Here is a 228695-nt window from a genome sequence, read left to right as displayed (position 1 = left end):
CGTCCGCGGTGGCGTCGACCAGCCGCGACAGCACGTCGTCCCGGGTGCCGTCGGCGGCCGGCCGGCGCTCCCGCTGCGCCGCCAACTCGCCGACGATCCGGTCGAGTTCGTCCCGCGCCTTGCGGAAGCGCAACTGCAGCGGCAGCGGCACCCAGGAGGGCACCGAACTCAGGCTCATCATCTCGAAGATGGCCTGGTCCTGGACGACCTCGAACGCCTCGCCGATCGACTCGTACGCGCCCAGGTCGGCGTCCAGCAGGGCCCGGCCGAGCACGCCCAGGGTCAGCGAGGTCATCTCCTGCCGGACGTCCACCGGGCCGCCGCCCGCCGTGCGGCGCAGCCGCTCGGCGAGCAGCGCCGCCTCCTCGGCGATCACGTCGGCCTGCCGGTTGATCCGGCGGGCCTGGAACACCGGCTGGATCACCTTGCGCTGCGCCCGCCACCGCTCGCCCTCGCTGGTCAGCAGGCCGTCGCCGAGGGCCCGCCGGGCGTGCACCAGGCCGATGCCCTTGTGGTAGTTGGCGCTGTTGTCGGTCAGCACCCGGCGGACGTGGTCGGGGTGGTTGAAGAAGTACAGCGTCTTCGGCCCGAGCGGCAGCCGCACCGCGTCGCCGTACCGGGCCGCGGCCTCCGTCATCACCGTCAGCCGGTCGGCCGCCATCCGGGCCAGCAGCACCGGCGTCCCCGCCCGGGACGGCCCCGGCGGGCGGCGGCGGGCGGTGCCGCGGGGGCGGCTCGCGGCGGGGGCCGTCGCGGTGGCGGCCGTCGTGGTGGTGGCTGCCGTGGTGGTGGCTGCCGCGGTGGTCCTCCCGGCGGCCGGTCCGTGCGCGGCGGCGGCCGGGGTGTGCGCGGCCGGTCCGGGCGCGGCCGGGGCCGGTTCGGCGGCGGTCGGGTTCGGTTCGGGGGCCGTCATGTCCGGGCCCCGGCCGCGCCGCTGACGATCCGTTCGGCGATGGCCCGGCGCCAGGTCTCGTACGCGGGCAGCTCGGCGCCGTCCAGCACCGGCCGCGGCCGGGCCTCCGTGCAGACCTGGACGGCCTGCTGCGGGGTGAGGCCGCAGAGCACCGCCGTGGCGGCCTCGGCGTGCTCGGTGAGCAGCCCCGACTCGACCCGGGCGGTGGCCGCGAAGGCCGCGCCCTGGGCGAGTTGCGGCCGGTACGCGCCCGCCCGCTCCAGCAGCAGCCGCAGCTCGGCGTCGGTCGCGCCCGCCGCGTAGCAGGCCGCCAGGCCGACCCCCGCCCACAGGTCGGCGTGCCGGTCGTCCTGGTAGCCGTCCACCAGGTCGGCGACCACGGCCGGGTCGGTGCCGCCGATGAACCACAGCGCCCGGCCGATGCCCTGGTCGATGGCGTGCCCGGCGTAGCGCCGGGTCTCGTCGCCGGGCCACGGGAAAGCGGTTTCCCGGTGGTGTCCGTGCACGTACCGGGCCGTGCGGAAGTACGCCTGGTGGAAGCCGTACCCGTCCAGCGCGAGCCAGCGCAGCAGCGGGTCGGCGGGCGCGATCGAGGCCCAGCGGAAGCGCGGCAGCCGGGCCATCGCCCAGCCCACGCCGACGTGCACCATGTAGTCGTGCGGCGCGCCGTGGCCGGCCAGGAACTCCGCGACCCGTCCGTTGCCGGGCAGCGGCAGCCCGTCCAGCATGGCCAGCCCCATCCCGGCGCCCTCGTAGGCGAAGCCCCGGTAGCGCACCGGGATCAGCTCCAGCCGCCGGTGCGCCTCGTCCTGGTCGCGGGCCTCCACGGCGATCGCGTACCCGTCGAGGAAACTCCCGCCGACGGTCTCCAGGTTGGTGCGCGCCGCCTCGTCCTTCAGGTGGAAACCCCTGGTGGACAACTTCGTCTCGTTGTGACTCGGTGTCAACAGGCGTCGTCGGACCGCCCGCCAGCCTCCGCTCATCACTGCCTCCCGCCCGCCGCGGCCCGGACGGCCGCGGCTTCTCCGCTCCATGCTTCGGGGCCCGGCGGCCGGGGGCTACTCCGACCGTGCCGACGCCGGGCAACACGGAAGTAGTCGCCCCACCGGGGGTGTCCACGACACTCTTCACGCCCCGCGCGCCACCGGCCCCCGACACCCCTTCGGGGTCCGGCCATCCGTGAGCAGAGGAGAACCACGTGACCGAGACCATCACGGGCCGGACGGTGAAGGCACCGCCACGCGCCACCTCACTGTTCGTCAACGGCCTCTTCCCGCGCCGCCGCACCCTGGTCGTCGTGCTCGGCCTGCTGGGCGGGCTGCTGCTCGCCTACGCCTGGTCCTCGAAACTGGCCGACGACGAGATCGGCTTCACCACCGCCAACCAACTGCTCGGCCACGACGCGAAGAGCACACCGCTGACCGGCGTCGCGGCGGGCATCCTGTTCGCCTTCGTCTCCGGCCTGGCCGGCTCCTTCACCGCCTGCAACGTCGCGGTGTTCGGCGCGGTCGGCCCGCTGGTCGGCCAGATGAGCCTGACCCGCCGTCAGCGCCTCGGCCACGCGCTGCGCCCGCTGGGCTGGCTGACGGCCGGCATGCTGCCGGTCTCCGCCGGGTACGGCGTGCTGGTCGGCCTGTTCGGCACCCACCTGCCGCAGTTCTCCACCGCCTCCACACCGGGGACGATCTCGCCCCGCATCCTCCAGGCGATGATCGTCTTCGGGGTGGTCGGCCTGGTCATGCTGGTGATCGGCCTGGCCGCGGCCGGGGTGCTCCCCGACCCGCTGGCCGGGGTGGCCCGCCGCTTCCCGAACGCCCCCCTGGTGCTGGTCGGCGCCCTGGTCGGCGGCTTCCTCATCGGCCGCCCGTACCCCCTCTTCCGCAACCTGTTCCGGCACGCGGCCCAGGAGCACAACCCGCTCTACGGCGCGGTCGCCTTCTCCCTCCAGTCGCTCGGCAACATCCTGGTGATGGCCGTCCTCTTCGTCCTGCTCTCCTTCGTCCTCGGCACCCCCGTCCAACGCTGGCTGGCCACCAAGCCGGGCCGCGCGGCCGCCCTGACCGCCACCGCCTTCCTGATCGCGGGCGCCTTCACGGTGATCTACTGGGACGTCCGCATCCTCGGCAACTTCGGCTACATCTGGTGGCCCAAGGCCCCCTGGAACGCCTGACCCCACGACGGCGGGCCCGGCTCCCGGCCGAGGCCCGCCGGACTCAGGACAGGGGTTCGTGGAACGGGCGGTCGGGCGCGAGGTTGCGCGAGCACACCGTCACGTCCTCGCCCCGGAGGTACGCCAGCAGCCAGTCGCCGAAAGCCAGTTCGTGCAGGGTCCAGGCCGGACTGTCGAATTCCTGCACCAGAACGCGCCAGGGCGAGGCGGGCCCGTCGGGGACGCGGAGGAAGACCGTCTCGCCCGTCACGGCCGAGGCCACCGGCAGCAGTTCGCCGGGGGCGGTCCCGGCGGGGGCGGGCAGGAACTCCACCATGTCCTCGTCCTGCCAGAACTCCAGATCTTCCCTGATCTTCTCCCCCAGGCGGTGCAGGAGATGGCCGGCGGGGTGCGCCAGATGGAGTTGGCCGTTGACCATGATCGAGCCGTAGGCGTCCAGGATCTCGCGGAAGTCCGCGGGGAAGACGACGCCGAGCTCCCGCTCCAGTCCGGCCCAGGGCGCCGGGTCCGACCAGGCGAACCGGGGCTCGCCCAGCAGGGACCGGATCTCCGCCAGTACGGCCGCCATCGACGGACTCCCCACCTCGGTTGTCGGACGCCCCGGACGGAAGCCCGCCCCGGCAGCCTACGAGCCACCGGGGACATCGCGGTCCGGGCCCGGTCCTCTTCCGACGGCCGCCGGACCCGGGCGGAACGCCAAGGCAACGCCAGGCTTTCGCCATGGGGTGGGGGCGCGTGGCCGAGCAGGATGGGGTGGGACGCGATCCGGTGCCGAGCGGCTCCGGGGTGATCGTGTCGTGGGAGGATTCTGTGCGTTTCGCGCGAAAGCTTGTGTCCGTCGCCGGTGCTCTCGGTCTCACCGTGGGCCTGGCCCTGGTCGGGGCCGGCTCCGCCCACGCGGTGGGGGCCTCGGGGTGCGGCGTCAGTTCCGGGCCGGTTCTGGAGTCGCACCCGGTCACCATCAGGGCCGGAGGCACGGCCCTCGGGCTGGTCTACCTGGGCTGGTTCCCCGACTGCAAGGGAACCTACGCCGAGATCCACTGGAACTACGGCCCGTCCGATCCGGTCCCGGAGACGTCCACCCAGGCGGGTGTGGATGTCTTCCGCCCCCAGGGGTTCCTGGAGATGCGTGACCCGAACGGGGCGGGCATCGCCAGGATCAACTTCAATCTGGACCACCTCGACGGCTCCTACACGACCACGCCGATCCAGAGCATCTACACCGACCCGTCGGGCAGTTGGTACACCGTCGACAAGATCTTCGAGCCGGTCGTCCGGCTGACGGTGTACGAAACGAGCATGGACAGCTCCGGCTGGTACACCTCGGAGCCCTGCAACATGAGCTGGATCTTCGGCAACAACCACAACTTCAACAACGGCGCCTGGGGTTCGGGGAACTACGGCGACTGCTGACATCCGGTGGAGCGGGTCGGGCCCGTGCTCGACGTGATGGAGGAAGAATGCGCATCAGGATCGGAAGAGGGCCCGCCAAGGCGGCCGCCGTGGCCGCACTGGCGGTCGGGATCGCTGCCGCCAATGCCGGGAGTGCCTACGCCGACGAGCCGACCGGTGTGGAGGCGTGTCCGCGCGGCGTCGTGTGCCTGTACTACAACTCGCCGTGGTACGGCTGGGGATCGTTCGAGGACTGGTCCCCGAACCAGAGCGTCGACCTGCGGAGGAGCACGTTCGCGCACTGGGCGAACGGCTCCGGCTACGGGCAGACCGTCTACGGGAACGCGGCCGCGCTCGTCAACCACACGGATCACTGGGTGTACATCGCCGTGATCAACGGTGGCGAGTCCGGCTTCCCGCCGGGATACGCGGACTCGCTCTTCCAGACGGCGAACGGCGACGAGTACCTGTCCACCTGAGCTCCGGGGCCGGTCCGGCGGCGTTCGGCCTCTGGTGGAGCTCGGGTGACGCGGGTACGTTCCTGGTGGTGACTTCGATGGAGACGCGGGGCCTCGTGTCGACGACCGACGGGGCGCGGTTGCACTGGGAGGCGCTGGGGGACACGGCCCGGCGGCCGGCCGTGGTCCTGCTCCACGGCGGTCCCGGCCTGCCGGACTACCTGGGGGACATCGCCCCCATGGTCGCTGACCTTGCGCCCGTGTACCGGTACGACCAGCGCGGAACGGGTCGGTCCTCCTGGCGGGGGCGTCATTCGCTCGCCCGGCACGTCGAGGACCTCGCCGAGCTCCTCGATGCGTGGCAGGTGCCCGGGGCCGTGCTGATCGGGCACTCCTACGGCACCGATCTGGCGAGTCGGTTCTGCCTGCGGTACCCCGACCGGGTGGCCGCGATGCTGCTGATGTGCGGGCCGTTCGTCGGTGACTGGCGCACCGGGGACCGGGCGGAGCGCGGCCGCCGGATGTCCGCGGCCCAGCGGGAGCGGCTCCGCGTACTGGAGGACCTGTCGCACCGCTCGGAGGAGCAGGAAGTCGAGCTGCTCACGTTGGCCTGGTTCACCGACCACTCCGATCCGGGGCGAGGGTGGCGCCGGGCGGCCCTGGCCGCCCGGCGGCGTCGACCGGTCAACTGGTCCATGAACGCCGAACTCGGCCGGGAAGGACGCGCCGATCCGCTCGACGGCCACCTCGCCGAGCTGCGCGCACGCCTGCCCGTGCGGACGGAGCTCCTCGGCGGGGTCGACGATCCCCGTCCGGTGTCGGCGCTCGAATCACTCGCGCTCCTGCTCGCTGTCCCGCTGACCCGGATCGAGGGCGCGGGCCACGAGCCCTGGGCGGAGCGGCCCGGTGCGGTGCGGGCACACCTCCGGCGATTCGTGCGGGGCGCCGCGGGCACACGGGACTTGGCGCGAGGGCCGCGGTGACGAGGGTGGTGCGGCGAGGCGTGCGGCGCCCTCCCCCTGCAACGGCTCCGCCGGCAACGGTCCGCCCGTACCGGAGACGTACCCCGACCCGGGCCCTGCGCGACGGCCTTCAGACCTCGCGGCGGGCCGCCAGGGCGACGGAGGCGGTGGCGCGGGGCGGGGTGTCGCCGGCGCCGAGGAGCATGCCGCAGATCTGGGCCTGGTAGCAGACGTCGGCGGTGAGGGGTTCGACCAGGTAGCCGCCGAGGTCGAGGGTGACCAGGCCGTGCAGGGCGATCCAGAGCTGATGGGCCAGCAGGTGGGGTTCGGCGGGGTGGAAGCGTTCGGCGGCGACGCAGCGCTTGACCGCCCCGACCAGGGCGTCCAGGGTGTAGCGGCCGTGCTGGCGGTCGGCGTCGGTGAGGGAGAAGCCGCTGAGGCCGGAGCCGCCGAACATGACGTTGTAGAGGTGCCGGTGCTCGCGGGCGTTGGCCCGGTACGCCCAGCCGAGGGCGACCACGTCGGCGACCGGGTCGTCGGTCTCCTCGACGGCCTCCAGGCGGCGGTTGAGCAGCGTGAAGCCCTCGCGGACCACGGCCCGCACCAGGTCGTCCATGCCGCCGAAGCGGGTGTAGACGGCCATGGTCGAGGTGCCCACGGTGGCGGCGAGCTTGCGGGTGGAGAGCGCGGCCGGTCCTTCTTCGCTGAGCAGCCGGGCCGCCGCTTCGATCAGCCGGGCGCTCAGATTGGGGTCGACTTGGCGTGGGCTCACCCTTGACAGTATGTCAGGCGCCTGTGAACCTGGGCAATGACGCCGTTATGTAACAGTGCTATCGACGGAGGGGTCGACCATGCCCGGCACTGCGCAGCACACCCCGAGGAGCCACCGGAACAGCACCAGCGGTCCGAACAGCGCCACCGGTCCGAACAGCACCACCCACCTGCTCGGCCCCGGCTACCGCCCGGCGCCCGCCGAGACCACGCACACCGACCTCGCCGTCCGCGGCGTGCTGCCCCCGCAGTTGGACGGCACCTTCCTGCGGATCGGCCCCAACCCCCGCGGCGAGCACGACCCGGCCGTCCGGCACGCCTTCGCCGGCACCGGCATGGTGCACGGCCTGCGCCTCGGCGGCGGCCGCGCCCACTGGTACCGCAACCGCCTGCTGCGCGACGACGCGCTCGCCCGCGACCTCGGCGAACTCCCCGTCCCCGGGCCGCGCCACGGCCACGGCGGCGAGGTCAACGCCAACCTGGTCCGGCACGCCGGCCGCACCCTGGCCGTCACCGACGGCGCCCTGCCGCTGGTCCTCGACGCCGAACTGCGCACCGTCGCCCGCACCGACTTCGACGCCACCCTGCCCGGCGGGTTCTGCGCCCACCCCCTCACCGACCCGGTCACCGGCGAACTGCACGCCGTCGCCGTCGACCCGGCCGGCGGCACCGCCGTGCTGCTCACCGTCGACACCGCGGGCCGGGTCCGCGAGGCGCGCCCCGTGCCGGTCAAGGGCCGCCCCTGGATGCACGCCTTCGCGCTGACCGCCCGGCACACCGTGCTGTTCGACCTGCCGGTCGCCCACGACGAGGCCGAGGCCCGGTCCGGCTCACCGGTGCCGCTGGCCTGGCAGCCCGACCGCGACGCCCGGATCGGCATCGTCCCGCGCGACCGCCCCGACGCCGCCCCGCTCTGGCTCGACCTGCCGCCCTGCTTCGTCTTCCACCCCGTCAACGCCTTCGAGGACGCCGAGGGCCGGATCACCGTGGACGTGATCCGGCACGAACGCGCCTTCGACCGCGACCGGCTGCACCCCAGCGAGTCCGCGCCCACCCTGTGGCGGTGGACCCTCGACCCCCGTGAGGGCGCCGTGGTCGAGCGGCAACTCGACGGCCGGGTCCAGGAGTTCCCGCGGATCGACGAACGCCGCACCGGACTGCCGTACCGCTACGCCTTCACCGTCGAACTCGTCCCCGGCGACGGCGCCGCACTGTGCGGCCCCGCGCTGCTGCGGCACGACCTGGCGACCGGCCGCACCGACCGGCACGCCTTCGGCCCCGGCCGGCAGGGCGGCGAGGCGGTCTTCGTGCCGCGCGACGCCACCGCCCCCGAGGGCGACGGCTGGCTGCTCACCCTGGTGTACGACCCCGCCGCCGACCGCAGCGAACTCCTGGTGCTGGACACCGCGGACTTCACCGGCCCGCCGGTCGCGGTGGTGCCGCTGCCGGTCCGGGTGCCGCACGGTTTCCACGCCCGGTGGGTGCCGGCCGGCTGGTGAGCGGGGACCGGCCGGCGAGCGGGGGCCGGGCGGCGGGGGGAGGCCGCAGGGCGGTTGCGGCGCAGTTCAGCAGCACCCGCCCGAAGAACGCGGCCAGTTCCGGATCGGACAGGCCGGTCGCCGACCGCACCGTCCGCCACAGCACCCCCCAGTGCCGGGCCGCGGCGTCCCGGATCGCCGGGTCGGCGGCCGAGGCCGCGTGCAACTGGCCCTGGAAGGCGAACGGCCCGCCGGGCACGGTCAGCGCCCGCCAGGCCCGCTCCCCGGCCCGCAGCGCGGCCGCGCCGCTCGCGCCCTCGGCCGCGGCCGTGAACGCCCGGACGGCCCGGAGGGTCGCGTGCTCGGCGGCGGCCAGGAACACCGCGCGCTTGGTCGGGAACAGCCGGAACAGGTAGGGCTGCGACACCCCGGCCCGGGCCGCGATCGCCACCGTCGTGGCGGCGTGGAAACCGTCCCGGGCGAACTCCTCCAGCGCCACCCGCACCACGGCCTCCCGCCGCTGGTCCGCCGTCATCCGCATCGGCCCCACCTCCCCGGCCGAGCCTCGCCCGCCGGACCCCGCCCGGGCTTCTCCCAGCGTGCCCGGACCGCCGGGGCGCGCCCTCCGTGCGAAGCCGTCCCCGTGAAGCCGTCCGTGCGCTGCCCCTCGGGGCGGCCACCGGGCGGCTCGTGTGCGTCCGGGGGCGCCCGGGAGGCTTCCGGGGGTGTTCGGGGGACCGCGGCGGCTGCCCCGGGAGGCGGGAAATATCCGTTCCGGGCACGCGGACTGACGATCCGTCGGCTAATCTTCCGGCCGCTCCCTCCTTTGATCGAGAGGCTTCCGCATGAGCAGCACAGGCAACCGCCCCAGGGTCGTCGTGGTGGGCGCGGGACTGGGCGGTACCGCCACCGCCGTCAGGATGCTCCACTTCGCCCGCCGTCCGGTCGAGATCGTCCTGCTGGAGCGGCGCGCCGACTACCGGTCCGCCGGGGTCGCGTACCACCGGGACGGCAATCCGTGGGACTACGTGTTCAACATCCAGGCCGGGCGGATGTCACTGTTCCGGGAGGACGTCCTCGACTTCGTGCACTGGGCCAACCGGGAGGCGGACCGGGGGAGTTGGCCCGGGCAGTGGGTCGACCACGAGTTCACCGAAGGGGGGCCGGCACCCCGGCGGATCTTCCAGGACTACCTGGAGCAGCGGCTCGCCGAGGCCGCCCGCGAGGCCGCCCCGGGGGTGCTGCTCACCGAGGCCGACGGCGAGGCCGTCGACCTGGTCGCCACCCCGGCCGGGGTGGCGCTGACGGTCCGTCGGGAGGACGGCGAGGAGAGCGTGTGGGAGGCCGCGCACGCGGTCCTCGCCACCGGCCTGGAGCTGAAGGAACTGCCGTTCGCCACCGAGGTGCTGGAGCATCCGCGCTTCGTCCGCCAGCCCTACTCGGCCGACGGCGTGCGCCGGTTGGAGGCGCTGCCGCCGGAGGCCGAGGTGGTGGTGGTCGGCTCGGTGCTCAGCGCCTACGACTCGGCGGGCCTGCTGCTGCGCCGGGGCCACACCGGCCGGATCCGGCTGGTCTCCCGCACCGGCACCATGTTCCGCAGCTACCCGGGCGGCCACGAGCACGGGGTGCTCCGACTCGCCTGCCCACACCGGCTGCTGGAGCCCTACCGGAACCGGGAGGAGTTCCTGGAGCGGGTCCGGGCCGAGTGGACGGCGGCCTGCGGCACCGTCGCCCGCGAGTATCCGGACATCGCCCCCGAGGTGGTCGCCGAACGGGTCGCCAAAGCCTGGGAGCCGCACCTCCCGGAGGCCCTCACCCGCATCCCGTCGGCCGAACTGCGCGCCCTGATGGACGAGTTCGGGACGGTGATCGCCGCCCTTCGGGTCGGCGCGGTGCCCTACACCATCGAGATCGTCGAGCGGTCGATGGACCCGGGACCGGTCCGGCTGCTGGTCGGCGCGGTCCGGGCGATCGTCCCGGCCGGGCCCGACCGGCTGGAGGTGACCGTCGCCACCGCCGACGAGAAGGTCGCCGTCGAGGCCGACCTGGTGGTCGCCAACTTCGGCCGGGAGAGCGACTACCGGCGGGTCGGCGGCCCGCTCTGGCACAACCTGCTGCGCCGCGGCCTGGCCGTCCCGCACGAGCGCACCGGCCGCGGCCTGGAGGTCGACCACCGCGGTGTCCTGCTCGCGGCCGACGGGACGCCGGCCGGCCCGCTCACCGCCGTCGGCCCGCTGCGCGAGGGCGACGAGACGGTGCGCAACGGCCGCACCGGCGCGTTCGCCTTCAACCTCGCCGCGATCAAGAACCACTCGATCGCGGTCGCCGCGCACGTCCTGGAGCAGCTCGAACTCGCCGACCCCGCGGACCTCGCCGACCCGAACGACCAACCCCCTGAGCCCGTCGGCGAGTTGGCCGGATACCGCACGTCCGACGGCACGTTCGAGGAAGCAGCCGACCCCGCGTTCCAGCACGCTGTGAGTCTGGAGGTGCGCCGGATGGCGACCCGGACCCGCGAACGGCGGGAGCGGATCGCCGCCCGGCTGGACGCCCTGATCGGCGCCCGCACCGCCCCGGACGACCCCGGGAACCGCCGCCTGCGGGTGGCGGTCGCCCGGTCCGCCGTCCGGCGACTGACCGACGTCTCCGTGACGCCGCGCGACCTGCGCGGCCTGCTGGGGATCGAGGACCACGCGGACACCGACGAGGACACGGAGGGCTAGTTGAACGGGCGACGCATCCAGGGTTTCCTGCTCACCGGTGGAACCCGAGCCACCCTGCGCGGCACCTGCAACCGCACCGGGCACCCCGAAGCGGGCTCCATCCTGATCGCGCCCCAGTTGGAGGCGGGCCTGTACGACGCCATCGTGGCCGCCGACGCCGTGGTCTGCGGCGGCGGCGGCCAGACCGGCCACATGCAGTCCCTGTGCCGGGGCCGCGGCATCCCCGTGCTCCGGGTCGACGAGGCCGACCTGCCCGCCCTGGTCGGCGAGGTCGTCCTCGACCTGGCGGACGGGACGATCACCCTCGCCCCCGACCCGGCCCCGGCCCCCGTGCCGCCGCTCGGCGACCGCGCCCCCACCGTCGACCACCTCGGCGCGGCCTGCGCCGTCATCGCCGACTTCCAGGACATCCGGACCGTCAACTCCTGCGGCCCCAACGCCGCCCGGGTCGACTGCTTCTTCATCCGGGAGGAGTTCCTCTGCCTGGCCGCCGGGCTCAGCCCGTTCGACGCCCTGGACGGCGGGCCCGCGGAGATCGCCCGCTACGGCCGGGCCGTCGCCGAACGCCTGGTCGCCTTCGTCGGGGAACTGCTGCCCGGCCAGCGCCTGGTGCTGCGGCTGCTCGACCTGCGCTCCGACCACGCCGCCAGCGTCACCGAGCAGTCCGCCGTCGCCGTCGAGCCCAACCCCGAACTCGGCCTGCACGGCGCCCGCTGGCTGCTCGGCTCCGCCCCCTACCGGGACGCCCTGCACACCGTGCTCGACACGCTGCGGGACCGGCTCGGCGACGAGGCCGCCCGGGTCCACCTCTCGGTGCCCTTCCTCAACGACGCCGAGGAGTACGCCCAGTTGCGCGCGCACCTCGAACTCCCCGCCGACGTCCCGCTGTCGGCCTTCATCGAGACCCCGGCCGCCGTCCACGCCACCCCCGGCATCTGCGCCGCCGGCGCCAGCGAACTCTTCGTCGGGGTCAAGGACCTGGTCCAGTTCTACCTGGCCGCCGACCGGGGCAACCACCTGGTCGCCGACTCCTACCAGACCCGCCACCCCGCCGTCCTGGACGGCGTCCGCCGGATCGTCGAGGCCGCCCGTGCCGCCGGCACCCCCGTCCGGGTGTTCTCGCTCGGCAGCGACCTCGCCCACTACCTCGACCGGCTGCCCGTCCCCGACGGCTACATGATGTGCACCGCCGAACTGACCCGGGTGCTCCAGCCCCCGGCCCTGCTGGCGGCCTGACCGCCCGCACCCCGGCCCCCGTCCTCCAGGGCGGGGGCCAACTCATGTGCATCGCAGGTTTCCTGATGCCACATCAGCCCGATCGGACGGAGAACTGAGCATTCTGGGAGAAGTCCGCGCCGACGACCAGCCACCAGTCTGGGCACGCGCGCGGCCGCCCGGCGTGCCGCGCGCCCTCCCTCCCCTCCCCGCGCCGTAGGAGAACCTGCCCGATGACCGCCGCCACCGCACCGTCGAGAACCGGCTCCCAGGGACCGGTGAGCCGCCTGAACGTCGACTCGCACCGCGCCGCCCTCAACATCTTCATGGTCGTCGTGCTCGGCCACTGGGCCGAACACCTCGCGCAGGCCTACCAGATCTGGGGCCTGGGCTGGACGGTCCCGAAGTCCAAGGGACTGCTCGGGTACGCCTTCCCCTGGCTGGTGACCTCCGAGTGGATGCACTACGGCTACGCCCTGATCATGATCATCGGCCTGTTCCTGCTCCGCCCCGGCTTCGTCGGCCGCGGCCGCACCTGGTGGACGGTCGCCCTCGCCATCCAGTTCTGGCACCACATCGAGCACCTGCTCCTGCTGCTCCAGGTGCAGACCGGCCACTTCCTGTTCGGCAAGCCGGTGGCCACCTCGGTGCTCCAACTCGTCTTCCCCCGGGTCGAACTGCACCTGTTCTACAACACCATCGTCTTCATCCCGATGGTCGTCGCGATGTACTACCACCTGCGGCCCGGCCCGCAGGAGCTGGCCGCGATGACGTGCAGCTGCAAGCACGCCGTCCACCGGCACGAGGTCGCGGCCGCCGCGTGAGTGCCACCGGATCACCGCAGTCCTTCCGGCGGACCCTCGCCCTCGGCGTCGGCACCGTCCTGGTCCTGCTGCTCGGACTGCTCTGGATCAGCGCCCGCCAGCCCGTCCGGCTGGCGGGCGCGACCCCGGGCGACGGCAGCTCGCTCGCCGCCGACCGGCCGCCGACCGAGGTCGAACTGACCTTCAGCGGCGACGACTTCACCCCCGGCTCGGTCTACCTCCAGGTCAACGGCCCCGACGGCGCCTCCGTCACCGAGGGCCGCCCCCGGGTGGACGGCCACCGCCTGGTCGCGCCCGTCCGCGTCCGGGACCGGGGCACCTACCGGATCACCTACCGGGTCGTCCTGAACGGCGGCCGCGAGGTCTCCGGCACCACCGCCTTCGGCCTCGGCACCCCCGCCGCCCCCGCCGCGGCCCCCGCCGACGAACCCGCCCCCGCCCACGACCACGGCGTCGAAGGCGCCTGGAACCTCCTGCTCCTGGGCGTCGACGCCGTCGTCATCCCCGGCGCCCTCTACCTGCTGCTGCGCCGCCCGCGCCTGCGCCGCCCCCGAACGTCCTGACCCCTCCCGAAACTTGACGGGCGGTCAGCAGATCGGCGTAGGTGTACGGCGATGCGTCCCGCCGACGCCGCCGGTCCGGCATCGTGGAGGCGTACGGACCGTGGAACGGACGCACCGGGGGGAGAGGGACGGATGACCGTCTACATCATGGGGCACGGGGAGTTCAGCGGACCGCCGACCTTCCTGCCCGCGGGCAGGACCATCGGCATCTACGCCACCGAGGGCACCCCGCTGAGCATCGCCGTCGGCATGCAGGTGGTCGCCGAACCCGGCGGCTGCACCCCGCGCAAGGTGTTCGGCACGGAGAGGGACCGGACCGTCCCCAACTACCGGGTCGGACCGCTCACCCACCTGGAACTGAAGCGGATGCTGACGGTCGCCTCGCCCGCCAACGAGGTCCTCTACCTCGGCCACACCCCCGGACTCCCGGACGAGACCCGGCTCTGCACCCGGCCCGAGTCCTGCCGGCTCCCCGCCCACGCCCCCGACTGCGAGGGCCTGCTGGCCATCCTGGCCGCCGCCGACCTCCGGCTGGTCTTCTGCCTGGCCGACGCCAAGAGGGCCGGCCTCACCGAGATGACCCTCGACCTCCCCGCCGGCACCGAGGTGAACGAGCGGGCCAACCGCGCCCTGCGGCGGCACCGCGAACGGGCACTGGTCTGGAACGACCGGCTCGCCCCGGAGACCGCCGCGGCCGAGAGCGCCCACCGGGAGTTCCTCGCCCTGGCCGAACGGGACGAGGCCGGGGCGCGGGAGGCCGCCTTCCTGATCGCCTCCTCCAACCTCCTGGAACGGAACGTGATCCGGCACGACCTCACCGCGCTGCGCCGCACCGCGGGCCACTGGGCCGTGCTCGACCTGCTCGCCTCCTACCCCGCCAAGACCCGGGCCCTCGCCCACGAGGCGCTCCGGGACACCGGGCGGACCGTGGTGATCATGCCCGACGCGGTGGAGCTGTTCGCCGCCGAGTTCCCCCGCGCCACCACCGCGGAACGGTACGAGGCGTGGCGCGCCCTGACCCCGGCCGAACGCGAACGGCTCACCGTGCGCAGCGAGTTGCTGCGCGACTGGGCCCGCGAGGTGGTGCCCGCCGTGGAGCGGATCAGGGCCCTCCTGCGCGAGACCACCGACCCGGTGGCGACCTGGTTCCGGATGCCCGCGCTGACCGCCGCCGAGAACGAGTACCTCGCCGCCGAGATCGAGCAGGACGACGCCTTCCGCACCTGCGTCGCCGGCGTCCTCGCCTTCGCCAAGCAGGCCCCGCCCGCAGCCAAACTCGCCCTCTGGGAACGGCTCTCCGACGCCCCGGCCGCCCGGCAGTGGCTGGAGTCCACGGCCAAGGGTGACCCCGCGAGCTGGCGCGCCGCCCACCTGGAGTCCCGCGTCACCGCCGGACCCGACCCGGTCGGCGACTGGCTGGCCGACCACCTGCGGCCGACCGGGACCGAGGACCCGGCCCCCGAGGACGCCGAGGAGCCCGCCGCGCCCGAACCGGAGCCGACCCCGACGGCCGACGAGTACGCCGACTTCTGGGACGGCGCCGCGTACGACAACCTGCGGGCCACCGGAGCCTGGAACGTCGGCACCCCGGTCCTGGTCGTCCGCAGCGGCACACGGTTCCGCTTCACCGACGCCGCCACCTGGACCGAACTCTCGCACGCCCTGCCGCAGACGCCCTGGGGCGCCTACCAGGTCTCCGCCGTGACCCTGCACGACATCGAACTCGAGTACATCGACGGCCCCGTCGACCGGGCCGCCCTCACCCCCCACCTCCCGGGCCTCCTGGCCGGCTCCGGCCGGGTGGTCATCACCCTGAAATGACCCCGGCCCGCTCCCGGTAGGGTCGGGGCACCGGAGCGAGCGGAGCGGGGCGGGACATGGGCAGGTGGGAGCGGGCGCTGACGGCGGCCGGGGTGGACGGGCCGGAGCTGCGCGAGGACTACGGGCGGCAGCGGCGGCAGGTGATCGACTACCGGCGGGAGGTCGCGCTGGGGGCGATGGCGCTGCTGCCCGCCCGGATGATTCCGCACGTGTTCGCCGCCGCCGCGTTCATGCACCGCACCGACGACCTGCTCGACAGCGGGCCCGTGGCGGGCCGCCGCGCGGCGGCCGAGCGCTGGCGGCGGGAGACCGTCGAGGCACTGGAGCGCGGCCGCACCGACCACCCCGAACTGCGCCCGCTGCTGCACAGCGTCGAGGCGCACCCCGCACTGGGCCGGCACGTGCGGGACTACCTGGCCGCCGCCGAGGCCGACCTCGACTTCACCGGCTTCGCCACCGAGGACGACTACCAGCGCTACGTCGACGCGTACGCGCTGCCCGGCTTCATGGTGGTCGCCGGGCTGCTCGGCCCCGACGGCGCGGACGAACGGGCCGCGTACCGCGCCGCCTGCCGGACCTTCATCGACTCCAGCCAGCGGTTCGACTTCGTCAACGACCTCGCCGAGGACCTGGCCGGCGGCCGGCTGACGATCCCCGCGGAGACCCTGGACCGGCACGGCGTCACCCGCGCCGACCTCGAACAGGCCCGCGACCTCCCGGCCGTCCGGGCGCTGATCCTCGACCTGCTCGACCGGGCGGACCGCAGCCGCGCCGAGGGCGCCCCCGTCGTCGACCTGGCACCCGCCGCGCACCGCCCGATGATGCGCTGCACCATCGAGGTCGAGGCGCTCACCTCCGCCGCCGCCCGCACCGACCCGGCCGCACTGCTGCGCCGCTCCGCGAGCCCGTCCAAGTGGGGCGCGCTGCGCCTGCTGGTCCGCGAGTACCGCCGGGCCCGCCCGTACCGGGACTGAACCGCCCCGCGGGCGGCGGGAGTCGGCGAGGGGCGGACGGACGGGAACCGGCGCCGGGTCAGCCGAGCAGCAGGCAGGCGTCCCAGCCGTCCTCGGCGCCGCCGGGGTGCAGGTGGGCGTGCAGGGCGAGGGCCGCGCCGGCGGTGCCTTCGAGGAGGGCGGCCGGGGCGTCGGCGGCCAGGGCGGCGGCGAGGTCGCGGGCGGTGGCGGCGGCCAGGGCGGGCAGGTGCGCGGCCAGGGCGGCGGAGCCGGACTCCTCGGCGGTGCGCCGGACGGTCTGCAGCAGGCCGCCGGTGCCGTGGCAGAGGCCGGGGCCCTCCAACTGCCAACCGGCGGGGTCGGCGAGGGCGCCGGCGAGTTCGGCGACGGCGGTCTCCCGCCAGTCCTCCCGGTCCAGGGCCTGCCCGGCCAGGAACAGGGCCCGGGCCGCCCCGGGGGTGCCGTAGCACCAGGCGGCCCGGGTCGGGGCGTCGGCGGGCACCCGGCCCCGCTCCGCGTCCTCGACCCGGACCGTCATCGGCCAGCCCCCGGCGGGCCGCCGGTGGGCGGCGAGCCGGACCGCCAGGTCCTCGATCGCCGCGTCCTGGCCCGGCACCCGGACGCCCCGCGCGCGGGCCACCGACAGCAGGGCGAGCGGGCCCGGCATCCCGTGCGCCAGACCGAGGTTGAGGTGGCCCCGGGGCTCGTCCGGGTCCGCGCCGGGCAGGCCGGGCCCGCCCGCCGTCCACCAGCGCGGCAGCGGCCCGTCGCCCGGCCCGGCCAGCTCGACCAGGGCGGACAGCGCCGCGGCGGTCGCGGGCCCGTCCGGCTCCAGGGCCAGCAGCAGCCGCCCCAGCCCGGCCAGTCCGGAGACCGCGTCGAAGGTGTGCGCGCGCAGGCCCGCCCCGGCGGCCAGGTCGGCCCGCAGTCCGGCGGCCCGCCCGGCGGCCGACTCCCGGACCTTCGGCAGCAGCGCCGCCAGCAGCCCGCCGTACTCGCCGGGGGCCCGGGCCATCAGCCGGGCGGCGAACGCCACCGCGGCGGCCCCCGAGTACAGGCCGCCGCCGCGCATCGCCCCCGGGGCCCGCACCGCCGCCGCCAACCGGCCGTGCGCGGCCCGGCGCAGCTCCTGGTCCGGCCCGGCCAGCACGGCCAGCGCCAGCGCCGCGCCGCTGAGACCGGTGCCGAGCCCGGGGGCCGGGACGTCCTCGGGTCCGAGCGGACGGGCCAGCCGGGCGGTGGCGGCATGCAGGACCTCGGCGGGAGTGGCCGCCGCTTGTTCTTGACGCATCGTCAGGAACCTTCCGTGCGAAGTCGATCGGGGACGTGCGGGAGCGGCGCCGGGCCGCCGGGGCCACGGCCCCGGCGGCCCGGGCCGTGGCCCCGGCGGGAACGGCCGCCTCCTCCCGGCGCACGGTCAGCCGCCCGCCGGGCGGGAGCGGCCGGCCACGCGGTGGGCCTCCAGGGTGCCCCGGGCCAGGGCGTAGGCGCGGCGTTCGGCTTCGCGGTCGATGCCGATCAGGCGGTTGTGGCCCATGTGCAGGAGCGAGGCCAGCGCCGGGCCGGCGGCGGGCGCGGCGAGCCGGGGCGCGTACGCGGCGAGGCGGTCGGCGCGCAGCCGCCAGGCGTCGGCGAGGGCGGCGTCGGCGGGGAGCAGGCCGCCGCCGGGGGAGGCGGGGCCGGCCGGGCCGATCGCGGTGAGGGCGGCGGCCCGGTGGGTGCGGAAACTCCGGTGGTGCTCCTCGGACTTGGGGTAGGTCGCGGCGATCCACGGGCCGACCGGCGCGGGGACGGGGCGGGCCGCCAGGAAGTCCCGGGCGGTGGCGGCCAGGTTGACGGCGGCCAGCAGGTCGCCGGGCACCGGCCGACCGGCCCGGGACAGCCGGAGCGCGGCGAGCGCGACCAGGCTGTCGGCGTGGAAGACCCGTTCGGCGTCCGCGAGGACCTCGGGCCCGCCGTACCGGTCGGTCTCCGGGGTGTAGCCCTCCAGCCGCAGGCCGGCGGCGAGGCCGGCCCGGCGCAACTCGTGCGCCCAGTCGTGCAGGGCGGGCAGCAGGTCGGCGGCGAGGACGGCCGGGTCGCCGTGGAAGCGCAGCCGCAGGTGCGGGTCCGGGTCGCGGTAGCGGACGAAGAACCAGCGGTCGACCGCGCCGGGCAGCGCCGCCAGCAGCCGGGGCAGGCGGGCGGCGAGGATCTCGTCCTGCCGGCTCTCGTTGGCCGCGAGCCGGGCGAACAGCCACGGGCCGCCCGGGAGTTCGGGGACGCGGGGGTGCACGGCGGGCAGCGGCCGGCGGACCGGCGGGGTGTCCGGGCGGGGTGCGGCGCGGCGGCGCAGCGGGACGACGATCTCGGCGGCCCGGGCGCCGTCCGGGCCGCGCAGCCAGCCGCAGGCGTCGGCGGCCAGGTCCTCCTGGAGCACGGTGGGCAGGGCGGAGCGGGAGCGGCTGTGCAGCAGGCGGCGGTGCGCGGGGTCGTCCAGGTCGAGGCCGATCCGCTGGTCGCCGCTGAGCAGCCGGACCGCGGCGGGGACGCCCCAGCGCCGCCGCCACCGCTCCAGCCCGCGCGCCCACTCCTCGTACGGGACGTCGGCGCCCGCCGGGACGGGCGCGGTCAGCCGCCAGGCGGCGGGGGCCAGCACCACCCGGCCGCGCCGGACCCGGGGCAGCGCGGGGGCGCTCGCGGACGTCCCCCAGTCCCAGGGCTGCCAGGGCCGCTGCCCGGTGAGCGCCACCTCCTGGAGGAAGCGGGCCGCGTTGGGCGCGCCGGCGCGCAGGTTGAGCGCGTGGTGCGCGGTGGCCCGGACCTCGCGGCCGAGGCTGCGCGAGTGGACGCTCAGCCGCTCGGTGTCGGCGAGCACCACCAGGTCGTCCGGGGTGAGGACGGTGGGGCCGCCGGGGTCGGGGAAGGCGCTGACCACGACCCGGTGGCCGAGCCAGCGCGGGGTCAGCGCGATGTTGGCGTGCCGGGGCCGGTAGGGCGTGAACTCCAGGTGGGCGTGCAGGACTTCGCCGTCGTCCTCCGGTTCCCCGGCCGCGCCGGCGAGCAGCGCGCCGCCGTCGCCGTCCGGGCCCGCCAGGTGGGCGGCGAAGCGGCCGAAGGTGGCGCCGGCCCGGTCGCTGCCCGCAGTGGGGGAGAGCACCAGCCGGAACCGTCCGGCGTCCAGGTCGGCGGGGGAGGCGGCGGCGAGTTCGGCGTACAGCTCCAGCGAGGCGGGCGGGGTGTCGGCGGCGCTGCCCGGCCGCTCCGGGGCGGGGGCGAGGCGGGCCAGCAGGGCGTCGTCGAGGACGACCTCGGGCAGCGGGCCGCCCGGTTCGCGGTCGGCCAGCGCCCCGGCGGCGAGTTCGGCCAGCACCCGGTCGCGGGCCGCCTCGGCGTCGGTCCGGGCCCGGGCGGGCCGCGGGTTGGCCGCGCCGCGCGGGCCGGCGGGCCGCCGGTACCCGGCGGGCGGCCCCAACCCGGTGTCGGGGTCGAGCAGTTCGGCGAGCGGGACGGGGCTGTCGGTGCCGTACCGCTCGACGAACTCGACGTGGTAGGCGCGCAAGTGCTCGGGCGCGGCGGCCGGCGGGGCCAGCCGCCACAGCACGGTGGCGGTGTGCTCCAGTTCGGCCCCGACCTGCTCGGGCAGCACCACCTCGCCCTCCAGCGCGAGGTCGGCGTGCAGCGGCCGGTCGGACGCGCCGAGGGCCGCCGTCCGCCGCCGCGCCGCGCGCAGCTCCGCCCCGGCCCGGCCGCGCGGCAGCGCCGCGGCCCGCGCCAGCAGCTCGCGCACGGCGGCGAGTTCGGCCCGCACCGGGTGCGCCGGGGGGAGCCGGTCCAGGACGTGGCCGAGCAGGTCGGTGCTGTCCGGCGGGGGCGTCAGGTCGGTGAGCAGGAAGCCCTGCGCGACCAGGGTGCGCACCAGGGCGGCGATCGCGTCGGCCGGGGCGCCGGGGAAGTCCGCGGCCAGCGCGGCCAGCAGCTCGGGGTGCGGCAGCGGTCGGGCGGCGTGCCGGACGGCGGCCCGGACCACGGCGGTGGCGCGCACCGTGCGCTCGGCGACGGGCGGCCCGTCGCCCTCCCCGTCGCCGCTGGTGCCGGCGGTGCATTCGGGGAGGTACGGCAGGACCAGCCGGTCGCCGCGCAGCGCGGCCTGCTGGTCGACGGCCAGCAGCAGGCCGGGGAGTACCCCGGGCTCGGTGCGCAGCCGGTCCAGCAGCGGGAGCAGCCAGCCCAGGTCGGGGCGGAAGGCCCGGCGTTCGGCGCCGTCCGGGCTGGTCCCGGTCCGGGGCCCGAAGCGGGCCGTGCCGACGGCGGCCATCAGGCCGAACGGGGTGGGGCGGGTGGCCATCCGCAGCCGGTAGCGCTCGACGGCCTCGGCCGCGCGGCGGACCGCGGCGGGCCGGAGGGCGTCCCCGGCGGCGACCCGGTCCAGCAGGTCGGCCAGCGAGGGGCTGGAGATCTCCAGGGCCTCGCGCAGCACCGGATCGGCCGCGGCGGCGCGCAGGGCGTCGAGGGCGCGGGCCCCGTCCGGTTCGGCCGCGGCGGCGCGCAGGGCGTCGAGGGCGCGGGCCCCGTCCGGTTCGGCCGCGGCGGCGCGCAGGGCGGCGTCCGGTGGGAGGCCGTCGGCGGCACCGGTGCCGGGGTGCTCCCGGGCCAGGGCCGGGGTGCGGAGCAGGACGGGACCGGTCGCCGTGAAGATCGTTTCCCGGTCCGCCGCATGCGGCTTCCTGCCCACCGTGCCCCCCGTGCCCGCGTCGCCCTGCCTCGTGGTGCCGTCACGCCGCGCAGCTCTGCCGCGGTCTCTCCCGGCCTGGATCGGACTGTTGTATCCCGGAGATCAACAAGTGTCCATAGTTGATCACTGGCCATCAAGAGTTGGCTGAATCTGTCTATTCATCCGCGCACGCTCCTTGTCCGGCGATGCACAGAGTCCCTAACGTCCGCTGCATCCCGCCGCGAGTCGATCGCGGCCATGACGAAGGGAGGCCACCATGGCCACCGACATGCAGGAGCTGTTCGACCTCGACGTGCAGGACCTCGTCGCCGAGACCGCGGAGCAGGAGGAGGCCGCCGCGATCAGCCTCTCCTGCGAGGGCTCCTGCCACCGCCCGTACTGCATCTGAGCGGCCTGATCCGACCGGTATGACCCCGGGCGCGGTGTTCCGGAACCGTCTTCACGGTTCCGGACACCGCGCCCGCACGCGTTCCCCCGGCCCGGTCAGCCGCCGGCGCGCTCCGCCAGCGGCCCCGGGCCCGCGGCGGGGGCCGCCGCGGGCAGCGGACCGCGGGCCAGCCGCACCAGCTCCTCCGGCGTCAGCGCCGCCAGCCGCTCCCGGCCCAGCCGCAGCACCTCCGCGGCCGCGGCCAGCAACTCGCCCTGCGTACCCGGGCGTTCGGCCGACCCGCCGGCCCGGCCGTCGGCGGCCAGGAACTCGCCGAGCGCCGCCCTCAGCCGCCCGGCGCCGGCCTCCCGGACGGTGAACGACAGGTGCACCGACAGCCCCTGACGACCCGTCGCCGCGTGCGGCGCGCCGCGCGGCACGTACAGCACCTCGCCCGGCGCGAGCACGGTGCGCAGTTCCACCGGCCCGGGCTCGGGCGCCGGCCCCGGCCGCCAGTTCCCGTCCGCCGGGGCCGCGTGCACCGTCCACTCCTTCTCCCCGGCGAGCTGCACCACCAGCACGTCCGCGTCGTCGCGGTGCACGTCCAGCCCGCGCCGCCCGGCGCCGGTGGCGAAGCAGAACGCCTCGGTGCGGCGGCCCAGCCGGTGCGCGATGTCGGCGGCCATCGCCCGCACCGGGGCGTGCCACTGGTCCAGCTGCGGCAGCAGCAGGGTGGCGCCGCCGTCCAGCAGCGCGCCGATCCGCCCGGCGTCGGCCCAACCGCCCTCGTGCCGCCCGGCCACCGTGCGGACGGTGCAGAACCGCTCGGGCGCGACCACCTCGCCGTCCTGCACCATCTCCACGTACGGCACCCGCAGCAGGCCGCCGCCCAGCACCTCGTCCAGCACCGCTGGACCGGGCAGCCCGGCCGGCCACCCGTCCGGCCGGAACACCCGTGACCTGCGCTCCTCCAGCGCCTTGCCGAAAGCCTCCGGATCGCCGACCAGATCGGCCAGTACCTGCCCCATCCCCAGCTCCTCTCCTCCGACGGCCGCCCGGCGGCGTCCGTCGCTGCCCGTCCGGCCGCCCACCGGGGCCGGCCGGCCGTCCCCGAACGGACGGATGACCAAGGGGAACCGCTGGAACCCCTCCTCCGCCAGATCGTTAACCGGCCACCTTGGTGCGGTACGAACGGTGTTCCGCGCCCCGTCGGCGCCCGTCGGCCCCCGGCGGGACCGGCCGCACCCCCGGTCCATACTTGGTCGAACCGTTCGTCGAGAGGCATCCTCCCCATGGCCGACAACCGGGCCGACCGCCGCGCCGCCCAGCCCGCCGCGCGCCACGCGCTGCTCCAACTGACCGGCGTGAGCCGGTCGTACGGTGCCCGGGAGGTGCTGCACCCCGTCGACCTCGCGCTCGCCGCCGGCGAGTGCGTGGCCCTGCTCGGGCACAACGGCTCCGGAAAGTCGACCCTGCTGCGGGTCGCCGCCGGACGCGACCTGCCGACCGCGGGCACGGTCCGCTTCGACGGCCTGCTGATGAACGAGAACGACCCCCGGGTCCGGGCCCGGGTCGCGGTCGTCGGCGACACCGTCGCCTGCTACCCCGACCTGACGGTGCGCGAGCACCTGCTGCTTGTCGCCGTCGCGCACGGCGTCGCCGACGCCGCCGACTGGGTCGACCAGGTGCTGGAGAACCGCTCGCTCACCGAACGGGCCGACGCCCTGCCCTCCGCCCTCTCCTCCGGCCAGCTGCAGGCCCTGCTGCTGGCCTGCGCCCTGGTCCGGCCCCGCGACCTGCTGCTGCTCGACGAACCCGAGCAGCGCCTCGACCCGGAGGCCCGCCGCAGCCTCGCCGACCTGCTGAAGGCCGAACTCGCCGACGGCGTCGCGGTGCTGCTGGTCACCCACCACACCGACCTGGCCCGGGAGGTCGCCGACCGGGTGGTGATGCTGGAGGACGGCCGGGTGCTCCGGCAGGGCACGCCCACCGAGGTCCTCGGCGCCGCCCCGGCCGGTGCCCGGTGAGCGCGCCCGAACAGCTGGCGGCCGAGGAGGCCGCCGAGTGGACGGCCGACGACGACTGGACCGACGAGGCCCTCGCCCTGCTGCGCGAACTGCGCGCCCCGCACCGGCGCAACCGGGCCAAGCAGATCGCCTTCGGCCTCTACTGCACGCTGCTGATCCTGGTGATCTGGGGCGGCGTCCCCAGCTTCGGCCTCTTCCTCCAGGCCTCGATGGGCGCCGACTACACCGCGCACGGCCCCGACCTGCTGGCCGCCATGCCCGCCGGCATCGCCGCCGCCGGCCTGGCCGTGCTGCTGCTCGCCGTCCGGGACGGACTGTGGCGCGGACCGGTCGTGCCGCCCCGGGCCACCACCGACTGGCTGCTCGCCCACCCCGTCCGGCCCCGCCCCGTGCTGCGGCCCTGGTTCTGGCTCTCCTGCGCGCTGGCCGTCCTGCCCGGCCTGGTGGTCGCCGTCGGCGGCATGGTCGCGCTCGGCCTCACCGTCCGCACCGGCCTGCCCGCCGCCCTCGGCTGGTGCCTGGTCGGCGCCCTCTGCCTGCCGCTGCTCGGCGTCTGCGCCGGACTCCTGGTCCAGCACAGCCCGCGCGCCGCCCGCCGGGCCCGCGCCCTGACCCCGTACGCGACCGTGCTGGTGCTCGCGCTCGCCGTCCAGAGCGGACTGGCCGTCGCCGGGCACCCCGTGCCCTGGCTGGAGCGGATCGAACTCTGGTCCGGCCCCTGGGGCTGGGCGGCGGTCGCCGCGCTCGCCCCGACACCCGCCGCCGTCCCCGGCGGCGCGCTCGCCGCCGCCCTGCTGCTGGTCCCGACCGCCGCCGCCCTGTGGTACGCCGACCGGGCCGTCGGCACCGTCCCGCTGCCGCTGCTCCGGGAACGCGCCCGGACGGCCGCCGGCGTGCTGGCCGCGCTGCGCACCGTCGAACTGCGGGCCGCCCGGCTGGCCGTGGCCGGCGCCACCGGCGGCGAACGGCAGCTGCGGCTGAAGCTGCCCGCGCCCCGCCGGGCCCCGCTGGTCCTGTACTGGCGCGACACCCTCGCCCTGCTGCGCGCCCCCGCCCGGCTCGGCCGCGCCGTGCTGCTGACCGTCCCCGCGCTGCTCTGCGCCGTCCTCGCGCACGGCAGCAAGGGCGTGCTCTCCTGGGGCATCACCGTGGTCGCGCTGCTCTTCGGCTACCTGGCCGTCGCCCAGTTCCTGGAGCCCGCCCGGGTCGAGACCGACGACGTCCGCCGCTCCTCCTGGTCCCCGTACCCGTTCGCCGGCCTGATGCAGCGGCACGCCGTGGTGCCCGCCCTGCTCGGGCTGCTGCTCGCGGCCGTCGGCGCGGCGGTCGCCGCCGCGCTCGGCGGCGGGGCGGCGGCCTGGCTGGCCCCGTGCGCGGTGCCCGCCCTGGTCGCGGCCGGACTGGTGAACGCCTGCCGCGGCCCGGCCCGCCGCGACCTGCTGTACCGCACCCCGCAGCCCAGCGGCGGCAGCACCGGCCCGCTGATGTTCGCGCTCTGGTACGCGGCCGGCCCGGCCGTCGCCGTCCCGGTGCTGGCCGTCCCGTTCTCGGTGGCGCTGCGCACCGGTGACCCGGTCCCGGCCCTCGCGGTCGGCCTCACGGTCGCCGCGGGCCTGTTCCAGTGGGCCTCGGCCCGGGCGGCGAAACTCCCCGCCCGGACCCGCGGGTAGCACCCCGCACCCGGAAGGCCCCGGTCGTCGACCCGACCGGGGCCTTCGGCGTTCCCGGTCGGTCGGTGGCGGCGGATCAGGACGCGGCGATCGGCCGGGTGCCGGGTTCGAGCGGGAGACGGAGGGCCCGGACGGTGAACGAGACGGCGTGGTACCAGCCGCAGACCAGGACCAGTTCGAGGGCGGCGTCCTCGTCGGTGGCGGCGACCAGGTCCGCCCAGGTGCCGTCGGAGAGGTCGAAGGTCGTGTGGAGTTCGTCGACGGCTTCGAGCACCGCGCGGTCGGCCGCGTCCCAGCAGGCGTCCGCCGGGCCGCCGGCCGCGAGCGAGGCGAGCTGCGCGGCGTCGAGCCCCGCCTTCCCGGCGAGGCCCGCGACGTGCACGGCCCACTCGTAGTCGGCGCCGCAGAGCGCGGTCGTCCGGTCGATGACCAGTTCGCGCTGCCGGAGGGTGAGCGCGGAGCGCGGGGAGAAGTAGTAGCTGCCCCAGGCCGCGACGGCGCGGGCGAGTGCGGGGCGGCGCGCCCACACCCGGAACAGCTGGATGGGCGAGTGCCCGAGGAGTGCGAGGGCGGCGCCGGCTTCCTCGTCGTAGGGCGGGGAGAGCGGCTCGATGCGCGGGTGCTTCGATTTCAGAGGCATGGCGGCACGCTAACATCGGTGCTTCGGAAAGAGAAGCAAGCGAGGGAAGCAGATGGCACAACCGACACCCCTCCCCGGCCGCCCCGTCCGCGGCTCGCGCACGGGGCGCCCGATCATGGCGCTGCTCGACCTCCTGGGTCGGCGCTGGGTGCTGCGGGTCCTGTGGGAGCTGCGCGCCGACGCCGCGCCGACGTTCCGGCAGCTCCAGCAGCGGTGCGACGGCGTCTCCTCCAGCGTCCTGGCGGACCGGCTCCGCGAACTCGGACAGGCCGACCTCGTCGAGCACACCGGCGGGGGCTACCTGCTCACCGAGCAGGGCCGCACCCTCCTCGAACGCCTCGCCCCACTCGACGCCTGGGCCGCCGACTGGCGCCCCAGGACCGAGGACTGACGGCCGGCGGTGCGCGGCGGGACGAGGGGGCGGCGGGACGAGGTGCGCGGCGGGACGAGGGGGCGGCCACCTGCTCGCCGCCGCCGACCGCCTCCCGGTCCGCCCGCCGGGGCCCGGCGGGCGGGTGCCGGGGTGCCGGGATACTGCTGCCATGTCAGATCATCGGACCGCCGCGTCCACCGGGACCGTCCAGGTCGAGAACCCCGTCCCGCCGCCGGACCGGCCCTCGCTGCGGCGGGACGTCTCGCTGCCCGCCCTGCTGGCCGGCCTGGTGTGCATCGCCGTCTCGTTCTCCGGCCCGCTGGTCGTGGTGCTCGCCGCGGCCGCCGCCGGACACCTCGACGCCGCGCACACCGCCTCCTGGATCTGGGCGGTGTCGATCGGCAGCGGACTGACCTGCCTGCTGCTCAGCTGGCGGACCCGCACCCCCGTGATCACCGCCTGGTCCACCCCCGGCGCGGCCCTGCTGATCGGCAGCCTCGGCGCGTACCCCTACCCGGAGGCGGTCGGCGCGTTCCTGCTCGGCTCGGTCGCCGTCGCCCTGTTCGGCGCCACCGGCCTGTTCGGACGGCTGATCCGGGCCGTCCCGACCGGCATCGTCAACGCCATGCTGGCCGGCATCCTGTTCACCTTCGGCGCGGGCATCTTCGCCGAACTGCGCGCCACCCCCGCCCTGGTGCTGGGCAGCTTCACCGTCTTCCTGCTGGCCAAGCGCCTGCTGCCGCGCTACGCCGTCCCGCTGGCCCTGCTCGCGGGCGCGCTGCTGGCCGCCGCCACCGTCGGCCTCCCGCTGCGCCTCGGCTCCGGCGGCCCCACCCACCCCGTCTGGACCACCCCCGCGTTCTCCTGGCCCGCCGCCGTCGGTCTGGCGCTGCCGCTCACCATCGTCGCGCTGGCCTCGCAGACCGCCCCCGGCCTCGCCATCATGCGGGCCTCCGGCTACGACCCGGACGACCGGCTGCTGGTCGGCGCGACCGGCGGCCTGTCGGTGCTGCTCGCCCCGTTCGGCTCGCCCGGCGTCAACCTGGCGGCGATCACCGCCGCGATCTGCACCAGCCCCGAGAGCCACCCCGACCCGCGCCGCCGGTACGTGGCCGGGATGTCCGCGGGCCTGCTCTACCTGCTGGTCGGCAGCTTCGGCGGCGTCCTGGTCAGCCTGTTCACCGGCCTGCCGCACGCCCTGATCGCGGTGATCGCGGGCGTCGCCCTGCTGGCCTCCTTCCAGGGCAGCCTGGCCGCCGCGGTCGCCGAGGAGCGGGGCCGCGACGGCGCCGTGGTCACCTTCCTGGCCACCGCCTCCGGCATGACCCTGTTCGGCATCGGCGCCCCGTTCTGGGGCCTGCTGCTGGGCCTGGCCACCCACGCCGTCCTGACGTACCGTCACCGCCGCTGAGGCGTTCCTCCCCGCCGTGTCCCGTCCGGGTAACGGCTCCGTCCCGACCGCCCCCGGGACGCCCGGCGGTGGTACGGGACGGCGTCCGCGCAGGTCGCGGGCGGTGCCGGGCCGCCCCGGCGGGCGGGGTCCGGCGGCCCGTGTCACAGCCCTGTCCGGGCCGCGGCCGGGACGGAACGGTTCGGCCGGGCGGGGCTGTCCTGCCGATCGGAAACCCGCTCGCCGCGGCGAGCACCCGGCCGCCCCGCCCCACCCGGAGGAACCCCATGCGCGTCCGCAAGCTCACCTTCGCCGTCCTGGCCGCCACCGCCGCCCTCACCCTGACGGCCTGTCAGGACGACGAGACCGGCACCGCCGCCCAGGGTGCCCCGGCCGCCGGGCAGAAGTCCGCCGCGCCGAGCACCGCCGCGACCTCCGCGGCCCCCGCGAAGGGCAGCACGCCGCCCGCCGCCGGCAGCGCCAAGGCCGGCGAGTGCCGCACCGCAGACCTGACCGTCACCGCCGCCGACCGCACCATCGGCGGCGACGCCGACCGCACCGTGGTGGTCGAGTTCAAGAACCACAGCGGCAAGGACTGCACCGTCTCCGGCTACGCGGGCGTCGACCTGAAGACCTCGGCGGGCACCGTCTCCGCGAAGCGCTCCGGCGAGCCGGTCGTCGCGGGCGTGCTGAAGAACGGCAAGTCCACCTACTTCGGCATCAGCTACCCCGCCAACACCTCCGGCGGCACCGGCCTCCGGATCACCGGCCTGGTGGTGACCCCGCCGGACGAGACCCGGTCCGTCACCCTGGCCTGGCCCGGCGCCGCCTCCCTCCCCGTCACCGAGGGCACCGACTCCCCGGTCAAGGTCGGCCCGATCGGCAGCGCGGGCCAGGGCGAGTAGCCCCGGGGCCGGTCAGTCGCGGGCGCGGGCGGCGGCCCCGGCCGTCGCGGCGGCCACGGCGGTCAGGAAGCGTCCGGCGACGGCGAGTTCGTCCGGGGTGAAGGCGTCCATGGCGGCCAGCAGCGCCGCGACGGCCGGGCCGAAGAACGACCGGCCGAGCTCGACGGCCCGCGGTTCGACGGTGAGCAGGACCCGTCGGCGGTCGGCGGTGTCGCGCTCGCGGCGGACCAGGCCGAGCCGCTCCAGCCGGTCGATCAGCGTGGTGGTGCCGGCCGAGTTGAGGCGCAGCCCGGCCCCGAGCCGCCCCGGGGTGGTCGGGCGTCCGGCCCGGGCGTCGTCCAGCAGGGCGATCAGGGCCCGCAGGTCGGTGGGGTGCAGCCCGTTCCGGGCCGCGAACTCCGCCGCGAGCAGGTCGAACTCCACGGTGGTGGCGCGCAGTTGATGGACCAGCGGGATGCGCGGGTCGTCCCAGTGCTGCCCGGCGCCCATTGACGTACCGTCCTCTCGCCCGCCTATTATCTCGTTCAGCGAGAGAATACCCGAAGCGCCCCCGAGGAGCCGGTGTGCCCGAGACCTTCGCCACCGCCTACGACACCCTGCTGGCCCGCTGGCCGGCCGGCACGACCGAACGCACCGTGCCCACCCCCTACGGACCCACCCGGGTGCACGCCTACGGCCCGCCCGACGGCCCGCCACTGCTCCTGCTGCCCGGCGGCGGCAGCACCGGCGCCGCCTGGTACGCCAACGCCCCCGCGCTCGGCACCCGCCACCGGGTGCACGCCGTCGACCTCCTCGGCGACGTCGGCCGCAGCACGCGCGCGGGCCGCCCGCTGCGCACCCCGCAGGACCTGACGGCCTGGCTGGACGCCGTCCTGGACGGCCTCGACCTGCCCGCCGCCGCCCTGTGCGGGCACTCCTACGGCGCCTGGATCGCCACCGCGTACGCGCTGCACGCCCCCCGGCGGGTCCGCCGCCTCGCCCTGCTCGACCCCACCCAGGTCTTCGGCGGCCACCGCCCCGGCTACCTGCTCCGGGTGCTGCCGATGCTGCTGCGCCCCACCGCCCGCCGGGTCGGCGACTACCTCCACTGGGAGAGCCCCGCCACCGACCCGGACCTCGCCCGCCTGTACGTCCTCGGCGCGACCCGGCCCGACCGCGACCGCCCCGTGGTGGGCCGCACCCTCGACCCGGCCCCGCTCACCATGCCCGTCCTGGCCCTGTTCGCCGGGAACAGCCGGGTCCACGACGCCACCCGGACGGCCGCCCGGGCCCGCCGCCTCCTCCCACAGGCCCGGATCGAAGTCCTGCCCGGCCTCGGCCACCACGAACTCCCCACCGCCGGAGCCCCGTCGGTGAACCCGCTCCTGCTCGACTTCCTCGACGCCTAGGACCTGCGGACTCCGCCGGTGGCGCGGTGCCCCCGGGCGGGGTCAGCCGCAGAGTGCCAGGTCGACGGCGTCGGTCAGGCGGGTGGCGGCGGCCGGGCCCGGGACGGTGGTGAGGGTGATGTTCGCGGCCCGGCCGTCCTCGGTGACCCCGCCCCGGGTGCGGTGGCCCGGGGCGGTGCCGCCGTGGCCCCAGACCAGGCCGCCGCAGCTCAGCGGCCGGCTCTGCAGGCCCAGGCCGTAGCGGACCCCGGGGCCGAGGAGTTCGGCCGGGACGGTGGTGCGCATCTGGGCGAGCTGCTCGGCGGGCAGCAGACGGCCCGTCAGGAGCGCGCCGTAGAAGGCGTTCAGGTCGGTGTTGGTGGACACCACCGCCCCTGCCGCCCAGGCCATCGAGGAGTCCATGGCGGTGTAGTCGACCCGGGGCCCGCCCGGCCGGTGTTCAGGTAGCCGTGCGGGTGGGGCTCGCGCAGCGCGGTCTCGCCGGTGGCGGGGACGTAGGTGTGGCGCAGGCCGATCCGGTCGATCACCCGCCGGGTGACCTCCTCGCCGTACGGGCGGCCGGTGACCTTCTGGACGATCAGCCCGGCCACCAGGTAGTTGGTGTTGCTGTACATCCAGCCGCTTCCGGGGGCGAACAGCGCCTTCTGGGCCAGTGCCCCGTCGAGGAGTTCGCGCGGCTCGAAGTACCGGTACTGGATGGTGGTGAAGTCGGCCAGTGCGGGGGCGTCCATGTAGTCGGGCAGGCCGCTGGTGTGCTGGAGCAGTTGACGGACCGTGATGGTCCGGCCGTCGATGCCGTCGCCGCGCAGCAGCCCGGGCAGGTAGGTGTCGACGGCGCTGTCCAGGCCGACCTTGCCCTCGGCGACCAGTTGGAGGACGACGACGGCGGTGAACGCCTTGGTGTTGCTGCCGGCCCGGATCTGGCCGTCGACCGGGACCTTCGCGCCGGTGGCCAGGTCGCCGACGCCGGCGGTGTAGGTGCGGGTGCGGCCGTCGCGGCCCTTGACGGTGGCCAGGGCGGCGGGCGCGCCGTCGTCCCGGACCAGCGCGTCGAGGCGCTGCTGCACGGCGTCCGGACGCGGCGCGGCGTGGGCCGGGGCCGGGGCGAAGGCGGTCAGGGCGAGGCCGGCGGCGGCCGCGGCCACCGTGGCGTGCCGCACGAGGCGGATGCGGTGCGCTCCGCGCGGCGGTGCGGTTGTGTTCATCGGGACTCCACTGCTGGGAAGCGGACGAAGGGGGCGGCGGTCGGGGATCAGCGGCAGAGCGCCTCGTCCGTCGCCCGGTCCAGGTGCTTCTCGGTCTCCTCGGTCGGGAGGACGGTGACGGTGATGTTCACGGAGCGGCCGTCCTCGGTGGTGCCGCCGCCGGTCCCGTAGCCGGGGATCGCCCCGCCGTGGCCCCAGGCGACGCCGCCGCAGGAGAGCGGGCGGGAGATCAGGCCGAGCCCGTAGCGGACCCCGGGGCCGAGGGCGTCGGCCGGGACGGTGGTGCGCATCTGGGCGAGCTGCTCGGCGGGCAGCAGGCGGCCGCCGAGCAGGGCGGAGTAGAACCGGGTGAGGTCCGTGTTGGTCGACACCATCGCGCCGGCCGCCCAGCCCCAGGACGGGTCCAGCTCGGTGTAGTCGCGCAGCGAGCCGTCCGCGGCGGGCTGGTAGCCCTTGGGGTGGGCCTCGTGGAGCTTCGTGTCCCCGGGGGCGGGGAAGGAGGTGTGGCGCAGGCCGATCCGGTCGACGACGCGCCGGGTGATCTCCTCGCCGAGCGGGCGGCCGGTGACCTTCTGGACGATCAGGCCCGCCACCAGGTAGTTGGTGTTGTTGTACTCCCAGCGGGTGCCGGGCGCGAAGTGCGCCTTCTGCGACAGCGCGGAGTCCAGGAGCTCGCGCGGCTCGTAGTAGCGCAGGGGGGAGTCGAGCACCATCCCGGTGTTCACGTACTCGGGCAGGCCGCTGGTGTGCTGGAGCAGTTGACGGACCGTGATGGTCCGGCCGTCGAAGCCGTCGCCGCGCACCAGCCCGGGCAGGTAGGTGTCGACGCTGCTGTCCAGGCCGACCTTGCCCTCGGCGACCAGCTGGAGGACGACGACGGCGGTGAACGCCTTGGTGTTGCTGCCGATCCGCACCTGCCCGTCGACCGGGACCTTCGCCCTGGTGGCCAGGTCGCCGACGCCGGCGGTGTAGGTGCGGGTGCGGCCGTCGCGGCCCTTGACGGTGGCCAGGGCGGCGGGTGCGCCGTCCTCCTTCACCAGCGCGTCGAGGCGCTGCTGCACGGCGTCCGGGCGCGGCGCGGCGGACGCCGCGGACGGGACCAGGGCACCGGCCGCCACGGCGGCGGCGACGGCGGCGACGGCCGCCGCCACCGCGCGCCGACGGGCGCGGGAACGGGTCGGGAGGTGCTGCTGCGGTGCGTGCTCGTTCACGGGGAACCCCTTCGGTCAGGGCGCCGGAACCCTTCCCGGCGCCCCTCCAGGGGATCATCCGACGGACCGTCAATCCGTCGGCGCGGAGGACGAGACCGCACCCGGGAACCTGCTCCGGGACGGGCCCGGGCCCGGGACCGTGCTCCCGGGCCCGGCCGTGCCGTCTGCCGTGCCGCCTGCCGTGCTGCCTGCCGTGCCGTCTGCCGTGCCGTCGACCGTGCCGCCGGGCGGCGGACCGGCCGACGGACCGCCCGGACCCGGGGTCAGAACTGCAGGGACCAGCGGTCCAGGTAGCCCTCGAAGTACTCGGAGCCGCCGGTCACCCGGAGCCGCCAGACGCCGTTCGCGGTCCGGGCCGAGGCGTCCACGCCGTAGATCCGGTGGACGTCGTTGAACGGGCCGGAGAAGGTGTCGTCCTTCAGCCGGTAGGCCGTGCCGTCGGGCGCGATCAGGTCGATCACCAGGTCGTACGGCCAGTCGTGGACGATGTCGACCGCGACGTCCAGGTTGGCGGGCCCGCGCCCGGGCACGCCGGTGACGGTGAGCGCGGAGAGCACCGGGGCCGCCTCGATCGGGACGTCCGTGTCGGTGCTGAAGCGGGGGCCGGGCGGCCGGTTCGGGAGGGCGCCGGTGTACAGCAGCCGGTCCGGGGTGCCCGGCTCCAGCCCGTTGACCGACCCGGAGGTGGCCGCCGCGGTCAGCGCGGCCGCGACCTGGGCGGGCGTCGCGGTCCGGTGGTCCGCCAGGTACAGCGCCGCCGCGCCCGCGACGTGCGGGGAGGCCATCGAGGTGCCCGACAGGACGGTGCTGTCCTCGTCGTAGGCGATGCCCGCCGAGAGGATGTCGCTGCCGGGGGCGTGCAGGTCCACCAGCGGACCGTAGTTGGAGTACCAGGCCACGCTGTCGTCGTCGTCGACGGCGCCCACCGTGATCGCGGTCGGCACCCGGGCGGGGGAGTGCTGCGAGGCGTCCACCGTCTGGTTGCCCGCCGCGACGGTGTACGTCAGGCCGGCGGCGATCGAGTTGCGCACGGCGGTGTCCAGCACCTCGTCGGGATCGCCGCCCAGGCTCAGGTTCACCACGGCCGGCCGGACCGCGTGGGCGGTCACCCAGTCGATGCCCGCGACGACCCCGTCGACGGTGCCGCTCCCGCCGTCGTCCAGCACCCGGACGGCCACCACCGAGGCCTGCTTGGCCACCCCGTACTCGGCGCCGACCGCCGTGGCGGCCACGTGGGTGCCGTGCCCGTCGCCGTCGTCGGCGACGCCGTCCCCGTCGATCACGTCGTAGCCGTAGGAGGCCCGGCCGCCGAAGTCCGCGTGGCTGATCCGGATGCCGCTGTCGACCACGTACACCGTCACGCCCTTGCCGCCGCCGGCCGGGTAGTCGAAGCGGTCGGTCAGCGGCGGGCGCCGCTGGTCGATCCGGTCCAGCCCCCAGGACGGCGGGCCCGACTGGCTGCCCTCCGCGGAGACCCGGTGGTTGCGGGAGACCAGGGCGACCGCCGGGTCCGCCGCGAGCCGCCGGGCCTGACGCTCCGACAGCTCCACCGAGAAGCCGCGCAGCGCGCTGTCGAAGGTCCGCCGCACGGTGCCGCCGTAGCGGGCGGTCAGCGAGGCGGCCGCGGGCGCGGCCGACGGCGCGGCCGGTCGGGCCGGGGCCACTTCCGGCGGGGCGAGGACCACCAGGTAGCTCCCCGCGACCACCCCCGGCCCGGCCGCCCCCCGGATCACTCCCTCCGGGGCGCTCGCCGCGGCCGGCAGCGCCCCCGTCGCCCCGAGCAGCAGCGCGAGCACCCCCGCGGCCACCCCCCGGAACGCCTGTCGTCGTGCAGTCATCGCCCTCCCCCTCCTTCGCCCCCCGGCGAAAAGCAACTCGCTTGCGGTAAAAGGAGATTGACGTACCGTCAAAGAGTTGGCAAGGAGCGGAACGCGCCATCGGGACGGGCCGCCCCGACGCCCGGTGGCCCGGCGGTTCAGAGCACCGGCGGCCGCCCGAGCCGGGCCATCCGGTACACCGTGCTCCAGCGCATCGGCCGACGCGGCGGGCACGGCGTGCGGACGCCCTCGAAGAAGCCGCCCCACCACGCCTTCAGGCCGGCCAGCGGCGGGCGGCGCAGCAGGGTGAACCCGATCCAGACGCCCAGGTGGACCGGCACCAGGACGGCCGGGAGGCGGCGCTTGACCAGCCAGACCCGGTTGCGGGCGGTCATCCGGTAGGAGGAGGCGTGCCGGGCCGGGTCGGTGCGCGGGTGCTGCAGCAGCAGGTCCGCCCGGTAGTCGATCCGCCAGCCCGCGTCCAGGGCCCGCCAGGCGAAGTCGGTCTCCTCGTGCGCGTAGAAGAACTCGGCCGGGAACAGCCCGACTTCGTCGACCACGGACATCCGGATCGCGTGGCCGCCACCGAGGAAGGCCGTCACCGGGCCGGACCGCAGCGGGTCCGAGCTGCCGATCCGCGGCACGTGCCGGCGCTGGGTGAACCCGGTCTCGTCGGCGATCCGGAACGAGGCGATCCCCAGCCCCGGGTCCTGCTCGAACGCCTCCCGGACCAGCCGGAAGGTGTCCGTGCGTGGCAGCAGCCCGTCGTCGTCCAGCACCACCAGCACGTCCGCGCCGCCGAGTTCGCGCAGCCGCTCCACCCCGACGTTCCGCCCGCCCGGGATGCCCAGGTTCTCCGGCAGCTCCACCGCGTCCACCCAGTCCGGCAGTTCCGGCAGCCCCGCTCCCTGTCCGACCACCACCGTCCGCACCCCGGCCCCGGAGTCCTCCTGCGCCCGCACCGACTCCAGCAGCGCCCCCAGCTCCACCGGCCGGGTGCCCATCGTCAGCACCACCACGCCCAACGTGACACCCATCCCGACCGCCCCGCCTCTCCCGCCTGCCCGAAACGCCGTCCGCCCCCGCCCCGAGGGGCCGGGGGCGGCCCCACCCTCCCACACTCCGGGGGTGCCGCTCCGACGGGCCGTCAGCCCTCCCGGGGCTCCGGCCGGTTCCGGTCGGCCTGTTCGCGGGCGGTGCGGATCGCCATCACGTTGTCGACCAGGCGGGCGGCCTCGGTGGCGGGGTCCATCGGGAAGGCGAGCAGGGCGCGGACGTAGGCCGGGGCGAGGACCAGTTCGAAGACGTCGGTCCAGTCGAGGACGGTGGTGCCGCTGGCCTCCAGGGTGGCCCGGATCTGCTGGATGCGGGGCTCGGCGAAGTCGAGGCCGTTCCCGGCCTGGCCGCCGGCCCGGAGCATCGCGCGGAAGAAGGCCAGGTGGCCGGGGTCGCGCAGGTCGGTGAGCAGGCGGCCGGTCCAGTCGAGCAGGTCGGCCCGCAGGTCGCCGGTGGCGGGCAGCGGGGAGCGCCGTTCCAGCTCCGCCACGACGGTGTCGATGATCAGGCCGTCGGCGGTCCGCCAGCGGCGGTAGACGGTGGCCACGTGCACGCCGGAGCGCGCCGCGACCTCCGCGATCTCCACCGTGCCGTCGGCGGATTCGGCCAGCAGTTCGCGGGTGGCCGCGTGCACGGCCTCTCTGGTGCGGGCGGTCCGGCCGCCGGGTCGGGACGTTCCCGTGGTCTGTGTCACCGCGCCAGCCTACCGCCCACTAACGCGAACCTGTTGCGTTAGTGGCACTCGGCATGCCAGTCTTAATGCGAAAGATTCGCGTCAAGCGGATCGCAGGGCGCAGATCGCAGGGAAATCGGGAGGGCGTCATGGCACGTGTACTGGTAGTGGGCGGCGGGATCGCGGGGGACACCCTCGCGCTGATGCTGGGGCGGGCCGGCTGGACGGTCACCGTCGCCGAGATCGCCCCGGCCCCGCGGACCGGCGGACAGACCGTCGACCTGCGCGGCGACTGCCGCGCCGTCCTGGACGGACTCGGCCTGCTCCCGGCCGCGCTGGAGTGCCTGGTGCCGCAGGCCGGCGCCGCCTGGATCGACGCGGACGGGCGGCGGCTGGCCGAGATGCCGGTCACCGCCTTCGACGGGGGCGGCCTGGTCTCCAGCGAGGAACTGCTCCGCACCGACCTGGCCCGGATCATCCACGCGGCGGCCAGCCCCCACGTCACGCACCGCTTCGGCGAGACCGTCGACGCCCTGACCGACACCCCGGACGGCGTGCGCGCCCGGTTCCGCAGCGGCGCCGAGGAGGAGTTCGACCTGGTGGTCGGCGCCGACGGCGCGCACTCCCGGGTCCGCGCGCTGCGCTTCGGCCCCGAGGAGCAGCACCGCAAGCCGCTCGGACTGGCCCACGCCTGGTTCACCCTCCCCGAAGGGCCCGGGACGCCCCCGCTCGACGGCTGGTTCCTGATCCACAACGCGCCCGGCCGCCGCAGCGTGGAAGCCCGCCCCGGCCGGGCCGGCCAGCAGGAGATCGGCCTCACCTTCGCCGCCGACACGCTGCCCCCCCGGCAGGACCGCGAGGCCCGGTTCGCCCTGCTGGAACGCACCTTCGCCGACGCCGGCTGGCGCGCCGCCGAATTCCTGGCCGCCGCCCGGCAGGCCGAGGACTTCGCCCTCGACACCTTCGACCAGATCCTGATGCCGAGCTGGCACGACGGCCGGGTCGTCCTGCTCGGCGACAGCGCCTGGTGCGCGAGCCCGCTCAGCGGCCTCGGCACCGCCCTCGCCCTGCGCGGCGCCGCCGAACTCGCCACCGCCCTCGACGCGTCCGGCGCCCTCGCCGACCCCGCCCGCCTGCCCGCCGCGCTCGCCGCCTTCGAACGGGCCATGCGCCCCCGCGCCGCCTCCGCCCAGCAACTGCCCCCCGGCCGGGTCGCCTCCGTCGCCCCCAACACCGCCCTCGGCATCCGGATCAACGCCCTCGCCATGCGGGCCCTCCAGTCCCGCCCGCTGCGCCCGCTGGTCCGCCGCGCGATGGCGGGCACCGAGCACGGCCGCACCGCGTCCGCTGCGCCCGGTGCGCGCGCGGCGGCCTGACTGAGCGTCGGGCGGCCGGGTTCCCCGCTCGAACTGGCGGCCTTCTAGTCCGAGTCGACGGGCCGCCCGGTCATGGAAGGCAGCCACGAGGACTGGGCCGGCATCAGCACGGGCGAGGTCGACCTGGCCTTCCCACGGGTGGCGGACCACCGACCCGGCCGGACACCCCTTCTGCCTCTGCCGCCACGAAGGCGTCACCTGGACCGACAACACCCCGCACTGGCCCTGACCCCCTCCTGCTCCCCCGGCCGGCGCCGGAGACTGGGCGGTTCGATTCCGGGCAGACGGATGATGGGGGAGCAGTCCGTGCCGGGAGCCCGTCGGACGGGCGGAGACGGAGGAGGACATGGTGCCGATCGGTGAGCCGGCGCAGCCGGAGCGGGCCGGTGGTGACGAGGGGACCGCCGCCGAGCTGGCCCGGATCGCGGCGGAGGTGGAGTCCCAGGAGAACGGCGAGGAACTGGGGCTCGGTCGGGTGCGGCGGACAGGGGCGCTGGCACGTCGGCTGGGCGACAGCCTGGGGCGGGGCGGGCGCCGGCTGGGGGCCGGGTCGCGGGTCGGGCTGAAGACGCTGACGGAGCGGCTGATGGAGGCGGCGCCGCGGATTCCGGTGCGGGACCTGGCGACGCTGCGGGCGCAGCACCCGGGGGCCCGGACCCCGGAGGAGCTGGCGGAGCTGATCACGGCCGGATCGGTGAAGGCGTCGACGGCGGTGGGGGCGAGCGCCGGGGCGGTGGCGATGATGCCGGTGCCGCTGGCGATGCCGGTGGAGCTGGCGTCCGAACTGCTCGCCTCGGCCGCGATCGAGGTGAAGCTGATCGCCGAACTGTACGCCGTCCACGGACAGGTGCCGCCGGGATCGGCCCGGCAGCGCTCGTACGCGTACCTGGCGGCGTGGAGCGAAGGGCGCGGGCTGGACCTGACCCGCCCCGGGGCGCTGCTGGCGCTGAACCGGAGCGCGGCGCTGCGGCGGCAGGTGGGCAAGCGGCTGACGCGGTCGGGGGTGCGCAGGCTCCCGACGCTCGCCCCGCTGCTGGCCGGTGCGGTGATCGGGGCGCGGATCAACCGGGCCGACACCCTCCGCCTGGCCACGACCGTCCGCCGGGACCTGCGCGAACGCGGCCCCGCCGACCCCGGCTACTGGGACGCCGCCGCGCCGGGGCCGAAGCCCGGGGGCTCCGGGGACTGAGCCGGGACCGCTCCGGCGGGGGAGGCCGTCCGGCCGGACGCGCCGCAGGGCCCGGGCGCGTGCCGGGCCGCCCCGGGTTCACCGGCGGTTGGTCAGGACCAGGGTCAGGCCGACGGCGCCCAGGGTGATCAGGGCGACGCCGCTGATCAGCAGGGAGAGCGGGGGACGGCCGGCCTCGGCGGGCGTCGACAGCCGGGCGGCCGCCCCCGCCGGGGAGAGGGTCACCGTCGGCACGGGGGAGTCGCTCGGCACGGGCGCGGGGCCGACGGCGACACCGAGCGCCTCCGTGTGCGGGACGGGAGCGGAGCCGGGGACGGTGTCCCCCGGACCGGTCGCGGCCGCGGCCGCGGTCGCGGAGGGAACACCGGGACCGGCCGCCGGTGCGAGCGGGAGGACGAGGTGCGGCGCGTCCCGGAAGCCGTCCCCCGCGGCGGACCTGACGCCCAGTCGGACGTCCAGCTCCCCGACGCCGGGCCCCGGCGCGGGCACGGAGAGCCGGAAGGCGTACCGGGCGGTGCCGCCGGGGGCGAGGTCGGCGGTGGGCGCGGCCGGGCCGCCGAGCAGCGCGCCGTCGCAGTCCGCCGCCAGCGGCACCCGCTCCCAGCCCGCCGGGGTCCGCACCTGGAACAGCACTTCCTCGGCGCGCAGCGCGCGGCGCGGGTCGCGGGAGCCGTCGTCGCCGTGGGCACCGTCGCCGCGGACGCCGTCGCCGCGGACGGCGGCCAGCGGGACGACGCCGGTGAACGCGCCGGTCCCCGTGTTGGCGATCTCGGCGGTGAACCCGACCGGGTCGCCGCCCGCGACCAGCGTTCCCGGCGTGGGCGGCAGCAGTCGCAGCACCGCCCCGGCCGCCAGGTCGGCCGTGGGCACCGGCCCGGACGGGGCGGCGGACCCCGACGGGACGGCCGACGCGGACGGGGCGGTCGGCGGGGCGGCGAGCGGCTCCCCGCCCGCGCAGGCCAGGGCGGGAGCGGCACCGATGCCGAGGACGGTGGCGCTGCCCAGGACGGCACCGGCGCCGAGAACGGTCAGACGGGTACGGACGGACACGGGAATACCCCCAGGGACGGAAGCGGCGGGGAGCGCGCGCGGCACGCGCGCTCCCCGTCTCCCCGCTTCCACCCGGACGATGCCGCCCCGGGCCGGACCGGTTCGATTCCCTCGGACACCCGGGCGGCCCGAACCGGCCCGGCCCGGTCACCCCGGCCCGGTCACCGGGCGGCGGACGCCGCTCAGGCCGGCGGGTCCGGGCGGTAGCCGAGGACCCAGCCGAGGGCCTGCGCGACGCCGTGGGCCTCGCGGCGCTGCCGCGGGGGGCGCTGCGGGTCGTGGCGGACGGCGAGGGCGGTGCGTTCCTGGGTCATCAGGCGCAGCAGGGCGTCCACCGGGGTCGGCTCCATCGGCAGGGGCGGTTCCTGCCCGGGGTCGAGCGCCCAGCGCAGGGCGGTGCGGGCGCCGTGGACGCGCGGCTTGTCCCGGCGTTCCCGCAGTCCGTGCAGGACCTCCCGGACCTCCGCGACCGTGCGGATTCCGGCACCGTGCTTCGGGAGGGTACCGATGCTCATCCCCCCACCGTAGGGAATCCACCCCCGCCACGTCCCGGTTTCCGGCCACCGGGCGGCCGGAAACCACTGCCGGGAGCGACACCGGGGCCGACACGGGGACGTTCGGACGGGGGACGGCACGTTCGGGCGGGGACGGGCCCGGCCGCTCCGTGCCGCGGTGCGCCGTCCCGTAAGGTCGTGCGCGGGTCCGGCGGCAGGCGCCCCTTCCGGTGCGGTGGCGGCCGGACCGTCCGGCCCACCTGGAAGAGGTCCCGTGCGAGAACCCGTACGAGAACCCGTGCGAGAACACGACGCCCCGCCGACCGCCCCGGCCGTCGGCGAACTCGGCGGCTACCTGGTCGACGGCGGCGGCCGGATCGTCGCCGTCAACGACCGGGGCCTCGAACTGCTCGGACTGGCCGGGGAGTCGGTGCTCGGGCAGGACCAGCACGAACTGCTGCACCGTCAGGCCGACGGCACCACCGGACCGCGGGCGCTCTGCCCGCTGATGGAAGCGCTCCTGGCCCGGACCGCGTGCAGCGGCGCGGACGTGCACTTCCGGTGCGGCGACGGCCGACTGCTGCCGGTGTGCTGGACGGCGACGCCCTGGCCGCTCGACGGGGAGGACGGCATGCTGGTCCTCTTCCACACCGGCCCCGCCGCCCCCGAGCCCGCCGCCGCCCGGAACCGGCTCACCCAGCTGGAGCGGCTCGCCCTGCTCGCCGAGACCACCACCTCGCTCACCTCCACCCTGGCCGAGCAGGAGATGATCGACCGGCTCGCCCGCCTGGTGCTGCCCCGCGTCGCCGACTGGATGGTCGTCGACCTGATCGCCGACGGCGGCGACATCCGGCGCGCCCGGGTCTTCACGCACCGGGCCGGCGGCCTCGTCCGCCACCCCGAGCTGGAGGGGCCGATCCCCGCCGTCACCGCGCAGTCCCCGCGGCCGCTGTCCCGGGCGCTGCGCGGCAGCGCCGCCTCCCTGGTCGGGCCGGAGGACTACGAGGGCGAACCCGACTCCGGCATCGCCGTCGTCCAGCACGACCTGTTCGCCGCCACCGGCATGCACTCGGCGGCCGTCGCCCCCGTCCGCGGCACCCGCGAGATCCTCGGCGCGCTCACCCTCGGCCGGGCCGGCAGCCCGCTGCCGTTCACCACCCGCGACCTGTCGCTGCTGGAGGACATCACCCGCCGGGCCGGTCTGGCGATCTCCAACTCCCGCCTCTACCAGCGCCAGCGCCGGATCGCCGAGACCATGCAGCGCCACCTGCTGCCCCGGCTGCCCGACGTCCCCGGCATCACCCTGTACGCCTCCTACCTGCCCGCGCCCGACGCCTCCCAGGTCGGCGGCGACTGGTACGACGCCTTCGCCCTCCCGGACGGGGCGACCGCCCTGGTCGTCGGCGACGTCGCCGGGCACGACCTGGAGGCCGCCGCCCGGATGGCGCAACTGCGCAACATGCTGCGCGCCCTCGCCTGGTCGGAGCCCCACCCGCCCACCGTGGTCGGCCAGTTGGACCTGATCACCCGGGCCGGCGACCTGGCCACCGCGACCCTCGTCCTCGGCCGCCTCACCCGCGACCCCGCCGCCGGCTGGACCTGGGAGTGGACCAACGCCGGCCACCCGCCACCGCTGCTGATCACCGCCGACGGCCGCGCCGACCACCTGCGCACCACCCGCAGCGTCCTGCTCGGCACCGGCGCGCAGATCGACCGCGGCGTCGCCACCGTCCGCCTGCCGCCCGGCTCCACGCTGCTGCTCTACACCGACGGGCTGGTCGAGTCCCGGGCCGAGGGCGTCGAACCCGGCCTCGCCCGGCTCCGCCGGCACGCCGCCGCGCTCGCCCACCACCGCCTCGACGACCTCTGCCGGCGCCTGCTGGAGGAGGTCCGCCCGCCGGACAACGACGACGACGTGGCCCTGCTGGCCCTCCGCGTCCCGGCCGGGGGCGGGCGCTGACGACGGGCGCCGACGGGCCGCAACGGGCCGCAACGGGCACCGACGGGCGGTGCGGGCGGAAACCCGCAGGCATGCCGGGCCGGGACCGGGGCAGCCGAAGCCCTGCACGACGACCGACGTCACCGAACCGGAGGAGAACGACATGACCGGCGGAATGTGGGGCTACGAGGGCGCCGAGGGCTACACCGCGGGCGCCGACCTGACGGGCTACCGGGTGGAGGCCGCCGACGGCCACATCGGCAAGGTCGACCGGCACAACCAGGAGACCGACGCCTCCTACCTGGTGGTCGACACCGGCCCGTGGATCTTCGGCCGCGAGGTCCTGCTCCCGGCGGGCACCGTCAACCGGGTCGACCACGAGGAGCGGACCGTCCACGTGAACCGCACCAAGGACGAGGTGAAGAACTCCCCGGAGTACGACAAGGACCGGCACTACGACGACCCGGCCTACCGGGACCAGTTCGGCGGCTACTACAGCGGCGGCGCGCTCTGAGCCGTCCCCCGCGGGAAGTTCCGGGGCGTCAGGAGGCTTGTGCACGGGGAGAGTTGCCGCCCGCGCACAGGCCTCCTGGCCGTGCCGCCCGAAAGCCGCCCCGAAAGAGGACCTGATGACCGTCGACCTCGACAAGTACTTCGCCCGCATCGGCTGGGCCGGCGACCCGGCGCCCACCCTCGACACGCTCCGGGCACTGCACCACGCGCACGTGCTGGCGATCCCGTTCGAGAACCTGGACGTGGTGGCGGGCGGCGTCCCGTCGCTGGAACTCGGGGAGCTGGAGGCGAAACTGGTCGGATCGGCCCGGGGCGGCTACTGCTTCGAGCAGAACAGCCTGCTCGCCGCCGTCCTGGAGGAACTGGGCTACGGGGTGACCCGGCTCACCGGCCGGGTCCGGGCCGGCGCCCGCCCGGGGGAGGAGCGGCCGCGCACCCACATGGTGCTGGCCGTGGAGGTGCCGGGCACCGAGGGACGGCAGCTCGCGGACGTCGGGTTCGGCGGCCCCGGCGCGCTCCTGGAGCCGCTGCCGATGATCCCCGGCCGGGAACGCGCCGCGGGCGGCCGCCGGCACCGCCTGCTGCTGGAGGACGCCGACGGGCCCGCCCCGGTCCACGTGCTGCAGGCCCACCGGGACGGCGACTGGGCCGACCAGAGCTCCTTCACCCTGGACCGGACCCCGGCCGTCGACCTGCGGATCGGCAACTGGTACACCGCCACCCACCCGCGCTCGCCCTTCCACCGCCTCTACGTCCAGCGCCCCCTCCCCACCGGCGACCACCTGGCCCTGGACGGCTCCACCTTCACCCGCACCACCCCCGACGGCACCCGCACCCGCCGCCACCTCACCCACCCCGACGCCCTCCTGGAACTCCTGGAGACCGAGTTCGGCATCACCCCGCCCCCGGGCTTCCGCCCGGCGATCGACCGCCCCTGACCCCCGCCCCGCCGATGCGGCGGGACGGGGGGTCCACCGGCGGTCAACTCCGGTCGTCCCGGTCGGTGTCGGGCAGTTCGGCCTCGATGCGCTCCTTGCGCACCTCGCCGGTGACGGTCCGCTCCTCGACCTGCTCGTCCGTCACCAGACGGACCCGCTCCACCGGAACGGCCTCGGTGCTGACCACCGGCCGCTCGTCGTGCAGCACCACCTCGTGCTCGGCCTCCGAGATCGGCTCGCCGGACACCGCCCGCCCCGCCTCGGCCTCCGTGATCGGCTCCCGCTCGACCCGCACCTCCTCGTGCCGGACCGGGACGGTCTGCTGCACCTCCTCGGTCACCACGTACTTGCGCAGCCGGGCGTGCCCGCTCTCGTAGCGCTCCACACCGACGTGCATCCGCTCCTCGGAGCGGACCATCGCGTCCTCGTCGGCGGTGCCCGCCGCGCCGGTGCCGGTCGTGCCCGTCATGCCGGCGGTGTCTGCGGTGCCGGCCGCGCCCGCCGTGCCCGCGAGGCCCGCGGTGCCCGCGGCGAGGCCGGTGCCGCCGTCGGAGTGGGCCCAGCCGCCCTCGCCGGGCCGGTTGGCGGCCTGCCAGGCGTCGTCCCAGGCGATGCCGTAGTACTCGTACAGCCGGTGCTCCTCCTGCGCGGAGAGGTGCCCGCCGCTGTCGACGTCGACGTTCGGCGCGTCCTTGACCTTGCCCTTCGCGAACGGCACCTCCAGGTGCCCGTCGACCACGTGGGCATCGGCGATCGGGACGAAGGACTCGCTCGACCCGAACCACCCGGTCTTCAGGCTGACCCACTCGGGCCGCCCGGTGGCGTCGTCGAGGTAGAGGTGGTCGACCTTCCCGATCTTCTCCCCCTGCGCGTCGTGGACGGGCTGGTTCAGCACGGAACGGATCTGCTGTTCGGTGATCATGTTTCACGCCTCCTTCACATCCGGACACCGCGCGGCTAGCCGAACACCAGGAGGCTCAAACGCGTCCACGCCGACTTTCCCCCACCTTGACGGCGCTCAGTCGGACGAGATCCCGCCCCACGGACGCGAACCAGTCCTCCCAGCTCGCCGGGCGGCCCGCCCCGCCGGGCTGCCCGAAGGACGGCCGAGGTCACTGAGTGCCGCTGTCTGAAGTCGCGGCCGCAGTGATCGGGATCAGGAATCGAGCAGGGCTCGGGCGCAAGATCTCGGGCCGGCGGAACGGAGAGGTGTGAACGAGTCGACCGTGAGTGCTCGAAGGACGCGGCATTGACAACGGTCGTCCCGCCGGACAGGCTCGAGGGACGGGGAATGACGACGCGTCACGGCCGGTCTTGGCACTGTCTTGGGGGGCGCCATGGGCAAGTGGGCCTGGGTGCAGTTCGAAGAACCGTGGAGGCACGAAGACCTGGGAGGGCGCACAGTGGCGGCCTGCTCGCAGTACGGCTACTCCTTCATGGGGATGATGCAGCCGTACCGCACTTTCGACACCGCCGGCCGGGCGGGCGGCGATCTGCGCCTTTGGTTGCAGGGAAAGGACAGCGGCCAAGCGGTGGGCTACGGGGCTCTCGCAGCGCTGTTGACCGGCGACGTCACCGGCGGCGAGTTTCTGCTGTGGGACATGAAGCCGCCCCGTGCATGGCTGGTGTTCCAGGTGCCCGACGGTGTGGACCCGGCCGAAGCCGCGCTCGTGGTGCACCAGCAGTGGAAGCCGCAGGCCTATGAGGCATTCGTCCGGTCGTCTTTCGACTCTCATGGGAATTTTGTCGAGGTTCGTAAATCCGGTGTATGGGCCCCTCGCAGGGACAGTACCGTCACGCCTCCGGCCGGAGGGTGCGCAGCTGCCCTGATGCTCGTCATCTGTGCCATCGTGCTTCTGCTCTTCTGAGCAGCGCCCGTGCCGTTGTTTCGTCGAGAACGGCCGCCCGCCCGTCCCGGCCGGGTCCGAGGTGCTGACAGCCCGGGAGTTCATGCGTGAGCACGTCGCCGGGGGAACCGAATACCTTCGACGCGGCGGGAGGGGGAAGGGGGGTTTGCCGTCCGTTCCGGGGCTGCTGAATGATCGGCCCATGCATGGAGGCCAAGGCACCTTCGACGAGGTCCCGCTGGGAACGCTCTTCCCTCAACTCTCTTCTGCCGGAATCGAATCGCTTCAGCGTTCCGCTCGCGGTGTCGCCGCGGCCCGGTCCGAGGCCGCCGAGGCGTGGGACTGGTTCCCGCAGCACGCGGCCTTCACCGGCCCGGAGTGCCGGGCGCACATGATCCTGCTCCTGTGCGACATTCGGCCGTCGGCTCCCGGCGACTGGCTGGAGTTCCAGCTCCAGGTGGGCTGGACGGATCAAGGTCGGCACGAGGTGGCCGCCTCGGTCAACGTGAGCTGTTGGTGCGAGAACGACCACGGCACCCACGACGTCGACGTCCTCACCTTCGCCGTCGGTGACGAGATCTCGCTGCCCCGGGCCTTCGCGGCATGCGCCGAGCGCATGACGGGGTGGCTGGCAGACCCGCGCGACGCGGACTTCTGGCGAGCCCGTGGGGATCTGCCGGCTCGCTGGTCGTAGGCCCTCGCTCGACCCGCCGGAATCGTCCCGCGAGCAGCAGGGGACGTCCTCGCCCGGTGCGCCCGATCTCGGCGCTGCCCCGGCCGGGGACGGACATCGCGCCGATGCAGTTGCCGGTGCGCTCGGCAGTGACGGTCCCGGAGGCGATGCCGCCCGTGTTCTCGATCCTGAAGACGGTCCTGGTCGCCATCGCCGTCCTTCTCCTGCGCGGAGGCCGCCGGGCCCGCAGCGGCGATTCCGGCAGGGAATCATGATCGCGTGCAAAGCACTCTTGTGGGTCCTGCCCCCGGGAGCAGCCGTCGGCCGTCGGTCACTGGATGCTCCAGCGGTGCGGGTGGTCGTGGTCGGCGGGGCAGGTGGAGAGGTTGAGTTCGCCGTGGCGGCCCACCACGACCTCGGTGGGGGCGGCGTCCAGGTGGGTGGGGAGGCGCTGGTCCTCGACGGGTTTCCAGCTGCCGCTGCCGCCGTCCCACTCCGAGCTGTCGACGGTCAGGAGCAGGCGCATCGGTGTTCCGCAGGCGTGGCAGTCCACGGGGGACGGGTCGGTGCTGTGCCGGGAGGCGAAGCCGCCGACCCGCCAGCCCGGCGGGATGGACAGGTCGTACTGGTGGCCGACCGGCGCGTCCGCCTTCTCGTCCTCGTCCTCCAGGGCTTCCTCTCAGGCGTCGATCCGGGTGCGGAGGTCCTCGGGCAGGAGGCCGACGAAGGGGTGGGCGGCCACCTGTTCGGGGTGCAGGACGCAGGGCTGGGGGACGAAGCCGTCGTACCCGACGACGGGTGGTTGCGGGGGTGCCGCCAGGACCTCGCCGACCTCGTGGGAGCGTCGCCGGCGCAGGTGCAGTTCCAGGTCGTGGCGGCCCGGCCCGTGGGCGTCGAAGGGGCACCAGAACACCTGGGGAGCAGGTCGCAGCCGTCCGGGCCCGGGCGGCGGCCAGGACACGCCGGTAGCGGTGGATGTCGGCCGGACGCCGCCCCCGCCCACGGCCTTGTGCCTCGCCGCACACCGGCCACGGCTCGTCGGCCGGCCACCGCATCGGGCCGCCCACCGAGCTGTCCGACACCTCGGGGCGGCCCGGCCGCGGATGCAGGCGGGTCGTCGTGCCGCGGTGGGCGGCCAGCTCCGGGAAGAGCAGCTCGACGTCGAGCGGGCGCGGGGGCGTGGTCCTCGTCATGGGACGTGACCCTAGACGTCCGGCCGACGGCCCCGCCCCGGCGGGCGGGGCCGTCGGCCGGACGGGGCGTCAGGGGCGGTGCGGGGCGGGGAGGAAGCCGGTGTCGGTGAAGTACCGCAGGTAGCGGGTCAGGACCGCGTCGGTCAGCGGGACGGGGTGGACGCCCAGGGCGGCGGTGGTGGCGGCGGTGTGGCGGGAGTCGAAGTGGCGGGGGACGGCCGGGGTCGCGGCGGGGGCGTGCTCGCCGAGGAAGAGCTGGGCCGCGTTGTCGGGCCGGGCGGCGACGGTGGCCCGCCACTGTTCGGCGGGCAGGGTGCGCAGTTCGTGGCCGAGTGCCCGGGCGGCGGCGAAGACCCGGTCCAGTCCGGGCGGTTCGGGGTGGGTGTGATGGAAGGTCCCGCCGGTGTCCGCGCCCCGGAGGCAGAGCGCGGTGATCGCGGCGCTGACCTGGTCGACGGGCACCCAGGCGGTGGAGCCCGGCGGCAGGTCGGGGACGGCTCCGGCCTGCAGGCAGCCCTTGATCAGCTGCCAGAGCAGGTCGTGCTCCTGGCAGGCCCCGGTCGCGGTGTCGCCGCTGATCCGGCCCGGCCGGTGCACGGTGACGGGCAGGCCGCGGTCGAGGGCCGCCGCGACCAGTTGTTCGGCCGCCCACTTGCTCTGCGCGTAGCCGTCCGGGAGCGCGTCGGGGTCGCCGGTCGGGGTGGTCTCGGTGACGGTGGCCGGGCTGCCGCCGGGCGCGTGCACCCCGGTGGTGGAGACGTGGTGCAGACCGGGGGAGCCGGACTCGGCGAGCAGTCGCAGCAGTTCCGCCGTCCCGGCCACGTTCGGGGCCCGCAGTTCGGGGTAGCCGGCCGCGAAGTGCACCCGGGCCCCGTTGTGCAGGACGGGGCCGAGCCGGCGCAGCAGGGCGGCCCGGGTCCCGGGGGCGAGGCCGAGGCCGGGGGCGGCGAGGTCGCCGACCAGCGGGCGCACCAGTTCCCGGTAGTGCTCCCGCCAGAGGCCGTAGTGGCGCAGGTTGTGCTCCAGCCGCCGGGCGCCGTCGGCCTCGTCGGCGGCCCGGACCAGGCAGTCGACGGGGCCGCCGGTGGTCTCCAGCAGGTCGCGCAGCAGGAAGGCGCCGAGGAAGCCGGAGGCGCCGGTGAGCAGCGGACGGGCGGAGGGGGCGGCGGGGCGGCGGGGCCGCCCGGCGGCGGTGATCTCCGGCGCGAGCCGGGTCTCGGCCGCCCAGTCGACCGAACTGCCCGCCGGGGACGCTCCGTCCGGACCGGGGTCGCCGTCCCCGAGCAGCCGGGCGACGCCCTCCGCCGTCGGGGCGGCGAACAGGGCGCGCAGCGGCAGCCGCCGTCCGAAGCGCTGCTCGATCCGCTGGGCGAGGGTGACGGCGAGCAGCGAGTGGCCGCCGGCGGCGAAGAAGTCGTCGGTGGCGCCGATCGCGGGCCGGCCGAGGACGTCCGCGAACAGCTCGCACAGGGCCCGTTCCCGGGCGGTGCGCGGGGCGCGCCCGGCGGCGGCCGGGGCGGCGGGCGCGGGCAGCGCGCGGCGGTCGGTCTTGCCGTTGGGGGTGAGCGGCAGCGCGGGCAGCCGGACGTGTGCGGCGGGCACCAGGTGCTCGGGCAGCACCTCCGCCAGCAGTGCGCGGACCCGGGGGCCGTCGGGCGCGTCGCGGCCCGCCGGGCCCTCGGCGGCGACGGTGTAGGCGACCAGGCGGCGGTCGCCGGGCCGGTCCTCGCGCTCGACCACGCAGGCGGCGGCGATGCCGGGCAGCGCGGTGAGCGCGGCCTCGATCTCGCCGGGCTCGATCCGGAAGCCGCGCAGCTTGACCTGCTCGTCGACCCGTCCGGCGTACTCGAGTTGGCCGTCGCGGTTCCAGCGGGCCAGGTCGCCGGTGCGGTACATCCGGCCGCCGGCCGGGTCGGCGGGGTCGGCGACGAACCGGGTCGCGGTCAGGCCGGGGCGGCCCAGGTAGCCGCGGGCCAGGCCGTCGCCGGAGACGTACAGTTCGCCGACCACGCCCGGCGGGACGGGGGCGAGCCGGTGGTCGAGGACCTGGACCCGGGTGCCGTCGACCGGCACCCCGATCGGGACGGTCCGCCCGGGGGCGTGCGGGCCGTCCGGGGCCTGGAAGCCGCTCATGGTGGCGCACACCGTGGTCTCGGTCGGCCCGTAGGCGTTGACCAGGTGCCGGCCGGGGGACCAGGCGCGGGCCAGCGCGGGCGGGCACGCCTCGCCGGCCAGCACCAGGGTGGTGCCGGCGGGCAGCGAGTCGGGCGGCAGCACGGCCAGCGCGGCGGGCGGGATCGTCAGGTGGGTGAGGCCGTGGTCGCGGACCCGTTCGGCCAGCGCCGGGCCGGGCAGCAGCGCCTCCCGGGCGTCGAGTTCCAGGCAGGCCCCGGCGAGCAGGGCCATGCACAGCTCCCAGAACGCGGCGTCGAAGCTGACCGAGGCCAGTTGCAGCACCCGGCTGTCGGGGGTGACCCGCAGGCGCTCGCGCTGGGTGGCGGCCAGCGCGGCGACGCCCCGGTGGGTGACCACGACGCCCTTGGGGCGGCCGGTCGAGCCGGAGGTGTGGATCACGTACGCGGGGTGCGCCGGGTCCACCGCAGGCAGCGGACCGGTCGCGCCACCGTCGGGCAGTTCGGCCGGGTACAGGTGCGGGACGTCCGTCGGCGGCAGCTTCCGGTGCAGTGCGGGCGTGGTGAGCAGCAGCCGGGGCGCGCCGTCGGCGAGCAGGTGGGCGAGCCGGGCGGCCGGGTAGTCGGGGTCGAGCGGCTGGAAGGCGGCTCCAGCCTTCAGCACGGCGAGCAGCGCGACGGGCAGACCGGCGTCCCGGGGCAGGGCGACCGCGACCCGGTCCTCCGGGCCGATCCCCAGGGCGGCGATCCGGAGCGCCAACGCTTGAGAGGCGAAGTCGAGTTGACGGTACGTCAGGATGCCCTGCGGGTCGCGGACGGCCGGGGCGTCGGGGGTGCGCCCGACCTGCCGGGCGAACAGTGCGGGGAAGGACGCGGGCGCGGCGCCGCGCGGGCCGGCGCCCTGCCGGGCGAGCCGGTCGGACTCGGCGGCGTCGAGCACCCGGTAGGCGTGCAGCGGCAGGCCGGGGTCGGCGGTGACGGCGTCCAGCAGCCGCACCAGCCGGTCGGCGAGGGTCCGCACCGTGTCGGCGTCGAACAGCGCACTGGCCCAGTCGACGGTCGCGCTCAGGCCGCCCGGGCCGGGCTCCTGGACGAAGGTGAAGGACAGGTCGAACTTGCTGGCGCCGAGGTCGACGGGCAGCGGGTGCGCGGTGAGGCCGGGCAGGTCGACGGGCGCGGCCGGGGCCTGGTTCTGCAGCACCAGCATGGTCTGGAACAGCGGGTGGTGCGGGGCCCGGACGGGGTTGAGCAGCTCCACCAGGCGCTCGAACGGCACGTCCTGGTTGGCGTACGCGGCGAGGTCGAACTCCCGGACGCGCTCCAGCAGTTGGCGGAACGTCGGGTCGCCGGACAGGTCGGTGCGCAGCACCAGGGTGTTGACGAAGAAGCCGACCAGTTCCTCCAGCGCCTCGTCGGTGCGCCCGGCCACGGCGGTGCCGAGCGGGACGTCCTCGCCCGCGCCGTGCCGGGACAGCAGCAGCGCCAGCGCGGCCTGCAGCACCATGAAGACGCTGCACCGGCTGCCGCGGGCCAGCGCCTCGATCCGGCGGGCGGTGGCGGCGTCCACGGCGAAGTGGTGGGTGCCGCCCTCGTGCCGGTCCACGGCCGGGTCGGGCCGGTCCCGGGGCAGCTCGACCCGCTCCGGAAGACCGGCCAGCGCCTCGCGCCAGAAGGAGAGTTGGCGGTGCGTCGGACTGCCGGGGTCGTGCTCGTCGCCGAGCAGCTCGCGCTGCCACAGCGTGTAGTCGGCGTAGTCGACGGGCGGCGGCTCCCAGGCGGGGGCGGCCCCGGCCAGCCGGGCCCGGTAGGCGGCGCCGAGGTCGCGCACCAGCGGGGCCAGCGAGGAGCCGTCCGCGGCGATGTGGTGCAGCACCAGCACCAGGACGTGGCTGCGCGGCGCGGTCCGCAGCAGCGCCGCCCGCACCGGCAGTTCCCGTTCGACGTCGATCGGTTCGGCGATCAGGGCGGCGATCCGGTCCGCGCACTTGGCGGCCTCGACGGGCTCCGGCGCGAGCGGCAGCCGGACCTCCCCCGGGGGGAGCACGTGCTGCACGGGGCCGTCCGCGCGGGCCGGGAAGACGGTGCGCAGCGCGGCGTGCCGGGCCAGCGTGTCGTGCAGGGCCAGCCGCAGCGCCCCCGGGTCCAACTCCCCGTCCAGGCGCACCGCGAACGGGATGTGGTAGGTCGCCGAGGGCCCGTCCAGGCGGTGCAGGAACCACAGGCGCTGCTGGGCGGGGGAGAGCGGCGGCTCGGCGGGCCGGGGCCGGGCGGTCAGCGCGGGCCGGGCGGGGCGGCCCGCGCCGGCCAGGGCGGCGGCCAGCCCGGCCACGGTGGGGTGCTCGAACAGGGTGCGGATCTCCGCCTCGGCGTCCAGCGCGGAGCGGACCCGGCCGACCAGCAGGGTGGCGAGCAGCGAGTTGCCGCCCAGCGCGAAGAAGTCGTCCTCGGCGCCGACCTCGGCCCGGCCCAGCGTCTCGGCGAACAGCCCGGCCAGGATCTCCTCCCGGGCGCCGCGCGGGGCCCGGGAGGCGGTGGCCGCCGGGGCGGCGGGCGCGGGCAGCGCGGCCCGGTCGAGCTTGCCGTTGGCGGTCAGCGGCAGCGCGTCCAGCAGCTGCACGGTGGCGGGCACCAGGTGCGCGGGCAGCCGCCCGCGCAGGTGGGCGAGCAGCCCGGCCGGATCGGCGGAAACGCCGGCGGAGGCGTCGGCAGAGGCGTCGGCGGCGGGCACCGCGTAGGCGGCCAGCGCGGGCCCGCCCGGCGCGTCGGCGCGCACCACCACGCAGGCGGCCCGCACCGCCGGGTGGGCGCGCAGCACGGCCTCGACCTCGCCGGGCTCGATCCGGTGGCCGCGCAGCTTGACCTGCTGGTCGGCCCGGGCCACGTAGGCGACCTGCCCGTCCGGGGTCCGGCGCACCAGGTCGCCGGTGCGGTACATCCGGGAGCCGTCGCCCGCGGCCGGGTCGGCGACGAACCGGACGGCCGTCAGCCCGGGCTGCCCCAGGTAGCCGCGGGCCACGCCCGGGCCCGCCAGGTACAGCTCGCCCTCCGCGCCGTCCGGGACGGGCCGCAGCGCGCCGTCCAGCACCAGGGCGCGCACCCCGTCCAGCGGGCGGCCGATCGGCGGGACGCCGCCGGGGGCGTCCTCGGCGGGCACCCGGTGCAGCAGGGCGAAGGTGGTGGCCTCGGTCGGCCCGTACGCGTTCAGTACCCGGGTGCCGGGGTGGTCGGCCGCCAGCCGCTGCAGCACGTCCGGCGCGGCGGTCTCGCCGCCCGCCGCGGCCAGCCGGAGCAGGCCGAGCGCGCCCGGGTCGGTCTCGGCGAACACGTTGAACAGCGCGGTGGTGAGGAACGCCGCCCGTACCCCGTCGCGTTCCGCGGCGGCCCGCAGCGCGGCCGGCTGCAGCGCGCCCTCCGGGGCGACCACCACCCGGCCGCCGCGCAGCAGCGGCACCCACAGTTCGAAGGTCGCCGCGTCGAAGACGTACGCGGAGTGCAGCAGCACCGCCTCGGCCGCGCTGCCGTCCCAGGTCCGGTCGGCGGCCAGCGCCGCCACGTCGGCGTGGGTGACGCCGACGCCCTTGGGGAGGCCGGTGGAGCCGGAGGTGAACATCACGTAGGCGAGCCGGTCGCCGCCCGCCGGGGCGGGCAGCGGGCCCGGCCCGGCGGGCGCACCGGACAGCACCCGGCCCGCCCCGTCCACCGTCACCACCCGGGCCGCCGCCCCCCGCGCGCGCACCCACGGGTGGTCGGCGTGCGCGGCGTCGACCACCAGCAGGCGCGGCGCGGCCGCCGCCGCGACCGCCGCCAGCCGCTCGGCCGGCCAGCGCGGGTCCAGCGGCACGTACGCCCCGCCCGCCCGCAGCACCGCCAGCGGCGCGGCCACCTGGGCGGCCGACCGCCCCAGCAGCAGGCCGACGCCCTCCTCCGGGGCCACGCCGTGCCCGGCCAGCACCCGGGCCAACTCGTCGGAAATGTCGACGAGTCGACGGTAGGTCAGCTGCTCGCCGACACCGCCGACCGCGACGGCGTCCGGCCGCCCGGCGGCCCGCCCGGCCACCGCCGCCGCCAGGTCGGTGCCCCGGACGGCCGCCGGGAGCGGCCCGCCCGCCAGCGGCAGCGCGTCCGCCTCGCCGTCCAGCAGCACGTCCAGCAGCGCGTCCACGGTGTCGGCGCGGGCGTCCAGGCCGTCGGCCAGCGCCAGCAGCAGCGCCCGCATCCGGGCCGCGATCCGCCCGGCCCGGGCGCCGTCCAGGACGCTCGGCCGGTGGGCGAAGGTCAGCCGCAGCCCGGCCCCGGGCGCGACCGTCAGGGTCAGCGGGTAGTGCGCGGCGTCGACGCCCTCGACGCCGGTGACGGCCAGCCCGGGCAGCGCCCGCCCGGCGGCGGCCAGGCCCTCCCGGTCCAGCGGGTAGTTCTCGAACACCGCCAGGGTGTCGAACAGGGTGTCCAGGCCGACGGCGGCGCCGATCGCGGCCAGGCCGACGTGCTGGCTGCCCAGCAGCCGGGCCTGCTCGTCCTGGAGGCGGGAGAACAGCGCGGACGGCCGCTCGCCGGGCCGCAGCGCGACCCGGACCGGCACCGTGTTGATGAACAGGCCGATCATCGTCTCCACCCCGGGCAGCTCCGGCGGCCGCCCCGAGACGGTGGTGCCGAACAGCACGTCGGAGCGGCCGGTCAGCCGGGCCAGCAGCAGGCCCCAGGCGCCCTGCACCACCGTGTTCAGGGTCAGCCCGTGCGCCCGGGCGGCGCCCCGCAGCCGCTCCGCGGCGGCCGGGTCCAGCTCCGCCACCACGCTCGCCGGCAGCTCCCCGGCGTGCGCGTCCGCCGCCGGACCCGCCAGCAGCGTCGGCCCCCCGACCCCCGCCAGGGCGGTCCGCCAGGCGTCCAGCGCGGCCGCCCGGTCCTGCCCGGCCAGCCAGGCCAGGTAGGAGCGGTACGGGGCGACCCGGGGCAGCGCCGCGTCGTCGCCGTGCGCCGCGTACAGCGCGAACAGCTCGCGCAGCAGCAGCGGCACCGACCAGCCGTCCAGCAGCAGGTGGTGACTGGTCAGCACCAGCCGGTACCGCTCCGGGCCGGTCCGCAGCAGGGCGAAGCGGACCAGCGGCGGCCGGTCCAGCGCGAAGCGCCGCACCCGGTCCTCGGCCAGGAAGTCCCGGACGGCCTCCTCGCCGCCCGCCAGGTCCAGCTCGCGCAGCGGCACCGGCACCTCCGCCGCCACCGCCTGCACCGGCTGGTCCAGGTCCTCGTGCAGGAACCCGGCCCGCAGGTTGGCGTGCCGGCGCAGCAGCGCCCCCACGGCCGCCCGCAGCGCCGCCGGGTCGACAGCGCCCTCCAGCGCCAGCACGAACTGCGCGGTGTACACGTCCACCGCCGCCGAGTCGTACAGGGCGTGGAACAGCATGCCCTCCTGAAGCGGCGTCAGCGGAAGTACGTCCTCCAGCCGGAACCCGGTCATGCGCGTCCACCCCACTTGTTCTGCAGTCGGTCGAGTTGGGCCTGGTCCAGCCGGACCAGGGGCAGGTCGGACGGCGTCCAGCCGCCCGCGTCGGGCTGTTCGGCGTGCGCGGCCACCGCGCGCAGCGCCCGGTCGAAGCCGTCGGCGAGGGCGGCCACGTCCGCCTCGTCGAGCAGCTCCGCCACCCAGGTCCAGCGCACCACCAGGCACGGCCCGGCCGGCCCGTCCTCGGTGTGCGCGTTGACGTCCAGCACGTGGTGCACCGGCATGCCCGGGTCCTGCGGGTCCGGGGCGCCGCCGTCCGGCAGCACCGCCCAGTCCGCCGGGTCGGCCGCCGGGTCGGGCGCGGCGTACCGGCCCAGGTAGTTGAAGCCGAGCTGCGGCTCGGCGCCCGCCGCCAGCCGGGCCCCCGCGACCGGGTCCAGGCGGCGCAGCACGCCGTGGCCGACGCCGTGGTCCGGCACCGCCCGCAGCTGCTCCTTGACCCGCTTCACGGCCCGGTCCACCAGGCGGGCGTCGAACCGGTCCGGGGCGCGCGGGTCCAGCGGGCCCGGGTCGAGCAGCACCGGGTACAGGCTGGTGAACCAGCCCACGGTGCGGGACAGGTCCAGGTCCGCGGTCAGCTGCTCGCGGCCGTGGCTCTCCAGGTCCAGCAGCACGCCCTCGCCCGCGCCGCCGGGCCGCCGCTCCCGCCAGGCCCGCACCGCCAGCGCCAGCGCCGTCAGCAGCACGTCGTCCACCCCGGCGTGGAACGCCGCGGGCGCGGTGCTCAGCAGCGCCCCCACCGCGCCGCCCGCCGGACGGGTGGTCAGGGTCCTGGTCCCGGCCGCGGTGTCCCGGGCCGGGTCCAGCGGGCGGCGGCCCAGCGGCGGGTCGACGGCCCGCCCGACCTCCGCCCAGCGCGGCAGCTCGCCCGCCCGGACGCCCTCGGCGGCCTGCGCCGCCAGCAGCCGCGCCCAGGCCCGGTACGAGGTGGTCGCGGGCGGCAGCTCCCCGCCCCGCCACACCGTCAGCAGGTCCTCCAGCAGGATCCGCCAGGACACCGCGTCCACCGCCAGGTGGTGCACCAGCAGCAGCAGCCGGCCGGGCGCCCCCGGCCCGGCGTCCGCCCACACCGCCCCGAGCAGCTCGCCGTGCGCGGGCCGCAGCCGGTCCCGGGCCCGCGCGCCCGCCGCCGCGAGGGCGGCGCGCAGCTCCGGCCCGTCCAGCCCGGCCGCGTCGATCCGCTCCAGCCGGGACGCCACCCGGACGGTGCCGCGCGGCAGCACCTCCAGGCCCGGGGCGCCCCCGGCGGTGCGGGTCACCCGCAGCCGCAGCGTGTCGTGACGGTCCGCCAGGACCTGGAGCGCGGCCGCGATCCGGGCCGGGTCCGCGTCCGCCGGGGTGCGCAGCACCGCCGACTGGTGGTAGCCGTCGGTGGGGCCCGGCCGGTCCAGGAACCACGCCGCGATCGGCGTCGGCGGCACCGTGCCGACGCCGTCGTCCACCGGCGCCGCCACCCGGGCGTCCAGCTCCTCGGCGGCCGCCGCCAGCGCCGCCGGCGTCCGGTGCAGGAACACGTCGCGCGGGGTGATCCGCAGCCGGGCGTCCCGGGCCCGGCCCACCACCTGGATCGACAGGATGCTGTCGCCGCCCAGCGCGAAGAAGTCCTCGTCCGCGCCGACCCGGGGCAGCCGCAGCACCGCCGCGAACACCCCGCACAGCACCCGCTCGCGCTCCGTGCGCGGCTCCCCGCCGCCGCCCGCACCCGCCGCGCCCGCCCCGGGCCGGGGCGGCGCGGGCAGCGCCCGCCGGTCGGTCTTCCCGCTCGGCAGCAGCGGCAGCGCGTCCAGCCGGACGAACACCGACGGCACCATCGACGGCGGCAGCGCCGCCGCCAGCCGGGCCCGCAGCACCTCGTCCGCCGGCACGTCCGGCCCCACCAGGTAGGCCGCCAGGCGCTGTTCGCGCACCAGCACGCAGGCCGCGCCGACCCCGGCCACGGCGGCCAGCGCCGCCTCCACCTCACCGGGCTCGATCCGCACCCCGTGCAGCTTCACCTGGTCGTCGGCCCGGCCCAGGTAGCCGAGCAGGCCGTCCGCGCCCCGCCGCACCAGGTCGCCGGTCCGGTACATCCGGGAGCCGTCCGCCGCGAACGGGTCCGCGACGAACCGGCCCGCCGTCAGGCCCGCCCGGCCCAGGTAGCCGCGGGCCAGGCCCGCGCCCGCCAGGTACAGCTCGCCCGCCACGCCCGCCGGGACCGGCCGCAGCGCCCCGTCCAGCACGTACGCCCGCAGGTTGTCCACCGGCCGGCCCAGCGGCACCCCGCCCGCGGCGTCCACGCCCGGCCGGTACCGGTGCGCGGTCGCGTCGATGGTCGCCTCGGTCGGCCCGTACAGGTTGTGCACCTCGACGCCCCACGCCCCGGCGACCCGGTCCGCCAGCGCCGTGCCCAGCGGCTCGCCGCCGCACAGCACCGCCCGCAGCGCGGTCGGCCGCTCCTCGCGCTCCGTCTCGCCGAGGACCAGCGCCAGCAGCGAGGGCACGAACTGGGCCACCGTCACGCCCCGCTCCCGCACCAGCGCCAGCAGCGCCACCGGGTCGTGCGCGACCGCCGGCGGCACCGGGCAGGTCGCCCCGCCGTGCAGCAGCGGCAGCCAGGTCTCCCACACCGAGGCGTCGAAACCCGGCGAGGTCCGGGCCAGCACCCGGTCCGCGCCCGTCAGCCCCAGGTGCCCGGCCAGCCACGCCATGTGGTTGGCCAGCGCCGCGTGCGGCACCACCACGCCCTTCGGCCGACCCGTCGACCCCGAGGTGTGCAGCACGTACGCCGCGTCCAGCGGCCCCGGCGCCTGCGCGCCGAACTCCGCCTCCGGACCCGGCCCGGGGCCGTCCACCACCAGCACCGGCAGCGGCAGCTCCGGCAGCCCCGGCCGGACCTCCGCCGACACCGCCAGCAGCACCGGCCGGGCGTCCCCGACCACCAGGCGCAGCCGCTCCGCCGGATGGTCCGGGTCCAGCGGCAGCCAGGCCGCGCCCGCCTTCGCCACCGCCAGCATCGCCACCACCTGCAGCGCCGTGCCGGGCAGCGCCAGCGCCACCACGTCGCCGCGCCGCACGCCCCGCCCGGCCAGCCGCCGGGCCAGCGCGTCCGACCGGGCGTCCAGCTCGGCGAAGGTCAGGCTGCGCTCCCCGTCCAGCACCGCGAGCGCGTCCGGGGTGCGCTCCCGCTGCGCCCGGAACGCCCCCGGCACGGTCCGCTCCGGGACCGGCCGCACCGCGCCCCGGCCCGCCGCGGCCAGCTCGGCCCGCTCCGCCGCCGACAGCACCTCGACGGCCGCCAGCCGCCGCCCCGGGTCGGCGGCCAGCCGGCCCAGCAGCCGCACCAGCCGCTCCGCCAGCGCCCGCGCCGTGGCCGGCGCGAACAGGTCGGTGGCGAACTCCAGCACCCCGTCCAGGCCCGCCGGGCGGCCCGCGCCGTCCCGCCGCTCGGTGAACGAGAAGGTCAGGTCGAACTTGCTGATCCCGGTCCGCACCGGCTGCTCCGCCACCCGCAGGCCCGGCAGCTCGACCGCCGCCCCCGCCTGGTTCTGCAGCACCAGCATGGTCTGGAACAGCGGGTGCCGGCTCTCGGTCCGCTCCGGCTCCAGCGCGTCCACCAGCCGCTCGAACGGCACGTCCTGGTTGGCGTACGCCGCCAGGTCGAACTCCCGCACCCGCTCCAGCAGCTGACGGAACGTCGGGTCGCCCGACAGGTCGGTGCGCAGCACCAGCGTGTTGACGAAGAACCCGACCAGGTCGTCCAGCGCCTCGTCGGTGCGCCCCGCCACCGGCGTGCCCAGCGGCACGTCGTCGCCCGCGCCGTGCGCCCGCAGCAGCACCGCCAGCGCCGCCTGCAGCACCATGAACAGGCTGCTGCCGCTGCTCCGGGCCAGCGCGTCCAGCGCCGCGTGCCCGGCCGCGTCCACCGCGAACGGCAGCGCGTCGCCGCGGTGCGTCGCCACCGCCGGGCGCGGCCGGTCCAGCGGCAGCTCCAGCACGTCCGGCAGGCCCTCCAGCGCGGTGCGCCAGAACGCCAGCTGCCGGGCCGCCGCGCCCGCCGGGTCGTCCTCGTCGCCGAGCAGCGCCCGCTGCCACAGCGTGTAGTCGGCGTACTGGACCGGCAGTTCGGCCCACCCGGGCGCGCCGCCCGCCGCCCGGGCCCGGTACGCGGCGCCCAGGTCGCGGGCCAGCGGCGCCAGCGACCAGCCGTCCCCGGCGATGTGGTGCACCAGCAGCACCAGCACGTGCGCGTCCGGCCCCGTCCGCAGCAGCCGGGCCCGGACCGGGCGCTCCACGGCGATGTCGAAGGCGTGCGCGGTCTCCGCGCGCAGCACCGCGTCCAGCAGCTCCGGCTCCACCGCCCGGGGCGTCAGGTCGAGGTCCGCGCCCGCCGCGTCCAGCACCCGCTGGCTCGGCACGCCCCCCGCGTCGGGGAAGACGGTGCGCAGGCTCTCGTGCCGCTCCACCACGTCGGCCAGCGCCGCCGCCAGCGCGCCCCGGTCCAGCGGCCCGTCCAGGCGCAGCACCAGCGGCACGTTGTAGGTCGCGCCCGGGCCCTCGAAGCGGTGCAGGAACCACAGCCGCCGCTGGGCGGGCGACAGCGGCATCGGGTCGGGCCGCCGTCCGGCCCGCACCAGCCGGGCCCGGGCGCCGCCCGCGCCGTCCAGGACGGCCGCCAGCCGGGCCGGGGTCGGGTGCTCGAACACCGTCCGGACCTCGGTCTCCACGTCCAGCACGGCGCGCAGCCGGGCCGCCAGCCGGGTCGCCAGCAGCGAGTGCCCGCCGAGCGCGAAGAAGTCCTCGTCCGGGCCGACCGACGGGCGGCCCAGCAGCTCCGCGAAGACCGCGCAGACCACCTCCTCGCGGACGGTCCGCGGCGCCCGGCCCGGACCGGCCGCCGCGAGGGCGGGCGCGGGCAGCGCCGCCCGGTCGACCTTGCCGTTCGGGTTCAGCGGCAGCGCCGCCAGCGGCACCACCGCGGCCGGCACCATGTAGCCGGGCAGCACCCGGCCCACCTCCCGGAGCAGCTCCGCCGGATCGGCCGCCGCCCCCGCCGCCGGGACCACGTACGCGACCAGCCGCCGGTCGCCCGGGACGTCCTCGCGGACCAGCGCGAAGGCGTCCGCGACCTCCGGACGGGCCGCCAGCACGCCCTCCACCTCGCCGAGTTCGATCCGGTAGCCGCGCAGCTTCACCTGCCCGTCCGCCCGCGCCACGTAGGCGACCTGCCCGTCCGGCGTCCAGCGCACCAGGTCGCCGGTCCGGTACATCCGGGAGCCGTCGCCCGCGAACGGGTCCGCGACGAACCGGCCCGCCGTCAGGCCCGGGCGGCCCAGGTAGCCGCGGGCCACGCCCGCGCCCGCCAGGTACAGCTCGCCCGTGACGCCCGGCGGCACCGGCCGCAGCGCCGCGTCCAGCACGTGCAGCCGCATGCCGTCCAGCGGCCGCCCGATCGGCGGCGGCCCCGCCGGCAGGTCCGCGGCCACCGGGTACCGGGTCGCGAAGGTGGTGGTCTCGGTCGGCCCGTACACGTGCAGCACCGCCGTGTCCGGCGCCGCCGCCGCGACCCGCTGCATCAGCTCCGGCGAGGCCAGCTCGCCGCCCGCGCAGACCGCCCGCAGCCCGGAGAACGCCCCTGGGTCGGTCTCCGCGACCACGTTGAACAGCGCCGTGGTCAGGAACACCGCCGTCACCCCGTGGTCGTGCACCGCGGTGTCCAGCGTCCGCGCCTCCAGCAGCCCGTCCGGCGCCACCACCACCCGGCCGCCGTTCAGCAGCGGCGCCCAGATCTCGAAGGTGCAGGCGTCGAAGACGTACGCCGAGTGCATCAGCACCGCGTCCACCGCCCCGTCCCGCCAGGCCGCGTCCCGGGCCAGCGCCACCACGTCCGCGTGCGACACGCCCACGCCCTTCGGCAGGCCCGTCGAACCGGAGGTGAACATCACGTACGCCAGCGCCCGCGGCCCCGGCACCGCCGCCGGACGGCCGGGCCGCTCCGGCGCGCCGCGCAGCACCCGCCCGGACCGGTCCAGCACCACCACCGGCAGCGCCGCCGCCCGGGCCGCCACCCAGGCCGAGGCCGCCGCCTCCTCGTCCACCACCAGCAGCCGCGGCCGGGCCACCTCCGCGACCCGGTCCAGCCGCTCGGCCGGCCAGCGCGCGTCCAGCGGCACGTACGCCGCCGCCGCCCGCACCGCCGCCAGCGACGCCGCCACCACGGCGGGGGAGCGGCCCAGCAGCACCCCGACCGCGTCCTCCGGGCCCACCCCGTGACCGGCCAGCACCGCCGCCAACCCGCCCGACAGCAGGTCGAGTTCGGCGTAGCTCAGCACCTCGGCGCCGTCGGTGACGGCGGGCGCGTCCGGCGTCCGGGCCACCTGCCGGGCGAACAGCTCCGGCAGCACCGCCGCCGGCTCCGGCTCCAGCGGCCGGGACGCGCCCCAGCGGGAGACCCGCAGGTGCTCGTCCGCGCTCAGCAGGTCGTGGCCCGACACCCGGGCGTCCGGGGCGGCCACCGCCAGCTCCAGCAGCCGCACCAGCCGGGCCGCGAACGCCTCCGCGGTGGCCCGGTCGAACAGCGCGGTCGCGTACTCCAGGCCCGCCAGCAGCAGCGCCGACCCGTCCGGACCGGCCTCCTCGGCGAACGAGAAGGTCAGGTCGAACTTGCTCAGCCCGTTGTGCACCAGCCGCTGCTCCACGGCCAGCCCCGGCAGCTCCGCCCGGGCCGCCGCCTGGTTCTGCAGCACCACCATGGTCTGGAACAGCGGGTGGTGGTCCCGGGACCGGACCGGGTTCAGCGCCTCCACCAGCCGCTCGAACGGCACGTCCTGGTTGGCGTACGCCGCGAGGTCGAACTCCCGCACCCTGGACAGAAGTTGACGGAACGTCGGATCGCCCGACAGGTCGGTGCGCAGCACCAGCGTGTTGACGAAGAACCCGACCAGGTCCGCCACCGCCTCCTCGGTGCGCCCCGCCACCGGCGACCCCAGCGGAATGTCGTCCCCCGCCCCCAGCCGGTGCAGCAGCGCCGCCACCGCCGCCTGCAGCACCATGAACAGCGTGCAGCCCTCGGCCCGGGCCAGCGCCAGCAGCGCCCCGTGCAGCGCGGGCGGCAGTTCGAACTCCACCACCGCGCCCCGCAGGTCCGCCACCGCCGGGCGCGGCCGGTCCAGCGGCAGCTCCAGCAACCCCGGCAGACCCGTCAACGCCTCCCGCCAGTACGCCAGTTGACGGGGCAGCAGGGCGCCGTCCGGGCGCAGCAGCTCCTGCTGCCACAGCGTGTAGTCGGCGTACTGCAGCGCCCCGGCCGCGACCGGCGCCGCCGCCCCCGCCAACCGGGCCCGGTACGCCTCCGCCAGGTCCCGGGTCAGCGGGCCCAGCGACCAGCCGTCCGCCGCGATGTGGTGCAGCACCAGCACCAGCACGTGGTGCTCCGGCGCGGCCCGCAGCAGCCGGGCCCGCAACGGCGGGTCGGCCAGCACGTCGAACGGCTCCCCGACCGCCGCCAGCACCGCCGCCTCCAGGTCCATCGGCGCGGTGCTCTCCACCGGCGGCCGCGGCGCGGCCTCCGCCGCCGCCAGCACCCGCTGGTACGGCACCCCGTCCCGCTCCGGGAAGACCGTGCGCAGCGCCTCGTGCCGCTCCACCACGTCCAGCAGCGCGCCGCGCAGCGCCTCCGCGTCCAGCACGCCGCGCAACTCCAGCACCAGCGGCAGGTTGTAGGCCGAACCCGGCCCCTCCAGCCGGTTCAGGAACCACAGCCGGGCCTGCGCGGCGGACAACGGCAGCAGCTCCGGCCGCCCGGCCGCCACCAGGGCCGGCCGGTCCGGGGCGGCCGGCTCCAGCACCCGGGCCAGCGCCGCCGCCGTCGGGTGGTCGAACAGGGTGCGCACCGCCAGGTCCGCGCCCAGCACCGCCCGGACCCGGCCCACCACCCGCATCGCCAGCAGCGAGTGCCCGCCCAGGTCGAAGAAGCCGTCCCGGACGCCCACCGACGGCCGCCCCAGCACCTCGGCGAAGATCCCCGCCAGCAGCTCCTCCCGCAGCGAGCGCGGGTGCCCCGGGTCCGCCGCGGCCGCGGTGTCGTCCGGCGCGGGCAGCGCCCGCCGGTCCACCTTGCCGTTCGGCAGCAGCGGCAGCGCCGCCAGCAGCACCACCGCCTCCGGCACCAGGTGCTGCGGCAGCACCCCGGCCAGCGCGTCCCGCAGCCCGGCCGCCGAGAGCCCGGCCGCCGAGGGCCCGGCCGGCACCGCGTACGCCACCAGCCGCCGCCGCCCCGGCGCGTCCTCCCGCACCAGCGCGCAGGACGCCGCCACCCCCGGCAGCTCCAGCAGCGCGGCCGCCACCTCGCCCGGCTCGATCCGGAACCCGCGCAGCTTCACCTGGTCGTCGGCCCGCGCCACGTAGTGCAGCAGCCCGTCGGCCGACCGGCGCACCAGGTCGCCGGTCCGGTACATCCGGGAGCCGTCCGCCGCGAACGGGTCCGCGACGAACCGCTCCGCCGTCGGGCCGGGCCGCCCCAGGTAGCCGCGGGCCAGGTTCGGGCCCGCCAGGTACAGCTCGCCCGTCACCCCCGCCGGGACCGGCCGCAGCGCCGCGTCCAGCACGTGGGCGCGCATCCCGTCCACCGGCCGCCCGATCGGCACCGACTCCCGGGCCGGACCCGACGGTTCGTCCGGACCGGCCGGGTCCACCCGGTGCGCGGTCGCGTCGATGGTCGCCTCGGTCGGCCCGTACAGGTTGTGCGGCACCGCCCCCCAGCGCTCCGCCACCGCCTCCGCCAGCGCCCGGGGCATCGGCTCCCCGCCGCACAGCACCGCCCGCAGCCCGTCCGGCCCGGCGTCCCCCTCCCCGGTCTCCGCCAGCACCAGGGCCAGGTGCGAGGGCACGAACTGGGCCACCGTCACCTCGAACCGCCGCATCCAGGACAGCAGTTCACGCGGCTCCCGGTTCGCCCCGGCCGGGACGACGCACACCTCCGCGCCCCGGGTCAGCGGCAGCCACACCTCCCACACCGAGGCGTCGAAACTGCTCGACGTCCGGGCCAGCACCCGGTCCCACGCGGTCAGCCCGAGGTGGTCCGCCATCCACGCCATGTGGTTCGCCAGCCCCAGGTGCGGCACCACCACCCCCTTCGGCCGCCCCGTCGACCCCGAGGTGTAGATCACGTACGCGGCGTCCGCGGGACCCGCCGCCGGGCCCGCCGCCGCCGTGCCGGGCAGCCGGGCCGCCTCCGCCAGCGACAGCCGGGGCACGTCGCCCGCCGGGAAGTCCGCCGGGAAGCCGGCCGGGAAGTCCGCCGGAACGCCCTCGCCCGTCAGCAGCAGCGCCGGACGGGCGTCCGCCAGCATCTGCGCCACCCGGGCCGCCGGGTACTCCGGGTCGACCGGCACGTACGCGGCCCCGGCCCGCAGCACCGCCAGCATCGCCACCACCGTCTCCGCCGACGCCGGGACGGCCAGCGCCACCAGCGCGCCCCGCCCCACCCCGCGCCCGCGCAGCACCCCCGCCAGGGCGTCCGCCCGGGCGTCCAGCTCGGCGTACGTCAGCCCGCCGCGCCCGTCCCGCACCGCCGGGGCGTCCGGTGTCCGGGCGGCCCACTCGGCGACCGCCTCCGGCACCGTCCGCTCCGGCAGCGGCCGGTCCGCGCCCCGCGCCAGCTCCAGCAGTCGGGCCCGCTCCGCCGCGCCCAGCGGGTCGAACGCGTCCACGGCCCGCTCCGGGTCGGCCACCGCCTGGGCCACCACCCGGGCGAACCGCTCCGCGAGCGCCCGGGCCGTCCCCGGGTCGAACAGGTCGGTCGCGTACTCCAGGTACCCGCCCAGGCCGGAACCCGCGGCCCCGGCCGTCTCGGTCAGCGCGAAGGTCAGGTCGAACTTGCTGGTGCCCGGGTGCGGGGAGACGTCCCGGACGGCGACGCCCGCCAGGTCCGGGGCCGCCTGCTGCTGGTTCTGCAGCACCAGCATGGTCTGGAACAGCGGGTGGTGGCCGGCCGAGCGCTCCGGGTTCAGCGCCTCCACCAGCCGCTCGAACGGCAGGTCGGCGTGCGCGAACGCCGCCAGGTCGGCCTCCGCCACCCGGCGCAGCAGGGCCCGGAACCCCGGGTTCCCGGACAGGTCGGCGCGCAGCACCACGGTGTTGACGAAGAAGCCGACCAGCTCCTCCAGCGCCTCGTCGGTGCGGCCCGCCAGCGCCGTCCCGACCACGACGTCGTCGCCCGCGCCGTGCGCCCGCAGGGTCAGCGCCAGGGCCGCGTGCAGCACCATGAACGGCGTGCAGCCGCACTCCCGGGCCAGCCCGACCACCCCCGCCCAGACCTCGGCGGACAGCCCGCACGGCACCGTCCCGCCCCGGTGGCTCGGCGCGGCCGGGCGGGGCCGGTCCAGCGGCAGCTCCGACAGGCCCGGTGAGCCGTCCAACTCCCGTCTCCAGAAAGCGAGCTGACGGAACATCAGGCTCTCCCCGTCGTCCTCCTCGCCGAGCAGTGCGCGCTGCCACAGCGCGTAGTCGGCGTACTGGACCGGCAGTTCGGGCCGGTCGGGCGCGCCGCCCGCCGTCCGGGCCCGGTACGCGGCGGCCAGGTCGCGGACCAGCGGCGCCAGCGACCAGCCGTCGGCGGCGACGTGGTGCAGCACCAGCACCAGCAGGTGCCGCTCCGGCGCGGTCCGCAACAGCGTCGCCCGCAACGGGAGTTCGACCGCCAGGTCGAACGGCGCGGCGACCGCCGCCCGCACCGCCGCCCGCGCCGCCCGCTCGTCGTCCGCCGGTGCCCCCGCCGTCCCGAACCGCAGCAGCGCGGCCGCCGCCCCGACGCCGAGGACCACCTGCCCGGGTATGCCGTCCCGTTCGACCAGCAGCGTCCGCAGGCTCTCGTGCCGGGCCACCACGTCGCCGAGCGCCGCGCGCAGCGCCCCGGCGTCCACCGGGCCGTCCAACTCCAGCACCAGCGGCACGTTGTAGGCGTCGGCGGCCTCCCCGGACCGGTTCAGGAACCACAGCCGCAGCTGCGCGAAGGACAGCGGCACCGGGTCCGGCCGCCGGACCGGGACCAGCGCCGGCCGCCCCGGACCGGCCGGGGCGAGGGAGAAGCTCGGCGCGGCGGCCAGCCCGGCCACCGTCGGACGGTCGAACACCTCGCGCAGCGTCGGCTCCGCGCCCGTCGCCGCCCTGATCCGCGCCACCAGCCGGGTGGCGAGCAGCGAATGGCCGCCCAGCGCGAAGAAGTCGTCCTCCACGCCGACCGACGGCAGCCCCAGCACCTCCGCGAACAGCGCCGCCAGCAGCTCCTCCCGCGGGGTGCGCGGCGCGACCGCGCCGCCGCCCGCGACCTGCGGGGCGGGCAGCGCCCGCCGGTCGAGCTTGCCGTTCGCGTTCAGCGGCAACCCGTCCAGCAGCACGAACGCGGCCGGCACCAGGTACCCGGGCAGCACCCGCCCGAGCGCCCGGGCCAGCCCCGCGCCGTCCCACCGCGCCCCCGGCTCCGGCACCACGTAGCCGACCAGCCGCCGGTTGCCGGGCACGTCCTCGCGCACCAGCACCCGGGCCTCCCGGACCCCGTCCAGCGCCAGCAGGGCGTTCTCGATCTCGGCGGGCTCGATCCGGAACCCGCGCAGCTTGACCTGCCCGTCGGCCCGCCCCACGTACTCGACCTCGCCGCCGGCCGTCCAGCGGGCCAGGTCCCCGGTCCGGTACATCCGGGAGCCGTCCGCCGCGAACGGGTCGGCCAGGAACCGGACCGCCGTCAGCTCCGGCCGGCCCAGGTAGCCGCGCGCCACCCCCGCCCCGCCCACGTACAGCTCGCCGACCACCCCGGCCGGGACCGGGCGCAGCGCCCCGTCCAGCAGGTACAGGCGGACGCCGTCCAGCGCGCGGCCGATCGGCGGCACGCCCGCCGGCTCGGGCCGCACCCGGTACCGGGTCGCGAAGGTGGTGGTCTCGGTCGGGCCGTACACGTGCAGCACCTCGGTGTCCGGCGCGGCCGCGGCGATCCGCTGCATCAGCTCCGGCGAGGCCGCCTCGCCGCCCGCCGCCACCAGCCGCAGCCCGGCGAACGCCGCCGGAGCGGTCCGGGCGATCTCGTTGCACAGCGCCGTGGTCAGGAACACCGCGCGCACGCCGTCCCGCTCCACCGCCCGCGCCAGCGCCCGGGCGTCCACGATGCCGGGCGGCGCCACCACCACCCGGCCGCCGCGCAGCAGCGGCACCCAGATCTCGAAGGTCGACGCGTCGAACACGTACGCCGAGTGCATCAGCACCGCGTCCGCCGCCCCGCCGTCCCAGGCCGCGTCGGCGGCCAGCGCCAGCACGTCGGCGTGCGTCACGCCGACGGCCTTCGGCAGCCCGGTCGAGCCGGAGGTGAAGACGGTGTACGCCAGCCGGGCCCCGCCGATCGGCACCGGCGGCGGGCCCGGGCGCTCCGGGGCGCCGCGCAGCACCGCGCCCAGCCGGTCGACCACCAGCACCGGCAGCCGCCCCGCCGCCTCCCGCACCCAGCCGGTGTCGGCCGCCGCCCCGTCCACCACCAGGACCCGGACCCGGCCCGCGTCGGCGACCCGGTCCAGGCGCTCCGCCGGCCAGGCCGGGTCCATCGGCACGTACCCGCCGCCGGCCGCCACCGCGCCCAGCGAGGCCGCGACCACGGCCGCCGAGCGGCCCAGCAGCACGCCGACGCCGTCCTCCGGCCGCAGCCCCCACCCGGTCAGGGCGCCCGCCAGCGCCTCCGCCGTCCGGGCCAGCTCCCGGTAGGACAGCACCGCCCCGCCGTCCAGCACGGCGGGCGCGTCCGGCGCGGCGGCCGCCCGGGCCGCGAACGCCGCCGGCAGGCCGCCGTCCGCCGCGGCGGGGCCGGCCAGGGCCGCGCCGCGTCCGCGTGCCAGCAGCGCCGCCGTCGTCGCCCCGTCGGCGAGCGGCAGGGCGCGCAGCGGGGTGCCGGGGTCGGCGGCGGCGAAGGCGGCGAGGAAGCCGAGCACCGCCTCCTGGTGCAGCCGGACGTCCTCGGCCCGGTACAGCTCCCCGCTGGTGTCGAAGCCGATCAGCGGCCCCGTGCCCTCGGCGCGCTCCGCGACCCACAGCGACACGTCGTCCACCGGGCCGACCGACAGCACCCGCGAGGTGACCGGGCTGCCGCCCAGGTCGAGGCCGTACTCGTAGCCCATGACGTTCACCACCAGGTCGGTCGGCAGCGGCTCCCCGCCGCCCGCCGCCAGCTCCCGGGCCAGCTGCTCGCGCGGGAAGCGCCGGTGCCGCAGGGCGCCGCGCATCTCGCCCGCGACGCCGCGCACCAGCTCCGCGACCGAGCCGTCCGGCGGCACGGCCAGCCGCAGCGGCAGCACGGTGGCGGTCATGCCGACCGCCCGCTGCAGCCGGCCCGGCCGCCCGTGCGAGGCCAGGCCGATGCCGACCTCCCGCCGCCCGGTGACCCGGCCGGTGTACGCGGCCAGCGCCGCGACCAGCACCGCGCTCCAGGTGGTGCGGTTCGCGGCGGCCAGCCGCCGCAGCCCGTCCAGCACCGGCAGCGGCAGCGTCTCGCCGCCGTGCAGGGCCGCCGCGACGTCGGGCCGCCCGGGCTCCGGCCGGTCGGTGCGTCTGCGCAGCAGCGGGAAGCCCTCGTCCTCGCCGCCGTCCCCGGCCGCCGCGGCCCGCCCGACCCAGTACGCCAGGTCCGCGGCGTGGCCCGGGGAGGCGCGGTGCGCGGCCTCGTCGGCCACCAGCGCGGCCAGCGAGCCGTCCGGCAGCCCGGCCGAGGCGAGGTCCCCGCCCGCGAGCACCCGGTTGTACAGCTCCGCCACCGTCCGGGTCACCAGGGTGCCGCTGAGGCCGTCCAGCGCGATGTGGTGGTACCGGGTGTACCAGAGCCGCAGCTCCGGGCCGAGCCGCAGCAGCGCGAAGTGGTGCGTCGGCGCCTCCAGCCGGTCGACGGCCGCCATGTCCGCCGCCATGTACCGCTCCGCCGCCGCCGCGGGGTCCGCCGCCCCCGAGAGGTCGACCCGGCGCAGCCGGTCCCCCCGGCCGGGACGCCGGACGACCCGCTGCCGGGGACGGCCGTCGACCGCGGTGAACTCGGTGTTCAGGCTGTCGAAGTGGTCGGCCACCCGCTGCAGGACCGCGGCGAACAATTCCTCGTCGAGGCCGCCGCGGATCTCCAGGCATTCCCCGATGTTGTACTTCGCGCTGTCCGGATCGAGCAATTGCCCGTACCAGACGCCTTCCTGCGCGGCCGTCAGTTCCAGGAGTTCGGGGGCGGTTTCTTCGCTGCGGACGGAACGGTTTTCAGGCATGCCGACGACACCTTCGGTGAGGTTTTCCTGCGTGAGTGGGGGAAGATTCGCGCCCCCGGCCCGGCCACAGGGCCGACCCGGGGGCAACCGGCGTCCCGTGCCCCCGCGCCGGGGGCCGCGCCTCCGCGCCGGAGGCGGGAAAGCGGGTGGGGCCGCTGGTCCCGGCGGACTCAGCCGGCGTCGGCCGCCGGGCCGGTGCCGGTCGCCATCGCGGCGACCAGGGAGGCCGGCCGCATGTCGGTCCAGAGCCGCTCGACGACGTCCAGGCACTCCTGCCGCGACCCCTCCGGGCCGGTGCGCTCCCAGCCGCCCGGGACGTCCAGGTGCGCGGGCCACAGCGAATACTGCGCCTCCGCATTCACCAGCACCAGGAATCGTCCGGATTCGTCGTCAAAAGGATTGCTCATGGTCCCGCCCCTTGTCGGTGGTCGTCATTCGGTCCGTCGCACGGGTCCGCCGGGCACGCCGTTCACCCGGCGTCTTTCCGCGATTCGCACCCGTGTTCCCCCTGATGGTGCGGAGGGGCAGCCCGAAGTCGGGGGCCCGGCGTTCCGCAACGGCCTACAGCTTCCCCCGAAAACCATACCTACGCCTGTCGTATGTGAAGATCTCCACTTTCCGAGCCGCGCCGATTCGGTCGCCGTTCGCCATGAATCAGTCATCTGATCGAATACGAAAAAGCCGCTGTCATATGCGGCCCTCGATCCTCGATCGCCTGTTCCCTCCGCCGGGTGCCTTTGTCCCGATTTTCCCCCCGATGCACGCGCGCCCCCTCCAGCGCGCCGTCACACTCCCCGGCGCGGCAATGCTCCCGTGCGCCCACCGCGCGCCCCGCCCGTGCGGCGGGAACGCCTGAACGAAAAGAGGCCCCGGACGGTCCGTCAGATCCCTTGGAGATGAAGAGAACTGACGACCCATCGGTCGGAGCGCCGCTTCACCGGGTGCGGCCCTGCCGCGAGGGGGGCGTCACCTCGTGCCGGGGGAGCGCACCCGGGGGCGCCCCCGGACACGGCGGCAGGGGAGGTGCCGTTAGGCTGCGTGCTCCCCGGAACGATCACCGCTCCCCGCCGAAGTGGACCCCGATGCCCGCCACCAGCGCGCCCACCGTCGACCACCGTCTGAACCCGCAGGAGATGGTCGTCCTGCACCGCGTCTTCCGCCGGGAGGTGCCGCTCCTGGCGGACCTGGTCGAAGCCGCCGCCCCGGACGACCGGCGGCGCGCCGCGGTGCTCGCCGACCACCTCGACCTGGTCCTCGGCGCGCTGGGCGAGCACCACGAGGGCGAGGACGACCTGCTGTGGCCCAAGCTGCGCGAGCGCGCGGCCCCGGGGGACGGCGTCGTCGCGCGGATGGCCGACCAGCACGAGGCCGTCGCCGGCGCGCTCGTCGAGGCCACCGCGCTGTCGCGCCGCTGGCGCGCCGGGGCCGACCGCGACACCGCGCTGCTCCTCGCCGCGGCCCTGCGCGAACTGGATCGGCACGCCGTCGCCCACATGGACGACGAGGAGGAGCACCTCCTGCCGCTGATGGCCGAGCACATCACGCCCCGCGAGTGGTCCGAGGTCGGCGAACGCGGACGCGGCAGCGTCCCCAAGGCCAAGCTGCTGATCTTCCTGGGGGCGATCCTGGAGGGCGCGACCGCGCAGGAGCGGCAGTTGTTCCTCGCGCAGATGCCCGCCCCCGCCCGCCTCCTGTGGCGCACCCTCGGCATCCGCCTCTACGCGCGCACCACCGCCCGGGTGCGCGGAACCGGCCCCGCGGCCCCTGCGGCGTAGCGGGGCGGCGACGGAGCCGGGGGCCGGTCGGACCGGTCGGTCAGGCGGCGGCGGGGACCCGGTCGGGGGCGTTCCGGCGGAACAGGGTGCCGAGGGCGAGGCTGCCGGGGCCGAGGGCGGCCACCAGGAGGAAGGCCCAGCAGAACAGGGCGGCCTGCTCGCCGCCGTTCTGGATCGGCCACAGGGCGTGCTCCTGGTGGACGGTGAAGTAGGCGTAGGCCATCGAGCCGGAGCAGATCAGGGCCGCCGGGCGCGCCGCCACTCCGAGCAGTACCAGGACGCCGCCGACCAGCTGGATCGCCGCGGCCCACCAGCCGGGCCACTCGCCGACGGCCGGCGCCTTCCCGTGGGCCCCGCCGAGCACGCCGAACAGGGTGGCCGCGCCGTGGCAGGTGAACAGCAGGGAGACGACGATCCGGTACAGGCCCTGGACGGTGGGCCGGGTGCGTTCGGCGAGCGGTGCGAGATCGGTGGCCATGGGGGTTCTCCGAAGGGGGAGGCGGAATGGGGGCCGGGGGTGCCCGGACCCGTCGGCGGCGGCCACTTGGTGACGTGGCCAGGTCAACTCTGATGGTCCGTCAGTCTCCTTGCCCAGTGCGGGAACCTCTGGGTTTGCTCTGAATCCGGACCGCCCCCGAACGACCCTCCCGTCCCACGGGCCCCGCGTTCAGAGGGAGTTGAGAGGTACGCCTGCCAGGATGGCGCGCGTTCGGCCCGCGGTCGGCGCGGCCCGTCCCGACCCGGAAGGAGACCCGGTGAGCACGATCAACGGGCTGCCCGCGCACGTCCTGCTGGTGCACGCCGTCGTGGTGCTGGTCCCCCTGACCGCCCTCGCCCTGATCGTCTGCGCCCTGCTGCCCGCGGCCGCCCGCCGGCTCGGGGTGCTGCTGCCGGTGCTCGCCCTGGTCTCGCTGGCGTTCGTGCCGCTGACCACGGATGCGGGGGAGTGGCTGGAGCGCCACGTCGAGAGCGGTCCGCTGGTGCGCCGCCACGCCGAACTCGGCGACGGGCTGGCCCCGTGGGCGTTCGGCCTGCTGCTGCTCGCCGTCCTGGTCTGGTGGTCGGCCCGCCGCCCGTCCACCGCCGACGCGTCCACCGGTGGCCCGTCCCCCGCCCGCCCGTCCCGGCTGACCGGGCTCCCGGCCCGGGCCGCGGTCGCGGTGCTGTGCCTGGCGGTCGGCACCGGCGCGGTCGTCGACGTCTACCGGATCGGCGACTCCGGGGCGAAGGCCGCCTGGCAGGACGGTTTCAGCAGCACCCCCGTCGGCCACGGCGACGCCCGCTGACGCCCCGGCCGCGCCCCTGCGGACCCCTGCGGACCGTTGCGGAAGCGGTGCGACTGCCGGGGGAGCGCGCCCCGCGCGCATCCTCGGAGGACGGGGAACCCGCCCGGTCGGCCCGTCCGGGGCCGCCGGGGGTCGGGCCGGACAGGAGGCGTTCGCCATGGGCGGGGCGGGAGGACCGAAGGCGCTCGCCGCCGGTGCGGCCGGGGACTTCGTCGGCGGTGTCGGCGGTGTCGGCCGGGACCCGGAGCACGCCCGCGCGGAGGCGGTGCCCGATGCGCCCTGAACCCGTGACCGACCGCACCCCGCGCACCGTGGCACCGACCCTGCTGTCGCAGAACTGGCGCGACGTGCTCTTCCTGCACTGGCCGGTCCACCCCGCCGCGGTCGCCCCGCTGCTGCCCGCCGGGGTGTTCCCGGACGTCCGCAACGGCACCACCTGGGTCGGACTGGTGGCGTTCGCCATGGAACGGCTGGGGCCCGGCCGCACGCCCCTGCCGTACTTCGGCACGTTCCCCGAGGTGAACGTCCGGCTCTACTCCGTCGACCCGCAGGGCCGCCGGGCCGTGGTGTTCCGCTCGCTCGACTGCCCGCGACTGCCCGCCGTGCTGGTGGCGCGCTCCGCCCTCGGCCTGCCCTACCGGTGGTCGCGCACCCGGTGGACCACGGACGGCCCGGCGCTGCACCTCGCCACCCGGGTCCGCGGGCCCGGCGGGGACGCCGCCCGGTGCGTCCTGCGGGCCCGGGTCGGACCGCGGCTCGAACGGCCCGGCCCGCTCGCCGAGTTCCTCACCGCCCGCTGGGGACTGCACACGCGCACGGTCGGCCGGACCGTGCACCTGCCGGTCGAGCACCCGCCGTGGCCGCTGCACCTGGCCACGGTGGAGCACCTCGACGAGACGCTGGTGCGGGCGGCGGGCCTGGAGGTCTCCGGTCCCCCGCCGAGCGTGCTGTTCTCCCCGGGCGTCCCGGTCCGGTTCGGCCCGTGGAGCCCGGTGTCCGACCCGCTCGGGCACCTCCGCTAGCCCCTGCCGCCGCTACGACCCCCGCGCCGCCGCTACGACCGCCGGCGGCGGCGCAGCGCGGCCAGGCCCAGGGCCGTGCCGCCGAGGGCGGTGGCCGCGGCGGCCCAGCCGGTCAGGGCGGGCAGGTCCGGGGCGCCGGTCTCGGGCAGCGGGACGGGCGGGACGGGCGGGACGGTGGCGGAGTGGGACGGGGACGGGACGGGCTCGGGGGTGCCGGGTGTCGGGGACGGCTGCGGACCCGGCCCCTCGGGGCCGGGCTCCTCGGCGCAGTCGACGACGTTGGTGACCTCGGCGGTGAGGTGTTCCCCCGTCAGTTCGGCGGTGTGCGGCAGGGGCAGGTCGGTCGCCGCCCCGTCCAGGCGGGTCAGCCGGGACGAGGTGAGGACGCAGCCGGGCCGCTCGACCGCGGCGGTCTCGGCGACGGTGACCGCCTCGCCGACCCGGTAGCCGGGGCGGGTGACGCCCCACGGCTGCGCGCCGGGGCCCGCCCCGCCCGGTCCGGTCAGGCTCAGCGCCGCGGTGAGCCCGGCGGGCTGCCGCCCGTCGGCGTAGTCGTGGCCGTCGACCCGCCAGGTCTTGGCGACGGTGACGTCGGCGGGCCGGACGGGCCGGTTGTGCACCAGGCAGCTGACGGCCGCCTTGCTCGGCACCGTGACGGTGAAGGACAGGTCCCGGTCGGTGACCGGCACGGCCTGTCCCGTGTCCAGGTTCGTGCAGACCGCGTTGTGCCCGCCCTGCGGGACCAGTTCGTAGCCCTCCTGCTGGACCTCGGCGACCGTGACGGGGCCCTCGGCGACGCCGGTGAACGTCGGGTGGAAGGAGACCGCGCCGGTGCCGTCGTCGGTGGTGGTCTCGCGCGCGGGGAAGCCGCCGATGCCGGAGGCGCCGGTGCTCGCGTCGAAGGTCCAGCCCGCCCCCGCGTTCACCGCGCCGGTGACGTCCTCGCCGGTGGTGCCGGCGGGGGCGATCTGCTTGACCACCGACAGGCTGCCCCGGCACTGGAACAGCGCCAGGTCGTGCAGGTCCTGCCCGGCCGAGGCGAAGTCCGCGGTCTGGAAGTGGTCGGCGGCCAGCAGGTTCGTCCCGTCGTACGGGGTCGGGCCGGACAGCGCGCGCAGGTTGAGGCCGGAGACGCCCTCGACGCCCTTGCCGACGCCCAGGGCGATGACCCGGGCCCCGGTCGCCTTGACGGCGTTGGCGGAGAAGATCCCGTTCTCGACGTCCCGGAAGTGGGTCCGCGAGCCGTCGCCCTGGGCGTCGTCGGCGAACCGGGTCGGGTTCCCGTCGGTGATCACCACCACCGCCTCGTAGCGCTGCGCGGCCTCGGCCACCGCCGCCAGGCCCCGGTCCCAGTTGGTGCCCTTCCCCAGCGTCCAGTCCGCGTAGAGCCGCTTGAAGGCGTCGGCCCCCGCCTTGGTGGAGACCGGGAGCAGCTCCGGGTGGTTGCGGTCCACGCTGGTCGAGGGCGAGGCCTGGTCGAAGGAGTAGAGGGCCATCCGCGAGGGGGTGCCGGTCAGGGCGTCGGTGAAGGTGTCGGCGGCCGCCTTGAGCTGGGGCAGCGCGCTGCCCACGGAGGCGGACAGGTCGAGCACCACCGCGACGTCCAGGCCGCAGCCGACGTGCGGCACCGGGTTGGTCCGGGAGTTCTGCCACACGCCGCCGGAGGCGGGGTAGTTGGTGCCGAAGGTGTCGCTGACCATGAAGCCGTCGGGGCCGGTGTCGGTCGAGGCGTAGGTGCGCCCGGCCGCCAGCGCGGGCGTCCGGAACGCGTAGGGCGCGGCGGTCGAGTCGCTGCCGCTGCCCGGCCCCGTCCGCAGGGTCGGACTGGTGAACCAGCCGGCGGGCGCCCCGTCCGGGAGCTGCCGCACCCAGAGGCGGGTGCCCGCGTTGGCCCCGCCCGGACCGGTGCCCGGCACGGTGAAGGAGCAGTCCCCGTCCGCGTCGGCGGTGCACACGCCCCAGCCCGGGTCCACCGGCGCGCCCGAGGACTCGTCCGCGTACAGGCCCAGCCGGACCCCGGCCAGCGGCGCCACCGTCCTGGGCCCGGTCCGGTCCCCGCCGGTGCGCACCGTCACCACCGCGTCCCCCGCCCCGGGCGACGGCACCGAGCGGCCGGGCCCCGGGGCCGCCCCGATCAGGGCGACGCTCATGAGCGCCAGGGCCGGGACGGCGGCGGACGGGCGGCGGCGGCGGAGGGCGCGGAGATCTGACACCCCGTCATCCTGGCCGCGGGCCACCCGCGCGGCACCGCCTGCCCCGGGGACACGCCGACGGGCCCACCCGGGCGGAGGCTCAGCGCCGCCCGGGGCCGCGGCGGACCAGGCGCCAGGCGGCGTGCTGGACCAGCAGGGTGAGGACGCCCGCCAGGACGATGCCGGACAGGTTGAGGGCGAGCTGCACGGCGGAGCCCCAGGCCTGCGCGTACTCGCGGTAGGCGACCGCGACGGCGGCGTTGGCGGCGGCGGGCACGGTGGTGACCGAGATCGCCACGCCGACCAGGGCGGACGCCTTGGCCGAGGTCAGCGAGAGCAGACCGGCCACGCCCGCCAGGAACGCCACCACGAAGGACATCGCGTCCGGCTGCCAGATGAACGAGGTGTTGGGGCGGGCGGCGGCGAACTTCGCGTCGCTGAACAGGCCCAGCCCGTCCATCAGCAGCGAGAAGCCGACGGTCAGGGCCATCGCCACGGTGAAGCCGACCGCCAGCGCCAGCAGCGACCGGGCCGCCGGGCGGCCCCGGCGCTGCACGAGCGCGACGCACAGCCCGGCCAGCGGACCGAACTCCGGGCCGACGGCCATCGCGCCGACGACCAGGATCGCGCTGTCCAGGACGGCGCCGCAGGCGGCCAGCATGGTGGCGACCGTCAGCAGCGCCAGGAAGACCCCGCTGAGCGTCGACTCCTCGTGGACGACCCCGGACACCTCCTCCCACACCAGCGCGTCCACCCCCTCGCCCGGGGCCGCCTCCTCCGCCGCGTCGGCGGCCTCCGAGAGGACCAGGCCGGTCTCGCCCAGACTGATCGCCCCGCGCTCCGGCAGGCCCAACTCCTTCAGCCCGTCGAGGAGTTCGTCGGCCGCCTCGCGGGCCACGTCGCACAGCACCACGTCCCCCGCGGGCCGCACCGCCCCGCCCGGCAGCACCACCACGTGGGCCACCCCGACACAGGCGTCGAGCCGGGCCAGGACCTGCTCGCGCAGGTCGGCGGGAACGATCAGGCGGAGCTGGAGCACGTGGCCCTCCGGGCGGACGGTGCGGACGGGACGGTCCGGAGCGGGGCGGCCCCGCCACGTGCACGGTAGCGCCGCCCCGGACCGGGCGGTCACCCGGACACCCCGCCGCCGGGCTCAGCGGCCCGCGCCGAGGCCCGCGGCGCCGAGCGCCGCGATGTCGAGGCCCGCCGCGTCCAGGCCCGCGGTGTCGTCGGTGCGGTGCTCGAGCAGCACCCGGACGTCCACCACGCCGTCCACGCTCCGGCACAGCCGCTCCAGCACGTCGGCGAGGCTGCGCCGGGCCACCGTGCCGGTCAGCGTGACCCGGCCCTCCTCGACCGTCACGCCGATGCCGTCCGGGGAGAGCCCCATCGCCCCGTCGAGCACCTCGTGGCGGATCTCCTCCCGGATCGCCCGGTCCTGCCGCAGGAACACCCGCAGCAGGTCGCCCCGGCTGACCACGCCGATCAGCCGCCCCGCCTCGTCGACGACGGGCAGCCGCTTGACGCCCGCCTGCTGCATCCGCCGGGCCGCCTCGACGACCGTCCACTCGGGACGGCAGCAGAGCACCGGACGGCTCATCAGCCCGTCCGCGGTGGCGGCCCGGCTGCGGACGGCCTGACCGGGCGTCAGACCGGGCGCGAGCAGCAGCCCGGACGGGTCCTCCCGGGCGGACTCGCTCAGCAGCAGGTCCGCCTCGGAGACGATCCCGACCGGCCGGTCCTCGTCGTCCAGCACGGGCACCGCCGTGATGTCGTGCTCGGCGAGCAGCCGGGCGATCTCCTTGAACCCGGTCCCGGGCCGCACGGCCACCACCGGACGGGTCATCAACTGTCCTACGCTGCGGTGTCGCATCTCCGCTTCCCTTCCTCTTCCGCGCGCCCGCCGTCGCGTACGCGCCCGCCGCCGTGGATCACCGGCCGGACGGCCGGACCGGGGCGTGCCGGACCACCACCACCGGACACGGCGCGTGCTGGACGCAGTGCTGGCCGACCGAGCCCAGCAGCGCCCCGGTGAACCCGCCGTGGCCGCGGCTCCCGACCACCAGCAGTTCGGCGTCGCCCGCCGCGGCCAGCAGCACCGGGACCGCACCGCCCCGCACCACCCGGGCGGCCACCCGGACCGGGTGCTCCGGGTCGGCGGCCTCGACCAGCACGCCGTCGAGCGTCTTGCGCGCCACGTCGGCGGCGAAGTCCCCGTCGGCGGGGTGGCCGGCCCAGCCCGGCGCGGACGGGTGCTGCCAGGCGGTCACCGCCTCGACGTCCGCACCGACCGCCCGCGCCTGGACGAGGGCCCAGCGCAGCGCGTCCACGGAGGACGGGGACCCGTCCACCCCGACCACGATCCTGCGCGTCGTCACGTTCTGCTCCTGCACGGCGGTCCTCCCCGGTGTCCGGTGCGCGCCCCGCGGTGCGCCGTCCTGCTCGCACTGCCCGGTCGCGCGGTGATCGCCTCCACCCTCCGCCCGGCGAGGGGCGCCGGGACAGGGCCGTCGGGGTCGTGCCGCAGGGCCGGACGGTCCCGGTGCCGGGGCGGGACCTTGGGCCCCGCCGGGGGACCGTCGGGTCCTGTCGGCCCGGCCCCGGCCCGGCGCAGCATGGGAACCGGAGGCGGGACAGCGGGTCACCGCCCCGAGGGAAGGGGAACGGCCATGGCGCACGGCATCGTGACCGGGTTCGACGGATCGGCGCAGTCGGAGGCGGCGGTCGGCTGGGCCGCTGCCGAAGCGGCCCTGCGGGGCGTGCCGCTGCGGATCGTCCACGCCTGGCCCTGGCTGGGCGCGGCCCTGGACGACGGGCCTGCGGCCGCTCCCCACCGCGGTGCCCTGCACGAGTCGGCCGAGGTCGCCGAGCGGCTGCGCGAGGCCCACCCCGGGCTGGAGGTCGTCACCGAGGCGCTGGCCGCCGATCCGGTCGACGCGCTGCTCGCCGCCGCCCCGGAGCACCGGTTGGTGGTGCTGGGCTCGCGCGGGCTCGGCGGCTTCGCCGGCCTCCTGGTGGGCTCCGTCGGCCTGGCCGTCGCCGCCCGCAGCACCACCCCGGTCGTCCTGGTCCGCGACACCGCGCCCGCGCCCGCCGGGAGCCCCGAGATCGTGGTCGGCGTGGCGGACGAGTCCTCGGCGGCGGTGCTGGAGTTCGCCTGCGCCGAGGCCGAGCGCCGGGGCGCCCGGGTGCGGGCGGTGCACGGCTGGGAGCTGATCCCGTTCTGGACCGCCGCGGGCTGGATGCCCCCGCAGGCCGACAGCGCGCTCCGCGAGGCCGACGTCCGGGCGGCCCTGGAGAAGGCCGTCGCCCCCGCCCGGGCCGCGCACCCCGGGGTCGACCTGGTCACCGAGACGCGGATCGGGGGCGCCGCGCACGCGCTGGTCGGGGCCGCCGCCCACGCCGACCTGGTCGTGGTCGGCCGCCGCGAGCACCGCCCGGCCCCCCGGCTCGGCCCGGTCGCCCACGCCGCCGTCCACCACTGCACGGCCCCGGTCGTCGTCGTCCCGCACGCCTGACCGGCCGGGCGACGACGGCCGCCCGGGCGGCGACCCCGCCCTTCCATACCCCTGGGGGTATAGTGGGAGGACGTTCCACCGTCCCACCCCGAGGAGTCCCGCCATGTGCCGACGTACCACCTGCCGCAACTGCGGCAAGGCGACCTACGCGGGGTGCGGCATGCACGTCGAACAGGTCCTCGCCGGAGTCCGCCCGGCCGACCGCTGCGCCTGCGACCGCGCCGCGGGCAAGGGCGGCGGCCTGCTCGCCCGGCTGTTCGGCCGCCGCTGAGCGCAGGCGGCCGCAGGGTGCCGGCGGTCGCCGAGCACCGGCCGCCGGGGCCCGCGTCACGGAGTCGTAAGCCCGCGCCGGACGCCCCCGGCGCCGCCACTCCCTAGGGTGGCGGCATGACCATTCCCACGGAGCCGCCCGCCCGCCCGTCCACCGCCCCGCGCGCCGAACTCGGTGTGATCGGCGGTTCGGGACTGTACGCACTGCTCGACGACGTCACCGAGGTGCACGTCGAGACGCCGTACGGTCCGCCCAGTGACGCCCTGTTCGTGGGGGAGGCGGGAGGCCGTCGGGTGGCGTTCCTGCCGAGGCACGGGCGCGGGCACCGGCTGCCGCCGCACCGGATCAACTACCGCGCGAACCTGTGGGCGCTGTACGCGCTGGGGGTGCGGCAGGTGCTCGGCCCCTGCGCGGTCGGCGGCCTGCGGCCCGAGTACGGGCCGGGGACGCTGGTGGTGCCGGACCAGTTCGTGGACCGGACGTCGGGGCGGGCGCAGACGTACTACGACGGGCGGGTGCTGCCGGACGGGTCGGTCCCCGAGGTGGTGCACGTCTCGGTGGCCGACCCGTACTGCCCGCGCGGGCGGGCCGCCGCCCTGGCCGCCGCCCGCACCGCCGGGTGGGAGGCGGTGGACGGCGGAACCCTGGTCGTCATCGAGGGGCCGCGGTTCTCCACCCGGGCCGAGTCGCGCTGGTTCGCGGCCAACGGCTGGTCGGTGGTCGGCATGACCGGCCACCCCGAAGCAGTACTGGCCCGTGAACTGGGCCTGTGCTACACCTCGCTGGCGCTGGTGACGGACCTGGACGCCGGGGTGGAGGCGGGCGAGGGCGTCACCCACGCCGAGGTGCTGGAGGTCTTCGCCCGCAACGTCGACCGGCTGCGGTCGGTCCTGTTCACGGCCCTGGAGGAACTGCCCGCCACCCGCGACTGCCCCTGCTCCCACACCCTCGACGGCCTCACCACCGGCCTCCCCGGCGTGCCCTCCTGACGCTCCGTCGGGCGGCGGTCCGTCGGGTGGTGCTCCGCCGGGCAACATTCCGTCGGGCGACGCTCCGTCGGACGACGGCGAGCAGCGCCGCCCCGGCCCCGCCAGCGGCCAGGAACAGCAGCCAGTTCCGCAGGTAGGGCAGCGGCAGCAGGGTCGCATTGCCGCCGTCGTGGCCGGCCCGCAGCACCGCCGGGCCGGCCACCGCGCCGACGGCCGCCACCACCACCAGCCAGCCGCGCAGCACCGGCCGGTCGCGCAGCACCGGTCGACCGCGCAGCACCCGCCGCCCGGCGACCGCGCCGACCGCGCACACCAGCGGCAGCCACAGGCCGTCGTGCACGGCCACCAGCCCGGCCGCCCACCACAGGACGCCCAGCGGATCGGAGACGTAACGGTCCGTCAGCAGCCCGACCAGGCCGCAGCCGATCAGGGCGAGACCGCCGGACAGCAGGGCACCGCGCAGGACCCGCACCTCAGACCACCTCGATCCGGGCGACCCACTTGGTCTGCAGCACCCCGGGCCGGTTCGGCGCGACGAGCCGCGCCGGGAACCCGTGGTCGGGCGTCAGCGGCCGCCCGTCCAGCGCCAGCGCCAGCAGGGTGAGCGGGTCGTCCGCGTACGGGGCGGGCAACTCGGTGACCCGGTACGGCCCGTCCGCCTCCAGCGAGGTGATCCGCACCGCCGAACCCGCGGGGACACCGGCCCGCCGCAGCAGGTCGGCCAGCCGCACCCCCGTCCAGCGGCCGTTCGCGCTCCACCCCTCCACGCAGGCGATCGGCAGGTCCGCGGTGGTCTGCGGCAGCGCCCGCAACTCGGCGAGGCCGATCCGGAAACCCGCCGGGCCGTCCACGGCCAGCTGCCAGTCGGCGGGCACGACCGCGGTACCGGCCTGCGCGGCGGTCCGGTTCACCGGCAGGGAATCCCCACCGGCCCCGGGCCGGCGCGGCGCGAACAGGTCCAGGGCCCGCAGCCACGGCACGGACTGCCCGGCCGTGGTCAGGGTCACCGCGCCGACGGCCGCCGCCGTCGCCGTCAGCAGCGCCCGCCGCCCGGCGAGCGGCACCACGACGGCGCGGCGCCAGTGTGCGGCGATCACCGGCGCCTTCACGGCGAGGTGGACCAGTAGCGCGCCGACCGCCGTCCACGCCGTCCAGTAGTGGGTCTGCCGGAACGGGAACGGCCACGGGTACCACTGCAGGGTGTTCAGCAGGCCGGTGCACAGCTCCAGCAGCACCGCCGCGACCAGCAGCGCGACCGCGAGCCGCTCCAGCAGGTGCCGCACGCTCCGCGCGGGCGGCCACTCGAACAGCCGCGGGTACACCGTCCACAGCTTCGCGCCCGCCAACGGGATCGCGGCCAGCCCGGCGGCCACGTGCAGCCCCTGGGTGACCCGGTACCCGGCGACCGGCCGGGACGGCAGACGGTCCGTCAACCACCCCGGCGGGTCCTGCAACAGATGGCTGACCAGCCCGGTGGCGAAGCACACCAGCAGCGCCGCGCCCAGCCACCGGCCCAGCACCACCGCCGCCCGCGGCTCGTGCGCGGCGGACCGGAACGCGCCCGGACGGAACGGGCCGCGCCGCAGCACGGCGGGCGGCTCCGGCAGCGGCCGGTCGAGCCGCCGCCGGACGGGGGAGGGGGAGGGGGAGGGGGAGTCGGATTCCACCCCGCCATCGAAGCGCGCCCGAGCGCCCGCGCGGCGGCACGACGTGCTTACGGAATCCGAACGCCGCCCCCCACACCCCTCGCCTTCCTTACGGAACCCGGACGGCCCGCCCCGCACCGCCCCGGCGGCGGCCCGCCGCTGCCAGGGTGGGCCGGTGACCGTACGCCCCGCCCTGCTCTGCTCACTCGCCCTCGCCGCCCTCGCCGGCTGCCTCGCGCTGACCTTCACCACCGGCGGCACCCTCGGCGACCGGACCCCGCTGTACGGCTGGTATGCCGCCGACGCCGCACTGTTCGCGGCGGCGCTGCTCCTGCTGCGCCGGGTGCCGGACCGCCAGGTCGCCCGGCTCGTGCTGGCCGGCGGCGTCCTGGTCGCCGCGACCGGACTGCTCGCCCCGCCCCGCACCAGCGACGACGCCTACCGGTACGGCTGGGACGGCAAGGTGCAGGCTGCGGGCGTCTCCCCGTACGCGTACCCGCCCGAGGACCCGGCACTGGCCCGGCTGCGCGACCCCGGCCGCTTCCCGGCCTCCCCGCCCTCCCCGGCCTCCCCGACCGGCGGCGGCTGCACCGGCTGGGACGAGCGCCGCACCGCCGACGGGGCCTGCACCCGGATCAACCGGCCCGCCGTGCACACGATCTACCCGCCGCTCGCGGAGGTCTGGTTCCTGCTCCAACGCCCGTTCGGCGACGGCGTCCGGGTCGCCCAGGCCGCCGGAGCGGCCCTCGCAACGGCCACCACCGGGGCCCTGCTCGCCCTGACCGGCGGACGGCGGCGGGCCGCACTGTGGGCCTGGTGCCCGGGCGTCGCGGTGTGGGCGGTCAACGACGCCCACGTCGACACCCTCGGCGCCCTGCTGGCGGTGACCGGCCTCGGCCTCGCGGCCCGCCGCCGCCCGGCCGCGGCCGGAGCGGCCCTCGGCGCGGCGACCGCGGTGAAACTCCTGCCCGCCCTCACCCTGCCCGGCGCCCTCTCCGGCCTGCTGGCCCGCCGCCCGACCCGGCGGGACGTCCTGCTCTGCACGGCCGCGGCCGGGGTCTTCGCGCTCTCCTACCTCCCGTACATCGCCGCCTCCGGGACGGGCGTCCTCGGCTACCTGCCCGGCTACCTGCGCGAAGAGGGCTACCAACAGGGCCACCTGGAACGGTTCGGCCTCCTCCGCCTCCTCCTGCCCGACCGGGCCGCCCCCTGGGCCGCCGCCGCACTCCTCGCCGCCGTCCTGTGGCGCGTCCTCCGCCACGGCGACCCCCGGCAGCCCTGGCGGGGAGCCCTGGAGGTGACCGGCACCGCCCTCCTCCTCGCCGCCCCCGCCTACCCCTGGTACGCCCTCCTGGTGGTGGCCCTGGCCGCCCTGGACGGCCGCTGGGAGTGGCTGGCGGTCCCCGCCGCCGGACAGGTCCTCTACCTGGCCGGCGGCAGCGACACGCAGCAACTCGCCTACGGCGCAGCGGCCTTGACCGTCATCGCGGTCGCAGCCCACCGCTCCCGCACACCGGCCCCGCGCCCGGAGGCCGACACGGTCAGTGGCCCCGGCTCTCGAAGGAGCGCCCGCCCAGGAGGTAGCCGGACGGGAAGCCGAGACCGATATCGGTGAGCAGCCGGGCGAGGAACTCACCCACGTCGCAGTCGAACTGCTGCCATCCGCCGGAGGCGTCGTCCCGGCTCCCATCCGGTGATCGTGCACAGCCTCTCGACCCAGGTGCTCGTTTCGGGGAGCCCGGCGCGGACCTGGTTGCCGTCACCACCGCCCGACTCCGCGACGTGCTGGTGCGGCTGATCACGGCCGGGCAGTGGAAGGCCGGAGATCCGGAGGTGCTGGTGGTGATGGGCCCCGGCTACGACGCCCCGCGCACTCTCCCTCTCCTCGGCGACCTACCGGTGCAGGTCCTCGGCCGGTTCCGTCCGGGCCAGGTGATGCGTCGCCCGGCACTGAACCGGGCCGAGTGGCTTGCGGCTCATCCGACCGGCGTCGGCCCCTGCCAACAGGCGTTCCTCCGCCGCTTCGACCGTGAGCGCACGTTCCGCCTGCCCAAGCAGACGCTCCGCTGGACTCGGCCCCGCCTGCGCGACCCGGCGGCAGCCGACCGCTGGACCTGGCTCGTGATCGCTGCCCACACCCGGTGCCGCCTCACCCGCCCGCTCGTCGCCGACCTCCGCCACCCCGGGGAACAGCCGGTGGAACCCGGACAAGCTCACTCCCGCCCGTGTCCGGCACGGGTTCAGGAACCTCCACCCGAGGGCCCCTCACCAGCGCGAGCACCGGAAACCGGCTCACCCCGGCCCCGGCCACTCGGTTCGAAGAACCAGCGGAGCGCTGCCCGCCACGAGTTCGGCAGGGTCCTGGCCACCGGCCAGGCATACGCTCCGCCCGCCCACCACGAGAACGGCACCGCACCACGACGAACGGGATGAGGGCCCGCCCGATGGCCCCGCGCTTCGATCGATCCAGTTGAATGAGCACATGAGAAGAGACCGGGGACGGAAGCGGGCTCCGTTCGCCATGCCGAAGGACATCGTTCTGCTGGCGACCCCGCCCGGCTGGCGCCACAGCCTCGTCACCTCGGACGGCGGGTTCGTCTGCGGACACTTGCCCGGCATCCCCGTCGAGGACGCCGAACGAGCCAAAGAACGCGCTGCTGCGATGTTGAGCGAACTGGGACGCGAGTTCCACGGGGCTGTCTTCGAAGTCGTGTGGGAAGAGTCCACGTCGCCCGACTCCTGGACAGGCCACATCCATCACAGCTTTGAACCACAGCCGGCCGAAGCTGACCGTCTCAAGGGCTGAAGCGGAACGATTCAACTGTTTGCAGCGGTCCGTCGGGATCTGGCGTCCATCTTGTGGTGGGCGGGCCTGGCGTACGCCTCGCCGGTGGCGAGGACTCCGCCAACCTCGTACTGGGGGGGCCGGCCACCGGGCGGCGCATCACCCGGTCCGAGCGGAACCGGCCGAGGAGGAGGCACGGTGATTCGACCTGATCGAGGGGCGACCGGGTTTTGGGACCGGCGGGACGAGCCGCTCCCGGAGACGGATGTGGCACTGTTCCGACGTGCCTGCGCCGAAGCCGCGCGTGGAAGCCGGGCTCGGCTCGGTGAACTCGTTCCGGCCGGGACGTCGACATTTCACTGGTTCCCGATCGCAGCCGAGCGCGAGGCACAGGCGGGTCTCTGCCACGCCCACCTCCCGCTGGTCGCCTTCACTCGCGTTGCCCCGCAACCGGGGCAGCCGCTGTCCGGTTTCGTGGACGCGCCGATGTGGACCGGCGGCTTCGCGAGCGTCGGCCTGCGTGTTCTGACGGTCAAGGAGCTCAGCACGCCGATGGAGCAGGTGGATCTCCGCGGCCTCTCCAGGGTCGAACTCGCGCAGATCCGCCACTGGCGTCCGGAGGTGCTCGGCGACCTCCTCTTCAATTGGTGGGACTGACACTCCGTTGACCATCTGACGTCGGTCACGCCACGGACGGCCACGGCCGCCTGCCTGCGGCATGTCGTGGTGGGTCCGGACCAGGAGTGCGACCGCTGACCGGGTCCTGTTCGACGGCATGCGGTCGATCCTCACAGTGACACGAGCCGGCGGCGAGACCTTCTCCCCGGCCGGCAAGTGGGGCGTTCGCTGCAGCCGTGCCTACTCGCGGTTCTGACACGCAGGAACGTCACCCGTGCGGGGATTCCGCGGACGGCGGAGCGATCCTCGCGTGATCCGGTCGGCCGCCAGGCGCCAAACCCCGACGGACCACTGCGGACAGTCGAACGGCAGGCTCAGGAACGGCGTAGCGCGAGGAACGAGCGGCCGTGCGAGCGCCAGTGCTCCACCGGCTCCAGGCCGGCCGTCGCGCCGTGCCGGGCCGTTGCGGCGGGTCCGCAGCGGGCCCAGCGGAACGGTGGTCCCGCGCCGTCCGGGCCCGCCACCCGGACGGTCGAGACCTCGTCGACCTCGGCCGGGTCGGTCTCCACCAGGAGCAGGCCGCCCGGGGCGAGCAGTTCGGCGGTCCGGGACAGCAGGGCGGCGGGGTCGCCGCCGATCCCGAGGTTGCCGTCGGCGAGCAGGGCCCCGCCCCAGCGGCCCTCGGCGGGGAGCCGGTCGAACACCGAGCGGCGCAGGGCGAGGGCGCCCAGGCCGGCGGTGCGGTCCACCGAGGCCGCGCACACGTCCACCCCGAGCGCCGGAACCCCCGCCGCCAGCAAGGCCGCCACCAGTCGGCCCGGCCCGCACCCCAGGTCCAGCACCGGCGCGCCCAGGCCCAGGCAGCGCGACACCAGCCCGTGGTCCGCCCCGGCGGCCGGGGCGCACCAGCGCTCCACCTCCAGCACCGACCGCGAACCGTCCCCCCGACACAGCCACAACGGCCCCCGCCCGGCCCGCACCGCCCGCCCGAACGGATCGTCCACCCAGGGCTCGGCGACGGAACGGGCGCTGGCGGGCTGCATGCGGACACCTCGGGTCGGAAGAAGGGGAGGGGGACAGGGGAGGGGGACAGGGGAGGAGCGGCCCCGGCCGCCGGGCCGCCGGTCGCGCTGGTGCGGGGAGCCGATCGTCCGCAGGCCGGTCGAGACCCGGACCCGGGCCGCCGCCGAACGGTCCGGTCTTTCATCCGGGCGCAACTCCCTTCCGCAGATGGGCAGTCGGGCCGTCAGTCAGGCTGCCGGTGCGCGGGGGCGGGGGCCGTGGGGCGCAGTTCCCGCCAGTGGGCGGCGAACCGGGTGGTGGGGGCGAGGGCGGCGACGGTGGCGGCGTCGTCGGGGCCGTCCACGTCCAGCAGGGCGGGCAGGTGGTGGACCGTCAGGCCCTCGGCGGTCAGGCGGGACAGGAGGTGGCGGCCGGTGGCGGGGGTCGACATCGGGACGTCGTGCAGCAGGCGGGCGGCCAGGGCGGCGTTCGGGCGGGCCAGGCCGAGGGCCCAGAAGCCGCCGTCCTCGGCCGGGCCGAACCAGGCGTCGGCGCCGGTCCGGGCGGTGGCCGAGAGCGGGGCGGCGAGGACGGCCGGGTCCAGTTGGGGGGTGTCCATGCCGACCAGGAGGGCCGGGGCGGCGGGGGCGAGCCGGGCCGCGTGGGCGAACGCGGCGGCGAGCCGGCGGTCCAGGCCGCCCGCGCACTGCGGCAGGACCTCCCAGCCCGGCGGCAGCCACCGGCCGGGCGCGCCGTCCAGCACCAGCAGGCGCCGGCCCGCCGGGACGGCGGTGAGCGCCGCCAGGGTGTCGGCGAGCGCGGCCGCGGCCAGTCCGGCGGCCTGCTCCGGGGTGAACGCGGGGGTCAGCCTGGTCTTCACCCGGCCCGGCACCGGCGCCTTGGCCAGCACCAGCAGGGTCGGCGGCGCGGCCGCCAGCACCCGCCGCATGTCGCGCACCGCCTGCCGGGTGCCGCGGACCGTCCCCGTCACCTTCGAACGGCCCGCCCGCGGCCGGTAGTCGACGGGTGTCTCGGCGATCCGCATCCCCGCGGCCGAGGCCGCGAGCACCGTCTCCAGCGGGTAGCCGGAACGCCGGTCGCCCAGGCCCAGTGCCAGCAGCCGCTCCCGGCGGGCCGCCCGCATCGGCCCCAGGTCGTGCAGCGGCGCACCCGTCACCGCGCGCAGCCGCCGGGCCAGCACCAGGTTGGCCAGCCGGGCGTGCGGCGGCCACGCCCCGAACGAGACCGGCCGCCGCCGGCCCAGCACCAGGTCGGCGTCGCCCGCCGCGACCGGGCCGACCACCCGGGGCAGTTGTGCCGGGTCCAGCGAACCGTCGCAGTCCAGGAAGCAGACGAGCTCGGCGTCGGCGGCCAGCAGCCCGGCGTGGCAGGCCGCGCCGAACCCCCGGCGCGGCTCCGCGACCACCGTTGCCCCCAGCGACGCGGCCAGCTCCGCCGAGCCGTCCCGCGAACCGTTGTCGACCACGATCGCCCGCCAGCCGGCCGGCACCCGGCCCAGCACCCAGGGCAGCGCCCGCGCCTCGTCCAGGCAGGGCAGCACCACGTCCACCGAGGACGGGAGAAGAGAAGGAGTCACGACCGCCACGCTAGCCACGCCCCGGGCCGCCCCGGCGGTACGCCACCCTTACGGAAGTCCTACGCCACCAACGCACCGCACCCGGAACGAACCGGCCCCGGATCTTACGGAACCCGAACACGGGCCCGGCCCGGGGCCGCGCACCGGCCCGGACTCGTATCCTCGGGCGGGTGAACCAGAGCGCCGCCCCCGCCGAGCCCCCGGAGCCCGCCCGCATCCTGGTCGTCGACGACGACCCGACCGTCGGCGAGGTGGTGGCCGGCTACCTCGCCCGGGCCGGCCACCTGGTCGACCGTGCCGAGGACGGCCGCCACGGCCTCGAACTGGCCGAACGCCACCGGCCCGACCTGGTCGTCCTCGACCTGATGCTGCCCGGGCTCGACGGCCTGGAGGTGCTGCGCCGCCTGCGGGCCCGGCCCGACCGGCCCGACCTGCCGGTGGTGCTGCTCACCGCCAAGGGCGACGAGGCCGACCGCGTCCTCGGCCTGGAACTCGGCGCGGACGACTACGTCACCAAGCCGTTCAGCCCGCGCGAACTCGTCCTGCGGGTCCGGTCGATCCTGCGCCGGGCCGGCGCCGCCGCACCCGGCCCGGCGGCCGAACCCCTGCGCTCCGGCGACCTCGCGCTCGATCCCCGGGCCCGCCGGGCCCACCGCGGCGGGCGCGAACTGGCGCTCACCAGCCGGGAGTTCGAACTGCTCGCGTTCTTCCTCCGGCACCCGGCGACGGTGTTCTCCCGGCACGAGCTGATGCAGCGGGTCTGGGGCTGGGACTTCGGCGACCTGTCGACCGTCACCGTCCACGTCCGACGACTGCGCGAGAAGATCGAGGACGACCCCGGCGCGCCCGCCCTGATCAGCACCGTCTGGGGCGTCGGCTACCGCTACGACCCCGCCGACGCCCAGGCCCCCGCCGGCACCGACGACGGGGGAGCCCGGTGAAGGACCTGCTGCTGATCGCCCTGTTCGCCGCGCTCGGCGCGGGCGGCGCCGGACTGCTCGGCCTCGCCGCGCTGCGGCTGCTGCGCCGCCGCTCGCTGGCGCTCACGCTGTTCGCGGTCGCCGTGGTCAGCGTCCTCGCCGTCACCTCCGGGACCTTCGCGGTGGCCCGGGCGATGTTCCTGTCCCACCACGACCTCGGCGTGGTGATCACCGTACTGGCGATGGCCTCGGTGGTCGCGCTGCTCACCGCCGCCCTGCTGGGCCGCCAGGTCACCGCCGGTGGGCGGGCGGTGGCCGCGGCCGCGCGGACCGTGGGCGACGACGGCGGCTTCGCCCCGCCGGACCGGCCGCTCGGGCGCGAGCTGGCCACCGTCAGCGCCGAACTCGCCGCCACCAGCGCCCGGTTGGCCGAGTCCCGGGACCGCGAACGGGCCCTGGACGCCTCCCGGCGCGAGCTGGTCGCCTGGATCTCGCACGACCTGCGGACCCCGCTGGCCGGGCTGCGGGCGATGGCCGAGGCGCTGGAGGACGGCGTCGCCGAGCAGCCCGAACGGTACCTGGCCCGGATGCGGACCGAGGTCGAGCGGCTCACCGGCATGGTCGACGACCTGTTCGAACTCTCCCGGCTCCAGTCGGGGGCGCTCTCGCTGACCCTCTCCCGGGTCTCGCTGCACGACCTGGTCGACGACGCGCTGGCGGGCGCGCTGCCGCTGGCCCGGCAGCGCGGGGTGAGCCTGGAAGGGCGCGAGGTGCACGCCGGGCCGGTCGAGGCCGACGCCCGGGAGATCACCCGGGCGATCGGCAACCTGCTGGTCAACGCGATCCGGGCCACCCCGCCGGACGGCGTGGTCGCGGTCTCGGCCCGCCGGGAGGACGCCGGCGTCGTGCTCGCCGTCACCGACGGCTGCGGCGGCATCCCCGAACCGGACCTGCCCCGGGTCTTCGAGACCGGCTGGCGCGGCACCGCCGCCCGCACCCCCCGTCCCGCCGCCCCGGGCAGCCCCGACAGCGGCGCGGGCCTCGGCCTCGCCATCGTCCGCGGCATCGTCGAGGCGCACGCGGGCCGGGCCGGGGTCCGCAACGTCGACGGCGGCTGCTGCTTCGAGATCACCCTCCCGGCCGCCCGCCACCCCTGACCCCGCCGGGCCCGCGCCCCGTCCGGCCCGCGCCCCGACGCCCCGTCAGGCGCGTTGCGGGGCGCGGGCGAACTCGGCCACGCCGACCGCGAAGGGCACCCGCGGGCGCCAGCCGAGTTCGGCGCGCAGCCGGGTGGAGTCGGCCGTGACGTGGCGGACGTCGCCCAGGCGGTACTCGCCCGTCACCACCGGGGCGGGGCCGCCGAGTTCGGCCGCCAGCGCCGCGGCCAGGGCGCCGACGGTGCGGACCTCGCCGCTGCCGACGTTGTACGCCCGGGCGCTGCCCGCCGGACGGCCGGGGAGGGCCGCCAGCGCCGCCGTGTTCGCCGCGGCCACGTCCCGGACGTGCACGAAGTCCCGCCGCTGGCCGCCGTCCTCGAACACCCGGGGCGCCTCGCCGCGGGCCAGCGCCGAGCGGAACAGCGAGGCCACGCCCGCGTAGGGGGTGTCGCGCGGCATCCCGGGCCCGTACACGTTGTGGTAGCGGAGCGTCAGGACCCGGCCGCCGCAGGCCCGGGCCCAGGCGGAGGCCAGGTGCTCCTGGGCGAGCTTGGTGGCGGCGTACACGTTGCGCGGGTCCGCGGGGGCGTCCTCCGCGACCGTGCCGGGCAGCAGCGGCTCGTCGCACACCGGGCACGGCGGCTCGAAGCGCCCGGCGTCCAGGTCGGCGGCCCGGCGCGGCCCGGGCGCGACCGGCCCGTGCGCCCCGCACCGGTACGCGCCCTCCCCGTACACCACCATCGAACCGGCCAGCACCAGGTCGCGGACCCCGCGCCGGGCCATCGCGGCCAGCAGCACGGCCGTCCCCAGGTCGTTGCACCCGGCGTAGGCGGGCGCGTCGTCCAGGTCGACGCCGAGCCCGACCATCGCGGCCTGGTGGCAGACCGCCGTCACTCCGTCCAGGGCCGCCTCCACCGCCGCCGCGTCCCGCACGTCGCCGTGCCGGAACTCCGCGCCCGCGGGCACCGCCGCCGGCCGCCCCGACGGGTGCACCGCCGGCAGCAGCGCGTCCAGCACCCGCACCTCGTGGCCGTCCGCGAGCAGCGCGCCGACCACCGCGGAGCCGATGAAACCGGCCCCGCCCGTCACCAGGATTCCCATCCCCGGGACGCTACCGGCGCCCGCCCCGCGGGCGGGCCCGCCGGGCGGCGACGTCACGGACGGGTAAGAACCCCGGGGCGGTCGCGGGGCGTTCGGGCCAGGAGCGTTCGGGCCAGGGGCGTTCAGACCAGGGCGGTGACCAGCAGGGCGAAGGCCGCGACCAGGACGGCGACCCGGGCGTAGTGGTAGCGGTCCCAGCGCGCCTGCTGCTCCCGCCAGTCGGCGGGCCGGTTCGCGGGCGTCCAGGTCTTGCTGCGGTTGTTGATCGGCACCAGCAGCAGGACCGACATCAGCACGCTCAGCACCAGCAGGGCGGCGGCCGTCAGAACCGGCCCCGTCCCGGCGCGGTGCCACCCGGCGGCGGCCCAGGCGCCGGCGAGGACGACCGAGCCGATGTACCAGAACGGCATCAGCGCGCCGAGCATCCGGCCGCCGTGGGCCCGGCCGAGCACCAGGCTCTCGTCGGGGAGCGCGCCGAGGATGCGGTTCACGATGAAGGCGACGCAGAACTCCACCCCCACCAGCAGGCCGACGAGCACGGTGGTGACCACCTGGAGTGCACTGAGCACGGGAACCCCTCCCAGAGGAACTAGCGGCGCTAGAAGATGGTGCAACGGTAGACCTGCCACCGATCTGTTGTCTAGCAGTGCTAGGAAAAAAGCCGGGAGGCCCGGAACGGCAGGAACGGCCCGCCGGCAACCGGCGGGCCGTTCCCGGGAGTCGACGCCTCAGTCGAGCGGCGGGGCGTAGCCGCGGGCGACGATCCGCTCCGCGCCCTCCGCGTAGTAGCCCGGGTCGGCGGGCAGCTCGGTGTCCAGGCAGGTGACGTACCGGTTGTAGAGGCAGAACGCGGCCGCGATCAGCACCGTGTCGTGGATCTGCTCGTCGTCCGCCCCGGCCGCCCGGGCCTCCGCCACCAGCTCGGCCGGCAGCGCCCGGACCGGGCCCCGGACGGCGGCGGCGATCCGCAGCAGGGCCCGCAGCCGCGGCGTGACGGGGGCGCCGTCGAGGTCCGTCAGCACCGCCTTCACCAGCTCCGCGCCGCCCTCCAACTGGGCCGCGGCGAAGGCGCTGTGCGAACCCGAGCAGAACTCCGTCTCGTTCAACTCCGAGGTGTACGCCGCGATCAGCTCGCGCTCGCCCCGGCTCAGCGCCGGCGACTGCGGGCTGTGCAGCAGTGTCTCGGCGAGCCGGTTCAGCGGGGCGGCGGTGTCGGGGCGCTGGGTCAGCAGACCGCTGATGCCCGGGAGGCCGTTGGTGAGGGTGATGTGAGGCATGGCTGTCTCTCCACGAGGTCGGCCGGACGGAACGGACGGCCCATGCTGGAGCCCCGCCCGGCCGCCCGCCTACTCCCGGATTGCCCTCTTCGGCCCGCCGTCCCGGTCGCCGGGGGAGCCCGGGGCCGGTGGGGCGGGGGCCGGGGGAGCCCGGCGCGTCCTGACGGCGGGCGGCGGTGCCTACGGTGGTCGGCATGCCACCGGCCTCCCTCGCCGCCGCCGACCTCTCCGCCGAGCTGACCGCCGCCACCCGCTACCTGGACCTGGCGGGCACCTGGGGTGCGCGGTACTCGGCGGCGTGGTCGCCCGGCAGGAGGGGCTGGACCTGTTCGGCTTCCTGTCGGTCGGCATCATCTCCGGCCTCGGCGGCGGCCTGCTGCGGGACGTACTGCTCCAGCACGGCACGCCCGCGGCGCTGACCGACTACGCCTACCTGACGGTCGCTCTGCTGGGCATCCTCGCCTCGTACCTGACCAAACTGGACCAGCCGCTCTGGAGCCGGGCGTTCACCGTGGTGGACGCGGCAGTGATCGGCTTCTGGTCGGTCGCGGGCGTCAACAAGACCCTGGAGGCCGGCCTGGGCCGGCTGCCCGCCGTGCTGCTCGGCACCCTGTCGGCCGTCGGCGGCGGCGCCCTGCGCGACGTCATCCTGGGCCGCCGCCCGGCCGTGTTCGGCGGCAACGGCCTGTACGCGACGGTGGCGCTGCTGGTGTCCGGGGTGACGGTGCTGTGCTGGTACACCGGCGTGCCCCAGCTCGGCACCGGCCTGGGCATCGCGCTGTCGCCGGCGCTCCGGCTGGCCGCGGTCCGGTTCGGCTGGTCGCTGCCCGGCGGGCGGGACCGGCACCCGGCCGCCCGGCTCGCCGAACTCCCCGAACACCTGCGCCCCGCCGGTGAGCACCGGCGGGGCCCATCCTGACGGTGCGTCAACTCCCGGGCAGGAGATCGCCGTTCAGGTGGTCGACGGCGACGTGGCAGTGCAGCCGCACGCCCGTGACCAGGGCCGCGTCCTCCAGGTAGAACTTCGGGTCGTGGTTCGGGACGAACCCGCGCCCGCCGGGCGTCGGCACCGGCCGGCCGTTCCCGTCCAGGGTGCCGTCCTGGGCGCCGAGCATCACGTACACGCCGCCGTACGCGTTGACGAACTCCGAGACGTCGTCGTACCCGAGGGTCGGCGTCGACTCGAACAGCCGGTCGCCGACCACCCGTTCGAAGGTCGGCAGCACGGCGTCCACCCACTCCCTGCGGTTGTGGACGGCCGGGACGTCCTGCAGGTAGGACACCTCGGCGGTGCAGCCGTACGCGGCGGCGGTCAGCTCGGCCAGCGTGGTCGGCCGCTTCTGCACCTCGCCCATGTCCTCCTCCGCCGCGCACCGGATCGTGCCCCACGGGGTGACCGTCCCCGGCACGATGTTGAACCGGCCGACGTCCTCGACGTGGCCGATCGTCACGGTGATCGGGTCGAACGCCGAGACCTGCCGGTACAGCTGGCCGACGCCCACCATGATCGAGCCCGCCGCGGGCACCGGGTCCACGCCCATCCACGGGGTGGAGCCGTGCACCTGCTCGCCCGACAGCACGATCTTGATCAGGCAGGAGGCGCCGAACTGGTTGCCGACCCGGTAGCCGACGTACCCCGTCGGCAGCGGGCCCAGGTGCATGCCGAAGGCCATCGTCGGCCGCGGGTCGTCGCAGGCGCCCTCCGCCAGCATCTCCTTGGCGCCCGACCGCTCGTCCACCGGCGCCCCCTCCTCGGCGGGCTGGAACACGAACAGCACCGTGCCCGGCAGCTCCGCGCGCACCCCCGCCAGCACGTTCGCCGCGCCCAGCAGCATCGCGGTGTGCCCGTCGTGGCCGCAGGCGTGCGCGACCGGGAACGGGCCGCCCGGGTGGTCCTGGTCCACCACCGTCGAGGCGAACGGCTCGCCGCTGTCCTCCTTCACCGGCAGCGCGTCGATGTCCGCCCGCAGCGCCACCACCCGCTCCCCGGGCCTCCCGCCGCGCAGCACCCCCACCACGCCGTGCCCCGAGATGCCGGTGCGCACCTCGTCCAGCCCCGGCGCCGTCGGCCGGTCCGCGATCAGCTCCGCCGTCGCCGCCTCCCGGTTGGACAGCTCCGGATGCTGGTGCAGGTGGTGCCGCCAGGCGATCACCTGCGACTCGACCGCCGCGCTCCGCTCGTCGATCTCCTGGTGAATGCCGTCGTCCGTCATCGTCCCGCTTCCTGCTGGGGGGCCGGCCTGCTCACTGCTGTGAACGCTGGGCAGCGGCCCGCGACCGCACTCCCCGGGCTGCGTCCCCCGGGTGACGGACGGTCGCCGACCCCGGCGCGGGGCCGGCCCGCCCGACGGTCCGTCAGCCGCGCACGTGCAGGCCGAAACCGGTCCGGCCGGCCGGCTCCAGCCCCTCCCGCAGGTGCAGGGAGGGGATCTCGTAGTCGCCGAAGTTCTGCCGCCGGAACGCGATCGGCTCGGTGGACTCCAGGGTGAGCAGCCGCTCCCGCCAGGCCGCGGTGATCCGCGGGTACTCCTCCTCGGTGGTCCGGTCGGTGCCGTGCAGCACGAACGGCGGCAGCACCTCCAGGCCCGGGTAGTACAGGACGCCGTGCTGGATCGGGAACAGCAGGTCGTCGATCGGCCCGTTGATCCCGCGCGCCGCGTAGTGCGACGCGGGCCCGCCCACCGTCACCGACAGCATGGCCCGGCGGCCCGCCAGGGTGCCCTCGCCGAAGCGCTCGCCGTACCGGGTGTCGCTGTGTTCCCCGACGCCGTACGCGAAGCGGTAGGTGAACACCCGGTCCACCCAGCCCTTGAGGATCGCGGGCATCGAGTACCACCAGAGCGGGAACTGCAGGATCACGGTGTCCGCCCACAGCAGCTTCTCCTGCTCGGCCCGGACGTCCGCGGTCAGCTCCCCGGCCGTGAAGGCCCGCCCCGAGTCCGCGGCCACCCGCAGCGGGCTGGAGGCGTGCGGGCCGTAGTCCGCGGCGTCCGCCGCCGCTTTCCAGCCCATCGCGTACAGGTCGCTCACCCGCACCTGGTGCCCGGCGCCCTCCAGGGTGGAGACCGCGAGGTCCTTCAACGAGCCGTTGAGCGACTTCGGCTCCGGGTGGGCGTGCACGATCAGCGTCTTCACGGGGGACTCCTTCGGTGCGGATGCGGTTCGAATGCGGTGCGGATGCGGTGCGGACCCGACGCCACCGATCCTGCGCGCCGCACCGCCCCGCGTTCAGGGGCGCCGCTTCCGTCGGACCGGGCTTCCTGGTACTGGCGGGGCCACCCACACCGGCCCCGCCGCCGCCCCGGCCCGGCGATACTCGGGGGCATGGACGATCTCGCGGGTTTCCTGCGCACCCGGCGCGCACGTGTCGACCCGGCCGCCGCCGGCATCCCCGTCAACGGCCACCGGCGGGTCGCCGGGCTGCGCCGCGAGGAGGTCGCGCACCTGTCCGGGGTCAGCGTCGACTACTACGTGCGGCTGGAGCAGGGCCGGGCGACCCAGCCCTCCGAGCAGGTGCTCGACGCGATCGCCCGGGTGCTCGGGCTGGACGACACCGAGTGCGGCCACCTGCACCGGCTGGCCCGGCAGCCCCGCCGCCGCGCCAAGGCCCCCGGCGGGCGGGTCCGGCCCGAGCAACTGCGGGTGCTCGACCTGGTCACCGGCGCCCCCGCGATGGTCATGAACCACCGGCTGGACGTGCTGGCGGGCAACCGCCTGGCGGGCCTGCTCTTCGGCCGGCCGCTGCCCGGCCTGAACGTCGCCCGCCACCTGTTCCTGGAGGAGGGCGAGCACGGCCTCTACGCGGACTGGGACACCTGCACCCACGACGTGGTCGGCCACCTCCGGCTGGCCGCGGGCAACCACCCCGACGACCCCCGACTCGCCTCCCTGGTCGGCGAGTTGGCGATGGGCAGCGAACGCTTCCGCCGCCTGTGGGCCCGCGCCGACGTGCGCGCCCGCACCCACGGCCGCAAGTCCTACCGGCACCCGCTGGTCGGCCCGCTCGACCTGCACCAGGAGAACTTCGCCCTCCCGGACGCCCCCGGCACCGAACTCCTGGTGCTCTCCGCCGCGCCCGGCACCCCCGCCGAGGACGGCCTGCGCCTGCTCGCGGGCCTGGGCACGGAGGCCGCGACCGGCCCGTCCACCGACCCGTCCGCAGCCCGGTCCGTCGACCCGTCCGCCGACCCGGCCCCGGCCGGGTACCGCTGAACGGGGGTGCCCCCGCGTGTCCCGCCGGTGCCCGTCGCGGGGCCGGTGCCAGGGTGGGGGGTCCGTGCCGCGTCGAGTGTGGAGGTGGGCCGGTGCCGGGGGTGCCGCTGTTGTCCCTGCGCGGGATCACCAAGTACCACGGCGCGGTCGGGGCGCTCGACGCGGTCGACCTGCGGGTCGAGCGCGGCCAGGTGGTCGGCCTGGTCGGCGACAGCGGCGCCGGCAAGAGCACCCTGGTCAAGGTGGTCTCCGGGGCCGGACCGGCCGACGCGGGCACCGTCGAGTGGCAGGGCCGCCCGGTCCTGCTGCGCCGCCCCGCCGACGCCCAGCGGCTCGGCATCGCCACCGTCTACCAGGACCAGTCGCTGGTCGACCGCCTCGACACCGTCGCCAACCTCTACCTGGGCCGCGAACTGCGCCGGTTCGGGACGCTGCGCGAGATCGAGATGGAGAAACGTTCCCGCGCGCTGCTGGAACGGCTCGCCATCGGCCTCCCCGACCTGCGCGTCCCGGTCGGCGCGCTCACCCTCGGCCAGCGCCAGACCGTCGCCATCGCCCGGGCCCTGCTCGCCGGACCCGACCTGGTCGTCCTGGACGAGCCGACCGCCGCGCTCACCGCCGAACAGGCCGCCCGGGTCCTCGAACTGATCCGCCGACTGCGCGACCAGGGCCACGGCCTGCTCGTGGTCAGCCACAACCTGGACGACGTGCAGGCCGTCGCCGACCGCGTCGCGGTGCTCCGGCTCGGCCGCAACAACGGCCTGTTCGAGGCCCGGTACACCAGCCAGGAGCAGCTCGCCGCCGCGATCGGCGGCGGCCACCCGCTCGCCGTCACCCTCCAGCGCAGCCTGCTGCCGCGCGACCTGCCCGCGCACGAGGCCGTCGAGGCCGCCCACCGCTACCTGCCCGCGCACGCCGGCGTCGGCGGCGACTGGTACGACGTCATCCCGCTGTCCGGCGCCCGGATCGCCCTGGTGGTCGGCGACGTGGTCGGCCACGGCCTGCACGCCGCCGCCACCATGGGCCGGCTGCGCACCGCCGTGCGCAACCTCGCCATGCTCGACCTGCCGCCCGACGAACTGCTCACCCACCTCGACGAGGTGGTCGGCCAGATCGACGAGGAGGAGTCGGCCGGCGGCCGGGAGGGCGCGATCATCGGCGCGACCTGCCTGTACGCCGTCTACGACCCGGTGTCCTGCCGCTGCCAACTCGCCCGCGCCGGGCACCTCCCGCTCGTCCTGGTCGACCCCGACGGCTCGGTCACCATCCCCGACACCCCGGCCGGCCCGCCGCTCGGCCTGCGCGGACTGCCCTTCACCACCGTCGAACTGGACATCCCCGAGGGCAGCCGGCTGGTCCTCTACACCGACGGCCTGGTGGAGTCCCGCACCGAGGACATCGACACCGGCCTGGACCGGCTGCGCGCCGCGCTGGCCCGCTCCGGCCCCACCCCCGAGCAGACCTGCCACGCCGTCATGGACGCGATGCTCCCCACCGATTCGGCCGACGACGTCGCCCTGCTGGTCGCCCGGACCCGGGCGCTGCCCGCCGACCGGATCGCCGAGTGGAACGTCCCCGCCGACCCCGCGGCCGTCGCCGCCGCCCGCGCCGCCGCCACCGCCCACCTGCGCCGCTGGGACCTCGCGGACCTGGTGCCGGGCACCGAACTGATCCTCAGCGAGCTGGTCACCAACGCGATCCGCTACGGCACCGGCCCGATCGGGGTCCGCCTGCTGCGCGCCCGGACCCTGATCTGCGAGGTCTCCGACACCAGCAGCACCTCGCCCCGGGTCCGGCTGGCCGCCGCCACCGACGAGGGCGGCCGCGGCCTCTTCCTGGTCGGCCAGGTCGCCCAGCGCTGGGGCACCCGGTACACCGCGGACGGCAAGGTCATCTGGGCCGAGCAGAAACTCCCCTGACGGCGTTTCAGCGCGCCCGGGGGCTCCGCGCCACCCGCACGGAGCAGTCCCGATCGTGGTGACCGCCGACGGTTCGCAGACTCGGTGACGGGGGCGGAACCCAAAGGAAGAGAGCGACTCCATGAACACCGGTCTCCGTCGGATCGCCGTGGTCGGCATCGCGGCCTCACTCGCCGCGGGGATGGCCGCCTGCGGCAGCGCCAAGCAGTCCTCCGGCTCCACCGGCTCCACCGGCTCGTCCGGGGGCGGCGGCGGGCCGGTGAAGATCGGCCTGCTGCTGCCGGAGTCGAAGACCACCCGGTACGAGCAGTTCGACCGCCCGCTGATCGAGGCGAAGATCAAGTCGCTGGTGCCGGACGCCCAGATCGACTACTACAACGCCAACCAGGACGCGACCCAGCAGCAGACCCAGGTCGACACCGCGCTCACCAAGGGCGACAAGGTGCTGATCCTGGACGCGGTGGACTCCAAGGCGATCCAGTCCTCGGTGCAGAAGGCGCACGACGCCGGCGTCAAGGTGATCGCCTACGACCGGCTCGCCCAGGGCCCGGTGGACGCCTACGTCTCCTTCGACAACCACAAGGTCGGCCAGCTCCAGGGCGAGGCCCTGGTCAAGGCGGTCGGCGACAAGGCGGGCAGCGGCCAGATCATCATGATCAACGGTTCGCCGACCGACCCGAACGCCGGCGACTTCAAGGCCGGCGCGCACTCCGCGATCGACGGCAAGCTGAAGGTCGGCAAGGAGTACGACACCCCGCAGTGGGACCCGAACACCGCCAACCAGGAGGCCGCCGCCGCGATCACCGCGATCGGCGGCGCCAACGTGGTCGGCGTCTACTCCGCCAACGACGGCATGGCGGCCGGCATCGCCACCGCCCTGAAGGCCGCCAACCTGAGCGTCCCGCTGACCGGCCAGGACGCCCAGCTCGACGCCGTGCAGCGGATCCTGGCGGGCACCCAGACGATGTCCATCTACAAGCCGTACAAGCCGGAGGCCGACGCGGCCGGCGCGATGGCCGTGCAGTTCGCCCAGGGCAAGGGCCTGGAGGCGTCGCTGAAGCCGACCACCGCCACCAACGGCAGCGGCACCAAGGTCGACTCGCTGCTGATCGCCCCGACCGTCCTCGCCAAGGACAACATCAAGACCACCGTGGTCGCCGACGGCCTCTACACCGTCCAGCAGATCTGCACCCCGGACTACGCCTCGGCCTGCCAGGCCGCCGGCCTCCAGTGACCGCCGCTCGACCACGGAGGAGGTGATCGCGGTGACGGGTGGGACCGTACTGGCCCTGCGCGGCGTCTCGAAGCGGTTCGGCGCCGTCCAGGCGCTCACCGACATCGAACTGGAGGTCCGGGCCGGCGAGGTGGTCGCGCTGGTCGGCGACAACGGTGCCGGCAAGTCGACCCTGGTCAAGACCATCGCCGGGGTCAACCAGCCGGACGAGGGCGTGATCGAGTGGCAGGGGCGGCCGGTCGCGATCCACCGGCCGCAGGACGCCCAGCAGCTGGGCATCGCCACCGTCTACCAGGACCTCGCGCTCTGCGACAACCTGGACGTGGTGGGCAACCTGTTCCTCGGCCGGGAGCTCAAGCAGTTCGGGCTGGTGCTCGACGAGGTCGCGATGGAGCAGCGCTCCCGGCAGTTGCTGGACAGCCTGTCGATCCGGATCCCCAGCGTGCGGATCCCGATCGCCTCGCTCTCCGGCGGCCAGCGCCAGGTGGTGGCGATCGCCCGCGCGCTGATCGGCTCGCCCGAGGTGGTGATCCTGGACGAGCCGACCGCCGCGCTCGGCGTCGAGCAGACCGCGCAGGTCCTCGACCTGGTGGAACGGCTGCGCGAGCAGAACCTCGGAGTGATCCTGATCAGCCACAACATGGCCGACGTGATGGCGGTCGCCGACACCGTGGCGGTGCTGCGGCTGGGCCGCAACAACGGCGTCTTCGACAAGCGGTCGACCAACCAGGAGCAGATCATCTCGGCCATCACCGGCGCCACGGACAACGCCGTGACCCGCCGGCGGGCCCGCGGAGAGGGAGGCAGCCAGTGAGCGACGACATTCCCGAACCCGGCGACCCGGGCCACGGGCCCGGGGGCAGCCACGCGAGCGGCCGCCGCCACCCGCTGCCCGAGGACAGCATGCCGACCGGCGGCGTCAACGCCCCCGTCCCGGTCGCCGCCGGGGCCGCCCCCGCCGTCGACCCCCGGCTGATCGTCCGGCAGGAGGGCCTCAAGGGCTACCTCACCGAGTTCCGGCGCCGGCTGACCAGCGGCGAACTGGGCTCGGCCCCCGTGGTGGTCGCGCTGATCATCATCTGGGCCGTCTTCGGCTCGCTGAACAGCAGCTTCCTGTCGGCGCAGAACCTGTCCAACCTGTCCCAGCAGATCGTCGGCACCGGCATGATCGCGGTCGGCGTGGTGTTCGTGCTGCTGCTCGGCGAGATCGACCTGTCGGTCGGCTCGGTCAGCGGCCTGTGTGCGGCGATCTTCGCGGTCATGAACGTCACCCACGGCGTCAACCAGTGGGTGGCGCTGCTGTCCGCGATCGTCGGCGGCGCCCTGGTCGGCCTGGTGCACGGCCTGTTCTTCGCCAAGATCGGCGTCCCCGCGTTCATCGTCACGCTGGCCGGCAACCTCGGCTGGAACGGCCTGATGCTGCAGGTCCTCGGCGCCAACGGCACCGTCAACATGTCCGGCAAGGACGTGGTCTCCCGGATGTACTCGACCATCTACGGGCAGCAGATCGCCGCCTACGGACTGGCCGCCGCCGGAACCCTGCTCTTCCTCGGCATGTCGCTGCTGGACACCCGGCGGCGGCGGGCCGCGAAGATCCCGTCCCGGACCACCTCCGACATCGTGATCCGCACCGCCGCGATCGCGGTGGTCGGCTTCGCCGCCGCGTACACCCTCAACCAGTACAAGGGCCTGCCGCTGGCGCTGCTGATCTTCCTGGCCTTCGTGGTGGCGCTGGAGTTCGTGCTGCGCCGCACCCCCTACGGGCGGAAGGTGTTCGCGCTCGGCGGGAACATCGAGGGCGCCCGGCGGGCCGGCATCAACGTGGCGTGGGTGCGGATCACGGTGTTCATGATCTGCTCCACCATGGCGGCGATCGGCGGCCTGTTCCTGGCCGCGCAGATCCAGTCGGCCTCGCAGACCTCCGGCGGCGGCAACCTGCTGATGAACGCCATCGCGGCGGCCGTCATCGGCGGCACCAGCCTGTTCGGCGGACGCGGCTCGACCTGGTCGGCGCTGCTGGGCGCGCTGGTGATCGGCTCGATCCAGTCCGGGATGAACATCCAGGGCCTGAGCAACGCCATCCAGTTCATGATCACCGGCGCGGTCCTGCTGGCCGCCGCCGTGGTCGACTCGCTGGCCCGCCGCACTCAGAAGTCCGCCGGCCGGGCCTGACCCCCCCCGCCCCGCCCGCACGGTCCCCCGACGGCCCCGCCGCCGGGGGACCGCGCCGTCCGCGGCCGGCACCGGCGACGGGCCCGCCGCAGCGCCGGGCGGACGGGGCGTCAGGCGGTGGTGCACGTACGGGCGTTCGATAGCATGCGCGTCCATGACACCGTACGGGGGAGCTGAAGGGGTCGGGTTCGACCCGGCCGGGGGCGGGGCCGAACCGCTGGACGCGGACGACCCCCGGGCGATCGGTCCGATCCCGCTGCTGGGGCGGCTCGGGGCGGGCGGCATGGGGCGGGTCTACCTGGGCGTGGTCGGCGGCCGGTACGCGGCCGTCAAGCAGCTGCTGCCGCAGTTCATCGAGGACCCGGACTTCCAGCGGCACTTCGGCCACGAGCTCGACAACCTGGCCCGGCTGCCCGCGGCGGCCACCGCGCCGCTGCTGGCCGCCGACCGGGAGGCCCGCCCGCCGTGGCTGGCCACCGCCTACGTCCCCGGCCTCACCCTGGACCGGGCCCTCGCCGTCAACGGCGGCCCGCTCGACGCCGCCCGGCTGTGGCTGCTGCTGCGCGAGGCGGCCACCGGCCTGCGGGCGGTGCACGAACTCGACATGATCCACCGGGACCTGAAGCCCTCCAACGTCATGCTCACCGTCGACGGCGCCACCCTCATCGACTTCGGCATCGCCCGGGCCGCCGACCAGAGCCGGCTCACCCGCACCGGCACCGTGCTCGGCACCCCCGCCTACATGGCCCCCGAACAGGCCGACCACAGCGGCCCCGCCACCTCGGCCGCCGACGTCTTCGCCCTCGGCTCGCTGATCGCCTACGCCGCCACCGGGCGCCCGCCCTTCGGCGAGGGCTCGGGCGTCGACATGCTCTACCGGATCGTCCACACCGCCCCCGACCTCGCCGCCCTGCAGGACCTCGACCCCGACCTCGCCGAGACCGTCGCCGCCTGCCTGGACAAGAACCCCGCCGCCCGCCCCACCGCCGACCGCCTGGTCCGCCTCGCCGCCGAACACGCCCCCGCGCCGGGCGCCGACTGGCCCGGACCGCTGACGGAACTGCTCCGGACCTGCGCCGCCTTCGCCGCCCGGCCCGCCACCGTCCCGTTCCCGGCCCCCGTCCCGGCGACCGAGCGGCGGACGCTCGCCCTGCGGCCCGCCGACCCCGGACCGCCACCCGCGCCCCGACGGCGCCGCCTCCTCGTCCCGCTGATCGTCCCGCTGGTCCTGGTCGCCGGGGCCACCGCCGGGGTCGAACTGCTGCCCCAACTGCTCTCCCCGCAGGGCGGCAAGGGCGCGACGCCCGCCCTCACGCCCGCCGCCGCGGGAACGCCCGGAGGGGGTGGCGCACCGGCCTCCGCGACCCCCTCCGGCAGCCCCACCGGCACCCCGGACCCCGGCCCCGCCACCACCGCCCCGCCCGCCACCGCCCCGCCCGCCGGGCCGAGCCCGGACGGCGGCGGGAGCGCCGGCAGCACCAGGACCGGCGGGAGCACCGGCACGGGTTCCACGGGTTCCACGGGTTCTTCGAAGGGCGGCAGCGGCGGCGGGAAGCCCGCGCCCGCCACCACCCCGCCCGCCCCCGCCCCGGCCCAGCCGACCCGCCCGCGCTGCGTCTACACCACCGCGACGACCTGCAGCAGCGACGACCCGACCGTCGAGGTCACCTCCTCCGGCGGCTGGACCAGCTGCACCTTCACCTTCACCACCAACTGGGGCGACGGCACCACCACCTACACCGACACCAACGGCACCGGCTCCACCGACGTCCGCAAGGTCTACGCCACCCACCACTACGCCGCCGCCGGCACCTACACCATCAACGTCCGGGCCGTCACCACCTCCGGGTGGTGCCTGGCCACCGGCTCCGTCCTCACCTTCACCCTCACGCCCTGACCACCGGACCGGCTCCCCCCCGGCGCCGGGGGGAGCTGACGTGTCGACACATGCCCCGCCGCCGTTCGGGGTAGCGTCCGGGCATGGACTTTCGAAGCACCGTCGAGCGCGCCCAGCGGCTCGGGGAACTGCACGCCGGACACCGGCCGCTCGTACTGCCCACCGTCTGGGACGCCTGGTCCGCGCGGACGGCCGCCGCCGCCGGATTCGCCGCCCTGACCGTCGGCAGCCACCCGCTGGCCGACTCCCGGGGCGCCGAGGACCACGAGGGACAGACCTTCGAGGAGGTGCTCGCCGCCGTCCGTCCGATCGTCGCGGCCGTCGACGTCCCCGTCTCGGTCGACCTCGAATCCGGCTACGGACAGACGCCCGCCGACCTGATCGCCGGCCTGGTCGAGGCCGGCGGCGTCGGCCTCAACGTCGAGGACACCCTGCACGCGGAGGGCGGCCGGCTGCGCAGCACCGAGGAGCACGCCGCCTACGTCGCCGGCCTGCGGGCCGCGGCCGACGACGCGGGCGTCCCGGTCTGGATCAACGGCCGCACCGACCTCTTCCTGCACGCCGAGAAGCCCGCCGACGTCCTCGACGAGGCGATCGAACGGCTGCTCGCCCTGGAACGGGCCGGCGCCGACAGCCTCTACCCCGTCCGCATCCAGGACGACGACGACCTGCTCACCGCGGTGATCGGCGCCGTCGGCGTCCCCGTCAACTCCACCGCCCACCCCGTCCGGCACGACCTCGAACGGTTCCGCCGCCTCGGCGTCGGCCGGATCAGCTACGGCCCGCTGCTCCAGTTCGCGCTCGCCGACGCGATGAAGACGATGATCGCCCCCTGGGCCCCCTGACCCGCCGTCAGCCCCGGCCCGGGAACGGGCCGGGGCGCCGCCAGCCCGGGACGGGCAGGCGGTGGGCCCGCAGGACGCGGTAGCGGTCCACCGACTCGTGCCAGCGGACCACCCCCGCGATGTAGTCGCGCAGCCGGCCCGCGTAGGCGAGCAGCAGCCCGCACTGGTCCGGCGGCAGCGCGAACCGGTCGAACAGCGCGGGCAGTTCGGCCGCGACGACGTGCTGGAACTCGTCGATCCTGGCGGCCCGCAACTCGTCGACGAGCCGGAACCCGCGCTCCCGGTCGCACCCGGTGAACTGCTGGAGCACCAGCACGCAGTTGGACACCTCGCCCTCGAACTCGATCTCCTTGCGGTAGGAGAACAGGTCGTTGGTGAGCGTGACGACGTCGACGGCGCAGTCGCCGAGCGCCCGCATCGGACGGCTGCGGAGCACCTCGTCCGGCAGGCGCGGACCCCGGGCGATCAGGCCGAGGTAGGTCAGCCCCGTCGTCAGGTCGCCCCCGAACGTCCGGCGGCGGAGTTCGAGGTAGTCGACCGGGTCGGGCACGTGCAGGCGGAGCTGGTTGTCCAACTCGCAGAGCCAGCTGTCCAGCATGTCCACCACGTACTGCCGCAGCACGGTCAGGGTCTCCCGGTCCAGCAGGGCGGCACTGCGCCGCCACACCGCCAGGAGCCCGCTCTCCAGCGGGTTGCGCGGCGCGGGGGGCGCGGCGCCGGGGTCGACGGACATCAGCCGCCCGCACCGGTGGACCTGCGCCACCGCGGTGCCCAGGTCCCGGTTGTGGCCGTACACGACGGGGAACCAGTCGTCGCCGAACGTCCCCCAGGTGAGCCAGCAGGCGGCCAGGTCGACCTCCTCGGCGGGCGCGTCCGGGCAGATCAGGGCAGCGCACAGGGCCAGGTCGGCGGCCTCGAACCGCTCCTGGTCCCAGACGCCGAAGCGGTCGTCGCCGTCGATCATCCCGGCCCCGGCCGTCCACACCCCCAGCCGCCGGCGGGCCCCGTCCAGGTGCGGGCTGATCCGGGTCGGGAAGGGCAGCCGCGCCGGGGGGACCGGGCCCGGCGCCACCGGCTTCCCGAGCAGGCGGGTGGCGTCGCGGCCGCCCCGCAGGTGGCGGCGGGCGGCGTCGCTGCCCGGCCCCGACGGCCCGGTCGGCACCACCCCGGTCCGGTGGACCCGGGTGTACCGGCCGGACCGGGCGTGCCAGGCGTGCCCGCCCGCCTGCCAGTCGACCAGGCCCTTGGTGTAGCGCAGGACGGCCGCGCGGTCGGCGGGCGCCACGCCGAGCAGGTCGAACAGGCGCGGCAGGTCCGTCACCGCGGTCCGCTCGAACGTCCGCAGCCGGGCCGTCAGCAGGTCGTTGCAGACCTCGGCGGCCTCCTGCACCGTGCAGCCGAGGAACCGCCGGGCCACCAGCACGCAGTTGGACAGCTCGCCCTCCTGCTCGACCTCGCGCCGGTACGAGAACAGGTCGTTGCGCAGGTGCACGCCGTCGGCGAAGGAGTCCCGCAGCACCTCCATCGGACGGGTCGCCGCGAGGGCCGCGGGCACCTCGGCCCGGACCGCGTGCTCGACCAGGTTGGCGGACCACGGCGCGCCGCCGACCTTGCGGCGCATCGCGATGTACTCCACCGGGTTGGCCACCCGGCCCTCGTTGATGTTGGCCAGCTCCCACAGGGACTCCTCCAGCAGGTGGTGGGTGCTCTCGCGGAACCGGCGCACCCAGTCCGCCGACATGCCGGGGACGGTGCGGCGCCACAGGTCGGCCAGGCCCGCCTCGACCGGGCCGACCGGCGCGGCGGCCGGGGACGGCGGATCGTCCGCGCCGGGCATCAGCCCGGCCAGCCGGTCGAGGTGGCGGCGCGCCCCCGCGGTGTCGCCGTGGCGCTTGAACGCCTCCAGGAAGTGGTCGTCGAAGTAGAACACCCACACGTACCAGTCGGTGACCAGGTCGAGTTCGCCCGCGTCGCAGTCGGGGTGGGTGTACGCGCACATCAGGGCGTAGTCGTGCGCCACCAGGTCGGCCTCGGTCCAGACGGCCGGCCCGCCCGGGCGGGCCGGCGAGTCGAGCATGCCCGTCCGGCGGGCCCAGGCCACGGTGTGCCGGTGGGCATCCGCCCCGTGCGGGTTCAGGCGCACCGGGTAGGGCAGGTGGAACGCCGGAAGGGTGAAGGACTGCGTGGACACGGGGCCTCCAGGGCGCTGGTGCGGGCGGCGGGATCAGTCGCCGTAGTGGCCGAGCTCGACGTTCTCCAGGACGCCCACGGCGTCCGGCACCAGGGCGGCGACCGAGTAGTAGGCCGTCACCAGGTAGGACACGACGGCCCGGTCGTCGATGCCCATGAACCGCACCGACAGCCCGGGCTCGTACTCGTCCGGGACACCGGTCTGGTGCAGTCCGACCACGCCCCCGTTCTCCTCGCCGATCCGCAGCGCCAGGATCGACGTGCTGTGGTCCGCGGCGACGGGAAGCTGCAGGCAGGGCAGGATCGGCACGCTGCGCCAGGACGGGACGGTGTGCCCGTCGACCTCGGCGGAGCCCGGGTAGATCCCGCGCCGGGTGCACTCCCGGCCGAAGGCGGCCATCGCCCGGGGATGGGCCAGCAGCACCCGGGTCTGCTTGCGCCGGCTCAGCAGCTCGTCCAGGTCGTCGGGCGTGGGCGGGCCGGACCGGGTGTGCACCCGCTGCCCCGGGGCGATGTCGTGCAGCAGCCCGAACTCCGGGTTGTTGAACAGCTCCCACTCCTGGCGCTCCCGCAGGGCCTCGATGGTCAGGCGCAGCTGCTGGTCCAACTGGTTCATCGGCTCGTTGTAGAGGTCCGCGACCCGGGTCGACACCCGCAGGACGGTCTGCGCGGCGCTCAACTCGTACTCGCGCGGGGCCAGGTCGTAGTCCACGAAGCTGCCCGGGAGCAGGGCCTCGCCGCTGTGCCCGGCCGAGAGCGCGATCGCCGCCTCGCCGTAGGCGTTGACCGCGGGCCGGGCCCGCCCGGCGCCGAGGTGGTCGGCCAGCGAGGGGACCGACCCGAGGGCCCCGGCCAGCGCGTCCAGCGGGAGGGCGAGCACCTCGCAGTCCGTGAGCGCGGTCACGGTGTGCTCCCACCGGGCCTCCCGGTCGGCCAGCGCCGGGGCGCCCAGGTGCTCCCCGCCGGCGAGCACCCCGTGCTCGGTCCCGCCGCCGTGCGCGCCGGTGCCCCGCCGGACGGCCTTGCCGTGCACCAGGACGTGCACCTGGTCGATCCGGCGGCCGGCCTGCGCGATCACCTCGCCCCGGCGGTAGCCGCGCGGGGCGAACAGCCCGGCCAGCACCCGCAGCCCCGCCTCGTCCCGGTACCCGTGCACCGGGCCCAGCTCGGTCAGGGTCGGCGGGACCACGCGCACCCCGCCGCCCTCCCGGACGAGGCCGACCCGCCCGCCGCCCACCCGGTGGCGCAGCCGCCGGTTGACCCGGTAGACGCCGCCGGAGGTCTGGACCCAGGGGAGCAGCCGTTGCAGCCAGCGGGAGGTGATCTCCTGCGTCTGCGGGACGGACTTGGTGGTGGTCGCCAGGGTCCGGGCGGCCGCGGTGCCGAGGCTGCGCCGCGGCTGGGAGAGGTCGGGAACGGTCATGGTCTCCTCCTGGAGGGTGTCGGGGTGTCGGGGTGTCCGGGTGTCCGGAAGTCCGGGCGGTGGGGGATCAGGACTCCGGGAGGGCGCGCAGCACCTCGCGGACGATGCCCGGGGCGGTCAGCCCGTGGGCCGCCAGCAGCTCCTCGCGGCCGCCGTGCGGCAGGAACGCCGGGGGAAGGCCGAGGACCCGCACCCGCGGCGGCCGGTCCAGTGCGGACAGGGCGCACAGGACGGCGCTGCCGAAACCGCCGTGCCGGACGCCGTCCTCGACCGTCACCACCAGCCGGTGGCGGGCCGCCAGCGCGACCAGTTCGCCGGGCACCGGCAGCAGCCAGCGCGGATCGCACACGGTCACCCCGACGCCGTGCCCGCCCAGCACCCGGGCCGCCGCCACCGCCTCCGCGGCCAGCGGCCCGGCCCCGACCAGCAGCACGTCACGGTCCCGGCCGGTGTGCAGGACGTCCAGCGGGCCGACCCGCTCCCCGGCCGGGAGGTCGGCCCGGGCCGGGGCCTTCGGGAAGCGCAGCACGGTCGGGCCGTCGTCGTCGCCGACGGCCTCCGCGAGCAGCTCCCGCAGCCGGGCCGCGTCCCGGGGCACCGCGACCCGCAGCCCCGGGACGCCGCCCAGCAGCGCCAGGTCCCACAGGCCGTGGTGGGACGGGCCGTCCGGGCCGGTGACCCCTGCCCGGTCCAGCACGAAGGTGACCGGCAGGCGGTGCAGCGCCACGTCCATCAGCACCTGGTCGAACGCCCGCCCGAGGAAGGTCGCGTAGACGGCGACCAGCGGGTGCCGCCCGCCCAGCGCCAGCCCCGCCGCCGAGGTGACGGCGTGCTGCTCGGCGATGCCGACGTCGAAGAACCGGTCGGGGAAGCGCTCGGCGAAGGCCGCCAGGCCGGTCGGCCCGGGCATCGCCGCCGTCACCGCGACCAGGGCGGGGCGCTCGGTCCCGAGCCGGCACACCTCGCGGCCGAACACCTCGGTCCAGGACGGCGGGCCGGCCGGGCCGCGGGCCCGGCCGGTGGCCGGGTCCAGGACGCCCACGGCGTGCATGTGCTCGGCGCCGTCCTCCCGGGCGGGCCCGTACCCGCGGCCCTTCACGGTCACCGCGTGGACCACCACCGGCGCCCCCAGGGCGCGCGCCGCCGACAGCGCCTCCTCCAGGGCGGCGAGGTCGTGCCCGTCCACCGGCCCCAGGTAGGCGAACCCCAGGGCCTCGAACAGGCTGCGGCCCGACGGCGCCCCGGCCCCGGCTCTGCCGCGCAGCTCCCGCAGGTGGGCGGCGAGCGACCCGACGGTCCGCGCGTACGAGCGCCCGTTGTCGTTCAGGACCACCACCACCGGCCGGTCCGGCGCCGCACCGAGGTTGTTCATCGCCTCCCAGGCCATCCCGCCGGTCAGCGCCCCGTCCCCGATCACCGCGACCACGGCCCGGTGCCGCTCGCCCGCCAGCTGCCGGGCCTTGGCCAGCCCGTCGGCGTAGGACAGCGCGGTCGAGGCGTGCGAGTTCTCGACCACGTCGTGCTCCGACTCCGCCCGCGACGGGTAGCCGGACAGGCCGCCGGCCCGCCGCAACCCGTCGAAGCCCGCCATCCGGCCGGTGAGGAGCTTGTGCACGTACGCCTGGTGCCCGGTGTCGAACAGCACGGTGTCCGCGGGCGAGTCGAAGACCCGGTGCAGGGCCACGGACAGCTCCACCACCCCCAGGTTCGGACCCAGGTGCCCGCCGGTCGCGCACACCTTGTCGACCAGGAACGCGCGGATCTCCCGGGCCAGCCCGGCCAGCCGGGCGGCGTCCAGGTCGCGCAGTTCCCGTGGGTGGGAGATGCCGCGGAGCAGCCCGTAACGGGTGCTGCCCGGTTCTGCGGCCAGGGTCATGGGTGCCTCCCGGGGCGGTGGCGGGCCGGCGGACGGAGCGTCGGCGGCGGGGCCGACCCCACGATTACGCCCGCCCCGGTGACGGTCCGTCACCGCCCCGGGAGCGCCGGGGGCGTTGAAAGGCCGGGCACGGTGAAAGCCGGGTGTTCGGAAGCCGGGTGCTTCGGGAGCGGGGCGTCCGGTTTCAGCCCGGGCCCGCTTTCAGCCGGGCCGGGCGGCCGCGGCGCTTCCCGCCCGCCCGCGGCCGGGCCTCTACTCGTGGACGTGGGCTCCGCTGTCCGCCGACCGCCCGGGGCCCGCCCCGCGACGGGCGGCCCGTCACCCCCGGAGTGATCCGTGACCGCTGTCAACCCCGGCCTGCCCGCCACCCCCTCCCGCGTACCGCCCCGCCGGCCCGGCCGCCGGATCATGGTCGGCCGGATCCCCGTCGGCGGCGGCGCGCCGGTCACCGGGCAGACCACGACCACCACCCCCACCGTCGACATCGACGCGACGCTCCAGCAGATCGCCGAGGTCACCGCGGCCGGCTGCGACATCGTCCGGGTCGCCGTGCCCTCCCAGGACGACGCGGACGCCCCGCCGGAGATCACCCGGCGCTCGAAGACCCCCGTCGTCGCCGCCAGCCGCTTCCCGCCGCGCTACGTCCCGCAGGCCATCGACGCGGGCTGCGCGGCCGTCCGGGTCAACCCCGGCACCGTCAAGCGGAAGGCCGGCCCGCACATCCTGGCCGCCCTCGGCCTGCGCCCGCGCCGGCCGGAGACCGTCTCCTGCCCCGGCCGCGCCCGGCTCCAGGTCGACGTCCACTCGCTCGCCACCCGGGTCGAGGCCGCCTTCGACGGCTTCCCGCACCCCCTGCGGACCGCCGTCATGGGGTGCGTCGGCAACGGGCCCGGCGAGGCCCGCGACGCCGACCTCGGCGTCTCCTGCGGCAACGGGAAGGGCCAGGTCTTCCGTCGCGGAGAGGTCGTCAGCACGGTCCCCGAGGCGCGGATCGTCGAGGCGCCGCGGCCGGCCGCGTCGGCGTCGGCGTCGGCGGAGGAGACCGGGACGGGGGCGGGGGAGTGAGCACCGGCCTCGCCACCGTCACCGTCAGGGTGCCGGCGAAGATCAACCTGCAGCTGTCGGTCGGCCCCCGCCGCGGCGACGGCCACCACCCGCTCACCACCGTGTTCCTCGCGGTCGGCCTGCACGACACCGTCACCGCCGCCCCGCACCACCGGCTCGCGCTGACCGCCTCCGGCCCCTACGTCCGCGGCGTCCCGCTCGACGGGCGCAACCTCGCGGCCCGGGCCGTGCACGCCCTCGCCCAGCACCACGGCCGGTCCCCCCGGGTCCGGCTCCACCTGACCAAGGGCATCCCCGCCGGCGCCGGCCTGGCCGGCGGCAGCGCGGACGCCGCCGCCGCGCTCCTCGCCTGCGACCGGCTGTGGGGCACCGCCTCCCCCCACCCGCTGCTGCACCGACTGGCCGGCGGACTCGGGAGCGACGTCCCGTTCGCCCTGCGCGGCGGCGCCGCCCTCGGCACCGGCCGCGGCCACCGGCTCGCCCCGCTGCCGGCCGCGCCCACCCACTGGGTGGTCGCCGTCGGCGAGCAGCCGCTCCCCACCGAACAGGTCTACCGGCGCTGGGACGCCATGCGGGCCCTCGGCGAACTGCCCGTGCCCCGGGGCGGCGAAGGCACCGCCGGACGCGCCGACCCCGACCTGCTGGACGCCCTGCGCACCGGCGACGCCCCCGCCCTCGCCCGCCACCTGACCAACGACCTGCTGCCCGCCGCGCTCTCCCTCGCCCCCGCGCTGCGCCGCACCCGGGACGCCGGACTCGCCGGGGGAGCCCTCGCGGCCCTGCTCTGCGGCTCCGGCTCGACCTGGGCCTTCCTGGCCGCGGACGCCGCCGCGGCCCGGTCGACCGCGACCCGGCTGCGGGCCGCGGGCCACCGCGCCCACTGCGTGACCGCCCCCTGCCCCGGGGCGCACGTCCTGCCCGCCGGACCGGACTGACGCCCCGTCGGGCCCCCGGCCCGTCCGCCCGGCCCGACCCGGTCACCCGTCGGCGGCCCGCTCCAGCAGGTCGCGGACGGCGGGTTGGCGGCCGTGCGGGCGCAGCCGGGCCCGCATGGCGGTGAAGGCCGCGTCCACCCGGGCGCTGGCGAGGGCGGGACGCAGGTCGAGGAAGTCGTGCCAGACGGCGGCGGCCTCGGTGAGGCGCCCGGTGCGTTCCAGCAGGACGGCGAGGTCGCCGAGGACGACGGCGTGCGAGCGGGCCTCCTCGGGCGGGCGGTGCGGCAGCGAGCACCGGAGCGCCGCCACCGCGCCGGCCCGGTCGCCGAGCAGGTCGCGGACCGCGGCCTGCTGGCGCAGCAGCGCGGCCTGGTGGAAGACGCCGACCGGGGCGTCGGCGGGCCCGGTGGCCCGGTCGAGGAAGCGCTCGGCCGCGCCGAGGGCCCGCAGCGCGTCGTGCCGGGCGCCGTCCCGGGCCAGCGCGACGGCCAGTTGGCCGAGCAGGAAGGACCGCCGCTCGGCGGGCGCGGCGCAGCCGGTCGCGGCCCGGGCCAGCGCGAGGGCCTGCCGGCCGTCGCCGAGCGCCAGGGCCTGCACGGACATGCCGCGCAGCACCACGGCCCGGTCGGCGGGGGCCCCGCCCAGGTCGGCGAGCCGCAGCGCGGTCGTGTAGTACCGGCGGGCCCGCCCCGGCCGGCCGTCGTCGAAGTGCATGAAGCCGCACAGGTAGGCGAGCCGCCCGGCGACCCGGTACATCCGCAGCCGGACGGCGGCCGGGCCGGGCCGGTGCAGCGCGGGCAGCACCTCCCGGGCCAGCCGGGCGGCGAGCCGGCGGCGGCCGCGTCCCCCGCCGTGGGCCAGGTCGCAGCGGTGGAAGGCGAGCAGGGCGGCCTCGGTGTGCTCGACCCGGGCGGCGTCGAGCGGGCGGCGGTCCTCCAGAATCACATGATCACATCCATCATGGCGAAACGATTCTTCAACTGACGTACGCCACACGGCAGTTCACTTTTCGCGCACTGTACGCCAAACCCCCGCCCCGGAACGGCCCTTCGCCCGGCCGACCGTGGCACGGAGGCACCCCCGGTGGAACCGGAGGCGCGGAGGGCGCGGACCACGCCCCGCGCGCCTCCCGGGGCCCCGGGCTCCCCGGCGCCGGGGTCAGGCCGGCCGGGCCGGCAGGTCGTAGCGGGAGGTGCCGGTGTGCTGCCAGCGGTGGTGCCCGGCGATCCAGGCAGCGAGGCCGGTCAGGTAGCGGTCCAGGACGGGGTCGGTGCCGCGCAGCGCGTCCGAGGCCGCCTCGAAGGCCCGCGCGGTGGCGTTGTGCACCTCGACGGCCTCGAAGTACGCGGCGGGCTCCGGCCGTCCCGCGGCGGCCAGCACCATCGGCAGGCTCGGCTGCGGGTGCCGGGTCCGGAGGTCCTTGCTGTACCCGTACAGGTCGTCGGCGAGGGCGGCGGCGTCGGCGCCCAGGGCGACCACCCGCCGGACCTCGGGCCGGTTGTGGACCTCGGCGGGCAGCTCGTAGCCGCCCACCGCGTCCGTGACGGCCAGGCGCGGGCGGAAACCGTTGAACCGGCGCACCGCCAGGTACGTCCGGACCGGGGGAACCCGGCCGTCCGGCCGCCACGCCGCCTCCGCGAGGCGGCCCAACTGCAGCCGGCAGACGTCGTGCCGGAGCCGCTCGGCCTGCCGGGGGCCGGCGATCCGCCCGAAGCACCGCATCGCGGCCCGGTGGGCGCGCCGCACCGGATCGGCCGGTTCGGGCAGGTCGGGCGGCCCGGCGGGGCCGGGCGGGTCGGCCGGGTCGAGCGCGCTCTGGGCCAGCAGCAGCCGGACGGCCAGGTCCGCGGGGGAGCCGTCGGGGTCGTCCGCGCAGCTCTCCCAGGCCACGAACTCGGCGACCAGCAGGGCCGCGGCGGCCAGCAGGTGGTCCGGTCCGGCGTGGTCGGGGTACTGCAGGGCCACGGCGCGGCCGATGCCGAGGCCGGCCAGTTCGGGGCGGAACGCGGGCGGGCAGGCGTCCTCGCGCTCGACCCACGCCGCGACCGCGGCGTCCACGGCGGCGACGACGGCCGGATCGGGCTCGGGGGCGGCCGGGCCGTGCAGGCCGGGGAGCCGCCCGTCGTGCGGTGCAGGGCTCACGGTCCCTCCAACGGGGAACGGGGCGGCCGCCGACCCGGGCCGGGGCGCCCCAGGGGGTGGGAGAACGGGATCGGTGCCCCAGCCAAGCACCGCGGCCCGGCCGGTCGGCAGGGGCGGCGCACCGCCGTCCCGATGAAAGCGCGACGGTGTTGAAAACCGTCGCGCGGCGGGGTCGGAGCGCGCGGGCCGGTGCGGAGGACGCCCGTGCGACGGGGTTCAGCGGGCCCGGCGCGGGTCCGGGACGCGGTGGCCGGCGAGCCGGTGCAGCAGCGCCCGGACGTGGGCGTCGTTGGTGTGCGGGCGCAGGCGGCCCCGGACGTCGGCCAGGGCGCGGTCCACCCGGCGGCTGCGCAGCGTCGGGTACACGTCCAGCAGCCGGTGCCAGCTGCCGACCGCCTCGGTGAGGTGGCCGCTCTGCAGCTGGAGGCGGCCCAGGTCGGCCAGCACGACGGCGCGCGAGCGGTGCTCCTCCTGCGGGCGGAAGCGCAGTGACTCCTCCAGCGCGCCCAGCGCGCCCGCCGGATCGCCGAACGCCTCCAGCACCGCGGCCTGCTGGCGCAGCAGCGCCGCCCGGTGGTAGCGCCCGACCACGGCCCCGGCCGGGCCGGTGCCCCGGTCCAGCAGCCGTTCGGCGGCCCCGATCGCCCGGAACGCCTCCGGCCGGGCCCGCCGGTGCGCCTGCGCGACCGCGAGCTGCCCGTGCACGAACGCCTGCTGCAGCGGATCGCCCCGCAGCGTGCCCAGGGCCGTCTCGGCGAGCGCCGCGGCCTCGGCGCTGTGCCCGAGCGCGTCCGCCTGGACGGACAGGCCGCGCAGTGCCACCGCGTAGTCGAGCGGCGAGTTGTTCTCCGCGGCCAGCCGCAGGGCCGCCAGGTAGTAGTGCTGGGTGAAGACCTGCAGGTTGTCGTCGAAGTGCATGAACGCGCACAGGTAGGCGAGCTGGCTGGCGGTGGTGAGCAGGCGGCGGCGCAGCGCGGGCCGGGCCGGGCGGTGCAGCTTGGGGCCCAGGTCGGCGGCCAGGTAGCCGACCAGGGCGGTCCGGCCGTGGCCGCCGCCGAAGGTGGCGTCGGAGGAGTGGAAGAGCTGGGCGATGGTCTCCACCGCCTCGACCTCGTGCCGGTCGACGGGCCGGTGCGCCGGCGCGCCGGCGGGCGGCGCCGACCGCGGCACCGGGACGCGCGGGAACTGCGGGGCGTCCGGCCGGGCGGGGTGGGCGGCGCCCGGACCCGGCGAGCCCGGCAGGCCCGGCAGACCTGGCCCACCCGGCAGGCCGGGTGGGCCGGGGAGGCCCGGCAGGTCGAGGAGGGAGACGGAGTACGCGGCGAGTTCCTCCGCCCGGTGGCCGCCGCGGCCGTGCAGCGCGGCGAGTTGACGCAGCGTCAGGTCGACGGGTGCCGCCGCGACGGCGTCCGGGGCGGGCACGGCCGGCGCGTCGCCGTCGAGGCCCGCCTCGGCCGGGGTGACCACCCGGTGCAGGCGGCGGGACAGGGCCTCGGTGATCAGTTGCGGGGTGGTGCCGCGCGGGCGGGTGCCGGAGAGCCAGTGCGCGACGGTGGAGCGGTCGAAGCTGAGCGCGGTCCCGGCCTCCTGGCCCGCCCGGTTGACCTCGCGGGCGAGGTCGACGGCGCTCCAGCCGGCTTCGGTCAGCAGGGTGCGGAGTGCGTGGTTCGGACGGCGCGACGATGTCATGCGGACCCCCTCACATGCAGCCGGACGTGCGGAGACGCCCGCCGGGCCTCGTGATCGCATGGTGGCACGCCGTGCCGGGTGCGACCAGAGCGCCTCCGTCGGCGCGGCCCGGTCCGCGCCCCCGGTCGCCGGCGCGGGCGGCCGCAGTGGCCAGGCGCGGGGCGGCGGGGGAGGGGCGCGCCGGGGTTTCAACCGGCCGCTACTTTCAACACCGCGGCCGCCGCCGGCACGGCGCGACCACACTGGTTCGTAGGCGCACCTGTCGCCCCCGGTGGGGGGTGCCGATCCGGCCGGCCCGGGTCGGCGTCCGGGTCGGTTCGGGGGCGTCCGGTCCGAATGGTTGATCTTGTCGGCCCCGACCCGCCGGGCGGCGGAATTCCCCACGGCATATGCCATATTCCTGTTCCCTGCCCGCACCGGGCAGTTCCTCCCGGATTCGTCGAGTGCCTGAACAACAGAGGTGCGCATGAACCGCAGCCGCTCATTCCTGAGGTCGCACGGACCGGACATCCCCCCGGGCGAGGCCGTCGTCGCCACCGAGATCGATTGGCCCCACCGCGGCCTGGTCCCCTGCCCCGCCGCCCCCCTGCTGGCCGGTTCGCTGCGGCAACTCGGCCTCCGCGTCCGGCCGGCCCCGATCGGCGTCGCGGCGGGCGCGACCGCCGGCGGCTCCGACGTCCTCGCCGTCTCGTACGCCGACCGCCGGGGCGCCGTCGCCGGGTTCGCCGTCGCCGTGCACCCCTCGGTCTCCCTCGCCGCCGGCGACGTGGTCGGCCGCTGGTACGACGTCCTGCGCTCCCGGCGGCTGGTCACCGCCGCCACCCAGGAGCCCTGCCACCGGTGGTGCGGCGGCCCCGCGGCCCGGCCCGCGCACGGCGACCACCCCGCGCCGGTGCCGCACCCCGCGCCCGTCCCGCACCCCGCCGAGCCCGGCCGCGACTGCGCCGGGCCGCTCTGCCCGCTGGTCGACGCCGCCGCCGACGACGTGGCCGAGTACGCGGGGCGCGGCGACACCGTCGTGGTGGTCGGCCGCCCCGGCACCGGTGCGGCGGGCCTCCTGCTCGGCCGGGCCCCCGGGCGGACGGTGCTGCTCCGCGGCCTCGACGAGGCCGCCGCCCTCACCGGCATCGACCCGGACCGGGTGTCCTTCGTCGTCCAGCCCGGCATGCCGCTGGAGGACGCCATGCCCGCGGTCGCGGCCCTGCGCGAGCGCTTCCCCCGGCTCCGCGGCCAGCACTTCGACATCCTCTGCCCCGTCGCCTCCGACCGGCTCGCCGCCGTCCGCAGCGCCAGCACCGGCGCCGACCTCGCCCTCGTCCTCGGCGAGGCCGACGAGGACAGCCGCGCCCTGGCCCGGGCCAGCGGGGCGGCCCGGGTCCGGGTCGTCTCCCGCCTCGACCAGATCGGCCCCGAGACGGTGCACGCCGCCACCACCGTGGTGCTCGCCCCGGCCCACTCGATGCCGCCCGGCCTGGACACCGCCCTGCGGCACGCCCTCGGCGGCCTCGGCCCGCTCTCGGTCTCCACCTGCATGGTGCGCACCCGGCCCCACCCGGCGGACGAGCCCGCCCTGCCGCTCGGCCGCTGACCCCCGCGGGCCGGGCGACGGCCGCCCCCGGGGGCCGCGCCGCCCGGCCCGCGGAGGTTTCCACACGGGCGGTGATTCAGCGGGACGCGGCGGGCGGCCCCCGGGACGGGCCCGCGGTGACGGCACTTCAATCGACGGCAGCGGCGACCGCTGCCGTCCACCGGCGCGGCGCCCCGACCCCCGGAGGCCGCCTTGTCCGAGTCCACCCAGCCCCCCAGCCTCGTCCCCGCCCTCGCCGAACTGCTGCGCGGCGGACCCGTCCGCGAGCACCACCGGATCGCCGCCGCCGTGCTGGCCGACGAGATCTTCCGCCCCCGCACCGGCCTCTCCCTGGAGGAGACCTGCCGCCTCGCCTACGACCGGACCCGGCGGGTGAGCGAACTCCTGCCGGCGGGCACCAACCTGGCCCGGGAACCCGAGCTGATGTTCGCGCTGATCAACGCGGCGGCCGTGGTCGACCCGTCGTTCGCCGTCGTCATGATCATCCACCACGGGCTGGCGCTGTCCTTCCTGGAGGACCTCGTCCCCGACTCCCCGGAGCACGCCGAGGCCCGCGACGCGCTGGCCTCCGCCCGCGCCATCGGCCACCTCCTGGTGACCGAACTCGGCAGCAGCAACAGCCAGTTGAGCGTCCGCACCACCGTCACCCACGACCCGGGGACCGGCGGCTTCGTGCTGCACACCCCCGACGACGCCGCCCAGAAGTTCATGGGCAACATCGGCATGCCCGGCCTGCGCCGCCTGGCCGTCGTCAACGCCCGGCTGATCGTCGGGGGCCTGGACCGCGGCGCGTTCCCCTTCCTCGTCGAACTGGAGGGCCCCGAGGGCCTCCGCCCCGGCGTCACCATCACCACCGTGCCCGCCGACGTCGTCCCGCTGGACTACGCCCTCGCCGGATTCGACCGGGTCCGCCTACCCCACTCGGCCTGGCTCGGCGACGGCGCCGCCATCGGCCCCGACGGCACCTTCCACGACCCGCACCGGGGCGACCGCCGACTGGCCCGCTCGCTCACCGCCGTCCAGAACGTCTGGGGCCGGGATGTCCGGCGCGCTCGCCCAGGTCACCCGCACCAGCGCCGCCACCGCGCTGCACCTGGCCACCCGGCGCACCACGCTCGCCCGGCTCGGCACCGCCCGCCCGCTCATCGACCACCTCTCCCAGCAGCGCCCGCTGTTCTCCTGCCTGGCCACCGCCCTGGCCGTCAGCTGCCGCGCCCACCAGGCCCAGGCCGAACGGGCCGCCCTGATCGCCTCCTGGCGCCGGGACCGGCCCGCCGACCCCGCCCCCACCGGCACCATGACCTGGGCCCCCTGGGTCGACATCAACGCCGCGCTGGCCCTGACCAAGGCGATGACCGCCTGGGCCACCGAGGCCACCACCGCCGAGTGCCGACTGCGCTGCGGCGTGCTCGGCGCCCTCTCCAGCAGCCGGTTCCTCTCCTACCAGGGCCTCGGCCACATGCTCAACGCCGGCGGCGGCGACAACCTGCTGATCGTGATGGACGCCGCCCGGGCCATCGTCGGCGCCACCCCCGAGGAGGACCCCGCCCCCGTCCCCGCCACCACCGGCCGCCACCGGCCGCCCGGTCGACGACCCCGACCTGCTGCCCGACCTGCTCGCCGTCCAGGAACGCGCCATGGCCCTCGGCATCCGCCGGGACGTCGCCGCCGCCGAGGCCGCCGGCACCGACCCGTTCGACGCCTGGAACCCGCACACGGTCGCGCTGCGCACCCTCGGCGAGACGCACGGCCAGCGGCAGATCCTCGCCGCCACCCGAACCGCCGTCGACGCCCTCCCGGACGGCCCGGCCCGCACCGCCGCCCAGGCCCTCGCCGCCGTCTACGCCCTCGACGAACTCCGCAGGCGCACCACCTGGCTGGTGGCCCACGACCTGCTCACCCCCGAACAGGTCCGCGCGATCGACCCGGCCCTCGACACCCGGGTCCGCCGCCTCGCCCCGCACGCCGACCGGCTGGCCGAGGCCTTCGCCGAACTCGCCGACCTCTCCGGCTCGCCCCTCGCCACCGCCGACTACATCACCACCCTCGCCAAGACCCCGCCCGCCCACTTCCGCAACCGCTGACCCCCAGCCCCGGGGCCCGGCGACCCCCCGCCCGGGCCCGGCCCTGATCCCCGATCCCCGCTCCCTGGCCTCCGGCCCTGCTCGCCGCCGTCGAGGACCGGGCCTACCGACTGCTCGAACACCTCCGCCGGGCCCGACGGACCGTCACGGGCGGCGGAGGCGTCCCGGCGGGGGACCCGCACGCCCTCCGGTCTCAGGGCCGCGGGTCCGCCGGCCGGGCCCGCTGTGGATGGAGCGTCTCGTGCCGGGCCAGCATCGCCACGTACTCGGCGATCCGCCGGGCGCGGGTCTCGGCCCGCTTGGCGGTCTCGACCCGGTTGATCAGCGCGAAGCGGTTGGTCCTGGTGAGCACCTCGAACATCGCCTGCGCCGCCGGGTCGGCCGCGATCGCGGCCCGCAGGTCGTCCGGCACCTCCGCCTCCGACGACGGCGCGTAGGCGGCCGTCCACCGCCCGTCGGCCTTCGCGGCGTCCACCGCGGCGCGACCGGCGGGCAGCATCAGACCGGCCGCCTCCAGCCGGGCCACGTTGGCGACGTTGCGCAGCGACCAGACGCTGCGGGGCCGACGGGGCGTGAGCCGCCGCCAGGAACTCTCCTCGTCCCGCTTGCGGGCCTGCCCGTCGATCCAGCCGAAGCACAGGGCCTCGTCCACCGCCTGCTGCCAGGTCAGCGCGGTGACGCTGCCGCCCTTCCTGGTCAGGGCCAGCCACACGCCGGGAGAGACGGTGTGGTGGTCCAGCAGCCACGCGCGCAGCGCCGCGCGGTCGGCGACGATCAACTCGTCCAACTCGGTTCCGGTCACCCCCGCAGGCTAGTACCGCCCCCCGACGCTGCGCCCCGCCGACCGATCACCACCGCACGGGCGCTAGTACGGGGTGCCGTCCGGGAAGACCAGGGCGATCCGGGCCGCCCGGGCGGCCTTCTCCCGGTGGTGGGCCTCCTGGAGCCGGTCCACGGTCTCCTCGGGGATGCCCAGGGCGGCGGCCAGCCGCTTGATCTGCTCGATCTCGCCGGGGGCGATGACGCCGTCCGCGTCGCAGGCCCGGAGCGCGTCGAAGACCAGCGGGACGCGGGCGACCCGGCTGAGCACCGCCGATCCCTCGACCAGGGCGACCACGTCCTCGTCGGCCGGGTACGCGGCGAGTTCCCGCAGCAGGCCCCGGTCCCCTCCGGTGAGGGTGCCGATGTACCCCAGGACCCAGTCCCGCTCCTCCGGGGCGAGGACGCCGTCGCCCCGGGCGGCGACCAGCAGGGCCTTCGCGTAGGCCCGGATGTCGCCGAAGTCCGGGACGGTGGTGAACGTCCAGTCCTGCCCGAACAGCCACATCGCCGTCCCCGGGCCCGCGGCCGCCACCGCTCCGGTCATCGCTTCGGTCATCGTCGTTCCCCTTCGCTCGGAGAGCGGTCGTGCCGGGGCGGGCGGCTGCGGCCGACGCCCCGTCAACAGCTCCGCTGCGAAAGCCCGTTGCGGCTTTCCCCACCGAGTGTCGGCGGAGCCCGGCCGGCCGGTCGGCGGTACGGCGCCGCCACCACCCGAACGAGTGGCGCGGTCGCCACGCCGGGCCCTCCGGGGCGCCCGCGACAGGGGAGGGCGGGGGCACCCCGGAGGCCGGGCTGCGGCCGGTTACTGCTCCACCGGCCGGAACCGTCCCCGGGCGAGTGTGGGTCGTCCGGGACGGGGGCTCACATGGCGCTGCCATTGGGCCGTGTGCTGACCGTAGACCCCGACGCCGACACCTGTCACCCTTTCCGGCAGGAAGCGGCGCGCCGCCCGACCCGGACCCGACCGGTCCGACGGTGCGGCGGGGGGTGACGGACCGTCAGGGAGGCGGCCCGCGGCCCGCCCGGGCGGCGGCGGGCACGGGGCGGCCGTTCGTCGGCGGACGGGTTCCGGAATTCCCCATTGCCGTCCGCCGCCCCGGCAGGGAAGATCTCCACCCGTGACACACCTGCTGGTCCTGGTGGCCCCCATCCTGATCATCTCCCTGCTCCGCAGCTACCGGAGCCGGAGCACGGCCGCCCCCGCGCCGAAGCCCCGCCCGCGACGCCGCGCCCCGGTCTCCTTCGACGCCGCCGCGTACGGCCTGGTGCCGCGCGAGTCGCTCGACCCGACCCGCGGCGGCCCGCCGTCGCCCGAGCACGTCCGCCGCCAGTCGCAGGCGGTCGCCGACGCCGCCTGGAACGGCGACTGGCGGACCGCCGCCACGCACGTCGCGGCACCGGGCACCGACTGGGACGAGCGCTGGTCCCGCTTCGAACTGCTGCGCGCGATCGCCCGCCGGGACGACGCCTGGCTGACCGCCTGGCGCGCCGCCGACCCGGACAACTGCGACGCCGCCGCCCTGGAGGCCGACCTCCAGGTGCACCGGGCCTGGGAGATCCGCGGCGGCGGGTTCGCCAAGGAGGTCCCGGCCGAGAACATGGCCCGGTTCCGCGAACTGCTCCCCGCGGCCATCGAGGCGGCCCGCCGGGCCGCCCTGCTCGACCCCGAGAACCCGGCCCCGTGGGTGGTCATGGTGACGGCGGCCCGCGGCGCCCAGTACAAGCCCGAGCAGTTCCAGCCGCTCTGGGACGGCCTGGTGGCCCGCGCCCCGCACCACTACGAGGGCCACTGGCAGGGCATGCAGTACTGGTGCGCCAAGTGGTTCGGCACCAACGGCAGGATGATGGCCTTCGCCGAGAAGGCGATGGACGCAGCCCCGGCGGGGAGCCCGCTCCCCGGCCTCTACCTGCACGCGCTGTCCGAGCTCGAAGAACGCAAGTCCGGCCTCCCGACCGGCCCCGCCGCCCGGGCCCGGCTGGCGGCCGTCGCCCGGGCCCTGGACGCCGTCCGGCCCGAGGACGACCGCCTCCCCGGCCTGCGCCACCTGCTGGCCCACCACCTGGGCGAGGCCGGGATGCCCGCCGAGGCGCTGGAGCAGTTCCGGACCATCGGCCGCTGGTGCGGCTCCCACGTCTGGTCCGCGCAGGGCGACCCGGTCGAGGCTTTCCACGCGGCCCGCGCCGAAGCCGTCCGGAACTCCGGCGCCCAGCCCCTGCCGCCCACCCTGCGGACCAAGAACACGGACGTCTCCCTGCACTCCTGACGCTCCGCCGGCCCCGGCACCCCCGGCACCGCGGTCCCCGCCCCCACGTCCTCCGGGGGCGGGGACCGCCGCTCACCAGCCGAAGATCCGCCCCACGGCGAATCCGACGGCACACACCACCATGAGCGTGATGACGAGGAGCGGGGCCCACCCGGGCCAGGCCGAGTGCAACTCCACCGCCTCGGGCGTGGAGATGCCGTGCGTGGTCGAGGACTCGCACTCGGGCGTCGCGGTGGGCACGGAGTGACCCATCACCCCCGCGGGGACGGGGAGGGGACGGCTGACGGACATGGCATCCTCCGATCGGGCGGGCTGCCGGGGTGCCGAGCACCCCTTCCCACCATGCTCCTTCGCCGCCCCGGCGCACGCACGACGCCTCGGTTCCGCAGCGCTACCGCCCGCCGAGCCCGGGGGCGGTAGCTATCCGCCGGTCAGACGGTGAGGAGGGTGGGGCTGGCGGCCTTGTCGACGGGGAGGAAGTCGTCGGGGACGGGGTACTGGCCGAGGACGTAGTTGAGGATGGCGGCGTGCATGGCCTCGACGGGGGCGATGGTGGCGGCGGTGGCGATGCCGCCGGGGCTGGTGACGTTGTAGGTCGCGAAGAGGTAGGTCTGGGCGGCCTGGTCCTCCAGCTGGAGGGCGAGCTTGGCGACGTCGCCGACGGTGGCGGCCTTGCCGAGCGCGTCCAGGGTGGCGGGCTGGTTGGACAGCGGGACGCCGGTGATCGCGGGCTTGCCCGCGCCGGTCAGGACGCCGTTCCAGGCCTTGGCGTGGTCGGCGTGCTGGCCCATGGCGGTGGTGACGAACGTCGCCACCGCGGGCGGCACGGTGCCGAGCTTGCCGGCCTTGGCGGCGTCCAGCGCCGCCTGGTAGGCGCCGACGGCCTGGTTCTCCAGCGCGGTGGCGAGCGCGACGACCTTCAGGTCGCCGGTGTACTGCCCGGACGCCGCCGAGCCCGGGCCCGACATCGCGTCCGACGGGGACGCGGAGGAGGCCCCGCCGCCGGAGCCGCCGCTGGAGCAGGCCGCCAGGGTCAGCGCGGCCGCCGCCCCGCCCAGGCCGAGCAGGAAGCGCCGCCGCCCGGCGTCGGGGGCGCCCCGGCGGTCGCGGATCTCGGCGGCCAGGTCGACGGCGCCCGCCCGCATCGCCGGGAGGGTGGCGCGGTGCGCCTCCTCCATGTCGCGGGTCAGGCGGGAGAGCTCGGCCTCGCTGATGGGCAGTTCCCAGTCGTGCGTGGTCACTTGACGGCCCCTTCGGTGATCGGCGAAGCGTTGTCGGTCTTGTAGAAGGCGTCGGGGAAGCCGACGCTGCCGGCCGCGGCGGGCAGCTTGGCCGGATCGACCGGGATGGTGACCAGGTCGGCGGCGTTGCCGGCGAGCAGCGCCTGCACGGCGAGCAGGACCGCGCGGTGCTGGGCCTCGACCGGGGCGACCGAGGCGAACAGCCTGCGCAGTTCGGGCGAGGAGACCTGGGTGACGTTCTTGGTGTAGGTCTGCGCGGCCACGTCCTCCAGGGTGATGGCCAGCTTCACCACGTCGGCGGGGCCCTTGAGGGTGGGCAGCGCCTGGTCGACCACCGCCTTGTACTTCGGGTCCGGCTGGTTCTGGGCCTTGCCGCCGGCCTGGGTGGCGGCGGAGTTGAACGCCTTGGCGTGGGCCTCGTGCTGCGCGGTGGTCTTCGTGATGAACGCGGCCACGGTCTTGTTGCCGTCCTTGATGAACGACAGGCCGGCGGCGGCCTTGTACACGGCCACGGCGAGGTTCTCGATCGACGCGGCGGTCTGCAGCGCCATCACGTCGTCCGCGCTCGCCGAGGCGGAGGCGGCCAGCGCCCGGGAGGTGCCCCACAGCGCGGCCGCGCCCGCCGCTCCGGCGAGCACCCCGCCGCGCCGCCACCAGCGCGGCCGCGGCCCGGCGACCTGCCCGAAATCGCTCAGCGCGGCGCGCGTCACACGCTGCGCGTCGCTGTTCAAGTCCTCGGACTGCTCGGTGAGTTCCGCCAGCAGCCGGGAGTCGATGTGCTCTGTGGCCATCATGCCTCGTCTCGGTCCGGAGCCCGTCCGAATCCTGGGCCCCGCTCGACCGGCCTTCGACCCCCGGACCGCTGCGGCTCGGTGGGCCGGGTGGACTGCACTCGTTCGAGTGAAGCGGTGACCGGAGTCCGGCGGCCGGGGCCCGTTCCCGATAAGCGGGGACGGGACGGGGGCGGGACGCCATGGTGCCAGCCGGGCGTCCCGCCCCCGCGGTGCGCGGAAGGCCGACCCGTTGGCTCCGCGCACACCGGTCCTTCGCCGGGGGAGGGCCGCCGGCTCGGTGCCCGCGCCGAGGTTCACCCGTTCGGAGCAGCCCGGCCCCGGGTCAGCGGAGCGGGACCTTCGCCGGATCGCCGCCGAGCCCGGTGTAGAGCCGCCGCCAGGCGAGGTCCGTGGCGGTGGGCGGCTTCCCGTCGCAGTACGGGGCGCTGCCGTGGGCGGTGAAGTAGCGCATCATCTCCAGCACCGCCGCGGTGTCGGCGTCCCGCCCGGCGGTGTAGCGCTCGGCGGGCTCCCGGGACTGGTGGACCAGGCACGGGGGCGAGGGGGTCGCGGGCTGGGCGTCGAGGCTGCCGCGCTCCGGGCCGGAACAGCCGGCCAGCAGCAGGACCGGTACGGCGACGAGCAGCGCGCGGCGGAGCGGCGCCGTCCAACGGGTGGACACGTGGGGTCTCCTGAGGGGGCGTCGGAGTTCAGAGTGCGGACGGCAGGCTGCGCAGGACCATGCCCGCGCCGACCGCGAGGACCAGCAGGGCGGTCAGGGCCGAGCCGTACGGGAAGAGGGCCCGGAGCCGGGCCGGGACGGGGCGGGCGGCCAACGGCTCCAGCCGGTGGCCGAGGCCGACCAGCAGCAGGCCGGCCCCGGTCAGCGTCGCCGCCATCCCGACGCCGTAGGCGACCACCAGCGCCACCCCGAACAGCGTCCGGCCGAGCGCGACCGCACCCAGCAGCACCACCAGCGCGGACGGACTCGGCACCAGCCCGCCCGCCACCCCGAGCCCGATCAGCCGACGGCGTTCCGCGCCCCGGGGACGGTCGTGCGGGTGGCCGTGGTGGTGGTCGTGCCGGTGCTGCCGACCGAACAGGCCGTGGCGGTGGCCGTGGCCGTGGCCGTGCCCGTCGTGGTGCGCGTGTCCCTCGTCGTGCGTGTGCCCGTGGTGGTGGTGCCCGTGCGCGTGCGCTTCGTCGTGCCCGTGCCCGTGCCCGTGGTCGTGAGCCCCGCCGTGCCCGGGCCCGTCCGGGTGCGGCCGGGCGGCGGCGGACCCGGTCGGGCCCACCAGGACGGGATGCGGCGCGGGCTGCCGCTGCTCGGCGATCACCGGGGCGGCCGGCGCTCCGGGGCGGGGGCGCGACCGCAGCGCGTCCCGCAGCAGCAGCGCGCCGAGCAGCAGGACGAGCGCGCCGCTGACGACACCGAGGCGGGCCAGCAGCAGGTCGCCGGCGAGCGCCGAGAACGAGGTGAGCAGCAGGCCGGTGACGAGGACGCCCGCGGTGTGGGTGGCGGTGACGGTGGCCCCGACGGTGACGGCGTCGCGCGGACGCCCGCGCCGCCCGGCCAGGTAGGCGGCCATCACGGTCTTGCCGTGTCCCGGCAGCAGGGCGTGGCCGGCGCCCAGGAGCAGCGAGAGCAGGACGGCGAGCAGGCCCAGCGGCAGGGTCAGGTGCCGGGCGGTGCCGAGGGCCGCGAGACGGGCGTCGAGGGCGGCGAGCGGTCCGGCGGTCCGGCCCGCTGCCGCGCTCCGGGCGGCAGTCGCGGCGCCCGGGCCGGGGCGGGCGTGGAAGGTCGCGGTGGTGACGCCCTCGGGTGCGTCGAGCAGGTCCTTCGGGTAGTCGCGCAGTTCCCGGCTGACCGACTCGGCCGGGACGTCGGAGCGGTCCACGGCGGCCCCCTCGCCCCGGACGGTGATCTCGTTCCACCCCACCCGGGAGGGGTCGGCCCCGGTCTCGACGCGGAACCCGCTGCCGTTCCGGGCCGGGCCCCGGTCGGTGTGCAGGCGGCACTCCAGCCGGCTGGTGGGCAGTCCGGCCGCGCCGTCCCCGTAGTCGAACGCGGCGGAGACGACCGTCCAGGGGACGGGGCCGCCGTCGGCGGTGAGGCGGACGCGGTGGGCGGTGGCGTCGCACTCGCGGGCGGCCCGGGCGGCGCGCTCGCCGTCGTCGACGGTGCCGTCGTGGTCGGTGTCGGTGGCGGACCGCTCCTGGAGGGTGGGGATCTCGGCGAGGTCGGTGACGGCGAGCGCGTCGGTGCCGTCGGCGCGCACGGTCAGGCCGAGGTAGTGGTTGACCGAGAAGTTGCCGAGCGGGTGGGCCCGGGCGGCCGGCGCGGTCAGGGCGGTGAGGGCCAGGGCGGCGCCGAGGGCGGCGCACGGTCGGAGCAGCAACGGCCGGAGAAGCAAAGGTCGGACGGGGGACGGACGGACTGCCACGCGGTGCCTCCGGGGAACGGGACGGCGGTGGGCGCGGGTGCCCCGTGCGGGCTGGCGGCGCGGCAGGGTTTCGGCGCTGGGCCCGCACACTGTCCCGACCGGGCGTCGGCCGTGTCCACCGGCGCGGCCGGACGCCGCGGCCGGACGGGTGACCGTGCTGGGCCGGGAGGGTGACCCGACCACGCCGGAGGCCCGTTTCCGGCGAACCCGGGGTGTCGGCCCAGCAGAGTACGTCGTGGCCGACCCGCCGAACGACATCCGCAGTCCACCGCTCCCGCTGCGCATGCGCACCAGCCTTGCGCACGCAGGGAACCGACACCCCCTCGGAGACTCCATGACGAGCCTTCCCCGTCGTTCCGCCGGTCGCCGCCCGGCGGCCCGCGCCGCCGCCGCCCTGACCGCGCTGGCCCTGGGCATGGCGGGCACCGCCCTGCTCGGCACGGGCGCCGGCACCTCCGCGGCCTCCAGCCACCGCGAGGCGCCGCTGACCGCCGCCGACCCGCAGGTCGACAACACCGACCTGTACGCCTTCACCAGCCCCGACAATCCCGACACGGTCACGCTGGTCGCCAACTGGCTTCCGTTCCAGGAGCCCAACGGCGGCCCGAACTTCTACCCGTGGGCGGACGGCGCGCACTACGACATCAACATCGACTCGCAGGGCACCGGCAAGCCCGACCTGACCTACCGGTGGACCTTCCACACCGAGGACCTCCGCGGCACCGACACCTTCCTGTACAACAAGGGCCCGGTGAACAACCTCGGCGACGACACCCTGCGGTTCCGCCAGTACTACACGCTCCAGGAACTGCGCCCCGACTGCGACCCGGTGACCCTGGTCGAGCACGGGCAGGCCGCGCCCTCGGACACCGGCCGGGCCTCGATGCCCGACTACGGCCGGCTGCGCCAGCAGGCGACCGCCCAACTCCCGGGCGGCGGACAGACGGTGGCCACCCAGGCGGCCGACCCGTTCTTCCTCGACCTGCGGGTCTTCGACCTGCTGTACGGCGGCGACCTCTCCGAGGTCGGCCAGAACACCCTGGCCGGGTACAACGTCAACTCGGTCGCCCTGCAACTGCCCAAGAGCCGGCTCGCGTACCGGGGCGACCCGAACCGCAACCCCGTCATCGGCGTCTGGTCGAGCACCGAGAAGCAGACCCTGAAGCTCAGCCCCGGCAAGGCCACCCCCGCCGGGAAGTACGTGCAGGTGTCGCGGCTGGGCAACCCGCTGGTCAACGAGGTCGTCGTGCCGGCCGGCCTGAAGGACGCGTTCAACGCGCTGCCGCCGTCCGAGGACCACAACCAGCCCGCCGTGGTCGCCAAGGTCCTCGACCCGGAGGTGCCGAAGCTGGTCCAGGCGATCTACGGCCTGCCCGCGCCCGCCGCGCCGCGCACCGACCTCCAGGAGATCTTCCTGACCGGCATCGCCAAGGCCGCCGACGGCCCGCTCGCCGTCGACCTCAACTCCCAGCTGATGAACCGGGACATCGACCCGAACCGGTTCGTCCCCGCCGAGGAGCTGCGCCTGAACATGTCCACCCCGGTGGCGCCGAACCCGGACCGCCTCGGCGTCCTGAACGGCGACTTCCAGGGCTTCCCCAACGGCCGCCGCCTCGGCGACGACGTCGTGGACATCGCCCTGCAGGTCGTCGAGGGCGCCACCCCCGGGAAGTTCGTCCAGGCCCTGGCCGCCGGCGACAAGGTGAACGGGCCCGACAGGCCGTTCGCCGCGACCTTCCCGTACCTGGCGCTCCCCTACGACAAGGCCGTCAACCAGAAGTGACCGTCCGCGCGGCGGCCCCGCCCCGGGGCCGCCGCCGGCCACGCCGCCGACCGAGGAAGCACCCCGTGCGCCGTCTTCCCCTCGCGCTCACCACCGTCGCCCTGTGCGCCGCCCTCGCCGCGGCCGGCGGCCTGACCGGGACACCCGCGCAGGCCCCCACCGCCGGGCCCGCGCACGCCGCCGCGCCGCCCCCGGGCGGCACGCTCGCCGCCGCGATCGAGGCCGACCGGCAGCACCTGCGGGCCCGCCCCGGGGACGCCCCGGCCTGGGCCCGGCTCGGCGGCGAGTACGTCGAACAGGCCCGGCTGACCGCCGACGCCTCCTTCTACCCCAAGGCCGACGAGGCGCTGCACCGCTCGCTGGAACTCGCCCCCGCCGCGAACACCGACGCGCTCACCGGACTGGGCGCCCTCGCCAACGCCCGGCACCGCTTCGCCGACGCCGCCGACCACGCGCAGCGGGCGCTCGCCGACGCGCCGCTGCACTGGCAGGCCTGGGCCGTCCTCACCGACGCCCGCACCCAGCTCGGCGACGACGCGGGCGCCACCGAGGCCGCCCAACGGCTGCTCGACCTGCACCCGGGCACCGCCTCCTTCACCCGGGCCGCCTACGACCTCGAACAGCACGGCCGCCCCGAGGACGCCGCGAACGCCCTGCGGCAGGCCCTGGCGGGCGCCTACGACCCCGCCGACCGGGCGTTCTGCCGCTACCAGCTGGCCGAGCTGGACCGGAACGCGGGCCGCGCCGCGGAAGCCCTCGACGGCTACCGGCAGGCCCTCGCCGCGGACCCGACGTACACCGCCGCGCTGGCCGGCCGGGCCCGCGCCGAGGCCGCCCTCGGGCGCACCGACGAGGCGCTCGCCGACTACGCGCAGGCCGCCGCCCGGGTCCCGCAGCCGCAGTACCTGCTGGAACTGGGCGAACTCCACGAGTCGCTCGGCCACCGTGAACAGGCCGCCGAGCAGTACCGGCTGCTGCGCGCCGAGTCCGACCTGGCCGCCGCGAACGGCGTCGTCGACGACCTGACGCTCGGTCAGTTCGAGGCCGACCACGGCGACCCGGCCCGGGCGGTGGACCTGCTGCGGGCCGAATGGGGCCGCCGCCACCAGGTCCTGGTCGCCGACGCGCTCGCCTGGGCCCTGCACCGGGCGGGTGCCGACGCCGAGGCGCTCCGCCACGCCGACCTGGCCCTCGCCCACGGCTGGGACAACGCGCTGTTCCACTACCACCGCGGCGCGATCGAGCTCGCCCTCGGCCGGACCGGCGAGGCCCGGGCCGACCTCTCCCGGGCGCTGGCCGTCGACCCGCAGTTCGATCCGCTCCGCGCCCCCGAGGCCCGGGCCGCCCTCGCCGCGACGGCGCCCTGAGCGACCGGCCCGGAGAATTTCCCGCGGCCGGGGCCATGAACCGTCCGGAATCGGGGAGGCGCTGCGGCGTACACCGCAACCACCCGATCGAGGAGGCCCCGCCGTGGCCCGCAGCAACCGTGCCGCCGACCGCCCCGCCTACACCGTCCCCGGCCTGACCACCGAGCAGGGGGGCGAGCTGATCGTGACCCTGCAGGGGCGGCTGCACGCGCTGAACGACCTGCACCTGACCCTGAAGCACGTCCACTGGAACGTGGTCGGCCCGCACTTCATCGCCGTGCACGAGATGCTCGACCCCCAGGTCGACCGGGTCCGCGAGATGGCCGACGACGTCGCCGAGCGGATCGCCACCCTCGGCGGTGTCGCGCACGGCACGCCCGGGCGGCTGGTCGCCGAGCGCGGCTGGGACGACTACGCCGTCGGCCGCGCCGACGCCATCGCCCACCTCGGGGCGCTCGACCTGGTCTACGCCGGCGTCATCACCGACCTGCGGGCCGCGGTCAAGCAGGCCGGCGACATCGACCCCGCCACCGAGGACCTGCTGATCGAGCAGCTCCGTGACCTGGAGCAGTACCAGTGGTTCGTCCGCGCCCACCTGGAGAGTTCCAGCGGCACCCTGGCCACCGCGGGCGCGCCCACCGAGGAGCGCGCCGCGAAGAAGGCCGTCCGCAGGTCCGGCAAGTCCGCCGGCTGACCACCGCGCCGGGCCGCGGGGTCGGGCCGCGGGGTCGGGCCGCAGGTCAGGCCACCGACCCCGTGGTGCCGAACGCGCCGTTCTCGATGTGCCCGACGAAGCGCTGGGAGAAGTTCGGGTCGTAGCCGACCGTGACCGTGAAGTCGTACCAACCCCTGGCGTAGGTCTGCTGGTTGAAGAAGTCCGAGACGCTCCCGCCCGGTCCCACCGTGTAGGTCCAGGCGCCGGTGCGGTAGTTGTTCGAGGTGACGGTGAAGACGGCCTGGTCGGTGGGGTGGTCGTTGGTGAGCCGGAACCACAGGGCGAGCGGGTCGGCCTGCGGGGCGAAGTAGCTCTTCACCCGGGCCCAGCGGCCGTTCGCGGTGCCGGTGTCGCCCCTGAAGCGGCGCAGGAAGCGGTTCGGGCCGGTGACGGTCAGGTCGTACTTGCCGCCGCCGGAGCCCGCGCCGATGTTGAAGAAGTCGCTGGTCGCGGCGTTCGGCCCGACGGTGTACTGCCAGGGGCCGCCGCCGCGGAAGGCGTTGGCGTACACCGCCAGGTGCGCGGCCGAGGCGGCCTGCGCGCCCAGGTTCTCCAGGTTGAGCCAGACCTTCTGGGTGCCGCCGGCGGACGTCCCCTCGTAGCGGTCCAGGTACGCGTTGGCCTGGTACGGCAGCGGGCAGGCGGTCCGGTTGCCGGGCTCCTGGGCGGGCCGGGCGCCGCTGCCGGCGGGCGGCACCGGGGCGGCCACGGTGGCGCAGGCCGCGCCCGTCATCAGCGGGTGCCCGGCCGGGACGGGCGCGGGCAGCGCGGGCAGCGGGCCGAAGACCGGGTGGGCGAAGTCGAAGGCCGAGGTGAGGTCGCCGCAGACGGCGCGCCGCCAGGCGCCGATGTTCGGGCACCGGACGCCGGTCAGCGCCTCCAGGAAGCGCAGTACCGAGGTGTGGTCGAAGACCTGCGAGTTGACCCGGCCGCCGCGGGTCCACGGCGAGACGATGATCATCGGGACGCGGAAGCCGAGGCCGATCGGCACCCCCGAGACGTGCTCGGCGGCGTCGTTCGGATCGGCCGGGACCGGCGGCGGGACGTGGTCGAAGAAGCCGTCGTTCTCGTCGTAGGTGAGCAGGAAGACGGTGGAGTCGAGGACCGCCCGGTCCAGGCCCAGGGTCTCCAGCACCCGCCCGGCGAAGGTCGAGCCGACGCTCGGACTGGCGTCCGGGTGCTCGGAGTTGGCGTAGTCGGTGACGATCCAGGACACCGTGGGCAGGGTGCCGCCGAGCACGTCCGCGCGCAGTGCCGCGATCAGCGCGTCGGCCACGTCCCCGCCGCCGTACGGCACGCCGGCGACGCCCCTGCGCCACAGCGCCGGGTCGCCGGTGCCATCCTGCGCGGGGTCGGCGGTCAGGAAGGGCGCGAAGTACTCGAGGGCGTTGTCGCCGTAGTTCTTGGCCGCGTTCCGGTCGTAGACCTGGTAGACCTTCCAGTCGACCCCGGCGGCCTCCAGCCCCTCGGCGTAGGTCTGCCAGTTCTGCCCGGAGCGGCGGAAGTCGCCGCCGTTGTAGCTGACCTGGTTGGCACCCGGGAGGCCCGCGCCGATCGACCCGGACCAGAGGTAGTTCCGGTTCGGGCCGGTGCTGCTGATGATCGAGCAGTGGTAGGCGTCGCAGATGGTGTAGGCGTCCGCCAGCGCGTAGTTGTACGGCAGGTCCGCCCGGTTCATGTACCCCATGGTCAGGCCGGTGCCGCTCTTGGCCGCGTACCAGTTGTCCATCCGCCCGCCGTTCCAGGCGGCGTGCTGGTCGCTCCAGGCGTGGCCGCCCGCGCCGACGTGGCACTCCGAGCCCTCCCAGCCCGCGGCGCCGGCGCTGAGCCGCCAGGGGAAGATCGAGCCGGTGCCCCGGGGCTGCTGGAAGACGCTCCGGCCGGACGGCCCGGCCGCCGTCCCGGGCAGGTCGATCGCGGTGTGGTCGCCGAAGCCGCGGACGCCCTGGAGGGTGCCGAAGTAGTGGTCGAAGCTGCGGTTCTCCTGCATCAGGACCACCACGTGCTCGACCGGAGCCAGCCGGGGGTCCTTGGCGACGGTCGCCGGTCCGGACGGCGGGACGGCGGCGAAGGCCCGGCCGTCGCCGGGGAGCCCGGGGAGCCCGGGCAGACCGACGGCCGCGGCGGCGGCCACGGCGGACGCGGAGCGGAGGAAGGCGCGGCGGGGGACGGAGTTCGTCATGGGGGCGGCTCCTGCGGGGGAGGGCGGAGGGGCGCGGGGCGGAGGGGCGCGGGGTGGCCGACGGTGCGTCAGGAAGCCGACGGGGGTGATCGGATGTGCTTCATCTGACGCTCGATCGAGCATGTTTGTGCATACTTGCGCATCGACTGCTCGATGGGAAGGGGGGCGACGGAACCGGCCCCCCGGGGCGGGGGCGTCGCGCCGAATCCCTTGACGGCCGGGCGCCGCCTCGCCACTCTTGCTCGAACATGCTCGCCAGTGGCGGGTATCGCTCAAGTTTGCTCACTCCGAAGCAATCAGGAGAACCCATGCGATGGCACCACCGCGTGCTCGGGGCCTGTACCGCAGCCGTCGTCACCGCCGGGCTGGCCGTGGCCGCCGGAGCCCCGGCCGCCGCGGACAGCACGGCGGCCAACACCAGCACCCCGATCGGGGTGAAGCCGATGATGGGCTTCAACAACTGGGCCCGCTTCACCTGCGCCGCCCAGGCCCGGCTCGACGGCACCCGGGACGGCTACTCGTTCCAGCAGTTCATGCAGGACCAGGCCAAGGCGATGAAGGACACCGGCCTGGTCGCCGCCGGCTACACCAACCTCACCGTCGACGACTGCTGGATGCAGCGCACCAGTGCCGGCTACCTGCACGGCGCCGCGACCTGGGGCGGCAGCAGCCAGCCCGGCTTCGACTGGGAACTCACCGGCTACGCCGACTACGTGCACGGCCAGGGCATGGAGGCCGGCCTCTACACCACCTCCGGCGTCAACACCTGCCAGGGCGTGCCCGGCGGCATCATGGGCCACGAGCAGGCGGACGCGAACTCGCTGGCCTACTGGGGCGTCGACTCCATCAAGGTCGACAACTGCGGCACCACCCAGAGCAACCGCCAGGGCGAGTTCACCACCTTCGCCAACGCGCTGAGGACCGCCACCGCGAACACCGCCCGCAAGATCCTCTTCAACGAGTCGGCCCCCGCCGGGTACGGCCCCACCAGCGCCGAGAAGTACAACGCCCAGGAGTGGGTGCGCGGCCTCGGCCAGATGTGGCGGGTCAGCCCCGACATCGCCGTCTGGCACTCCGCCACCACCTCGGCCTGGGACTGGCCGCACGGCGGCGACTACTACGAGGGCGGCGTCCTGCAGAACTTCGAGGACACCGTCGCGCTGGCCCGCTACAACGGCCCCGGCAACCACAACGACGCCGACATGCTGCTGATCGGCGACAACAACCAGCTCACCCCCGCCGAGCAGCGCAGCCAGTTCGCCCTCTGGTCGGCGATGGGCTCGCCGCTGATGCTCAGCACCGACGTCCGGAAGATGGCCGCCGACCCCGCCGCCTACGCCACCCAGCTGGGCATCCTGAAGAACGCCGACATCATCGCCGTCGACCAGGACACCACCGCCGGCGGCTACCTCGCCGCCCGCGACGGCGCCACCACCGGCGCCGGCACCGAGACCGTCGTCAAGCCGCTCGCCGACGGCTCGCGCGCCGTGGTCGTGGTCAACAAGAACGCCACCGCCACCGCCGTCACGATCGACCTGTCCCGGATCGGCTTCGGCAACACCGGCTGCGCCCGCCCCGCCAAGGACCTGTGGAACCACACCACTTCACAGGTCACCGGCTCGATCACCGCCACCGTCGGCGCCCACGACAACGTCATGTACACCATCGCGCCCGGCAGTTGCGGCACCGCCCTGCCCACCGGCCAGATCCAGGCCGCCCAGCCCGGCTTCCAGGGCTACGCCTACTGCCTCGACGCCTACAACGGCGCCACCGCCGGCACCACCGTCGGCCTCTGGGACTGCCACGGCGGCGGCAACCAGCAGTGGCAGCGCCAGGCCGACGGCCGGATCAACTCCCTGGCCGCGCCCGGCCTCTGCCTGTCCGGCGAGTCCGCCGGGCTCAAGCTGCGCACCTGCGACGGCGCCGACCCCAAGCAGCTCTGGAGCTACAGTCTGGCCGGGCAGCTGAAGGCCAACGGGCTCTGCGCCGACATCGCCGGCGGTGCCGTCAACGACAAGGCCAAGCCCGTCGCCGCCTACACCTGCGGCACCCACCAGCCCAACCAGACCTGGAGCGCGCCCTTCGCCACCCCGCCCGCCCCCTGACCCGGGGCCCGGACACCGCCCCGGCGGCGATCACTCGCCCGCCGGGGCGACCGCGCGGGCGAGCTGGACGCGCGACCCCACGCCGAGCTTCCGGTAGACCCGGGTGAGGGTCGCCTCGACCGTCTTCACGCTGACGGTGAGGGCGGCGGCGATGTCGCGGTTGCTCGCCCCGCCGGCGGCCAGCTCGGCGCAGCGCCGCTCGGCGGCGGTGAGGCGGGGGAGCGGGCCGCCGTCCGCGGCGGCGGGCTCCAGCCGGCGCAGGGCCTGCGCGGCCGCCTCCGCCCAGGGGACCGCCCCGTGGGCGGCGAACAGGTCGGCGGCGCCCTGCGCGGCGGCGCGGGCACCGGCGCGACGGCGCCCGCGCCGCTCGGTGTGGCTGAGCGCCAGCAGGGCCCGGCCGCGCTCCAGCGGCAGGTGGTGCAGGCGCTCGGCGGTGGCGGTGAGGCGGTGCGCGGCGGCGTCGTGGTCGCCGCGGGCGGCGTCCACGAGGCCCCGGACACGGTCGAGCGACGGGAGGACGGAGTCGCGGCCGAGGCCGGTCGCGGTCCGGCCGACCGCGTCCAGCAGGTCCTGGGCCTCGTCGGGGCGGCCCAGCGTGACGAGGGCCTCGGCCAGGTCGGCGTGCCAGCGCAGCACCGACGGGTCGCGGACCTGCTGGAGCGCCTCCAGGGCGCGCACCTCCTCCAGCGCCGCCAGGGCCTCCTTCGGCCGACCGGTGACCAGCAGGAGGTGGCCGAGGGCGAAGAGGTTGCGGGAGAGGAAGACCTTGTTGTCCTGCTGCCGGGAGGTCTCGACGCCCCGGCGCGCGTGCGCGAGGGCCGCCCCGGTGCTCCGGGCGGCGCCCTCGACCAGGGCGGAGGTGTAGCAGGCCGGGGCGGGCGACAGGGCGGTGCGGTCGGTCAGGTCCTGCGCGCGGCGGGCATGGTCGAGGGCCCTGGCGCAGCGCCCGGCGCGCAGTTCGGCCTCGGCGAGGCCGCGCAGGACGTCGACGGTGGCCTCGGCGTCCCCCGCCCGCTCGGCCTCCACCAGCAGCGGCAGCAGCGCGCCGCGGGCCCGGTCGGGCCGGTCGTCGAAGAGGGCGTGCCGGGCGGCGAGGTGCTGCGGCGTGCCGTTGGCGGGCACGCCGGCGGTGCGTGGCAGGGACAGGGCGCGGGCCAGCGCCTCCTCGGCCCCGGGACGGCCCAGGAGCCGCCGGAGCCGGGCCTGCATGGTGAGGGCCATGGCGGTGGTGGCCGTGTCGCCGGCGGCCCCGGCCAGGGCGGCGGCCTGCTCGGCCAGCCGGCAGGCCCCGTGGGGGTCGCCCTCGTTGACGTTGGCCCAGACGGACCGCCGGAGCAGCACGCGCCCGGTCAGGTCGGGCCGGTCGGCCGCCGCGTGGAGGGCGTCGGCGAACAGGCGGTCCGCGTCCTGCAGGTGCTGGCCGCTCGCGTCGATCAGGGCGATCAGGGTGTCGACGCGCAGGGCGGGGGCGATCTCCCGGTGCAGCAGGAGGCGGGCGGCGGCCCGGCCGCGCGGGAGGTCGCCGTAGTGCGCGGCGTCGCGCACCGCGGTCAGGGCCCGTTCGGCGAGCAGGGCGGCGTCCTCGCCCGGGGTGCGCTCGGCGGCGAGGAGGGACAGTTCGGCCGCCAGCGCGTGCTCCCCGCGCAGCCGGGCGCGTCCGGCGGCGCGGGCCGCGTCCCGGGCGGTGTCCCGGGCCGCGCGCGGGTCGGCCGCCAGCACGGTGTGCCGGTCGCGGCGGAGGCCGTCGGGGCTCGCGGCGGCCAGCCGGGCGTGCAGCAGTCGGCGGGCGGCCTCCGGCAGCCGGGCGGCGAGTTCGGCGCCGACGGCGGAGGCGGTGAACCGGACCGCCCGGTCGGGCCGGTCGAGGTCGACCAGCCCGGCCGCCGCGGCCTCGGCCAGCAACTGCCCGGCCGCCGGACCGGCCAGGCGGCCCAGCAGGTCGAGATCGGGCCGGTCGTCCAGCGCGGCGAGGGTCAGCAACTCCTGTACCGCGGGCGGTACTTCGTCGATCCACTCGCCCACCAGCCGCCGGGCCGCCGCCGGCAGGACCGACCCGTCCCCGTCGTCCGGGTCCTGGCCCGCGCCCTCGGCGAGGGCCAGTGCCAGGGCCGGGTTCCCGCCGCTGCGCGCGTGGATGCGGGCGGCCGCGCGAGGGTCCGGGAGGTGCGGCGACAGCAGGGCCGCGACCTGAGCGGCCGTCAGGGCCGGGACGCGCAGCGGGTACGCGTCCTCCCCGCACCAGTGGCCGCCGGAGCCCGGCCGCCAGGTGCGTTCGGCCACGACCACGGGGAGGTCCGGGACCAGGCGCAGCGCCCAGCCCAGGACGGCCGCGCCGGCCGGGTCCAGCCACTGGGCGTTGTCCACCACCAGGGTGAGCGGCGGCGCCTCCCGCAGCGCGGCCGCGGTCAGCCGGCGCAGCCGCAGGGACGCCCCGGCGTGTCCGGGGGAGGGGGCCTCGTCCAGGGCCGCCGCGAGTTCCCGCGCGGCCGCCGACGGCTCCAGGGCGAGCGCGAGTTCGAGCAGTCCCGCGTACGGGACCAGGGCGTCCTGCGGCCCCGGGGCCAGCCGCAGCACCGGCCGGCCCAGCCGCTGCCCGAGCAGGCCGGCCGCGGTGGTCCTGCCGATGCCGGGGGGTCCGAACAGCACCACCCGGCAGGCGCCGTGCGCCTCGTCCGGCAGGACCGGAAGCACCGGCAGTGCGGGCAGGACCGGCAGTGCGGGCGGTGTCGGCAGCGCGGGTGGTGTCGACGGCCCGGCACCGGCCGCTTCCCCGGGTCGGTCCGGCCACGTCACGGAGTCTGGCATCGGGCCATGGTGCGCCAACCGGGCCCCTCCGGTCCAGGTCAAGGGGTTGCCCCGATGTGGGCCGCCCCCCGCCTTCCCTAGCCTCATGGCCACAGCCGAGCCAACGGCCGCCGAACGTCCCCCACCCCCCAGACGACGTCCTGCGGTCCTCTCCCCAACCCGGCTCGGCGGAAGGATCGTCATGCCCCGCAAGAACGCCCTCGCCGCCGCCGTCGCCGCGGCCCTCGCCCTGGGCACCGTGACGGTGGTGGCCTCCCAGTCCACCGCGGCCGCCAGCCCCACCGTCCGCCCCGGCGCCGGGTTCCGGGCGATGAGCGCCGACGCCCGCACCGAGGCGCTGCGCACCGCCGACCGGGAGGCCGCCGCCGTCGCCAGGTCGCTCGGCCTCGGCGCGGACGAGCGCCTGGTCGCGAAGGACGTGCTGGCCGACACCGACGGTGCCCGGCACGTGCGCTACGACCGCACCTACCGCGGCCTGCCCGTCATCGGCGGCGACCTGGTCGTCCACTACGGCAAGGACGGCAGGGCCACGGGCTCCGACCTGGCCCACCCGGGGGCGCTGCGCGTCGCCGGCACCACGCCGAAGCTGAGCGCGGCCGACGCCTCCGCCGCCGCCGTCGAGCACGCCAAGCACGTCAGGAACGCCAAGTCCGGCTCCTCGGACGGCAGCACCCTGGTGGTGTACGCGGTCGGCAAGGTCCCCGTGCTGGCGTACCGCTCGACCGTCACCGGCGACGGCGAGGCGGGCGCGAACTCCCGCGAGGCGGTGATCGTCGACGCCGCCAGCGGCGCGCCGCTCGACCAGTACGAACTGCACCAGGGCGTCGCGGGCACCGGCAACGGCGTCACCGTCGGCCAGGTCGCCGTCGAGACCACCCAGTCCGGCAGCGGCTACACCCTCACCGACGCCGCGCACGGCGGCACCATCGTCTACGACTCCTACAACAGCCCGCAGTCGAACCCGAAGCAGAACGCCCGGACGTTCTCGAAGTCCGCCAACTCCTGGGGCAACGGCTCCACGTCGAGCCGGGAGAGCGCCGCCGTGGACGCCTCCTACGGCCTCGCCAGGACCTGGGACTTCTACAAGAACGCCTTCAACCGCTCCGGCATCCGCAACGACGGCCGCGGCGCCCCGGCGTACGTGCACGTCGACAGCAGCCTGCTGAACGCCTTCTACGACGACTCGTGCTTCTGCATGTCGTTCGGCGACGGCTCCTCGCAGAACGGCAACACCCCCGTCACCGCCCTGGACGTGGCGGGCCACGAGATGAGCCACGGCGTCACCGCCGCCACCGCGAACCTGAACTACTCCGGCGAGAGCGGCGGCCTGAACGAGGCCACCTCCGACATCTTCGGCACCATGGTCGAGTTCTCCGCCAACAACAGCTCGGACCCCGGTGACTACTACATCGGCGAGAAGCTCAACATGCCGGGCGGCTACATGCGCCGGATGGACAACCCGGCCGCCGACGGCAACTCGCTTTCCTGCTACGGCTCCAACGCGGGCTCGGTGGACGTGCACTACTCCTCCGGCATCGCCAACCACTTCTTCTACCTGGCGGCCGAGGGCACCGGCGCCAAGACCATCGGCGGCCTGCCGCACAACGGCACCCCGTGCAACGGCGACACCTTCACCGGCATCGGCCGCGACAAGGCCGCCGCCGTCTGGTACCGCGCGCTGACCGTCTACATGACCTCCACCACCAACTACGCCTCCGCCCGCACCGCCACCCTGAACGCCGCCGCCGACCTGTACGGCGCCGACTCGCAGGAGCGCTACCTCGTCTCCAAGGCGTGGGCCGCCGTCTCGATCGGCACCGCCCTGCCCGACCCGGGCACCGGCACGCCCACGCCCACCCCGACGTCCACGCCCACCTCGACCCCGACGTCCACGCCCACGCCGACCTCGACGCCGACCCCGACGGGCAACGCGCTGACCAACGGCGGCTTCGAGCAGGGTGCCACCGGCTGGACGCAGAGCGACAACGACATCACCGACTCCACCCTGCAGGGCGCGCACGGCGGCTCCTGGTACGCCTGGATGATGGGCTACGGCACCTCCGCGATCGAGTCGCTGTCGCAGTCGAACATCGCGGTGCCGGCCACCGGCAGCCCCAAGCTCACCTTCTGGCTGAAGGTCAGCACCCAGGAGTCCGGCAGCACCGCCTACGACACCCTCAAGGTCAACGTCAACGGCACCACCCTGGCCACCTACTCCAACGCCAACGCCGGCGCCGGGTACGTGCAGCGGACCGTCGACCTGTCCGCCTACAAGGGCAGGAGCGTGAAGCTGGAGTTCGCCGGCACCGAGGACGCCTACCTGTCGACCGTCTTCCTGCTCGACGACGTCGCCATCGGCTGAGCCGCTGCGGGCACCCGCCCGGCCCCTGACGCGGTGTCAGCGGGACGGGCCGGGCGGGGAGTCCGCGGAGAATTTCGTGCGCGAGTTCGGTCCGTACGGTTGACCAGATTGAAGTGGCCATGGCACTTTCGTGCGGCGCGGGCGTGCGCCAACCCCTCATGCGCCCGCAGTCCCCCACAAGGAGAGCCATGTTCAAGAGATTCGCCGCCGCGCTCGGCGCGGGAACGGTCGTCGCGGGCGCCCTCACCTTCGGTGCCGCCCCCGCGCACGCCGTTCAGGCGGGCGATCTGACCTCCACCATCGCGCTGAGCAACTGCTCCGCCTCGCTGGTCCGTTACCCCAGCTCGGTGGACACCGACCGGGCCATGATGCTGACCAACGGCCACTGCCTGCCGACCATGCCGTCGGCCGGCCAGGTCATCCAGAACGCGAGCGCCAGCCGCAGCGGCACGCTGCTCAACTCGGCCGGCAGCTCGCTCGGCACCGTGCAGGCCGACAAGGTGCTGTACGCGACGATGACCGGCACCGACGTCGCGCTGTACCAGCTCACCGACACCTTCGCCTCGATCACCTCCAAGTACGGGGCGACCGCGCTGACGATCAGCGACACCCACCCGGTCGACGGGTCCTCGATGTACATACCCTCCTCGTACTGGAAGCAGGTCTGGAACTGCTCCATCAACGGGTTCGTCGGAACCCTGCGCGAGGACGAGTGGACCTGGCACGACTCGCTGCGCTACAGCTCCGGCTGCAACACCACGCACGGCACCTCCGGTTCGCCGATCGTCGACGCCGCCAGCCGCAAGGTCGTCGGCATCAACAACACCGGCAACGACGACGGCGCGATGTGCACCCTGAACAACCCGTGCGAGGTGGCCGCCGACGGCACCACCACCGTCACCAAGGGCCAGAGCTACGGTGAGGAGACCTACTGGTTCACCACCTGCCTGGGCACCGGCCGGGCCATCGACCTGAACGTCAGCGGCTGCCTGCTGACCAAGCCGGCCGGCGCGGCCGTCTCGGTCACCAACCCGGGCAACCAGTCCACCGCGGTCAACGGCGCGGTCAACCTGCAGCTGACGGCCACCGGCGGCACCGCGCCGCTCACCTGGTCGGCCACCGGCCTGCCGGCCGGCCTGTCGATCAACGCCTCCACCGGCAAGATCACCGGCACCGTCACCGCCGCGGGCACCTCCTCGGTCACCGCCACCGTCAAGGACGCGGCCGGCAAGACCGCCTCCGCCACCTTCTCCTGGACGGTCACCACCAGCGGCGGCACCTGCACCCCGGCCCAGCTGCTCGGCAACCCCGGCTTCGAGACCGGCTCCGCCAGCCCGTGGACCGGCACCTCCGGCGTGGTCGACAGCTCCTCCTCCCAGGCCGCGCACTCCGGCACCTGGAAGGCGTGGATGGACGGCTACGGCTCCGCCCACACCGACACCCTGTCCCAGTCGGTGGCGATCCCGGCCGGCTGCAAGGCGACCCTGAGCTACTGGCTGCACATCGACACCGCCGAGACGGGCAGCACCGCGTACGACAAGCTGACCGTGACCGTCAACGGCACCTCGGTCGCCACGTACTCGAACGTCAACGCCGCCACCGGCTACACCCAGAAGACCGTCGACCTGTCGGCCTACGCGGGCCAGACCGTCACGGTGAAGTTCAACGCGGTCGAGGACTCCTCGCTGCAGACCAGCTTCGTGATCGACGACACCGCGCTGCAGACCAGCTGACCCACCCTCGGGGCCCGGGCCCGGCAGCCGATCCGGCTGCCGGGCCCCGGCACGTCCGGGGGCGTCCGGGGGCGGGCGGCCGGTGCTTCCGGGCGCCCGCCCCGCGCGTCAGCGGACCCGGGCGGTCGCGCCGTAGCCCAGCGCCCGGGTCGGGGTCCCGGCGTCCACCGCCTGGCCGGGGGTGGGGCGCCAGTCCGCCATCAGGGTCAGACCCGGTTCGACCAGGTCCATGCCCTCGAACCAGGACGCGATCACGTCCCGGGGGCGGGCGTACAACTGCTGTCCCACGCCCGCGAGGTAGGCGTCGGTCATCCGGCCGACCCGGGTACGGGTCTCCGGGTCGGCCTGGTCGTCCGAGAGGTGCGAGACGGCGAGGTAGCTGCCGGGCGCGCAGGCGTCCCGGTAGCTCGCCACCAGGGCGGCCGGGTCGTCCTTGTCCTCGACGAACACCAGCAGGCCGCCCATCAGGATGCCGACCGGCCGGTCGAGGTCGATCAGCTCGCGGACCCGCGGGTGCTCCCAGATCCGCTCCGGGAACCGGCCGTCCGCCTCGATCATCGCCACCAGCGGCTCGTCCGCGAGGATCTCCTCGCCGTGCAGCACCGCCGAGGGCTCGTGGTCCACGTACACCACCCGGGCCCGCGGGTTCCCGGCGTGCGCGACCTCGTGCACGTTGCCCATGGTGGGCAGCCCGGAGGCGAGGTCGACGAACTGGTCCACGCCCTGCGCGAGCAGGAACCGCACGGTGCGGCGCAGCCAGTCCCGGTTCGCCCGCGCGAGCAGGTCGACGTCGGGCAGCATCGACCTGATCCGCTCGGCCTTCTGCCGGTCCACCTCGAAGTTGTAGAGCCCGCCCAGGTAGTAGTCGTAGATCCGCGCGATGTTGGCGGACTCCACGTCGGCCACCGGGCGCCCGGTGCTTGCGGTCATGCGACCCCCCACTGCCGGGTGGCGGCCCGCCACGGCGGCGCGCCGTCCACCACCGGCGAGTTTAGTGACGAGACATCAGTTCGGGTACGGGTGAGCAGAATTGGGCAATACCGCGATGCCGGGGGCGGACCGGGCGTGACGCGGCGCCAAGCGTGACACCTCCCGGGAGCCGGCGCACTTCGGCGCGGACGCCCCGAGGGCGCTACTGGGAAGGAGAGGCCGGCCCGTCCGGGGCCCGGCCCCGGCCCGAGGAGCAGCGATGACCGCACCGGCCCCCTCCCCCTCCCGGAGCACCCCCACCCAGCCCCCCGGCCGCACCGCGGCCGCCGTCCTGGACGAGGCCCGGCAGCGCGTCGAACCCGCCCTGCGGGCCGTGGTCGGAACACTGCCCCCCGAGATCCGGCGGATCGCCGGCTACCACGCCGGCTGGTGGGACGCCGACGGCCGGCCGACCGGCGGGCAGGGCAAGGCGGTGCGCCCCGCGCTGGCCCTGGCCTGCGCCCGGGCCGTGCGCGGCGGCCCGGCGGCCCCCCACCCCAGGACGGGCGACGCCGCGGTCGCCGCGGCGGTCGCCGTCGAGCTGGTGCACGACTTCTCGCTCCTGCACGACGACGTGATGGACCAGGACCCGGTGCGCCGCCACCGGCCGGCCGTCTGGACCGTCTTCGGCACCGGCCTGGCCCTGCTGGCGGGCGACACGCTCCTCGCGGCGGCCGTCGACCTGCTCGGCCCGACGCCCGCCGGGAAGGAACTGACCGGGGCCGTGCTCGACCTGTGCGTGGGACAGGCCGCCGACCTCCAGTTCGAGGGGCGGACGGACGTCGGACTCGACGAGTGCCTGCGGATGTGCGAGGGGAAGACCGGCGCGGTGCTCGGCGCCGCCTGCGCGACCGGCGCCCTCGCCCGGGGGGCCGACGACCGCACGGTCGACCACTACCGGGCCTTCGGGCGCGAGGTGGGCCTGGCGTTCCAGCTCACCGACGACCTCCTCGGCATCTGGGGGGACCCGGCGGTCGTCGGCAAACCCGTCGGCGGCGACCTGGAGTCCCGCAAGAAGAGCCTGCCGGTGGTGGCCGCACTGCGGTCCGGCACCGCCGCGGGCGCCGAACTGGCCGCCCTGTACCGGCAGGCCGGGAAACCCGACGCCGCCGCCGTGGCCCGCGCGGCCCACCTGGTCGAGGCCGCCGGCGGGCGCGCCTGGGCCCGGGCCGAGGCCGACCGCCGCAGCGCCGCGGCCCTCGCCCACCTCGCCGCCGCCGACCCGGACCCCGCCGCCGCCGCCGACCTGCGGGCCCTGGTGGACCACCTCCTGGTCCGGGAACGCTGACCGCCCCGCCCCCGCGCCGCGCCGTGTCTCGCTTCCCCGCCGTGTCTCGCTTGACGAGGCGCCCTTGACCGTACGCCCGCGGGTCTGGGGCAATGGAACCTCCCGGGAGAACCTGACCACTGGGAGCGGCCATGGGGCGCACCTCCACCCCCAACCACCTGCTGCGGGCGCTGCTCGACGAGGCGGAGTGGACCGGAACGACACTGGCGCGGCAGGCCGGCGTGGTGGCCGCCGAACAAGGCATCACCCTCCTCTTCGACCGCAAGTCGGTCTCCTTCTGGCTGTCCGGTCGCAAACCCCGGCCCCCCGCGCCCGCCATCGTCGCGGAGGCGCTGTCCCGCGTCCTCGGACGCCGGGTCACCGAGGCCGCGACCGGACTCGTCCCCGCCGCGCCGGCCACCGCCCTGGAACAGGAGGACGAGACGGCCGACGCCGCGCTCGCCCTCGACCTGCTGGGCGGCGCGCAGCGGCGCCCGCGGACACCCGCGGTCGGCACGTACTCGCTCACCCGGCTCGACGTCCCCGCCTGGGACCAGACCGCCGGACCCGCCCGGGCGCCCCGACCGCCGTGCCACGGCGCGCCGGTGACGGTCGAACAGGTGGCGGCCGCCGAACAGATGGCCCGGCTGTTCACCGACAACGACAGCACCTTCGGCGGCGGCCACGCCCGCCGGCCGCTCGCCGCCTACCTCACCCACGTCATCGTCCCGCTGCTGCACGGCCCGGCCCCCTCGGCGCTGCGCCGCCGGCTCTACCGGGTCGCCACCCGGCTGACCTACCTGTGCGCGTTCATGTGCTTCGACGACAACGAGCACGCGCTCGCCCAGCACTACTACCGGGTCGCGCTGCGACTGGCCCGGGAGGGCGCCGACCCGACGGGCTACGCCGTCACGCTGCGCGCCCTGTCCGTGCAGGCCCGCTCGCTCGGCCACCACCGCCACGCCCTGCGGCTCGCCGAGACCGCCGAGGCCGCCGGGTACCGCGGGGCCACCCCGACCCGGCACGCCTTCCTGCTCGGCCAGCTCGCCGTGGCCGCCGCCGCCGGGGCCGACCGCACCGCCGCGCTGACGGCGCTCTCGGCGGCCGAACGCCTGATGCAGCGGGCGACCTCGCAGGAGCCCGCCGAACTGATCGGCGGCTACCACCCGGCCGCGCTCGCCCACCAGCAGGCCACCGTCCGGCACCTGCTGGGCGACACCAAGGGCGCCATCGCCACCCTGCAGACCTCGCTCCGGCACCGCCCGCCCGCCGAGCGCCGCTCCCGGGCCATCGTCACCGCCCACCTGGCCGAGCTGCAGCTGCACGCCGGCCACCTCGACCAGGCCGTCCACACCTGGCAGTCCTTCCTCGACGACTGCCCCCACCTGTGCTCCGGCCGGGTCACGGCGGCCCGGCGCGCCATGCGGGCCCGGCTGCGCCCCTACGCGGCCAACGCCGGGGTCCGGCACCTGCTGGCCCGGGCCGCGCTCCGGTAGGCGCCCCGCTCCGGTGCGCGCCGTGCGCCCGTGGACGTCGCGCTCCGGCGGGCGCCGCGCGCCCGGCGCGGGGGAGTGACACCCCGGCAAGCGAGACAGGGCGGGCGCTCCCGCCGGGTCCCCGGGCCGGGCGCCCCGCGCTTGGCTGGTACCGCCCGGCGCACCGCGTCGCCGGGCGGCACCCATGACCCCGGTCGCGCAGGAGGCTGAGAGGGATGTTCCGCCGGAAGAACCTCAACTACACCGTCCCGACCGAGGGCGACATCACCCCGTACAGTCCCGCGGAGTCCCCGCTCCCCGACCCCAGCGGCTGGTTCTGCCTGGGCACCTCCCACACGGTCCGGCCCGGCGCCGTCGTCACCCGGCGCCTGCTGGAGCAGGACGTGGTGCTGTGGCGCGCCCGGAGCGGACGGCTCACCGCCACCCGGCCCTACTGCCCGCACCTGGGCGCCCACCTCGGCCGCGGCGGCACCGTCCGCGGCGAGGACATCGTCTGCTCCTTCCACGCCTTCTCCTTCGCCCCCGACGGGGGGTGCACCGGCACCGCCTACGGCACCCGCCCGCCGAAGGCCCGGCTGTCGCTGCTGCCGGTGGAGGAGGTCAACGGCCTGATCATGGTCTGGTACCACCCGGAGGGGGCGCCGCCGAGCTGGCGGGTCCCCGCCCTGCCCACCGACGGCTGGTCGCCGCCGCACTACAGCATCACCGAGTCCCCGGGCCACCCGCAGGAGGTGCTGGAGAACGCCATCGACGTCGGCCACCTCGGCACCCTGCACACCAGTGTGATGACCGGCGGCAGCGCCGCCGAGCCGTTCCGGGAGGACGGGCCCGGCTGCACGACGACGCTCCGGCTGGCGACGCGCATCCCCTTCACCGGACGCACCTACACCTCCGACTACCAGATCAAGATCCACGGGGTCGGCTACCTCGTCGCCGACATCGACCTGCGGCTCGGCATCGGCCTGCGGGTCTGGGCGCTGCCCGTCGTCACCGGCCCGTGGCGGATGCAGGTCCGGTGGGCCGCCAGCGCCCGCGTCCCCGCCCCGCGGCTGCTGCCCCCGCCGCTGCGCCGCCCGTTCGCCGCCCGGGCCTCCCGGCTGCTCGCCCGGCTCACCCACTGGTTCAACCACACCCGTTTCATCATGCCCGAGAAGGGCGGCGACCTGCCGGTGTGGAGCGCGAAGACCTTCCTGCACCACCCCCGGCTCGCCCAGGGCGACGGCCCGTTCATGCGCTGGCGGCGCTGGGCCGACCAGTTCTACCCCGCCCGCGCCCGCCGGGCGTCCACCGGGCCGGACCGGGTGGAGACCGTGGTCGCGGAGTCCGTCCGTCCCGCGGAGCCCGAGCCCGCGTTCTCGCTGCCCGCCCCGCCCGCCGCCGACCCGAGGAGCAGCCGTGGCGACCACCGCTGACCCCCGCCCGCCGACGCTCTGGTGCCCGATCGCCGTCCGGACCCACCCGCAGTCCGCGCTCATCGAGGAGCGCACCAACCGCTGGCTGCTCGACCACCGCATCGTGGCGCGCGACGAGGAGCACCGCGAGCGCCTGACCAGCTACGGACTCGGCTGGATCGCCTCGATGTTCTTCCCGCACGCCGACCTGGAGCGCGCCCAGCTGGGCGCCGACCTGATCTGCGCCTGGGGCTTCCCGGTGGACGACCTGATCGACGACGTCCGGCAGGACTCCGACCGGGTCGTGCTGCGGCTGAACAACCTGCTGCGGCTGCTCGACGTGCCGTCCTGCCCGCCGGTCGACGACGACCCGCTCGCCGCGGCCTGGGTGGAGGCCAGGTCCCGGCTGGTCCGGTTCGCCACGCCCGCCCAGATCGCCCGCCACACGGAGAGCTGGCGGCTGTGGTTCTTCGGCGGCGCCTGCGAGCGGGCCCAACGCTCCCTCGGCGGCGTCCCGGACCTCAACGAGACCGTGACCGTCAAGCTGTACGGCGTCGGCGCGGCCGTCCCGATGACGTACTGCGAGATCGCCGGCGACTACCGGCTGGACGCCGACGAACTCGCCCGGCCGGACGTCAAGGCCCTCGGCGAGATGATGTGGATCCTGTGCAACTGGGACAACGACATCTTCTCGCTGCCGCGCGACCTGACCAACGGCATCGGGGAGAGCAACCTGATCACCATCCTCGCCCGCCGCGACGGCACCGGCGTGCCGGAGGCCGTGGCCACCGCCCTGGCGATGCGCAACCAGGTGATGGCCCTGTTCCTGCGGCTGCGCGCACGCGTGCTGCCGCAGGTGTCCGAACCGATGCGGCTCTACCTGCGCGACGTGGGCCTGCAGATCGCCGCCTACACCGAGTTCTGGCACCACAGCTCCCGGGAGAAGCTGGAGGTCGACCCCGCCTACGCGGGCCTGCTGCCGGAGATCGAGGTCGACACCTCGCCGGACGCCGTGACCCTCGAAGGCCCGCTCCCCGTCCCGGCCATCGCCTGGTGGTGGGAGTGCCTGGAGGCCCCCCTCGCCGCCGGCGCGGGGTGGTGACCGCCGTGACGACCACCGCCCCCCACCCCGGGCAGTCGACCGTCGACGCCGTGCGCGCCCGCCTCGCCGACCACCTCGCCGACCTGGTCACCCCCGACGGAGCGGTGCCGGGCCACTGCCGGGGACGCGTCCTGGAGACCGCGCTGGCCCTGCGGCTGAGCACGCTGACGGAACTGCCCTGCCCCCGGGAGACGGCCGGGATGCGGCGCTTCCTGACCGGGGTCGCCGACGCCACGCCGCTGGAGCGGGCGTTCCTCCGCCAGGCCCTGGGCGACGCCCTCCCCGAAGGCCCCCGGCGGGCGGCCGAGCTGCTGCGCGGCTTCGACCACCACACCGCCGGGCCGAAGAAGGAACTGGTCGACGTCGTCCTCCGGCTGCTCGGCGCCGACGTGCCGCTGCCGGCCGCGCTGACCGCCCTCCCGGACCTGGCGGCCCTGCACACCTGGAAACGCGTCGAACGCCTCTCCCACAAGGCGATCGCCTGCCACGCCCTCGGCCGCCCGGACCTCCTGCGCCCGGACGAGACCGCCGCCCTCGTCGCCGTCGCGGACACCCCCGGCATCTGGGAGGGCAACATCCTGTCCCGGCTGATCGTGCTGTTCGCCCTCCACGCCTGCGGGCCCGCGCACACCGCCCTCGTCCGCACCGGACTGCGCGGCGTGCTGGCCACCGCGCGGCCGGACGGCGGCATCCCCTTCATCCTCGACTGGAGCGTCGGCGCCACTTCGCTCGCCGCGATGGGACTGGCCGGGCGCCCGGACCGGCCCGACGTCACGGCCCGGCTGGGGGAGCGGCTGCGGGCCCTCCAACAGCCCGACGGGGGCTGGACGTACACGCCGCACTCGGCGCAGACCGACGCCGAGGACTCCTCGTACTGCCTGCAGGCCCTGCACGCCCTCGACCCGGTCCGCCACGCCGACCCGGTCCGGCGCGGCCTGCGCTACTACCTGGAGCTGCAGAACGACGACGGCGGCTTCCCCACCTACCTGCGCGGCAACCCCTCCGAGGCGGCGATGACAGCGGAGGGCGTCGTCTCCCTCGGCCTCGCGGGCGCCGAGCACGCCGACCGGGTCCGGCGCGGACTGCTGCACCTGATCGACCGTCAGCACGCCGACGGCACCTTCGAACTGTCCTGGAGCAGGAGCCACTCCAGCGCGATCTTCCGCTGCGTCCGCGCACTGGGCCTGGCCCGGTCGCTGCCGCAGCTCCGCCCCGAGGTCCGCCCGGCGGCCGTCCGGGCCGCCCGCCGGTCGGTCGACCACCTGCTCGCCACCCGCAACGCCGACGGCGGCTGGGGCCACCTCCCCGGTTCCCCCAGCGACACCGTCAGCACCGCCTTCTCCGTCATCGCGCTGCTCACCGCCGATCCGGCCGCGCGTTCGGCGGCGGGCCGGGCGGCCGCGGTGACCGCGGTCGCCGCCGGCCTCCGCCACCTGGCCGACCGGCAGCGCCCCGACGGCGGCTTCGACTGCGTCACCGACGAGGTCGGCCCCCGCCCCATCCCCTACGACGTCCCCCACAGCAGCCTCGGCTTCGTCCTCAAGGCCCTGAACTTCGCGGCCTCCCGCGGACGCACCCCGCACTACGCGTAGCCGGCCCCCACGCGGCACCGGACGAAGCAGCACCGGACGAAGGGCGGAGCCGCCGGGACACTCCCGGCGGCTCCGCCCTTCGCGCGCGGTACGGGCCGCTACCCCCGGGCCTCCTGGCGGCAGTTGTCGCTCCCGGCGGCCGCCGGGGCCACCCGGGCGGCCCGCGGCGCGGCGGGGTAGAACTGCCGGGCCCAGCGGCGGTACTCCGACAGCGGGCCGTCGCCCTCCGCCACCGGCGGATGCGTCACGTACTTCTTCGTCGCCCAGATCGGGATGTCACTGCCGGTGCGGTCCTCGTTGAAGGAGAAGTCGAGGATCAGCCGCAGCGCCAGCCGGGCCCCCGCGGCCAGCAGCCGCTCCCCGAAGGGCCGCAGCGGCCACGGCCAGGACCGCGGCCGGACCACCGCCGCGCCCAGCCTGATCCGCATCCGCCCGTCCGCCTGCACCGACGGCAGCGCCAGCACCCGCAGCAGCTGCTGCCCTCCCGGGAGGAACATGTCGCCCAGCACCAGCCCCACCCCGTGCGTCGTGACGTGGACCACCAGCGTCAGGTCCGCCAGCCGGCGCGGCAGCGGCAGCCGGAAGCCGGGACGGGGCTTGATCTCGAAGGTGGCGAACGGCTTGACCCGCAACTTCGCCGTGTAGCGGTGGGGTTCGAAGGAGACGCTGCCGTCGATCGCGTCGCCCATCTCGTGGTACGTGCCGAAGTGGCCGAAGTCGATCGGGTTCTCCATCAGCTCCTGCGGATGCCCGATCGCGTCGATGGTGGCGTGCGCCCACGGCGTGAACCCCTCCGTGGGCAGGTCCGGCACCTCCCAGTCCGGCGGCTTCCCCTCCGGGTGGTACCAGACCAGGACCAGCCCCGAGGCGTTCTCCCGCACGGTGAGCCGCTGCAGCCCGATCCGCGGCGGCTTCGTCCCGTACCCCGTCCGCACGCACGCCCCGTCGGTCCCGTACCCGAAGGAGTGGAAGGCGCAGACGAGTTCCTCCTCCTCGACCCGCCCCAGCCCCAGGTGGGCGCCCAGGTGCGGGCAGTGGGGCCGCACGACCCGCAGCACCCCCTTGCGGGTGCGGTACAGGACGACGTCCTCGTCCAGGAACCGCGAGGTGAACACCTGCCCCGGCCCGACCTCGTCGGAGAACGCCAGCCCGAACCACCCGCTCGGATCGGGGATCTGCTTGCCGAACTCCCGGTCCACCGGCGTCGGGGTGTCGATCCGCTGGGCCCCCAGCCAGCGGGAGATGTGACCGTTCTTGATCATGCTGCTCCTCCTCCGAGCCGCGTCCGCCTGCCTGCACCCCCAGTGAGCACCGCGACCACGACCGGCATCAGCCCCCCGGACCCCCCGGACCTGTCTCGCTTCGCGCCCCTGTCCCGCCCCTGTCCCCGCGCCCGGCGGGGACAGGGGCGGAAGGGTCAGAGGCGGAAGGGGTTCCCTCCCTGGGCGGCGATGAGGTACCAGGCGGTGGCGCCGGTGTGGAGGGCGGCGTAGTAGGTGTCGCCGTCCCCGGTGATCAGGCCGTCGCCGGAGGCGGCGTCGATGCCCCTGCCGTTGCTGTGGGGAGCGTCCGCCTGCGCCTTGAGCAGCGTGTCCAGCAGGACGTTCGCCTTGGCCGCGTCCCCGTCCGCGTGGCGGGCGTGGTAGGCGGCCAGCATGTGGGCGGTGCCTTCGAACCAGACCTTGGAGACGTCGACGGGGCTGAAGCTGACGCCGGTGAACTCCCCGTCCGTGGCAGCCGTGTGGGTCGCCGCCCAGTCCACGGCCGGGCTGTAGGCGGGGTCGAGGGTGGCCAGGTAGCTCCAGGCCTGCACGTCCTCGGGGACGAAGTCCTGGTTGAGGCTGACGCCGTCCGTGCCGGTACCCGTCCACAGGTGGCCGTCGGCGGCTTTCATCGACGCCACGAAGTGGAAGGCGTCCGCGGCGTGGCTCGACCAGGCCGGGTCGCCGGTGACGGAGCCGAGCATGGTGAAGAACGCACCGGTGTCGATGTTGTGCTCGGTGGCCTTCCACAGGAGCTGCGTGCCCCCGGCCGACAGGTCGTCACCGTAGCGCAGGCCGCCGGTGTAGCCGCCGGCGCCGCGGGAGTCGGCGGCGTGCGTCTGGATCCAGGTGCCGATCTTCTTCGCGCTGTCGAGGAAGTCCCCGTTGCCGGTGGCCTTGTACAGGCGGGTGAAGGCCATGCCGGCCCAGGCCATGTTCCCGGTGTAGACGGAGTAGCCGCCGACGTACGGCGCGCCGCTCCTGGTGATGAAGGGGTTCGGCTCGTAGGAAGCGCGCAGTCGGCCGTCGGCGGTCTCCGGGTCGTGCTCCTGCGCGTAGCGCAGGGTGTTGCCCAGCACGGTGGCGTAGGAGAGGTCACTGCTCGTGCCGCGCTGCAGCAACGCCATGATGACCAGGGCGTTGTCGTACGTGAAGGACGCCTGGTAGCCGTCCGGGCCGAACGAGGGGCCGCTGAAGTAGCCGCCCTGGTAGCTCTGCGGCACCCGCAGCTCGTCGTTGCAGCCGTAGGCGTCCATGTCGCGCTTGAGGAAGTCGTAGGCGTTCTCCAGGGAGTACTCCGGAGCGCCGGCGAAAGGCACGCCGCCGATGACGACGGGCGGCGTGGTCGGCGTCGTCGGCACGCCCCCCGGAGGCTGCCCGTCGACGCTGGGGTTGTGGTTGACGATGTCGTTGATGAGCGCCCACCCGGGGAAGTCCATCATCACCAGGCCCAGCCGGGCGCCGGCGGCCACGTCGGGCCCTTCCAGGTACTGGGCGAGCTGGGTGTTGACGCCGGGACTGCCGGGAGGGCCGTCCCCGCCGCCCGCGTAGGTGAAGGGAGTCGTCCCGATCAGGAACGTTCCCGCAGCGGAGGTGTAAGTGGTGTACAGCCCCTTGGAGTTGTTCGGGAGATCCGCGTCCGACCGGGCCGCCTGCCGCAGGTTGGCCTTGACGGAGGCCACCTTGTCGCCGAGGGTCGGGTTGTTCCAGTTGTCCTCGAGGCAGGAGCTGTCGTTCCCCGCCGTGGTCGAGGCGCACGGAGCGGGGGAGTTGACGGCGAAGCCCGTGAGCCCGACGCCGTAGTCGCCGCCGAAGGGCCCCCGGTAGTCGGTCAGGACGATGTGCCCCCTCGCGTCCTTCAGCGTGGGGGTGTCGAAGGCATTCCGTGTGACGGAGGACAGATTCGCCGAGGCGCCGGAGGCGATGCTCACCAGGGAGTCCTGCTGGTAGAACAGGCCCTGGTACTGCGGATCGTGCAGGTAGCCGCAGAGGATGGCCAGGTGCCTCGCCTCGGTCCTCGCGCCGTTGTCGGCGTGCCCGTCGGTGACGTCGTCGGGAACCCAGTTGTGGACGCAACCGTTGTCGATCGGTGTGGGCACGCTGTCGTAACAGCCCACCGGCCGCTCCAGACTGCAGGGCGCCGGCACCAGGTGCGTGGTGTCGTCGGTGCAGCTGCCGGCCTGTTCGGTGCACTCCGCCTTCAACCGCAGCATGACGGTCTCGGTGGGGTGGTTCCTGAGGAAGGTCTGGGCCTGGCGCAGCACGTCGTCGAAATTGGCCACCTGGTAGTAGAGGCCGTGGTGGATGGCGAACTTGTTGCCCTCGACGACGCGCATGCGCACGTCGATCGCGCGGATACCGGCGTCCAACTGCTTGGCCAGCGTCTGCGCGCTGTCCCCGTAGTCGTTCTGGGCCTGCACGTAGGAACCGCCGTGGATGGCGAGCGTCTCGTGCGTGCCGGGGATCGACATCTGGGCCAGTGACGTCTGCTCCGGCACCTTGCCCATCCAGTCGGGTGCCGAGGCCGACAAGTTGCTGAACGCATCACTCATGGAACTGGCGCTCGCGGGCGCGCCGGCGATCACTCCGCCGGCGACCACCACGGCCAGCGTCCCGACGAAGGCGGTCAGCCGGCGGACAGCCGATCTGAGCCTCCGCGGGAGACGCGGTGACGTATGCATGGGGATCGATTCCTCTCCTGCAGCTCTGGTGCGCTGGGTGATCGGTCGAAGGAAGCAGCGGGCCCCGCACTCGGCGGGGCGGAGGAGGGGCGAGTCGCGACCTCCCGACTGTTCCAGGACGCACACCACGAGCCGCGGCCTCCTCGCCGCGGCGAGGACGCCGTGGCGGGAAGAAGCGCGGGTGGAAGTGCTCCCGCCGAGAGCACGTGCAGCGTGACACCACCGGTTCACCACGAACGCGGCAGCGGTCCGCACCGGCACGGGCCCGGCGGATGGTCGGCGCCGCCGCTCTCCCACGGGTGCGGGCGCGGCGGGGTCAGCGGTACTCGCGCAGGCGGGGGCGGACGCCGAGGGCGGTCAGGGCGAGGGCGGCGGCGAGGGCCGTCGCCCCGGTCGCGGCGGTGGTGGCGCCGAGGTCGGTGTCGGTGCTGTCGACGGCCCGGTCGAAGGCGTGCTGGTTGATGGCGAGGACGTCGTCGAGGGCGGCGGCGAGGGCGGCGAAGTCGGCGTTGGACTGGCCGGCCGCGAGGCCGGTGTTGAAGGTGACGGCGTCCTTGAGCCGGCCCCGGTCCAGCAGGGCCCGCATGGCGCGGTCGTCGCGCTGGTACTGCTGGTAGGACGTCAGGACCCGTTCGGCGGCCTGCTGTTCGCCGGGGAAGGTGACGTTGCGCAGTTCGGTGCCCAGTTCGCCGCCGAACGGGACGGCGGCGGGGTGGGCGCGGTGCCGGTCGGCGGCGTCCGCCAGGCGGGCGTCGTAGTCGGACAGGGTGGCGCCGTCGAGCCGGGCGAAGGACTGGGACTTGTCGAGGAAGCCCTGCCCGTAGGCGGTGGCGCGGGCGGGGTCGGTGAGGTAGCGGCTCTCGTCGGCGTTCATGTCGTAGGCGACGGCGCGCGCCCGGCCGAGGGCGAGGACGGAGTCGTAGGCGTTGGACTTGGCGGTGGCGAGCCGGTCCGCGGCGCGGGAGGCGAGGGCCGGTCCGGCGAGCAGTCCCGCGACGGTCAGCAGGGTGGCGGCCAGCAGGGGCGGGTTGAGCAGGCGGTGGAAGCGCAGGGTGAGGGTGCGCTGCAGCGCGACCAGGGCGGCCAGCGCCGCCAGTCCGGTGGCGAGGACCCACCAGCGGCCGGTGGCGAGCGCGTCGCGCCGGTCGGCGTAGGTGGCGTCGACGGCGGCGGAGTTGGCGGCGGTGACCTGGTCGGCGGCGGGAAGCAGGTGCCGCCGCAGCAGGTCGGTGGCCTGCCGGTAGGCGTCCAGGGCGTCTGCCGGGGGCTGCCCGGCGGGGGCGTGGGCCTGCTCCTCCAGGAGTTGGGCGCGCGCCACCAGGGCCTCGTAGCTGCCGAGTTCGTCGAGGAGGGTGCGGACCGCGCGCTGCCCGGCCGGGTCGGCGGCCGCGGCCTCGGCGGCGCGCTGGAGGTCGGAGTCGACCTGGGCGCGGCGCTGCTCGTAGGTGTCCAGGGTCTGCCGGCGCAACGCCCCGTAGTCGGGGTCGGCACCCAGCAGCAGGACGTTGGCGGCCTGCGCGTCCATGTCGTTGAGCGCGAAGTACAGGTCGGCCGCCTGCACGGCCCGCGGCCCGGAGCCGTGGCCGATGCCGTCGGTGCCGCTCCGGGCACCGGCCAGGACGGTCGCGGTGACGGCGGCGAAGACCAGGACGGCGGTGAGCGCGAGCGCGGTCAGGGCCCGGACCAGGCGCGGGGTGTTCCACCAGCGACGGGTGAACGGGGCCGGGGAGCCGCCCGCTCCCCTCGATGGACCTGCTGCCATTCCCGTCCCGCCCGTCCCCCGTCGCGGTCCTCCCCCCCGGTGGAGCCGGCACCGTTTCCGGCGGCCGACCCTAGGCCCGGCGCGGTCGGCGGCCCGGCCGCGCTGACGGCTCCTTGACGCCCAACACCCGGATCTTGACGCCTTTTTGACGGGGCCTCGGGGGACCGCGGCGGCGACGGCGCCCTGCACGGGGCTCCGTCCGCACGAGGCTCCGTCCGCACGAGGCTCCGCCGCCCGGGCGTCAGGACCGCGTGAAGACCGCCGCCCGCACCGTCAAGGAACCGCAGCGACCGGCCCCCGCCGCTGCCGCGGACCGGACGATCGGGCTGCCCGCTCGTCCCGCCCCCGGAGGCCCCCGATGCCCGAACCCGTTCCCCCCGAACCCGTTCCCGCCGCCACGCCGGAACCGCCCCCGGCGGCGGAACCCGCCGCCGAGGAGCGGCACCGGCTGACCGCCCCGGGCGGCCTGGCCGCGCTCTCCCTCGACGCGATGGCCTCGGTGGCGTACGGCCCGGAGTCGATCGTGCTGGTGCTGGCCGCGGCCGGCTCGTACGGGCTGGGGTACACGCTGCCGGTGACGGCGGCGATCGCGGTGCTGCTGGCGGTCCTGGTGGCGTCCTACCGCCAGGTGATCGCGGCGTTCCCGGACGGCGGCGGCTCGTACGCCGTGGCGAAGGCGCACCTGGGGCGGCGTACGGCGCTGGTGGCGGCGGCCTCCCTGGTGGTCGACTACGTGCTGAACGCGGCGGTGTCGGTGGCCGCCGGCGTGGCCGCGCTGACCTCGGCGTTCCCCGGCCTCCACGGGCACCGGGTGGGGCTGTGCGTGGGCGTGCTCGCGGTGGTGACGGCGGTGAACCTGCGCGGGATCGCCGAGTCGGCGCGCTGGTTCACGGTGCCGACCGCGGTCTTCGTCGCCTCGGTCCTCGCGGTGGTGGTGGCCGGCCTGTTCCGGGACGCGCCCCTCTCCACGGCCGCGGCCGCCGGGCACGCGTCGGCGCTCGCGGACGGCGCCTCCGGGGTGGGGGCCCTGCTGCTGCTGAAGGCGTTCGCGGCGGGCTGCTCGGCCCTCACCGGCGTCGAGGCGATCGCCAACGCGGTGCCCTCCTTCCGGACGCCCCGGGTCCGCAGGGCCCAGCACACCGAGGTGGCACTCGGCGCGCTGCTCGGCGTGATGCTGCTCGGCCTGGCCGTGCTGATCGGCCGCTTCCACCTGCGCCCGGTCGAGGGCGTGACCGTCCTCGCCCAGCTCACGGACGCCTCACTGGGCCACGGGGCCGCTTTCTACGTCGTGCAGTTCGCCACCGTGCTGCTGCTCGCCCTGGCCGCGAACACCTCCTTCGGCGGCCTGCCGGTGCTGCTGCGCCTGCTGGCCCGCGACAACCACCTGCCGCACGTCTTCGCGCTGCGCGCCGACCGGCAGGTGCACCGGCACGGCGTCCTGTTCCTGGCGCTGGCGTCGGCGCTGCTGCTGATCGGCTCCGGCGGTGACGTGAACAGCCTGGTGCCGCTGTTCGCGATCGGCGTGTTCGTCGGTTTCACGATCTGCCAGGTCGGCATGGTGCGGCACTGGACCCGGCGCGGCGAAACCGCGCGGGCCGCGCTGAACGGCTTCGGCGCGCTGCTGACCGCGGTCGCCGCGGTGGTGGTGACGGGCACCAGGTTCACCGAGGGCGCCTGGGCCGTGTGCGTCGCCCTCCCGCTGCTGGTCCTGCTCTTCGAAGCGGTCCGCCGCTCGTACGCGGGGCTCGCCGAGCGCCTCGAACCGGCCCGCGTCCCGGCCGGGCCGGGCCGGCAGCGCTCCCTCGTGCTGGTCCCCGTGCACGGCGCCACCCGGCTCACCCGGGACGCCCTGTCCGCCGCCGTCTCGCTCGGCGACGAGGTGCGCGCCGTCACCGTCGTCCCCGGGCATCCCGACGCGGAGGACCGCCGGGCGATCGAATCGCTGCGCCGCGACTGGGAGTTGTGGCACCCCGGCGTCCCGCTGGTCGAGATCGCCGACCCGCGCCGCCGCCTCGGCCACCCCCTCGCCGCCCACGTCAACGCGCTGGCCGCCGCCCACGACCGCCTCGTCGTCCTGATCCCCGAGGCGGAACCCCCGCACTGGTGGCTCCGCCCCCTCCAGGACCGGCGCGGCACCGTCATCGCCCACGCCCTCCACCGCCGCACCGACGCCGTCGTCTGCCGCCTGCGGATCCGCGTGCGGCCCGCTCCCGGCGGAGCCCGGGCGCACCGGCCGGGGCGGGGCGACAGCGCGGCTACGACCGGGTGACGGTGCCCCGCGCGGCCGACGGTCGGCTTCTCCAGCCAGGTCGGCGCCCCCTCGCCGTACGGCCCGGGCCGGCCTCACCCGAGGCCGGCCCGGGCGTGTCGGGTCGGTGAAGAGCCGGTACCCGATGCGGGTACATCCGGCGTGTCGCCGTACGGTGGCTCCTAGGGGGCCACCAACACGAAAGGGGCGCCTCCATCGACAACGCGCCGCAGAACCTGACCGTCACCACCGGCGACAACTGGGCCGGACCGGTCCTCCTGTGCGCCGGCGAGATCGACATCCACACCGCGCCCCGGCTCGACCGCCCGCTGCGCCGGGCCCTGGCGGTCCGCCCGGCCCCGGCGGTCGTCCTGCTCGACCTGCAGGACGTCTCCTTCATGGACTCCACCGGCCTCAACAGCCTGTTGGCCGCCCGCGCCGAGGCCGGCCGCAACGGCACCCTCCTCGCCCTGGCCCACCCCGGCCCCCAGGTCACGCGCCTGCTGGAGATCACCGAAACCGCCCCGCTGTTCCCCCTCAGCCCCCTGCCGCCCCGCCCGCCCGTGCCGCGCCGGCCCGTGACCTGAACGCCACGGGCGGGCCGCCCGCACCGGGCCCGGCGCGCCGCCGACCGCCGCCGACCGCTCCACCGGTGCCCCCGTCGCCGACCGCACCGGTTCCGCCCTTCGTCCCAGGACTTTCACCGCCCCGCGCCGGGAGCGGCACCGGATGTTCCGGCGCCTCCCGGGCGTGGCATGCTCGCCGTATGGCGGACCAGCAGGGGCGGACGACACCCCGATCGGAAGACGGCCCGGGCACCGGAGCCGGTCCGGACACGGCTGCGGCCGTGGTCCGGGAGGTGCTGGCGGCGCTGCCCGGTTCGGTGGTCCTCCTGGTGCCGGAGTACGGGCCGCGCGGTGAGGTCGCGGACTTCCGGCTGGCGGCGGCGTCACCCGGGGCGGTGGACATCGGCGGGCGCGGTGCCGGCGAACTGCTGGGCCGCAGCGTGCGGGCCACGTACCCGGGCATCGAGAGCACCGAGTTGTGGCACCACTACCTGGGGGTGCTGGAGAGCGGGGCCGTCCACGAGGGGGAGACGGCGTACGAGGAGAGTGCCGCCGGCATCCCGCACCTCTCCCGCTACCGGGTGCGCGTCACGCGCTGCCAGGGCGGGCTGGTCGTGTCCTGGGAGCGCCTGGACTCCGACGAGCGCGAGCGCCGCCGCCTGGCGCTGATGCAGCGCCTGGGGCGGATGGGCTGGGTGGACCGCGACCTGGTCCGCGGGGAGATCACCTGGTCCGACGAGGTGTACTCGATCTTCGGGCGGGACCGGGCCCTGGGCCCGATGCCGCTGGAGGAGCTGTCCGCCCACGCCGAGGACGGGGACCGCGCGGCGATGGAGCGCGCGGTGGCGGGCCTGCTCGAGGCCGGTGAGCCGGTGGACCTCACCGTCCGCCTGCGCCTGCCCGGCCAGGAGGCCCGCCACGTGCGGGTGGTCGCCGAGGCCGAGACCGACGTCCACGGCATGCCGGTACGGCTGCACGGGTTCTTCCAGGACCTCACCAGCGCCAAGGACATCGAGCGCCGCCTGCGGGAGCAGCAGGAGGCCGCGCTCGCCCAGCAGGGCCAGCTGGCCGCCGAACGCGCCCTCGCCGCCCGCCTCCAGGAGACCCTGCTCCCCAGGCCCCAGCGGAACCTGGACCTGTCCGGACTCACCGTCGACGTCGTCTACCGGCCGCTGCAGGAAGGACTCGGCCTCGGCGGGGACTGGTACAGCGCCGTCGAACTCCCCGACCGCAGCGCCCTGCTGGTCGTCGGCGACGTGGCCGGGCACGGCCTGGACGCGATCGCCACCATGGCCCTGCTGCGCTTCACCGCCAAGGGCATGGCCATCACCGGTACCCCCCTGCCCGCCGTCCTGGCCAACCTGAACACCCTCCTGCTGCACACCCCCGAACGCGACGGCGACACCGCCACCATGATCATGGCGGTCTACCAGCCCGCGGCCTCCCGCCTCACCTGGGTGCGCGCGGGCCACCCGCCGCCCCTGCTCGTGCGCGGGGGCCGGGCCCGCTTCCTGCCCTCCCCCCGCGGCATCCTGCTCGGCGCGACCGCGACCCCCCGCTACGAGGCCGCCACCGTCGACCTGCTGCCCGGCGACCACCTGCTGCTCTACACGGACGGCCTGATCGAGAAACCCGGCGAGCCGATCGACGCGGGCCTGGCCCGCCTCGCCGACACCGCCCTGGCCCACGCCGACAGCCCCCGCTTCCTCGACGACGTCGTCAAGACCCTCGTCGCCCCGCACACCCGCCGCGACGACATCTGCGCCCTGCACGTCAGCCGCTGACAAGGCCGCTGACAAGGCCGCTGACAAGGCCGCTGACAAGGCCGCTGACAAGGCCGCTGACGGGGCCGCGGGCGGGGGCCCGGACGCCTGCCGACAGGCTGATCGGAGCACCGGGCGTCATCGGGCGAGGCACAGGGGAACCGGACGGCGTGGTGACGGCCCGCACGGGCTCGCAGCTCCGGCACGGCATGCCGGGCCCGGCGGCCGCCGTCCTGGACGAACCCGCCCGTTCGCAGGTCAGCGGCGGTTCCCGCGGGGCTTGAGGGTGGCGTTCGGCAGGTCCGGGGCGGGGAGGCGGAGGTCGCCCGGGTAGCCCTGGACGGCGTCGAAGCGGGGGGTGGCGTTCTCCCAGTCGAGGCGGGCCCGGACGATCTCCTCGCCGGTGCGGGCGACGAAGTTCCACCACATGACGATCTCCTCGCCGAAGGGGGTGCCGCCGAGCAGGACCAGGCGGGCGGGCTCGGCGGAGGTGTTGGCGAGGGTGGCGGTGGGGTGGCCGGTGGGGAGGTGGCCGAGGTCGTTGGGGCGCAGCGGGGTGCCGGCGAAGCGGATCTCGCCGGCGTCGACGAGCAGGCCGTGCTCGAAGGCGGGGTCGAGGTCGAGGGTGGCGGTGGCCCCGGCGGGGAGGTGGATCTCGGCGCCCAGCAGCGGGGTGAAGGTGGGGACGGGGGAGGTCTCGCCGGCCAGGGTGCCGAGGAAGACCCGGGCCTCGCCGCCGCCGGGGAGCGGGACGGGCCGCGGGGCGTGGTGGTGGAAGGCCCGGCCGGTGTGCCGGTGCGCGTCGGGCAGGGCGATCCAGAGCTGGACGCCGTGCAGGACGGTGGTCTCCGGGGTGGAGGTCTCGGAGTGCGCGATCCCGTTCCCGGCCGTCATCAGGTTGAGCTCGCCCGGCAGGACGTCCTCGTGGACGCCGTTGCTGTCGCGGTGCCGGAGCTTCCCGCTGAACAGCCAGGTCGCGGTCTGCAGGCCGATGTGCGGGTGCGGCGGCACGTCCATGCCGCCGGTGACGGCGACGTCGTCCGGGCCGTAGTGGTCGACGAAGCACCAGGCGCCGATCAGGGTACGCTCGCGCTGGGGGAGGGTCCGACGGACCGTCATGGCGCGGGCGCCGCCGAGCGGGACGTCCCGCGGGGGCAGGACCTCGGCGGCGCCGTTCCCGGTGGTGCTCATGCTGCTGCTCCCTCCCCGGTGCCGGGGCTGTGCGCCGCGACACCACGATAAATCGTTTCATCTTCAACTATCATGAAACGAACCGTCCGACAAACTACCCGCCCGCAGCGGGACACAACGGGAGGAGAGCCCACGTGACCGAGGTGGCGACCGCGACGGCCCGGGTCTACATCGACAAGCAGCACCCGCAGCCGTTCCGGGCGATGCTCGGCACCGCCGAGGCCGTCCGCGTCGCGGCCGCCGAGGCCGGGATCGAACGCCGCCTGGTCGAGCTGATCAACCTCCGGGTCTCCCAGCTCAACGGCTGCGCCTACTGCCTGGACGTGCACACCAAGGCCGCGCTGAAGGAGGGCGAGACCGTCCAGCGGCTCGGCGTGCTGGCCGCCTGGCGCGAGACCGGCCTGTACGACGAGCGCGAGCGCGCCGCCCTCGCGCTCGCCGAGGCCACCACCCACCCCGCCGACGCCACCGCGCAGGAGGCCGCGTACGCGCGGGCCCGCACCGTCCTCGGGGACGAGCAGATCTCGGCGGTGATCTGGGTCGCGATCGCCATCAACGCCTTCAACCGGGTGTCCATCCTCAGCAAGCACCCCGTCCGCCCGTCGTCCGTGCACTGACGCCCCGTCACAGGAAAGGGCGGCACGGAAAGGGCGGTGCGGGGAGCGGCGTCCGCCGAACGGCCCGGCGCGCGGCCGCGGGCCCAGCGCCCCGCCGCACGAGTGGACTCGCCGACCCGCGCCGCGCAGCGCGCTCCCGGCGCCCCGCGCGGGTGGTGACCTGTCCTGAACAGGTCACCACCCGCACCGGAGGACACACCCCACCATGGCCCGCCCCCGCACCGCCGGCCCCCGCGCCGCCACCCGCCGCCGCACCGCCCGGCGCCTCGCCGTCGCCCTGCTCGCCCTGGGCACCCTCGCCCCGACCGCCGCGGCCGCCGCCCCCGTCACCGGCCCGGGCACCCCCTTCACCCGGCCGATCCTGCAACCCGCCCAGCACACCCCCGACGAGGACTGCCCGCTCGACCCGGCGCTCGCCGCCCGCCTGGACGCGGCGATCGAACAGGTCCGCCAGGAGACCGGCACCCCCGGCGTCACCGTCGGCCTCTGGATGCCCGGCCGCGGCAGCTACGTCCGCTCCACCGGCGTCGCCGACCGGGAGACCGGGCGGCCGATGACACCCGGCCTGCACCTGCGGATCGGCAGCGAGACCAAGACCTTCACCGTCACCGCCGTACTGGAACTGGTCGACCAGGGCCTGCTCGGCCTCGACGACCCGATCGCCCGCTACCTCGACGGCGTCCCCGACGGCGAGCACATCACGATCCGTCAACTCGCCGAGATGCGCAGCGGCCTGTACTCGTACACCTTCGACGACGACTTCGTGCACGCGCTGCTCTCCGACCCCTACCGCCCCTTCACCCCCGAGGAACTGCTCGGCTACGCCTTCAAGCACGCCAACGTCTTCCCGCCCGGCACGCAGTTCCAGTACTCCAACACCAACACCGTGCTGCTCGGCCTGCTGGTCGAGAAGCTCGGACGGATGCCGCTGCGCGACTTCGTCCAGGAGCGCGTGGTCGCGCCCGCCCGGCTCGGGCGCACGCTGTTCCCGGCCGGCAACGAACTGCCCGAACCGTACGCGCACGGCTACACGAACCAGACCCTGAGCGGGGACGTCGAGGACGCCACGCACTGGAACCCGTCCTGGGGCTGGGCGGCCGGTGCGATGATCTCCGACCTGCACGACCTGCACCACTGGGCGAAGACCCTCGCCACCGGCACCCTGCTCAGCCCCGCCACCCAGGCCGAACGGGAGAAGTTCGTCCCCGTCCCGGGCTTCGGCGACGGCGCGGGCTACGGGCTCGGCCTGTTCCGGGTCGGCGGCTGGGTCGGCCACAACGGCTCGCTGCCCGGCTACGAGACCGTCACCGTGTACCTGCCCGAGCAGGACGCCACCCTGGTGATCCTGCTCAACACCGACGTCATCCACGACGGCAACGAGCCCAGCACCCTGTTCGCCAAGGCCGTCACCGAGATCGCCACCCCCGGCCACGTCTACGAGCTCCCCGCCGAGAAGTAGCCCGAGAAGCGGCCCGCCGGGAAGCGGTCCGCCGGAAACGACTCGCCCGGACGCGCCCCGACCCGGCAGGGTCGGGGCATGACCCGGCAGCACGGCGCCCCCGCGCACGGTCGGCCGGAGTGACTGTCGGAGGGCCCGGCTAGGGTGCCGACCATGAGTCTGACTGCAGCGATGATCACGATGGACTGCGCGGAACCGCAGGAGCTGGCCCGCTGGTGGGCCACCGCGCTGGGCGGCGAAATCGCCGAGGACCACGGCGACTTCGTCATCGTCGGGGCGAAGCCCGTGGCGATGGGGTTCCAGCGGGTGGCCGAGGAGCGGCGGGGCAAGAACCGGGCGCACGTCGACTTCGGCGTCCCGCCCGGCACCGTCCTGGCGGAGGAGGTGGCGCGCCTGGTCGCGCTGGGCGCGAGCGTCGTCGGCGAGCACAGCGTCCCCGGCCTCACCTGGGTGGTGCTCCAGGACCCGGCGGGCAACGAGTTCTGCGTCCACTGAGCGACCGGCCCGCCCCGGAGGGCGCGCGCCGCCGCCGCGTCACGTGCGCGACCCCGGCGCGGGGACGGGAGTTCACCCCGGACCGCCAGCATGGGTTGTCATGAGCAACCTCAGTCGCCGCATCTTCCTCCTGGGCGGGCTCACCACCGCGGGCGCCGCCGCGCTCCAACTCCGGGCGACGGCCCTGCCGTCGGCCGCCACCGCCACCCCCTTCCCGTTCACGCTCGGCGTCGCCTCCGGCGAACCCGACGACAGCAGCGTGGTGCTCTGGACCAGGCTGGCCCCCTCACCGACCGACGCGGACGGCCAGGGCGGCATGCCCGACGCCGACGTCGCCGTGGACTGGCAGGTGTCGACCAGTCAGAACTTCACCACCCTGGTCGGCTCCGGCACCGCCACCGCCCGCTACGCCCAGGCCCACGCCGTGCACGTGCTGGCCGGCGGCCTCGCCCCCGACGCCGAGTACTACTACCGGTTCCGCGCCCAGGGGTTCGTCTCCCCGGTGGGCCGCACCCGCACCGCGCCGTCCCCGACCACCGTCGGGCGCGACTTCACGATGGCCTTCGCCTCCTGCGCCCACTACGAGAGCGGCTACTACACCGCCTACCGCCGGATGGCCGACGACCGCCCCGACCTGATCCTGCACCTCGGCGACTACATCTACGAGGGCGGCGCCACCGCCAACGGCGTCCGACAGCACCTCGGCAGCGAGATCGTCTCGCTCGCCGACTACCGCCGCCGCTACGCCCTCTACCGCACCGACCCCGACCTGCAGGCCGCGCACGCGATCGCGCCCTGGCTGGTGGTGCCGGACGACCACGAGGTGGAGAACAACTACGCGAACATGGTCCGGGCCGACAGCAGCCCCGTCCTGACGGCCGCCCAGTGGACGGCCCGGCGCACCGCCGCCTACCAGGCGTACTTCGAGAACATGCCGCTGCGCGCCGCCGCCGCGCCCGTCGGCAACAGCATCCAGCTCTACCGCCGGGTCCGCTGGGGCACCCTCGCCACCTTCCACATGCTCGACACCCGCCAGTTCCGCGACGACCAGGCCTGCGGCGACGGCACCAAGGTCTGCGCCGACGCCGACCTGACGAACCGTTCGATCACCGGCGCCGCCCAGGAGGCCTGGCTGCTCGACGGCCTCGGCCAACACCTCGGCACCTGGGACCTGATCGGCCAGCAGGTGTTCTTCGCCCGTAACGTGAACGCGGCGGGCGCGACGAACATGGACGCCTGGGACGGCTACCGGGCGAGCCGGGCCCGCATCCAGCAGGGCATCGTCGACCGCGGCGTGCGCAACCCCGTCGTCCTCACCGGCGACGTGCACTCCTCCTGGGCCAACGACCTCAAGGCCGACTACGCGAACCCGTCCTCCGCGACGATCGGCGCCGAACTCGTCTGCACCTCCGTCACCAGCGGCGGCAACGGCAGCGCCACCACGGCGATCCCCAACGGGGCGCTCAACCCGCACCTGCGCTTCTACTCCGACCGGCGCGGCTACGTCCGCACCCGGATCACCCCGGCGCAGATCACCGCCGACTTCCGCTCGGTGGCGACGGTGACCGAGCACGGCGCGGCGGCCACCACCGCCCGCACCTTCCTCCTCCACGACGGACAGCCGGGGTTGACCGATGCGTAAGCCCTCCGCGCTCGGCGCCTTCGCCGCCGCCTGCACCGCCCTGCTGGCCCTGGCCGCCCCGGCCGCCGCGGCCGGACCCACCTCCTGGACCACCGCCAACAGCGACGCCACCGGCGACCAGGACACCTCCGCGGTCGCCGCGAACCGGATCGGCGACACCGCGGTGGTCTGGGAGGACGACCGCGACACCACCGCCCCCGACGACGACACCCACACCGACGTGTGGGTGCGGACGTACCGCAACGGCGCCTCGGCCTACGAGCAGAAGCTCTCCAACGGCGGGACGGCGGGCACCGCCTGGCGGCACCTCCAGCCCGACGTCGGGCTCGACGACCGGGGCAACGCCGTCGTGGTGTGGGCCGAGGACCCCGACGGCAACGGCTACTACAACATCGCCTACCGGGTGCTCTCCCCGACCGGCGCACTGCTCGGCTCCGGCCGGGCCAACGCCGACACCGACGGCCAGCAGACCCACCCGCGCGTCGCCGTCGACCCGGACGGCGCGCCCGGCAGCACCACCGCCGTCGCGTTCACCGTGGTCTGGGAGGACGTTCAGGGCACCGCGCCCGCCACCGTCAGGGCCGCCGGGTTCACCGGGACCACCGCCAAGTCCTACGAGGTGACGGTCAACGCGACCGGCGGCGCGCACCACAACCCCGACGTCGCCACCTCCGCCTCCGGCGACGCCCTCGTGGTCTGGGACGAGGACACCGACGGCAACGGCTACTACCAGATCGGCCTGGTCGGGCTGGCCAAGGCCGGCGGGGCCGTCACCCTCACCCGCCGCAGCGCCAACAGCGTCGCCGCCGGACAGCAGCAGCACCCCGCCGTGGCCGCCGACTTCAACGGCGACTTCGCCGTCGCCTGGGAGTCCGACCACACCGGCGCCCGGGGCGTCTGGGCCCGGTCCTTCACCGCGAACGGCACCCCCGGGTCGGCCGAGGTCGAGGTCTCCGACGGGGCCGGGACCGGGGGCGCGGTCGGCAGCCCCGCCGTCGGCATCGACGACCAGCGCGACGCCGTGGTCGGCTGGAGCGTCACCGGCCCCGACCCGGCGGTCCGGGCCCGCGGCCTCAACCCCGACGGCACCTTCACCGGCCGGCTCCCCGTCCGGTCGGTCAGCCGGGACACCACCGGACGGCAGGACCAACTCGCCGTCGCCTCCTCGCCGTTCGGGGCCCTCACGTTCTCCTACACCGACGACGGCGACGGCAACGGCTTCGACCAGGTCCTGCTCGGCCTGGGCGCCACCGCCTCGGACTGGTGACACCTCCGGGGCCGACCCCCGTCGGGGGTCGGCCCCGGGGCGGTGCCGCGGAGGCGCGGCCCTCAGGGGAGGTCGGCCGGGCGGATGCGGTAGACCTGGAGATTCAGGTCGTAGTACTTGGTGGTCTCGCCGACCCAGCGCATCCCGAGGCGCTTGGCGACGGCGTGCGCCCGGTCGTTCTTCGGGCGGGCCACCGCGAAGACCTCCTCGATGTCCTGGGTGAAGACCCAGCGCAGCAGCGCCAGCCCCGCCTCGGTGGCGTAGCCGTGGCCCCAGGCCGCCGGGGCGAGCTGCCAGGTGATCTCCAGGTCCTCCTCGTACGGGGGAAGCGGACGGATGCCGAGCCCGCCGACCACCCGCCCGTCCTCGACGCGCTCCACCGCCCAGCGGCCGCGCGGCGGCAGCAGTTCGGCCTGCTGCCGGGCCCACTCCCGCAGCACGGCGGCCATCGCCTCCGGATCGGCGACGCGGTCCATCACGGGCGTCAGCCAGCGGGCGACGTCCGTCGACCCGTACACGGCCAGCGCGGCCTCGGCGTCGTCCGGTGTCCAGTCCCGGACGACGAGCCGATCGGTGGTCAGCCTGATCCCCATGGGCGGGTCCTCCTCCTCGGTCGGCGCCGTCGCTCGGCGGACGTCTCCCCCCACCGGAGTGTGCGCCCCCGGCCCGCCCGAGTCGAGCCGGGAGGCGGTTCCGCACCAGCTGTCACCGCCCGGTCACCCGCCCGTCGCCCCACCGGCCCCGACCGGCCCCGGAGGGTCAGCGCCGGCCGGTGGCGAGCGGGATGTGCAGCCCGTCCCCGGCGCCGTCCCGCAGGGCGAGCGCGGCGGCGGCCTCCGCGGGCAGCGGGCCGAGCCCGAGCAGGCCCAGGGCGAGCGCGGCCGCGCCGCGGTGCCACTCCCCGGCCCGGCGCAGCAGGGTGTGGCCGCTGCCGTACACCCGGTAGCCGGCCACCCGGGCCCCGTGGTCGCGGGCCCGGAGCGCGAACAGGTCGGTGTCCGCGGGCGGGGTGACCTTGTCCCGGTCGCCGTGCAGCATCAGGACGGAGCGGTCCCGCAGGTGCTCCGTCGGCTCGTCCCGCGGGCACCACGGGGCGAGGGCCACCACGCCGCGCACGCACGGGTCGGCGGCGGCCCGCAACGCGGCCCGCCCGCCCATCGAGTGGCCGATCAGCACGGTCGGCACCGGCCCCAGGCGCTCGACCAGGTCGGCGAGGGCGGCCTCCGCGTCCCGGGCCGCGTCCGCCCGGTCCCCGTTCCAGCCCCGGCAGCGGTACCGCACGGTGCCCACCGCCAGTGACCGGCCCGGCACGGCGAGCGCCCCGCGCTCCACCGCCTTGGCGAACGGGAGCATCCGCAGCCCCGGCAGGTTCACCGCCGGAGGAGGCCCGGCCCCGAACTCCTGCCCGCCGTGCAGCACCAGCACCGCCGCGTCCGGCGCGGGCGGCAGCGCCCGCCAGGACAGCGCCCGGTGCGCCGCCGTCGCCCCGCCGCCACCGGAGTGGACCGCCACCTTCCCGTCCATCACACCCGTCCCGTTCCTGCCACTCGACCAGTGCTGTCACTGTACGCGGCCCCGGACGGGCGGGGACCGGCCCGTGGGGCCCGGGCCGGGCCCGCCTTCCCGGACGGGCGACCTGACTGCTCGTAGGGCGGGGAGGGTGTCCACGGGCCGCGGCCCACCGGCAGAACCGAGGAGAGCCATGCCCGACATCCACTCGTCGCTCGCTCCGGCTGCCGAGTTGGGGGTGATCGGTGGTTCGGGTCTGTACGCGTTGTTGGACGAGGTGGTGGAGGTGCGTGTCGAGACGCGGTACGGTCCGCCGAGTGACGTCCTGTTGGTGGGGGAGGTGGGGGGCGGTGGACGGGGGCGTCACCCACGCCGAAGTACTGGAGGTCTTCGCCCGCAACGTGGACCGGCTCCGGTCGGTCCTGTTCAAGGCGTTGGAGGCGCTGCCCACCACCCGCGACTGCCCCTGCTCCCACGCCCTCGACGGCCTCACCACCGGCCTCCCCTGCCTGTGACCCGGCCTGTGACCGGTCTGCGGCGGGGGCGGGGGGGGCGCCCCGCCCCCGCCCCCCCCCCCCCAGACCGCACACCTATCGGCGCCTCCGGCGTCGGCGGACGCGCGCCGTGACCGTGAGCGCCGCCAGCAGCACCACCCAGGCCGTCATCACGGCCCCGAGCAGCACCGGGGCGTTCAGTGTCACCGCCAGGCCCAGCACGCCGAAGGAGAGGGCCAGGCAGCACGCGAGCGTCACCACGACGATCCGTGGCTTGGCCGCCAGCGCGCGTCGCAGCCGCGCCGTCCTCGGCAGCCGCATCGTGCGCAGTGCGTGCTCCAGCTCCTGATCGTTCCCCAGCTCGGCCTCGATCTGCTGGAGCATCAGTAGCTCACGCGCCGAGAGTGCGGGTCCGTCCATCAACCACCTCCGCGCAGACTGGCGGGGAGGCCCGGCCGTGCCCACCGGCGCTTCCCCGCGTCCCAGGTAGCAACCATGTGCCCGGCCGGACGCCGGTTCTAACCCGCGAACGCCTGCTCGAACGCCCGCGCGTGCGTCGGGATTTCGCCCGCCCGCCGGTGGGGCCGGGCCGGGCCTCTCCACCCGGAGGTCGGCTGTGCTCAGGAAGGCCCGGCGGTGACCGAGGCCAGGTGGGCGAGCACCAGCTCCGCCGTCTCGGCGGGGCGCTCCAGGGCCGGGAGGTGTCCCGCCCAGGGGAGTTCGCGGTGCTCGGCGTTCGGCAGCAGCCCGGCCAGGTCGGCGGCGATCCGCCGGAAGTCCGGGAGGTCGTGGGCGCCCGAGTACACCAGGGTCGGCGCGGTCACGTCCCGCAGGTCGACCTCGACCGGGGTCGGCGAGATCTCCACCTCGGGCGCCAACTGCACCTCGTACGCGTTGCGCTGCATCACCCGGACCAGCGCGCGGGCCGCCTCGTCGGCGTCGGGGCCGAGCCAGGTGTCCACCATCAGCTCGATCGCCTCGTCCAGCTTCCCGGACTCGACCAGGGCGACCTCCAGGTCGTCCAGCGCCTCGAGTTCGGCGCTCGCCTCGTGGCCGGGACGGGCCGGGCAGAGCAGCGTCAGCGAGCCGACCCGCTCGGGGTGCAGGGCCGCGAACTGGAGGGCGACCCGGCCGCCGAAGGAGGCGCCGACCAGGGCCGCCCGCCCGATGCCGAGCCCGTCCAGCAGCTCCACCAGGTCCGTCACGTTGTCGTAGGGGCGGTCCGCGCAGGGGGACTCCCCGAAACCGCGGAAGTCGCAGCGCACCACCCGGTGGCCGGCCGCGCGCAGGGCCTCCCACTGGCCGTCCCACATCCGCCGGTCGCCGACGGAGGAGTGCAGCAGTACCACCGCGGGGCCGTCCCCGGCCACCTCATGCATGATCGTCATTCGGTCGACCCTAGGGCAGGGCAGGGCCGTTGACCAGCAAGTTTCCCAGCCGGACCGCGCCAGGGCGGTGGTGGGGCGGTGGTGGGGCGGCGACGGGGCGGTGTCGGCGGCGGGCGGCATGATGGGGGAGTGCCCGAAGGAGACACCATCTACCACCTCGCCCACCGGCTCGACCAGGCGCTCACCGGCCAGGTCCTGACGGCGGCGGAACTCCGCGTCCCCGCCCACGCCACCGCCGACCTGACGGGCCGTCGGGTGCTCGGCACGGTACCGCGCGGCAAACACCTGCTCACCAGGTTCGAGGGCGGCGTCACGCTCCACACCCACCTGCGGATGGACGGCCGCTGGGAGCTGTTCCGCCCCGGCGAGCGGTGGCGCGGCGGGCCCGCGTTCCAGGTCCGGGCGCTGCTCGGCACCGAGCGCGCCACCGCCGTCGGCTACCGGCTGCCCGTGGTCCAACTGCTGCGCACCGCCGAGGAGCACCGGGCGGTCGGCCACCTCGGCCCCGACCTGCTCGGCCCGGGCTGGGACGCCGCCGAGGCCCGCCGCCGACTGCTCGCCGCCCCGCAGCGCCCGATCGGCTCCGCCCTGCTCGACCAGCGCAACCTGGCGGGGATCGGCAACGTCTACGCCGTCGAGCTGTCCTTCCTCGCCGGGGTCACCCCGTGGACGCCGGTCGCCGACCTCCCCGACCTCGACCGGCTGCTGGAGCGCGCCCGGCAACTGCTGGAGGCCAACAGGCTCCGGCCCGGCCACATCACCACCGGCGACACCCGCCCCGGCTGCGGCCACTGGGTCTACGGCCGGACGCGGCGCGACTGCGTCCGCTGCGGCACGCCGATCCGCACCGCCCGGCACGACCAGGGGCGGGTCGCCCACTGGTGCCCGCGCTGCCAGCGCGGACCGGCCCCGACGGAGTGACGCCCGCGCGGGCCGACGGACCGTCAGGGCCGCTCGACCAGGGCCGGGTGCCGCGGGTCCTCGACCCGGACGGTCAGGTCGGCCAGCGACACCGGATCGGTCTCCTCCCGGTAGCGCTCGTACGCGGGCAGCGTCCACCGCTCCGCCGCGGGCGTGCGGCGGGCCAGCGCGGCGGGGGACTGCGCCAGGTGCACCGTCAGCTCCAGCGGCAGCCAGCGGCCGAGCAGGAACGACCCGTCCAGCAGCAGCACCCCGCGCGGCGGCAGCTCCACGTACCCGGCCCGGGCGGAGCGGTCGGTCACCGGGTCCCAGTAGGAGGGGAGGAGCCGGCCGTCCGCGCCCGGCTCCAGCGGGTCGAGGACCTCGCGCAGCAGCGCGCCCTGGTCCAGCCACAGGTCGTGGAAGGCGTCCGGGTCCTGCTTGCCGTACTCGAAGCGGATCGACGCCGGACGCAGGAAGCCGCCCGCCGACACCCGCTGCACCGGCCGCCCCAGCAGCCGCAGCGGCTCCACCAGGGCGTCCGCCAGCAGCTCGGGCCGGGCCGCGGCCGCGCCGTCGACCGCGACCCGCAGCCGGCGGTCGTCCCCGGCCAGGCCGTCGATCCGTCCGGCCAGCAGCTCGACCAGACGCTCCTGGGAGATCGGGGTCACCCGCACCCGCGACCACCTCCTTCCACCTTCCACCTTCCACCGGTCGGGTCGCTGTCCGGGGCGTCGAGCAGACTGTGCTTCCCGCCGTTCCCCGCCGTTCCCCGCCGTCCCTCGACGTTGCCCGCCGTTTCTCGCCGTTCCCCGATGTTCCCCGACGACCGATCATCCACCACCCCGGGAGCCCACCGTGCCGGACCTGACCCTCGCCGAGGTCGACGCGCTCGCCGACCGCGCCCACGCCGACCAGTACGACCGGATCGGGGTGCCCTACGTCGAGCACGTGCGCGCCGTCGCGGCGGGCCTCGCCCCGTTCGGCGCCGAACGGCAGATGGCCGCGCTGCTGCACGACGTCCTGGAGGACACCCCGCTCACCGCCGAGGACCTGCTCGCCGCGGGCGTCCCCGCCGCCGTGGTGGCCACCGTCCGCCTGGTCACCCGGCAGCCCGGCACCGCGTACGCGCAGATGCTGCGCGGCATCGTCGCCGACCCGGACGCCACCCTGGTCAAGATCGCCGACAACGCGCACAACTCCCGCGCCGACCGCGCCGCCCGGCTCCCCGAGGCCGACCGGCTCCGGCTCGCCGAACGCTACCGGGCCGCCCGCGCCGTGCTCTGGCCGGCCGCCGCGCCCGAGGACGTCCGGACGATCGTCGGCATCGTCAACCCGGACCTGCTCGCCGAACTCGACCGATCCCGCGGCCGGGAGCAGGCTGGAGGAGCAGGGGGAACCGAGGGGGCCGAGAGCGAGGAGCCCAGCATGTCCGGGATGAACGACCGGCTCGACGACAAGGCCCGGCGCGAGGAGGACGACGTCCGCGCCGCCGACCCCGAGGAAGGCGTCACCTCCTACCAGACCATGCACGCCCAGGAGGAGTCCCGGGCCGAGGGCGACCGGCCCGCCGAGCCCCCGCAGCAGGAGGACCGGCGGTGAGCGCCCGCCCGGCGGTCCCCGAACCGCACCGCACCGAGTGGAACGTCCGGCTCCGGGTGGTCGAGGTCGGCGACCTCACTCAGGCGCACGCCGTCCTCGACACCGGCCTCCGGCTGATCGAGGCCGACGCCGAGGCCCACCGCAGCCACCACGACCCCGCCGACCCCGCGATCGGCGAGGAACTCGCCGTCGGCCGCGCCCTCGACGCCCTCGGACGGCAGCTGATCCACCAGGGCTCCGCCGCCGCCGAGGCCGCCGACTCCGGCCGCCGCCGCGACCTTCCCTGACCCGCCCCCGGCCATCCTCGACCGGCCGCGCCGGCCGCCCGTCGCAACGCTAGGATGCGGGGCGGCCGCGCGCCGGACCGGTCGGCGTTCCGCGCGACGACCGACCCCGCACGGCCACCGGCAGCACGCTCCGTGACCGGCGCGACAACGTCACCGTGCACGGACCGACCGCCCTGACGGGCCGTCAGCCGTGCACGGTGTACGAAAGAACCGAATCGTGACTTTCCCGCGCCCCCGCCCCGGAACCCGCCCGGACGGGGACGCGTCACTCACGGTGGCCGTGCACCCGCGCACGCCGCCGCACGCACGACAGGCGCCCCCGGACCCACGGGGGCGACGGGGGTGGAACAGATGACGAACGACCAGCGGCCCACCGGCAGACCCGCGGACCCGCCACCGCAGGACGCCCGCTGGGAACTGCCCGACTACGCGCACGAGCGCGAACTCGGCGCCGGCGCCTCCGGCCGCGTCGTCCTCGCCCACCACCGGGCCACCGGCACGCCCGTCGCCGTCAAGTACCTGCTCGGCGACCACCCCGAACAGGACGCCTTCCGGGTCGAGGCCGAACTGCTCGCCGCCCTCGACAGCCCGCACGTCACCCGCCTCTACGAGTACGTCGAGAGCCCGCACGGCGCGGCCATCGTGATGGAACTCGTCGACGGCATCTCGCTGCGCGACCTGCTGCGCGCCGAGGGCGAGACCGGCCCCGAAGCCGCCCTGGTCGTCCTCAAGGGCTCGCTGCTCGGCCTCGCCGCCGCGCACCGGGCCGGCGTCGTGCACCGCGACTACAAGCCCGGCAACGTGCTGGTCACCGTCGACGGCGAGTCCAAGCTGGTCGACTTCGGCATCGCCGTCCGCACCGGCACCGGCGGCACCGTGGCCGGCACCCCCGCCTACATGGCCCCCGAGCAGTGGGCCGGCCGGGCCGCCTCGCCCGCCACCGACGTGTACGCCGCCACCGCCACCTTCTTCGAATGCCTCACCGGCGCCAAGCCCTACGCCGGCACCACGCTGATGGAACTCGCCGTCCAGCACACCGAGGCCGAGATCCCCGACACCCAGGCCCCCGAGGCGCTCCGCCCGCTCATCCGGGCCGGCCTCGCCAAGACCCCCGAACAGCGCCCGGCCGGCGCCGAGGCCCTGGTCCACGAACTCGAGGCCCTCGCCGGGGCCGCCTACGGCGCCGACTGGGAGGAACGCGGCCGCCGCCGCCTCGCCGCCCTGGTCGCCCTCCTCCCGCTGCTGCTCCCCACCCCGCTCGGCGACGGCGTCCCGCCCGGCGCGACCTCCTACGCCACCACCGTGCTCGCCCCCAAGCCCCGTCCCCGTCCCCGCCTGCGCGGACCGCTGCTCGCCACCGTCGGCGCACTGGTGATCGCCGTCGGGGCACTCGGCGCCGTCGCCGTCGCCGGCGAGACCGGCACCGTCGGCGACCCCCAGCCCGTCGCCGCCCCCCAGGCCACCACCAGCCTCCTCGCCCCCGCCCCCGGCACCCCCACCACCCCGACCCCCACCCCGTCGGCCCCGCCCACCCCCACCGACACCACCTCCCCGACGGCCGACCCCAGCCCCACCGCCTCCACCAGCACCAAACCCCCCACCGCCGCCCCGCCCAAGACCGCCGCCCCACCCACCAGCGGCACCACCACCGCCCCGAGCGCGCCCCCGACCCCGCCCCCGGTGACCACGCCCCCGCCACCCGCGACGACCGTGACGCTGACCAGGGCGACCCTGGACGGGGCGGGCGCGTCCGTCCTCGCCACCGTCGGCGGGAGCGGCCCGGCCACGCTCACCTTCACCTGGTACGACGCGAACGACCGGACGCGCAGGCCGGTCGCCGTCACCAAGTCCGGCCCGGTCGCGGCGGGCAAGCCGACGCCGGTGAAGAGCCCCTTCCCGCTCGGCTGCCGCACGATCACCGCCTACGTGGTGGTGACCAGCGACCCCGCCTCCTCGGCGCCCGCCACCACCGGCACCTACAGCTACTTCTGCATCACCTGACCGGAGAACGACGATGACCGACTCGCCGAACACACCCGACCCCGGCTTCCGCCTCGGCCCGGTGCGCCGGCCCGCGCGGCCCGACGTCCCGTCGACTCCGCCGGGCCCCGCCCCCGACCCTGTTCCTGTTCCTGTTCCTGTTCCTGTTCCTGAACAGACCGAGCAGACCGTGCAGCTCGAGCCCGAGGCGCCGTCCGTCCCCGAGCAGACGGTGCGGCTGCGGCCCGCCGGACCGCAGGGCGACGACCGGACCGTGATGCTGCGTCCGGCCGCGCCGCAGTCGCAGCCGCGGCCCGCCGACGAGGAGACCTTCCGGCTGGCCCCGCCGCAGGCCGTCCCCGCCGCGACCGTGCGGATCGACCCCGCGGGGCCGGACGCCGAGGAGACGGTCCGGATCGACCCCGCCGCGACGGTGCCCACGCCGCCGGTCGCGGCGCCACCGCCCGCGCCCGTTCCCGTCGCGGACGCGGTGCCCGCCGACGCCGCCCTGCGCCGGTACGGCCCCGGCGTGCCGCCGCGGGCCGCCGCCGTCTGGCACGGGGAGGGCCCGGCGGCGGAGCCCGAGCCGCCCCGGCGGCGCCGGGACCGGTGGCTGCTGGTCCCGCTGGTGCTGCTGCTGGCCCTGCTCGGCTACCTGCTGTGGGACCGCTACGGCCGCTCGACCGAGGTCGTCGGCGTGGCGGCCGTCGCCCAGGGCGGACCGGCCTGCGACGGCACCGCCGTGATCGTCGGCGTGCTGGAGACCGACGGCGGCGAGGGCGACGTGACGTACCGCTGGGTGCGCAGCGACGGCACCGACTCCGGGCCGATCACCCAGCACGTCCTGCGGGGCCGCCACCGCACCGAGGTGACGCTGCGCTGGACGTTCCAGGGCCAGGGCGAGGCCGCGGCCACCGCGAAGCTGGAGGTGCTGAAGCCGGGCGGCGGCCGCACCGCCGAGGCCGCGTTCACCTACTCCTGCCCGTAGGCACGGCAACACGGCCGGGCCGCCACCGACGACAGTCCGTCGGTGGCGGCCCGGCCGCGTCCGCCCGGCTCAGGCCCGGGGCGCGGTCGCACCCCCGCCGGTCTTCGCCGCCTCCACCATGTGCTGGTGCACCTCGCGCGCCGCGGCCTCGTCGGCCGCCGCCACGGGGCTGCCCTCGACGGTGAACCAGTCGAGGGCGCCGCTGTACTGCACCGTCAGCCGCGCCTCGCCGTCGATCCACATCGTGTGCAGGGTCAGGTCCCCGGTGATGACGCCGATCTCCACGGTCCGCACACCACCGTGGCCGGAGAGAATGCCCTGAGTGGTCCAGGTTGCCCAGGTGTTCACAAGCCCGCTCCCATCCGCCGCCCAACGGGCCGCTCGGTCCCGACCCCACAGGTACCCAACCCGCGGCGACCGTTTCCCACTGTCACCCGGAAGGCTGAAAACCGCCCCTCGGGCGGGTGCCCGCCGCCAGGTCTAGCATCGACGTATGGGAGAGCGAGAGGCTGCGCTCACCGCGCCGAAACTGATCCTGGAAACCGGCGGCGACTCGACGGTCATCACCCCGAGCCGCACGTACGCGATGGGGCGCGACCCCACCGGCGACATCGTCCTCACCGACCCCCGGGTCTCCTGGCACCACGCCGAACTGCACGTCGGGGGCGGCCACTGGATCGTCGACGACACCGGATCGACCAACGGCACGTACGCCGCCGACGGCCGACGGATCGTCCACTTGGAAATCGAACCGGGCACCGTGCTCTGCCTCGGCAGCCCCTCCGACGGCCCGCGCTGCACCTTCAGCGCGCTGCCCGAACCGACCGCCGTCCACCCGCTGCCCGGCCGCCGCCCGTCCGCGCTGACCGCCATCACCGGCTCGTTCCGGCCACCGTCCAGCGTCCGGGCGCTCCCGGCCAAGGTGGTGCGGATCGGACGGGCCACCGACAACGACCTCGTCCTCGGCGACCTCTCGGTCTCCCGGCACCACGCCGAACTGCGGGCCCGCCCCGACGGGCGCTACGAGATCGCCGACCTGGACAGCCACAACGGCACCTACCTGAACGGCCAGCCCGTGCTGCGCGCCGCCGTCGGCCCCGGCGACCTGGTCGGCATCGGACACTCGGTGTTCTGCCTGGTCGGCGACGAACTCCAGGAGTTCGTCGACACCGGCGACATCGACCTCGACGTCGACGGGCTCACCGTCCAGGTCGACGGCGGCCGCACCCTGCTCGACCAGGTCAGCTTCCCGGTCGGCCAGAAGTGCCTGCTGGCCGTCGCCGGACCGAGCGGCGCCGGCAAGTCCACCCTGCTCAACGCCCTCACCGGGCTGCGCCCCGCCGACCGGGGCACCGTCCGCTACGACGGCCGCGACCTCTACCGCGACTACGCCGAGCTGCGTCAGCGCATCGGACTCGTCCCGCAGGACGACATCCTGCACACCCAGCTCCCCGTCCGGAAGGCCCTCCGGTACGCCGCCGAGCTGCGCTTCCCCGACGACACCGCGCCCGCCGAACGCGCCGCCCGGGTCGAGGAGGTGATCACCGAACTCGGCCTCGCCCAACGCGCCGACCAGGTCATCTCCAGCCTCTCCGGCGGCCAGCGCAAACGCGTCAGCGTCGCCCTCGAACTGCTCACCAAACCGTCCCTGCTGTTCCTCGACGAGCCGACCAGCGGCCTCGACCCCGGCATGGACCGCTCCGTGATGCAGATGCTGCGCGGCCTCGCCGACGACGGCCGCACCGTCGTCGTGGTCACCCACAGCGTGCTCAGCCTCGACCTGTGCGACCGGCTGCTGCTGCTCGCCCCCGGCGGCCGGATCGCCTGGTACGGCCCGCCCGGCGAGACGCTCGGCCACTTCGGGTTCGCCCACTGGCCGGACGCCTTCGAAGCCTTCGAGACCCAGAGCGACCGCGACTGGGCCGGCGAGTTCCGGGCCTCCGCGCCCTACCGCAGCTACGTCAGCGGCCCGGCCGGCGGCGCCGTCGACTGGCCCGGCGCGCTCGCCCCGGCCGCCGCCCCCGCCGCCGAGGTCTCCGCGGCCCCCGCGGCCGCGGCCCCCGCCGCCAGGCCCAGGCCGAGGCGCTGGCGCAAACAGGTCGGCACGCTCTGCCGCCGCTACGCCAGCGCGCTCGCCGCCGACCGCACCTTCCTCGCCGTCATGATCGCCCTGCCGTTCGTGATGGGCGCGATGGCGCACGCCCTGGCCGGCAGCCGGCTCGACCAGGACACCGCCCTGAACGCGCTGCTCATCCTCTGCGTCGGCGGCGTGCTCACCGGCGCCGCCAACGCCGTCCGCGAACTCGTCAAGGAACGGACCATCTACCAGCGCGAACGCGCCGTCGGACTCTCCAGATCGGCCTACCTCTGCTCCAAGGTCCTGGTGCTGGGCACCGTGACGGTGGTGCAGTCGGTGGTCCTCACCATGGTCGCGCTGATCGGCGTGCAGCTCCGGCCCCAGGGCGGCAGCGGCGTCCTGCTGCCCCCACTGGTCGAGATCACCCTCGCCGTGGCGCTGCTCTCGCTCACCGCGATGATGCTCGGCCTGCTGATCTCCGCGCTGGTGAAGAAGGAGGAGGTGACCATGCCGCTGCTGGTGCTGGTCGCCATCGTCCAGGTGGTGTTCTGCGGCGCCCTGCTCCAACTCGACCACGTCCCCGTGCTCAACCAGCTCTCCTGGCTGGTGCCGTCCCGCTGGGCGCTCGGCGCGATGGCCGCCACCATCGACCTGCACAGCATCGTCCCCGGCGCCCTCACCGACGACCCGCTGTTCGCCCACGCCCCGCGGACCTGGCTGCTCGACATGGGCATGCTGGTGGTGCTCGCCGTCGCCTACGGACTGGTCGTCGCCCGGCTGCTGCGCCGCCACGAACCCGCCGTGATGCGGCGGTAGCCGGTGGGGACCCCCGGCGGCTTCCGGCCCACCCACGTCGTCCCGGCCGACGGCATGGCCACCTGGACCGCCCCCGACCCCGCCGCCGGGGGCGTCGCCCTGGACGCCCTGCTGCCCGTCGAACTCGCCGAGGCGCACGGCAACTGGGCCCGGATCGTCTGCTCCAACGGCTGGACCGCCTGGGTCGACGGCCGCCTGCTGGTCGCCCTCCCGCACCCCCCGCCCACCACCGGCGCCCCGCTCGCCACCACCGACGACCCGCGCCCGCTGCTCGCCGCGCTCGAACGCTCGCTCGCCACCTACCGCCGCCTGATCGAGGACTGGACGGCCGGGCGGATCGACCTGGAGACCTTCCGCGACGGCACCCGCGACCTGCGGCTCGGCGCCGTCCTGGACGGCCCGCACGCCTGGCTGCTCGACCTGGACCGGGGCCGCTGGTACTACTGCGACGCCGCCCAGCTGCAGACCTTCGCCGCCGTCGACCGCGAGCGGGGGGCCTGAGGTGGCACCCCCCGCGGCAGGCGGTCCCGCCGGGGACGAACCGTCCCTGCTCGCCGCCGAACCCGGCGAGCTGGCCGGCCGGACGGTGGCGGGCTACCGGCTGGAGCGGATGATCGGGCGCGGCGGGATGGCGGTGGTCTACCGGGCCGAGGACCTGCGGCTGGGCCGCACCGTCGCGGTCAAACTGCTCGCGCCCGAACTGGCCCGCAACGAGAACTTCCGGCAGCGCTTCGTCCGGGAGTCCCGGGTCGCGGCCTCGCTCGATCACCCCAACATCGTCCCGGTCTACGACGCGGGCGAGGCCGAGGGGGTGCTCTACCTGGCGATGCGGTACGTGCGCGGCCGCGACCTGCGCGGGCTGCTCGACCGGCAGGGCCCGCTGACGATCGCCCAGACGGTGCGGATCACCGTGCAGGTGGCCAGCGCCCTGGACACCGCGCACGCCCACGAACTGGTGCACCGCGACGTCAAGCCCGGCAACGTGCTGATCGCCGAGGGCACCGACCCCGACCACCCCGAGCACGCCTACCTGACCGACTTCGGCCTGACCAAGAAGTCGCTCTCGCTGACCGGCCTGACCTCGGTCGGCCAGTTCGTCGGCACGCTCGACTACGTCGCCCCCGAGCAGATCTCCGGCAAACCGGTGGACGGGCGGTGCGACGTCTACAGCCTGGGCTGCGTGGTCTTCGAGATGCTCACCGGCGGGCCGCCCTACCGCCGCGACGACGACCTCGCACTGCTCTGGGCCCACCTCAACGACCCGCCGCCGTCGGTGCTGGAGCAGCGCGCCGACCTGCCGCCCGGGGTGGGCGCGGCACTGGAACGGGCGATGGCGAAACGGCCCGAGGAGCGCCACGGGAGCTGCCTGGAGTTCACGGCGGCGCTGCGAGCGGCCGCCGCCCCGGTGCCCGAGGCGCTGGCTGCGGCCTCGGGCTCGGGCTCGGGCTCGGCCTCGGCCTCGGCGGGGCCGGTGGCGGGGGTCGCGGCGGGGCCGGTGGCGGTGGCGAGGGCGGGTGACCGGCGGCCGGAGCCGCCGCTGCCGCCGGAGTGGGCGCGTCCGGTGTACGAACCGGGGCGGCGGCGCTCCTGACCGGTGCGGGGCGTCAGTGGCCTGACGGTGTTTCAGTCGTGTGTCGGGACGGGGGAGTCCCGTAACGATCAGTGGCATGCACCTATCAATGCTGGGTGTTTGCTGGCAGTCTGCCCCTCGGCCGGAGCCCCCACAGACTCCGGCGACCGAGAGGAGCACCGATGAGCAACAGACTCCGCGTCCTCGCCACCCGTGCCGCCGCAGCCCTGGGCACCACCGTGCTCGTGGCGGCCGGCATCGCGACCGCACCCGCCGCGCAGGCCGCCACCGCCGCCTGCACCCCCGCGCAGGTGGTCGCCAACGGCGGATTCGAGTCCGGGACCTCGCCATGGACCGCGTCCAGCGGCGTGATCACCAATGGCAGTGGGCAGAGCGCGCACGGCGGAACGTACTACGCCCGGCTGGACGGCCACGGCACGACGCACACCGACACCCTGTCGCAGACCCTCACTCTGCCGGCCGGCTGCAGCAGCGCCAGCCTCAGCTTCTGGCTGCACATCGACACCGCCGAGACCACCAGGAGCACGGCGTACGACAAGCTGACCGCGAAGATCGGCGGCACCACCCTCGCCACGTACTCCAACCTCAACGCGGCCACCGGGTACGTGAAGAAGACCTTCGACGTCTCCGCCTTCGCCGGACAGACCGTCACCCTCGCCTTCACCGGCGTCGAGGACTCCAGCCTGCAGACCAGCTTCGTCCTCGACGACCTGGCGCTCGACGTCTCCGGCGGCACCACCCCGCCCACCACCGACGCCACCCGGACCCCCGCGCCCACCGGGTACACCGTCAACCTGAGCAGCAACACCAGCGGCACCACCTGGACCGGGCACCAGAGCATCGGCTTCAGCAACCCCTCGGCGACCCCGCTGACCGAGGTGTACCTGCGGCTCTGGGACAACGCCCACGGCACCTGCCCGACCACCCCCATCACGGTCAGCAACCTGACCGGCGGCACCGCCGGCGCGCTCAGCGTCAGCTGCACCGCGCTCAAGGTCACCCTGCCCGCGCCCCTCGCGCAGGGACAGAGCGGCAGCGTCGGCTTCGACCTCTCCATCGCCGTCCCCTCCGGCGCGGACCGGTTCGGCTACGACGGCGCCTACAGCTTCATCGGCAACGCGCTGCCGGTGCTCGCCGTCCGCGACGCGGCCGGCTGGCACCTCGACCCCTACACCAACAACGGTGAGTCCTTCTACACCCTGGCCTCCGACTACACGGTGACCCTGGACCACCCGAGCAGCCTGCTGGTGCCCGCCACCGGCACCTCCGTGGACACCCCCGGCAGCAGCGGCCGGACCGTCACCACCGCCACCGCCAAGAACGTCCGCGAGTTCGCCTGGGCCGCCGGACCGTTCGCCAAGACGTCCGGCACCTCGGCGGCCGGCACCGCCGTCAACGTCTACTCGGTCAGCGGCATCAGCTCCAGCGACGCGCAGTCCATGCTGAGCACCGCCAAGTCCGCCGTCGACGCGCACGCCGGACGCTTCGGCGCCTACCCCTACGGCGAACTCGACGCCGTGATCGACAACAACTTCTGGTTCGGCGGCATGGAGTACCCCGGCTTCGTCCTCGACCTGGTCTCCACCACCGCGCTCACCCACGAGATCGCCCACCAGTGGTGGTACGGCATCGTCGGCGACGACGAGTACAACGCCCCCTGGCTGGACGAGGCGTTCACCGACTACGCCACCGACCTCGCCCAGGGCAAGACCGGCACCAACTGCTGGAACAGCACCTCCTGGGCCTCCTCGGCCGAGAAGATCACCAACTCGATGGCCTACTGGGACGCCAACTCCTCCCGCTACTCCACCGTCATCTACGGCTACGGCAAGTGCGCCCTGCACGACCTGCGCCGCACCATCGGCGACACCGCGATGACCAAGCTGCTGCACGACTACGCGGCCGCCCACTGGTACGGCATCTCCACCACCGCCGAGTTCAAGGCCGCCGCGCAGGCCGCGACGACCGTCGACCTCACCTCCTTCTGGACCCAGCACCGCATCGAGGGCTGACCCCTCGTCAGGTCCCGCCCGGGCCGAGCCCCGGGCGGGACCGCCCTTCGCCCCGCGCCTGACCTGCCCGACGAAGGCCGCGGCGAACGCCCTGCCCGCCCGCGGACCCGGCACCGGCGCGACCTCGGCCGCTGCCCGGCGCGGGTCCGGCGGTCGCACCCCTGCGGGCACCTGCCGGACGGGAGCCGGCGTCCTTGCCGTGCGGCCCTGTCACGGTGGGGGCTGCGGCGCCGGCGGGCGGGGAGAGCCGTTTTGCGGGCGCCCGGCCGGGCCGGGCAGGTGCGGCGCGAGCAGGCCGCCGAGCAGGCCCGCCAGCGCGCCCCAGGCCGCCGCGATCGGTATCGACGTCAGCAGATCCGGCTCCAGGACGGTCGACCCGCCGCCGCCCAGGCCCAGCAGCGACAGGCCGAACACCGCCGAGACCCGGGTCAGCGTTCCGACCGCCAGCATCGCCAACCCCAGCACCACCCCGAACCGCACCGCCGACAGCCAGAGCGGGACCGCCGGACGCGACCGCGCCGATGCCGCCACCCCCGCCACCAGCACCAGCAGCGCCGCCAGCGGCAGCAGCAGCCACGCCCAGCCGTTCCGCTCCGCCAGCGCGCCGAGGTTCAGCGTCACGTCCTCGCCCGAGCGCAGCACCGCCGCCAGCGGCTGCGGGAACGGCAACCCCAGACTGTCGGTGACGTGGCCGTGCCAGGACGCGCCCAGACCCACCCCGAAGCCGAGCCAGGCCACGTTCGGCAACCCCAGACAGATCACCGCCAGCGTCTGCCGCGGCTCGCTGCCGACCACCAGCGCGACCAGCCCGCCCACCAACCCCAGCAGCACGTACACCAGCAGCAGCGACAGCACCGCGTGCACCGTCGGCCGCAACGTGCCGTGCCAGCGCACCAGCGCCGTCGGCAACGGCGCCCGCCGTGAGGCCGCCAGCGCCAGCAGCACCACCACGGCCAGCCACAGCAGCCCGAACCCCACCGCCTGGCCGGGAGCGACCCGGAAGCCCACCACCGGCGCCGCCCCGAACGCACTGCCCAGGGTGTCCACCAACTCGTCGCCCGTGGACACCGTGAAACTGTGCCGCGCCACCGTGGAGAGCAGCAGCACCACCACCGTCCAGCACCCCGCCAGCGCCAGGACCCGGGCCAGCAGCGAACCGCCCGACACCACCGCGTGCCGCCGCATCGGACGCAGGAACAGGTACGCCGCGACCAGCGCCCCCACCAGCGTCACCGACAGCGGCACCGCCGTGATCCCGCCCTGCGCCGTGGCCACGAACGCCGCGCTGCCGTCCAACCGGACCGGCACCCCCAGCGCCATCAGCAGCGTCGCCGCCAGGACCGCCCCGAAACCGCCGCCCGGCAGGTCCGCCGCCCCCACCAGCCACAGGCCCAGCGCCGCGACGGCGGCCATCGCCACGACCGCCCCCACCACCACCGTGAGCGCGGACACCACGACGGCCCCCCACCCGACCCCCGGCCCGCCCGGTGGGTGCACGCGGGGACGTACGGGCGGATTCGACGGAGTGACAGCACCAGGCACGCGGCTCACCGGCCCTTCCAGCACGGCCCCCCGGCAGCCGGCCGACCGATCCCGATCGGCCCCCTCCAGCTTCCGACAGGCCGCCGCCGACGGCGAGTTGCCGAAGTCACGGCCCGGTCCGCAGCCGCACACTCCGGCGCGGACGGCGGGGCGGTGGTTGGGGCTGGAGCCGGAACGGGCGCTGGAGCGGCGGGCACGGGAACCCGGGCGGACAATGGAAGGCGCGCAGAGTGGTCTCGGGGGAGTCCGACCGGGAGGCAGACCCGTGGCTGAGCAGCCGACACCTCGGCAACCCGAAGAACCGGACGACGAGAGCCCCGCTGCCCCGCCGCCCGAACACCGGCCGACGGAGGTGGTGGGGCCGGGCGTGGTGAAGCCCGACGTGTCCGACGTGGGCGGTCCGCCGACCGAGGTGGTGGGGTCCGGTGTGGTGAGGCCCGATGCGGACGGCTCACCCACTGAGGTGGTGGGGCCGGGCGTGGTGAAGCCCGACGTGTCCGACGTGGGCGGTCCGCCGACCGAGGTGGTCGGGCCCGGGGTGGTGACGCCCGGGCCCGGTGGGCCGCCGACGGAGGTCGGGGGCGCGGTGGGTGGACCGGCGGTCGTCGACGCGCAGGGAAGTGGAGGGGGAGCGGTGCGTGACGCCTCGTCAAGTGGCGGGGCACCGAGTGTTGGTGGGGTGGCGGGTGGTGTTTCGGCGGCCGGTGCGGGTGGCATCGGGCCTTCGGGGCCGCCCTCCGGGCCGTTGTCGGCGGGCGGGGCCCAGGCGCCGGACGGTTCCGGGAGCGGGGTGTCCGGGACCGGGGCGGGGCTCGGAACGCCGCCGGTCGGTGCCGGTCCGGGGACTCCAGGTGCTCCGGGAAGCCCGGGAGGTCCGCCCTCGTCCGGGGGCAGGGCGACGGCGGCGGGCGGTGGCTCGGGGGACGGCGGGAAACCGTGGTGGCGCAAAGGAGCGGTGCTCGGTGCGGCGGCGGTGGTCGCCGGGCTCGGCATCGCCCTCGGTGTGGTGCTCGTCGGCGGATCGGGCGACAAGGACACCAAGGACGTCGCCCTCCAGCCGGTCGCGGCCGTCGGCCAGGAACCGTTCACCGGCTCCGTCGCCAACGCGGTCGAGGCCAGCACTCCTTCCGCCTCCGCCCCCGGCTCGGGCAGTGCGACCGCGTCCGGTGCCGCCACGAGCGGCGGCACCGTGAACGGCGGCCAACCCGGCCTGTACGGCGGCACCCGTGAGGTGGCCAGCTGTGACGTGCCCAAACTCTCCTCCTATCTGACCAGTAACAGCGACAAGGCCCGTGCCTGGGCCGGCGTCGAAGGCATCGACAGCTCCCAGATCGACTCCTATCTGCACGGCCTGACCCCGGTGCTGCTCCGCCAGGACACCCGGGTCACCAATCACGGCTTCGCCAACGGGCAGGCGACCCCCTATCAGGCCGTGCTGCAGTCGGGGACGGCCGTGCTGATCGACAACCACGGAGTGCCCAGGGTGCGCTGCGCCTGCGGCAATCCGCTGCTGCCGCCGAGCGGTGCCGGCGGAACGTACTCGGGAACGGCCTGGTCCTCCTTCCACGCGGACGGGGTGGTGACGGTGCAGCCCGCCCCTGCGCCGGTCACCCAGATCGTGTTGGTCGACCAGTCGACGGGGCATCAGTTCGGCCGCCCGGTGGGCGGATCGGGTGGTACGGACGGGTCGGGGACGCCGAGCGCGGCGGGTTCGAGCTCGGGTTCCGCTTCGGCCCCGTCTTCCGGTTCCTCCTCTGGACAGACCGGGACGGGCACGCCGTCCGGCGCGTCCTCCTCGGCGCCGTCGGGTGGGAAGTCCTCCTCGGGGTCGGTGGGCCCGTCCGGTTCTCCGGCTTCCCCGGGGGCCAGTTCGGTGAAGTCGGCCCCGGTCTCCTCGGGCGGGGTCTCGGGTGCGTCGGCGCACAGTGCGTCGGGTGCGGCGGTCAGCGTCTCCGGCGGCAGTTCGAAGGCACTGGTCTCCGACGCGCCGTGAGGCCGGTGTCGATGGGAATCCCGCAGCCCTGCCGCCCGTACTCCACGGTCGGCGGCGGTGCTCGACCGCTCGGTGGTGGGAGCGGGGCTGCGGCGGCGGTCGGTGTGGTGGCGTCACCCTACCCGCCGCCATCGGTGAAACACACCGAAAAATCCACTGATGCGGGACTTAGAAGCGATTTGTCCGATCGGTTGATGGGGGAGTCGGCCGATCGGCTGATGGGGCGTCAACCGATCGGCGCGGCAGAGGTAGCCGATCGGCACGGGACAAGGCCGGGGGAGCGGGCACACTCCGAGAGACAGGAGGCAGCAGGTGCGGCGCGTGCGGAAGGCACGGACGGTGCACCGGTGACAGAAGGGGAAGACGATGCGTGAACTGCGTGGAACCGGTGGGCTGCAGGCCGTACTGGAGCGCTGGGTGGCGGAGGATGCCGTGCCCGGGGCGGTGGCGCTGATCGACCGTGGCTCGGAGGTCGAGACGGCTGCGGCGGGCGAGCTGGGGCCGGAGTCCCTGGTGCGGATCGCCTCCGTCAGCAAGCCGATGACGGCCGCCCTGGTGCTGCAACTCGTCGACGACGGACTGCTCGGCCTCGACGACCCGATCGCCCGCTGGCTGCCCGAACTCGTCTCCTTGCGAGTGGTGCGCACCCCGCAGGCCACGCCGACGGACACCGTGCCGACCGACCGTCCCGTCACGGTGCGGGACGTCCTCGAGTCCCGGGCCGGCTACGGCTTCCCGGCGGATTTCTCACTGCCCGCGCTGGCCCCCTTGTTCGCCGAACTCAAACAGGGGCCGCCCCAGCCCCAGCAGGTGCCCCCACCCGACCAATGGGTCGCGGCGCTGGCCCGGATTCCGATGCTGCGCCAGCCCGGGCAAGCCTGGCTCTACAACACCTGTTCCGACCTCCAGGGCGTACTGGCGGCCCGGGCCACCGGACAGGCGCTCGAAGAACTGTTCACGGAGCGGCTGTCCGTCCCGCTCGGCATGATCGACACCGGTTTCGGCCCCCGACCGGGCCAGGCCGGTCGTCTCGGCCCGCTCCACCAACCCGGGCCGGACGGGACGCGGACCGTGGCCGACCCGCCGGACGGCCAGTGGGCGACCCCGCCCACCTTCCCGTCGGGAGCAGGCGGCCTGCTGTCGACCCTGGCGGACGTCACGGCCTTCCTGCGGATGCTGCGGGCCGGCGGCCTGGCCGAGGACGGGCGGCGGGTGCTCTCCGCGGAGTCGGTGGCACTGATGACGACCGATCACCTGACGGCCCGGCAGCGTGCCGACAGCGAGCTGTTCCTGGAAGGTCAGGGCTGGGGTTACGGAGGCTCGGTGGACATCGCCCGCCGCGAACCCTGGAACGTGCCGGGCCGCTACGGCTGGGTCGGCGGCAGCGGTACGGCGGCGCACTTCACCCCGGCCACCGGGCTGTTGACGGTGCTGCTCACCCAGGTGGAGATGACGAGCCCGACGCCGCCCCGGCCGATGCGCGAGTTCTGGCGCTACGCGGCGGGCGGCTGAGCGTCCGCCCCGTCGCCGACGGCAGCGGCGGCGCGGCGGTAGCTGGCCCCGTCCCGGGTGCGGGACAGCAGCAGGGCCTCGACCAGGTAGCGACGCAGCATGGAGGTGTCCGGATGGACGGTGAGCAGTGCCTCGTTGACCTCCCGCTCGCTGTACGAGCGGTCGGGGTCGAACAGGGACTGCGCCAAGTGCTCCAGCAGGGCGGTGCGGCGGGCCGGCTTGCGTGGGATCGACGTCAGGCGGCCATCGGTGAAGAACGCGGCCAGGGTGGCCGGCGGTTCGTGAGCAGACATGACCGGCAGCCTGTCAGGGCGGCTGTCGACGGACAACCGGATAAACGAGTGGGGCGGTGAGCGGGTCAATGAGCGGACCGAAGAGTCGACCAGGGCCTGGCGCAAGACGTGGGACACGGCGCGAGCCGGGCCCGGAACAGGACACGGAACAGGGCGCGGGGCGGAACCGGGCCGGAAAACAGGGACCGGGGCGCCGACACGGGTCGGCGCCCCGGCGGAAGGAGGGAACGCGTGCGAGCAGGGACGAAGAACCGGCTGGCGGAGCTGTGGGCATGGTGCGAGCGCCTCCGGCACCGGCAGCAGCACCAGTACCGGCTCCGAGAGCGCCTTCGGCAGTGGCGGTCAGGCCAGGCCGAACCACCCGAGCAGGGTCTGCACCAGCAGGATGGTGGACATCAGGGCGACCCCGACGACCACTGCGGTCGCGGCGATCCGGTAGCGCGGGCTGTTCGCGGCGGCACCGAGCAGCGAGCGCCGGTTGGTGAGCACCAGCAGGTAGACCAGCACGATCGGGCTGATCAGACCCTGCAGCACCTGGGTGCCGATCAGCAGTTGGATGACGTCGACGGGAGTGAGGGCCACGATCGCGCCCAGGGCGATCTGCGCGGTGAAGACACCGAGGAACAGCGGCGCGTCCCGGAACCGGCGGGACACCGAACGTTCCACCCCGGCGGCCTCGCCGATCGCGTAGCTCGCCGACAGCGGCACCACGGCACCGGCCAGTGCCGAGGCACCGAGCAGCCCGAAGGCGAACAGCAGCTCCGCGCCCTGACCGGCGACGGGTTCCAACGCGCGGGCGGCCTCGGCGGCGGACTGCAGCGGGCCGCTGCCGCCGATCGCGGAGGCGGTGGCGATGATGATGGTCAGGCTGATCAGGCAGGCGAAGATCGCGCCGAGTACGGCGTCCGCCCGGATCAGCTTGTAGTCCTCGGGCTTCGCGCCCCGGTCCACCACCCCGGCGGCGGCGTAGAACTGCATGTACGGGCTGACGGTCGTTCCGATCAGGGCGACGGCCAGCAGGATGAAGTCGCTGGAGGGCTCCATGTGCGGTACGGCGAGGTTCTTGCCGACCTCGCCCCAGTGCGGATGGCCGAGGATCATTGCGATCGGGTAGGAGAAGAACGCCAACGACATCACCAGGAAGATCCGCTCCGCCCAGCGGTAGGAGCCGAACAGCACCAGTGCCCACAGCAGGCCGGCGGCCGGCGGGATCACCGCCCACTTCGGGACGCCCAGCAGTTCGAACGCGGCACCGATCCCGGCGAACTCGCTGACCACCAGGCCGGTGTTGGCCAGCAGCAGGCAGCCCACCGCGAGAGCGGTCAGGCGCAGGCTGAACTGCTCGCGGATCAGCGCCCCGAGGCCCTTGCCGGTGTGCGCGCCCAACCGGACGGCCATCTCCTGGACCATCACCAGGGCGATGGTCACCAGCACCATGAAGAACAGCGTGCCGTAGGTGAATTGGGAGCCCGCCGAGGCGTAGGTGGCGATCCCGGCGGCGTCGTTGCCGGCGTTGGCCGCGACCAGGCCCGGTCCGGCGACCATGGCGATCGCCGCGATCCGGCGCCACCCGCGACGGCGGCCCCGGCCACCACCGCCACCCCGGCCTTCCGGGCCGGGGCCGGGACCCGGCTCCGCGGGCAGGGAGCCGACGGCGGCCCGGGCACCCGGAACGGCTGCGGTGGCGGCGACACCGGTACCGACGACGGCGGTGACGGAGGCTCCGGTGGGGTCGGTCGGGCCGAGGCCGGCGGAGTCGGTGCGGATGGTGCTCACTGGAGGAACCTCCGGAAGTGCAGGCGCCCGCGCTCGGGCAGCAGGGCGTCGAGGATGTCGTCGGCGAGGATGCGGCCCAGCGGCCGGCCGTCCTCGTCGACGACCAGGAGGGAGGACTTGCGGGCCGCCACCAGCCGGTCGGCGGCCCGGGCGAGCCGGGTGTCGGGGGAGAGCGTCAAGGGCTCCCCGAACTGGGCCAGCCAGGCCACCAGATCGGTGAGCGGCGTGGCGTCCTCGGCCACCGCGAGGTCGAACAGCGGTACGTCGGCGAGCAGTCGTCCCGCGGGGTCGAGCACCACGACGGCGTCGATCTCGGTGCGGTGCTCGGACTGCGCGGCCAGTTCCGCACGGACCTCGCCGACGGTCTGCTCCAGCCGGGCGGTCACCAGACGGGTCGTCATGGCACCACCGGCCGTGCCCTCGCGGTGTGCGAGCAGGCCGCGCAGCTCGGCGGCCTCCGCGTCCGGCATCCGGGCCAGCAGGGTCTCCCGTTCCCGGGGCTGCAGGTCGCGCAGCGCGTCGGCGGCCTCGTCGGGCTCCATCTCGTCGACCAGCCGGGCGGCGTGCTCGGGCCTGGCCTCGCGCAGCAGGTTCTCCAGCTCGGCGGGCTCCATCTCCTCCAGCGCGTCCGCCGCGTGCTCCGGCTCCAGCCAGCCCAGCAGTTGCTGGCGCTCGCTGCGGCCGAGGTCCTCCAGGATGTCGGCCAGATCGGCGGGGCGCAGCCGGTGCAGGGCCGAGCGGGAGGCCCGCAGCCGGACCTCGGCCGGGCCCTCGGTGGCCTGCGCGCCGAACGGGGCGACGGACTGCCAGTCCAGCACCCGCTCCGGGGTGGGCCGGGCCTGCCAGCGACGCGGCCCCAGCCGGCGCAGCAGGGTGGGCAGCGACACGTCCACCCCGACCAGTACGGTCCGGCCGACCAGCGGTGCGAGGTACAGGTCGGCGGCCCGGGTGACCTGCACGCCGTCCACGTCGACGAGCTGGTGGTCCAGCACGTCCCGGGCCAGCAGGACCTCGCCGGGGCGGCGCTGGAAGTCCCGCAGGTCGACCCGGGAGGCCCGCAGCTCGGCCAGCCCGGCGCCCAGGCGCCCGACCGCGTCGGCGGGCACGAAGGCCCGGCGGCGGCCGATCCGCAGGATCAGCCCGGTCACCGGTGGGTACGGGTCCGGGCCGTACAGGCGGGCGACCACGTCGGCGAGCCGGCCGACCTCGGCACCCGCCTGGTTGGTGACGGGCGCGCCGATCAACCCGGCGAGGGAGACCAGCGAGGAGCGCACCGCCCGGCTGGCGGTCGCCCGATGCTCGAGGCTGACCCGGCGGTCACGGAGCCGGGCCGTGGTGGAACCGAACAGTGTGTTGGTGGCCATGAGGAACACCCCCTCTGGCCCCGGCATGACGGGGCCGGCAGGAGGTCCGGGGCAGCTCCGGTCCCACCTCGGCGCAGGCGTCGGCGCACCACCGGCGACACCGCGTGCCGCCGACCGCGCACCGGGTCGGCAGCGCACACCCGGTCGCGGACCGGGAGAGCAATTGCCGTGCGGGGCACAGGAGGAAGGAGACCTGACGGGGCGTCGGCCCGGGTGCGCGCAGGCACCGGAGGCCGACCCGACGGAGGAACGGCTCGGCTGCGGTCGGTTGTTCGACGAGTCGGCCGCAGCAGGGGCGGCCGGCACGACGGACAACCGGCGGCACTCGGCCGGACGGTGTCGGACGTGGTGTCAGGAAAGGGGGAGTTGCCTCGAACCGAAGGACAACGAACCGAAGGGCATCGGTGAGGACGCCACGAGAAGGGGCCGACTGTGCCCCGGACTATTACTGTCCATCTCGCCTCCTCCCGGTCCTGGCTCACGGGCTCCACCCGTGGCCGCACGGCAGGCGACCGGGCCGCACGACGGCCCGGCGCACCCCTACTCGTCAGAGCTTTGGCACTCCACGGCGTGTCCCCGCACCGCGGGGAAGCCACTTGGGGTCACCCCTTGGGCCGGGGAGACCTGTCCTGATCCGGAGCGTCTCTCGACGGGTGGGATCAGTGGCCTGTGTCCGTGAAGACGCCTCACCGAACGAGGTGTCTGGTCTTGACGAGATCAGGATAGGCCCTTCGCGGCCCCGGTCACGCCACTTTGACCAGGGTTTGACCTCCGCACGACCCGGGACGACCGGCGCGGACGGCGGCCGACGGAAGGAGGTGAACACCGGGCGGCGGGGCGATACCGGGCCGACAACGGGTCGATGTCGCAGCGACGCGGGCCGGGCACCGTCCGGGTGGAGCGGGACGCCCAACAGGCGGCAGCGGAGGGAGGGTTGTGTCCGAACCGCAACGCGCCGGACGGCGCGATCGTGAGCCGGGAGTGGCGATGATGACCGGCATGGGGGACGAAGGGACACGGACGGACGGCACCACGGCACGCAACGGGTACGTGGACCTGCTGCGGGCGGCGGCGATCGTGCTGGTGGTGCTCGGGCACTGGCTGATCACCGCCCTGGTGCGGGAGCCCGACGGCACGCTGCGGGCACCGGAGTTGATGGCCACCGTGCCCTGGACGCAGTGGCTGACCCTGGGCTTCCAGATCATGCCGCTGTTCTTCCTGGCCGGCGGCTACGCCGCGGCCGGCTCCTGGAGCCGCACCCTCGCCGGGGGCGGCACGGCGGCGGGCTGGATACGGGGCCGGGCGATCCGCCTGCTGCTGCCGACCACCGCCTACCTGGTGCCCGCCCTGGGCGGCCTGGCCGTCGCCGCCGCGCTGGGCGCCGACCCGGCGCTGCTGGGAATGATCGGCTGGGCCCTGGCCATGCAGTTCTGGTTCCTGCCGGTCTACCTGGCGATCAGCGCGCTCACCCCCTGGCTGTACGCACTGCACCGCCGCTGGGGCCTCGGCTCCGTCGCCGCCCTCGCCGCGGCCGCCCTCATCCTCGACCTCGCCGTCCTGGCCGCCGACGCCGACTGGGCGGACCGGGCCGGCCTGCTGAACTACCTCCTGGTGTGGGCCGTGGCCTACCAGCTCGGCTTCGCCTGGCGGGACGGCGGGGCAGCCGCCCGGCCCGGGTTCGGCGCGGCCCTCGCGGTCGGCGGCGCGGCCGGGTACGCCGCCCTGGTCGGGTTCGGACCGTTCCCGGTCAGCCTGGTACTGGTCAGCGGCGAGGAGATCTCCAACACGGACCCGCCGTCCGCCGCGATGCTGTCCTGGCTGCTCGCCCAGTGCGGCCTGTGCCTGCTCCTCGCCCCGTACGCCGAACGCCTGCTGCGCGCCGGGCGCGGCGCCCGGCCGGTCGAACCGCTCGGCCGGGCCGCCATGTCGCTCTACCTGTGGCACATGGTGCCCGTCCTGGCCGCCGGGGCCGCCTTCTACCTCACCGACCTGGCCCCCGAGCCCGAGGTCGGCTCCCCCGCCTGGTGGGCCTGGCGTCCGGCCTGGGGCCTGGTGCTCGCCCTGCTCCTCGCGGCGCTGCTCGCCGCCCTGCGCCCCGTCGACCGGTTGCTGCTGCGCGCCGGCCGCCGGGCCGGACCGAACGCCCCGGTCCGGGGCGTGGTCCGAACGGCCGCCCTGCTGCTCGGACTCGCCGCCGCCTGCTGGTCCCTGGCCCACTGGGCGGCCGAGGGCCTGGCCCGCCCCGGCACGGTCGCCCCGTCGCTCCTGCTGGCCTTCGCCGCCGGCACCCTGCTGGTGGGTGGCGCGGCGGCGGGAGGGCAGGGGCGGGCGACCGCGCCCCGGGTGCCGGGCGCCGTCCCGTCGGTGGAGCGGGCGGGAGAGGGGGTGACCGGTCCGGCGGGCTGAACTGCCGGGCGTTCCAAGAGGCTTCCCGGTTCCCGGTGCCCGGTTCCCGGGGCGCGGGGCCGCCGCGGGGGAGCGCAGGGGGCACCCCGGTAAAACCGATGGCCGACCGGCTCCCCCCGGAGAGAGGCTGGGTCCATGACGACGATTCTGATCACCGGGGCCAACAAGGGCCTCGGCCGCGAGACCGCCCGCCGCCTGATCGCCGAGGGCCACACCGTCTACGTGGGGGCGCGCAGCGCCGAGCGGGGCGAGAAGGCCGCCGCCGAGCTCGGCGCCCGGTTCGTGCAGCTCGACGTCACCGACGACGCGTCGGTGGCCGCCGCGGTGGCCGCGGTCGAGGCCTACGGCGGCCTCGACGTCCTGGTCAACAACGCCGGGATCGAGGTGCGTTCGCCGGAGGGCGCCGTCATCGGCGCCGCCGAGCTGACCGCCGACGTCCTGCGCGAGGTGTTCGAGACCAACGTCTTCGGCCTGGTCCGGGTGACGCACGCCTTCCTGCCGCTGCTGGAGCGCTCCGCCGCCCCGGTGGTGGTCAACGTCAGCAGCGGCCTGGCCTCGCTGAGCGCGGCCGGCAAGGGCTACCCGGGGGCGGCCTACCCGACCTCCAAGACCGCGGTCAACATGCTCACCGTCCAGTTCGCCAAGGCGTTCCCGGGGATGCGGATCAACGCGGTGGAGCCCGGCTACACCGCGACCGACCTGAACGGGCACGAGGGCGCGCAGACGGTCGAGCAGGGCGCCGAGGCGATCGTCCGGATGGCGCAGATCGGACCGGACGGCCCGACCGGTGGCTACTTCGACGCGACGGGCCCGCTGGCCTGGTGACCGTCCCGGGACGGGGGAGTCGGCCCCCGTGCACCGCTCGGCGGGAGCCGACGGTCGGGCCGGTCGCGCGGCTCGCCCAAAGACGGCTTGTGGCAAGAGAGTTGCCGGGCCGAGCGCCGGCAGGAGGACCCCCTCGGGCGCAGGGGTGTCAGAGGTCGAGGCGGAATTCGACGGAGCGGTGGGTGGGGCGGTAGCCGAGGGCGTGGTTGGTGGCGATCATCGCGGTGTTGTGGTCGGCGGTGTCGGCGAGCAGGCCGGTGATGCGGGGGTGCTCGGCGCGGGTCCGGCGGATGGTCTCGGCCTTGACGGCGCGGGCGAGGCCGCGGTGGCGGTGGGCGGGGAGGACGCCGGTGCCGTAGTGCTGGGCGTCGCCGGTGCGGTCGGCGGGCAGGACGAGTTCGGTGAAGCCGACGATCCGGTCGGTCGCGGTCTCCACCGCGGCGACGGTGAACAGGAGTTCGCCCCGGTCGGCGACCGCCTTCGCGGCGGCCAGCACCCGCTCCTCGTCCCAGACCATCAGGCCGAAGCCGGTGTCGCCCATGGGGGTGTCGTCCATCGCGGTGCGGGCGTGCGTGAAGTCGGCCAGCCGCTCGCCCGGGCAGCTGCCGGTCCAGGAGATCAGCCGGTAGTCGGGATGGAGGGGCGCGTCGGGGAGCGGGGCACCGGCCAGGTCGAGGCGGGTGAACTCCAGGACGAGCGCGCGGGTGAAGCCGTGGGCGGTCAGGAAGGCGTCGCCGGGGGAGCCCTCGGCGGCCGGGGCCAGCAGGACGCGGCGGCCGTCCGCGCGGGCCGCGTCGCGCGCGGCGGCGAGCAGGGCCGTGCCGACCCCGCGGCGGCGCTCCGCCGGGTGGACGTCCAGGGAGAGCTCGGCGAGATGGGACTGCTCGGCCGAGTGGAACAGCCGGAGGAAGGCGCTGCCGAGCGGCGTCCCCCCGGGAGCGGAGGCCAGCCAGGCGAGGCGGTGCGTGTGGGCGCCGGTGGCGGGGTCGGTGAGGGCGGTCAGACGGAAGGTCACGGTGGGCGGACTCCGGAGTGTGTGCGGCGGTCGGGCACGCGCCACCGAAACAGCTCCGGCCGGGGAGGGCAAGGGATTTTCGCCGCCCAGCCCCGCCCGCCACCCTTCCCCGGCCCACCCGTCGCCCTTCCCCACCCCGCCCGCCACCCCTCCCCGGACCCGCTCGGAACCGCGGGAGGAAGAGGTGATGATCACTCAACTCGCGTGCGGAAAAAATCTTCTGACGAATCGTCGGAAATCGATGACGCCCGCGCGGCCACTGGTGCGCGCGGGGCCGGGGCGGGATCATCGTCGCTGTGACGGTCGGCTCGGACGGTGGAGGTCGGATGGGCGAGGCGCGGCTCACGGTGGAACGGCTGCGGGAGCTGGTGGCCGAGGGCGCGGTGGAGACCGTGGTCCTCGCCGTCACCGACATGCAGGGCAGACTCCAGGGCAAGCGGCTGGCCGCCGAGCACTTCCTGCACGAGGTGCTGACCGGCGGCGCCGAGGGCTGCGGCTACCTGCTGGCGGTGGACGTGGAGATGAACACCGTCGACGGGTACGCCGTCTCCTCCTGGGAGAGCGGCTACGGCGACCTGGTCTTCGCCCCGGACCTGTCGACCCTGCGGATGGTGCCCTGGCACCCGGCCACCGCGATGGTGCAGTGCGACCTCGCGCACCACGACGGCACCCCGGTCGCGGTCTCGCCCCGCCAGGTGCTGCGCCGCCAACTGGAACGGCTGGCCGGCTACGGCTGGCGCGCGTACGTGGGCACCGAGCTGGAGTTCATGGTGTTCCGGGACAGCTACGAGCGGGCCTGGGAGAAGCACTACCAGGAGCTGACGCCCGTCAACCAGTACAACGTGGACTACTCGATCCTCGGCACCGCCCGGATCGAGCCGCTGCTGCGCCGCCTGCGCACCGGGATGGCGGGCGCCGGGCTGACGGTGGAGTCCGCGAAGGGCGAGTGCAACCTCGGCCAGCACGAGATCGCGTTCCGCTACGCCGACGCCCTGACCACCTGCGACGACCACGCCGTCTACAAGACCGGCGCGAAGGAGATCGCCGCGCAGGAGGGCGTCAGCCTCACCTTCATGGCCAAGTACGACCAGCGCGAGGGCAACTCCTGCCACGTGCACCTGAGCCTGCGCGACGAGCAGGACCGCCCGGTGTTCCCCGGCGAGGGCGCGCACGGCTTCTCCCGGACGATGGAGCACTTCCTCGCCGGGCAGCTCGCCTGCCTCGACCAGTTCGCGCTGCTGCTCGCCCCGACCGTCAACTCCTACAAGCGCTACGTGCCGGGCAGCTTCGCCCCCACCGCGATCGCCTGGGGCCGCGACAACCGCACCTGCGCGCTGCGGGTGGTCGGCCACGGCCCGGCGCTGCGGTTCGAGAACCGGGTGCCCGGCGGCGACGTCAACCCGTACCTGGCGGTGGCCGCGCTGATCGCCGCCGGACTGCACGGCGTGGAGCACCAGCTGCCGCTGGAGGACGAGTTCACCGGCAACGCATACGCCTCCGACGCGCCCCGGGTGCCCGCCGCGCTCCGCGAGGCCGTCGACCGGTTCGACCGCAGCGAGGCCGCCACGGTGGCCTTCGGCAAGGACGTCGTCCGGCACTACGCCCACGCCGGACGGGTCGAACTCGCCGCCTACGACGCCGCGGTGACCGACTGGGAGCGCCGCCGCGGCTTCGAACGGCTGTGAGACCAGCAGGACGCGGACCCGAGAACGAGGAGGAGCAGGTGCCCCAGGAACCCGACCCCTACCAGGTGGTCGACCCCGCCACCGAGGAGGTGATCGCCACCGTCGACATGGCCGACCTGGCCGCCACCGACGCGGCGATCGCCCGGGCCGGAGCCGCGTTCGAGAGCTGGCGGAAGGTGGCGCCCGGCGACCGGGCCCGGCTGCTGCGCCGCTTCGCCGCCGAAGTGGACGCCGAACGCGAGCAGTTGGCCGCCCTGGAGGTCGCCAACGCCGGGCACACCATCGGCAACGCCCGCTGGGAGGCCGGCAACGCCCGCGACGTCATCGAGTACTACGCCGGCGCGCCCGAGCGGCTGTTCGGCCGGCAGATCCCGGTCGCGGGCGGCCTCGACGTGACCTTCCACGAGCCGCTCGGCGTGGTCGGCGTGATCGTCCCGTGGAACTTCCCGATGCCGATCGCCGCCTGGGCGCTCGCTCCGGCCCTCGCCGCCGGCAACACCGTCATCGTCAAGCCCGCCGAACTCACCCCCCTCACCGCGCTGCGCCTCGCCGAACTCGCCCTGCGCGCGGGCCTCCCCGAGGGCGTGCTGCAGGTCCTGCCCGGCCGCGGCCCGGTCGTCGGGCAGCGCTTCGTCACCCACCCCGACGTGCGCAAGGTGGTGTTCACCGGCTCCACCGCCGTCGGAAAGTCGATCATGGCCGGGTGCGCGGCGCAGGTGAAGCCGGTCACGCTCGAACTCGGCGGCAAGAGCGCCAACATCGTGTTCGCCGACGCCGACCTGGAGAAGGCCGCCGCCACCGCCCCGTACGCGGTGTTCGACAACGCCGGGCAGGACTGCTGCGCCCGCTCCCGGATCCTGGTCGAGGCGAGCGTCCACGAGGAGTTCCTGCAGCGGCTGGAGGTCGCGGTCAGGGCGGTCCGGGTCGGCGACCCGCGCGACGAGAAGACCGAGATGGGCCCGCTGATCTCGGCCGCGCACCGGGCCCGGGTCGCCTCCTACGTGGACGGCGACACCGAGGTGGCGTTCCGCGGCAGCGTCCCCGACGGGCCCGGGTTCTGGTACCCGCCGACGGTGCTCGCCCCGATCGCCCCCGACCACCGGGCGTTCACCGAGGAGGTGTTCGGCCCGGTCGTCACCGTCGTCCCCTTCCGCGGCGAGAGCGACGCGGTCCGGATCGCCAACGCCACCGAGTACGGCCTGTCCGGGTCGATCTGGACCCGCGACGTCGGCCGCGCGCTGCGCGTCGCCCGGGCCGTCGAGGCGGGCAACCTGTCCGTCAACTCGCACTCCTCGGTCCGCTACTGGACGCCGTTCGGCGGCTTCAAGCAGTCCGGCCTGGGCCGCGAACTCGGACCGGACGCCCTGCACGCCTTCACCGAGACCAAGAACGTCTTCATCGCCACGGAGGAATGAGCGACATGAGCAAGCGACTCGACGGCCGGGTGGCGGTCGTCACCGGCGCCGGCAGCGGCATCGGCCTGGCCACGGTGCGCCGCTTCGCGGCCGAGGGGGCCAAGGTGGTGTGCGCCGACATCGACGACGAGAGCGGCGCCAAGGCCGCCAACGAGGTCGGCGGCCTGTTCGTGCGCACCGACGTCACCGACGAGGAGCAGGTCCGCACCCTGTTCGACACCGCCGTCGAGCACTACGGCAGCCTCGACGTGGCGTTCAACAACGCCGGCATCTCGCCGCCCGACGACGACTCGATCCTGGTCACCGGCCTGGACGCGTGGAAGCGGGTCCAGGAGGTCAACCTCACCTCGGTGTACCTGTGCTGCAAGTACGCCATCGGCCACATGCGGCGGCAGGGCAAGGGCTCGATCATCAACACCGCGTCCTTCGTCGCGGTGATGGGCGCCGCCACCTCGCAGATCTCCTACAGCGCCTCCAAGGGCGGCGTGCTGGCGATGAGCCGCGAACTCGGCGTGGAGTTCGCCCGCGAAGGCATCCGGGTCAACGCGCTGTGCCCCGGCCCGGTCAACACCCCGCTGCTGCAGGAACTGTTCGCCAAGGACCCGGAGCGGGCCGCCCGCCGCCTGGTGCACATCCCGCTCGGCCGGTTCGCCGAACCCGAGGAGATCGCCGCCGCGGTCGCCTTCCTGGCCAGCGACGACTCCTCCTTCATGACCGCCAATACCTTCCTGGTCGACGGCGGCATCTCCGGCGCCTACGTCACCCCCCTGTAGACCCCGGGAACCCGGAGGGCCCGGCACCCCCGCGGCCCCGGGAACACGACGGCCGGGCGGGTCCGCGAGGGACACCGCCCGGCCGACGGGGCGTCACATCGACGAGGACGCGTCCCCGCCCACCGCGAGGGCGTCGCCGCCCTCGGCCAGCGCGTCGCCGCCGACCGCCAGCGCCGCGCCGCCGCACAGCGCCTCGGCGTCGCCGCCGACCGCGCCCGCGAAGCCGTTCTCGGCCCAGGCATCGCCGCCGACCGCACCGGCGCTGCCGTCCATCGCGCCCGCGTTGCCGCCGACCGCCAGCGCGTTGCCGCGCTCGGCCCAGGCGTCGCCGCCGATCGCACCCGCGCTGCCGCCGTGCGCGGTCGCGTCGCCGCCGACCGCCAGCGCCCCGTGCGGGTGGCAGTGCGAGTGCGCGGACGCCGTGCCCGCCGCGCCGAACAGGGCGAGCCCGGTGAGGAAGGTGGCGGTGGTGAGCTTGGCAATGCTGGAACGCATCGAGTCCTCCATGGTTGGTGCTGGACGCGACCGATCATCGGGGAGCGCGGGCCCGCGCCGCGCGCCGCGCCACGCCCCGTCACCCGGCCGGGGCAACGGCACCGCCGCGACGGGTGAGCACGGTACCGCCGGATGCCGTACACCCGCCGACCGGCCCGTTGACGCCCGTTGACGGTCCGGTGATGCCAGCTGACGGTCCGTCAGTGCGCGGAGCGGGCCGGCAGCTCCATCTCGAACCAGACCACCTTGCCGTCCCGGGTCGCCCGGCTGCCCCAGCGGTGCGCCAGCTCGTTGACCAGCAGCATCCCGCGCCCGCCCTCGTCCTGCGCCCCGGCCGGCCGCAGCCGCGGCTCCCGGCTGTCCGCGTCCGACACCTCCACCGTCAGCAGCGCCCCCCGGAACACCCGCAGCTGCAGCGGCGACCCGGCGTGCAGCAGCGCGTTCGCCAGGATCTCGCCGGTCAGCAGCACCACCGGCTCGACCAGCGAATCCAGTCCCCAGTCCGTCAGCGTCCGCCGGGTGAAGTCCCGGGCGTGCCGCAGCAGCGCCGGATCGCCCGACAGCGGCAGCGTCGCCAGCCGGTCCGTGCCGACCGGCCCCGCGTGCGCCATGATCACCGCGACGTCGTCCTGCCCGAGCTTCGCCCCCAGCGCCTCCAGCACCGCGTCGCAGCCGCGCTCCAGCGACTCCTGGCGGTGCGTCACCGTCTCCCGCAGCAGCTCCAGCCCCTCGTCCAGGTCCTGGCCGCGCCGCTCCACCAGCCCGTCCGTGTACAGCACCAGCAGCCCGTCCGCGCGCAGCGGGAAGCGCACCGACTCGAACGGCACCCCGCCGACGCCCAGCGGCGCCCCCGGCGGCGGCTCCACCAACCGCGCCTCCCCGTCCCGCTCCGACACCACCGGCGGCAGGTGGCCGGCCGACGCCAGGATGCACTCCTCGTCCACCGGGTCGAACACCGCGCACACGCAGGTCGCGAACTGGCCCTCGCCGAGCTGCGCCGTCGCCTCGTCCAGCCGCCGCAGCACCCGCGCCGGGTCCAGGTCCAGCGTCACCAGCGTCCGCGCCACCGTCCGCAGCTGCCCCATCGTCGCCGCCGCCCGGATGCCGTGCCCCATCACGTCGCCGACGATCAGCGCCACCCGGCCGCCGGTCAGCGGCACCACGTCGAACCAGTCGCCGCCCACCTCGTCGCCCACGCTGGACGGCAGGTACCGGTGCGCGATCTCCAGCCCGGGCGTGCCGTGCACGTCCTGCGGCAGCAGGCTGCGCTGCAGGGTCAGCGCCGTCTCCCGCTCCCGCCGGTACAGCCGGGCGTTGTCGATGCAGACCGCCGCCCGCGCCGCCAGCTCCTCGCCCAGCGCCAGGTCCGCCGCCGTGAACGGCTCCGGGTTCGCCACCCGGACGAACTCCACCCCGCCCAGCACCTGACCGCGCGCCAGCAGCGGCACCATCAGGTACGAGTGCACGCCCGCCTCCAGGCTCGGCGCGACCCGGTCCGGGGTCGCCACGATCCGGCTCAGCGCCGCCTCGTCCACGTGCGGCACCAGGATCGACCGCCCCGTCCGCATCGCCTGCGCGTACAGCTTCGCCGACCGGGTCGCCGCCCCCACCTCGTCCGCCGCCCCCGCCAACTGGTCGCCGCCGTCCCGCTCGCCCACCGCGACCGCCCGCAGCAGCACCGACCCGGACTCCGGCACCGGCTCCGGGTCCTCGCCCGACAGCACCGCCTCCCGGATGTCGACCGTCACGAAGTCCGCGAACCGGGGGATCACCACCTCCACCAGCTCCCGCGCCGTCAGCGTCAGGTCCAGCGTGGTGCCGATCCGGGTCGACGCCTCGTTCAGCAGCGCCAGCCGCTGCTGGGCCGCCTCCGCCGCCTCCAGCGCCCGCTGCCGCTGCTCCGCGGCGTCCCGCTCCCGGGTGTACAGCAGCGCGTTGTCGATCGACACCGCCGCCCGGGCCGCCAGCTCGGTGGCCAGCGCCAGGTCCGCCCCGTCGTAGGGCGCCTCGGTCCGGGAGCGGAAGAACGTCGCCGTGCCGATCGCCGCGCCCCGGGCGATCAGCGGCACCACCATCAGCGACCGCACCCCCTGGGTGCGGATCGCCCCGCCGCGCAGCGGGTCGTCGGCGAACCAGCTCATCCCCGGGTCGTCGGTGCGCGGCACCAGCACCGGCCGGCCGTGTGCCAGCGCCCACGCGTACGGGGTGCTCGGGTGCAGCCGCTGCACCGTGCCGACCGGCGCGATCGGCGTCATCCCGCTGCCCGGCACGGTGTGGAAGGCCAGCCGGCGCAGCACCGCGGAGCGGTCCGCCCGGTCCGGCCGCCCGGGCTGATCGCCCCGCACCAGGCCGTCCAGCACCTCGACCACCACGGTGTCCGCCAGCCGCGGCGCGGCCGTCTCGGCCAGCTCCCGGGCGGTGGTCGCCAGGTCCAGCGTGGTGCCGATCCGGGTCGACGCCTCGTTCAGCAGCGCCAGCCGCTGCCGGGCCGCCGCGGCGGCGGTCTCCGCCTCGAAGCGGTCGGTGATGTCCACGATCGTGGTGCTCACCCCCAGCACCGTGCCGTCCGGCTGCTCCAGCCGGAAGCTCGACACCGACCAGGCGTGCTCGCGCTCCGGGTCGGCCGCCGTCCGGCCGTGCGCGCGGACGTCCACCATCGGCCGCCCGTCCGCCAGGATCCGCCGCATCGCCGCCTCGGCCGTCCGGCTGTCGATCCCCGGCAGCACCTCCGACAGCCGCCGCCCGAGGTGCTGCTCCACCGGCAGCCCGTTGATCCGCGCCATCGCCCCGTTCAGCCGGACGAACCGCAGGTCGGTGTCGAACACGCCCATGCCGACCGGCGACTGGGTGAAGAACCCGTCCAGCAGCGCCAGGTCCGCGGCCAGCCGCCGCACCTCGCCGACGTCCGAGGCCACCGCCAGCACCATCGGCAGGCCGTCCTGCCCCAGCACCGGGTACGTCCGGAACTCCAGCGGCACCAGGTGCCCGTCCCGGTGCCGGACCGGGAACACGCCCGACCACGGGTGCCCCGACAGGATCCGGGAGAACAGCTCCAGCACCGCCGGCCGGCGCTCCGGACCGACCAGGATGTCCGCCGCCCTGGCCCCCACCGTGCCCGCCACCGGGTGGCCGAGCAGGGCCTCCGCGTCCGGACTCCAGTGCAGGATCCGCCCGTCCGCGGCGACCAGCGCGGTCGCCACCGGGATCGAGAGCAGCCCGTCCGGGACCGCCGCCCGCACCGCCGTGAGCGGGGGAGCGGTGCGGGTCCGGGAGGTCCGGGAAGTCCGGGAGGTCAAGCCCTGCTTGTCGGTGTCCATCTGGCCACCTGCCGTTCCGGGGGCGGGTACAGCCCTGCCATCCTCGCACGGGTGACGGCGGACGCCCAGACGGGTGACCGGCCGTTAGGGTGCCCGGATGGACACCCTCCGCACCGGCCCGCAGGCGGCACCCCGTGGCACGTAGGAAACCCGCGCCGGTCGGTCCGCTGCCGCAGCGCGACGGGATCGACCCCGTGCACGTACGGCTGCCCCTCGACGGGCCCTGGGAAACCGTCCGGGCCTACCTGGAGGAGCGCTACGGCGCGGCCGCCGGGCCCGGACGGGTGAACGAGATGCTCGCCGAGGGCGCCTTCGCCGCGCCCGACGGCCCGGTCACCGCCGACACGCCCTACCGGCCCGGCGGCCACCTGTGGTTCCACCGCGACCCCGGGCCGCCCGAGCCCGTCGTCCCGTTCCCGATCGAGGTGCTGCACTGCGACGAGCGGATCGTGGTCGCCGACAAGCCGCACTTCCTGGCCACCACCCCGCGCGGCAGCCACGCCGTCGAGACCGCGCTGGCCCGGCTCCGCCGCGACCTCGGCCTGCCCCGGCTCAGCCCCGCGCACCGGCTGGACCGGCTCACCGCCGGCGTGGTGCTGTTCGTCGTCGAACCGGCGCTGCGCGGCGCCTACCAGGGCCTGTTCGAGCGGCGCGAACCCGTCAAGGAGTACGAGGCCGTCGCCCGGTTCGACCCGGCCGTCGAGCTGCCGGTCACGGTGCGCAGCCGGATCGTCAAGGAGCACGGCCGGATGGACGCCCACGAGGTGCCGGGGGAGCCGAACGCGGAGAGCCGGATCGAGCTGGTCGAGGCCCGCGGCGGGCTCGGCCGCTACCGGCTGCGCCCGCGCACCGGGCGCACCCACCAGCTGCGGGTGCACATGAACGCGCTGGGCCTGCCGATCCTCGGCGACCCGCTCTACCCCGCGGTGCTCCCCGAACCGGACGTCGAGGACTACCGCCACCCCCTCCAACTCCTGGCCCGCTCCCTGGAGTTCACCGACCCGCTGACCGGCGAACGACTGCGCTTCGCCAGCCCCCGCGACCTCGGCGCCTGGCCGCCCCCGACGAATCCGGCGGACCCGGCCCACTGACGTCCCACTGACGTCCCGCCGACGGCCCGCCGGCGGGCCATCGGCGGCCCGCCGGCGGCCCGCCGGGGCGCTCGGGCGGGGCGGGGTTGTGCGCGGTGTATTGACGGACAGTCTAATAACTTCTACCTTCGCGGCAGTGCCACCACTCCACCCTCGGACCGCCGCCCCCACAGCGAAGGAGAGCCGGCATGTCGCCCCAGCCCGCCACCCCCGCCGCGCCCGACCGCGAGCGCACCGCGCCCGATCGGGAGCGCACCGCCGAACGCCTGCTCGCCTCCTCCGCGAAGCTCTCGTTCAACCCGCTCAAGGACGTCGACTGGGACGCCGACCCCGTCCCCGGCGCGTACTACTGCCCGCCCCGGCACCTGTCCCTCTACGGCACCGAGCTGTGGGACCGGATGACCGAGGCCGAGCGGATCGAACTCTCCAAGCACGAGGTCGCCTCGATCGCCAGCGTCGGCATCTGGTTCGAGGAGATCCTGATGCAGATGCTGCTGCGGCACGCCTTCGACCGGGACCCCACCAGCAACCACGTGCAGTACGCGCTGACCGAGATCGCCGACGAGTGCCGGCACTCGATCATGTTCGCCCGGATGATCGCCAGGATGGGCGTGCCCGCGTACGGCGCCGGATTCGTCGCGCACAACCTCGGCCGGCTGTTCAAGGCGATCTCCACGCACAGCCAGACGTTCGGCGGCACCATGTACGTCGAGGAGATCCTGGACGCCTTCCAGCGCGAGGTGATGAACGACGAGACCCTCCAGCCGCTCACCCGGCAGGTCTCCCGCATCCACGTGATCGAGGAGGCCCGGCACATCAGCTACGCCCGCGAGGAACTGGTCCGCAAGCACCTCGGCCCGGTCCGCCGCCGGTACGAGCAGCTGTTCATCGGACTGATCGTCTACTACGCCACCACCGCGCTGATCCACCCCCGCCTCTACGGCGCGGTCGGCGTCGACCCGAAGGTCGGCAAGGCCGTCGCCCGGGCCAACCCGCACTGGCGCTCCACCAAGATCGAGATGGCCCAGAAGGTGGTCTCGGTCCTGGACAAGGCGGGGCTGGTCGGCCGCACCAACCGCTGGCTGCTGCGCGCCGCGGGCGTGATCGCCTAGAGCCCTGCGGGGCCGGAGTCTGCGAGGCCGGGACCTGTGCGGGGCCGGGCCTGCGGGCTGGGCGAGCGTGCGGGCCCGCTCAGCGGGCCCCGGGCAGGGTGGCGCGCAGGCGCTCCAGACGGGCGGCGGCGCGCGCGGCCCAGCCGTCGCGCGGGTTCAGCGGGACGGTCACCGTGACCCCGCTCTGCACCGGGTCGCGGACCTCCACCACGAACGGGTCGGCGCCGTGCAGCCGGAGGTAGGCGCTGCGGCCCGCCTCCGGCCAGTCGGCGGCCCGGCCGTCCGGCGGGGTGCCGTCCTCCTCGGCGGCGGCGCGCCGGTCGAGCCAGGCGGCCAGGTCCGCGAGGTCGGCGTCGGTGAAGTGGACCGGCAGGCGGGCCCGGACGAAGCCGGTGTCGATCACGAGTTCGCCCTCGTGTCGGCCGCCCTTCCCCGCCCGGTCCAGCTCGACCGTGACGCTCCGCTCCCGGTCCGCGAACCTGACCACGTCCGACTCCGCCATCCCCGTCCCCTCCTCGGCGCCCTCGTTCGACGTGCCACGGCATCCTGCCACGGCCGACGGGGCGGGTGCGGCCGCTCAGGAGGCGCGGGCGGCGAGCCAGCCGCGGTAGCGGCGCAGCGCCCGGCGCTGCCGGAGCTGCTCGGCGAGCAGCGCGACGGCCGGGTGGACGCCCGGGCGGGGCGCGCCGCCCCCGGCCAGCCGGCGCAGCTGGTGGCGGACCTGCGCCATGCTCGCGGCGGAGGCCAGCGGCTTGTCCCGCCACTCGACCGGCCGCAGCCGGCGCTCCGCCTCGTCGCCGCGCCGCCAGCGCGCGGGCAGGTCGGGGGTGACGGCGAGCGCGGTGCCCAGGCCGACCAGCGCGACCCCCTCGGCCAGCACCTGCTCGGCGGTGGCCCGGCGGGTGACGCCGCCGGTGAGCATCAGCGGCAGCGGACTGGTGGCGACCAGCTCCCGGGCCAGTTCCAGGAAGTACGCCTCCCGGGCCCGGGTGCGGCCGTCGGTGGCGCGGCCGGTCATCGCCGGGCTCTCGTAGCTGCCACCGGACAGCTCGACCAGGTCGACGCCGAGCGGGGCCAGCCACCCGATCACCCGGCGGGCGTCCTCGGCGTCGAAGCCGCCGCGCTGGAAGTCCGCCGAGTTGAGCTTCACGGCGACGGTGAAGGACGGCGCGACGGCCGCCCGGACCGCCCGGACGGTGTCCAGCAGCATCCGGGCCCGGTTCTCCAGCGGCCCGCCCCAGGCGTCGGTGCGCCGGTTGACCAGCGGGGAGAGGAACTGCGACAGCAGGTAGCCGTGCGCGGCGTGGATCTCCACCCCGTCGAACCCGGCCTGCTCGGCGCGGGCGGCCGTGACGGCGAAGCGCCGTACGGTGTCGGCGATCTGATCGGCCGTCATGGCGCTCGGGCGGCCGAAGCGGCCGCTGTGCCGCCCCAGGTCGACGCCGACCTCGGACGGTCCCCAGGTGACGCCGGGCATGTCGGCGGCGACCTGGCGGCCGGGGTGGTTGATCTGCATCCAGACCGCCCCGCCGCCGGACTTGGCGGCCGCCGCCCAGGCCGCGAACGGCGCCGTCGGCGCGGCCGCGTCCAGCACGACGCCGGCCGGGCCGGTCAGCGCCTCGGCGTGCACCATCACGTTGCCGGTGATCAGCAGTCCCGTGCCGCCCGCCGCCCAGCGCCGGTACAGCTCGACCAGCCGCCCGTCGGGCAGCTGGCCGGGGCCGGCCAGGTTCTCCTCCATCGCGGCCTTCGCGATCCGGTTGGGCAGGACGGCCCCGGACGCCAGGGGCAGGGGCGTGAACAGCTCGCCGGTCATCGGACCGCCTTCTTCCTCGGCTGAGAATGTATGCGGTGTCCACATTAGGCGAGGGATGTGTGCGCCGCAAACATCCTGGGGCCGCCCGGGCCGCCCAGGCCGCCTGGGCCGTACGATGCCCACGAAGATCATCGGGACACGGATCGGAATACGAGGGGGAACCATGGGGGAACGGCTCGCGGTGGTGTCCGGCGGCGGGACCGGGATCGGCCGGGAGACCGCCCGCACCCTGGCCGCCGACGGCCACCGGGTGGTGGTGCTCGGCCGCCGCGCCGACGTCCTGCAACGCGCCGCGGCACAGATCGACGCCGAACTGGGCACGTCCCGGGTGGTGCCGCTGGCCGCCGACCTGGCCGACGCCGACCAGGTGGCCCGGGCCGCCGACACGATCGCCGGGCTCGGCCCGGTGGACGTCCTGGTCAACAACGCGGGCTCGATCATCACCCCGCCCGCCGACCCCGGCCTGCGGGCCCTCGCCGACGCCTGGCGCCGCGACCTCGACACCAACCTGATGACGGCCGTCCTGCTCACCACCGCCCTCCTGCCGCAGCTGCGGCGCCCCGGCGGACGCCTGGTCATGATCAGCTCGGCCGCCGCGCAGCGCGGCGGCGCCGGCCCGCACTCGGCGGGCGCCTACGCCGCGGCCAAGGCCGCCCTGCACGGCTGGGCCTTCGGCCTGGCCCGCCAACTGGGCCCCGACGGCATCACGGTGAACGTCCTCGCCCCCGGCTACGTCGCCGACACCGAGATCTTCGGCACCGACCGGAACGAGGATTTCCACCGGGCCAAGGTCGCCGACACCCTGGTGGGCCGGGCCGGCACCCCCGCCGACGTCGCCTCGGCGGTCGCCTGGATCGCCTCCCCGGCCGCGGGCTACCTCACCGGCCAGGTCATCGGCCTCAACGGCGGCGCGGTCCTGGGCCGCTGACGGGCCGTCCGGCGGCGTCCGGTCCCGTCGGCCCGCCCTCGTTCGGTCCCGTCGGCTTGTGGTCCGACCGGGCGGCCCCTGAGCTGGGAACTGTGCCGGCCGCGGGCCGGGACCGGGCCCCGCAGCCCGTCCGACTCCTCCCGAGGTGACCTCCATGGCGCTCGTGACCATCGTCGGCACCGGTGCCACCGGCCCCTCCCGGGCCCCGGCCGTCCGGTGCCGCCCGGCAAGGGCCCCCGACCGGTGCCGCGGAAGGCGGCCGGAGGTGACCGCCGCCGGGCCCGCCCCCAAGCACCTACTGGCCCTGCAGTTCGCCCCGGGCCGGGTGCTGGCCGTCGACCCCGCGGACGGCCGGGTCCGCACCCTGGTCGAGGACGCCGGACCCGCCCCGGACGGCGTGGTCCGGGCCGGTGGCACCGTGTACTGGACCACGATGGGCGCGCCCGCCACCGACCCCCGCGCACCGGGCGAGCAGGGCTACGACTTCTCCCGGCCCAACGGCGGCCTGCACGCCTGGACCCCCGGAAGCCCGCCGCGCGACCTCCTCCCGCCCGGGGCGACGACCACCGGCAAGCAACTCGCCACCGGCGGCGCCGGCAGCCTGTACTGGTGCGACCGCGAGGGCCACCGGATCAGCCGGGTGGGCACCGACGGCAGCGGTCCGACCGACCTCGTGGTCACGCCCGCCGCCGAGGGGATCATGGGGGAATGCGTCGGCATCGCCGTCGACCCGGCCCGCGGCCACCTGTACTGGAACCAGAAGGGCCCCGCCAAGGGCAGCCGGGGGCGCATCTTGCGGGCCGCCCTGGAGATCCCCGCCGGGCAGAGCGCCGAGCACCGCACCGACGTCGAGGTGCTCTGGGACCACCTGCCCGAACCGATCGACCTGCACCTCGACGGCGACACCCTCTACTGGACCGACCGGGGCGCCGCCCCCGACGGCAACACGCTCAACCGCGCACCGCTGCCCGGCCCCGGCGCCCCCGGCACGCCCCCGCAGATCCTGGCGGCCGGCTTCGCCGAGGCGATCGGCCTCGCCGAGGCGATCGGCCTCGCCGTCGACAGTGCCGCCGGCCTCGCCTACGTCGCGGACCTGGGCGGGCACATCCGCGAGGTCCCGCTCCCCGACGGCCCCGCGGCCGGCCGGGCCCCGCGCGAGGTCGTCGCGCTCGGCGTCCCGCTGACCGGCCTGTGCCTGCTCCCGTGACCACCCGCCCGTCCCCGCCCCGCACCCCCGGAAGGAAACGCGCCGCCATGGCCTTCACCCTCCCCGCCGGCATCGAGTCCCGCCCCGTCACCGTGATCGGCGCGGGCACCCTCGGACGCCGGATCGCCCTGATGTTCGCCACCCGCGGCGGCGAAGTCCGGATCTTCGACCCGAGCCGCGCCGCCGCCGAACAGGCCGTCGCCTACGTCGCCGAGCACATCGCCGAGGTCGCCGCCACCGTCGAGGGCGGCCGACCCGGCACCGCCGCGGCCCACGACGACCAGGCCGCCGCCGTGGCCGACGCCTGGCTGGTCGTGGAGGCTGTCCCGGAGCACCTCGACCTGAAGAATCGGGTCTTCGCCGACCTCGACCGGCAGGCGGAACCCGACGCGATCCTGGCCAGCAACTCCTCCTCGTACCCGACCAGCCAGTTCGTCGACGGCGTCACCCACGTCGAACGCGTCGTCAACATGCACTTCTACATGCCGCCGCAGCAGAACGCCGTCGACCTGATGTCCGACGGGAGGACCGACCCCGCGGTGCTGGCCTTCCTGGAGGAGGAACTGCCCAAGTACGGCGTCTTCCCGTTCGAGGCCCGCAAGGAGTCGACCGGCTTCATCTTCAACCGCATCTGGGCCGCCATCAAGCGCGAGGCCCTGGCAGTGGTCGCCGAAGGCGTCTCCACCCCGCAGGACGTCGATCGGATGTGGCAGATCAACATGGGCCTGAAGGCTGGCCCGTTCCGGATGATGGACCAGGTCGGCCTCGACGTCGCGCTCGACATCGAGAACCACTACGCCGCCGAGAACCCGCACCTCCCCGAGGGGCCGCGCGAACTGCTCCGGAGCTACGTCGACGCCGGACACCTCGGCGTCAAGACCGGCCGCGGCTTCTACGACGACTACTCCGCCCCCGCCTCCACCTCCGCCCCCGCGTAGCCGGAGCGGCGGCAGCCCGGTCGTGGGGGTCGTTCGGTGGCGGGGTTAGAGTGCTGCGTCACCGAACCACCGGGGGATCACCGTGCGTCGCGCACCCGTCGGCACCGCCGTCACCGCCCTGCTGCTCGCTGCCGCCGCCACCGGCTGCACCGGATCGGCGCCCGCCGGGGACGCGGCCGCGCCCGCGGCCACGGCCGCCGGGACCTCGGCACCGCCGGTGCCGTCCGTGCCGCCGGCACCGCCCGTGCCGGACGGCAGCATCACCGTCGCCTTCGCCGGGGACGTCCACTTCGAGGGACGCTCGGCCGCCCGGCTCTCCGCGCCCGCCGCCGAGACCGCGCTCGGTCCGATCGCCGCGACGCTGTCCGCCGCCGACCTCGCCGTGCTCAACCTGGAGAGCGCGATCACCGCCCGGGGCAAGCCCGAACCCAAGCTGTACAACTTCCGGACCGGCCCCGAGGCGCTGACCGCCCTCAAGGACGCCGGCGTCGACGTGGTCTCGCAGGCCAACAACCACGCCGTCGACTACGGCCCCGACGGCCTCGCCGACACCCTCGCCGCCAAGGCCGCCGCCCCGCTCGCGGTGATCGGCATCGGCAAGGACGCCAAGGAGGCGTACGCGCCGTACGTCACCACGGTGCGCGGCGTGAAGGTCGCGGTGCTGGCGGCCAGCCAGATCGAGGACCTCACCAACCAGAAGTGGCGGGCCGGCGACCGCAAGCCCGGCATCGCCTCCGCCCTCGACGAGGCCGCACTGGTGCGCGCCGTCACCGCCGCCAAGGCCCAGGCCCCGGTGGTCCTCGTCTACCTGCACTGGGGCGACGAGGGCAAGACCTGCCCGACCGCCGCCCAGACCAGGATCGCCAAGAAGGTCGCCGCCGCCGGCGCGACCGCCGTGGTCGGCACCCACGCCCACACCATGCTCGGCTCCGGCATGCTCGGGAACACCTACGTGGCGTACGGCTACGGCAACTTCCTCTGGTACGGCACCTCCGACTACACCGCCTCCGACGAGACCGGCGTCGCCACCCTCACCGTCACCCGCGAGGGCAAGGTCACCGGCGAGACCTTCACCCCCGCGCACATCGACGGCCGGGGCGTCCCCGTCCCGCAGACCGGGGACGCGGCGAAGGCCGCCCTGCAACGGCGGGACGGCCTGCGCGGCTGCACCGGACTGGCCGCCGTCCCCGGGTGACGGCGGCCGGTCCGCGAGGGCGTCAGCCCAGCTTCAGCACCTGGCCGGGCTTGATCAGGTCCGGGTCCTCGCCCACCAGCTGCTGGTTGGTCCGGTAGAGCTCGGACCAGCCGCCGTCCACCTGGTGGCTCTTGGCGATCCCGATCAGGGTGTCGCCCGGGCCCACCGTGTACGGCGCGGCGGGCGCGGGGGCGGTGCTCGGCTGCGCCGCGGCCTCCGCCGGGGCGGGGGCCGCGGGCTGGGACTGGGCCGGGGCCGCCGGGGCGGTGCTCGCCGGGGCGGCGGCCCCGGCGTCCGGGGACGGGGTGCCGGACGGCGCGTCGGACGGTGCGGCCGGGGTGCCGCCGTTCCCGGGGGCGTCCGTGCTCGGGGCCGTCGGGCTCGGCGTACCGGTCGGGTCGGTCGGGGCCACCGGCAGGCCGGGGAGCGCCGGGGCGCTCGGGTCGGCCGGGACGGTGGGGGAGACCGGCGCGGTCGGCGTGCCGGTCGGGTCGGTCGGGTCGGTCGGGGCCACCGGGGTGACCGGGGCGACCGGGACGATCGGCGACGGCGTGGCGGAGGGCGCGACCGGCTGAGGGTGCGTCAGCTGCATGTAGCGCTCGTACAGGCTCTGGTGGCCGGTCCAGAACCAGCCGCCGTTCTTCTCGTACCAGTACACCTTGTACACCGGGTCGTAGCCCGGCAGGCCGGAGAAGACCGGCGCGCCCGCCTTGCCCGGCACCGTGCCGTCCGCGGCCGTGTTCACGGCGGCGGCACCCCGGGCCCCGCGCAGCGAACCCGTCTCGTCCGCCGAGTCGTTGTCGTCCACCACGCCCGGCGCGGAGACCACGTCCAGGCCCGCGCCGTCGGCGCAGGCCGACCAGGGCGACGGGCCCTCGGTGGCGAGGATGCGCTCGGCGACGGCGATCTGCTGGCTGCGGCTGGCCGTGCTCGGCAGCGGCGCGTAGGACGTGCCGCCGTAGTCGGCCCAGCGCTGCGCGTTGATCTGGAGGCCGCCGTACAGGCCGTTGCCCTGGTCCGCGCCCCAGTTGCCGCCGCTTTCGCAGTCGGCGACCCGGTCCCAGACCGCGCTGGGCGCGGCGTGCGCGCCGGTGGCCGCGAGCAGCGGCAGGGCGATGCCGATACCGGCCACGCCGGCCGCGGCGATCGCGCGCTCGGCCGCCTTCTCCGCCTGGCTCTGCCGGCGGTGGCGCCCCGAACCCGTGAAGAGCATGCGAGATCCTCTCCGTACGCCTGCGAGGTGAGCTGTCGGGTTCGGACCGGGAGGGAGGTCCGGCCGCCGCGCGCCGGACGGAACCGGTGCGGACGACTTCACCCCGAGCCGCGGGGACGGCAACAAACCTGGTTCCCCCACCCCTGTCCAAGGGTTGTGGTGGTCGACCCGGCAGCACGGTGGACAGGGCTCGGCGTGTCCGCGCGCGGGGCCCGACGGTGCGGGCTGGGAGGAACCCTATTCACTCGAACGCGTCAATCACAAGCGCGTCGCGCTGACATCACGCAACCGTCACGCCCTGGCCCGGCCGGTGTGTGAACGACCTGTTGACGCCTCGTCGGCACGGAGCCGCGCCACGGGTCCGACCCGAAACGGTGAACTTCCCGGACGGCGTGACCGGGGCCGACGGCCGGGGAAGAGAATCGGAGGGAGCGGAGCAGCGGAGGTGCGCGATGAGTGCGGCAGCCCACGTCCCCCGGGACTACCACGTCGCCGACCCGGAGCAGGCCCTGAAGTACGCGGTCCAGCACGTCGCCTGGGACCGTACGGAGCTCGTCGAGGGGGTCATCACCCCTGTGTCGGTGTCCTGGGCGCGCGGGAGCGCCGTCGAGGCGGTGCGTCGGCAGATCGCGCCGCGGCTGGAGGAGTTGGGGCTGGTCTCCGGTTCGGGGAACCTCGACCTGCCCGGGAGTGAGAACTGGTTCATTCCCGATCTGGCGGTGGTTCCGGCCGAGTTGGCGGCGAAGACCGAAGGGGCACTCCTGCCGGACCAGACTCTGCTGGTGGTCGAGGTCACCTCGCCGTCGAACGGGGAGACCGACCGGACGGTCAAGCGGCGGCGGTACGGCCAGTACGGAGCACCGGTCTACCTGCTGGTGGATCGCCAGTTGCGGGAGTGCACCGTCTTCTCCGGGCCCGGGCGGCTGGGGTACGAGGAGGTCGACGGGCCGCATCCGTTCGGGCGGGGTGTCCGGTTGCCCGCGCCGTTCGACCTGGAGATCGACACCGGCCGGTTCTGAGGTGCGGGGCTCAGGTGGTCGTGCCGGCGTCGGTGGGTTCGCGGGACGCGGTGGGGCTGGGCGCGGCCGTCGGACAACCAGGTCGGAGCTGGTGCGGTGGACGATTTCGGCGTGCTGGCAGACTTGCGCACTCGACGGTTGTACGAACTGTGGAGGTTGTTGTGCGCGTGGTGAGACCGCCGGCCGTGATCGTGCTGGTCGGGATCGGGCTGTCGGGCCTGACGGCCTGCGGGTCCGGAGGGAAGCCGGACAAGAGCGCTGCCCCGGCGGCCCCGGCGTCCGCCGCGGTCGCGCTGCAGGACCTGTCGGCGGGGGAGATCGTGGCCCGGACGCGGGCCGCCGGTGAGCAGTTGATGAGCACGACGTACACGGTTTCCATGCCGGGGCACCCCGAGGGTGCGCTCACCGGTACGTTCGCCGGGGACAGCGCCCGGGGCTGCGCGGGTAGTTACCGCAGCGAGGGCAAGGGCTCGGCAGAGATCCTCCGGGCCGGTGCGGAGGTGTGGCTGAAGCCCGACGCGGACCTGGTGAAGGCGGCCCCGCAGACCGCCCCCGCGGCGGCGGCCGGCAAGTGGCTCCGGCTCCCGGCGGACAACTACAACAACCCCAAGAGCTTCGTCTCCTTCTGCGACCTCGGCATGGCGGTCCAGAAGCAGGTCGGCCTGAACACCGACGGCACCGCCGGCCGGGACCTCGCCAAGGCGGGCACCCGGCAGGTCGGCGGGGTCGCGGCCGTCCTCGTGACGATGACCGACGAGGACGGCACACCGGTGACGTACGCCATCGCTGCCGAGGGCAGCCCGCGGGTGCTGTCCGCGGACAGCGGGGCGGGGCGGATGGTGCTCACCTTCACCGGCTTCGACCAGAAGGTCGAAGCCGCCGCGCCGCCCGCGGACCAGGTCTTCAAGGGCTGACCGGGGGGCGCGCGCCCGTGGTCAGGGGCGGCGGCTGTTGCGGCGGACCAGCCAGATCACCAGGGCGACCACCGCGACGACCACGACCACCAGGAGGATCAGGCCGATCAGGCCGCCCTTGGACTTCTTCTTCTTTTTCTTGTCCTTGCTCTTGGCGAGGTGGACCGGGGCCTGCTCCCGCTGCCCGGTGCTGCCCTGGGCCTGGGCGCCCGCCGCCGGGGCCTGCTGGCCGGTGCCGGCGGCGACCGCGGCCGTGACCGTGGTGGGGCGCGCTGCGGCCGCGGCCGGGCCGGCGGCCAGGGCGGTGGTGCCGCCCGCCAGGGTCAGGGCGAGCAGTACTGCGGCCAGACGTGTTCTCATCGGTTCGACCCCGTTCCCGCCGGCCCACGCGGCCCGCGACCGGTTCACTGTGACAGCGGTCGGATGCCCCGGGACAGGGGAAGGATGCCGTCCGTTCCCGGACTGTGACGGTGTAACGGGAGTGCGCCGAGGGCGCGACGGTGCCGTGCGCCGACGGTGCGTCAGACCGCTCGGGGGGAAGGGCGACCGGCCCGCGGGGCCGCCGGAAAACGGGCATTGACGGCGTTGCGGATAAATCACGCGACAAGGGGTGGTCGGAGCTTCTAGCATCGCGGTGCTCGATGTGACCAGTGGTGTACGGAGGTTGTCCATGGCTGGGCTGGTGCCGGAGGTGCTCCGGGCCGAGCGGCAGTTCGCCCGGCTGTTCGTCGGGCAGTCGTTGTCGGTGCTCGGCGACCGGGTGACGTTCGTCGCGCTGCCGTTCGCGGTGGTGTCGATCGGCGGCTCGGCCGCCGACGTCGGGCTGGTGGTCTCGGCCGGGCTGATACCCCTGCTGGTGTTCACCCTGATCGGCGGCGTCTGGGCGGACCGGCTGCCCCGCCAGTGGATCATGCTGGCCTCGGACGTCGTGCGGTGCGTGGTGCAGGCGGTCCTCGCCGTGCTGCTGCTCACCGGCCACGCCGGGGTCTGGACGATGGCGGCGCTGACCGCCGTGTTCGGCCTCGCCGAGGCTTTCTTCCTGCCCGCCTCGATGGGCCTGCTGCCCCTGCTGGTGCCCGTCGAGCGGCTGCGCGAGGCGAACGCGCTGCGCGGCTTCGTGCAGTCGGCCGGGCTGGTGCTGGGGCCGGGGCTGGCGGCCGTGCTGGTGGCCTCGGTCGGCCCCGGCGGGGCCCTGGCGGTGGACGCGGTGAGCTTCGCGGCCAGCGCGTTGGTGCTGGCCCGGCTCGGCCCGGTGGCCGGGGGCGGCGCGGCCGGGGCGGAGGAGCGGCCGGGGTTCCTGGCCGAACTGCGGGTCGGCTGGCGGGAGGTCCGCAGCCGGACGTGGGTCTGGTCGGGCATGCTGGCGATGGCGGTCTACCACATGGTGGTGCTGCCCTCGGTGTTCGTGCTGGGCCCGGTGCTGGCCGACCGCCAGTGGGGCGGTGCCGGGGCCTGGGCGCTGGTGACGGCCGCGTTCGGCGTCGGCTCGATCGTCGGCGACGTGTGCGCCTACCGGCTGAGGCCGGCCCGGCCGATGGTGGTGATGGCCGCCGCGCTGGCGGTGGCGTCCTGCCAGGCGCTGATCATCGGCTCGGGCGCGCCGGTCGCGGTGATCGCCGCGCTGGAGGCCGTCACGGGCGTCGGCGTCGCCCTCTGCTACGTCCTGTGGGAGACCTCGCTGCAGGTGCACATACCGGAGCGGGTGCTGTCCCGGGTCAGCTCCTACGACAACCTGATCGCGGTGGCGCTGATGCCCGTGGGCATCATGCTGGCCGGCCCGCTCTCCGACACCCTCGGCCTGCGGCCCACCCTGTTCGGGATGACGGTCCTCGCCGTCCCGCTCGCCCTCGCCCTGCTGGCACTGCCCGCCGTCCGCCGCCTGCCCGCGCAGGCGGTCCCGGCCCCCGAGCCGATACCCGGGGCGGTGCCTGCTCCGGCCGCCCCGGCCGTCCCGGCGACTCCGGCGGCTCCGGCGGTCGGGGTGTGACGCCGGGTCGACCCGCCCGGCGCCCGGCCGGTGCTGACGTTCCGTCAGGGCGGGCCCGGGCGGGCGCGGAGGCTCAGCGGTAGTCGCAGAGGTACGCGGTGTCGACCTCGACCTTCAGCTGGAAGCGGCTGTCGCCGGGGACGTCGAAACGGGTGCCCGCGCCGAAGGTCTCCCAGGCGTCCGCGCCGGGCAGCTTCACCGTCAGGGCGCCGCTGACCACGTGCATGGTCTCCGGGGCGGCGGTGCCGAACTCGTACTCGCCCGGGGCCATCACGCCCACCGTCGCCGGGCCCTCGGCCGAGGTGAAGGCGATCGACTTGACCGTGCCGTCGAAGTATTCGTTGACCTTGAACATGCGCGTTGCTCCAGAGCAGCGGGGGAGGGGGTGCCGAACGGCGACCGGCACGGAGGGTAGCCGTCCCGGGGTCCGCCCCGCCGAGCCGTCCGCCGGTTGGTCAGGGCTCGGCCGGTCAGGGCGCGGCCGGCCCCTGGCCGAACCGGGCCCGCAGCGCGGCGAGTTCGGCGGGCCGCGCGCCGTGGGCGCGCAGGTGGGCGTCGAGCGTGCCGTGCTGGGCCCGGACGGAGAGCAGGGCGCGCCGCAGGAGCCCGGCGGCGACCGGCCGGCGGGCGTGGCCGCCACCGGCGCCGGGGCCGCTGCCGTCGCCGCTGGTACCGTCGGTGCCGCCCGGGGCCAGGCCGAGTGCGGCGTTGGAGCGCAGGAAGTCGGCCAGCACCTCCTGCTCGTCCGCGCCCAGCAGGGTCTGCAGCAGGGCGACCACCACCCCGGTGCGGTCCTTGCCGGAGGCGCAGTGCACCAGCACCGCACCACCGTCGGCCGCCCCGAGCAGCCGGACCAGGGCCGCCGCCGGGCGGCCCGCCGACTCGGCCATCAGCGGGTACAGCTCGGCCGGTTCGGTCGGCCAGCGCTGCTCGGCGAACACCGGGACGTGCAGGTACCGGATGCCGCCGCCCGCACCGAAGGGGCCGGAGAGCGGGGAGCCGGTGCCCGGCGCGTCCGGCCGGGCCGCGAGTTCGGGTCCGCTGCGCAGGTCCAGCACGGTGCGGACGCCCAGCCCGTGCAGGGCCCGCAGCCCGGCGGGCGTCAGCCCGTCCAGCGCGGCCGAGCGGTAGAGCACCCCGCGCGGCAGCGCCCCGGCCCCGCCCGCGTCCCGCAGGTTGCGCACGCCGGGAACGGGCCCGTCCGCCGCCGTCGCCGGTTCGTCCACGATCATGCGGGCCATCCTAGGCCGCGCCCCCGGCGGCCCGGGTCGGCCCGGTGCGGTCGGGGTCGGGTCGGGAGATGGTCAGCAGGACGGGGGGTGTGCTCGCGGATCGACCGGCCGTCCAGTTCGAGGGCCACGCCCGCCGCGGCCGAGTAGGTGGTGGGGAACGGGACGGCGACGGCCGGGGGCTTCCCGTGGCTGCCGCACAGCCCCGGGTACTCCAGCACGTCGCCGTGCTCGAACGGCCCGTCGTCCAGGCCGGCGACCTGGGCGGCGGTCAGCCCGCGCCCGATCAGGTAGTCCGTCATCGTGGCGCGGTCGCTGCGGAAGGAGACGGCCACCTTGACGAGCCCGGTGCCGGGGTCGAGGCGGGCCAGGTGGTGGATGTCCTCCGCCCCGGCGGGGAGCGGCAGGGTGGTCTCGGCGAGGGCGCGGTCCAGCGGGAGGTCGGTGCCCGCGCAGGCCCGGGGGTCGCCGAACGGCGGCCCCTAGGCCGTCAGCCGGTGCACCACCCAGCTGCCCGCCCCCGCGACGGTCAGCAGCAGGACCAGGCCGATCACCCACCGCACTGTGTGGTCCCCCGCGTCCGACACCGTCAACCCACAGTTCGTGTACGGTAGTTCGGAAGAACGGGACGGTAGCACGGGCGCGACCGCCCCCGGCCCGGGCCGCGGAGACCGGGGCGGGGGCCGGGGGAGGGGCGGGGTCAGCCGAGGGCGGGGATGCCCGGGTAGAGCGGGTAGGGGGCGAGCAGGTCGACGGCGCGCTTGGCGACGGCGTCGCGCAGCGCGGGGTCGAGGGTGTACTGCGCCTTGGAGGAGCCGGCGGGGGCGGTGCCCGCCAGGACGGTGTGGACCAGGTCGGCGACCTCGTCGAAGTCGGCGGTGGTCAGGCCGCGGGTGGTCAGCGCGGGGGTGCCGAACCGGACGCCCGAGGTGTACCAGGCGCCGTTCGGGTCCTGCGGGACGGCGTTGCGGTTGGTGACGATGCCGGAGTCCAGCAGCGCGGCCTCCGCCTGACGGCCGGTCAGGCCGTAGGAGGAGACGTCGGCGAGCACCAGGTGGTTGTCGGTGCCGCCGGTCACCAGCCGGGCCCCGCGCCGCAGCAGCCCCTCGGCCAGCGCCTGCGCGTTGTCGACGACCTGCCGGGCGTACACCCGGAACTCGGGGCGCCGGGCCTCCGCGAAGGCCACCGCCTTCGCCGCCATCACGTGCGAGAGCGGGCCGCCGAGCACCAGCGGGCAGCCCCGGTCGACGTGCTCGGCCAGCTCCGAGGCGCACAGCACCATGCCGCCGCGCGGGCCGCGCAGCGACTTGTGGGTGGTGGTCGTGACGATCTGCGCGTGCGCGACCGGGTCGAAGTCCCCGGTCAGCACCTTGCCCGCGACCAGGCCCGCGAAGTGCGCCATGTCGACCATCAGGGTCGCGCCGACCTCGTCCGCGATCTCCCGCATCTTCCGGAAGTTCACCGGGCGCGGGTACGCCGAGTACCCGGCGACCAGGATCAGCGGCCTGAAGTCGAGGGCGATCCGGCGCACCTCGTCGTAGTCGAGCAGCCCGGTCGCCGGGTCGGTGCCGTAGCTGCGCTGCTCGAACATCTTGCCGGAGATGTTCGGCCGGAAGCCGTGGGTGAGGTGGCCGCCGGAGTCCAGCGACATGCCGAGCATCCGCTGGTTGCCCAGCTCGCGGCGGAGCTCCGCCCAGTCCTGCTCGCTCAGATCGTTGACGTTGCGCACGCCGGCCCGCCGCAGCGCCGGGCTCTCCACCCGCTGCGAGAGCACCGCCCAGAAGGCGACCAGGTTGGCGTCGATCCCCGAGTGCGGCTGCACGTACGCGTGCTCCGCGCCGAACAGCTCGCGGGCGTGCTCGGCGGCCAGCTCCTCCACCGTGTCGACGTTGCGGCAGCCCGCGTAGAAGCGGCGGCCCGGGGTGCCCTCGGCGTACTTGTCGCTCAGCCAGTTGCCCATCGCCAGCAGCACGGCGGGGGAGGCGTAGTTCTCACTGGCGATCAGCTTCAGCGAGGCGCGCTGGTCCTCGATCTCGGCGCCGATCGCGGCCGCCACCCGCGGCTCGACGGCGCGCACCACGTCCAGGGCGCTGCGGAAGGCGGTGTCGGCGGCGGGCCCGGCGAAGGTGTGGGCGGAGCTGTGGGCGGACGCGGGCAGGGAACGGGACTCGGCCAAGGCGGTCTCCTCGTACGGAACGGACGATTCGGACGGCCCAGGCGCACGGCGACAGCAGGCGGAGCACACGGGCACCCGCACGGAGCCGCTCCCCGATGGTGACTTCCATCCCAGCGCGCCAGTCACGGCTCACCGGGATGCTACCAACTCCCCGGACGGGCGCGGCAGCACCCCCGGGGGCGGGCAGGTGAGCGGGCAGGTGATCGGAACGGGAGTCGAAATCCCCTGGTGCGCCCGACCGTTCGTTCGGCATGATCGGGCGCATGACATGGACCGTCCCCGCCACCGACCGCCCCGAGGGCTCCCTCACCGCGCCCGAGGCCGAGCTGCTGCCCGAGTACCTCGCCTGGCACCGGGCCACCTTCCTGCACAAGTGCGCGGGCCTGACGGGGGAGCAGCTCGCGCTGCGCCCGCTGCCGACCAGCTCGCTCTCGCTGCTCGGCCTGATGCGCCACCTGGCGAAGGTCGAGCGCACCTGGTTCCGGATCCGGTTCGCCGCCGAGGCGGTCGAGCCGCTGCACTTCGTGGTGGGCCACAAGGACGCCGACTTCGACCTGCTGGAGCCCGAGCGGGCCGAGCAGGAGTACCTGCGCCTGCTGGAGGAGCAGCGCCTGGCGGACGAGGCGGTGGCGGGCGCCCCGCTGGACGCGCTGCTGGCCGAGCACCGCGAGGAGATGTCGCTGCGGATGACGTACCTGCACGTCACCACCGAGTACGCCCGCCACAACGGCCACGCCGACCTGCTGCGCGAGCTGGTCGACGGGGTGACGGGCGACTGATCCGGCGGGAAGCGGGCTCCCGGGGGGTCAACTCCGTTGCGGGGGAGGGAAGCTGACGAGTACTCCGGATGACGGTCCGATCGTGTGATCGGATAGCATACTGAGTATGGGACCTCTCGAGCCGAACATCCCCGAGCTGATCCTCGGGCTGATCGTTTTCTTCTTCCTCTTCGGCGTGCTCGGCAAGGCGCTCCTGCCGCGCATCGAACGCACGCTGACCGAACGGCACGACCGCACCGACGGCGGCATGGCCCGGGCCGAGGCCGCCCGGGCCGAGGCGGAACGCATCCGGGACGAGTTCCGGGCCGAACTGGCCACCGCCCGGCACGAGGCGGCGGCGATCCGGCAGGCCGCCGCCGAGGAGGGCGCGGCCCTGGTCGCCGCCCTGCGCGCCGAGGGCCAGCAGCAGCGCGAGCGGCTGGTGGACGAGGCGCACGTGCAACTGGCCGCCGACACGGTGCTGGCCGAGGCCGCGCTCCGTGAGGACGTCATCGCGCTGGCCACCGAGCTGGCCTCCCGGGTGGTCGGCGAACCGCTCGCGGACCTGCCCGGCACCCGCGCGATCGCGGAGGAGTACCGCGGCCGGGCGGTGAACTGACGCACCGCCGGACCACGGCGCAAGGGGACGGGCCGTCCCGGACCGGAGCTTCCCGCTCCGGGACCGGGGCGGCCCGTCCGCCGTTCGGTGCTACGGGCGCGGGGTCAGCAGGCGCCGTTGTCGGCCCAGACGCCCCACTGGCCGCTCAGCGTCGGGTCCTCGTTGACGGTCCACCACTTGTTGGTCCAGTAGTGGCCCTTCCAGTTGACCTTGGTGCCGGCGGTCGCGTACGTGGTGGTGGCGCTCCAGCTCGGGGCGGCCGAGCAGGTGCCGCCGGACGGGCTCGGCGAGGTGCCGGTGCCGGTGCTCGTGCTGGTGCTCGGCGACGGGGAGGGCGAGGTGGGCGGGGTGGCCCCGGCGAACTTCACCGTGTACTTGGTGAAGTCCCAGTCGTTCTGCGCCACGCTGGAGCACGAGCCGGACAGGCCCGGGTCGACCGTGCCGGGGCACTGGCGGTCCCGGTTGACCGACCAGTAGGTGTAGCGGGCCAGCTTGTGCGCGGTGGCGAAGTCCAGCACGGTCTGGAAGTCGGCCTGCCGGAAGTACTCGGCGGCGTCGGTCCGGCCGTTCATCAGCGAGACGCCCTCGTGCGCGTAGGCGTTGGCCTCGGTCCAGCCGAAGGTGTTCTGCAGGATCTGGTTGAACTTCACCAGCGCGTCGGTCTGCGCCGCCGCCCCGTTGAAGCCGCCGTCGAACGGCATGATCGAGTAGTTGGCGGGGGTGAAGCCCTGCGACTTCGCCTCCAGCAGCATCTGGGTGCCGAACCAGCCGGTGCCCGCGTTGGTGCCCGCCGTGGTGATCGAGACGTAGAGGCCCGGGTTGTTCTGCTGCAGGATGCGGGCCGCGCCGATCTCGTTGTGGATCGCGGCGGTGTTCTCGTACTCGGGCTCCTCCAGGTCGAAGTCGATCGCCTTGAGGCCGTACTTGGTGACCACCTTCTGGTACCCGGCGGCGGTCGCCTCCGGGGTGCCGCAGGTCTGGCCGAGCTTGGTGCCGCCGTAGCCGCCCACCGAGACCGAGACGTCGCCGCCCTTGTTCCGGATCGTCTGGATCACGGCCGGCATCGCGGTGTCGGTGTCGATCGAGGACGTGCCGCCCCAGGCGGGGCTGCAACTGCTGCCCTGGGCCAGGATGAAGGCCAGCTGGAAGGCCTTCTGGCCGGTGGCGTCCATCACCGCCGCGGCGTCCGGCGGGCTGTTGTCCTCCGGCATCAGGTAGGGCGCCGAGGCGTACCAGTTGTTGCCGAGCCCGGTCGCGGCGGTGGCGGCGCTGGCCGGGCCGGAGGCGGTGACGGCGGCCACGCCGCCGGCCAGCAGGCCGAAGACGGACAGGGCCACCGCCAGGGCGCGGCGCGGGCGCCGGGCCGGCGGGGCGTCGGCCGGGCGGTGGGCGGTGGCGGGGTGTGGGGGAAGTGCGCGTTCCATCGGGAACCTCTCCGGGAGGCGGCGAGGACGGCGGCCCGGGTGCGCGCGGGGCGAAGTGGGGGTGCGCACCAGGGTCAACGGTCGGGTACCAAGCCGAGGTTGACGTGACTGCCCACTGGTATAGACCTGTGCCGGTGCCCCGTCAACCCTTGCCGCCGGAGCCGCGCCGGAGCCGCGAGGGAGCCGCAGCAGGGCCGCGCCGGAGCGCACAAAGCGCAGGTCAAGAGAGGTCCAAGGGGAGGCCGGGTCGGGTGGCCGACGAACCGTCGGAACGTGCGAAAGCGCCCGCGGGACGGATCAGTCCGACCGGCCGCGCTCCCGCCCCCGCTCGCGGCCGTGCTCCCGGCCGTGCTCGCGCCCGCGTTCCCGCCCGCGCTCCCGGCCCCGCTCGCGCCCGCGGGCCGGCGGCCCGGCCGGGAGGTAGGACTCCAGGCCGCGCAGGAACACCTCGACCTTGAAGGCGTAGCGCTCGTCCCCGTCGCCCGACACCATGGTGTCGGCCATGCCCTGCAGGTTCGGGAAGCGGTCGGTCGGCAGCGCCTCCAGGAAGGAGTGCAACTGCCCGAAGTACTCGTGGATGCCGGTGCCGCGGGCGATCCGCTCCGCGTAGACCGAGGACTCGTAGGCGTCGGTGTCGATCAGCTGGCCCAGGCCGTCCAGCGCCCAGGCGGCGACCTGCGGTGGCAGGCCGACCCGGAGCAGCAGGTCGAGCAGGAACTCGGTGACGGTCAACTGGCTCTCGCCGAGCGGGATGCTGCCCAGCGAGACCAGCGAGACGTCCCGGTGCGAGGTGAGCACGCGCTGCGCCTCGAAGCAGATCTCGGTGATCTGCTCCTTCCAGCGCTCGGGCTCGGGGCGCGGCGGCAGCCGGATCTCCGAGACGACCCGCTCCAGCAGGAGTTCGAAGAGCTCCTCCTTGTTGGAGACGTGCGCGTAGAGTGAGGCCGGGCCGGTGCCCAGCTCCTGCGCCACCCGACGCATCGTCACCCCGGCCAGCCCCTCGGCGTCCAGGACGCGGACGGCGGTCTCCACGATCAGCGAGCGGCTGAGCGGCTGCCGCGGGTCCGCCTTGCGGGGCTTGTGCCACGGGATCGCGGGCATCTGCGCGGGCATGCGGGCCACCTGCTTTCGCTGAACGTTCGACCGTCGAACATCGTACTCCGGACGAACGGCGTTCGACGCGGGTACGAAGCGATCGGGCCGGAGAACGGCTGGAGCGCTGGTCGGAGCGGGTGCCCCGGGGGCGGACCGGGGGTTCCCCGGAGGGGACTCGGGGTCGGGGTCGGGGAAAGATCGGGGTCGGGGCGGGGTAAATCCGTTTGACGGGAACGCTGCTCGACTCGTAGAACAGTGTTCGTCCGAGCAAACACCGTTCACCGCGCGGCCCCCGTCCACCGCGCCCGGCACACTCAGGAGTTGCGATGACCGACGCGGTCACCACCTCGCCGCCGTCCGCAGGCGCGGCCGAACCCTACCGCTGGCGCTGGGTCGCGCTGTTCGTCATCCTCGCCGCCGAGGTGATGGACCTGCTCGACTCGCTGGTCACCAACATCGCCGCGCCCGCGATCCGGGCCGACATCGGCGGCGGCGAGTCCACCATCCAGTGGCTCGGCGCGGCCTACACGCTGGCGATGGCGATCGGCCTGATCACCGGCGGCCGGCTCGGCGACATCTTCGGCCGCCGCCGGATGTTCATGATCGGCGCGGCCGGCTTCACGCTCGGCTCGCTGGCCTGCGGCCTGGCCCAGGAGCCCTGGCAGCTGATCGCCGCCCGGATCGCCCAGGGCCTGCTCGGCGCGGTGATGCTGCCGCAGGGCCTCGGCATCATGAAGGAGATCTTCTCGCCGAAGGAGCAGGGCGCGGCGTTCGGCATGTTCGGCCCGGTGATGGGCCTGTCCACGGTCGGCGGCCCGATCCTGGCCGGCTGGCTGATCGACGCCGACTTCGGCGGCACCGGCTGGCGGATGATCTTCCTGATCAACATCCCGCTCGGCCTGTTCGCCCTGATCGGCGGCCGGGTCTTCCTGCCCGCGCGGGCCGAGGGCCCCACCGTCCGGCTCGACCTGCTCGGCGCGCTGCTGGCGGCGCTCGGCGCGGCCACCGTGATCTACCCGCTGGTCCAGGGCCGCGAGCACGACTGGCCGCTGTGGGCGTTCGCGCTGCTCGCGGTCGGCGTCGCGGTGTTCGGCGTGTTCGGCTGGTACGAGGCGCGCCGCAAGGCCGCCGGGGCGGACCCGCTGGTCGAGCCGAGCCTGTTCGCCAAGCGCGGCTTCAGCGGCGGCATGGTGCTCGGCCTGATCTTCTTCACCGCGATGACCGGCTTCTGGCTGACGTTCAGCCTCTACACCCAGCTCGGCCTGCACTACAGCGCGCTGAAGTCCGGCCTGGCGGGCATCCCGGCCTCGGTCGGCATGGTGGTGGCCTTCATCGCCTCGCAGGCGCTGCAGAAGTTCGGCCGCCGGGTGATGCACGCCGGCCTGCTGGTGATGCTGGCCGGCGTCGGCGCCCTGATGTACACCCTGCACGCCGAGGGCGCCACCGTGACGCCCTGGCAGACCACGCCCGCGCTCGCCGTCACCGGCCTGGGCATGGGCCTGGTGATGGCCCCGTTCTTCGGCATGGTGCTGGCCTCGGTCGAGACGCACGAGACGGGCTCGGCCTCCGGCACCCTGACGTCCATCCAGCAGCTCGGCGCCGCCCTCGGCAGCGCCATCCTGGGTACGGTGTTCTTCGAGCGCCTCAAGACGGCGGACTTCGCCAGTGCCGAGCAGATCACGCTGTGGACCGAACTCGGCCTGCTGGTCGTGGTGTTCGCCGCGATCTTCCTGCTGCCGATGCACGGCCGCCCCGAGCACGGCGAGGGCGAGGAGCCCGGCGGGGACGGCGCCGTCCCCGCCCCGCGCAAGGCGGACGCGCCCCAGGCGGTGTGACGCGTCGTCGGTGGCCCGTCGCCGCCGACGGGCAGGGCCGTCCCGCGACCGCGGGACGGCCCTGCCGTGCGTGCGGGCCGGATCAGCCCTTGTACGCCGCGAAGATCTTCGAGAACTGGTACGGCGTCTGCGGGATGTTGGTGCACTTGGGCAGCGAGCCGGTGCAGGCGTTGGCGTCCCGGGTCATCTCCCAGAAGGCCAGCTCGCCGAGGTGGTTCTGCTGGGCGAAGGCGAGCAGCTGCTGGGCGTCGGAGATGCCGAACACCTCGGAGGCGGTGTCGTTCTGGCCGAGCATCGGGGTGACGCCGACCATCGCGTACGCCTGGGCGTCCGTCAGGCCGGTCCAGACCGAGCGGATCTGCGCCTGGGTGGACTGCGCGGACTGGATCGCGTAGGCGCCCATCTTCCCGGCCGGGCTCGGGGCGGCCCAGTCGCCGAAGTCCATCGCCATCACGTTGACCAGGTCGACGGCCAGGCCCGCGTTCTTGGCGGACTGCAGGATGTAGACGCCGTCGGTGGTCAGGCCGCTGGGCAGCACCGGCAGGGTCAGGCTGACCTTCAGGTCGCGGCCCTTGGCCCGCTGCGCGGCCTGGACCTGGGCGAGCGCGGCCGAGCGGCGGTCGACCGAGGCGTGGTCGGTGACGGCGGTGCCCTCGATGTCGAAGTCGACCCGGTCGAGGGCGTAGACGTCGACGACCTTCTGGTACTGCGCGGCCAGCGCGGCCACCGTGGTGCAGGACTGGGCGAGTTCGGTGCCGTTGGCGCCGCCGAAGGACGGGCGGACGTCGCCGCCGGCGTCCCGGATCGCGTCCATGTCGGCCTTGTCCCAGCCGGTGGCCGGGTCGTAGGCGCCGAACCAGCTGGCGGTGCACGGCTGGGCGCCGTTGATGATGAACGCCAGCGAGAACTCCTTGAGCCCGCCGGCCGCGGCCAGCGCGGGCAGGTTCGGCGTCGGGTACGCGCCCATGTCCACGTACGGCGCGGCCGTCCCGGCGGCGGTGCCGGTGCCCGCGACGGCGGTCAGCGCCGAGGAGTTGGCGGACTCGTTGCCCGCCGCGTCGAAGGCGCTGACGGTGAAGGTGTGGCTGCTGCCCGGGAGCAGGCCGCGCACGGTGGCCGAGGTGCCGGTGGTGGTCGCCACCACCGCGGAGCCCTCGCGGACGTGGTAGCCCGCCACCGCCGTGTTGTCGGTGGAGGCGCTCCAGCCGAGCGTGACGCTGCCCGGTCCGGTGCCGGTGGAGCGCAGGCCCGCGGGCACGGACGGCGCGGCGGTGTCGGCGGGCGCGCCCGCGCACGGCTGGTTGTTGATCGTGCAGTTGGCGGGCGCGGTCTGCACCGCGCCGGTGCTGACGCCGAAGCCGACCGCGGGGGCGGCCGCGCCCGGGGCCAGTGGCGAGGCCCAGCTCGGCGAGGTCACCGTGTAGTGGGTGCCGGTGGGGGTGGCGGTGGAGGTCAGCACGCCGTTCCACAGGCCCGAGACGCTCTCGCCGGGCGGCAGGTCGAAGGAGAGCGACCAGCTGTTCACGGTGGCGTTGGTGTGGTTGGTGACGGTGTAGGTCGCCTGGAACCCGGTCGACCAGCTCTGGGTGACCGCGTAGTCGGCGACCAGTCCGGAGACCCCGGCCGCGTCGGCGGCAGCGGCGGCATCGGCGACGGAGGCGCCCAGCGGGGCGGCGATCAGTGCCGCGGCTGCGGCGAGCGAGAGGGTGACGCGCCTCATCGGCGGGTCCTCCTTGAGGTGTGTGGGGGATGGGGAGGGCCGTGCTCGGGTGCGGGGAGCGCACCCAAGATGGTCCAGACCAATTCGGGACGTCAATCCGAAGTCTGCCGGTTTTGCCAGGAGTTGACGCATCGGAGGGCGCGAGTGGGCCTGATCGGACGCGAGCGGGCCCGAGTGGGCCGGGAGGTGCGGGCGGACGCCCGGGAGGGACGACGGAGGGCGCGGCCCCCGAAGACGTGGGGGAGGGAGCCGCGCCGCCCGCCCGACCCCGGCCCCGGGGTCGGGCGTCCATGGGCCGTCGCCGGACCGTCGTCGGGTCAGGCCGCGACGGCGGCGGCGCGCATCCGGCGGGTCAGGAACACGCCCGAGGCGGTGGCCGAGAGCAGCCCCGCGCCCGCCAGCACCAGCAGGGCGTCGCCGCCGCCCGCGCCGGTCGCGGCGTCCGCGGCCTCGACGGTGGTGGCGGTGTTCGCGGCGTTCAGGGCGACGTCGCCGCCGTGGCCGTGGTGCGCGACGGTCGAGCGGGCCGCGCCCGCGTCGATCTGCGCCTCGGACGGGCCGGACGGGTTCGTCGCCGCGAACGGCGCGACGGCGCCGGCGGCGGTGGCCGGGGTGCCGCCGAAGTCGACGTCCGAGCAGCCGTAGAACGCCTCCGGGCTGTCCGAGCGCTGCCACACCATGTAGACCAGTTGGCGGCCGGTGCGCTGCGGCAGCGTCACACCGACGTTGTAGTAGCCGTTGTCCGAGGTGCGGGCGGTGGCGTACGTGGCGATCGGGTTGGCCAGGTCCAGGTCGGACCACTTCAGCGGCTTGGTGGGGTTGTAGCCGCTGTTGGTCAGGTACAGCTTCATGGTGCCCTGGTGCGGCGCGGTGACCCGGAAGGTGAAGGTCTTCGCCCCGGCCGTCACCGCCGTGGCCGGCCAGTCGGTGCGGGCCCAGTCCAGGGCCCGGTACTTGTCGCGGTTGGCCGAGCAGAGGTGGCCGTCCGGGATGATCTGCTGGCTCTGCCCGTTGGCGCTCGCGATGTTGACCTCGTTCCAGTCGTACAGCGGCTGGGTGCCGCTGTCGGCCACCAGGTCCTTGCACACCTGGGACTTCGGGGTCTCCGGCCCCTCCGCGTAGCAGGTCGCGACACGGCTGGGCGGACCGAACATCGCGCCGTGCGCGTCGGCGGTGGTGACGGTGAGGGCGGTGACGGCCAGGGCGCCCGCGCCCACCGCGGAGGCGGTGAGCAGGCGACGGGACCAGGACATGGTTCTCCTCGGGGAAAGTCGGGCCGGCTGTGGGGGAAAAGCGGCACGTCTGCCCGCGCCACGGGGAGCGACCCCGGGGCCGCGCGGCGTGGACCCGGCACGCCGCGAGCGGAACGAAGGCTACGATTGGCCTATACCAATTGACAAGAGTCGGCCAAGTGGGGGCAGTCGCCCGGTGGCGGGATTCGGCCACCCGCCACGGCCCTTGCCGCACAGCCGACCTGGCGGTGCGTCAGCCCTCCGGCCACCCCGCCGGCCAGCGGAATCGGCCTTCCGGCACCCGCGCCCGCCACCCGCCCGACCGGACCGCGCCGACCGGGACACCCACCCGGCGGCGGGCCCGGGCGGGGCGGAGGAATAAGGCCCAGGTAACCCTGCGATAAGGCGCCGGACGGACGCGGACCGGCGCTGACGGGCGCTGACGGGCCGTCGGAGGGCGCGGGCGCCACCCGCTGCCGTCGCTCTTCTTCCCGGCTCTTCCCGGCTCTTCCCAGCCGTCCTTCGCCGGAGGGCGGGGTCGCGGCACCCGTCGCGTCCCCCGTC

General features: G+C 75.7%; 176 protein-coding genes, 7 pseudogenes and 2 riboswitches (1 of these 185 only partly in view). Of the genes and pseudogenes, 101 read left to right on the top strand and 82 right to left on the bottom strand.

The features are described from left to right. Both ACIQBJ_RS01150 and ACIQBJ_RS01145 read right to left on the bottom strand, forming a co-directional pair. Positions 1-661 carry the 5' portion of a cytochrome P450 gene (locus tag ACIQBJ_RS01150; RefSeq protein ID WP_400703430.1) on the bottom strand. The gene continues 632 nt to the left of window position 1, outside the view, so the window shows 661 of its 1293 coding nt (coding positions 1-661); its start codon is at positions 659-661; its stop codon lies off the left edge, out of view. A 248-nt stretch (positions 662-909) separates the two neighbouring features. Beyond that, positions 910-1896 (bottom strand): DUF1702 family protein, encoded by a 987-nt coding sequence (locus tag ACIQBJ_RS01145; RefSeq protein WP_400701383.1) that lies wholly within the window; start codon positions 1894-1896, stop codon positions 910-912. 215 nt (positions 1897-2111) lie between these two features. On the opposite strand from ACIQBJ_RS01145, the gene ACIQBJ_RS01140 reads away from it, so the two are divergent. Beyond that, the gene (locus tag ACIQBJ_RS01140; RefSeq protein WP_400701380.1) at positions 2112-3083 is read left to right on the top strand and encodes a hypothetical protein; all 972 of its coding nucleotides are present in this window, start codon (positions 2112-2114) and stop codon (positions 3081-3083) included. A gap of 43 nt (positions 3084-3126) precedes the next feature. On the opposite strand, the gene ACIQBJ_RS01135 is transcribed toward ACIQBJ_RS01140, so the two are convergent. Then, on the bottom strand, positions 3127-3651 hold the full coding sequence (locus ACIQBJ_RS01135; protein WP_400701377.1) for an SMI1/KNR4 family protein: 525 nt from the start codon (positions 3649-3651) through the stop codon (positions 3127-3129). Positions 3652-3944: 293 nt separating this feature from the next. On the opposite strand from ACIQBJ_RS01135, the gene ACIQBJ_RS01130 reads away from it, so the two are divergent. From ACIQBJ_RS01130 to ACIQBJ_RS01120, 3 genes are all read left to right on the top strand, one after another. Next, on the top strand, positions 3945-4496 hold the full coding sequence (locus tag ACIQBJ_RS01130) for a hypothetical protein (protein ID WP_400701374.1): 552 nt from the start codon (positions 3945-3947) through the stop codon (positions 4494-4496). 47 nt (positions 4497-4543) lie between these two features. After that, positions 4544-4954: a peptidase inhibitor family I36 protein gene (locus ACIQBJ_RS01125; RefSeq protein WP_400701371.1), complete on the top strand. Its 411-nt coding sequence runs from the start codon at positions 4544-4546 to the stop codon at positions 4952-4954. A gap of 95 nt (positions 4955-5049) precedes the next feature. Beyond that, positions 5050-5916, top strand: a complete 867-nt coding sequence (locus tag ACIQBJ_RS01120; RefSeq protein WP_400701368.1) for an alpha/beta fold hydrolase — start codon at positions 5050-5052, stop codon at positions 5914-5916. Positions 5917-6025: 109 nt separating this feature from the next. Here ACIQBJ_RS01120 and ACIQBJ_RS01115 read toward each other — a convergent pair whose 3' ends face one another. Further along, a complete protein-coding gene (locus ACIQBJ_RS01115) occupies positions 6026-6667 on the bottom strand; it encodes a TetR/AcrR family transcriptional regulator (protein WP_400701365.1) in 642 nt (213 codons plus the stop codon). Positions 6668-6746: 79 nt separating this feature from the next. Between ACIQBJ_RS01115 and ACIQBJ_RS01110 the strand changes: the two genes are divergently transcribed. Next, the gene (locus ACIQBJ_RS01110) at positions 6747-8165 is read left to right on the top strand and encodes a carotenoid oxygenase family protein (protein WP_400701362.1); all 1419 of its coding nucleotides are present in this window, start codon (positions 6747-6749) and stop codon (positions 8163-8165) included. Here the strand turns inward: ACIQBJ_RS01110 and ACIQBJ_RS01105 are convergent. Then, complete coding sequence (locus tag ACIQBJ_RS01105) at positions 8080-8685, bottom strand: TetR/AcrR family transcriptional regulator (RefSeq protein ID WP_400701359.1); 606 nt, start codon at positions 8683-8685, stop codon at positions 8080-8082. The genes ACIQBJ_RS01110 and ACIQBJ_RS01105 overlap by 86 nt on opposite strands. Positions 8686-8989: 304 nt before the next feature. On the opposite strand from ACIQBJ_RS01105, the gene ACIQBJ_RS01100 reads away from it, so the two are divergent. The 6 genes from ACIQBJ_RS01100 to ACIQBJ_RS01075 all read left to right on the top strand — a co-directional run bounded on the left by ACIQBJ_RS01100 (position 8990) and on the right by ACIQBJ_RS01075 (position 16264). Continuing rightward, positions 8990-10867, top strand: coding sequence for an FAD/NAD(P)-binding protein (locus tag ACIQBJ_RS01100; RefSeq protein ID WP_400701356.1), 1878 nt, complete (start codon positions 8990-8992; stop codon positions 10865-10867). Next, positions 10868-12103, top strand: coding sequence for a putative PEP-binding protein (locus tag ACIQBJ_RS01095; protein ID WP_400701353.1), 1236 nt, complete (start codon positions 10868-10870; stop codon positions 12101-12103). 257 nt (positions 12104-12360) lie between these two features. Next, positions 12361-12906 (top strand): hypothetical protein, encoded by a 546-nt coding sequence (locus ACIQBJ_RS01090; protein WP_400701350.1) that lies wholly within the window; start codon positions 12361-12363, stop codon positions 12904-12906. Beyond that, on the top strand, positions 12903-13469 hold the full coding sequence (locus ACIQBJ_RS01085; RefSeq protein WP_400701347.1) for a copper resistance CopC family protein: 567 nt from the start codon (positions 12903-12905) through the stop codon (positions 13467-13469). Before ACIQBJ_RS01090 ends, ACIQBJ_RS01085 begins: the two co-directional genes overlap by 4 nt. A gap of 132 nt (positions 13470-13601) precedes the next feature. Next, on the top strand, positions 13602-15290 hold the full coding sequence (locus ACIQBJ_RS01080; protein ID WP_400701344.1) for a putative adhesin: 1689 nt from the start codon (positions 13602-13604) through the stop codon (positions 15288-15290). Positions 15291-15346: 56 nt separating this feature from the next. After that, complete coding sequence (locus tag ACIQBJ_RS01075) at positions 15347-16264, top strand: phytoene/squalene synthase family protein (protein WP_400701341.1); 918 nt, start codon at positions 15347-15349, stop codon at positions 16262-16264. Between the two features lie 58 nt (positions 16265-16322). Here the strand turns inward: ACIQBJ_RS01075 and ACIQBJ_RS01070 are convergent, their stop codons facing one another. Both ACIQBJ_RS01070 and ACIQBJ_RS01065 read right to left on the bottom strand, forming a co-directional pair. Next, positions 16323-17534: a lanthionine synthetase LanC family protein gene (locus ACIQBJ_RS01070; RefSeq protein WP_400701338.1), complete on the bottom strand. Its 1212-nt coding sequence runs from the start codon at positions 17532-17534 to the stop codon at positions 16323-16325. Positions 17535-17660: 126 nt separating this feature from the next. Further along, positions 17661-20957: a lantibiotic dehydratase gene (locus tag ACIQBJ_RS01065; RefSeq protein ID WP_400701335.1), complete on the bottom strand. Its 3297-nt coding sequence runs from the start codon at positions 20955-20957 to the stop codon at positions 17661-17663. A gap of 256 nt (positions 20958-21213) precedes the next feature. Here ACIQBJ_RS01065 and ACIQBJ_RS01060 point away from each other — a divergent pair, with 256 nt between their 5' ends. Then, complete coding sequence (locus tag ACIQBJ_RS01060) at positions 21214-21345, top strand: hypothetical protein (RefSeq protein ID WP_400701332.1); 132 nt, start codon at positions 21214-21216, stop codon at positions 21343-21345. 95 nt (positions 21346-21440) lie between these two features. Here ACIQBJ_RS01060 and ACIQBJ_RS01055 read toward each other — a convergent pair whose 3' ends face one another. Further along, positions 21441-22352 carry a JmjC domain-containing protein gene (locus ACIQBJ_RS01055; protein ID WP_400701329.1) on the bottom strand — a complete coding sequence of 304 codons (912 nt, stop codon included), beginning with the start codon at positions 22350-22352 and terminating at the stop codon, positions 21441-21443. Positions 22353-22616: 264 nt separating this feature from the next. Between ACIQBJ_RS01055 and ACIQBJ_RS01050 the strand changes: the two genes are divergently transcribed. Together ACIQBJ_RS01050 and ACIQBJ_RS01045 are read left to right on the top strand one after the other, a co-directional pair. Beyond that, positions 22617-23351 (top strand): ABC transporter ATP-binding protein, encoded by a 735-nt coding sequence (locus ACIQBJ_RS01050; RefSeq protein ID WP_400701326.1) that lies wholly within the window; start codon positions 22617-22619, stop codon positions 23349-23351. Then, positions 23348-25021, top strand: a complete 1674-nt coding sequence (locus ACIQBJ_RS01045) for a hypothetical protein (RefSeq protein ID WP_400701323.1) — start codon at positions 23348-23350, stop codon at positions 25019-25021. The genes ACIQBJ_RS01050 and ACIQBJ_RS01045 overlap by 4 nt, the downstream gene beginning before the upstream one ends. Before the next feature lie 76 nt (positions 25022-25097). Here ACIQBJ_RS01045 and ACIQBJ_RS01040 read toward each other — a convergent pair whose 3' ends face one another. Beyond that, positions 25098-25661, bottom strand: coding sequence for a carboxymuconolactone decarboxylase family protein (locus tag ACIQBJ_RS01040; RefSeq protein ID WP_400701320.1), 564 nt, complete (start codon positions 25659-25661; stop codon positions 25098-25100). 52 nt (positions 25662-25713) lie between these two features. On the opposite strand from ACIQBJ_RS01040, the gene ACIQBJ_RS01035 reads away from it, so the two are divergent. From ACIQBJ_RS01035 to ACIQBJ_RS01025, 3 genes are all read left to right on the top strand, one after another. Continuing rightward, positions 25714-26052, top strand: a complete 339-nt coding sequence (locus tag ACIQBJ_RS01035; RefSeq protein WP_400701317.1) for a winged helix-turn-helix transcriptional regulator — start codon at positions 25714-25716, stop codon at positions 26050-26052. A 151-nt stretch (positions 26053-26203) separates the two neighbouring features. Then, a complete protein-coding gene (locus ACIQBJ_RS01030; protein WP_400701314.1) occupies positions 26204-27445 on the top strand; it encodes a benzoate/H(+) symporter BenE family transporter in 1242 nt (413 codons plus the stop codon). Between the two features lie 266 nt (positions 27446-27711). After that, entirely contained in the window at positions 27712-28329 is a 618-nt protein-coding gene (locus ACIQBJ_RS01025; protein WP_400701311.1) for a DUF4232 domain-containing protein, read from the top strand. Positions 28330-28341: 12 nt separating this feature from the next. On the opposite strand, the gene ACIQBJ_RS01020 is transcribed toward ACIQBJ_RS01025, so the two are convergent. After that, positions 28342-28818, bottom strand: coding sequence for a MarR family winged helix-turn-helix transcriptional regulator (locus ACIQBJ_RS01020; protein ID WP_400701308.1), 477 nt, complete (start codon positions 28816-28818; stop codon positions 28342-28344). 74 nt (positions 28819-28892) lie between these two features. On the opposite strand from ACIQBJ_RS01020, the gene ACIQBJ_RS01015 reads away from it, so the two are divergent. After that, complete coding sequence (locus ACIQBJ_RS01015) at positions 28893-29717, top strand: alpha/beta fold hydrolase (RefSeq protein ID WP_400701305.1); 825 nt, start codon at positions 28893-28895, stop codon at positions 29715-29717. Positions 29718-29759: 42 nt separating this feature from the next. Here the strand turns inward: ACIQBJ_RS01015 and ACIQBJ_RS01010 are convergent. From ACIQBJ_RS01010 to ACIQBJ_RS00990, 5 genes and pseudogenes are all read right to left on the bottom strand, one after another. After that, positions 29760-30922 (bottom strand): annotated as a pseudogene (locus ACIQBJ_RS01010) (serine hydrolase domain-containing protein). Positions 30923-30969: 47 nt separating this feature from the next. Further along, the gene (locus ACIQBJ_RS01005; RefSeq protein ID WP_400701302.1) at positions 30970-32133 is read right to left on the bottom strand and encodes a serine hydrolase domain-containing protein; all 1164 of its coding nucleotides are present in this window, start codon (positions 32131-32133) and stop codon (positions 30970-30972) included. Between the two features lie 263 nt (positions 32134-32396). Then, positions 32397-33971, bottom strand: coding sequence for a S8 family peptidase (locus tag ACIQBJ_RS01000; protein ID WP_400701299.1), 1575 nt, complete (start codon positions 33969-33971; stop codon positions 32397-32399). Positions 33972-34108: 137 nt separating this feature from the next. Beyond that, positions 34109-34987 carry a glycosyltransferase family 2 protein gene (locus ACIQBJ_RS00995; protein ID WP_400701296.1) on the bottom strand — a complete coding sequence of 293 codons (879 nt, stop codon included), beginning with the start codon at positions 34985-34987 and terminating at the stop codon, positions 34109-34111. Between the two features lie 110 nt (positions 34988-35097). Next, positions 35098-35700, bottom strand: a complete 603-nt coding sequence (locus tag ACIQBJ_RS00990) for a TetR-like C-terminal domain-containing protein (RefSeq protein WP_400701293.1) — start codon at positions 35698-35700, stop codon at positions 35098-35100. 128 nt (positions 35701-35828) lie between these two features. Between ACIQBJ_RS00990 and ACIQBJ_RS00985 the strand changes: the two genes are divergently transcribed. Together ACIQBJ_RS00985 and ACIQBJ_RS00980 are read left to right on the top strand one after the other, a co-directional pair. Beyond that, complete coding sequence (locus ACIQBJ_RS00985; RefSeq protein WP_400701290.1) at positions 35829-37055, top strand: FAD-dependent monooxygenase; 1227 nt, start codon at positions 35829-35831, stop codon at positions 37053-37055. A 346-nt stretch (positions 37056-37401) separates the two neighbouring features. Then, on the top strand, positions 37402-38244 hold the full coding sequence (locus tag ACIQBJ_RS00980) for a hypothetical protein (RefSeq protein ID WP_400701287.1): 843 nt from the start codon (positions 37402-37404) through the stop codon (positions 38242-38244). A gap of 78 nt (positions 38245-38322) precedes the next feature. Here the strand turns inward: ACIQBJ_RS00980 and ACIQBJ_RS00975 are convergent, their stop codons facing one another. After that, on the bottom strand, positions 38323-39294 hold the full coding sequence (locus ACIQBJ_RS00975; RefSeq protein ID WP_400701284.1) for a hypothetical protein: 972 nt from the start codon (positions 39292-39294) through the stop codon (positions 38323-38325). Positions 39295-39476: 182 nt separating this feature from the next. After that, positions 39477-39809 (bottom strand): hypothetical protein, encoded by a 333-nt coding sequence (locus tag ACIQBJ_RS00970; protein WP_400701281.1) that lies wholly within the window; start codon positions 39807-39809, stop codon positions 39477-39479. A 277-nt stretch (positions 39810-40086) separates the two neighbouring features. Between ACIQBJ_RS00970 and ACIQBJ_RS00965 the strand changes: the two genes are divergently transcribed. The 3 genes from ACIQBJ_RS00965 to ACIQBJ_RS00955 all read left to right on the top strand — a co-directional run bounded on the left by ACIQBJ_RS00965 (position 40087) and on the right by ACIQBJ_RS00955 (position 43178). Beyond that, positions 40087-41748, top strand: a complete 1662-nt coding sequence (locus ACIQBJ_RS00965) for a SpoIIE family protein phosphatase (protein WP_400701278.1) — start codon at positions 40087-40089, stop codon at positions 41746-41748. Positions 41749-41890: 142 nt separating this feature from the next. Beyond that, entirely contained in the window at positions 41891-42241 is a 351-nt protein-coding gene (locus ACIQBJ_RS00960; RefSeq protein ID WP_400701275.1) for a PRC-barrel domain-containing protein, read from the top strand. A 115-nt stretch (positions 42242-42356) separates the two neighbouring features. Then, a complete protein-coding gene (locus tag ACIQBJ_RS00955; protein ID WP_400701272.1) occupies positions 42357-43178 on the top strand; it encodes an arylamine N-acetyltransferase in 822 nt (273 codons plus the stop codon). Positions 43179-43221: 43 nt separating this feature from the next. Here the strand turns inward: ACIQBJ_RS00955 and ACIQBJ_RS00950 are convergent, their stop codons facing one another. Continuing rightward, complete coding sequence (locus ACIQBJ_RS00950) at positions 43222-44100, bottom strand: DUF2382 domain-containing protein (protein ID WP_400701269.1); 879 nt, start codon at positions 44098-44100, stop codon at positions 43222-43224. Positions 44101-44515: 415 nt separating this feature from the next. Between ACIQBJ_RS00950 and ACIQBJ_RS00945 the strand changes: the two genes are divergently transcribed. The 3 genes from ACIQBJ_RS00945 to ACIQBJ_RS00935 all read left to right on the top strand — a co-directional run bounded on the left by ACIQBJ_RS00945 (position 44516) and on the right by ACIQBJ_RS00935 (position 45973). Continuing rightward, complete coding sequence (locus ACIQBJ_RS00945; protein ID WP_400701266.1) at positions 44516-45046, top strand: hypothetical protein; 531 nt, start codon at positions 44516-44518, stop codon at positions 45044-45046. A gap of 181 nt (positions 45047-45227) precedes the next feature. Next, positions 45228-45719 (top strand): hypothetical protein, encoded by a 492-nt coding sequence (locus ACIQBJ_RS00940; RefSeq protein WP_400701263.1) that lies wholly within the window; start codon positions 45228-45230, stop codon positions 45717-45719. Between the two features lie 56 nt (positions 45720-45775). Then, complete coding sequence (locus ACIQBJ_RS00935; protein ID WP_400701260.1) at positions 45776-45973, top strand: hypothetical protein; 198 nt, start codon at positions 45776-45778, stop codon at positions 45971-45973. A gap of 56 nt (positions 45974-46029) precedes the next feature. On the opposite strand, the gene ACIQBJ_RS00930 is transcribed toward ACIQBJ_RS00935, so the two are convergent. The 5 genes from ACIQBJ_RS00930 to ACIQBJ_RS00910 all read right to left on the bottom strand — a co-directional run bounded on the left by ACIQBJ_RS00930 (position 46030) and on the right by ACIQBJ_RS00910 (position 69182). Beyond that, positions 46030-46224, bottom strand: a complete 195-nt coding sequence (locus tag ACIQBJ_RS00930) for a hypothetical protein (RefSeq protein ID WP_400701257.1) — start codon at positions 46222-46224, stop codon at positions 46030-46032. A gap of 153 nt (positions 46225-46377) precedes the next feature. Next, positions 46378-46611 (bottom strand): hypothetical protein, encoded by a 234-nt coding sequence (locus ACIQBJ_RS00925; RefSeq protein WP_400701254.1) that lies wholly within the window; start codon positions 46609-46611, stop codon positions 46378-46380. Between the two features lie 349 nt (positions 46612-46960). Beyond that, positions 46961-54478: an amino acid adenylation domain-containing protein gene (locus tag ACIQBJ_RS00920; RefSeq protein WP_400701251.1), complete on the bottom strand. Its 7518-nt coding sequence runs from the start codon at positions 54476-54478 to the stop codon at positions 46961-46963. Continuing rightward, a complete protein-coding gene (locus ACIQBJ_RS00915) occupies positions 54475-68775 on the bottom strand; it encodes an amino acid adenylation domain-containing protein (RefSeq protein ID WP_400701248.1) in 14301 nt (4766 codons plus the stop codon). The genes ACIQBJ_RS00920 and ACIQBJ_RS00915 overlap by 4 nt, the downstream gene beginning before the upstream one ends. Before the next feature lie 170 nt (positions 68776-68945). After that, positions 68946-69182, bottom strand: coding sequence for an MbtH family protein (locus tag ACIQBJ_RS00910; RefSeq protein ID WP_400701245.1), 237 nt, complete (start codon positions 69180-69182; stop codon positions 68946-68948). A gap of 675 nt (positions 69183-69857) precedes the next feature. Between ACIQBJ_RS00910 and ACIQBJ_RS00905 the strand changes: the two genes are divergently transcribed. Then, positions 69858-70550: a hemerythrin domain-containing protein gene (locus ACIQBJ_RS00905; RefSeq protein WP_400701242.1), complete on the top strand. Its 693-nt coding sequence runs from the start codon at positions 69858-69860 to the stop codon at positions 70548-70550. A 40-nt stretch (positions 70551-70590) separates the two neighbouring features. Here the strand turns inward: ACIQBJ_RS00905 and ACIQBJ_RS00900 are convergent, their stop codons facing one another. Continuing rightward, positions 70591-71028 carry a DoxX family protein gene (locus ACIQBJ_RS00900; protein ID WP_400701240.1) on the bottom strand — a complete coding sequence of 146 codons (438 nt, stop codon included), beginning with the start codon at positions 71026-71028 and terminating at the stop codon, positions 70591-70593. 277 nt (positions 71029-71305) lie between these two features. Between ACIQBJ_RS00900 and ACIQBJ_RS00895 the strand changes: the two genes are divergently transcribed. From ACIQBJ_RS00895 to ACIQBJ_RS00885, 3 genes are all read left to right on the top strand, one after another. Beyond that, positions 71306-71836, top strand: a complete 531-nt coding sequence (locus ACIQBJ_RS00895) for a DUF2231 domain-containing protein (protein ID WP_400701238.1) — start codon at positions 71306-71308, stop codon at positions 71834-71836. A gap of 157 nt (positions 71837-71993) precedes the next feature. Further along, a complete protein-coding gene (locus ACIQBJ_RS00890) occupies positions 71994-72119 on the top strand; it encodes a hypothetical protein (protein WP_400701235.1) in 126 nt (41 codons plus the stop codon). Next, positions 72109-72858, top strand: coding sequence for a YqjF family protein (locus ACIQBJ_RS00885; RefSeq protein ID WP_400701232.1), 750 nt, complete (start codon positions 72109-72111; stop codon positions 72856-72858). Before ACIQBJ_RS00890 ends, ACIQBJ_RS00885 begins: the two co-directional genes overlap by 11 nt. Before the next feature lie 32 nt (positions 72859-72890). Here the strand turns inward: ACIQBJ_RS00885 and ACIQBJ_RS00880 are convergent, their stop codons facing one another. The 4 genes from ACIQBJ_RS00880 to ACIQBJ_RS00865 all read right to left on the bottom strand — a co-directional run bounded on the left by ACIQBJ_RS00880 (position 72891) and on the right by ACIQBJ_RS00865 (position 77428). Next, on the bottom strand, positions 72891-75071 hold the full coding sequence (locus ACIQBJ_RS00880; protein WP_400701229.1) for a vWA domain-containing protein: 2181 nt from the start codon (positions 75069-75071) through the stop codon (positions 72891-72893). Between the two features lie 79 nt (positions 75072-75150). Beyond that, on the bottom strand, positions 75151-76089 hold the full coding sequence (locus tag ACIQBJ_RS00875) for a DUF389 domain-containing protein (RefSeq protein WP_400701226.1): 939 nt from the start codon (positions 76087-76089) through the stop codon (positions 75151-75153). Positions 76090-76203: 114 nt separating this feature from the next. Then, positions 76204-76923 (bottom strand): CBS domain-containing protein, encoded by a 720-nt coding sequence (locus tag ACIQBJ_RS00870; protein WP_400701223.1) that lies wholly within the window; start codon positions 76921-76923, stop codon positions 76204-76206. Positions 76924-76981: 58 nt separating this feature from the next. Continuing rightward, positions 76982-77428: a universal stress protein gene (locus tag ACIQBJ_RS00865; protein ID WP_400701220.1), complete on the bottom strand. Its 447-nt coding sequence runs from the start codon at positions 77426-77428 to the stop codon at positions 76982-76984. A gap of 291 nt (positions 77429-77719) precedes the next feature. On the opposite strand from ACIQBJ_RS00865, the gene ACIQBJ_RS00860 reads away from it, so the two are divergent. The 3 genes from ACIQBJ_RS00860 (at position 77720) to ACIQBJ_RS00850 (ending at position 79828) form a co-directional block, all read left to right on the top strand. Next, complete coding sequence (locus ACIQBJ_RS00860) at positions 77720-78568, top strand: universal stress protein (RefSeq protein WP_400701217.1); 849 nt, start codon at positions 77720-77722, stop codon at positions 78566-78568. A gap of 103 nt (positions 78569-78671) precedes the next feature. Then, positions 78672-78839, top strand: a complete 168-nt coding sequence (locus ACIQBJ_RS00855; RefSeq protein ID WP_400701214.1) for a hypothetical protein — start codon at positions 78672-78674, stop codon at positions 78837-78839. Positions 78840-78955: 116 nt separating this feature from the next. Continuing rightward, positions 78956-79828: an S-methyl-5'-thioadenosine phosphorylase gene (locus ACIQBJ_RS00850; RefSeq protein WP_400701211.1), complete on the top strand. Its 873-nt coding sequence runs from the start codon at positions 78956-78958 to the stop codon at positions 79826-79828. Here the strand turns inward: ACIQBJ_RS00850 and ACIQBJ_RS00845 are convergent. Both ACIQBJ_RS00845 and ACIQBJ_RS00840 read right to left on the bottom strand, forming a co-directional pair. Beyond that, a complete protein-coding gene (locus ACIQBJ_RS00845; protein WP_400701207.1) occupies positions 79797-80300 on the bottom strand; it encodes a hypothetical protein in 504 nt (167 codons plus the stop codon). The genes ACIQBJ_RS00850 and ACIQBJ_RS00845 overlap by 32 nt on opposite strands. Before the next feature lies 1 nt (position 80301). Next, a complete protein-coding gene (locus ACIQBJ_RS00840) occupies positions 80302-81417 on the bottom strand; it encodes a molybdopterin-dependent oxidoreductase (protein WP_400703427.1) in 1116 nt (371 codons plus the stop codon). A 232-nt stretch (positions 81418-81649) separates the two neighbouring features. Between ACIQBJ_RS00840 and ACIQBJ_RS00835 the strand changes: the two genes are divergently transcribed. The 3 genes from ACIQBJ_RS00835 (at position 81650) to ACIQBJ_RS00825 (ending at position 84916) form a co-directional block, all read left to right on the top strand. Beyond that, positions 81650-83089 carry a glycosyltransferase 87 family protein gene (locus tag ACIQBJ_RS00835; protein ID WP_400701204.1) on the top strand — a complete coding sequence of 480 codons (1440 nt, stop codon included), beginning with the start codon at positions 81650-81652 and terminating at the stop codon, positions 83087-83089. 906 nt (positions 83090-83995) lie between these two features. Beyond that, positions 83996-84280 (top strand): hypothetical protein, encoded by a 285-nt coding sequence (locus ACIQBJ_RS00830; RefSeq protein WP_400701201.1) that lies wholly within the window; start codon positions 83996-83998, stop codon positions 84278-84280. 246 nt (positions 84281-84526) lie between these two features. After that, entirely contained in the window at positions 84527-84916 is a 390-nt protein-coding gene (locus ACIQBJ_RS00825) for a hypothetical protein (RefSeq protein ID WP_400701198.1), read from the top strand. 335 nt (positions 84917-85251) lie between these two features. On the opposite strand, the gene ACIQBJ_RS00820 is transcribed toward ACIQBJ_RS00825, so the two are convergent. From ACIQBJ_RS00820 to ACIQBJ_RS00810, 3 genes and pseudogenes are all read right to left on the bottom strand, one after another. After that, entirely contained in the window at positions 85252-85920 is a 669-nt protein-coding gene (locus ACIQBJ_RS00820) for a methyltransferase domain-containing protein (RefSeq protein WP_400701195.1), read from the bottom strand. 203 nt (positions 85921-86123) lie between these two features. After that, positions 86124-86642, bottom strand: a complete 519-nt coding sequence (locus ACIQBJ_RS00815) for a DUF2064 domain-containing protein (protein WP_400703424.1) — start codon at positions 86640-86642, stop codon at positions 86124-86126. A 105-nt stretch (positions 86643-86747) separates the two neighbouring features. Next, positions 86748-87449, bottom strand: a pseudogene (locus ACIQBJ_RS00810) (glycosyltransferase); the annotation flags it as partial. 197 nt (positions 87450-87646) lie between these two features. On the opposite strand from ACIQBJ_RS00810, the gene ACIQBJ_RS00805 reads away from it, so the two are divergent. Both ACIQBJ_RS00805 and ACIQBJ_RS00800 read left to right on the top strand, forming a co-directional pair. Continuing rightward, positions 87647-88417, top strand: coding sequence for a response regulator transcription factor (locus tag ACIQBJ_RS00805; RefSeq protein ID WP_400701192.1), 771 nt, complete (start codon positions 87647-87649; stop codon positions 88415-88417). Continuing rightward, a complete protein-coding gene (locus ACIQBJ_RS00800) occupies positions 88414-89553 on the top strand; it encodes a sensor histidine kinase (RefSeq protein ID WP_400701189.1) in 1140 nt (379 codons plus the stop codon). Before ACIQBJ_RS00805 ends, ACIQBJ_RS00800 begins: the two co-directional genes overlap by 4 nt. A 45-nt stretch (positions 89554-89598) precedes the next feature. Here ACIQBJ_RS00800 and ACIQBJ_RS00795 read toward each other — a convergent pair whose 3' ends face one another. The 3 genes from ACIQBJ_RS00795 to ACIQBJ_RS00785 all read right to left on the bottom strand — a co-directional run bounded on the left by ACIQBJ_RS00795 (position 89599) and on the right by ACIQBJ_RS00785 (position 91931). Continuing rightward, positions 89599-90654 (bottom strand): NAD-dependent epimerase/dehydratase family protein, encoded by a 1056-nt coding sequence (locus tag ACIQBJ_RS00795; RefSeq protein WP_400701186.1) that lies wholly within the window; start codon positions 90652-90654, stop codon positions 89599-89601. A gap of 122 nt (positions 90655-90776) precedes the next feature. Beyond that, on the bottom strand, positions 90777-91223 hold the full coding sequence (locus ACIQBJ_RS00790) for an anthrone oxygenase family protein (RefSeq protein WP_400701183.1): 447 nt from the start codon (positions 91221-91223) through the stop codon (positions 90777-90779). A 159-nt stretch (positions 91224-91382) separates the two neighbouring features. Then, positions 91383-91931, bottom strand: a complete 549-nt coding sequence (locus ACIQBJ_RS00785; protein WP_400701180.1) for a carboxymuconolactone decarboxylase family protein — start codon at positions 91929-91931, stop codon at positions 91383-91385. Positions 91932-92229: 298 nt separating this feature from the next. On the opposite strand from ACIQBJ_RS00785, the gene ACIQBJ_RS00780 reads away from it, so the two are divergent. Further along, positions 92230-92850 carry a trimeric intracellular cation channel family protein gene (locus ACIQBJ_RS00780; protein WP_400701177.1) on the top strand — a complete coding sequence of 207 codons (621 nt, stop codon included), beginning with the start codon at positions 92230-92232 and terminating at the stop codon, positions 92848-92850. Between the two features lie 7 nt (positions 92851-92857). Here the strand turns inward: ACIQBJ_RS00780 and ACIQBJ_RS00775 are convergent, their stop codons facing one another. Next, positions 92858-94144, bottom strand: a complete 1287-nt coding sequence (locus ACIQBJ_RS00775; RefSeq protein ID WP_400701174.1) for a M20 family metallopeptidase — start codon at positions 94142-94144, stop codon at positions 92858-92860. A gap of 142 nt (positions 94145-94286) precedes the next feature. Next, positions 94287-95066: an NAD(P)H-dependent oxidoreductase gene (locus tag ACIQBJ_RS00770; protein ID WP_400701171.1), complete on the bottom strand. Its 780-nt coding sequence runs from the start codon at positions 95064-95066 to the stop codon at positions 94287-94289. 189 nt (positions 95067-95255) lie between these two features. On the opposite strand from ACIQBJ_RS00770, the gene ACIQBJ_RS00765 reads away from it, so the two are divergent. From ACIQBJ_RS00765 to ACIQBJ_RS00735, 7 genes are all read left to right on the top strand, one after another. Then, positions 95256-96143, top strand: a complete 888-nt coding sequence (locus tag ACIQBJ_RS00765) for a helix-turn-helix transcriptional regulator (RefSeq protein ID WP_400701168.1) — start codon at positions 95256-95258, stop codon at positions 96141-96143. A 53-nt stretch (positions 96144-96196) separates the two neighbouring features. Next, a complete protein-coding gene (locus ACIQBJ_RS00760) occupies positions 96197-98062 on the top strand; it encodes a SpoIIE family protein phosphatase (protein WP_400701165.1) in 1866 nt (621 codons plus the stop codon). A gap of 121 nt (positions 98063-98183) precedes the next feature. Further along, on the top strand, positions 98184-99296 hold the full coding sequence (locus ACIQBJ_RS00755; protein WP_400701162.1) for a sugar ABC transporter substrate-binding protein: 1113 nt from the start codon (positions 98184-98186) through the stop codon (positions 99294-99296). 31 nt (positions 99297-99327) lie between these two features. Then, a complete protein-coding gene (locus tag ACIQBJ_RS00750) occupies positions 99328-100110 on the top strand; it encodes an ATP-binding cassette domain-containing protein (RefSeq protein ID WP_400701159.1) in 783 nt (260 codons plus the stop codon). An 89-nt stretch (positions 100111-100199) separates the two neighbouring features. Further along, complete coding sequence (locus tag ACIQBJ_RS00745; protein WP_400703421.1) at positions 100200-101468, top strand: sugar ABC transporter permease; 1269 nt, start codon at positions 100200-100202, stop codon at positions 101466-101468. A 154-nt stretch (positions 101469-101622) separates the two neighbouring features. After that, positions 101623-103365 (top strand): serine/threonine-protein kinase, encoded by a 1743-nt coding sequence (locus ACIQBJ_RS00740; protein ID WP_400701156.1) that lies wholly within the window; start codon positions 101623-101625, stop codon positions 103363-103365. Between the two features lie 83 nt (positions 103366-103448). Next, complete coding sequence (locus ACIQBJ_RS00735; RefSeq protein WP_400701153.1) at positions 103449-104210, top strand: isocitrate lyase/phosphoenolpyruvate mutase family protein; 762 nt, start codon at positions 103449-103451, stop codon at positions 104208-104210. Positions 104211-104217: 7 nt separating this feature from the next. Here the strand turns inward: ACIQBJ_RS00735 and ACIQBJ_RS00730 are convergent, their stop codons facing one another. From ACIQBJ_RS00730 to ACIQBJ_RS00720, 3 genes are all read right to left on the bottom strand, one after another. Beyond that, complete coding sequence (locus ACIQBJ_RS00730) at positions 104218-106401, bottom strand: germacradienol/geosmin synthase (RefSeq protein ID WP_400701150.1); 2184 nt, start codon at positions 106399-106401, stop codon at positions 104218-104220. A 33-nt stretch (positions 106402-106434) separates the two neighbouring features. Beyond that, positions 106435-107823 carry a family 2B encapsulin nanocompartment shell protein gene (locus ACIQBJ_RS00725; protein WP_400701147.1) on the bottom strand — a complete coding sequence of 463 codons (1389 nt, stop codon included), beginning with the start codon at positions 107821-107823 and terminating at the stop codon, positions 106435-106437. 67 nt (positions 107824-107890) lie between these two features. Beyond that, positions 107891-109699 carry a 1-deoxy-D-xylulose-5-phosphate synthase gene (locus tag ACIQBJ_RS00720; RefSeq protein ID WP_400701144.1) on the bottom strand — a complete coding sequence of 603 codons (1809 nt, stop codon included), beginning with the start codon at positions 109697-109699 and terminating at the stop codon, positions 107891-107893. Positions 109700-110035: 336 nt separating this feature from the next. On the opposite strand from ACIQBJ_RS00720, the gene ACIQBJ_RS00715 reads away from it, so the two are divergent. Next, complete coding sequence (locus ACIQBJ_RS00715; RefSeq protein ID WP_400701141.1) at positions 110036-110764, top strand: flavodoxin-dependent (E)-4-hydroxy-3-methylbut-2-enyl-diphosphate synthase; 729 nt, start codon at positions 110036-110038, stop codon at positions 110762-110764. Further along, positions 110761-111699, top strand: a complete 939-nt coding sequence (locus ACIQBJ_RS00710; RefSeq protein WP_400701138.1) for a 4-(cytidine 5'-diphospho)-2-C-methyl-D-erythritol kinase — start codon at positions 110761-110763, stop codon at positions 111697-111699. The genes ACIQBJ_RS00715 and ACIQBJ_RS00710 overlap by 4 nt, the downstream gene beginning before the upstream one ends. Positions 111700-111741: 42 nt before the next feature. Here ACIQBJ_RS00710 and ACIQBJ_RS00705 read toward each other — a convergent pair whose 3' ends face one another. From ACIQBJ_RS00705 to ACIQBJ_RS00695, 3 genes are all read right to left on the bottom strand, one after another. Further along, the gene (locus ACIQBJ_RS00705; RefSeq protein WP_400701135.1) at positions 111742-112644 is read right to left on the bottom strand and encodes a hypothetical protein; all 903 of its coding nucleotides are present in this window, start codon (positions 112642-112644) and stop codon (positions 111742-111744) included. A 213-nt stretch (positions 112645-112857) separates the two neighbouring features. Continuing rightward, complete coding sequence (locus ACIQBJ_RS00700; protein ID WP_400701132.1) at positions 112858-113841, bottom strand: cyclase; 984 nt, start codon at positions 113839-113841, stop codon at positions 112858-112860. A gap of 216 nt (positions 113842-114057) precedes the next feature. Further along, positions 114058-115530: a hypothetical protein gene (locus ACIQBJ_RS00695; protein WP_400701129.1), complete on the bottom strand. Its 1473-nt coding sequence runs from the start codon at positions 115528-115530 to the stop codon at positions 114058-114060. Positions 115531-115996: 466 nt separating this feature from the next. On the opposite strand from ACIQBJ_RS00695, the gene ACIQBJ_RS00690 reads away from it, so the two are divergent. The 3 genes and pseudogenes from ACIQBJ_RS00690 (at position 115997) to ACIQBJ_RS00680 (ending at position 119202) form a co-directional block, all read left to right on the top strand. Beyond that, positions 115997-117118 (top strand): hypothetical protein, encoded by a 1122-nt coding sequence (locus ACIQBJ_RS00690; protein ID WP_400701126.1) that lies wholly within the window; start codon positions 115997-115999, stop codon positions 117116-117118. A gap of 1039 nt (positions 117119-118157) precedes the next feature. Continuing rightward, positions 118158-118625, top strand: a pseudogene (locus tag ACIQBJ_RS00685) (hypothetical protein); the annotation flags it as partial. Positions 118626-118755: 130 nt separating this feature from the next. Next, positions 118756-119202, top strand: coding sequence for an acyl-CoA dehydrogenase (locus ACIQBJ_RS00680; protein WP_400701123.1), 447 nt, complete (start codon positions 118756-118758; stop codon positions 119200-119202). Between the two features lie 193 nt (positions 119203-119395). Here ACIQBJ_RS00680 and ACIQBJ_RS00675 read toward each other — a convergent pair whose 3' ends face one another. Continuing rightward, positions 119396-120004, bottom strand: coding sequence for a YdeI family protein (locus ACIQBJ_RS00675; protein ID WP_400701120.1), 609 nt, complete (start codon positions 120002-120004; stop codon positions 119396-119398). 63 nt (positions 120005-120067) lie between these two features. Then, positions 120068-120580 carry a hypothetical protein gene (locus tag ACIQBJ_RS00670; RefSeq protein ID WP_400701117.1) on the bottom strand — a complete coding sequence of 171 codons (513 nt, stop codon included), beginning with the start codon at positions 120578-120580 and terminating at the stop codon, positions 120068-120070. A 562-nt stretch (positions 120581-121142) separates the two neighbouring features. On the opposite strand from ACIQBJ_RS00670, the gene ACIQBJ_RS00665 reads away from it, so the two are divergent. Then, positions 121143-122288 (top strand): hypothetical protein, encoded by a 1146-nt coding sequence (locus ACIQBJ_RS00665; RefSeq protein ID WP_400701114.1) that lies wholly within the window; start codon positions 121143-121145, stop codon positions 122286-122288. Positions 122289-122719: 431 nt separating this feature from the next. Here the strand turns inward: ACIQBJ_RS00665 and ACIQBJ_RS00660 are convergent, their stop codons facing one another. From ACIQBJ_RS00660 to ACIQBJ_RS00645, 4 genes are all read right to left on the bottom strand, one after another. Further along, complete coding sequence (locus ACIQBJ_RS00660) at positions 122720-123529, bottom strand: ferritin-like domain-containing protein (RefSeq protein WP_400701111.1); 810 nt, start codon at positions 123527-123529, stop codon at positions 122720-122722. After that, a complete protein-coding gene (locus ACIQBJ_RS00655) occupies positions 123526-124323 on the bottom strand; it encodes a ferritin-like domain-containing protein (RefSeq protein WP_400701108.1) in 798 nt (265 codons plus the stop codon). Before ACIQBJ_RS00655 ends, ACIQBJ_RS00660 begins: the two co-directional genes overlap by 4 nt. Positions 124324-124645: 322 nt before the next feature. Beyond that, complete coding sequence (locus tag ACIQBJ_RS00650) at positions 124646-124984, bottom strand: hypothetical protein (protein WP_400701105.1); 339 nt, start codon at positions 124982-124984, stop codon at positions 124646-124648. Positions 124985-125012: 28 nt separating this feature from the next. Further along, positions 125013-126701 (bottom strand): high frequency lysogenization protein HflD, encoded by a 1689-nt coding sequence (locus ACIQBJ_RS00645; RefSeq protein ID WP_400701102.1) that lies wholly within the window; start codon positions 126699-126701, stop codon positions 125013-125015. 379 nt (positions 126702-127080) lie between these two features. On the opposite strand from ACIQBJ_RS00645, the gene ACIQBJ_RS00640 reads away from it, so the two are divergent. The 3 genes from ACIQBJ_RS00640 to ACIQBJ_RS00630 all read left to right on the top strand — a co-directional run bounded on the left by ACIQBJ_RS00640 (position 127081) and on the right by ACIQBJ_RS00630 (position 130590). Beyond that, positions 127081-128529 carry a DUF4331 domain-containing protein gene (locus ACIQBJ_RS00640; protein WP_400701099.1) on the top strand — a complete coding sequence of 483 codons (1449 nt, stop codon included), beginning with the start codon at positions 127081-127083 and terminating at the stop codon, positions 128527-128529. A 65-nt stretch (positions 128530-128594) separates the two neighbouring features. Continuing rightward, a complete protein-coding gene (locus ACIQBJ_RS00635; RefSeq protein WP_400701096.1) occupies positions 128595-129896 on the top strand; it encodes a hypothetical protein in 1302 nt (433 codons plus the stop codon). Between the two features lie 103 nt (positions 129897-129999). Next, entirely contained in the window at positions 130000-130590 is a 591-nt protein-coding gene (locus tag ACIQBJ_RS00630; RefSeq protein ID WP_400701093.1) for a Dps family protein, read from the top strand. Positions 130591-130636: 46 nt separating this feature from the next. Here the strand turns inward: ACIQBJ_RS00630 and ACIQBJ_RS00625 are convergent, their stop codons facing one another. Continuing rightward, positions 130637-132793 (bottom strand): phosphocholine-specific phospholipase C, encoded by a 2157-nt coding sequence (locus tag ACIQBJ_RS00625; RefSeq protein ID WP_400701090.1) that lies wholly within the window; start codon positions 132791-132793, stop codon positions 130637-130639. A 308-nt stretch (positions 132794-133101) separates the two neighbouring features. Here ACIQBJ_RS00625 and ACIQBJ_RS00620 point away from each other — a divergent pair, with 308 nt between their 5' ends. Then, the gene (locus ACIQBJ_RS00620; RefSeq protein ID WP_400701087.1) at positions 133102-134898 is read left to right on the top strand and encodes a ricin-type beta-trefoil lectin domain protein; all 1797 of its coding nucleotides are present in this window, start codon (positions 133102-133104) and stop codon (positions 134896-134898) included. Positions 134899-134928: 30 nt separating this feature from the next. Here the strand turns inward: ACIQBJ_RS00620 and ACIQBJ_RS00615 are convergent, their stop codons facing one another. Then, positions 134929-137703 (bottom strand): LuxR C-terminal-related transcriptional regulator, encoded by a 2775-nt coding sequence (locus ACIQBJ_RS00615; RefSeq protein ID WP_400701084.1) that lies wholly within the window; start codon positions 137701-137703, stop codon positions 134929-134931. A 181-nt stretch (positions 137704-137884) separates the two neighbouring features. On the opposite strand from ACIQBJ_RS00615, the gene ACIQBJ_RS00610 reads away from it, so the two are divergent. The 3 genes and pseudogenes from ACIQBJ_RS00610 to ACIQBJ_RS00600 all read left to right on the top strand — a co-directional run. Next, positions 137885-140065 carry a M4 family metallopeptidase gene (locus tag ACIQBJ_RS00610; RefSeq protein WP_400701081.1) on the top strand — a complete coding sequence of 727 codons (2181 nt, stop codon included), beginning with the start codon at positions 137885-137887 and terminating at the stop codon, positions 140063-140065. 119 nt (positions 140066-140184) lie between these two features. Next, positions 140185-140871: pseudogene (locus ACIQBJ_RS00605) on the top strand (serine protease); the annotation flags it as partial. Between the two features lie 210 nt (positions 140872-141081). After that, positions 141082-141798 (top strand): annotated as a pseudogene (locus ACIQBJ_RS00600) (putative Ig domain-containing protein); the annotation flags it as partial. A gap of 108 nt (positions 141799-141906) precedes the next feature. Here ACIQBJ_RS00600 and ACIQBJ_RS00595 read toward each other — a convergent pair. After that, a complete protein-coding gene (locus ACIQBJ_RS00595; RefSeq protein ID WP_400701078.1) occupies positions 141907-142728 on the bottom strand; it encodes an SAM-dependent methyltransferase in 822 nt (273 codons plus the stop codon). Positions 142729-142987: 259 nt separating this feature from the next. Between ACIQBJ_RS00595 and ACIQBJ_RS00590 the strand changes: the two genes are divergently transcribed. The 5 genes from ACIQBJ_RS00590 to ACIQBJ_RS00570 all read left to right on the top strand — a co-directional run bounded on the left by ACIQBJ_RS00590 (position 142988) and on the right by ACIQBJ_RS00570 (position 149615). After that, the gene (locus ACIQBJ_RS00590; RefSeq protein ID WP_400701075.1) at positions 142988-144055 is read left to right on the top strand and encodes a polyprenyl synthetase family protein; all 1068 of its coding nucleotides are present in this window, start codon (positions 142988-142990) and stop codon (positions 144053-144055) included. A 131-nt stretch (positions 144056-144186) separates the two neighbouring features. Next, positions 144187-145530, top strand: a complete 1344-nt coding sequence (locus tag ACIQBJ_RS00585; RefSeq protein ID WP_400701072.1) for a hypothetical protein — start codon at positions 144187-144189, stop codon at positions 145528-145530. Positions 145531-145745: 215 nt separating this feature from the next. Beyond that, complete coding sequence (locus ACIQBJ_RS00580; RefSeq protein ID WP_400701069.1) at positions 145746-146942, top strand: Rieske 2Fe-2S domain-containing protein; 1197 nt, start codon at positions 145746-145748, stop codon at positions 146940-146942. Further along, complete coding sequence (locus ACIQBJ_RS00575; RefSeq protein ID WP_400701066.1) at positions 146926-148023, top strand: hypothetical protein; 1098 nt, start codon at positions 146926-146928, stop codon at positions 148021-148023. The genes ACIQBJ_RS00580 and ACIQBJ_RS00575 overlap by 17 nt, the downstream gene beginning before the upstream one ends. Positions 148024-148028: 5 nt before the next feature. Continuing rightward, positions 148029-149615 carry a prenyltransferase/squalene oxidase repeat-containing protein gene (locus ACIQBJ_RS00570; RefSeq protein WP_400701063.1) on the top strand — a complete coding sequence of 529 codons (1587 nt, stop codon included), beginning with the start codon at positions 148029-148031 and terminating at the stop codon, positions 149613-149615. Positions 149616-149713: 98 nt separating this feature from the next. Here ACIQBJ_RS00570 and ACIQBJ_RS00565 read toward each other — a convergent pair whose 3' ends face one another. The 3 genes from ACIQBJ_RS00565 to ACIQBJ_RS00555 form a co-directional block, all read right to left on the bottom strand. Beyond that, entirely contained in the window at positions 149714-150877 is a 1164-nt protein-coding gene (locus tag ACIQBJ_RS00565; protein ID WP_400701060.1) for a Rieske 2Fe-2S domain-containing protein, read from the bottom strand. 155 nt (positions 150878-151032) lie between these two features. Beyond that, entirely contained in the window at positions 151033-153429 is a 2397-nt protein-coding gene (locus ACIQBJ_RS00560) for a phosphatidylinositol-specific phospholipase C domain-containing protein (protein WP_400701057.1), read from the bottom strand. Positions 153430-153874: 445 nt separating this feature from the next. Continuing rightward, positions 153875-155320: a hypothetical protein gene (locus ACIQBJ_RS00555; RefSeq protein ID WP_400701054.1), complete on the bottom strand. Its 1446-nt coding sequence runs from the start codon at positions 155318-155320 to the stop codon at positions 153875-153877. Between the two features lie 358 nt (positions 155321-155678). On the opposite strand from ACIQBJ_RS00555, the gene ACIQBJ_RS00550 reads away from it, so the two are divergent. The 3 genes from ACIQBJ_RS00550 to ACIQBJ_RS00540 all read left to right on the top strand — a co-directional run bounded on the left by ACIQBJ_RS00550 (position 155679) and on the right by ACIQBJ_RS00540 (position 159918). Next, positions 155679-157589 (top strand): APC family permease, encoded by a 1911-nt coding sequence (locus ACIQBJ_RS00550; protein WP_400701051.1) that lies wholly within the window; start codon positions 155679-155681, stop codon positions 157587-157589. Between the two features lie 134 nt (positions 157590-157723). Beyond that, on the top strand, positions 157724-158155 hold the full coding sequence (locus ACIQBJ_RS00545) for an STAS domain-containing protein (protein WP_400703418.1): 432 nt from the start codon (positions 157724-157726) through the stop codon (positions 158153-158155). Positions 158156-158334: 179 nt separating this feature from the next. After that, entirely contained in the window at positions 158335-159918 is a 1584-nt protein-coding gene (locus tag ACIQBJ_RS00540) for a PP2C family protein-serine/threonine phosphatase (protein WP_400701048.1), read from the top strand. Positions 159919-160155: 237 nt separating this feature from the next. Here ACIQBJ_RS00540 and ACIQBJ_RS00535 read toward each other — a convergent pair whose 3' ends face one another. Next, positions 160156-161088, bottom strand: a complete 933-nt coding sequence (locus tag ACIQBJ_RS00535; protein ID WP_400701045.1) for a pirin family protein — start codon at positions 161086-161088, stop codon at positions 160156-160158. A 203-nt stretch (positions 161089-161291) separates the two neighbouring features. Between ACIQBJ_RS00535 and ACIQBJ_RS00530 the strand changes: the two genes are divergently transcribed. From ACIQBJ_RS00530 to ACIQBJ_RS00510, 5 genes are all read left to right on the top strand, one after another. Next, positions 161292-161705: a carboxymuconolactone decarboxylase family protein gene (locus ACIQBJ_RS00530; RefSeq protein ID WP_400703415.1), complete on the top strand. Its 414-nt coding sequence runs from the start codon at positions 161292-161294 to the stop codon at positions 161703-161705. Between the two features lie 205 nt (positions 161706-161910). Next, entirely contained in the window at positions 161911-163164 is a 1254-nt protein-coding gene (locus ACIQBJ_RS00525; protein ID WP_400701042.1) for a serine hydrolase domain-containing protein, read from the top strand. Between the two features lie 153 nt (positions 163165-163317). After that, positions 163318-163659 (top strand): VOC family protein, encoded by a 342-nt coding sequence (locus ACIQBJ_RS00520; RefSeq protein ID WP_400701039.1) that lies wholly within the window; start codon positions 163318-163320, stop codon positions 163657-163659. A 100-nt stretch (positions 163660-163759) separates the two neighbouring features. Beyond that, positions 163760-165301, top strand: coding sequence for an alkaline phosphatase D family protein (locus ACIQBJ_RS00515; RefSeq protein WP_400701036.1), 1542 nt, complete (start codon positions 163760-163762; stop codon positions 165299-165301). Continuing rightward, positions 165294-166568, top strand: coding sequence for a hypothetical protein (locus ACIQBJ_RS00510; RefSeq protein WP_400701033.1), 1275 nt, complete (start codon positions 165294-165296; stop codon positions 166566-166568). The genes ACIQBJ_RS00515 and ACIQBJ_RS00510 overlap by 8 nt, the downstream gene beginning before the upstream one ends. A 62-nt stretch (positions 166569-166630) precedes the next feature. Here the strand turns inward: ACIQBJ_RS00510 and ACIQBJ_RS00505 are convergent, their stop codons facing one another. After that, positions 166631-167161, bottom strand: coding sequence for a GNAT family N-acetyltransferase (locus ACIQBJ_RS00505; RefSeq protein WP_400701030.1), 531 nt, complete (start codon positions 167159-167161; stop codon positions 166631-166633). A gap of 166 nt (positions 167162-167327) precedes the next feature. Then, entirely contained in the window at positions 167328-168092 is a 765-nt protein-coding gene (locus tag ACIQBJ_RS00500) for an alpha/beta family hydrolase (RefSeq protein ID WP_400701027.1), read from the bottom strand. Between the two features lie 344 nt (positions 168093-168436). Between ACIQBJ_RS00500 and ACIQBJ_RS00495 the strand changes: the two are divergent. Next, positions 168437-168592: pseudogene (locus ACIQBJ_RS00495) on the top strand (5'-methylthioadenosine phosphorylase); the annotation flags it as partial. A 75-nt stretch (positions 168593-168667) separates the two neighbouring features. Here ACIQBJ_RS00495 and ACIQBJ_RS00490 read toward each other — a convergent pair. Together ACIQBJ_RS00490 and ACIQBJ_RS00485 are read right to left on the bottom strand one after the other, a co-directional pair. Continuing rightward, complete coding sequence (locus ACIQBJ_RS00490; protein WP_400701024.1) at positions 168668-168955, bottom strand: hypothetical protein; 288 nt, start codon at positions 168953-168955, stop codon at positions 168668-168670. Positions 168956-169191: 236 nt separating this feature from the next. Next, entirely contained in the window at positions 169192-169959 is a 768-nt protein-coding gene (locus tag ACIQBJ_RS00485; protein WP_400701021.1) for an alpha/beta fold hydrolase, read from the bottom strand. Positions 169960-170088: 129 nt separating this feature from the next. Between ACIQBJ_RS00485 and ACIQBJ_RS00480 the strand changes: the two genes are divergently transcribed. Further along, positions 170089-170880 (top strand): DNA-formamidopyrimidine glycosylase family protein, encoded by a 792-nt coding sequence (locus ACIQBJ_RS00480; protein WP_400701018.1) that lies wholly within the window; start codon positions 170089-170091, stop codon positions 170878-170880. 23 nt (positions 170881-170903) lie between these two features. Here ACIQBJ_RS00480 and ACIQBJ_RS00475 read toward each other — a convergent pair whose 3' ends face one another. Beyond that, on the bottom strand, positions 170904-171536 hold the full coding sequence (locus ACIQBJ_RS00475; protein WP_400701015.1) for a uridine kinase: 633 nt from the start codon (positions 171534-171536) through the stop codon (positions 170904-170906). Between the two features lie 181 nt (positions 171537-171717). Here ACIQBJ_RS00475 and ACIQBJ_RS00470 point away from each other — a divergent pair. The 4 genes and pseudogenes from ACIQBJ_RS00470 to ACIQBJ_RS00455 form a co-directional block, all read left to right on the top strand. Continuing rightward, positions 171718-172215 (top strand): annotated as a pseudogene (locus ACIQBJ_RS00470) (HD domain-containing protein); the annotation flags it as partial. 242 nt (positions 172216-172457) lie between these two features. Continuing rightward, complete coding sequence (locus ACIQBJ_RS00465) at positions 172458-172748, top strand: dsRBD fold-containing protein (protein ID WP_400701012.1); 291 nt, start codon at positions 172458-172460, stop codon at positions 172746-172748. A 351-nt stretch (positions 172749-173099) separates the two neighbouring features. Then, positions 173100-174749 carry a protein kinase gene (locus ACIQBJ_RS00460; RefSeq protein WP_400701010.1) on the top strand — a complete coding sequence of 550 codons (1650 nt, stop codon included), beginning with the start codon at positions 173100-173102 and terminating at the stop codon, positions 174747-174749. Between the two features lie 169 nt (positions 174750-174918). After that, positions 174919-175716, top strand: a complete 798-nt coding sequence (locus ACIQBJ_RS00455) for a hypothetical protein (RefSeq protein WP_400701008.1) — start codon at positions 174919-174921, stop codon at positions 175714-175716. 69 nt (positions 175717-175785) lie between these two features. Here the strand turns inward: ACIQBJ_RS00455 and ACIQBJ_RS00450 are convergent, their stop codons facing one another. Beyond that, positions 175786-176064 (bottom strand): hypothetical protein, encoded by a 279-nt coding sequence (locus ACIQBJ_RS00450; RefSeq protein WP_400701005.1) that lies wholly within the window; start codon positions 176062-176064, stop codon positions 175786-175788. A 145-nt stretch (positions 176065-176209) separates the two neighbouring features. On the opposite strand from ACIQBJ_RS00450, the gene ACIQBJ_RS00445 reads away from it, so the two are divergent. The 4 genes from ACIQBJ_RS00445 (at position 176210) to ACIQBJ_RS00430 (ending at position 182212) form a co-directional block, all read left to right on the top strand. After that, a complete protein-coding gene (locus ACIQBJ_RS00445; protein ID WP_400701002.1) occupies positions 176210-178609 on the top strand; it encodes an FHA domain-containing protein in 2400 nt (799 codons plus the stop codon). A gap of 3 nt (positions 178610-178612) precedes the next feature. Beyond that, entirely contained in the window at positions 178613-179110 is a 498-nt protein-coding gene (locus ACIQBJ_RS00440; RefSeq protein ID WP_400701000.1) for a hypothetical protein, read from the top strand. A 109-nt stretch (positions 179111-179219) separates the two neighbouring features. Next, positions 179220-180200: a serine/threonine-protein kinase gene (locus ACIQBJ_RS00435; protein WP_400703412.1), complete on the top strand. Its 981-nt coding sequence runs from the start codon at positions 179220-179222 to the stop codon at positions 180198-180200. A gap of 161 nt (positions 180201-180361) precedes the next feature. Further along, positions 180362-182212: a M1 family aminopeptidase gene (locus ACIQBJ_RS00430; RefSeq protein WP_400700997.1), complete on the top strand. Its 1851-nt coding sequence runs from the start codon at positions 180362-180364 to the stop codon at positions 182210-182212. Positions 182213-182422: 210 nt separating this feature from the next. Here ACIQBJ_RS00430 and ACIQBJ_RS00425 read toward each other — a convergent pair whose 3' ends face one another. Beyond that, positions 182423-183667: a streptophobe family protein gene (locus tag ACIQBJ_RS00425; RefSeq protein ID WP_400700994.1), complete on the bottom strand. Its 1245-nt coding sequence runs from the start codon at positions 183665-183667 to the stop codon at positions 182423-182425. 1042 nt (positions 183668-184709) lie between these two features. On the opposite strand from ACIQBJ_RS00425, the gene ACIQBJ_RS00420 reads away from it, so the two are divergent. Continuing rightward, positions 184710-185747, top strand: coding sequence for a DUF6777 domain-containing protein (locus ACIQBJ_RS00420; protein ID WP_400700991.1), 1038 nt, complete (start codon positions 184710-184712; stop codon positions 185745-185747). A gap of 366 nt (positions 185748-186113) precedes the next feature. Then, on the top strand, positions 186114-187259 hold the full coding sequence (locus tag ACIQBJ_RS00415) for a serine hydrolase domain-containing protein (protein WP_400700988.1): 1146 nt from the start codon (positions 186114-186116) through the stop codon (positions 187257-187259). Here the strand turns inward: ACIQBJ_RS00415 and ACIQBJ_RS00410 are convergent. From ACIQBJ_RS00410 to ACIQBJ_RS00400, 3 genes are all read right to left on the bottom strand, one after another. Continuing rightward, on the bottom strand, positions 187241-187552 hold the full coding sequence (locus ACIQBJ_RS00410; RefSeq protein WP_400700985.1) for a DUF2087 domain-containing protein: 312 nt from the start codon (positions 187550-187552) through the stop codon (positions 187241-187243). The two genes, ACIQBJ_RS00415 and ACIQBJ_RS00410, sit on opposite strands and share 19 nt — an antisense overlap. 342 nt (positions 187553-187894) lie before the next feature. After that, complete coding sequence (locus ACIQBJ_RS00405; protein WP_400700982.1) at positions 187895-189328, bottom strand: NRAMP family divalent metal transporter; 1434 nt, start codon at positions 189326-189328, stop codon at positions 187895-187897. After that, complete coding sequence (locus ACIQBJ_RS00400) at positions 189325-190692, bottom strand: magnesium transporter MgtE N-terminal domain-containing protein (RefSeq protein ID WP_400700979.1); 1368 nt, start codon at positions 190690-190692, stop codon at positions 189325-189327. The genes ACIQBJ_RS00405 and ACIQBJ_RS00400 overlap by 4 nt, the downstream gene beginning before the upstream one ends. A gap of 531 nt (positions 190693-191223) precedes the next feature. Next, positions 191224-191397: riboswitch (M-box (ykoK) riboswitch) on the bottom strand. A 294-nt stretch (positions 191398-191691) separates the two neighbouring features. On the opposite strand from ACIQBJ_RS00400, the gene ACIQBJ_RS00395 reads away from it, so the two are divergent. Together ACIQBJ_RS00395 and ACIQBJ_RS00390 are read left to right on the top strand one after the other, a co-directional pair. Beyond that, on the top strand, positions 191692-193098 hold the full coding sequence (locus ACIQBJ_RS00395; RefSeq protein ID WP_400700976.1) for an acyltransferase: 1407 nt from the start codon (positions 191692-191694) through the stop codon (positions 193096-193098). 135 nt (positions 193099-193233) lie between these two features. Next, entirely contained in the window at positions 193234-193923 is a 690-nt protein-coding gene (locus ACIQBJ_RS00390; RefSeq protein ID WP_400700973.1) for an SDR family NAD(P)-dependent oxidoreductase, read from the top strand. 148 nt (positions 193924-194071) lie between these two features. Here the strand turns inward: ACIQBJ_RS00390 and ACIQBJ_RS00385 are convergent, their stop codons facing one another. After that, a complete protein-coding gene (locus tag ACIQBJ_RS00385; protein ID WP_400700970.1) occupies positions 194072-194938 on the bottom strand; it encodes a GNAT family N-acetyltransferase in 867 nt (288 codons plus the stop codon). Between the two features lie 326 nt (positions 194939-195264). Between ACIQBJ_RS00385 and ACIQBJ_RS00380 the strand changes: the two genes are divergently transcribed. From ACIQBJ_RS00380 to ACIQBJ_RS00370, 3 genes are read left to right on the top strand one after another with little or no spacing between them, the layout of a single operon-like run. Beyond that, positions 195265-196623: a glutamine synthetase family protein gene (locus tag ACIQBJ_RS00380; RefSeq protein ID WP_400700967.1), complete on the top strand. Its 1359-nt coding sequence runs from the start codon at positions 195265-195267 to the stop codon at positions 196621-196623. A gap of 38 nt (positions 196624-196661) precedes the next feature. Beyond that, positions 196662-198038: an aldehyde dehydrogenase family protein gene (locus ACIQBJ_RS00375; RefSeq protein WP_400700964.1), complete on the top strand. Its 1377-nt coding sequence runs from the start codon at positions 196662-196664 to the stop codon at positions 198036-198038. Next, a complete protein-coding gene (locus tag ACIQBJ_RS00370; protein ID WP_400700961.1) occupies positions 198035-198811 on the top strand; it encodes a 3-oxoacyl-ACP reductase in 777 nt (258 codons plus the stop codon). The genes ACIQBJ_RS00375 and ACIQBJ_RS00370 overlap by 4 nt, the downstream gene beginning before the upstream one ends. 93 nt (positions 198812-198904) lie before the next feature. Here the strand turns inward: ACIQBJ_RS00370 and ACIQBJ_RS00365 are convergent, their stop codons facing one another. Then, positions 198905-199306 (bottom strand): hypothetical protein, encoded by a 402-nt coding sequence (locus ACIQBJ_RS00365; protein ID WP_400700958.1) that lies wholly within the window; start codon positions 199304-199306, stop codon positions 198905-198907. 200 nt (positions 199307-199506) lie between these two features. Then, positions 199507-202623, bottom strand: a complete 3117-nt coding sequence (locus tag ACIQBJ_RS00360) for a SpoIIE family protein phosphatase (RefSeq protein ID WP_400700955.1) — start codon at positions 202621-202623, stop codon at positions 199507-199509. Positions 202624-202757: 134 nt separating this feature from the next. Between ACIQBJ_RS00360 and ACIQBJ_RS00355 the strand changes: the two genes are divergently transcribed. After that, positions 202758-203714, top strand: coding sequence for a pseudouridine synthase (locus ACIQBJ_RS00355; protein ID WP_400700952.1), 957 nt, complete (start codon positions 202758-202760; stop codon positions 203712-203714). Between the two features lie 188 nt (positions 203715-203902). Next, entirely contained in the window at positions 203903-204826 is a 924-nt protein-coding gene (locus tag ACIQBJ_RS00350) for a diiron oxygenase (protein WP_400700949.1), read from the top strand. Positions 204827-204905: 79 nt separating this feature from the next. Here ACIQBJ_RS00350 and ACIQBJ_RS00345 read toward each other — a convergent pair whose 3' ends face one another. After that, entirely contained in the window at positions 204906-205328 is a 423-nt protein-coding gene (locus tag ACIQBJ_RS00345) for a DUF5959 family protein (protein WP_400700946.1), read from the bottom strand. A 75-nt stretch (positions 205329-205403) separates the two neighbouring features. After that, entirely contained in the window at positions 205404-206642 is a 1239-nt protein-coding gene (locus ACIQBJ_RS00340) for an NADH:flavin oxidoreductase/NADH oxidase family protein (protein ID WP_400700943.1), read from the bottom strand. A gap of 163 nt (positions 206643-206805) precedes the next feature. Here ACIQBJ_RS00340 and ACIQBJ_RS00335 point away from each other — a divergent pair, with 163 nt between their 5' ends. The 4 genes from ACIQBJ_RS00335 (at position 206806) to ACIQBJ_RS00320 (ending at position 210910) form a co-directional block, all read left to right on the top strand. Then, the gene (locus tag ACIQBJ_RS00335) at positions 206806-207570 is read left to right on the top strand and encodes an SDR family NAD(P)-dependent oxidoreductase (protein ID WP_400700941.1); all 765 of its coding nucleotides are present in this window, start codon (positions 206806-206808) and stop codon (positions 207568-207570) included. 154 nt (positions 207571-207724) lie between these two features. After that, positions 207725-208777, top strand: coding sequence for a hypothetical protein (locus ACIQBJ_RS00330; protein ID WP_400700938.1), 1053 nt, complete (start codon positions 207725-207727; stop codon positions 208775-208777). A 47-nt stretch (positions 208778-208824) separates the two neighbouring features. Further along, entirely contained in the window at positions 208825-209715 is an 891-nt protein-coding gene (locus tag ACIQBJ_RS00325) for a 3-hydroxyacyl-CoA dehydrogenase family protein (RefSeq protein ID WP_400700935.1), read from the top strand. Between the two features lie 82 nt (positions 209716-209797). Beyond that, a complete protein-coding gene (locus ACIQBJ_RS00320) occupies positions 209798-210910 on the top strand; it encodes a CapA family protein (RefSeq protein WP_400700932.1) in 1113 nt (370 codons plus the stop codon). A 22-nt stretch (positions 210911-210932) separates the two neighbouring features. Here the strand turns inward: ACIQBJ_RS00320 and ACIQBJ_RS00315 are convergent, their stop codons facing one another. Next, complete coding sequence (locus ACIQBJ_RS00315) at positions 210933-212123, bottom strand: transglycosylase family protein (RefSeq protein WP_400700929.1); 1191 nt, start codon at positions 212121-212123, stop codon at positions 210933-210935. A 3-nt stretch (positions 212124-212126) separates the two neighbouring features. After that, positions 212127-212295: riboswitch (cyclic di-AMP (ydaO/yuaA leader) on the bottom strand. A gap of 280 nt (positions 212296-212575) precedes the next feature. Between ACIQBJ_RS00315 and ACIQBJ_RS00310 the strand changes: the two genes are divergently transcribed. Both ACIQBJ_RS00310 and ACIQBJ_RS00305 read left to right on the top strand, forming a co-directional pair. Beyond that, positions 212576-213142, top strand: a complete 567-nt coding sequence (locus tag ACIQBJ_RS00310) for a Uma2 family endonuclease (protein ID WP_400700926.1) — start codon at positions 212576-212578, stop codon at positions 213140-213142. 167 nt (positions 213143-213309) lie between these two features. Next, positions 213310-214056, top strand: coding sequence for a hypothetical protein (locus ACIQBJ_RS00305; protein WP_400700923.1), 747 nt, complete (start codon positions 213310-213312; stop codon positions 214054-214056). A gap of 21 nt (positions 214057-214077) precedes the next feature. On the opposite strand, the gene ACIQBJ_RS00300 is transcribed toward ACIQBJ_RS00305, so the two are convergent. After that, the gene (locus tag ACIQBJ_RS00300) at positions 214078-214416 is read right to left on the bottom strand and encodes a hypothetical protein (RefSeq protein WP_400700920.1); all 339 of its coding nucleotides are present in this window, start codon (positions 214414-214416) and stop codon (positions 214078-214080) included. Positions 214417-214726: 310 nt separating this feature from the next. Between ACIQBJ_RS00300 and ACIQBJ_RS00295 the strand changes: the two genes are divergently transcribed. After that, a complete protein-coding gene (locus ACIQBJ_RS00295) occupies positions 214727-216043 on the top strand; it encodes an MFS transporter (RefSeq protein WP_400700917.1) in 1317 nt (438 codons plus the stop codon). Between the two features lie 73 nt (positions 216044-216116). Here ACIQBJ_RS00295 and ACIQBJ_RS00290 read toward each other — a convergent pair whose 3' ends face one another. From ACIQBJ_RS00290 to ACIQBJ_RS00275, 4 genes are all read right to left on the bottom strand, one after another. After that, a complete protein-coding gene (locus ACIQBJ_RS00290) occupies positions 216117-216398 on the bottom strand; it encodes a pyrimidine/purine nucleoside phosphorylase (RefSeq protein WP_400700913.1) in 282 nt (93 codons plus the stop codon). A gap of 115 nt (positions 216399-216513) precedes the next feature. Beyond that, the gene (locus tag ACIQBJ_RS00285; protein ID WP_400700910.1) at positions 216514-217275 is read right to left on the bottom strand and encodes a tyrosine-protein phosphatase; all 762 of its coding nucleotides are present in this window, start codon (positions 217273-217275) and stop codon (positions 216514-216516) included. Then, positions 217272-217607, bottom strand: coding sequence for a hypothetical protein (locus tag ACIQBJ_RS00280; protein WP_400700907.1), 336 nt, complete (start codon positions 217605-217607; stop codon positions 217272-217274). Before ACIQBJ_RS00280 ends, ACIQBJ_RS00285 begins: the two co-directional genes overlap by 4 nt. Positions 217608-217972: 365 nt before the next feature. Next, positions 217973-219430, bottom strand: coding sequence for a glycine hydroxymethyltransferase (locus tag ACIQBJ_RS00275; protein ID WP_400703409.1), 1458 nt, complete (start codon positions 219428-219430; stop codon positions 217973-217975). A 281-nt stretch (positions 219431-219711) separates the two neighbouring features. On the opposite strand from ACIQBJ_RS00275, the gene ACIQBJ_RS00270 reads away from it, so the two are divergent. After that, entirely contained in the window at positions 219712-220227 is a 516-nt protein-coding gene (locus ACIQBJ_RS00270; protein WP_400700904.1) for a DinB family protein, read from the top strand. A gap of 106 nt (positions 220228-220333) precedes the next feature. Further along, positions 220334-220825 carry a hypothetical protein gene (locus tag ACIQBJ_RS00265; RefSeq protein ID WP_400700901.1) on the top strand — a complete coding sequence of 164 codons (492 nt, stop codon included), beginning with the start codon at positions 220334-220336 and terminating at the stop codon, positions 220823-220825. A gap of 104 nt (positions 220826-220929) precedes the next feature. Here the strand turns inward: ACIQBJ_RS00265 and ACIQBJ_RS00260 are convergent, their stop codons facing one another. Next, a complete protein-coding gene (locus ACIQBJ_RS00260) occupies positions 220930-222249 on the bottom strand; it encodes a chitinase (RefSeq protein ID WP_400700898.1) in 1320 nt (439 codons plus the stop codon). Positions 222250-222546: 297 nt separating this feature from the next. Beyond that, on the bottom strand, positions 222547-223362 hold the full coding sequence (locus tag ACIQBJ_RS00255; RefSeq protein ID WP_400700895.1) for a TetR/AcrR family transcriptional regulator C-terminal domain-containing protein: 816 nt from the start codon (positions 223360-223362) through the stop codon (positions 222547-222549). Between the two features lie 308 nt (positions 223363-223670). Between ACIQBJ_RS00255 and ACIQBJ_RS00250 the strand changes: the two genes are divergently transcribed. Next, positions 223671-225179, top strand: a complete 1509-nt coding sequence (locus tag ACIQBJ_RS00250) for an MFS transporter (RefSeq protein ID WP_400700892.1) — start codon at positions 223671-223673, stop codon at positions 225177-225179. An 82-nt stretch (positions 225180-225261) separates the two neighbouring features. Here the strand turns inward: ACIQBJ_RS00250 and ACIQBJ_RS00245 are convergent, their stop codons facing one another. Continuing rightward, a complete protein-coding gene (locus ACIQBJ_RS00245) occupies positions 225262-226899 on the bottom strand; it encodes a cellulose binding domain-containing protein (protein ID WP_400700889.1) in 1638 nt (545 codons plus the stop codon). Positions 226900-227216: 317 nt separating this feature from the next. Continuing rightward, the gene (locus tag ACIQBJ_RS00240) at positions 227217-228152 is read right to left on the bottom strand and encodes a lytic polysaccharide monooxygenase (RefSeq protein ID WP_400700886.1); all 936 of its coding nucleotides are present in this window, start codon (positions 228150-228152) and stop codon (positions 227217-227219) included. Positions 228153-228695 lie beyond the last annotated feature (543 nt).

This window comes from Kitasatospora sp. NPDC088391 (assembly GCF_044753345.1).
Taxonomy (GTDB): Bacteria; Actinomycetota; Actinomycetes; order Streptomycetales; family Streptomycetaceae; genus Kitasatospora.
The sequence above is the reverse complement of the archived record's forward strand: the minus strand, read 5'-3'. Positions and strand labels throughout refer to the sequence as shown.

What these genes read in the sequence shown, in the direction of transcription:
- ACIQBJ_RS01145 (WP_400701383.1), bottom strand. Translation starts at nt 1,896, where the DNA reads ATGAGCGGAGGCTGGCGGGCGGTCCGACGACGCCTGTTGACACCGAGT.
- ACIQBJ_RS01135 (WP_400701377.1), bottom strand. Translation starts at nt 3,651, where the DNA reads ATGGCGGCCGTACTGGCGGAGATCCGGTCCCTGCTGGGCGAGCCCCGG.
- ACIQBJ_RS01125 (WP_400701371.1), top strand. Translation starts at nt 4,544, where the DNA reads ATGCGCATCAGGATCGGAAGAGGGCCCGCCAAGGCGGCCGCCGTGGCC.
- ACIQBJ_RS01110 (WP_400701362.1), top strand. Translation starts at nt 6,747, where the DNA reads ATGCCCGGCACTGCGCAGCACACCCCGAGGAGCCACCGGAACAGCACC.
- ACIQBJ_RS01105 (WP_400701359.1), bottom strand. Translation starts at nt 8,685, where the DNA reads ATGCGGATGACGGCGGACCAGCGGCGGGAGGCCGTGGTGCGGGTGGCG.
- ACIQBJ_RS01100 (WP_400701356.1), top strand. Translation starts at nt 8,990, where the DNA reads ATGAGCAGCACAGGCAACCGCCCCAGGGTCGTCGTGGTGGGCGCGGGA.
- ACIQBJ_RS01080 (WP_400701344.1), top strand. Translation starts at nt 13,602, where the DNA reads ATGACCGTCTACATCATGGGGCACGGGGAGTTCAGCGGACCGCCGACC.
- ACIQBJ_RS01075 (WP_400701341.1), top strand. Translation starts at nt 15,347, where the DNA reads ATGGGCAGGTGGGAGCGGGCGCTGACGGCGGCCGGGGTGGACGGGCCG.
- ACIQBJ_RS01070 (WP_400701338.1), bottom strand. Translation starts at nt 17,534, where the DNA reads ATGCGTCAAGAACAAGCGGCGGCCACTCCCGCCGAGGTCCTGCATGCC.
- ACIQBJ_RS01060 (WP_400701332.1), top strand. Translation starts at nt 21,214, where the DNA reads ATGGCCACCGACATGCAGGAGCTGTTCGACCTCGACGTGCAGGACCTC.
- ACIQBJ_RS01055 (WP_400701329.1), bottom strand. Translation starts at nt 22,352, where the DNA reads ATGGGGCAGGTACTGGCCGATCTGGTCGGCGATCCGGAGGCTTTCGGC.
- ACIQBJ_RS01050 (WP_400701326.1), top strand. Translation starts at nt 22,617, where the DNA reads ATGGCCGACAACCGGGCCGACCGCCGCGCCGCCCAGCCCGCCGCGCGC.
- ACIQBJ_RS01040 (WP_400701320.1), bottom strand. Translation starts at nt 25,661, where the DNA reads ATGCCTCTGAAATCGAAGCACCCGCGCATCGAGCCGCTCTCCCCGCCC.
- ACIQBJ_RS01035 (WP_400701317.1), top strand. Translation starts at nt 25,714, where the DNA reads ATGGCACAACCGACACCCCTCCCCGGCCGCCCCGTCCGCGGCTCGCGC.
- ACIQBJ_RS01030 (WP_400701314.1), top strand. Translation starts at nt 26,204, where the DNA reads ATGTCAGATCATCGGACCGCCGCGTCCACCGGGACCGTCCAGGTCGAG.
- ACIQBJ_RS01025 (WP_400701311.1), top strand. Translation starts at nt 27,712, where the DNA reads ATGCGCGTCCGCAAGCTCACCTTCGCCGTCCTGGCCGCCACCGCCGCC.
- ACIQBJ_RS01020 (WP_400701308.1), bottom strand. Translation starts at nt 28,818, where the DNA reads ATGGGCGCCGGGCAGCACTGGGACGACCCGCGCATCCCGCTGGTCCAT.
- ACIQBJ_RS01000 (WP_400701299.1), bottom strand. Translation starts at nt 33,971, where the DNA reads ATGACTGCACGACGACAGGCGTTCCGGGGGGTGGCCGCGGGGGTGCTC.
- ACIQBJ_RS00995 (WP_400701296.1), bottom strand. Translation starts at nt 34,987, where the DNA reads ATGGGTGTCACGTTGGGCGTGGTGGTGCTGACGATGGGCACCCGGCCG.
- ACIQBJ_RS00985 (WP_400701290.1), top strand. Translation starts at nt 35,829, where the DNA reads ATGGCACGTGTACTGGTAGTGGGCGGCGGGATCGCGGGGGACACCCTC.
- ACIQBJ_RS00980 (WP_400701287.1), top strand. Translation starts at nt 37,402, where the DNA reads ATGGTGCCGATCGGTGAGCCGGCGCAGCCGGAGCGGGCCGGTGGTGAC.
- ACIQBJ_RS00970 (WP_400701281.1), bottom strand. Translation starts at nt 39,809, where the DNA reads ATGAGCATCGGTACCCTCCCGAAGCACGGTGCCGGAATCCGCACGGTC.
- ACIQBJ_RS00960 (WP_400701275.1), top strand. Translation starts at nt 41,891, where the DNA reads ATGACCGGCGGAATGTGGGGCTACGAGGGCGCCGAGGGCTACACCGCG.
- ACIQBJ_RS00955 (WP_400701272.1), top strand. Translation starts at nt 42,357, where the DNA reads ATGACCGTCGACCTCGACAAGTACTTCGCCCGCATCGGCTGGGCCGGC.
- ACIQBJ_RS00950 (WP_400701269.1), bottom strand. Translation starts at nt 44,100, where the DNA reads ATGATCACCGAACAGCAGATCCGTTCCGTGCTGAACCAGCCCGTCCAC.
- ACIQBJ_RS00945 (WP_400701266.1), top strand. Translation starts at nt 44,516, where the DNA reads ATGGGCAAGTGGGCCTGGGTGCAGTTCGAAGAACCGTGGAGGCACGAA.
- ACIQBJ_RS00940 (WP_400701263.1), top strand. Translation starts at nt 45,228, where the DNA reads ATGCATGGAGGCCAAGGCACCTTCGACGAGGTCCCGCTGGGAACGCTC.
- ACIQBJ_RS00930 (WP_400701257.1), bottom strand. Translation starts at nt 46,224, where the DNA reads ATGCGCCTGCTCCTGACCGTCGACAGCTCGGAGTGGGACGGCGGCAGC.
- ACIQBJ_RS00920 (WP_400701251.1), bottom strand. Translation starts at nt 54,478, where the DNA reads ATGACCGGGTTCCGGCTGGAGGACGTACTTCCGCTGACGCCGCTTCAG.
- ACIQBJ_RS00915 (WP_400701248.1), bottom strand. Translation starts at nt 68,775, where the DNA reads ATGCCTGAAAACCGTTCCGTCCGCAGCGAAGAAACCGCCCCCGAACTC.
- ACIQBJ_RS00910 (WP_400701245.1), bottom strand. Translation starts at nt 69,182, where the DNA reads ATGAGCAATCCTTTTGACGACGAATCCGGACGATTCCTGGTGCTGGTG.
- ACIQBJ_RS00905 (WP_400701242.1), top strand. Translation starts at nt 69,858, where the DNA reads ATGCCCGCCACCAGCGCGCCCACCGTCGACCACCGTCTGAACCCGCAG.
- ACIQBJ_RS00900 (WP_400701240.1), bottom strand. Translation starts at nt 71,028, where the DNA reads ATGGCCACCGATCTCGCACCGCTCGCCGAACGCACCCGGCCCACCGTC.
- ACIQBJ_RS00890 (WP_400701235.1), top strand. Translation starts at nt 71,994, where the DNA reads ATGGGCGGGGCGGGAGGACCGAAGGCGCTCGCCGCCGGTGCGGCCGGG.
- ACIQBJ_RS00885 (WP_400701232.1), top strand. Translation starts at nt 72,109, where the DNA reads ATGCGCCCTGAACCCGTGACCGACCGCACCCCGCGCACCGTGGCACCG.
- ACIQBJ_RS00870 (WP_400701223.1), bottom strand. Translation starts at nt 76,923, where the DNA reads ATGCGACACCGCAGCGTAGGACAGTTGATGACCCGTCCGGTGGTGGCC.
- ACIQBJ_RS00860 (WP_400701217.1), top strand. Translation starts at nt 77,720, where the DNA reads ATGGCGCACGGCATCGTGACCGGGTTCGACGGATCGGCGCAGTCGGAG.
- ACIQBJ_RS00855 (WP_400701214.1), top strand. Translation starts at nt 78,672, where the DNA reads ATGTGCCGACGTACCACCTGCCGCAACTGCGGCAAGGCGACCTACGCG.
- ACIQBJ_RS00850 (WP_400701211.1), top strand. Translation starts at nt 78,956, where the DNA reads ATGACCATTCCCACGGAGCCGCCCGCCCGCCCGTCCACCGCCCCGCGC.
- ACIQBJ_RS00830 (WP_400701201.1), top strand. Translation starts at nt 83,996, where the DNA reads ATGCCGAAGGACATCGTTCTGCTGGCGACCCCGCCCGGCTGGCGCCAC.
- ACIQBJ_RS00820 (WP_400701195.1), bottom strand. Translation starts at nt 85,920, where the DNA reads ATGCAGCCCGCCAGCGCCCGTTCCGTCGCCGAGCCCTGGGTGGACGAT.
- ACIQBJ_RS00795 (WP_400701186.1), bottom strand. Translation starts at nt 90,654, where the DNA reads ATGGGAATCCTGGTGACGGGCGGGGCCGGTTTCATCGGCTCCGCGGTG.
- ACIQBJ_RS00785 (WP_400701180.1), bottom strand. Translation starts at nt 91,931, where the DNA reads ATGCCTCACATCACCCTCACCAACGGCCTCCCGGGCATCAGCGGTCTG.
- ACIQBJ_RS00775 (WP_400701174.1), bottom strand. Translation starts at nt 94,144, where the DNA reads ATGACGGACGACGGCATTCACCAGGAGATCGACGAGCGGAGCGCGGCG.
- ACIQBJ_RS00765 (WP_400701168.1), top strand. Translation starts at nt 95,256, where the DNA reads ATGGACGATCTCGCGGGTTTCCTGCGCACCCGGCGCGCACGTGTCGAC.
- ACIQBJ_RS00755 (WP_400701162.1), top strand. Translation starts at nt 98,184, where the DNA reads ATGAACACCGGTCTCCGTCGGATCGCCGTGGTCGGCATCGCGGCCTCA.
- ACIQBJ_RS00745 (WP_400703421.1), top strand. Translation starts at nt 100,200, where the DNA reads ATGCCGACCGGCGGCGTCAACGCCCCCGTCCCGGTCGCCGCCGGGGCC.
- ACIQBJ_RS00740 (WP_400701156.1), top strand. Translation starts at nt 101,623, where the DNA reads ATGACACCGTACGGGGGAGCTGAAGGGGTCGGGTTCGACCCGGCCGGG.
- ACIQBJ_RS00735 (WP_400701153.1), top strand. Translation starts at nt 103,449, where the DNA reads ATGGACTTTCGAAGCACCGTCGAGCGCGCCCAGCGGCTCGGGGAACTG.
- ACIQBJ_RS00725 (WP_400701147.1), bottom strand. Translation starts at nt 107,823, where the DNA reads ATGACCGTTCCCGACCTCTCCCAGCCGCGGCGCAGCCTCGGCACCGCG.
- ACIQBJ_RS00720 (WP_400701144.1), bottom strand. Translation starts at nt 109,699, where the DNA reads ATGACCCTGGCCGCAGAACCGGGCAGCACCCGTTACGGGCTGCTCCGC.
- ACIQBJ_RS00695 (WP_400701129.1), bottom strand. Translation starts at nt 115,530, where the DNA reads ATGACATCGTCGCGCCGTCCGAACCACGCACTCCGCACCCTGCTGACC.
- ACIQBJ_RS00690 (WP_400701126.1), top strand. Translation starts at nt 115,997, where the DNA reads ATGAACCGCAGCCGCTCATTCCTGAGGTCGCACGGACCGGACATCCCC.
- ACIQBJ_RS00680 (WP_400701123.1), top strand. Translation starts at nt 118,756, where the DNA reads ATGGCCCTCGGCATCCGCCGGGACGTCGCCGCCGCCGAGGCCGCCGGC.
- ACIQBJ_RS00670 (WP_400701117.1), bottom strand. Translation starts at nt 120,580, where the DNA reads ATGACCGAAGCGATGACCGGAGCGGTGGCGGCCGCGGGCCCGGGGACG.
- ACIQBJ_RS00655 (WP_400701108.1), bottom strand. Translation starts at nt 124,323, where the DNA reads ATGATGGCCACAGAGCACATCGACTCCCGGCTGCTGGCGGAACTCACC.
- ACIQBJ_RS00640 (WP_400701099.1), top strand. Translation starts at nt 127,081, where the DNA reads ATGACGAGCCTTCCCCGTCGTTCCGCCGGTCGCCGCCCGGCGGCCCGC.
- ACIQBJ_RS00625 (WP_400701090.1), bottom strand. Translation starts at nt 132,793, where the DNA reads ATGACGAACTCCGTCCCCCGCCGCGCCTTCCTCCGCTCCGCGTCCGCC.
- ACIQBJ_RS00620 (WP_400701087.1), top strand. Translation starts at nt 133,102, where the DNA reads ATGCGATGGCACCACCGCGTGCTCGGGGCCTGTACCGCAGCCGTCGTC.
- ACIQBJ_RS00615 (WP_400701084.1), bottom strand. Translation starts at nt 137,703, where the DNA reads ATGCCAGACTCCGTGACGTGGCCGGACCGACCCGGGGAAGCGGCCGGT.
- ACIQBJ_RS00610 (WP_400701081.1), top strand. Translation starts at nt 137,885, where the DNA reads ATGCCCCGCAAGAACGCCCTCGCCGCCGCCGTCGCCGCGGCCCTCGCC.
- ACIQBJ_RS00595 (WP_400701078.1), bottom strand. Translation starts at nt 142,728, where the DNA reads ATGACCGCAAGCACCGGGCGCCCGGTGGCCGACGTGGAGTCCGCCAAC.
- ACIQBJ_RS00590 (WP_400701075.1), top strand. Translation starts at nt 142,988, where the DNA reads ATGACCGCACCGGCCCCCTCCCCCTCCCGGAGCACCCCCACCCAGCCC.
- ACIQBJ_RS00585 (WP_400701072.1), top strand. Translation starts at nt 144,187, where the DNA reads ATGGGGCGCACCTCCACCCCCAACCACCTGCTGCGGGCGCTGCTCGAC.
- ACIQBJ_RS00580 (WP_400701069.1), top strand. Translation starts at nt 145,746, where the DNA reads ATGTTCCGCCGGAAGAACCTCAACTACACCGTCCCGACCGAGGGCGAC.
- ACIQBJ_RS00565 (WP_400701060.1), bottom strand. Translation starts at nt 150,877, where the DNA reads ATGATCAAGAACGGTCACATCTCCCGCTGGCTGGGGGCCCAGCGGATC.
- ACIQBJ_RS00560 (WP_400701057.1), bottom strand. Translation starts at nt 153,429, where the DNA reads ATGAGTGATGCGTTCAGCAACTTGTCGGCCTCGGCACCCGACTGGATG.
- ACIQBJ_RS00555 (WP_400701054.1), bottom strand. Translation starts at nt 155,320, where the DNA reads ATGGCAGCAGGTCCATCGAGGGGAGCGGGCGGCTCCCCGGCCCCGTTC.
- ACIQBJ_RS00550 (WP_400701051.1), top strand. Translation starts at nt 155,679, where the DNA reads ATGCCCGAACCCGTTCCCCCCGAACCCGTTCCCGCCGCCACGCCGGAA.
- ACIQBJ_RS00540 (WP_400701048.1), top strand. Translation starts at nt 158,335, where the DNA reads ATGGCGGACCAGCAGGGGCGGACGACACCCCGATCGGAAGACGGCCCG.
- ACIQBJ_RS00535 (WP_400701045.1), bottom strand. Translation starts at nt 161,088, where the DNA reads ATGAGCACCACCGGGAACGGCGCCGCCGAGGTCCTGCCCCCGCGGGAC.
- ACIQBJ_RS00530 (WP_400703415.1), top strand. Translation starts at nt 161,292, where the DNA reads ATGCTCGGCACCGCCGAGGCCGTCCGCGTCGCGGCCGCCGAGGCCGGG.
- ACIQBJ_RS00525 (WP_400701042.1), top strand. Translation starts at nt 161,911, where the DNA reads ATGGCCCGCCCCCGCACCGCCGGCCCCCGCGCCGCCACCCGCCGCCGC.
- ACIQBJ_RS00520 (WP_400701039.1), top strand. Translation starts at nt 163,318, where the DNA reads ATGAGTCTGACTGCAGCGATGATCACGATGGACTGCGCGGAACCGCAG.
- ACIQBJ_RS00515 (WP_400701036.1), top strand. Translation starts at nt 163,760, where the DNA reads ATGAGCAACCTCAGTCGCCGCATCTTCCTCCTGGGCGGGCTCACCACC.
- ACIQBJ_RS00510 (WP_400701033.1), top strand. Translation starts at nt 165,294, where the DNA reads ATGCGTAAGCCCTCCGCGCTCGGCGCCTTCGCCGCCGCCTGCACCGCC.
- ACIQBJ_RS00505 (WP_400701030.1), bottom strand. Translation starts at nt 167,161, where the DNA reads ATGGGGATCAGGCTGACCACCGATCGGCTCGTCGTCCGGGACTGGACA.
- ACIQBJ_RS00500 (WP_400701027.1), bottom strand. Translation starts at nt 168,092, where the DNA reads ATGGACGGGAAGGTGGCGGTCCACTCCGGTGGCGGCGGGGCGACGGCG.
- ACIQBJ_RS00490 (WP_400701024.1), bottom strand. Translation starts at nt 168,955, where the DNA reads ATGCTCCAGCAGATCGAGGCCGAGCTGGGGAACGATCAGGAGCTGGAG.
- ACIQBJ_RS00485 (WP_400701021.1), bottom strand. Translation starts at nt 169,959, where the DNA reads ATGACGATCATGCATGAGGTGGCCGGGGACGGCCCCGCGGTGGTACTG.
- ACIQBJ_RS00460 (WP_400701010.1), top strand. Translation starts at nt 173,100, where the DNA reads ATGACGAACGACCAGCGGCCCACCGGCAGACCCGCGGACCCGCCACCG.
- ACIQBJ_RS00445 (WP_400701002.1), top strand. Translation starts at nt 176,210, where the DNA reads ATGGGAGAGCGAGAGGCTGCGCTCACCGCGCCGAAACTGATCCTGGAA.
- ACIQBJ_RS00435 (WP_400703412.1), top strand. Translation starts at nt 179,220, where the DNA reads ATGATCGGGCGCGGCGGGATGGCGGTGGTCTACCGGGCCGAGGACCTG.
- ACIQBJ_RS00430 (WP_400700997.1), top strand. Translation starts at nt 180,362, where the DNA reads ATGAGCAACAGACTCCGCGTCCTCGCCACCCGTGCCGCCGCAGCCCTG.
- ACIQBJ_RS00415 (WP_400700988.1), top strand. Translation starts at nt 186,114, where the DNA reads ATGCGTGAACTGCGTGGAACCGGTGGGCTGCAGGCCGTACTGGAGCGC.
- ACIQBJ_RS00410 (WP_400700985.1), bottom strand. Translation starts at nt 187,552, where the DNA reads ATGTCTGCTCACGAACCGCCGGCCACCCTGGCCGCGTTCTTCACCGAT.
- ACIQBJ_RS00400 (WP_400700979.1), bottom strand. Translation starts at nt 190,692, where the DNA reads ATGGCCACCAACACACTGTTCGGTTCCACCACGGCCCGGCTCCGTGAC.
- ACIQBJ_RS00395 (WP_400700976.1), top strand. Translation starts at nt 191,692, where the DNA reads ATGGGGGACGAAGGGACACGGACGGACGGCACCACGGCACGCAACGGG.
- ACIQBJ_RS00390 (WP_400700973.1), top strand. Translation starts at nt 193,234, where the DNA reads ATGACGACGATTCTGATCACCGGGGCCAACAAGGGCCTCGGCCGCGAG.
- ACIQBJ_RS00380 (WP_400700967.1), top strand. Translation starts at nt 195,265, where the DNA reads ATGGGCGAGGCGCGGCTCACGGTGGAACGGCTGCGGGAGCTGGTGGCC.
- ACIQBJ_RS00370 (WP_400700961.1), top strand. Translation starts at nt 198,035, where the DNA reads ATGAGCGACATGAGCAAGCGACTCGACGGCCGGGTGGCGGTCGTCACC.
- ACIQBJ_RS00365 (WP_400700958.1), bottom strand. Translation starts at nt 199,306, where the DNA reads ATGCGTTCCAGCATTGCCAAGCTCACCACCGCCACCTTCCTCACCGGG.
- ACIQBJ_RS00360 (WP_400700955.1), bottom strand. Translation starts at nt 202,623, where the DNA reads ATGGACACCGACAAGCAGGGCTTGACCTCCCGGACTTCCCGGACCTCC.
- ACIQBJ_RS00350 (WP_400700949.1), top strand. Translation starts at nt 203,903, where the DNA reads ATGTCGCCCCAGCCCGCCACCCCCGCCGCGCCCGACCGCGAGCGCACC.
- ACIQBJ_RS00345 (WP_400700946.1), bottom strand. Translation starts at nt 205,328, where the DNA reads ATGGCGGAGTCGGACGTGGTCAGGTTCGCGGACCGGGAGCGGAGCGTC.
- ACIQBJ_RS00340 (WP_400700943.1), bottom strand. Translation starts at nt 206,642, where the DNA reads ATGACCGGCGAGCTGTTCACGCCCCTGCCCCTGGCGTCCGGGGCCGTC.
- ACIQBJ_RS00335 (WP_400700941.1), top strand. Translation starts at nt 206,806, where the DNA reads ATGGGGGAACGGCTCGCGGTGGTGTCCGGCGGCGGGACCGGGATCGGC.
- ACIQBJ_RS00330 (WP_400700938.1), top strand. Translation starts at nt 207,725, where the DNA reads ATGGCGCTCGTGACCATCGTCGGCACCGGTGCCACCGGCCCCTCCCGG.
- ACIQBJ_RS00325 (WP_400700935.1), top strand. Translation starts at nt 208,825, where the DNA reads ATGGCCTTCACCCTCCCCGCCGGCATCGAGTCCCGCCCCGTCACCGTG.
- ACIQBJ_RS00315 (WP_400700929.1), bottom strand. Translation starts at nt 212,123, where the DNA reads ATGCTCTTCACGGGTTCGGGGCGCCACCGCCGGCAGAGCCAGGCGGAG.
- ACIQBJ_RS00310 (WP_400700926.1), top strand. Translation starts at nt 212,576, where the DNA reads ATGAGTGCGGCAGCCCACGTCCCCCGGGACTACCACGTCGCCGACCCG.
- ACIQBJ_RS00300 (WP_400700920.1), bottom strand. Translation starts at nt 214,416, where the DNA reads ATGAGAACACGTCTGGCCGCAGTACTGCTCGCCCTGACCCTGGCGGGC.
- ACIQBJ_RS00295 (WP_400700917.1), top strand. Translation starts at nt 214,727, where the DNA reads ATGGCTGGGCTGGTGCCGGAGGTGCTCCGGGCCGAGCGGCAGTTCGCC.
- ACIQBJ_RS00290 (WP_400700913.1), bottom strand. Translation starts at nt 216,398, where the DNA reads ATGTTCAAGGTCAACGAATACTTCGACGGCACGGTCAAGTCGATCGCC.
- ACIQBJ_RS00285 (WP_400700910.1), bottom strand. Translation starts at nt 217,275, where the DNA reads ATGATCGTGGACGAACCGGCGACGGCGGCGGACGGGCCCGTTCCCGGC.
- ACIQBJ_RS00270 (WP_400700904.1), top strand. Translation starts at nt 219,712, where the DNA reads ATGACATGGACCGTCCCCGCCACCGACCGCCCCGAGGGCTCCCTCACC.
- ACIQBJ_RS00265 (WP_400700901.1), top strand. Translation starts at nt 220,334, where the DNA reads ATGGGACCTCTCGAGCCGAACATCCCCGAGCTGATCCTCGGGCTGATC.
- ACIQBJ_RS00260 (WP_400700898.1), bottom strand. Translation starts at nt 222,249, where the DNA reads ATGGAACGCGCACTTCCCCCACACCCCGCCACCGCCCACCGCCCGGCC.
- ACIQBJ_RS00255 (WP_400700895.1), bottom strand. Translation starts at nt 223,362, where the DNA reads ATGCCCGCGCAGATGCCCGCGATCCCGTGGCACAAGCCCCGCAAGGCG.
- ACIQBJ_RS00250 (WP_400700892.1), top strand. Translation starts at nt 223,671, where the DNA reads ATGACCGACGCGGTCACCACCTCGCCGCCGTCCGCAGGCGCGGCCGAA.
- ACIQBJ_RS00245 (WP_400700889.1), bottom strand. Translation starts at nt 226,899, where the DNA reads ATGAGGCGCGTCACCCTCTCGCTCGCCGCAGCCGCGGCACTGATCGCC.
- ACIQBJ_RS00240 (WP_400700886.1), bottom strand. Translation starts at nt 228,152, where the DNA reads ATGTCCTGGTCCCGTCGCCTGCTCACCGCCTCCGCGGTGGGCGCGGGC.